Annotated in this window: 207 protein-coding genes, 1 tRNA gene, 1 rRNA gene and 2 pseudogenes (1 of these 211 running past the window's edge); 125 read left to right on the forward strand and 86 right to left on the reverse strand. The window is 65.9% G+C overall.

Features of this window, described 5'->3' with window-relative positions; genetic code table 11:
* Positions 1-100: ribosomal RNA gene (rrf, locus tag WKB88_RS00005) — 5S ribosomal RNA — on the forward strand; the annotation flags it as partial.
* A gap of 587 nt (positions 101-687) precedes the next feature.
* Here rrf and WKB88_RS00010 read toward each other — a convergent pair.
* On the reverse strand, positions 688-1,548 hold the full coding sequence (locus WKB88_RS00010; protein WP_341392497.1) for a hypothetical protein: 861 nt from the start codon (positions 1,546-1,548) through the stop codon (positions 688-690).
* Between the two features lie 156 nt (positions 1,549-1,704).
* On the opposite strand from WKB88_RS00010, the gene WKB88_RS00015 reads away from it, so the two are divergent.
* The 10 genes from WKB88_RS00015 to WKB88_RS00060 all read left to right on the forward strand — a co-directional run bounded on the left by WKB88_RS00015 (position 1,705) and on the right by WKB88_RS00060 (position 11,719).
* Positions 1,705-2,559 (forward strand): hypothetical protein, encoded by an 855-nt coding sequence (locus WKB88_RS00015; protein WP_341392498.1) that lies wholly within the window; start codon positions 1,705-1,707, stop codon positions 2,557-2,559.
* A 4-nt stretch (positions 2,560-2,563) separates the two neighbouring features.
* Positions 2,564-3,562 carry an HAD-IIA family hydrolase gene (locus tag WKB88_RS00020; RefSeq protein WP_341392499.1) on the forward strand — a complete coding sequence of 333 codons (999 nt, stop codon included), beginning with the start codon at positions 2,564-2,566 and terminating at the stop codon, positions 3,560-3,562.
* 4 nt (positions 3,563-3,566) lie between these two features.
* Complete coding sequence (locus WKB88_RS00025) at positions 3,567-3,806, forward strand: hypothetical protein (protein ID WP_341392500.1); 240 nt, start codon at positions 3,567-3,569, stop codon at positions 3,804-3,806.
* 3 nt (positions 3,807-3,809) lie between these two features.
* On the forward strand, positions 3,810-4,718 hold the full coding sequence (locus WKB88_RS00030; RefSeq protein ID WP_341392501.1) for a TlyA family RNA methyltransferase: 909 nt from the start codon (positions 3,810-3,812) through the stop codon (positions 4,716-4,718).
* Positions 4,719-4,768: 50 nt separating this feature from the next.
* Complete coding sequence (locus WKB88_RS00035; protein WP_341392502.1) at positions 4,769-5,743, forward strand: NAD kinase; 975 nt, start codon at positions 4,769-4,771, stop codon at positions 5,741-5,743.
* Complete coding sequence (recN, locus tag WKB88_RS00040; RefSeq protein WP_341392503.1) at positions 5,740-7,467, forward strand: DNA repair protein RecN; 1,728 nt, start codon at positions 5,740-5,742, stop codon at positions 7,465-7,467. The genes WKB88_RS00035 and recN overlap by 4 nt, the downstream gene beginning before the upstream one ends.
* A gap of 30 nt (positions 7,468-7,497) precedes the next feature.
* A complete protein-coding gene (locus WKB88_RS00045) occupies positions 7,498-9,192 on the forward strand; it encodes a CTP synthase (protein ID WP_341393184.1) in 1,695 nt (564 codons plus the stop codon).
* A 6-nt stretch (positions 9,193-9,198) separates the two neighbouring features.
* Positions 9,199-9,867: an NUDIX hydrolase gene (locus WKB88_RS00050; protein WP_341392504.1), complete on the forward strand. Its 669-nt coding sequence runs from the start codon at positions 9,199-9,201 to the stop codon at positions 9,865-9,867.
* A gap of 434 nt (positions 9,868-10,301) precedes the next feature.
* Positions 10,302-11,195 carry a site-specific tyrosine recombinase XerD gene (xerD, locus tag WKB88_RS00055; protein ID WP_445818855.1) on the forward strand — a complete coding sequence of 298 codons (894 nt, stop codon included), beginning with the start codon at positions 10,302-10,304 and terminating at the stop codon, positions 11,193-11,195.
* 59 nt (positions 11,196-11,254) lie between these two features.
* On the forward strand, positions 11,255-11,719 hold the full coding sequence (locus WKB88_RS00060; protein ID WP_341393186.1) for an 8-oxo-dGTP diphosphatase: 465 nt from the start codon (positions 11,255-11,257) through the stop codon (positions 11,717-11,719).
* Positions 11,720-11,810: 91 nt separating this feature from the next.
* Here the strand turns inward: WKB88_RS00060 and WKB88_RS00065 are convergent, their stop codons facing one another.
* Positions 11,811-12,287, reverse strand: a complete 477-nt coding sequence (locus WKB88_RS00065; RefSeq protein WP_341392505.1) for a DUF4188 domain-containing protein — start codon at positions 12,285-12,287, stop codon at positions 11,811-11,813.
* Positions 12,288-12,361: 74 nt separating this feature from the next.
* On the opposite strand from WKB88_RS00065, the gene WKB88_RS00070 reads away from it, so the two are divergent.
* On the forward strand, positions 12,362-13,084 hold the full coding sequence (locus WKB88_RS00070; RefSeq protein WP_341392506.1) for a MerR family transcriptional regulator: 723 nt from the start codon (positions 12,362-12,364) through the stop codon (positions 13,082-13,084).
* 129 nt (positions 13,085-13,213) lie between these two features.
* Here the strand turns inward: WKB88_RS00070 and WKB88_RS00075 are convergent, their stop codons facing one another.
* The 4 genes from WKB88_RS00075 to WKB88_RS00090 form a co-directional block, all read right to left on the reverse strand.
* The gene (locus tag WKB88_RS00075; RefSeq protein ID WP_341392507.1) at positions 13,214-14,347 is read right to left on the reverse strand and encodes a bifunctional 2-methylcitrate synthase/citrate synthase; all 1,134 of its coding nucleotides are present in this window, start codon (positions 14,345-14,347) and stop codon (positions 13,214-13,216) included.
* Positions 14,348-14,401: 54 nt separating this feature from the next.
* Complete coding sequence (gene prpB / locus WKB88_RS00080) at positions 14,402-15,307, reverse strand: methylisocitrate lyase (protein WP_341392508.1); 906 nt, start codon at positions 15,305-15,307, stop codon at positions 14,402-14,404.
* A 1-nt stretch (position 15,308) separates the two neighbouring features.
* Positions 15,309-16,826, reverse strand: coding sequence for an MmgE/PrpD family protein (locus tag WKB88_RS00085; RefSeq protein WP_341392509.1), 1,518 nt, complete (start codon positions 16,824-16,826; stop codon positions 15,309-15,311).
* Between the two features lie 107 nt (positions 16,827-16,933).
* Positions 16,934-17,590 carry a GntR family transcriptional regulator gene (locus tag WKB88_RS00090; RefSeq protein ID WP_341392510.1) on the reverse strand — a complete coding sequence of 219 codons (657 nt, stop codon included), beginning with the start codon at positions 17,588-17,590 and terminating at the stop codon, positions 16,934-16,936.
* Positions 17,591-17,794: 204 nt separating this feature from the next.
* On the opposite strand from WKB88_RS00090, the gene WKB88_RS00095 reads away from it, so the two are divergent.
* Positions 17,795-19,807 carry an AMP-binding protein gene (locus WKB88_RS00095; RefSeq protein ID WP_341392511.1) on the forward strand — a complete coding sequence of 671 codons (2,013 nt, stop codon included), beginning with the start codon at positions 17,795-17,797 and terminating at the stop codon, positions 19,805-19,807.
* A gap of 4 nt (positions 19,808-19,811) precedes the next feature.
* Here the strand turns inward: WKB88_RS00095 and WKB88_RS00100 are convergent, their stop codons facing one another.
* Positions 19,812-20,477, reverse strand: a complete 666-nt coding sequence (locus WKB88_RS00100; RefSeq protein WP_341392512.1) for an MBL fold metallo-hydrolase — start codon at positions 20,475-20,477, stop codon at positions 19,812-19,814.
* Positions 20,478-20,646: 169 nt separating this feature from the next.
* Here WKB88_RS00100 and WKB88_RS00105 point away from each other — a divergent pair.
* Positions 20,647-20,868 (forward strand): annotated as a pseudogene (locus tag WKB88_RS00105) (hypothetical protein); the annotation flags it as partial.
* On the opposite strand, the gene WKB88_RS00110 reads toward WKB88_RS00105, so the two are convergent.
* Together WKB88_RS00110 and WKB88_RS00115 are read right to left on the reverse strand one after the other, a co-directional pair.
* Positions 20,793-21,389, reverse strand: coding sequence for a GNAT family N-acetyltransferase (locus WKB88_RS00110; protein WP_341392513.1), 597 nt, complete (start codon positions 21,387-21,389; stop codon positions 20,793-20,795). The pseudogene WKB88_RS00105 and the gene WKB88_RS00110 sit on opposite strands and share 76 nt — an antisense overlap.
* A gap of 302 nt (positions 21,390-21,691) precedes the next feature.
* Positions 21,692-22,042 carry an ArsR/SmtB family transcription factor gene (locus tag WKB88_RS00115; RefSeq protein WP_341392514.1) on the reverse strand — a complete coding sequence of 117 codons (351 nt, stop codon included), beginning with the start codon at positions 22,040-22,042 and terminating at the stop codon, positions 21,692-21,694.
* A 115-nt stretch (positions 22,043-22,157) separates the two neighbouring features.
* Here WKB88_RS00115 and arsB point away from each other — a divergent pair, with 115 nt between their 5' ends.
* The 5 genes from arsB to WKB88_RS00140 are packed head-to-tail and all read left to right on the forward strand — an operon-like array spanning position 22,158 to position 27,459.
* A complete protein-coding gene (gene arsB, locus WKB88_RS00120) occupies positions 22,158-23,309 on the forward strand; it encodes an ACR3 family arsenite efflux transporter (protein WP_341392515.1) in 1,152 nt (383 codons plus the stop codon).
* Positions 23,306-23,728, forward strand: coding sequence for an arsenate reductase ArsC (locus WKB88_RS00125; protein ID WP_341392516.1), 423 nt, complete (start codon positions 23,306-23,308; stop codon positions 23,726-23,728). Before arsB ends, WKB88_RS00125 begins: the two co-directional genes overlap by 4 nt.
* A gap of 32 nt (positions 23,729-23,760) precedes the next feature.
* A complete protein-coding gene (locus WKB88_RS00130) occupies positions 23,761-25,281 on the forward strand; it encodes an NAD(P)-binding protein (RefSeq protein WP_341392517.1) in 1,521 nt (506 codons plus the stop codon).
* A 21-nt stretch (positions 25,282-25,302) separates the two neighbouring features.
* Positions 25,303-26,472, forward strand: coding sequence for an ArsO family NAD(P)H-dependent flavin-containing monooxygenase (locus WKB88_RS00135; RefSeq protein ID WP_341393187.1), 1,170 nt, complete (start codon positions 25,303-25,305; stop codon positions 26,470-26,472).
* A 9-nt stretch (positions 26,473-26,481) separates the two neighbouring features.
* Positions 26,482-27,459: an arsenic resistance protein gene (locus WKB88_RS00140; protein ID WP_341392518.1), complete on the forward strand. Its 978-nt coding sequence runs from the start codon at positions 26,482-26,484 to the stop codon at positions 27,457-27,459.
* A gap of 26 nt (positions 27,460-27,485) precedes the next feature.
* Here WKB88_RS00140 and WKB88_RS00145 read toward each other — a convergent pair whose 3' ends face one another.
* Positions 27,486-28,553, reverse strand: a complete 1,068-nt coding sequence (locus WKB88_RS00145) for an LLM class flavin-dependent oxidoreductase (RefSeq protein ID WP_341392519.1) — start codon at positions 28,551-28,553, stop codon at positions 27,486-27,488.
* A gap of 94 nt (positions 28,554-28,647) precedes the next feature.
* Here WKB88_RS00145 and WKB88_RS00150 point away from each other — a divergent pair, with 94 nt between their 5' ends.
* Positions 28,648-29,238, forward strand: a complete 591-nt coding sequence (locus tag WKB88_RS00150) for a CGNR zinc finger domain-containing protein (RefSeq protein WP_341392520.1) — start codon at positions 28,648-28,650, stop codon at positions 29,236-29,238.
* Positions 29,239-29,258: 20 nt separating this feature from the next.
* On the opposite strand, the gene WKB88_RS00155 is transcribed toward WKB88_RS00150, so the two are convergent.
* On the reverse strand, positions 29,259-30,206 hold the full coding sequence (locus WKB88_RS00155) for a GlxA family transcriptional regulator (RefSeq protein WP_341392521.1): 948 nt from the start codon (positions 30,204-30,206) through the stop codon (positions 29,259-29,261).
* Between the two features lie 111 nt (positions 30,207-30,317).
* Here WKB88_RS00155 and WKB88_RS00160 point away from each other — a divergent pair, with 111 nt between their 5' ends.
* Together WKB88_RS00160 and WKB88_RS00165 are read left to right on the forward strand one after the other, a co-directional pair.
* Positions 30,318-30,959 carry a cysteine hydrolase family protein gene (locus tag WKB88_RS00160; RefSeq protein WP_341392522.1) on the forward strand — a complete coding sequence of 214 codons (642 nt, stop codon included), beginning with the start codon at positions 30,318-30,320 and terminating at the stop codon, positions 30,957-30,959.
* Between the two features lie 186 nt (positions 30,960-31,145).
* Entirely contained in the window at positions 31,146-31,994 is an 849-nt protein-coding gene (locus WKB88_RS00165; protein ID WP_341392523.1) for a transporter substrate-binding domain-containing protein, read from the forward strand.
* Between the two features lie 28 nt (positions 31,995-32,022).
* Here WKB88_RS00165 and WKB88_RS00170 read toward each other — a convergent pair whose 3' ends face one another.
* A complete protein-coding gene (locus tag WKB88_RS00170) occupies positions 32,023-32,787 on the reverse strand; it encodes a response regulator (protein WP_341392524.1) in 765 nt (254 codons plus the stop codon).
* Complete coding sequence (locus tag WKB88_RS00175) at positions 32,784-34,508, reverse strand: sensor histidine kinase (RefSeq protein ID WP_341392525.1); 1,725 nt, start codon at positions 34,506-34,508, stop codon at positions 32,784-32,786. The genes WKB88_RS00170 and WKB88_RS00175 overlap by 4 nt, the downstream gene beginning before the upstream one ends.
* Before the next feature lie 188 nt (positions 34,509-34,696).
* Here WKB88_RS00175 and WKB88_RS00180 point away from each other — a divergent pair, with 188 nt between their 5' ends.
* The 9 genes from WKB88_RS00180 (at position 34,697) to WKB88_RS00220 (ending at position 44,561) form a co-directional block, all read left to right on the forward strand.
* Entirely contained in the window at positions 34,697-36,076 is a 1,380-nt protein-coding gene (locus WKB88_RS00180; protein WP_341392526.1) for a cation:dicarboxylate symporter family transporter, read from the forward strand.
* A 978-nt stretch (positions 36,077-37,054) separates the two neighbouring features.
* Positions 37,055-37,954, forward strand: a complete 900-nt coding sequence (locus tag WKB88_RS00185; protein WP_341392527.1) for a ParA family protein — start codon at positions 37,055-37,057, stop codon at positions 37,952-37,954.
* A 5-nt stretch (positions 37,955-37,959) separates the two neighbouring features.
* Positions 37,960-38,889, forward strand: coding sequence for a segregation and condensation protein A (locus WKB88_RS00190; RefSeq protein WP_341392528.1), 930 nt, complete (start codon positions 37,960-37,962; stop codon positions 38,887-38,889).
* Complete coding sequence (scpB, locus tag WKB88_RS00195) at positions 38,867-39,526, forward strand: SMC-Scp complex subunit ScpB (RefSeq protein WP_341392529.1); 660 nt, start codon at positions 38,867-38,869, stop codon at positions 39,524-39,526. Before WKB88_RS00190 ends, scpB begins: the two co-directional genes overlap by 23 nt.
* Before the next feature lie 23 nt (positions 39,527-39,549).
* Positions 39,550-40,815, forward strand: a complete 1,266-nt coding sequence (locus WKB88_RS00200; protein WP_341392530.1) for a pseudouridine synthase — start codon at positions 39,550-39,552, stop codon at positions 40,813-40,815.
* A 3-nt stretch (positions 40,816-40,818) separates the two neighbouring features.
* Positions 40,819-41,928, forward strand: coding sequence for a prephenate dehydrogenase (locus WKB88_RS00205; RefSeq protein WP_341392531.1), 1,110 nt, complete (start codon positions 40,819-40,821; stop codon positions 41,926-41,928).
* The gene (cmk, locus tag WKB88_RS00210) at positions 41,925-42,626 is read left to right on the forward strand and encodes a (d)CMP kinase (protein ID WP_341392532.1); all 702 of its coding nucleotides are present in this window, start codon (positions 41,925-41,927) and stop codon (positions 42,624-42,626) included. The genes WKB88_RS00205 and cmk overlap by 4 nt, the downstream gene beginning before the upstream one ends.
* A 192-nt stretch (positions 42,627-42,818) precedes the next feature.
* Entirely contained in the window at positions 42,819-44,372 is a 1,554-nt protein-coding gene (der, locus tag WKB88_RS00215) for a ribosome biogenesis GTPase Der (RefSeq protein WP_152218782.1), read from the forward strand.
* A 115-nt stretch (positions 44,373-44,487) separates the two neighbouring features.
* Positions 44,488-44,561: transfer RNA gene (locus WKB88_RS00220), tRNA-Pro, on the forward strand.
* An 85-nt stretch (positions 44,562-44,646) separates the two neighbouring features.
* Here the strand turns inward: WKB88_RS00220 and WKB88_RS00225 are convergent.
* The gene (locus WKB88_RS00225) at positions 44,647-45,300 is read right to left on the reverse strand and encodes a hypothetical protein (protein ID WP_341392533.1); all 654 of its coding nucleotides are present in this window, start codon (positions 45,298-45,300) and stop codon (positions 44,647-44,649) included.
* A 60-nt stretch (positions 45,301-45,360) separates the two neighbouring features.
* The gene (locus WKB88_RS00230) at positions 45,361-45,945 is read right to left on the reverse strand and encodes a small multidrug efflux protein (protein WP_341392534.1); all 585 of its coding nucleotides are present in this window, start codon (positions 45,943-45,945) and stop codon (positions 45,361-45,363) included.
* Between WKB88_RS00230 and WKB88_RS00235 the strand changes: the two genes are divergently transcribed.
* The gene (locus tag WKB88_RS00235) at positions 45,944-48,883 is read left to right on the forward strand and encodes an ATP-binding protein (protein WP_341392535.1); all 2,940 of its coding nucleotides are present in this window, start codon (positions 45,944-45,946) and stop codon (positions 48,881-48,883) included. The two genes, WKB88_RS00230 and WKB88_RS00235, sit on opposite strands and share 2 nt — an antisense overlap.
* A 172-nt stretch (positions 48,884-49,055) precedes the next feature.
* Here the strand turns inward: WKB88_RS00235 and WKB88_RS00240 are convergent, their stop codons facing one another.
* Genes WKB88_RS00240 through WKB88_RS00250 form a run of 3 tightly spaced genes read right to left on the reverse strand, consistent with a single transcriptional unit; the run spans position 49,056 to position 50,358 of the window.
* Positions 49,056-49,577, reverse strand: coding sequence for an alpha/beta fold hydrolase (locus WKB88_RS00240; RefSeq protein ID WP_341392536.1), 522 nt, complete (start codon positions 49,575-49,577; stop codon positions 49,056-49,058).
* A gap of 34 nt (positions 49,578-49,611) precedes the next feature.
* Positions 49,612-50,226, reverse strand: coding sequence for an HAD family hydrolase (locus WKB88_RS00245; protein WP_341392537.1), 615 nt, complete (start codon positions 50,224-50,226; stop codon positions 49,612-49,614).
* A complete protein-coding gene (locus WKB88_RS00250) occupies positions 50,227-50,358 on the reverse strand; it encodes a hypothetical protein (RefSeq protein ID WP_341392538.1) in 132 nt (43 codons plus the stop codon).
* A gap of 177 nt (positions 50,359-50,535) precedes the next feature.
* Between WKB88_RS00250 and WKB88_RS00255 the strand changes: the two genes are divergently transcribed.
* On the forward strand, positions 50,536-51,618 hold the full coding sequence (locus WKB88_RS00255) for a PQQ-dependent sugar dehydrogenase (RefSeq protein WP_341392539.1): 1,083 nt from the start codon (positions 50,536-50,538) through the stop codon (positions 51,616-51,618).
* Between the two features lie 206 nt (positions 51,619-51,824).
* On the opposite strand, the gene WKB88_RS00260 is transcribed toward WKB88_RS00255, so the two are convergent.
* Positions 51,825-52,994 carry an oxidoreductase gene (locus WKB88_RS00260; RefSeq protein ID WP_341392540.1) on the reverse strand — a complete coding sequence of 390 codons (1,170 nt, stop codon included), beginning with the start codon at positions 52,992-52,994 and terminating at the stop codon, positions 51,825-51,827.
* Positions 52,991-53,497: a nuclear transport factor 2 family protein gene (locus tag WKB88_RS00265; protein WP_341392541.1), complete on the reverse strand. Its 507-nt coding sequence runs from the start codon at positions 53,495-53,497 to the stop codon at positions 52,991-52,993. The genes WKB88_RS00260 and WKB88_RS00265 overlap by 4 nt, the downstream gene beginning before the upstream one ends.
* A gap of 92 nt (positions 53,498-53,589) precedes the next feature.
* Between WKB88_RS00265 and WKB88_RS00270 the strand changes: the two genes are divergently transcribed.
* The 6 genes from WKB88_RS00270 to WKB88_RS00295 all read left to right on the forward strand — a co-directional run bounded on the left by WKB88_RS00270 (position 53,590) and on the right by WKB88_RS00295 (position 58,506).
* On the forward strand, positions 53,590-54,378 hold the full coding sequence (locus tag WKB88_RS00270) for an SDR family NAD(P)-dependent oxidoreductase (RefSeq protein WP_341392542.1): 789 nt from the start codon (positions 53,590-53,592) through the stop codon (positions 54,376-54,378).
* 82 nt (positions 54,379-54,460) lie between these two features.
* Positions 54,461-55,483 (forward strand): VOC family protein, encoded by a 1,023-nt coding sequence (locus WKB88_RS00275; protein ID WP_341392543.1) that lies wholly within the window; start codon positions 54,461-54,463, stop codon positions 55,481-55,483.
* Positions 55,484-55,863: 380 nt separating this feature from the next.
* Positions 55,864-56,334 carry an FHA domain-containing protein gene (locus WKB88_RS00280; protein ID WP_341392544.1) on the forward strand — a complete coding sequence of 157 codons (471 nt, stop codon included), beginning with the start codon at positions 55,864-55,866 and terminating at the stop codon, positions 56,332-56,334.
* A gap of 79 nt (positions 56,335-56,413) precedes the next feature.
* A complete protein-coding gene (ftsR, locus tag WKB88_RS00285) occupies positions 56,414-57,184 on the forward strand; it encodes a transcriptional regulator FtsR (protein WP_341392545.1) in 771 nt (256 codons plus the stop codon).
* A gap of 5 nt (positions 57,185-57,189) precedes the next feature.
* Entirely contained in the window at positions 57,190-57,690 is a 501-nt protein-coding gene (locus WKB88_RS00290) for a bifunctional nuclease family protein (protein WP_341392546.1), read from the forward strand.
* Positions 57,691-57,918: 228 nt separating this feature from the next.
* Positions 57,919-58,506 (forward strand): MerR family transcriptional regulator, encoded by a 588-nt coding sequence (locus WKB88_RS00295; protein ID WP_341392547.1) that lies wholly within the window; start codon positions 57,919-57,921, stop codon positions 58,504-58,506.
* A gap of 201 nt (positions 58,507-58,707) precedes the next feature.
* Here WKB88_RS00295 and WKB88_RS00300 read toward each other — a convergent pair whose 3' ends face one another.
* Positions 58,708-59,547, reverse strand: coding sequence for a ParA family protein (locus WKB88_RS00300; RefSeq protein WP_341392548.1), 840 nt, complete (start codon positions 59,545-59,547; stop codon positions 58,708-58,710).
* Positions 59,548-59,797: 250 nt separating this feature from the next.
* On the opposite strand from WKB88_RS00300, the gene WKB88_RS00305 reads away from it, so the two are divergent.
* Complete coding sequence (locus tag WKB88_RS00305; protein ID WP_341392549.1) at positions 59,798-63,202, forward strand: pyruvate carboxylase; 3,405 nt, start codon at positions 59,798-59,800, stop codon at positions 63,200-63,202.
* Positions 63,203-63,297: 95 nt separating this feature from the next.
* Complete coding sequence (locus WKB88_RS00310) at positions 63,298-64,719, forward strand: mycothione reductase (RefSeq protein ID WP_341392550.1); 1,422 nt, start codon at positions 63,298-63,300, stop codon at positions 64,717-64,719.
* A gap of 69 nt (positions 64,720-64,788) precedes the next feature.
* Here the strand turns inward: WKB88_RS00310 and WKB88_RS00315 are convergent, their stop codons facing one another.
* On the reverse strand, positions 64,789-66,597 hold the full coding sequence (locus WKB88_RS00315) for an AMP-dependent synthetase/ligase (RefSeq protein ID WP_341392551.1): 1,809 nt from the start codon (positions 66,595-66,597) through the stop codon (positions 64,789-64,791).
* 216 nt (positions 66,598-66,813) lie between these two features.
* Here WKB88_RS00315 and WKB88_RS00320 point away from each other — a divergent pair, with 216 nt between their 5' ends.
* A complete protein-coding gene (locus WKB88_RS00320; protein WP_341392552.1) occupies positions 66,814-67,821 on the forward strand; it encodes an ROK family glucokinase in 1,008 nt (335 codons plus the stop codon).
* Between the two features lie 75 nt (positions 67,822-67,896).
* Here the strand turns inward: WKB88_RS00320 and WKB88_RS00325 are convergent, their stop codons facing one another.
* Together WKB88_RS00325 and WKB88_RS00330 are read right to left on the reverse strand one after the other, a co-directional pair.
* Positions 67,897-68,520, reverse strand: a complete 624-nt coding sequence (locus tag WKB88_RS00325; RefSeq protein ID WP_341392553.1) for a hypothetical protein — start codon at positions 68,518-68,520, stop codon at positions 67,897-67,899.
* A complete protein-coding gene (locus WKB88_RS00330) occupies positions 68,517-69,278 on the reverse strand; it encodes an alpha/beta hydrolase (RefSeq protein ID WP_341392554.1) in 762 nt (253 codons plus the stop codon). The genes WKB88_RS00325 and WKB88_RS00330 overlap by 4 nt, the downstream gene beginning before the upstream one ends.
* 167 nt (positions 69,279-69,445) lie before the next feature.
* Between WKB88_RS00330 and WKB88_RS00335 the strand changes: the two are divergent.
* Positions 69,446-70,120: pseudogene (locus WKB88_RS00335) on the forward strand (lysophospholipid acyltransferase family protein); the annotation flags it as partial.
* Positions 70,121-70,627: 507 nt separating this feature from the next.
* On the forward strand, positions 70,628-72,022 hold the full coding sequence (locus tag WKB88_RS00340) for a class II 3-deoxy-7-phosphoheptulonate synthase (RefSeq protein ID WP_341392555.1): 1,395 nt from the start codon (positions 70,628-70,630) through the stop codon (positions 72,020-72,022).
* Positions 72,023-72,121: 99 nt separating this feature from the next.
* Here WKB88_RS00340 and WKB88_RS00345 read toward each other — a convergent pair whose 3' ends face one another.
* Together WKB88_RS00345 and WKB88_RS00350 are read right to left on the reverse strand one after the other, a co-directional pair.
* Positions 72,122-74,311, reverse strand: a complete 2,190-nt coding sequence (locus WKB88_RS00345; protein WP_341392556.1) for a Stk1 family PASTA domain-containing Ser/Thr kinase — start codon at positions 74,309-74,311, stop codon at positions 72,122-72,124.
* 89 nt (positions 74,312-74,400) lie between these two features.
* A complete protein-coding gene (locus tag WKB88_RS00350) occupies positions 74,401-75,681 on the reverse strand; it encodes a LysM peptidoglycan-binding domain-containing protein (RefSeq protein WP_341392557.1) in 1,281 nt (426 codons plus the stop codon).
* 305 nt (positions 75,682-75,986) lie between these two features.
* Here WKB88_RS00350 and WKB88_RS00355 point away from each other — a divergent pair, with 305 nt between their 5' ends.
* Complete coding sequence (locus WKB88_RS00355) at positions 75,987-76,307, forward strand: Rv2175c family DNA-binding protein (RefSeq protein ID WP_445818856.1); 321 nt, start codon at positions 75,987-75,989, stop codon at positions 76,305-76,307.
* A 179-nt stretch (positions 76,308-76,486) separates the two neighbouring features.
* Here WKB88_RS00355 and WKB88_RS00360 read toward each other — a convergent pair whose 3' ends face one another.
* Both WKB88_RS00360 and WKB88_RS00365 read right to left on the reverse strand, forming a co-directional pair.
* Positions 76,487-77,596, reverse strand: a complete 1,110-nt coding sequence (locus WKB88_RS00360; RefSeq protein ID WP_341392559.1) for a polyprenyl synthetase family protein — start codon at positions 77,594-77,596, stop codon at positions 76,487-76,489.
* Between the two features lie 6 nt (positions 77,597-77,602).
* A complete protein-coding gene (locus tag WKB88_RS00365; RefSeq protein ID WP_341392560.1) occupies positions 77,603-78,181 on the reverse strand; it encodes a hypothetical protein in 579 nt (192 codons plus the stop codon).
* An 85-nt stretch (positions 78,182-78,266) separates the two neighbouring features.
* Between WKB88_RS00365 and dinB the strand changes: the two genes are divergently transcribed.
* From dinB to dnaE, 23 genes are all read left to right on the forward strand, one after another.
* Positions 78,267-79,520 (forward strand): DNA polymerase IV, encoded by a 1,254-nt coding sequence (gene dinB / locus WKB88_RS00370; protein ID WP_341392561.1) that lies wholly within the window; start codon positions 78,267-78,269, stop codon positions 79,518-79,520.
* Positions 79,521-79,744: 224 nt separating this feature from the next.
* Positions 79,745-80,128: a DUF3040 domain-containing protein gene (locus tag WKB88_RS00375; RefSeq protein ID WP_341392562.1), complete on the forward strand. Its 384-nt coding sequence runs from the start codon at positions 79,745-79,747 to the stop codon at positions 80,126-80,128.
* 289 nt (positions 80,129-80,417) lie between these two features.
* Positions 80,418-80,849, forward strand: a complete 432-nt coding sequence (gene mraZ, locus WKB88_RS00380; protein ID WP_341392563.1) for a division/cell wall cluster transcriptional repressor MraZ — start codon at positions 80,418-80,420, stop codon at positions 80,847-80,849.
* Between the two features lie 201 nt (positions 80,850-81,050).
* On the forward strand, positions 81,051-82,049 hold the full coding sequence (rsmH, locus tag WKB88_RS00385) for a 16S rRNA (cytosine(1402)-N(4))-methyltransferase RsmH (RefSeq protein ID WP_341392564.1): 999 nt from the start codon (positions 81,051-81,053) through the stop codon (positions 82,047-82,049).
* On the forward strand, positions 82,046-82,759 hold the full coding sequence (locus WKB88_RS00390; RefSeq protein WP_341392565.1) for a hypothetical protein: 714 nt from the start codon (positions 82,046-82,048) through the stop codon (positions 82,757-82,759). The genes rsmH and WKB88_RS00390 overlap by 4 nt, the downstream gene beginning before the upstream one ends.
* Before the next feature lie 29 nt (positions 82,760-82,788).
* Positions 82,789-84,579, forward strand: a complete 1,791-nt coding sequence (locus WKB88_RS00395) for a peptidoglycan D,D-transpeptidase FtsI family protein (RefSeq protein WP_341392566.1) — start codon at positions 82,789-82,791, stop codon at positions 84,577-84,579.
* Between the two features lie 143 nt (positions 84,580-84,722).
* Positions 84,723-86,363 (forward strand): UDP-N-acetylmuramoyl-L-alanyl-D-glutamate--2,6-diaminopimelate ligase, encoded by a 1,641-nt coding sequence (locus WKB88_RS00400; RefSeq protein ID WP_341392567.1) that lies wholly within the window; start codon positions 84,723-84,725, stop codon positions 86,361-86,363.
* 6 nt (positions 86,364-86,369) lie between these two features.
* Entirely contained in the window at positions 86,370-87,893 is a 1,524-nt protein-coding gene (locus tag WKB88_RS00405; protein WP_341392568.1) for a UDP-N-acetylmuramoyl-tripeptide--D-alanyl-D-alanine ligase, read from the forward strand.
* Positions 87,893-88,996 (forward strand): phospho-N-acetylmuramoyl-pentapeptide-transferase, encoded by a 1,104-nt coding sequence (mraY, locus tag WKB88_RS00410; RefSeq protein WP_341392569.1) that lies wholly within the window; start codon positions 87,893-87,895, stop codon positions 88,994-88,996. The genes WKB88_RS00405 and mraY overlap by 1 nt, the downstream gene beginning before the upstream one ends.
* Entirely contained in the window at positions 88,978-90,537 is a 1,560-nt protein-coding gene (murD, locus tag WKB88_RS00415) for a UDP-N-acetylmuramoyl-L-alanine--D-glutamate ligase (protein ID WP_341392570.1), read from the forward strand. Before mraY ends, murD begins: the two co-directional genes overlap by 19 nt.
* Positions 90,538-91,884: a putative lipid II flippase FtsW gene (gene ftsW, locus WKB88_RS00420; RefSeq protein ID WP_341392571.1), complete on the forward strand. Its 1,347-nt coding sequence runs from the start codon at positions 90,538-90,540 to the stop codon at positions 91,882-91,884.
* A gap of 21 nt (positions 91,885-91,905) precedes the next feature.
* A complete protein-coding gene (murG, locus tag WKB88_RS00425) occupies positions 91,906-93,015 on the forward strand; it encodes an undecaprenyldiphospho-muramoylpentapeptide beta-N-acetylglucosaminyltransferase (protein ID WP_341392572.1) in 1,110 nt (369 codons plus the stop codon).
* Positions 93,012-94,478 carry a UDP-N-acetylmuramate--L-alanine ligase gene (gene murC / locus WKB88_RS00430; protein WP_341392573.1) on the forward strand — a complete coding sequence of 489 codons (1,467 nt, stop codon included), beginning with the start codon at positions 93,012-93,014 and terminating at the stop codon, positions 94,476-94,478. The genes murG and murC overlap by 4 nt, the downstream gene beginning before the upstream one ends.
* Positions 94,471-95,415, forward strand: a complete 945-nt coding sequence (locus tag WKB88_RS00435; RefSeq protein ID WP_341392574.1) for a cell division protein FtsQ/DivIB — start codon at positions 94,471-94,473, stop codon at positions 95,413-95,415. Before murC ends, WKB88_RS00435 begins: the two co-directional genes overlap by 8 nt.
* A gap of 231 nt (positions 95,416-95,646) precedes the next feature.
* Positions 95,647-96,843, forward strand: coding sequence for a cell division protein FtsZ (ftsZ, locus tag WKB88_RS00440; RefSeq protein ID WP_341392575.1), 1,197 nt, complete (start codon positions 95,647-95,649; stop codon positions 96,841-96,843).
* A 73-nt stretch (positions 96,844-96,916) separates the two neighbouring features.
* Positions 96,917-97,621 carry a polyphenol oxidase family protein gene (locus WKB88_RS00445; protein ID WP_341392576.1) on the forward strand — a complete coding sequence of 235 codons (705 nt, stop codon included), beginning with the start codon at positions 96,917-96,919 and terminating at the stop codon, positions 97,619-97,621.
* A gap of 53 nt (positions 97,622-97,674) precedes the next feature.
* Positions 97,675-98,445, forward strand: coding sequence for a YggS family pyridoxal phosphate enzyme (locus tag WKB88_RS00450; RefSeq protein ID WP_341392577.1), 771 nt, complete (start codon positions 97,675-97,677; stop codon positions 98,443-98,445).
* 73 nt (positions 98,446-98,518) lie between these two features.
* Complete coding sequence (locus WKB88_RS00455; RefSeq protein ID WP_341392578.1) at positions 98,519-99,064, forward strand: cell division protein SepF; 546 nt, start codon at positions 98,519-98,521, stop codon at positions 99,062-99,064.
* 66 nt (positions 99,065-99,130) lie between these two features.
* Positions 99,131-99,421, forward strand: a complete 291-nt coding sequence (locus WKB88_RS00460) for a YggT family protein (RefSeq protein ID WP_341392579.1) — start codon at positions 99,131-99,133, stop codon at positions 99,419-99,421.
* A 156-nt stretch (positions 99,422-99,577) separates the two neighbouring features.
* Positions 99,578-100,285, forward strand: a complete 708-nt coding sequence (locus tag WKB88_RS00465) for a DivIVA domain-containing protein (protein WP_341392580.1) — start codon at positions 99,578-99,580, stop codon at positions 100,283-100,285.
* A gap of 155 nt (positions 100,286-100,440) precedes the next feature.
* Positions 100,441-101,145, forward strand: a complete 705-nt coding sequence (gene lspA, locus WKB88_RS00470; RefSeq protein ID WP_445818844.1) for a signal peptidase II — start codon at positions 100,441-100,443, stop codon at positions 101,143-101,145.
* The gene (locus WKB88_RS00475) at positions 101,145-102,080 is read left to right on the forward strand and encodes an RluA family pseudouridine synthase (protein WP_445818845.1); all 936 of its coding nucleotides are present in this window, start codon (positions 101,145-101,147) and stop codon (positions 102,078-102,080) included. Before lspA ends, WKB88_RS00475 begins: the two co-directional genes overlap by 1 nt.
* Positions 102,081-102,198: 118 nt before the next feature.
* A complete protein-coding gene (dnaE, locus tag WKB88_RS00480; protein WP_341392581.1) occupies positions 102,199-105,738 on the forward strand; it encodes a DNA polymerase III subunit alpha in 3,540 nt (1,179 codons plus the stop codon).
* Positions 105,739-105,852: 114 nt separating this feature from the next.
* Here the strand turns inward: dnaE and WKB88_RS00485 are convergent, their stop codons facing one another.
* Together WKB88_RS00485 and WKB88_RS00490 are read right to left on the reverse strand one after the other, a co-directional pair.
* The gene (locus tag WKB88_RS00485; protein ID WP_341392582.1) at positions 105,853-106,050 is read right to left on the reverse strand and encodes a helix-hairpin-helix domain-containing protein; all 198 of its coding nucleotides are present in this window, start codon (positions 106,048-106,050) and stop codon (positions 105,853-105,855) included.
* A 259-nt stretch (positions 106,051-106,309) separates the two neighbouring features.
* Positions 106,310-107,815, reverse strand: a complete 1,506-nt coding sequence (locus tag WKB88_RS00490; RefSeq protein ID WP_341392583.1) for a YhgE/Pip domain-containing protein — start codon at positions 107,813-107,815, stop codon at positions 106,310-106,312.
* A 65-nt stretch (positions 107,816-107,880) separates the two neighbouring features.
* On the opposite strand from WKB88_RS00490, the gene WKB88_RS00495 reads away from it, so the two are divergent.
* From WKB88_RS00495 to nrdR, 3 genes are all read left to right on the forward strand, one after another.
* A complete protein-coding gene (locus WKB88_RS00495) occupies positions 107,881-108,546 on the forward strand; it encodes a TetR/AcrR family transcriptional regulator (protein ID WP_341392584.1) in 666 nt (221 codons plus the stop codon).
* A gap of 52 nt (positions 108,547-108,598) precedes the next feature.
* A complete protein-coding gene (gene hisD, locus WKB88_RS00500) occupies positions 108,599-109,951 on the forward strand; it encodes a histidinol dehydrogenase (RefSeq protein WP_341392585.1) in 1,353 nt (450 codons plus the stop codon).
* A gap of 209 nt (positions 109,952-110,160) precedes the next feature.
* On the forward strand, positions 110,161-110,658 hold the full coding sequence (gene nrdR / locus WKB88_RS00505; protein WP_341392586.1) for a transcriptional regulator NrdR: 498 nt from the start codon (positions 110,161-110,163) through the stop codon (positions 110,656-110,658).
* Between the two features lie 191 nt (positions 110,659-110,849).
* On the opposite strand, the gene ppgK is transcribed toward nrdR, so the two are convergent.
* Positions 110,850-111,656 (reverse strand): polyphosphate--glucose phosphotransferase, encoded by an 807-nt coding sequence (gene ppgK / locus WKB88_RS00510; RefSeq protein ID WP_341392587.1) that lies wholly within the window; start codon positions 111,654-111,656, stop codon positions 110,850-110,852.
* A 41-nt stretch (positions 111,657-111,697) separates the two neighbouring features.
* Positions 111,698-112,576, reverse strand: coding sequence for a type I methionyl aminopeptidase (gene map / locus WKB88_RS00515; RefSeq protein ID WP_341392588.1), 879 nt, complete (start codon positions 112,574-112,576; stop codon positions 111,698-111,700).
* Positions 112,577-112,682: 106 nt separating this feature from the next.
* Between map and WKB88_RS00520 the strand changes: the two genes are divergently transcribed.
* Positions 112,683-112,859 (forward strand): SPOR domain-containing protein, encoded by a 177-nt coding sequence (locus WKB88_RS00520; RefSeq protein ID WP_341392589.1) that lies wholly within the window; start codon positions 112,683-112,685, stop codon positions 112,857-112,859.
* Between the two features lie 4 nt (positions 112,860-112,863).
* Here WKB88_RS00520 and WKB88_RS00525 read toward each other — a convergent pair whose 3' ends face one another.
* Positions 112,864-113,298 (reverse strand): NUDIX hydrolase, encoded by a 435-nt coding sequence (locus WKB88_RS00525; protein WP_341392590.1) that lies wholly within the window; start codon positions 113,296-113,298, stop codon positions 112,864-112,866.
* Between the two features lie 36 nt (positions 113,299-113,334).
* Positions 113,335-114,213, reverse strand: a complete 879-nt coding sequence (gene panB, locus WKB88_RS00530) for a 3-methyl-2-oxobutanoate hydroxymethyltransferase (RefSeq protein WP_341392591.1) — start codon at positions 114,211-114,213, stop codon at positions 113,335-113,337.
* A 256-nt stretch (positions 114,214-114,469) separates the two neighbouring features.
* Here panB and glnA (WKB88_RS00535) point away from each other — a divergent pair, with 256 nt between their 5' ends.
* From glnA (WKB88_RS00535) to WKB88_RS00565, 7 genes are all read left to right on the forward strand, one after another.
* The gene (gene glnA / locus WKB88_RS00535; protein ID WP_341392592.1) at positions 114,470-115,810 is read left to right on the forward strand and encodes a type I glutamate--ammonia ligase; all 1,341 of its coding nucleotides are present in this window, start codon (positions 114,470-114,472) and stop codon (positions 115,808-115,810) included.
* A gap of 70 nt (positions 115,811-115,880) precedes the next feature.
* A complete protein-coding gene (locus WKB88_RS00540; protein WP_341392593.1) occupies positions 115,881-118,898 on the forward strand; it encodes a bifunctional [glutamine synthetase] adenylyltransferase/[glutamine synthetase]-adenylyl-L-tyrosine phosphorylase in 3,018 nt (1,005 codons plus the stop codon).
* Between the two features lie 171 nt (positions 118,899-119,069).
* The gene (locus WKB88_RS00545) at positions 119,070-120,479 is read left to right on the forward strand and encodes an amino acid ABC transporter substrate-binding protein/permease (RefSeq protein ID WP_341392594.1); all 1,410 of its coding nucleotides are present in this window, start codon (positions 119,070-119,072) and stop codon (positions 120,477-120,479) included.
* On the forward strand, positions 120,476-121,204 hold the full coding sequence (locus WKB88_RS00550) for an amino acid ABC transporter ATP-binding protein (protein WP_341392595.1): 729 nt from the start codon (positions 120,476-120,478) through the stop codon (positions 121,202-121,204). The genes WKB88_RS00545 and WKB88_RS00550 overlap by 4 nt, the downstream gene beginning before the upstream one ends.
* Before the next feature lie 646 nt (positions 121,205-121,850).
* Positions 121,851-122,636 carry a DUF2510 domain-containing protein gene (locus tag WKB88_RS00555; protein WP_341392596.1) on the forward strand — a complete coding sequence of 262 codons (786 nt, stop codon included), beginning with the start codon at positions 121,851-121,853 and terminating at the stop codon, positions 122,634-122,636.
* Positions 122,637-122,743: 107 nt separating this feature from the next.
* On the forward strand, positions 122,744-123,409 hold the full coding sequence (locus WKB88_RS00560) for an SRPBCC domain-containing protein (RefSeq protein ID WP_341392597.1): 666 nt from the start codon (positions 122,744-122,746) through the stop codon (positions 123,407-123,409).
* Between the two features lie 557 nt (positions 123,410-123,966).
* Entirely contained in the window at positions 123,967-124,206 is a 240-nt protein-coding gene (locus WKB88_RS00565; RefSeq protein WP_341392598.1) for a helix-turn-helix domain-containing protein, read from the forward strand.
* 12 nt (positions 124,207-124,218) lie between these two features.
* On the opposite strand, the gene WKB88_RS00570 is transcribed toward WKB88_RS00565, so the two are convergent.
* From WKB88_RS00570 to WKB88_RS00650, 17 genes are all read right to left on the reverse strand, one after another.
* Complete coding sequence (locus WKB88_RS00570) at positions 124,219-124,656, reverse strand: hypothetical protein (RefSeq protein ID WP_341392599.1); 438 nt, start codon at positions 124,654-124,656, stop codon at positions 124,219-124,221.
* Positions 124,657-125,104: 448 nt separating this feature from the next.
* On the reverse strand, positions 125,105-125,305 hold the full coding sequence (locus tag WKB88_RS00575; protein ID WP_341392600.1) for a hypothetical protein: 201 nt from the start codon (positions 125,303-125,305) through the stop codon (positions 125,105-125,107).
* An 82-nt stretch (positions 125,306-125,387) separates the two neighbouring features.
* A complete protein-coding gene (locus tag WKB88_RS00580) occupies positions 125,388-125,759 on the reverse strand; it encodes a phage terminase small subunit (RefSeq protein ID WP_341392601.1) in 372 nt (123 codons plus the stop codon).
* Positions 125,760-125,959: 200 nt separating this feature from the next.
* Positions 125,960-126,784, reverse strand: coding sequence for a hypothetical protein (locus WKB88_RS00585; protein ID WP_341392602.1), 825 nt, complete (start codon positions 126,782-126,784; stop codon positions 125,960-125,962).
* Positions 126,785-126,787: 3 nt separating this feature from the next.
* On the reverse strand, positions 126,788-127,027 hold the full coding sequence (locus WKB88_RS00590; RefSeq protein ID WP_341392603.1) for a hypothetical protein: 240 nt from the start codon (positions 127,025-127,027) through the stop codon (positions 126,788-126,790).
* On the reverse strand, positions 127,024-127,272 hold the full coding sequence (locus tag WKB88_RS00595) for a hypothetical protein (RefSeq protein WP_341392604.1): 249 nt from the start codon (positions 127,270-127,272) through the stop codon (positions 127,024-127,026). Before WKB88_RS00595 ends, WKB88_RS00590 begins: the two co-directional genes overlap by 4 nt.
* Positions 127,269-127,487, reverse strand: coding sequence for a hypothetical protein (locus tag WKB88_RS00600; RefSeq protein ID WP_341392605.1), 219 nt, complete (start codon positions 127,485-127,487; stop codon positions 127,269-127,271). The genes WKB88_RS00595 and WKB88_RS00600 overlap by 4 nt, the downstream gene beginning before the upstream one ends.
* Positions 127,487-127,972: a DUF2617 family protein gene (locus WKB88_RS00605; RefSeq protein ID WP_341392606.1), complete on the reverse strand. Its 486-nt coding sequence runs from the start codon at positions 127,970-127,972 to the stop codon at positions 127,487-127,489. The genes WKB88_RS00600 and WKB88_RS00605 overlap by 1 nt, the downstream gene beginning before the upstream one ends.
* A complete protein-coding gene (locus tag WKB88_RS00610; protein ID WP_341392607.1) occupies positions 127,966-128,970 on the reverse strand; it encodes a hypothetical protein in 1,005 nt (334 codons plus the stop codon). Before WKB88_RS00610 ends, WKB88_RS00605 begins: the two co-directional genes overlap by 7 nt.
* Before the next feature lie 101 nt (positions 128,971-129,071).
* Positions 129,072-129,755, reverse strand: coding sequence for a hypothetical protein (locus WKB88_RS00615; protein ID WP_341392608.1), 684 nt, complete (start codon positions 129,753-129,755; stop codon positions 129,072-129,074).
* 80 nt (positions 129,756-129,835) lie between these two features.
* Entirely contained in the window at positions 129,836-130,636 is an 801-nt protein-coding gene (locus WKB88_RS00620) for a polymer-forming cytoskeletal protein (protein WP_341392609.1), read from the reverse strand.
* A 2-nt stretch (positions 130,637-130,638) separates the two neighbouring features.
* On the reverse strand, positions 130,639-130,821 hold the full coding sequence (locus WKB88_RS00625) for a hypothetical protein (protein WP_341392610.1): 183 nt from the start codon (positions 130,819-130,821) through the stop codon (positions 130,639-130,641).
* Positions 130,818-130,976 (reverse strand): hypothetical protein, encoded by a 159-nt coding sequence (locus tag WKB88_RS00630; protein ID WP_341392611.1) that lies wholly within the window; start codon positions 130,974-130,976, stop codon positions 130,818-130,820. Before WKB88_RS00630 ends, WKB88_RS00625 begins: the two co-directional genes overlap by 4 nt.
* 3 nt (positions 130,977-130,979) lie before the next feature.
* Positions 130,980-131,183 (reverse strand): hypothetical protein, encoded by a 204-nt coding sequence (locus WKB88_RS00635; protein WP_341392612.1) that lies wholly within the window; start codon positions 131,181-131,183, stop codon positions 130,980-130,982.
* On the reverse strand, positions 131,180-131,839 hold the full coding sequence (locus WKB88_RS00640) for a hypothetical protein (protein WP_341392613.1): 660 nt from the start codon (positions 131,837-131,839) through the stop codon (positions 131,180-131,182). Before WKB88_RS00640 ends, WKB88_RS00635 begins: the two co-directional genes overlap by 4 nt.
* A gap of 46 nt (positions 131,840-131,885) precedes the next feature.
* A complete protein-coding gene (locus WKB88_RS00645) occupies positions 131,886-132,275 on the reverse strand; it encodes a hypothetical protein (RefSeq protein WP_341392614.1) in 390 nt (129 codons plus the stop codon).
* Positions 132,276-132,447: 172 nt separating this feature from the next.
* A complete protein-coding gene (locus WKB88_RS00650; RefSeq protein WP_341392615.1) occupies positions 132,448-132,687 on the reverse strand; it encodes a helix-turn-helix transcriptional regulator in 240 nt (79 codons plus the stop codon).
* Positions 132,688-132,762: 75 nt separating this feature from the next.
* On the opposite strand from WKB88_RS00650, the gene WKB88_RS00655 reads away from it, so the two are divergent.
* Entirely contained in the window at positions 132,763-133,305 is a 543-nt protein-coding gene (locus tag WKB88_RS00655; RefSeq protein WP_341392616.1) for a helix-turn-helix transcriptional regulator, read from the forward strand.
* Positions 133,306-133,816: 511 nt separating this feature from the next.
* A complete protein-coding gene (locus tag WKB88_RS18165; protein ID WP_445818857.1) occupies positions 133,817-134,422 on the forward strand; it encodes a site-specific integrase in 606 nt (201 codons plus the stop codon).
* Here the strand turns inward: WKB88_RS18165 and glnA (WKB88_RS00665) are convergent.
* Complete coding sequence (gene glnA, locus WKB88_RS00665) at positions 134,364-135,788, reverse strand: type I glutamate--ammonia ligase (RefSeq protein WP_341392618.1); 1,425 nt, start codon at positions 135,786-135,788, stop codon at positions 134,364-134,366. The genes WKB88_RS18165 and glnA (WKB88_RS00665) overlap by 59 nt on opposite strands.
* Positions 135,789-136,058: 270 nt before the next feature.
* On the opposite strand from glnA (WKB88_RS00665), the gene WKB88_RS00670 reads away from it, so the two are divergent.
* A complete protein-coding gene (locus WKB88_RS00670; protein ID WP_341392619.1) occupies positions 136,059-136,505 on the forward strand; it encodes an RDD family protein in 447 nt (148 codons plus the stop codon).
* A 121-nt stretch (positions 136,506-136,626) separates the two neighbouring features.
* Here WKB88_RS00670 and WKB88_RS00675 read toward each other — a convergent pair whose 3' ends face one another.
* The 3 genes from WKB88_RS00675 to lipB all read right to left on the reverse strand — a co-directional run bounded on the left by WKB88_RS00675 (position 136,627) and on the right by lipB (position 139,242).
* Positions 136,627-137,379, reverse strand: coding sequence for a DUF4191 domain-containing protein (locus WKB88_RS00675; RefSeq protein ID WP_341392620.1), 753 nt, complete (start codon positions 137,377-137,379; stop codon positions 136,627-136,629).
* Between the two features lie 142 nt (positions 137,380-137,521).
* Positions 137,522-138,526, reverse strand: a complete 1,005-nt coding sequence (gene lipA / locus WKB88_RS00680; protein WP_341392621.1) for a lipoyl synthase — start codon at positions 138,524-138,526, stop codon at positions 137,522-137,524.
* Positions 138,523-139,242, reverse strand: a complete 720-nt coding sequence (gene lipB / locus WKB88_RS00685) for a lipoyl(octanoyl) transferase LipB (protein WP_341392622.1) — start codon at positions 139,240-139,242, stop codon at positions 138,523-138,525. Before lipB ends, lipA begins: the two co-directional genes overlap by 4 nt.
* Before the next feature lie 124 nt (positions 139,243-139,366).
* On the opposite strand from lipB, the gene WKB88_RS00690 reads away from it, so the two are divergent.
* Entirely contained in the window at positions 139,367-141,127 is a 1,761-nt protein-coding gene (locus WKB88_RS00690) for a protein kinase domain-containing protein (RefSeq protein WP_341392623.1), read from the forward strand.
* 92 nt (positions 141,128-141,219) lie between these two features.
* Positions 141,220-144,852, forward strand: coding sequence for a S41 family peptidase (locus WKB88_RS00695; RefSeq protein WP_341392624.1), 3,633 nt, complete (start codon positions 141,220-141,222; stop codon positions 144,850-144,852).
* Positions 144,853-144,942: 90 nt separating this feature from the next.
* Here WKB88_RS00695 and WKB88_RS00700 read toward each other — a convergent pair whose 3' ends face one another.
* From WKB88_RS00700 to WKB88_RS00720, 5 genes are all read right to left on the reverse strand, one after another.
* Positions 144,943-145,371: an OsmC family protein gene (locus tag WKB88_RS00700; RefSeq protein WP_341392625.1), complete on the reverse strand. Its 429-nt coding sequence runs from the start codon at positions 145,369-145,371 to the stop codon at positions 144,943-144,945.
* A gap of 152 nt (positions 145,372-145,523) precedes the next feature.
* Positions 145,524-145,871 (reverse strand): hypothetical protein, encoded by a 348-nt coding sequence (locus tag WKB88_RS00705; RefSeq protein ID WP_341392626.1) that lies wholly within the window; start codon positions 145,869-145,871, stop codon positions 145,524-145,526.
* A gap of 180 nt (positions 145,872-146,051) precedes the next feature.
* Complete coding sequence (gene sucB / locus WKB88_RS00710; protein ID WP_341392627.1) at positions 146,052-147,839, reverse strand: 2-oxoglutarate dehydrogenase, E2 component, dihydrolipoamide succinyltransferase; 1,788 nt, start codon at positions 147,837-147,839, stop codon at positions 146,052-146,054.
* Between the two features lie 119 nt (positions 147,840-147,958).
* Positions 147,959-149,341, reverse strand: a complete 1,383-nt coding sequence (lpdA, locus tag WKB88_RS00715) for a dihydrolipoyl dehydrogenase (protein ID WP_341392628.1) — start codon at positions 149,339-149,341, stop codon at positions 147,959-147,961.
* Between the two features lie 204 nt (positions 149,342-149,545).
* Entirely contained in the window at positions 149,546-151,078 is a 1,533-nt protein-coding gene (locus WKB88_RS00720; RefSeq protein ID WP_341392629.1) for a leucyl aminopeptidase, read from the reverse strand.
* A 306-nt stretch (positions 151,079-151,384) separates the two neighbouring features.
* On the opposite strand from WKB88_RS00720, the gene WKB88_RS00725 reads away from it, so the two are divergent.
* From WKB88_RS00725 to WKB88_RS00740, 4 genes are all read left to right on the forward strand, one after another.
* On the forward strand, positions 151,385-152,428 hold the full coding sequence (locus tag WKB88_RS00725; RefSeq protein WP_341392630.1) for a proteasome assembly chaperone family protein: 1,044 nt from the start codon (positions 151,385-151,387) through the stop codon (positions 152,426-152,428).
* 18 nt (positions 152,429-152,446) lie between these two features.
* Positions 152,447-153,829: an MFS transporter gene (locus WKB88_RS00730; protein WP_341392631.1), complete on the forward strand. Its 1,383-nt coding sequence runs from the start codon at positions 152,447-152,449 to the stop codon at positions 153,827-153,829.
* A gap of 332 nt (positions 153,830-154,161) precedes the next feature.
* Positions 154,162-155,628 carry a DUF4192 domain-containing protein gene (locus WKB88_RS00735; RefSeq protein ID WP_341392632.1) on the forward strand — a complete coding sequence of 489 codons (1,467 nt, stop codon included), beginning with the start codon at positions 154,162-154,164 and terminating at the stop codon, positions 155,626-155,628.
* A gap of 398 nt (positions 155,629-156,026) precedes the next feature.
* Positions 156,027-157,316, forward strand: a complete 1,290-nt coding sequence (locus WKB88_RS00740; RefSeq protein ID WP_341392633.1) for an RNA polymerase sigma factor — start codon at positions 156,027-156,029, stop codon at positions 157,314-157,316.
* A gap of 222 nt (positions 157,317-157,538) precedes the next feature.
* Here WKB88_RS00740 and WKB88_RS00745 read toward each other — a convergent pair whose 3' ends face one another.
* On the reverse strand, positions 157,539-157,763 hold the full coding sequence (locus WKB88_RS00745) for a DUF7455 domain-containing protein (RefSeq protein ID WP_341392634.1): 225 nt from the start codon (positions 157,761-157,763) through the stop codon (positions 157,539-157,541).
* Positions 157,764-158,025: 262 nt separating this feature from the next.
* Between WKB88_RS00745 and WKB88_RS00750 the strand changes: the two genes are divergently transcribed.
* Complete coding sequence (locus tag WKB88_RS00750; protein WP_341392635.1) at positions 158,026-160,137, forward strand: DNA gyrase/topoisomerase IV subunit B; 2,112 nt, start codon at positions 158,026-158,028, stop codon at positions 160,135-160,137.
* Between the two features lie 104 nt (positions 160,138-160,241).
* On the opposite strand, the gene WKB88_RS00755 is transcribed toward WKB88_RS00750, so the two are convergent.
* Both WKB88_RS00755 and WKB88_RS00760 read right to left on the reverse strand, forming a co-directional pair.
* Positions 160,242-161,222, reverse strand: a complete 981-nt coding sequence (locus WKB88_RS00755; RefSeq protein ID WP_341392636.1) for a M56 family metallopeptidase — start codon at positions 161,220-161,222, stop codon at positions 160,242-160,244.
* A 29-nt stretch (positions 161,223-161,251) separates the two neighbouring features.
* Positions 161,252-161,629, reverse strand: coding sequence for a BlaI/MecI/CopY family transcriptional regulator (locus tag WKB88_RS00760; RefSeq protein ID WP_341392637.1), 378 nt, complete (start codon positions 161,627-161,629; stop codon positions 161,252-161,254).
* A gap of 231 nt (positions 161,630-161,860) precedes the next feature.
* Between WKB88_RS00760 and WKB88_RS00765 the strand changes: the two genes are divergently transcribed.
* From WKB88_RS00765 to WKB88_RS00780, 4 genes are read left to right on the forward strand one after another with little or no spacing between them, the layout of a single operon-like run.
* Positions 161,861-163,513 carry a cytochrome ubiquinol oxidase subunit I gene (locus WKB88_RS00765; RefSeq protein ID WP_341392638.1) on the forward strand — a complete coding sequence of 551 codons (1,653 nt, stop codon included), beginning with the start codon at positions 161,861-161,863 and terminating at the stop codon, positions 163,511-163,513.
* Between the two features lie 37 nt (positions 163,514-163,550).
* Positions 163,551-164,570 carry a cytochrome d ubiquinol oxidase subunit II gene (gene cydB / locus WKB88_RS00770; RefSeq protein ID WP_341392639.1) on the forward strand — a complete coding sequence of 340 codons (1,020 nt, stop codon included), beginning with the start codon at positions 163,551-163,553 and terminating at the stop codon, positions 164,568-164,570.
* Positions 164,567-168,061, forward strand: coding sequence for a thiol reductant ABC exporter subunit CydD (gene cydD / locus WKB88_RS00775; RefSeq protein ID WP_341392640.1), 3,495 nt, complete (start codon positions 164,567-164,569; stop codon positions 168,059-168,061). Before cydB ends, cydD begins: the two co-directional genes overlap by 4 nt.
* A gap of 34 nt (positions 168,062-168,095) precedes the next feature.
* Positions 168,096-169,088 (forward strand): GNAT family N-acetyltransferase, encoded by a 993-nt coding sequence (locus WKB88_RS00780; RefSeq protein WP_341392641.1) that lies wholly within the window; start codon positions 168,096-168,098, stop codon positions 169,086-169,088.
* Between the two features lie 2 nt (positions 169,089-169,090).
* Here the strand turns inward: WKB88_RS00780 and WKB88_RS00785 are convergent, their stop codons facing one another.
* Complete coding sequence (locus WKB88_RS00785; protein ID WP_341392642.1) at positions 169,091-169,780, reverse strand: metal-dependent transcriptional regulator; 690 nt, start codon at positions 169,778-169,780, stop codon at positions 169,091-169,093.
* Positions 169,781-169,867: 87 nt separating this feature from the next.
* Positions 169,868-170,947, reverse strand: a complete 1,080-nt coding sequence (locus WKB88_RS00790; protein ID WP_341392643.1) for a hypothetical protein — start codon at positions 170,945-170,947, stop codon at positions 169,868-169,870.
* Positions 170,948-171,062: 115 nt separating this feature from the next.
* On the opposite strand from WKB88_RS00790, the gene WKB88_RS00795 reads away from it, so the two are divergent.
* The 3 genes from WKB88_RS00795 to WKB88_RS00805 all read left to right on the forward strand — a co-directional run bounded on the left by WKB88_RS00795 (position 171,063) and on the right by WKB88_RS00805 (position 174,220).
* The gene (locus tag WKB88_RS00795; protein ID WP_341392644.1) at positions 171,063-171,437 is read left to right on the forward strand and encodes a metal-sensitive transcriptional regulator; all 375 of its coding nucleotides are present in this window, start codon (positions 171,063-171,065) and stop codon (positions 171,435-171,437) included.
* 89 nt (positions 171,438-171,526) lie between these two features.
* A complete protein-coding gene (locus tag WKB88_RS00800; protein WP_341392645.1) occupies positions 171,527-171,748 on the forward strand; it encodes a heavy-metal-associated domain-containing protein in 222 nt (73 codons plus the stop codon).
* 51 nt (positions 171,749-171,799) lie between these two features.
* Entirely contained in the window at positions 171,800-174,220 is a 2,421-nt protein-coding gene (locus WKB88_RS00805; RefSeq protein ID WP_341392646.1) for a heavy metal translocating P-type ATPase, read from the forward strand.
* Between the two features lie 150 nt (positions 174,221-174,370).
* Here WKB88_RS00805 and WKB88_RS00810 read toward each other — a convergent pair whose 3' ends face one another.
* Entirely contained in the window at positions 174,371-176,896 is a 2,526-nt protein-coding gene (locus WKB88_RS00810) for a DNA gyrase/topoisomerase IV subunit A (RefSeq protein WP_341392647.1), read from the reverse strand.
* A 111-nt stretch (positions 176,897-177,007) separates the two neighbouring features.
* Between WKB88_RS00810 and WKB88_RS00815 the strand changes: the two genes are divergently transcribed.
* From WKB88_RS00815 to WKB88_RS00830, 4 genes are all read left to right on the forward strand, one after another.
* The gene (locus WKB88_RS00815; protein WP_341392648.1) at positions 177,008-179,710 is read left to right on the forward strand and encodes a bifunctional acetate--CoA ligase family protein/GNAT family N-acetyltransferase; all 2,703 of its coding nucleotides are present in this window, start codon (positions 177,008-177,010) and stop codon (positions 179,708-179,710) included.
* Positions 179,711-179,810: 100 nt separating this feature from the next.
* The gene (locus tag WKB88_RS00820; RefSeq protein ID WP_341392649.1) at positions 179,811-180,479 is read left to right on the forward strand and encodes a DUF5998 family protein; all 669 of its coding nucleotides are present in this window, start codon (positions 179,811-179,813) and stop codon (positions 180,477-180,479) included.
* Positions 180,480-180,485: 6 nt separating this feature from the next.
* Positions 180,486-181,748, forward strand: coding sequence for an alkaline phosphatase family protein (locus WKB88_RS00825; protein ID WP_341392650.1), 1,263 nt, complete (start codon positions 180,486-180,488; stop codon positions 181,746-181,748).
* 2 nt (positions 181,749-181,750) lie between these two features.
* Positions 181,751-182,500, forward strand: a complete 750-nt coding sequence (locus WKB88_RS00830) for a thymidine kinase (protein WP_341392651.1) — start codon at positions 181,751-181,753, stop codon at positions 182,498-182,500.
* 82 nt (positions 182,501-182,582) lie between these two features.
* On the opposite strand, the gene sepH is transcribed toward WKB88_RS00830, so the two are convergent.
* Positions 182,583-184,013 carry a septation protein SepH gene (gene sepH, locus WKB88_RS00835; RefSeq protein ID WP_341392652.1) on the reverse strand — a complete coding sequence of 477 codons (1,431 nt, stop codon included), beginning with the start codon at positions 184,011-184,013 and terminating at the stop codon, positions 182,583-182,585.
* A 339-nt stretch (positions 184,014-184,352) separates the two neighbouring features.
* Here sepH and WKB88_RS00840 point away from each other — a divergent pair, with 339 nt between their 5' ends.
* Entirely contained in the window at positions 184,353-184,655 is a 303-nt protein-coding gene (locus tag WKB88_RS00840) for a DUF4193 domain-containing protein (protein ID WP_341392653.1), read from the forward strand.
* Positions 184,656-184,661: 6 nt separating this feature from the next.
* Here WKB88_RS00840 and WKB88_RS00845 read toward each other — a convergent pair whose 3' ends face one another.
* Complete coding sequence (locus WKB88_RS00845) at positions 184,662-185,126, reverse strand: DUF3093 domain-containing protein (protein ID WP_341392654.1); 465 nt, start codon at positions 185,124-185,126, stop codon at positions 184,662-184,664.
* Between the two features lie 195 nt (positions 185,127-185,321).
* On the opposite strand from WKB88_RS00845, the gene dut reads away from it, so the two are divergent.
* The 4 genes from dut to WKB88_RS00865 are packed head-to-tail and all read left to right on the forward strand — an operon-like array spanning position 185,322 to position 187,715.
* Positions 185,322-185,792 (forward strand): dUTP diphosphatase, encoded by a 471-nt coding sequence (gene dut / locus WKB88_RS00850; RefSeq protein WP_341392655.1) that lies wholly within the window; start codon positions 185,322-185,324, stop codon positions 185,790-185,792.
* A gap of 60 nt (positions 185,793-185,852) precedes the next feature.
* On the forward strand, positions 185,853-186,590 hold the full coding sequence (locus WKB88_RS00855) for a DUF3710 domain-containing protein (RefSeq protein ID WP_341392656.1): 738 nt from the start codon (positions 185,853-185,855) through the stop codon (positions 186,588-186,590).
* Between the two features lie 4 nt (positions 186,591-186,594).
* On the forward strand, positions 186,595-186,954 hold the full coding sequence (locus WKB88_RS00860) for a hypothetical protein (RefSeq protein WP_341392657.1): 360 nt from the start codon (positions 186,595-186,597) through the stop codon (positions 186,952-186,954).
* Positions 186,951-187,715: a DUF3159 domain-containing protein gene (locus WKB88_RS00865; RefSeq protein WP_341392658.1), complete on the forward strand. Its 765-nt coding sequence runs from the start codon at positions 186,951-186,953 to the stop codon at positions 187,713-187,715. The genes WKB88_RS00860 and WKB88_RS00865 overlap by 4 nt, the downstream gene beginning before the upstream one ends.
* A 46-nt stretch (positions 187,716-187,761) precedes the next feature.
* Here the strand turns inward: WKB88_RS00865 and WKB88_RS00870 are convergent, their stop codons facing one another.
* Together WKB88_RS00870 and WKB88_RS00875 are read right to left on the reverse strand one after the other, a co-directional pair.
* The gene (locus WKB88_RS00870) at positions 187,762-188,427 is read right to left on the reverse strand and encodes a potassium channel family protein (RefSeq protein ID WP_341392659.1); all 666 of its coding nucleotides are present in this window, start codon (positions 188,425-188,427) and stop codon (positions 187,762-187,764) included.
* Positions 188,424-189,098 (reverse strand): potassium channel family protein, encoded by a 675-nt coding sequence (locus tag WKB88_RS00875; RefSeq protein ID WP_341392660.1) that lies wholly within the window; start codon positions 189,096-189,098, stop codon positions 188,424-188,426. The genes WKB88_RS00870 and WKB88_RS00875 overlap by 4 nt, the downstream gene beginning before the upstream one ends.
* 138 nt (positions 189,099-189,236) lie before the next feature.
* Here WKB88_RS00875 and WKB88_RS00880 point away from each other — a divergent pair, with 138 nt between their 5' ends.
* The 7 genes from WKB88_RS00880 (at position 189,237) to WKB88_RS00910 (ending at position 199,593) form a co-directional block, all read left to right on the forward strand.
* The gene (locus WKB88_RS00880; protein ID WP_341392661.1) at positions 189,237-190,562 is read left to right on the forward strand and encodes a class I SAM-dependent RNA methyltransferase; all 1,326 of its coding nucleotides are present in this window, start codon (positions 189,237-189,239) and stop codon (positions 190,560-190,562) included.
* 298 nt (positions 190,563-190,860) lie between these two features.
* The gene (locus WKB88_RS00885) at positions 190,861-193,686 is read left to right on the forward strand and encodes an aconitate hydratase (RefSeq protein WP_341392662.1); all 2,826 of its coding nucleotides are present in this window, start codon (positions 190,861-190,863) and stop codon (positions 193,684-193,686) included.
* Between the two features lie 183 nt (positions 193,687-193,869).
* Complete coding sequence (gene dxs / locus WKB88_RS00890) at positions 193,870-195,843, forward strand: 1-deoxy-D-xylulose-5-phosphate synthase (RefSeq protein WP_341392663.1); 1,974 nt, start codon at positions 193,870-193,872, stop codon at positions 195,841-195,843.
* A 53-nt stretch (positions 195,844-195,896) separates the two neighbouring features.
* Positions 195,897-196,745 (forward strand): SDR family oxidoreductase, encoded by an 849-nt coding sequence (locus WKB88_RS00895; RefSeq protein WP_341392664.1) that lies wholly within the window; start codon positions 195,897-195,899, stop codon positions 196,743-196,745.
* A gap of 80 nt (positions 196,746-196,825) precedes the next feature.
* Complete coding sequence (locus WKB88_RS00900; protein WP_341392665.1) at positions 196,826-197,143, forward strand: primase-like DNA-binding domain-containing protein; 318 nt, start codon at positions 196,826-196,828, stop codon at positions 197,141-197,143.
* A 70-nt stretch (positions 197,144-197,213) separates the two neighbouring features.
* Positions 197,214-198,191 (forward strand): aldo/keto reductase, encoded by a 978-nt coding sequence (locus WKB88_RS00905; protein ID WP_341392666.1) that lies wholly within the window; start codon positions 197,214-197,216, stop codon positions 198,189-198,191.
* A gap of 706 nt (positions 198,192-198,897) precedes the next feature.
* The gene (locus WKB88_RS00910) at positions 198,898-199,593 is read left to right on the forward strand and encodes a DNA alkylation repair protein (protein ID WP_341392667.1); all 696 of its coding nucleotides are present in this window, start codon (positions 198,898-198,900) and stop codon (positions 199,591-199,593) included.
* A gap of 105 nt (positions 199,594-199,698) precedes the next feature.
* Here WKB88_RS00910 and WKB88_RS00915 read toward each other — a convergent pair whose 3' ends face one another.
* The 3 genes from WKB88_RS00915 to WKB88_RS00925 form a co-directional block, all read right to left on the reverse strand.
* On the reverse strand, positions 199,699-200,889 hold the full coding sequence (locus WKB88_RS00915) for a M14 family zinc carboxypeptidase (RefSeq protein ID WP_341392668.1): 1,191 nt from the start codon (positions 200,887-200,889) through the stop codon (positions 199,699-199,701).
* Between the two features lie 294 nt (positions 200,890-201,183).
* Positions 201,184-203,325: a 3-hydroxyacyl-CoA dehydrogenase NAD-binding domain-containing protein gene (locus WKB88_RS00920; protein WP_341392669.1), complete on the reverse strand. Its 2,142-nt coding sequence runs from the start codon at positions 203,323-203,325 to the stop codon at positions 201,184-201,186.
* Positions 203,325-204,572, reverse strand: coding sequence for a thiolase family protein (locus tag WKB88_RS00925; RefSeq protein WP_341392671.1), 1,248 nt, complete (start codon positions 204,570-204,572; stop codon positions 203,325-203,327). The genes WKB88_RS00920 and WKB88_RS00925 overlap by 1 nt, the downstream gene beginning before the upstream one ends.
* Before the next feature lie 292 nt (positions 204,573-204,864).
* On the opposite strand from WKB88_RS00925, the gene WKB88_RS00930 reads away from it, so the two are divergent.
* The 4 genes from WKB88_RS00930 (at position 204,865) to WKB88_RS00945 (ending at position 208,388) form a co-directional block, all read left to right on the forward strand.
* Positions 204,865-206,214 carry a hemolysin family protein gene (locus WKB88_RS00930; RefSeq protein WP_341392672.1) on the forward strand — a complete coding sequence of 450 codons (1,350 nt, stop codon included), beginning with the start codon at positions 204,865-204,867 and terminating at the stop codon, positions 206,212-206,214.
* Entirely contained in the window at positions 206,211-207,251 is a 1,041-nt protein-coding gene (locus WKB88_RS00935) for a hemolysin family protein (protein ID WP_341392673.1), read from the forward strand. Before WKB88_RS00930 ends, WKB88_RS00935 begins: the two co-directional genes overlap by 4 nt.
* 201 nt (positions 207,252-207,452) lie before the next feature.
* On the forward strand, positions 207,453-207,848 hold the full coding sequence (locus tag WKB88_RS00940; RefSeq protein ID WP_341392674.1) for a hypothetical protein: 396 nt from the start codon (positions 207,453-207,455) through the stop codon (positions 207,846-207,848).
* 123 nt (positions 207,849-207,971) lie between these two features.
* Positions 207,972-208,388 (forward strand): VOC family protein, encoded by a 417-nt coding sequence (locus WKB88_RS00945; RefSeq protein WP_341392675.1) that lies wholly within the window; start codon positions 207,972-207,974, stop codon positions 208,386-208,388.
* A gap of 111 nt (positions 208,389-208,499) precedes the next feature.
* On the opposite strand, the gene WKB88_RS00950 is transcribed toward WKB88_RS00945, so the two are convergent.
* Entirely contained in the window at positions 208,500-209,036 is a 537-nt protein-coding gene (locus WKB88_RS00950; RefSeq protein ID WP_341392676.1) for a putative immunity protein, read from the reverse strand.
* Between the two features lie 95 nt (positions 209,037-209,131).
* Between WKB88_RS00950 and WKB88_RS00955 the strand changes: the two genes are divergently transcribed.
* A complete protein-coding gene (locus WKB88_RS00955) occupies positions 209,132-209,692 on the forward strand; it encodes a dihydrofolate reductase family protein (protein WP_341392677.1) in 561 nt (186 codons plus the stop codon).
* Here the strand turns inward: WKB88_RS00955 and WKB88_RS00960 are convergent.
* Complete coding sequence (locus tag WKB88_RS00960; protein ID WP_341392678.1) at positions 209,689-210,231, reverse strand: pentapeptide repeat-containing protein; 543 nt, start codon at positions 210,229-210,231, stop codon at positions 209,689-209,691. The two genes, WKB88_RS00955 and WKB88_RS00960, sit on opposite strands and share 4 nt — an antisense overlap.
* 616 nt (positions 210,232-210,847) lie before the next feature.
* On the opposite strand from WKB88_RS00960, the gene WKB88_RS00965 reads away from it, so the two are divergent.
* The 4 genes from WKB88_RS00965 (at position 210,848) to WKB88_RS00980 (ending at position 217,063) form a co-directional block, all read left to right on the forward strand.
* Positions 210,848-211,501, forward strand: coding sequence for a hypothetical protein (locus WKB88_RS00965; protein WP_341392679.1), 654 nt, complete (start codon positions 210,848-210,850; stop codon positions 211,499-211,501).
* A 220-nt stretch (positions 211,502-211,721) separates the two neighbouring features.
* Positions 211,722-214,265 carry an excinuclease ABC subunit UvrA gene (gene uvrA, locus WKB88_RS00970; RefSeq protein WP_341392680.1) on the forward strand — a complete coding sequence of 848 codons (2,544 nt, stop codon included), beginning with the start codon at positions 211,722-211,724 and terminating at the stop codon, positions 214,263-214,265.
* Between the two features lie 207 nt (positions 214,266-214,472).
* The gene (locus tag WKB88_RS00975) at positions 214,473-214,991 is read left to right on the forward strand and encodes a DinB family protein (protein WP_341392681.1); all 519 of its coding nucleotides are present in this window, start codon (positions 214,473-214,475) and stop codon (positions 214,989-214,991) included.
* A gap of 245 nt (positions 214,992-215,236) precedes the next feature.
* Positions 215,237-217,063, forward strand: coding sequence for an immune inhibitor A domain-containing protein (locus tag WKB88_RS00980; RefSeq protein WP_341392682.1), 1,827 nt, complete (start codon positions 215,237-215,239; stop codon positions 217,061-217,063).
* Between the two features lie 648 nt (positions 217,064-217,711).
* Here WKB88_RS00980 and WKB88_RS00985 read toward each other — a convergent pair.
* The 9 genes from WKB88_RS00985 to WKB88_RS01025 all read right to left on the reverse strand — a co-directional run bounded on the left by WKB88_RS00985 (position 217,712) and on the right by WKB88_RS01025 (position 225,646).
* Positions 217,712-219,307: an SLC13 family permease gene (locus tag WKB88_RS00985; RefSeq protein ID WP_341392683.1), complete on the reverse strand. Its 1,596-nt coding sequence runs from the start codon at positions 219,305-219,307 to the stop codon at positions 217,712-217,714.
* 159 nt (positions 219,308-219,466) lie between these two features.
* Complete coding sequence (locus WKB88_RS00990) at positions 219,467-220,024, reverse strand: hypothetical protein (protein ID WP_341392684.1); 558 nt, start codon at positions 220,022-220,024, stop codon at positions 219,467-219,469.
* Positions 219,960-221,219, reverse strand: coding sequence for an MFS transporter (locus WKB88_RS00995; protein WP_341392685.1), 1,260 nt, complete (start codon positions 221,217-221,219; stop codon positions 219,960-219,962). The genes WKB88_RS00990 and WKB88_RS00995 overlap by 65 nt, the downstream gene beginning before the upstream one ends.
* A 39-nt stretch (positions 221,220-221,258) precedes the next feature.
* Positions 221,259-222,092: an amino acid ABC transporter ATP-binding protein gene (locus tag WKB88_RS01000; protein ID WP_341392686.1), complete on the reverse strand. Its 834-nt coding sequence runs from the start codon at positions 222,090-222,092 to the stop codon at positions 221,259-221,261.
* Positions 222,092-222,928 carry an amino acid ABC transporter permease gene (locus WKB88_RS01005; RefSeq protein WP_341392687.1) on the reverse strand — a complete coding sequence of 279 codons (837 nt, stop codon included), beginning with the start codon at positions 222,926-222,928 and terminating at the stop codon, positions 222,092-222,094. Before WKB88_RS01005 ends, WKB88_RS01000 begins: the two co-directional genes overlap by 1 nt.
* Positions 222,929-223,000: 72 nt before the next feature.
* On the reverse strand, positions 223,001-223,828 hold the full coding sequence (locus WKB88_RS01010; RefSeq protein WP_341392688.1) for an ABC transporter substrate-binding protein: 828 nt from the start codon (positions 223,826-223,828) through the stop codon (positions 223,001-223,003).
* A gap of 330 nt (positions 223,829-224,158) precedes the next feature.
* Complete coding sequence (locus WKB88_RS01015; RefSeq protein ID WP_341392689.1) at positions 224,159-224,593, reverse strand: SRPBCC domain-containing protein; 435 nt, start codon at positions 224,591-224,593, stop codon at positions 224,159-224,161.
* A gap of 131 nt (positions 224,594-224,724) precedes the next feature.
* Complete coding sequence (locus tag WKB88_RS01020) at positions 224,725-225,210, reverse strand: hypothetical protein (protein WP_341392690.1); 486 nt, start codon at positions 225,208-225,210, stop codon at positions 224,725-224,727.
* The gene (locus WKB88_RS01025) at positions 225,203-225,646 is read right to left on the reverse strand and encodes a GNAT family N-acetyltransferase (protein WP_341392691.1); all 444 of its coding nucleotides are present in this window, start codon (positions 225,644-225,646) and stop codon (positions 225,203-225,205) included. The genes WKB88_RS01020 and WKB88_RS01025 overlap by 8 nt, the downstream gene beginning before the upstream one ends.
* A 116-nt stretch (positions 225,647-225,762) precedes the next feature.
* On the opposite strand from WKB88_RS01025, the gene WKB88_RS01030 reads away from it, so the two are divergent.
* The 3 genes from WKB88_RS01030 (at position 225,763) to WKB88_RS01040 (ending at position 227,226) form a co-directional block, all read left to right on the forward strand.
* Positions 225,763-226,233: a DUF2975 domain-containing protein gene (locus tag WKB88_RS01030; RefSeq protein WP_341392692.1), complete on the forward strand. Its 471-nt coding sequence runs from the start codon at positions 225,763-225,765 to the stop codon at positions 226,231-226,233.
* Complete coding sequence (locus WKB88_RS01035; RefSeq protein WP_341392693.1) at positions 226,230-226,604, forward strand: hypothetical protein; 375 nt, start codon at positions 226,230-226,232, stop codon at positions 226,602-226,604. Before WKB88_RS01030 ends, WKB88_RS01035 begins: the two co-directional genes overlap by 4 nt.
* A gap of 157 nt (positions 226,605-226,761) precedes the next feature.
* Entirely contained in the window at positions 226,762-227,226 is a 465-nt protein-coding gene (locus tag WKB88_RS01040) for a DUF3592 domain-containing protein (protein WP_341392694.1), read from the forward strand.
* 56 nt (positions 227,227-227,282) lie between these two features.
* Here the strand turns inward: WKB88_RS01040 and WKB88_RS01045 are convergent, their stop codons facing one another.
* Both WKB88_RS01045 and WKB88_RS01050 read right to left on the reverse strand, forming a co-directional pair.
* Positions 227,283-228,578 carry a ribonuclease D gene (locus WKB88_RS01045; RefSeq protein ID WP_341392695.1) on the reverse strand — a complete coding sequence of 432 codons (1,296 nt, stop codon included), beginning with the start codon at positions 228,576-228,578 and terminating at the stop codon, positions 227,283-227,285.
* Between the two features lie 129 nt (positions 228,579-228,707).
* Positions 228,708-229,337, reverse strand: coding sequence for a DUF3000 domain-containing protein (locus WKB88_RS01050; protein WP_341393190.1), 630 nt, complete (start codon positions 229,335-229,337; stop codon positions 228,708-228,710).
* Positions 229,338-229,596: 259 nt separating this feature from the next.
* Between WKB88_RS01050 and WKB88_RS01055 the strand changes: the two genes are divergently transcribed.
* A protein-coding gene (locus WKB88_RS01055; protein WP_341392696.1) for a hypothetical protein crosses the window boundary here: on the forward strand, positions 229,597-229,856 show its 5' portion. The gene runs 55 nt beyond the window's last position; the window shows 260 of its 315 coding nt (coding positions 1-260); it begins with the start codon at positions 229,597-229,599; its stop codon lies off the right edge, out of view.

The raw sequence follows: 229,856 nt of genomic DNA on the forward strand, positions 1-229,856 counted from the left end.
GGGGGAAACGCCCGGTCCCATTCCGAACCCGGAAGCTAAGACCCACAGCGCCGATGGTACTGCATCCGGGAGGATGTGGGAGAGTAGGTCACCGCCGGACAATATTTCGGTTGAGAGAGTAAGGCCCCGCCATTGTTGGCGGGGCCTTACTTGTTTAACCGGGCTCCGGGTTCCTCCCCGCCGAGACGGCCGCAGCACATCTGGGCGCTGGTACGTGCACTGACCGCCATCTCGCGGAGAGGTTGGTCACGTCTTCTGCCCTGCGGGTGACTCTCCGCGTCCAATCCCGGCGTCGTCTTCTGTCGCGGGGTTCGACTGCCGGGTGCTGCCGAGGTGGGGAGTCTCACCTAATCAAGATAAGCATCCAGGCATGGGGAGACGATGATTGGACCAGCCTGCACTAGAATTGGCTTGTGCCCGGTTTGGGCCCCACAAACTTTTGAATCAACTTTATATATCCATAGTGACGAGCGACTGCAGTAAATTCCGTTGGTCGGCTCACGACGAGAGGAACTCACCAGCATGTCAGAGCAAAATAACAGGGATCAGCGCGGTAGCGAAGGAAACAACGCAGCCGGCAGCAGCTCGTCAAACCGCCCGCCCACAAACGACAGGAACGCCCCCAAGCGTTTCGAGGACCGCAAGCCTTCGTTCGGAGGCCGTCCGGCTCGTGGCGGCGAGCGTAAGTCATTCGGTGACCGCGGAGCGTCGTCGCAGCGTAAGCCCTACTCGAAGGACGGGAAGCCGTCCTTCAATGACCGCCCGGCACGCAGCGACGACGATCGCCGTCCCGCCCGTGACGGAGAACGCAAGCCCTTCGGCGATCGTGGAGATCGCAAGCCGTCGTTCGGTGATCGTCCGGCTCGTGATGGTGAGCGTAAGTCCTTTGGTGATCGTGGAGATCGTAAGCCGTCGTTTGGTGATCGTCCGGCTCGTGATGGTGAGCGTAAGTCCTTTGGTGATCGTGGAGATCGTAAGCCGTCGTTTGGTGATCGTCCGGCTCGTGATGGTGAGCGTAAGTCCTTTGGTGACCGTGGGGATCGTAAGCCGTCGTTCGGTGACCGGCCTGCACGCGGCGGCGATGATCGTCGTCCGGCTCGTGATGGTGAGCGTAAGTCCTTCGGCGATCGTGGGGATCGTAAGCCGTCCTTTGGCGACCGCGGGGATCGTAAGCCGTCGTTCGGCGACCGGCCTGCACGCGGCGGCGATGATCGTCGTCCGGCTCGTGATGGTGAGCGTAAGTCCTTCGGCGATCGTGGAGATCGTAAGCCGTCGTTCGGTGGCGACGATCGTCGTCCTCCCCGCGATGGGGACCGCAAGCCGTCGTTCGGTGATCGTCCCGCCCGTGGCGGCGATGATCGTCGTCCGGCTCGTGATGGTGAGCGTAAGTCCTTCGGCGATCGTGGGGATCGTAAGCCGTCCTTCGGTGATCGTCCCGCCCGTGGCGGCGACGACCGTCGTCCTCCCCGCGACGGAGACCGTAAGCCGTCCTTCTCGAAGGACCGTCCGGCCCGCGGCGAGGATGCGCCGGTTGTCGAGCGCAAGCACAACGCCCGCGACCTGCGCAGTGCAAACCGCCCGGACCGCGAGCGTTCACCCGAGATCGACGAGGACGTCACAGGCCAGGAACTGGACAAGGTCACCCGCGCCCAGCTGCGCGTCCTTGAGGAAGTCAGCGGTGAGTGGGTCTCCAAGCACCTGGTCATGGCAGGGCGCCTGATCGACGATGAGCCCGAACTCGCCTTCCAGCACGCCCTTGCCGCCAGCCGCCGCGGCGGACGCATGGCAGCGGTCCGCGAAGCAGTAGCCCTCACGGCGTACGCTTCCGAGCACTTCGGCGAAGCGCTGCGCGAGTTCCGCACCTACCGCCGGATCAGCGGCTCCAACGCCTACCTGGCCATGATGGCTGACTGCGAACGCGGCCTCGGCCGTCCCGACCGTGCCCTGGACATCGCCCGCTCGGACGAAGCCAAGGAACTGGACATTGCAGGCCAGATCGATATGGCCATTGTTGCCTCCGGTGCCCGCATGGACATGGAACAGTACGACGCCGCCGTGACCGCGCTGGAAATTCCGCAGCTGGACAAGAACCGCGCGTTCTCCTTCAGCCCGCGCCTGTTCCGCGCCTACGCCGATGCCTTGGAGCTGGCGGAGCGCAACGAGGAAGCCGAGCAGTGGCGCAACCGTGCGCTGCTGGCCGAGAAGGCCCTCGGCGTCGGCGACTTCGCCGAGCCGGACATCTTCGACCTGGTCGGCGACGACGAGGAGAAGCCGGCCCGCACCCGCCACGGCCGTGAAGACCGGGACGAGCAGTCCGGCCCGGAGCGCTCCGAGACCCCGTTTGCTGCTCCTGCGGAGACTGTCACGGTTGTCAACGAGATGGATCTCAGCGACGACATCGACACGCTGCCCTCTGATGAGCAGGAAGGCGTGATTGGAGTCCTCGAAACAGAGGAAGAGGATGACGACAACGCCGCCGGCCAGCACGACGACGGCAACGACAACGACGAGTTCTCCGCCGACGCGCCGACCGGCGACGCTGACGAGGATCGCGCGTAGCACCATGGCGGACACATCGCTGATTGCCGGATACGACGCCGTCCTTTCCGATCTGGACGGCGTCGTGTACGCCGGTCCGCACGCCATTGCGGGAGCCGTTGAGGCCCTGCAGCGCCTCGAGGGCGCCGGTGTGCAGCTGGCATACGTCACCAACAACGCCTCGCGTTCCTCCGAGACCGTGGCGGCGCACCTGCGCGAGCTGGGTGCCCCGGCAACAGCGGAAACCGTGTTCGGGTCGGCCCAGGCCGGCGCTGAGCTGCTGGCAGCCCAGGTGCCGGCCGGCGCCACGGTCCTCGTGACCGGCAGCGCCTGGCTCACCGAACAGGTCCGCGAACAGGGTTTGGTGCCGGTGCACTCCGCCGATGACCGGCCCGATGCAGTCATCCAGGGATTCGATCCCGGGCTCGGCTGGAAAGACCTGGCCGAGGCAGCCTTTGCGGTGGAACGCGGCGCCGTCTGGGTTGCTACGAACACCGACATGTCCATTCCGCAGGCCCGGGGGATTGCCCCCGGAAACGGAACGCTCGTGGCCGCCGTTGCGGCAGCCACCGGCAGGACGCCGCTGGTGGCCGGCAAGCCCGAAGCCCCGCTGTTCCTGACGGCGGCCCGCCATCTGGGCTCCGAAACCCCGCTGGTTGTGGGCGACCGCCTGGACACCGATATCCTCGGCGGCAACAACGCCGGCTTTGCGACGGCGCTGGTGTTCACCGGCGTCGACACCCCGCACACGGCACTTGCTGCCCGCACCGCGGAACGGCCCACCTACCTGCTGGCAGACCTTGACGCACTGTATGTGCCTTACCCGGACGTAGAAGCCCGGGACGGCGGATACGTCTGCGGAACCTCCACGGCCCGGGTTTCCGGGGAAACCCTGGAGATTTCCGGGGACAGCAGCAATTTGGACAGCTGGCGGGCGGCCTGCGCCGCCTGGTGGAATGCGCGGCCGGACGAGGAAAGTCCCGCCGCACCCGTGCTCAGCTGGACTGTCACCCCCGGCGGATAAGCTGGTGACAAACGTCGGAGAGGGAGGGGACAGCCGCACCATGGAGAACGCTGGCGAGCAGCCCCCGGTTGGCCGCGCCTGGCCGGAGGCCGGCGCACCGACGGCGGACCCCGCGGTCAACGCGGCCCTGGAACCTTTGGGCACACTGGCTGATCTCCCCGTTGCCGGCCATCATTCCGTTTATGCGGCGCTGCACGACGGCCTGCTGGCCCAACTGAACACCGATCCCTCAGAGGAGCGCTAAGAAGTGGCAAGACTGGACCAGGAGCTGGTGGCCAGGGGGCTGGCCCGCTCCCGGACCCACGCGGCCAAGCTGATTGCTGCGGGCCGGGTGGCCCGTGCCGGCGTACTGATGGGCAAAGCGTCGGCCACCGTCAGCGGGGAAGATCCGCTTTCGGTGCTCGACGACGGCGTCCCCGACTACGTCAGCCGCGCCGGCCACAAGCTGGCCGGCGCCCTTGACGCCTTTCCCCTGGTCCGTCCCGCAGGACTCCGATGCCTGGACGCCGGAGCTTCCACCGGGGGCTTCACGGACGTCCTGCTGCGGCGGGGCGCCGAGCGCGTGGTCGCCGTCGACGTCGGACACGGCCAGCTGGTGGATGCCCTGCGCCGCGACCCCCTGGTCGATGTCCACGAGGGGCTGAATGTCCGCTATCTGGAGCACGGGCAGATCGGGGGACCGGTGGATCTGACCGTCGCCGATTTGTCCTTCATTTCCCTTACCATGGTGCTCGCTCCGCTGGCCGCGGCAACCCGCCCCGGCGGCAGTCTGCTGCTGATGGTCAAACCGCAGTTTGAAGTGGGCCGTGAGAAGCTGGAGAAGGCCGGCGTCGTCACCGACCCCCGCAAACACCGGATGGCGGTGACCCGCGTGGTAGCCGCAGCGTTGGCTGAAAACCTCCGGGTGGCAGGCCTTGCCCGCAGCCCGTTGCCCGGGCAGAACGGCAACGTTGAGTTTTTCCTCTGGCTGCAGGTTGACGGGACGGGGAAACCTGCCTCCCCGCAGTCCGGTGATGCACAGGCTGAGGCCCGCCGTTTGGTGGATGAGGCCTTTGACAGGTTTGATGGAGCCGGAACGAATGCGGCAACGGACCGCCCCGGCGGCGACGCAGGCTCCGAAGGAAGTGACCGCAGGAAACTGGCGACAGACAACTGACGACGGGGTTCCAAATAGCTCCCCAGGGGGCGGAACAGGATGTTACAGACATGAGCAGACGGATACTTGTGCTGGCCCACACCGGCCGGCAGGCTGCCATGACTGCCGCCCAGGAAGCCTGCACGCAGCTCCACGCCTCCGGCCTGATCCCGGTCATGCGCAGGCGGGACCTGGAAGACATCCAGGCCGTGTACGGCGTGCTGACCGCCCCCACCGAAATCCTTGAAGAAGACGTTGAACTCGACGGCGTGGACCTGGTCATGGTCCTGGGCGGAGACGGCACCATCCTCCGAGCCGCGGAACTGGTCCGCGGCACGGACGTCCCCCTGCTCGGAGTGAACCTCGGGCATGTTGGCTTCCTGGCGGAGAGCGAACGCGCCGACCTGGCCCAAACCGTGCACTGGGTGGTTGAACGCGCCTACACCGTCGAAGAACGCATGACCATCGATGTACGGGTCTGGTTGGGGGGCAGGCAGATTGCCCACACCTGGGCGCTGAACGAGGCCGCGATTGAAAAGTCGGACCGCCAGCGGATGCTCGAAGTGGTGGTGGAAGTTGACGCCAGGCCGATCAGTTCCTTCGGGTGCGACGGCGTGGTCCTGGCCACGCCCACCGGATCCACGGCGTACTCGTTCTCCGCCGGAGGCCCGGTGGTGTGGCCGGAAGTGGAAGCCCTGCTCATCGCGCCGATCAGCGCTCACGCCCTCTTTGCCCGGCCCCTCGTCGTCGCGCCCACCTCAATCCTGGCCGTGGAAATCCTGACCCGCACCGATGCCGCCGGCGTGCTCTGGTGCGACGGACGCCGGAGTGTGGAGCTGCCGCCGGGAGCCCGGGTGGAAGTGACCCGCTCGGAGATTCCCGTCCGCCTTGCCCGCACGCATGCAACACCTTTCTCGGAGCGCCTGGTCCGCAAGTTCCAGCTGCCCACCCAGGGATGGCGCGGACCGGTTGGCGGCTCGGGGGAGTTGTCGGAGAGCGTTGAGCTCACCCGCCGGACGGCAGACAGTGGAGGGCTAAGCGCATGATCGAAGAAATCCGCATCCGCGACCTCGGCGTCATCACGGACGCCACGCTGGAACTCGGCCCAGGTTTCACCGTGGTGACCGGTGAAACGGGCGCCGGAAAAACCATGGTCATCACCGCCCTGGGCATGCTCCTCGGGGCGCGGACCGATGCCGGAGCCGTGCGCACCGGAGCCAAAGCGGCACTTGCCGAAGCTTTGGTTCGCCTGCCCCCGGACAATGCAGCGGTGGCCCGCGCCGAAGATGCGGGCGCGGAGCTGGAAACGTACGACGGCGTGACTGAGCTGATGCTCGCCCGCACCGTCAGTGCCGCCGGCCGCAGCCGTGCCCACGTGGGCGGCCGCTCCGCCCCGGTGGGAGTGCTGGCCGAGGTGGGCCAGCACCTGGTGGCCGTGCACGGACAGTCGGACCAGCTCCGGCTCAAGAGCACAGCAGCCCAGCGGGAAGCCCTGGACAAGTACGCCGGCCCGGCCCTGGCCTCAGCGCTGTCCTCCTACCAGGCGGACTATGCCCGCTGGCGTGCCGCAGTGGCCGAGCTGTCCACCCTGCGCGACCAGGCCCGGGAACGGCTGCGGGAGGCGGAATACCTCGCAGCGTCGCTGGAGGAAATCGATGCCCTGGAGCTGCTGCCGGGGGAGGACGAAATCCTCAAGACCGAAGCCACGCGGCTGAACAACTTCGAGGAACTGCGCACTGCAGCGGTGGGTGCGCACTCGGCGCTGATAGCCGGCGACTTTTCCGACGGTTCCGACGCCACCTCCCTGGTAGACAGCGCCAAACGCCAGCTGGAACTCGCCGGAGAGCACGACCCCGCCCTGGCGGACTCCGCCAAGCGCCTGGCGGAGGTCGGCTACATCCTCGCCGACATCGCCACCGAACTGGCCAGCTACAGCGCCTCCCTGGACGGGGAGGGGCCCGAACGCCTGGCAGAGGTGGAATCCCGGCGGGCGGAAATCTCCGCCCTTCTGCGCAAGTTTGCCCCCTCGGTGGACGAGGTCCTTGAATGGGCCGACGCGGGCCGCATCCGCTTGGCGGAGCTGGGGGACGACAGCACGCGCATCGAGGCGCTGGAGGCGGAAATCACTGACCTGCAGGCGTCCCTGACGGCGGCTGCGGCGGAGCTGACGAAGCTGCGCACCGACGCGGCGGCAGAGCTGGCCCGGCGGGTCAGCGACGAGCTGTCCGCCCTGGCGATGGCCAATGCAAACCTGCTCATCGACGTCACCCCCGTCGAGGAGCTCACCGTCCACGGTGCCGACGCTATTACCTTCCTCCTGCAGCCGCACCCCGGAGCCCCGGCCCGGCCCCTGGGCAAGGGCGCCTCCGGCGGCGAGCTCTCCCGCGTGATGCTGGCCATCGAAGTGGTCCTCGCAGCGGTGGATCCGGTGCCGACCTTCATCTTCGACGAGGTTGACTCCGGAGTCGGGGGCAAGGCCGCCGTCGAAATCGGCCGCCGGCTGGCCATGCTCGCAAAGCATGTACAGGTGATAGTGGTTACCCACCTTCCGCAGGTGGCTGCGTTTGCCGATCAGCACATCCGGGTCATCAAGATGTCAGCGACGGGGGATGATGGAAGCGGCGTCACCGCCAGTGATGTCACCGTCCTGGATGATGCCGAGCGGATCAAGGAACTTGCCAGGATGCTCGCGGGCCAGGAGGACTCCGAGTCCGCCCGGGCCCACGCCGTCGAACTCCTGGCCGCGGCGGGACACCCGCCGCATGAATAAACAGATTAATTCCAAGTGGATCTACAAAAGGTGATAGGCTCGAACTCCGTGGTGCAGCGATCAAATTCCAGGTTTCCCAAGTCGTCTTCTACGACAAAACACATCTTCGTCACCGGTGGCGTGGCGTCCTCACTCGGCAAGGGACTGACAGCGTCAAGTCTCGGCCATCTGTTGAGGTCGCGCGGCATAGCGGTGACCATGCAAAAGCTCGATCCCTATCTCAATGTGGATCCGGGCACAATGAACCCCTTCCAGCACGGTGAGGTCTTCGTCACCGACGACGGCGCCGAGACTGACCTCGACATCGGCCACTACGAGCGGTTCCTTGACGAAAGCCTTGACGGCTCCGCCAACGTAACCACCGGCCAGGTCTACTCCACGGTTATTGCCAAGGAGCGCCGCGGCGAATACCTCGGCGACACCGTCCAGGTCATCCCGCACATCACCGACGAGATCAAGCGCCGGATGCGCCTGCCCTCCGAGGCGAAGAAGACCCCCGACGTCATCATCACCGAGATCGGCGGCACGGTTGGCGACATCGAGTCCCAGCCCTTCCTGGAAGCAGCACGCCAGGTGCGCCAGGACATCGGCCGCAACAACGTCTTCTTCCTGCACGTCTCGCTGGTTCCCTACATCGGCCCGTCCCAGGAACTGAAGACCAAGCCGACGCAGCACTCCGTGGCCGCCCTGCGGTCCATCGGCATCCAGCCCGACGCCATCGTCATCCGCTCGGACCGTCCGGTGCCGGACGCCATGCGCGCCAAGATCGGCCGCATGTGCGACGTTGACGTGGACGCCGTCGTCGGCTGCCCGGATGCCCCGAGCATCTACGACATCCCGAAGACCCTTCACTCCCAGGGCCTGGACGCGTACATCGTCCAGCACCTGGACCTGAAGTTCAAGGACGTCAACTGGACCAAGTGGGACAAGCTCCTCGAGTCCGTGCACAACCCCAAGCACCACGTCGACATTGCCCTCGTGGGCAAGTACGTGGATCTGCCCGACGCCTACCTCTCCGTTACGGAAGCACTGCGCGCCGGCGGTTTCGCCAATAAGACCAAGGTCAACATCCGCTGGGTGCCCTCGGACGAATGCGCGACGCCGGAAGGTGCCGCCGAGGCGCTGGCCGGTGCCGACGCCATCTGTGTCCCCGGCGGCTTCGGCATCCGCGGCCTTGAAGGCAAGCTCGGCGCCCTGACCTACGCCCGCGAAAACATGGTGCCCACCCTGGGCCTGTGCCTTGGGCTGCAGTGCATGGTCATCGAGTACGCCCGCAACGTAGTTGGACTGGAAGGCGCGTCCTCCTCCGAGTTCGAGCCGGACACCAAGTACCCGGTCATCGCCACCATGGCGGAGCAGAAGCAGATTGTCTCCGGCGACGGCGACATGGGCGGCACCATGCGCCTGGGCCTGTGGGACGCAAAGCTTGAAGAGGGTTCCGTAGTTGCCAAGACGTACGGCAAGACGGCAGTGGCCGAGCGCCACCGCCACCGCTACGAGGTCAACAACCAGTACCGCGACCAGATTGCCGAGGCAGGCCTGTCCTTCTCCGGCACCACGGTTGACGGCGGACTGGTGGAGTTCGTTGAACTTCCGGCCGATGTGCACCCGTACTACGTCTCCACGCAGGCACACCCGGAGCTCAGCTCCCGCCCGACGCGCCCGCACCCGCTCTTCGCCGGTTTGGTGAAGGCTGCCCTGGCGCGCCAGAACGGCAAGGGCTAGCAGCATATGAGTGAGACCAGAGGGTTCGCCGACGAACGCAGTCCCCGCCGCCTGCTGAGTTCCTCCGTGGAATACACCGGGCGCGTCTGGGACGTGGTCAGCGAGAAGTTCCAGCTGACCGACGACGGCGAACCCCTGGTCCGCGACTACATCCGCCACCCCGGGGCGGTGGCCATCCTGGCCCTGAACGACGCTGGCCAGGTGCTGCTGATCAACCAGTACCGGCATCCGGTGCGGATGACGCTCTGGGAAATCCCCGCCGGGCTGCTGGACATCGACGGCGAAGATTTTCAGGTTGGCGCCGCCCGGGAGCTGGCGGAAGAGGCTGACATTATTGCCGCCGAGTGGAATGTCCTGACCGACCTGTTCCTCTCGCCCGGTTCCTCCCGTGAGGCGCTGCGCATTTACCTCGCCCGCGGAATTTCGGAAGTCCCCGAAGCGGACCGCCACGAGCGCACCCACGAGGAAGCCGAAATCCGGACCATGTGGGTTGACCTTGACGACGCCGTGGAAGCGGCGCTGCAGGGACGCCTGCACAGCCCCTCCGCCGTGGCCGGAGTCCTGGCCGCAGCGGCGGCGCGGCCCTCGGGCTACGCCAATCTGCGGCCGGGCAACGCGCCCTGGCCCGAACACCACTCCCAGCACTCCACCTGGCCGCAGGGCCCCGTTCTTTAGGACTGAAGACCGCCATGGCCGCCTCCGATCAACCTGCCGGCGGACACTCTCCTGCGCCGGCGTCCCCGGCTGACCCCGGAGCCCAGGCACCGGAAGTGCCCTCCAACGCGCCGTACAACGACACCGTTGCCTTCGACTTCTCTTCACTGAACAAAACGCTCCGCCTGGATTCCCCGGCCGAACTGCTGCGGGCAGCCCTTGCTGAAGACAAAGCCGCCGGGCAGGCCGGCGACGGCGCTGGTCTTCCGGACGGCGCCGGCCCGGCCTCCGACGCCGCTGCCCCTGGCCCCGCGGCGCACGGGGGTCCTCCTGCCCCGGCAGGTTCAAAGGCCCCGGGCACCGCTAAGAAGCCACCGGTACCCAAGGGCCCGTCGGCCGCGGATGAGCTGCGGGCCACCGCCGTCGGCCGCGCGATCGGCGGCTATCTACAGCACATGGCCGTGGAACGCGGACTCGCTGTGAACACGCTCGATGCGTACCGCCGCGACCTGCTGCGCTATGCCCGCTTCCTCGCGGCGCGCGGCGTCGAGGACGTTGCCCGCATTTCCCGGCACGACGTCACCGCCTTTGCCCAGTCCATCGTGGAAGGCTCAGACGGCGCCTCCGCGCTGAGCGTGCGTTCGGCCGCACGCACCGTCGTCGCCGTCCGCGGGCTGCACAAGTTTTGGGCGCTGGAGGGCCTGACGACGGCCGATCCTGCCGCTGACGTCCATCCGCCGCTGCCCGGCAAGCGGCTGCCCAAGGCCATCAGCGTCAACGAAGTCACCCGGATCCTGGAAGCAGTCTCCACCGAGACTCCTGCGGGACTGCGGGACCGGGCACTGCTGGAGTTTCTGTACTCGACCGGCGCCCGTATCAGCGAGGCGGTGGGCCTGGACATCGACGACCTGTCCCTGGAGCGCATCCCGGCCAACGGTCCCGATGTCGTGCGGCTCTTCGGCAAGGGATCCAAGGAGCGCCTGGTGCCGCTGGGCTCCTATGCCGCCCGCGCATTGGACGAATACCTGGTGCGCGGCCGGCCCGCAGCATCCGTGAAGGGCAAGGGAACTCCCGCGCTCTTCCTGAACGCCCGCGGCGGGCGCCTCAGCCGCCAAAGTGCGTGGACCATCCTGAAGAACGCGGCCGAAAAGGCACAGATCGGCCGGGACGTGTCACCGCATACGCTGCGCCACTCCTTCGCCACCCATCTGCTCGAGGGCGGCGCGGATGTCCGGGTGGTCCAGGAGCTGCTGGGCCATGCCTCGGTAACCACCACGCAGGTCTACACCCTGGTGACTGCGGAGACCCTGCGCGAGGTCTACGCCGCAGCACATCCGCGGGCGCTGTGACGCCGCGAACCGGCGGGCCCGGTGCGGCACGCCAGCCTGCACCGCCCCGGGCGGTCCCCGTGGTCCTGTGCTTTCTGATGCGCGAGACCCCGGACCGCGGCGCCGAAGTTTTGATGGGACTGAAGCAGACCGGATTCGGCGTCGGCCGGATTGTGACCCTGGGCGGGCACGTTGAGCCGGGGGAGACCCCCGCACAGGCGGCCGTACGCGAGGTCTTTGAGGAATCCGGCGTCACGCTCACCGAGGACAACCTGGAGCATGCCGGAACCATTGAGTTTATTTTTCCGGGCCGCCCGGAATGGGATATGTCCACCGTGGTGTTCCGGGCCCGGACCTGGACCGGGGAGCCGGAACCGTCCGAGGAGATCGCTCCCGCCTGGTACCCCGTGGACGGCGTTCCCTACCCGCAGATGTGGCCGGACTCGGCCCTCTGGATGCCCGAGGTCCTCGCCGGACGCGACTTCAACGCCGTCGTCACCCTGGCCGCCGACAATGAGAGCGTCGCCGGCATCGTTTTCTCCTAAAAGGTCTGCACGGGTTCCCACTCTCTGGGGCTGGCGGTGCGTGTGTGACCACGGGAGCCCCGCAGCACAACAAAGGACGGGAACGGGTGCGCTAGCTCCGGGCCGGGCCCAGCCGGACCGCTGCACGGCTGTCCGCCGCCGCCTCCGCGGCTGCGGTCGCCTTGGCCAGGCCGACGGCGGGCATGCCCACGTACATCGATTCGGCGCGGTCCACTACATATGTCTCATGCCAGATTCCCACTCCGCCCGGAGATTTCCGGGCCGCCCGGTTGAAGGCCGCCCAGGCGGGCCGGTGCTCGGCGTCGGTCCGGCCGGCATACGCGTACAGTTGCTCGGCGCTCTTCCAGTGCTGGATTACCAGCGGGCCGCCGGCGCCGATCGTGATCCGGTAGCCCAGCAGTCCGGAATCCGGTTCGGCGGAGAGCTCGGCCAGCATCCGCGGCATGGCGGCGAAGGCGGGCAGCCACAGGTCGGGCCGCCACGGACGGTTGATCCGCATGCCGATGAGGAAGACCACGAGCGGGCCGTCGTGCACATGGGTCATCCGGTGCGGAACGATGCGAGCCATGACGGCTCCTTCCGGGGTGGATAGTGATGGTATCCAAGGTAGAGAGTTACACTATCCAGCACAAGGGGGTGCTGATGAGAATTTCAGAGCTGGCTGCGCAGACGGACATTTCCGTGGCCACGATTAAGTACTATCTGCGGTCGGGCCTGCTGCACGAGGGGCGGCTGACGGCTCCGCGGCAGGCCGAATACGACGCCGGACATGTCTCGCGCCTGCGGCTGATCCGAGCCCTGCTGGGTCCGGGCGACCTGTCGGTTGCCGCCGCCGGAAAAGTCCTGGAACAGTTGGACAACCCGCCGGACTCGGCCCACAACCTGCTGGGCGCGGCACACCACGCCGTGGGTTCCTTTCCCGAAGTCGAGGGCGGCCATCCGCGGGCCAACGCACTCCTGGAAGCCTGGGGCTGGCAGATTGATCCCGAGGACAACGATGCCAGGTCGCGGCTGGAACTGGCGCTGCGCGGGCTGGAAGACGCCGGGTTTGAGCCGGCCGAGGGTTTTCTGGACATGTATGCGGCCGCCATGCGGGACGTGGCGTCGCGGGAACTGGAGCGGGTGCCCTTCGACACTCCGGCGGACGCCCTGCGGTACGTCGTGCTGGGGACGGTCCTGATTGAGCCGCTGCTGCTGGCGCTGCGCAGGCTGGCCCACCAGGACGCGTCAAACCGAATTTTTTCTGCCGTTCCCGCTCCGGCGCAACCGCACTCAGATTCAGAGCCGGATGCAGAGCGGACCCCGCCGGGCCGGGCCGCCGAAAGTACCGCGCCGGACCTGAATGCAGAGCGGACCCCGGAGTAGGCGGCTTTAATATTTCCTGCGAGTTCTACGAGCGGGAAATTCGTTGCCGCCGTTCCGGGGCCCGCGGGGCGCACATCGCCCGCCGCAGAAATTCCTGCGGCGGGCGCGGTGCTGTTGAATGGCCGATGCTTAGCCCAGGTGCCGTTCCTCGGGGCCGTCGTAGGCGCTGAGGGGACGGATCAGGGAGTTGGCCTCCAGCTGTTCCATGATGTGCGCGGTCCAGCCGGTGATCCGGGCGGCCACGAACAGCGGCGTGAAGGTGGGCGTGTCAAAGCCCATCAGGTGGTACACCGGGCCGGCCGGGTAATCCAGGTTGGGCAGGATGTTCTTCCGCTCGCCCATGGCCGATTCCAGCGCCGTGTACAGCTCGCCCAGGTCCGGACGGTCGTAGTGCTTGACCATATTGTCCAGGGCGGCCTTCATGGTGGGTACCCGCGAGTCGCCGTTCTTGTACACGCGGTGGCCGAAGCCCATGATCTTCTTTTTGTCCGCCAGTGCGGCGTCCAGCCAGCCGGCTGCGTGCCCGGCGACGTCGCCCTCGCCCGCGCTGGCCGCAATCTCCTCGAACGTGTGCATCACTGCCTCGTTGGCGCCGCCGTGCAGCGGGCCCTTGAGTGCACCAATGGCCCCGGTGACCGCGGAGTGCAGGTCCGCGAGCGTGGAGGTAATGACGCGGCCGGTGAACGTGGAGGCGTTGAAGGAGTGCTCCGCATACAGGATCATCGAGACGTTGAACGCCTCCACCACCTCGGGGGCCGCTTCTTCGCCGAAGGTCATCCACAGGAAGTTCGCGGAGTAGCGCAGGTCGTCCCGGGGCTCCACCACATCTTCGCCGCGCCGGCGGCGCTGGTCATAGGCGACGACGGCGGGCATCGCCGCAAACAGGCTGACCGACTTTTCCATGTTGGCCTGCAGCGAGGAATCGTCCGCCTTCCCATGCTGAGCACCAAGCACGGAGGCCGCCGTGCGGCAGACATCCATCGGATGGCACGTGAGCGGCAGTGCATCAATGACTGCCTTCATCTCGGGGGAGAGGGCACGCTGGCTCCGCTCAGCGTCGCTGAACTCGGCCAGTTCCCCGGCGGTGGGCAGCTCGCCGTTCCAGAGCAGGTAGGCAACCTCTTCGAAGCTGCAGTGCGCTGCCAGCTCCTGCACCGGATAGCCGCGGTAAAGCAGCGAATTGGTTTCCGGATTTACCTTGGAGATCTTGGTCGTGTCAACGAGGACACCGGCCAGCCCCTTGTGGATCTGCTCATCTGTCATAACGAAAGACTCCTTTGTCGCGGTGGTGTAGCTGCGGTGATTTTTGCGGCTGCGCTAGTGCTGGCCCGGGACCTGAAAGTTGAAGACGGAAGTGTCGAAGCGGTTATAGGCTTCATAATCCACCAGATCGTACAAACGTGCACGCGTCAGCATGTTCGGGACATCCTCCTGCTGGGTGCCCTTGGCCTTGATCGTGTCCAGGGTGCGCTCGGCGGCTCCCATGGCGCTGCGCAGCAGGGTGACCGGATAGATCACCATATTCACGCCCACCGACGCCAGCTCCTCGTAGCTGAACAGGTCGCTCTTGCCGAATTCGGTCATGTTGGCCAGGATCGGCACGTCGACGGCGGCGCGCATCGCTGCGAACTCCTCCAGTGACTTCATGGCCTCGGGGAAGATGGCGTCGGCACCGGCGTCGACCAGGGCGCGGGCACGGTCCTGGGCGGCTTCGAGGCCGTCCACGGCGCGGATGTCGGTGCGGGCCATGATCAGGAAGTTCGGATCACGGCGGGCATCGGCTGCGGCGCGGATCCGCTTGGTGGCGGTGTCCAGGTCCACAACGTTCTTGCCGTCCAGATGGCCGCAGCGCTTGGGGTTGAACTGGTCTTCAATGTGGCAGCCGGCCAGGCCGGCGTTCTCCAGCTCCTGGATGGAGCGGGCCACGTTCATCGGCTCGCCGAATCCGGTGTCCGCGTCCACAATGGCCGGCAGGTCCGTCATCCGGGCGATCTGCCCGGCACGGGTGGCCACCTCGGTGAGGGTGGTCAGGCCGATGTCCGGCAGGCCCAGGTCATTGGCCAGGACCGCACCGGAGATGTAGACGCCGTCGAACCCTTTTTCCTCGATCAGGCGGGCCGAGAGCGGATTGAAGGCGCCCGGGAACTGCTGCAGCGTGCCGGAGGCCAGGCCTTCGCGGAAGGCGATGCGCTTGGCTTCGGGGGTTACGGAGGAGTACAGCATGTTAGAAGAGTCCCTTCGGGGCGTTGGCCGGGTCGATGACGCCGTCGGCTGCGGTGATGTTCAGGGCATCCAGTTCGCCGGCGGCCAGTTCGGGCAGGCGCTGGACCGTGGCCAGGAAGCGTTCGATCTCTTCCTCGGAGACCAGGCCGGCGGCCAGGGTGCGGAACTTGTTGATGTACTGCTCGCGGGCAAACGGCTTGGCGCCCAGCGGATGGGCGTCGGCGACGGCGATCTCATCCGTGATCTCGGTGCCGTCGGTCAGGATGATCGTCACGCGGCCGCCGAAGGCCTTCTCATTGATGTCCAGCGAGTGGTAGCGGCGGGTCCATTCCGGATCCTCCACGGTGGTGACCTTATGCCACAGCTCCACGGTGTCCGGACGGCCGGCGCGCTCGGGGGCGTAGGAATCCACGTGGTGCCAGGCGCCGTCCTGCAGGGCGACGGTGAAGATGTACGGGATGGAGTGGTCCAGCGTTTCGCGCGAAGCGGTGGGATCGTACTTCTGTGGGTCGTTGGCGCCGGAGCCAATCACGTAATGCGTGTGGTGCGAGGTGGCAATCAGCACGCTGGCGACCTTGGAGGCGTCGGCGGCTTCGGGGTGCTCGCGGTGGATCTTCCGGGCCAGGTCGATCCAGGCCTGGGCCTGGTACTCGGCGGAGTGTTCCTTGGTGTAGGTGTCCAGGATGGCGCGCTTGGCTTCCCCGGCCTCGGGCAGCGGGACTTCGTAGGCGGCGTCGGGACCGTCCAGCATCCAGGCGATGACCCCGTCTTCACCCTCGTAAATGGGGGTGGGGGAGGTCTGGCCGCGCATCGCGCGGTCCACGGCTTCCACGGCCATCTTGCCGGCGAACGCCGGGGCGTGCGCCTTCCAGGTGGAGATCTCGCCCTTGCGGGACTGCCGGGTGGCGGTGGTGGTGTGCAGGGCCTGGCCGACGGCCTGGAAGATGGTCTCGACGTCGAGGCCCAGCAGGGTGCCGATACCGGCGGCGGCGGACGGGCCGAGGTGGGCCACGTGGTCGATCTTGTGCTTGTGCAGGCAAATGGCCTTGACCAGGTCCACCTGGATTTCGTAGCCGGTGGCGATGCCGCGGATCAGGTCCGCGCCCGAGGCACCGGTGTGCTGTGCGACGGCGAGCAGCGGCGGAATGTTGTCGCCGGGGTGGGAGTACTCCGCGGCGAGGAAGGTGTCGTGGTAATCCAGCTCGCGCACGGCCACGCCGTTGGCCCAGGCGGCCCACTCCGGAGAGGTCTTCTCCTCGACGCCGAACACGGCGGAGCCCTTGCCGTTGGCGGAGGGGGAGAAGGACAGCGCCTGGGCGCGGGCGGCGACGATGGGCGCGCGGTTCAGGGACGCAATGGCCACCGACGCGTTGTCGATGATGCGGTTGATGACCATGTCCGTGACATCGTCGGTCACGGCGACGGGGTCGGCGGCGACCTCCGCAATCTTGTAGGCCAGCTGGTCTTCGCGGGCCAGGTTCTCATCGCTGCGGTGGACCCGCACCTTGTGGAGATTCATGTTGTGTCCTTTCGGGACGGTCAGGGGTTTCAGAAGAAAGTTCGAGGGCCCGGCGGCAGCGGTCAGGCGGCACGGGCTGCCAGGGGTGGGCACGGAAAAGTGCGGGCTCAGCCCGGAGGGCCGGTGGCCGCCAGGAAATGCTCCAGGCTCTTGTGCAGGTGCACGGAGGTGGCTGCAGCGGCCAGCGCGGGGTCCCGGGCTGCGATCGCTGCGGCAATGGTGGCGTGTTCACCGGCGGTCGCCAGCAGCCGTTCGGGGTTGTCCTTGGCCAGGCGGCGGACGCGGGCCAGGTGCAGCCGCACGTTTGCCAGCGCCTGGGTGAGGTAGGTGTTGGCGGCGGCCGCGTCAATGGCTTCGTCCAGCCGGGCCACCAAAGTGTAGTAGCCGGAGCGGGTGGGATCAGCGCCGGCGGTGTCCTGCACAATCAGGCCCGCGGCATTCTCAAACTCCCGCCGCAGTGCGGTGAACGCTTCCGGGTCTCCGCGCAGCGCCGCCAGGGACGCCGCCTTGCATTCCAGGGCCTGGCGGAGTTCAAACAGATCGCTGACGGTCTGCGGGGAGATGGAGGTGACGACGACGCCGCGGCCGTTGTGCGGTGCAGCGAGCCCGTCCGCGGTGAGCCTGCTGATCGCCTCGCGCAGCGGAGTGCGGGAAATGCCGAGGCGCTGGGACTGTTCCACTTCGGCAAGCACCGTCCCGGGCAGCAGGCGTCCGGTCACGATGTCTTCGCGGAGCGCCCGGTAGGCGCGGTCGCTTGCCCTCATGGTGCTCCTCTCCCGCTGCGGCCGCATCTGCAGGCCGAAAAGAATTGTGATGTGCCTCATCAGTGTATACACAGCACCGCTTTTTCCAAACCAATTCCGGAAACTCCGAGCCATCACGGGAGGTCATGTATACACACCAGTGTTGTGACCTGCCCGTCAGCTGCCCTAGGGTGATGGCTATCACATCCGAATCGAGGAGGATTCATGAGCTCTGGCCTGGATGCAGGAAATGGAACAGCAGAGGCCGCACCCGTCGGTCCGGCAGGTACGGCAGCAGGCACGGGCACGGATGCGGGAGCGGACGCCGGCGGTGCCGGCGGACGTTATGCGCAGGCCTACGCCCGCAGCGTCGAGGATCCCGAAGGGTTCTGGCTGGAGGCCGCCTCACTGGTGGACTGGGACTCCGCGCCGCAGCAGGCCCTGGACGGGTCCGCGGCTCCGCTGTACCGGTGGTTTCCCGACGGGATGCTGAACACGAGCTTCAATGCCCTGGACCGGCACGTGGCCGCCGGGCGGGGCGGTGCGGCTGCCCTTATTTATGATTCCGCGATGCTCGGCACCGCCAGGACCTATACCTACAGCGAGCTGCTGGCCGAGGTGGAGACCTTTGCCGGAGTGCTCCGCGGCCTCGGCGTGGAAGCCGGCGACCGGGTCATCATCTACCTGCCGATGATTCCGCAGGCCGTCATCGCGATGCTTGCCGCAGCCCGGATCGGTGCGGTCCACTCGGTGGTCTTCGGCGGCTTCGCTCCCAAGGAGCTGGCGGCCAGGATCGACGACGCGCGTCCCGCCGTCGTCGTCACCGCCAGCGGCGGGCTGGAACCGAAACGCGCGGTGGAGTACCTGCCCAATGTGGCCGACGCGCTCGCCGCCGCCACCCACACGGTGAACCATGTGGTGGTTGCCGCCCGGAACGGCTTTGAGCACAGCCTTGAGGAATATGACGGTGCGGACGGCACCGTCTGGCATGACTGGGACGTGCTCGCAGCTGCTGCATCACCTGCCGGTCCGGTCTCCGTTGCCGCCACCGATCCGCTGTACATCCTGTACACCTCCGGCACCACCGGAGCTCCCAAGGGTGTGGTCCGGGACAACGGCTCGCACGCCGTCGCACTGGCATGGTCGATGCGCAACATCTACGACGTCGGGCCCGGCCAGGTGATGTGGACCGCCTCCGACGTCGGCTGGGTGGTGGGCCATTCCTACATTGTGTACGCGCCGCTGCTCGCCGGAGCGACAACGGTGCTGTATGAGGGCAAGCCCGTGGGCACGCCCGACGCCGGGACGTTCTGGCGCGTGGCGGGCCAGCACTCCGTTGACGTCCTCTTCACGGCACCCACCGCGCTGCGGGCAATCCGCAAGGCAGATCCCGAGGCTGCGCTGGTGGCGGACTATGACCTCTCGCGGTTGCGGACACTGTTTGTCGCGGGGGAGCGGCTGGATCCGGAGACCTTCTCCTGGGCCGGCCGGGCGCTGGACATTCCGGTGGTGGATCACTGGTGGCAGACGGAGACGGGCTGGGCGATCTGCGCCAATCCGCTGGGCCTGGAGCAGCTCCCGATCAGGGCCGGCTCCGCCACCGTTCCGGTGCCGGGTTTTTCGCTGGCCATCGTGGACGGCGAGGGTGTGGAGGTTCCTCCGGGCGAGGAGGGAAACATTGTGCTGCGGCTCCCGCTGCCGCCGGGCACGCTGACCACGCTGTGGGGCAGCGATGACCGGTTCCGGTCCTCGTACCTGGAGATCTTCGAAGGCTGCTACACCACCGGTGACTCCGGCTACGTGGATGAGGACGGCTACGTATTCATCATGGGCCGGACCGACGACGTCATCAACGTCTCCGGGCACCGGCTCTCCACCGGCGCGATGGAACAGATTGTGGCAACCCATCCCGCAGTGGCCGAGTGCGCCGTGATCGGGGTGGCCGATTCCCTCAAGGGGCAGCGCCCGTGCGGTTACGTGGTGCTGAAATCCGGGTCGGAACTGGGCGCGGATGAGCTGCGGGCGGACCTGGTGAAGCTGGTGCGCGAATCCATCGGCCCGGTGGCCGACTTCAAGGACGTACAGGTGGTGGACGCCCTGCCCAAGACCCGCTCGGGCAAGATCCTGCGCAAGACGATGCGCCAGATCGCCGACGGCGACGCCTACACCGTGCCGTCGACCATCGAGGATCCTGCCGTGATCGAGGCGCTGGTGCCGCTGCTGCGTCCGAGAGGCTAGAGGGCTAGCGGCTTCCGCCGGCCTTCACCCGGTCGATGATCGCGTCGATGCGCTCGTGCATCTCCGCGGGCCCGGCGACCTGTGCGCAGGGCGGGCTTCCCTCGGTGGTGCCCCAGGGGACCAGGACATCGAAGTCGAGTCCGCGGACCAGTGCGAGGCTGTCGAGATAGTCACTCCGGAGCCCGGCATCCAGGACAACAGCCTTCCACTCGCCGTCCTCAATCCAGATGAAATCACCGGTGAAGAGGAAACGGTGTGTGCCGTTGTCCCAGAGGTACGACGCAGTTCCGGCCGTATGGCCGGGGGTGGGGATCATTTCAAGATCATCGCCAATCATTTCCCGCCGGTCGAACACTCCCGCAGGATCAAGCGAGGCCGCGTCTTCCGAGTGGTCTCTGCGGTGGATCCAGACCGGCACGTCCAAGCTGGGCCGGCCGTACATCGCCTCGTGGCTGTGATTGAGCAGCAGGCGGGCCGGTGCACCGAGCATCCGGATCGAATCCGCCGCCTCGTTCACGCCGGGGGAATTGTAGATGATGATGTTGCCCTCCGGGCGCTCAAGGATGTAGGAGCGCAGCAGCACGTTGTGCTGGTAGGGGAGCCGGGACGGCGGGGTGGCAAGAAGCCCTTCAAACGGCGTGTCGAGCTGAGCGCCTGCTTCAGATGTCATGGGCGTCAGCCAAGCACTCGGCGGGTGTTGGCGCAACGGTGTGGCAGCCACGCCGCGGTCCCGGGGGAGGGAGCTAGTCCGTCCCGACGGTGCTGCTGCGCCGCTCCGGGAACGCGGTGTTCCGCCATTCGCCGGCCTGCGGACGCTGTTGTCGTGGGGGAGCGGTTGGATCAAGGCCGGCTCCGCCACCGTTCCGGTGCCGGGCTTCTCGCTGGCGATCCTGGACGGCGAGGGCACGGAGGTTCCGGCCGGCGAAGAGGGGAACATCGTGCTGCGGCTGCCGCTGCCGCCGGGCCAGATCGCCGACGGCGACGCCTATACCGTGCCGTCGACCATCGAGGATCCTGCCGTGATCGAGGCGCTGGTGCCGCTGCTGCGTCCCGGGTCCTGATCACAGCCGGTCGGAATCCAGTAGCGGCGCTTGCCGTGGCCGGTGCCTTCAAAAACGCCGCCGTTTTTCTCGATGGTCGCCCGGGAAGCGGCATTGTCTTCGTCGCAGGTAAGCAGGACCGAGGGCACCACCAGCTCCCGGGCAATGGCCAGGGCTTTCTTCAGGGCTTCGGCGGCATGGCCCCTGCGGCGCGCGGAAGGCCTGACGCTGTAACCGATGTGCCCGCCCTCGCGGCGGAGGAAATCGTTGAGTTCATGGCGAATCGCCAAAGACCCTACGATGGTCCGCCCGTCGGCAATCCACAGGTAGGTGCAGGGAACGTACTCGGGTTTCCGCGGGGTTTCGGGCAGGGCGTCCGCCACGAGTCCGGCAACGAAGCGGCGGAACGTCTCCGGATCCCTGAGGGTGTCCAGGGGCCGGTCTTCGCTGCCGGAACCGTTGCGGCGGGAGTCCCGGAAGTCCGCGGCGCACTCAAGCCAGGAACGCTGGTAGGCCGCGTCCGGGCGCACAAGGGTAATCATCCGGAAATCGTAGCCGCCATGCTCCCCGGATCGCGGACCCGCGCCAGCGAGCCGGTGTCACTGCCTCAATCCGTCCCGATGGTGCTGCTGCGCCGCTCTAGGAACAGCGACTCTAGGAACAGCGACGAGCCGGAGCCCGCTCAAATGTCATGAATCGAAGGATTCCCAGCCGGGCATTGGCTTTCAGGTTGCCGCCCTGCGGCGACTCCGGCCGCATAAATGGCCCGCGCCTCCGGCCGGTCCGACGCCGGAAGGGGGCGCACGAGGGAGATCCCGCCGCTCTTTGAAGCGGGGGGGACTGCTCACCGGGGAGAAAGCACCGCAGCGGCGCGTTCCAGTGCACCCGGGACAATGGAGTAGTACGCCCAGACGCCGCGCTTCTCGCGGTGCAGGATGCCGGCGTCCACGAGGATCTTCAGGTGGTGGGAGACCGTGGGCTGGCCCAGCCCGATCGGCTCGGTGAGGTCGCAGACGCACGCTTCCTTGTTCTCCTGCGCGGCGATCAGCGACACCAGGCGCAGCCGGGTCGGCTCGGCCACGGCCTTGAGCAGCCGGGCGAACCGCTGGGCATCGTCAACGCTCAAGGCTTCGGAGGTCAGCGGCGTGCAGCAGGCATCGGTGTCTGGAGCGGGAACTGTCCGGGCAGTAGTCACCCGCCTATTATGCACAGATTGACAGCCGTCGATATATCCCCGGATACTGAGCATCGAAAGATATCGATGTTTCCGCTGTCGATTGTCCCTTCCAGGTCCTGCGCCGAGGAGCTTTGTGAGTACATCCACCGCACCACCCGATACCGGGCAGGTCACCGCCCGGCTCTCCACCCTTGACCGCTTCCTGCCGGTGTGGATTATCGCCGCGATGGCTGCCGGCCTGCTGCTGGGGCGGCTGGTTCCCGGCATTGGTCCGGCACTGGACTCGGTGAAGATCTCCAACGTGTCGCTGCCCATCGCCGTCGGCCTGCTGGTGATGATGTATCCGGTGCTGGCCAAGGTCCGCTATAACGAGACCCGTGCAGTGGTGGCCGACCGGAAGCTGATGATTACCTCCCTGGCGCTGAACTGGGTGGCCGCGCCGGCGTTCATGTTTGCGCTGGCCTGGGTCTTCCTGCCGGACCTGCCCGAGTACCGGACCGGGCTGATCATCGTGGGGCTGGCCCGCTGCATCGCCATGGTGATGATCTGGAATGACCTGGCCTGCGGGGACCGCGAGGCCGCCGCCGTGCTGGTGGCCATCAACTCCGTTTTCCAGGTCCTCGCCTTCGGCGCGCTGGGCTGGTTCTACCTGCAGGTCCTGCCCGGCTGGCTTGGGCTGCAAACAACCAGCGCGGAGTTCTCCTTCTGGTCCATCACCGCCAGTGTCCTGGTCTTCCTGGGCATCCCGCTGCTCGCGGGCTTCCTGACCCGCGTCCTGGGGGAAAAGGCGAAGGGCCGCGACTGGTACGAAAGCACGTTCCTGCCGAAGCTGGGCCCGTGGGCGCTTTACGGCCTGCTGTTCACCATCATGCTGCTCTTCGCCCTGCAGGGGGACGAGATCACCTCGAACCCGGGGGACGTGGCACGGATCGCCCTGCCGCTGCTGGTCTACTTCATCGTGGTGTTCGGCGCCGGCATGGTTCTGGGCAAAGTCCTGAACCTGGGGTATCCGCGCACCACCACGCTGGCGTTCACGGCTGCCGGCAACAACTTCGAACTGGCCATCGCCGTGGCCATCGGCACCTACGGCGTGACCTCCGGGCAGGCGCTCGCCGGCGTCGTCGGCCCCCTGATCGAGGTCCCCGTCCTGGTGGCCCTGGTATACGCCGCACTGTGGGCGCAAAAGAGATACTGGCCCGCAGCAACTGCCGTTCCTGCCACTCCCGCCGCAACTCGGCCTGCCGCAACTCGGCCTGCCGCAACACCGGAAGAGATGAACCGATGACCTCTACTGAAGCACCAGCGAAGCCCTCCGTCCTGTTTGTCTGCATCCACAACGCAGGGCGCTCGCAGATGGCGGCCGCCTATCTGCGCACGCTCGGCGAAGGCCGGATCGAGGTCCGCTCCGCCGGATCCGCACCCGCCGATTCCGTCAACCCCGCCGCCGTGGCAGCCATGGCCGAAGACGGCATCGACATGTCCGCCGAGCTGCCCAAGGTCCTCACCACCGAGGCCGTGCAGGAGTCCGACGTCGTCATCACCATGGGCTGCGGCGACGCCTGCCCGATCTTCCCCGGCAAGCGCTACGAGGACTGGAAACTGGACGACCCGGCCGGGCAGGGCGTGGACGCCGTCCGCCCCATCCGTGACGACATCAAGGGACGAATCACCGCCCTGATCGCCGACCTGCTGCCGGCCAGCTAAACCACCCGCCCCCTTCGTCGAGAGAGAACCCCATGCCTGAGAACACTGAAGCCGGACTGTCCGCACTTCCCGTCGCCGTGATCGGCTCCGGCCCGGTTGGACTGGCTGCAGCGGCACACCTGCTCGAACGCGGCCTGACGCCCCTCATCTTCGAGGCCGGGAACGCTCCGGCCGCCGCGGTCAGCGCCTGGGGACACGTCCGCCTGTTCTCGCCCTGGCAGTACGACGTCGACGCCGCCGCCCGCCGCCTGCTCACAGCCGCCGGCTGGCGGGAACCGGGCGCCGACGTCCTGCCCACCGGCGCCGAGCTCGTTGAGCACTACCTCCGGCCGCTGGCTTCGCTTCCCGCGGTCCGGGACGCCCTGCACACCTCCTGCGAAGTCCTCGCGGTGAGCCGCGAAGGCCTGGACAAGACGCGCACTGGCGGACGGGACAAGGTTCCGTTCCTGGTCCGTGTCCGCGATGCCGACGGGACGATCACGGATCACCGGGTCCGCGCGGTCATTGACGCGTCCGGAACGTGGAGCACTCCGAACCCGCTCGGACAGTCCGGACTTCCGGCACGGGGCGAAGCCGACGCCTATGCGGCCGGCCTCATCACGCCCCCGCTGCCCGATGTCACGGGCCGGGACCGTGCGCGCTTTGCCGGCAAACACGTCCTGGTGGTCGGGGCCGGACACTCTGCGGCCAACACCCTGCTGGCCCTCGGCGAGCTCGCTGAGCAGGAGCCCGGCACCCGGATCAGCTGGGCCATCCGGCGCGCCTCCGCTGCCGGCGTCTACGGCGGGGGTGACCTCGACGGGCTGCCCGCGCGCGGAGCCCTCGGCAGCCGGCTGCGCGGCCTGGTGGAGGGCGGGTGCATTGAACTGCACACCTCCTTCACCATCACCGGTTTCAAGAGCGCCGAGTCTCTTTCCGTTGCAGGGGCCACCCCCTCCGGCGAAACCCAGCTGGCAGTGGACCTGCTGGTCCCGGCCACCGGGTTCCGCCCGAACCTGGATATGCTCCGCGAGATCCGCCTCGACCTCGACCCTGCCGTGGAGGCACCGCGGGCCCTCGGTCCGCTCATCGACCCCGAATTCCACAGCTGCGGCACGGTGGAGCCGCACGGCGCCAGGCTCCTGTCCCACCCCGAAAAGGACTTCTACGTCACGGGGATGAAATCCTACGGACGGGCACCCACCTTCCTGATGGCTACCGGCTACGAGCAGGTCCGCTCCATCGCCGCGGCCCTCGCCGGTGATCAGAAGGCGGCCGACGACGTGCAGCTGGTCCTGCCCGAAACCGGCGTCTGCTCCACGGATCTGGGCGGCAGCTGCGACACCGACGCCGCGGCATCCGGGCAGGGCGGGACCGCCTGCTGTGCGCCGGAACCGGCGGCAGCTCCGGCCGGCGGCGCGGCTGAAGCGTCCTGCTGCGGAATTCCCGAACCGGCGGCTTCAGTTCCGGCCGCGGGACAGGGTGAGTCATCCTGCTGCTCGACACCCGAGCCGGCGTTCCTCGGCATTCCCACCGGGCTGGCCCACGGCCGTTCCGCGGAGCGGGAGAACTAGGACCGGGCCGGGGAAGTGACTATGCAGGAAACGGGCACGGGTCAGGAAGCATTTCCCGCCGCAGGGGGCGGTGACGTGGACGTCCTGGTCATCGGCGGCGGGCAGGCCGGACTCGCCGCAGGCTACTACCTCAACCGCCTGCGGCGCGACGAGGCCTCGGGCAGGTCCGGACCGGCTCCGAGCTTCGCGATCCTCCACGCGAACCGGGAACCGGGCGGCGCCTGGCAGGACTACTGGGCGAGCCTCGAGCTGTTTTCCCCGGCGGCGTACAGCTCCCTGCCCGGCTATCAGATGCCTGCCTGGACGGGCCAAGGCAACCCCGCGGCGGGCCATGTCACGGAATACCTGAGCCGTTACGAGGCCCGGTATGACCTTCGCGTCTACCGCTCGGTCCGGGCCACGGCTGTTCACGCTGCTGCGGACGGCGAATACATCACGGACACCACCCGGGGCCGGTGGACCAGCCGGGCCGTTATCAGCGCCACCGGGACCTGGAACACCCCGTACCTCCCGCAGCTGCCCGGCGCTGAGTTGTTTGAAGGCCGGCAGCTGCACACCGCGGATTACCGGGGAGCGGATCCCTTTGCCGGGCTGAACGTGGTTGTTGTGGGCGGCGGCAACTCGGGCGCACAGATCGCCGCGGACCTTGCCCCGGCCGCATCGGTCACCTGGGTGACGCGGAAGCCGCCGCGCTACCTTCCCGACGATGTGGACGGCAGGGAGCTGTTCCGGATCGCCACCCGCCATGTCCGTGCCCTCGCTGCCGGCGAGCCCAGCCCCGGCACCGCGGCGTCCCTGGGTGACATTGTGGCCGTTCCGCCGGTGCGGGAAGCGCGCGACGCCGGACTGCTGCAGGCCCGGCCGATGTTCTCCCGGTTCCTCCCTAACGGAGTGGAATGGGAGAACGGAGAGCAGTCAGCAGCGGACGTGATTCTGTGGTGCACCGGCTTCCGGCCCGGACTGGCGCACCTGCAGCCCCTGTCACTGCGGACCCGGAACGGAGCCCCGGCAACGGAACCGCCGCCGGCCACCCGTTCGGCGGACAGCCGCGGGCTGTTTTTCCTGGGCTACGGGGACTGGTGCGGGCCGGCGTCGGCCACCCTGATCGGTGTCGGCGCCGCGGCCCGGGAAACCGTGGCCGCCGCGGCTTCCGCGGCGGCTGCACATCCGGTCGGTTCACCCCGTCCGTAGGATGGGAAAGTGACACTACCCGCCGCCGTCGTCCGCCTGGAACGCCACCAGATTGCGCTGTACCTTGCGGCGCTGCTGGGTGGGGGGATCTTTGGATGGTTGCTTCCGTCCGCTGCACCGGTGCTGGAATCGGCGATCAATCCCGTCCTCGGTGCACTGCTGTTCGCGACGTTCCTCGGAATTCCCTTTGGCCGGCTGCACCGCGCTGTCCGGGACGGCAGGTTCATGGCCGCCGTCCTGGTCCTGAATTTCGTGCTGGTTCCCGCCGTGGTCTTTGTGCTCTCACGGTTTGTCGCAGGGGAGGAAGCGCTCCTGGTGGGTGTCGTGATGGTGCTGCTGACTCCCTGTATTGACTACGTGATCGTCTTTTCCGGGCTGGCCGGAGGAGCGAGCGAGCGGCTGCTCGCAGCTGCTCCGATCCTGATGCTGCTGCAAATGCTCCTGCTGCCCGTATATCTGCTGGCGTTCACCGGACCCGGCATCGTGGCAGCCGTTGAGCCGGGGCCCTTTGCGGAAGCCCTGGTGTTCCTGATTCTCCTGCCGCTGGGCCTGGCGGCGCTGACGCAGGCGGCGGCGCGCCGTTTTGCTTTCGCCGCCGGGCTGATGCGGTTGATGCAGGCGCTGATGGTGCCGCTGATGATGCTCACGCTTGCCGTGGTGATCGGGTCCCAGATCAGCGGCGTCGGGGACCAGCTGGCCCTGTTGGCGACCGTTGTTCCGCTGTACGCCGCCTTCCTGGCCGTCATGGTTCCGGTGGGACTGCTGACGGCACGGGTGGCCGGACTGGATGTGCCGGGAACCCGTGCCGTCATCTTCAGCGGCGCCACGCGGAACTCCCTGGTGGTGCTGCCCCTGGCGCTGGCCCTGCCGGCACCGCTGGCTCTGGTTTCCGTTGTCGTGGTCACGCAGACCCTCGTTGAACTGATCGGCATGGTGGTGTTTGTCCGGCTCATCCCGCGGATTGTCCACACCCCTGTTGATGCCTAGGGCGGGCTAAACCCGGTTCAGTACGCTTAGGCGGCCGGCATGCCGTAGTGGTCCGCCAGCAGGTCCAGCGTGTGCGACTGGGCACGGCGCGAATACCCCGACACCACCAGCATCACTTCATCAACACCGGTGTGGCGCTGGAGATCCTCCAGCCCGGCGGCCACTTCCTCGGCGGTCCCGTGCAGGGTGCGGTCCGTGTATTCCTCCAGCACCTGCCGCTCCTGGAAGTTGGCGGGGTAGGCGGCGACTTCCTCAGGCGGCAGCAGCGCGAAGGGCTTGCGCTGGAACATGCGCAGCATGGCCATGGCTGTGGAGGTGGACTGCCGGCGTGCCTCCGCCGGATCCTCGTCGGCAATGGCACCGATGCTCACCAGGCTGTAGGGCCTGTCCAGGAAGGGCGAGGGACGGAAGTTCTCGCGGTAAATGCGCATGGCATTGAGAATGTCCGCGCTGCCGAACTGCAGCGCGAAGGCATAGGGGCGGCCCAGCCGCGCCGCAACCTGTGCTGAATAGACCGATGACCCGAGAATCCAGACGTCTGCCGACGTGTCGGAGCGCGGCACCCGGTTCTCGTCCGCCTGCCAGGGGCCCGGAACGGCAGGCACACCCGCATAAGGGTGGCCCTGTGGAAAGTCGTTGCCCAGGAACCCGAGCAGTTCGGCGATCTGTTCCGGGAACTCCTCATTGGCGGAGGCATGGCGGCGCAGGGCGGCTGCCGTGGCGCCGTCCGTTCCCGGGGCCCGGCCCAGGCCGAGGTCGATGCGCCCGGGAGCCAGCGTTTCCAGCATTCCCACCTGTTCGGCGACCGCCAGCGGCACATGGTTGGGCAGCATGATTCCGCCGGCGCCGAGGCGAATGCGTTCGGTTTCTCCGGTGAGCCGGGCGGCCATGAGCAGCGGCGCCGGGATGGCGGCGCCGGGCATGGCGTGGTGCTCGGACATCCAGAACCGCTGGAACCCGCGGCGGTCCGCAAGCTTGGCCAAGGAGATGATTTCCTCGTATGTTTCGGTGACCCGGCGGCCGACGCCGGTGAAGGCGTTGTCGAGGACGGAAAGCACGAAGGGGGCGGTGCCGGAAGGATGGGGGTGGTTCATGAAACGCCTCGCATATCACGGTATAACTACATTTTTGACGTGAGACCACCCTAGGGGTTTATCACGGCAAAGTGCAACTGATACCGTGAGTCCTATGACAAGCGTCCCACTCCCTCCGGCTCCGGGAACGGCCGGGCACCTCAGCCTTGCGCTGGCGAACAGCATCGTTACTCTTCCCGGCGGGCTGCGGATTGACGAGTTGAACAGCCCGGAAGATGCCACGGCCTGGCTTGTCAGTCACGGTCTCGCCCCGGAAGGCACCGGCCTGCTCTCCTACTGCCAGCTGCAGCTTGCCGGCCTGAGAGGGGATCTGCGGGAGACCTTCCGGTCCCGTACCGAGGGCACGGCGCCCGCGCCTGCCGCGCTGGACGGCCTCAACCAGGCGTTGACCGCGGTACCCAGCGCGGCACCGCTGCACTACTCCCCGGAAGGCGGGCTGGTGCGGGGGCACATTCATCCGCTAAGCCGGGTTGTTGCCCACGCCATGGCACAAATTGCCGAGGATGCGGCGGAACTGCTGACAGGTCCCGACGCCGGGCGCCTGGCATCCTGTGCTGCGGCACCGTGTGACCGGTTCATGGTCCGCACGCACGCGCGCCGGCAGTGGTGCTCGGAGCGGTGCGGCGCCCGGCAGCGGGCCAACCGGTCCTACGCCCGCAGGCTGGACAGGGCCCGGGCGGAGTAAGCACCGAGGAGAAAGCGGATTCAGCGGTTGGTGAAGCGCGTGCGGTAAGACGTTGGCGTGGTGGAATATGCGCCGATGAAGTTCTGCCGGAAGGTCACCGGGCTGCCAAAACCGCAGGCGTCGGCAATCCGCGCGATGCTCCAGGCTGTGGTCTCCAACAGCAGCCGAGCCTCGTCAAGGCGTCTGCCGAGAACCCACCGTGCCGGCGGCAGGCCCGTGGTTTCCTGGAATCTGCGAGTGAAATTGCGCTTGCTCATGACGGCGTGTGCCGCCAGCACGTCCACGGTCAGATCCTGGTCGAGGTTGGCCAGCGCCCACTGGATTGTCCTGCCGAGGGGCCCTGCCAGTTCGGAATCAGAAACTGGGCGGGCGATGTACTGGGCCTGGTCGCCCTCGCGGTGCGGAGCGACGACGATGTGCCGTGCCACGTCCGCTGCTGCCGCGGAGCCGAGGTGTGTCCGCACAATATGCAGGCAGGCGTCCAGGGCAGAGGCAGTCCCCGCTGAGGTCAGCACGTCCCCGTGGTCAATGTAGAGCGCGGAATCGTCGAACTGGACGGCGGGCTGTGAGGCGGCCATGTCCCTGGCGGACTCCCAGTGCGTGACCGCCGTGCGTCCGTCAAGCACGCCGCTGCGGGCCACCGGGTATGCGCCCAGGCACAGTCCGGCAATGCCGGCTCCACGCGCGTGGGACGTGCGGACCAGTCCCAGCAGATCATTAGCCGGCTCGGGGAGCTCGGGCAGCCAGGACGGGAAGACCACGAGGTCGGCGTCCCGAACGAACTCAAGGTTGACCACACCGTCCACCAGATAGCCTTCGGCGCTGCGGACAGGCGCTCCCGTCTCGGTGAAAACGCCGGTCTCCCAGTCAGCGGCCAGGCCCAGGCGCGACACTTCGCCGAACACCAGAAGGGGCGTGGCCAAGTGGAACAGGGTGATTCCGTCGAAGGCATGGATGGCAATCTTCATCGTGGCCCATTCTCATCGAAAGTGTGCATATCTGCCACTCACTCTACGGGGCCGTGCACTGCCATGCTGGAAACATCCACCCACCGGGCCAATTTCACGGGAGTCTGCACCATGGCACAACCGAACCGCGCACTCGTCATTGTTGACGTACAGAATGAATACTTCGGCGGACCGCTGGAGATCCAGTACCCGGACCGCAGCGAGTCCCTGGCCAACATCACCAGCATCATTGACGCTGCCGAGGCGCAGGGGCTGCCCGTCGTCGTCGTACAGCACGAGACACCCGCCGGTTCACCGGTCTTCGCGGAAGGTTCCCGGGGCTGGGACTTGCACCCCGAGGTCGCCTCCCGCCGCAGGGATTCCTGGAAGCGGATCGGCAAGAGCTACGCGAGCGTTTTTGCCGGCACGGATTTCGAGTCCTGGCTGAGGGACAACGGCATCGACACCATCACCCTGGCCGGCTACATGACCAACAACTGCGACCTCGCCACCGCAGCCGCGGCCGAGCCGCTGGGTTTTGCGGTGGAAGTGCTCTCGGATGCGAGCGGTGCCATCCATCTGGCCAACGAGGCGGGACAGGTCAGCGCCCGGCAGGTGCATGAAGCTCTTATGGTTCTGCTGCAGTCCAATTTCGCCGCTGTTGCCACGGCGCAGGAGTGGGTGCGTGCCGTGGAAGCGGGCACTGCCCTGCCCCAGAGCGACCTGGGCACCTCGGCAATGCAGGGACGGGCGGCGTTCCAGCCGGTCGCCTGATCACCGGGGGGCAGGTCGACGCCGACGACTGGATACGGGGGCGCCGGATGCCCGGCCCCCTAGAGCGGGGGACCCGTGCGGGTTGTGAACTGCCCCGTAACGAAGATCCGCGGTATCCGGATTGTCCGTATGCTCAGCACTGCGAGCACAATGACTGACGCTGGTCCGGAAGAAGGATGTACGCCCATGAGATCGAGAATGCTGGCTGCCTGTATCACTCTGGGCCTCATCGCCTTGACCGGTTGTACGTCCAGTGCGGGGGAGGGTGAAGATGCCGGGCCCGGCGCTGACGGCGGCAGCAGCGCGGGTGCCGGTTCTTCCGGGGAGTCGCGGCTCGACGGCGTCCTGGCTGACGGGACTTTGAAGGTCTGCACTACAGGCGACTACCGGCCGTTCACCTATCTCGATCCCGAGACGGAGGAATGGAGCGGTATCGACATCGATATGGCCCGGGATCTGGCGAAGCGGATGGACGTTGACGTCGAATTCGTTCAAACAACGTGGGCCACCCTCATGCCCGACTTCCTTGCCGGCTGCGACGTCGGGGTGGGCGGCATTTCCATTTCCATGGAGCGTGCGGAACAGGCCTTTTTTACAACGGCCACGCTCGATGAGGGAAAAACGCCGATCACGCTGTGCGAAAACGTGGAGAAGTACGACACCGTCGAGGAAATCAACCAGCCCGGCGTCCGGTCCATTACTCCCATTGGCGGCACTAATGAGAAGTTTGCCGACGCACACTACCCGAAGGGGGAGATTATCCGCTTCGAGGACAACAACACGATCTTCGACGAGATCATTGCCGGGCGTGCCGATGTGATGACCACCGATGCTTCCGAGACCAGGTGGGTAGCCAATCAGCATCCGGAGCTGTGCACAGTACACCCGGACACGCCCTTCGATTTCTCCCAGAAGGCCTACCTCCTCCCGCGCGGCGACGAAGTGTTCCAGGAGTACGTGGACCAGTGGTTGAACATGGCCGTCAATGACGGAACGTATGCCGCCGCCAAAGCACCGTGGTTTGGCTCCAGCTGAGTAGGCAGGGGACGCTCCAGAAACGGCATCACCGCCGCCAGCTGTACTCCAGCTCCGGCCGGCCGCGGGTGCCGTAGCGGGGAGTGCGCAGCACTGCACGCTGGTCGCCCAGATGCTCCAGGTAGCGCCGGACGGTGATGCGGGACATCGTCAGTGCGGCGGAGACCTCGCTGGCGGACATCGGTGCACCAGCATTCTTCAGCAGCTCAGACACCGTCTCCAGAGTGTCGGGGGACAGCCCCTTGGGCAGGACAGTAGGCACATTGGGGCGCAGTGCGGCGAGGGCCCGGTCCACCTCGGACTGGGTGGCTGAAGTTCCCTGCCCGGCAAGGTTCACGTGGTACTCCCGGTAGGCGGCCAGCTTGGCGCTGAACGCCGAATAGGTGAACGGCTTGATAAGGTATTGGGCGATGCCCGCCGACATGGCTCCGCGCACGACGGCGAGATCCCGCACCGCGGTGATGGCGATGACGTCGGAAGGGACACCGGCACCGCGGATGCGGCGCAGCACGTCCAAGCCGTGAAGGTCCGGAAGGTTCATGTCCAGCAGGATCAGGTCCACTGCCGGCTCGGTGGCGCGGCCCGGTCCGTTGTGCACCGGGAGCCCGCCGTCGGACACCGAACCGCTGCGCCCCGTGGCGGAGGTGTTGAGGAACGTGATCGCGTCAGTGCCGGAATGCACGACGCCGGCCAGGGCAAACCCGGGGGAGCGCCGGACGTATTCCGCGTGCGCTTCGGCGACAATGGCATCGTCTTCGACCACCAGGACGGTGATGTTCCGCTCGGCGTTCATTTGCTCACCGCAGGCGCATCAGGGAGCGTGCCCGGGTCAGCGGCTGGCAGGGGAAGCGTGCCGAAAAGGGGGAGCCGAACCGTGAAGGCCGCTCCGCAGCCGGGCCGGCCGCCGGGATCCAGCTGCAGGGTTCCTCCCAGCCTCAGGACTGCCTGACGCACCAGGGGCAGCCCGATCCCGCGCCCGGTTGCGCCGGTCCCCGACGGCAGCAGCACCTTCGGGTCCTTGGTGCTGAAACCCTGATCAAAAATCCGCCCCGCGTCCAGCTCGGGGATGCCCGGCCCGTTGTCCTGCACCTCAATTTCAAACCAGGTCCGGCCGCCCCGCTGCACCAGTGCGAAGCGCGCCTTCACGGTTGCACCGGGCACGCCCTGCGCTGCGTCAAAGGCGTTGTCGATGAGGTTCCCGACAATGGTCACCAGCTCGCCCGGGTCCAGCCCCGGCTGTTCGCCGCTGTCCGGCGCTGTTGAATCCAGATCGATCACCAGTGCAATGCCGCGCTCGCGGGCCTGAGCTGACTTGCCGGTCAGCAGCGCGGCCAGGGCGGGCTCGCCCACGGAGGCGACGACGTCGTCCGCCAGCTGCTGGGAAAGCTCCAGATCGCGGGTGGCGAAGTCCAGGGCGTCCGCATGCCGGTTCAGTTCGATCAGTGATACCAGGGTGTGAAGCCGGTTGGCATGTTCGTGGGCTTGGGACTGGAGGGCGTCGGTCAGCGTGCGCATGGATTGCAGTTCTCCGGTCAGAGCTTCAATGTCGGTGTGGTCCCGCAGGGTGGTCACGGTGCCGAAGCGCTGTGCCTCGGGTGCATCCGGCCTGCCGCCGTGTCCCTGCGGAGCCAGCGCGGGGGCCTGGTTCACCACCAGGATCCGGTCGCAGGAGAAGTGGAATTCATCTTCGGCGCTCCGGCCCTCATGCAGCAGGTCCGCAAGCGGTGCGGGGAGCCCCAGCGCCCGCGGGTCCCGGGGGACGCCGCGGTTATCGGGACCAAGTCCCAGCAGGGCGGCAGCCCGGTCGTTGTAAAGCACTACCTTGCCGTCATTGTTGAGCAGCACCAGGCCCTCGCGCAGTGAATGGAGGGCGGAGCCGTAAAACGCGAACATGCTCCGAAGCTCGTCCGGCCGCCGGTCCTGGGTGGTGCGTCGCAGATAGCGGCTGAGGACGTAGGACGCGAGCGTTCCGCACGCCAGTGCACCCAGGGCCGTGAGAAAGACCGCCGGCAGCTGGGCGTTACGGGCAATGGCCACGCGGTCCACGGTGATTCCTGCGGCCACCAGCGCCGTCACCTCGCCGTCGGGGCCCAGTACGGGGACGACGGCGCGGACGGACGGTCCCAGCGTGCCCGAGTAAGTCTCGGTGAAGGACTGTCCGCCCAGGGCCTGATCCACGGAACCGAGGTACTTCCTGCCGATTTGTTCCCCGTTGCGGTGGGTGAAGCGGGTGCGGTCCGGAGCCATGATGGTGAGGAAATCGATGTTGGCTGCGCCCATCACCCGGAGGGCAAACGGTTGGAGGACGCTGCTCGGATCTGCTGCGGTTACCGATTCCTGCACGACGGGGTCAGCGGCGACCGTTCCGGCCACGGAGAGCATCCGTTCGGAAGATTCCTCGTGGCTGTCCCGCTCCGCCTGGAAATACAGCACCAGTGACAGTCCCAGTGAAAGGCACACAATAAAAACCAGCTGCCCGATAAGCAGCCGGCTGGCCAAACTCCACTTCCGCAATTTTTTCCTTTTGCTCAGGCACTTGAGAACAGTATGACCACAATCGTGACAGTCGTCACAGGACCGGATGACGATGTGTACGACGAACTTCCGTTCCCGGCGTTTCACGTACGGCTCCGCGTAAAGCGGAGAACCGCAGTCTCGGTGCCGCCCAGGAACACATTGGAACCAGCCTAGGAGCAGCACACATGGCATCTGCCACCATTCCCGGCGGCGCCGGCTCACCGAAGAGCCCGCGCAAGAAGGACAGAACACACTTTTTGTACATCGCCGTAATTCTCGCGGTGGTGCTCGGTGCCACCCTGGGTCTGGTGCAGCCTGAATTCGCCAAAGAGTTGAAGCCCATCGGCACCGCATTTATCGGATTGATCAAAATGATGATCGCTCCGGTCATCTTCTGCACAATTGTCCTCGGCATCGGCTCGATCGCCAAAGCAGCAACAGTGGGCAAGGTGGGCGGGCTGGCCCTTGGGTACTTCATCCTCATGTCCACCTTCGCGCTGGCCATCGGCCTCGTCGTCGGTAACCTGATCCACCCGGGCGAGGGCCTGAACATCGCCGCCGGCGCCGGCGACGCCCCGGAGGTGTCCGAGGACGCCGAAGGCATGGCCGGTTTCCTCCTCAGCATCATCCCCACCACGCTGCTGGCCTCGCTGACCGGCGAAAGCATCCTGCAGACCCTCTTTGTGGCGCTGCTGGTCGGATTCGCGCTGCAGAAGATGGGCTCCACGGGGGCACCCATCCTCACCCTGATCGGCCAGATCCAGAAGCTGGTCTTCCGCATCCTGGGCATGATCATGTGGCTGGCGCCTATCGGCGCCTTCGGTGCCATCGCCGCCGTCGTCGGGGAAACCGGCGTGGACGCCATCAAGAGCATGGCCGTGCTGATGATCGCCTTCTACATCACGTGTGCGCTGTTTATCGTCGTCGTCCTGGGCGGAGTGCTCAAGCTGTGCACCGGCGTGAACATCTTCAAGCTCATGCGCTACCTGGGCCGCGAATACCTGCTGATCTTCTCCACCTCATCCTCCGAGGTTGCCCTGCCGCGTCTGATCGCGAAGATGGAGCACCTGGGCGTGTCCAAGCCCGTGGTTGGCGTGACCGTACCCACGGGGTACTCGTTCAACCTGGACGGCACCGCCATCTACCTCACGATGTCCGCCCTGTTCGTGGCCTCCGCCATGAACATGCCGCTGGAACTCGGCGAGCAGATCTCGCTGCTGGTCTTCATGATCATTGCCTCCAAGGGTGCCGCCGGCGTCACCGGTGCCGGGCTGGCCACGCTGGCCGGCGGACTGCAGTCCCACCGCCCGGACCTGGTGGAGGGTGTCGGCCTGATCGTCGGCATCGACCGCTTCATGTCCGAAGCCCGCGCGCTGACCAACTTCACCGGCAACGCCGTCGCCACGGTCCTGATCGGTACCTGGACCAAGGAAATCGACAAGGGCCAGGTCAACGCGGTGCTGAACCGCGAACGCCCGTTTGACGAGTCCACCATGGACGACGGCCACGGTGAGCCTCAGGCTCCCGCCGCCGAACCCGAACTGGCAGCAGCGGCAGCCCGCTAGGGTTTCTGCCGGGCCCTGCTCCGGAACTTCGGTTCCAGTCCGGTCCCCTGGGGCCAGTCAGGCCCCTTATGCCGAAGGGCGTTCCCGCAGTTTCAGCGGGAGCGCCCTTCGGCGTTTCGCGGCCTGGGCGGGACGCACAGCCGGCTGTGCGGCCCAGCCCGGCAGTGAGCAAGGACGAATCCCCGCGGCTCGATCCCCGCGATGTGATCCGGCCGTTCCCTGCCCGCCAGCCCGGTCAATTCCGAAGGCATGCTTTCGAGAGAATCGGTCGCTGGGCGCAGTGCCCGCTCGATGTTTCGCTGCGGTCACCGCTCAGAGCCAAGGGAGAACCGCCGCAACCAAGAGGGCGATCAGTACAACGACCATCAAGCTCGTCATGACGATGCGCCTTCGCCCCGTAACTTCGTTTCCATCCCGGTCGAAGAAACGTATTCCTGAGCCGGGGGGATAGGACGTCGGAGCCCTGCGCTTCGCTGCCAGATACACAAACGTGCAGATTCCGACCAAGCAAAGTAGCGGAATGATTCTGCCTACCCATACAGCCACTTCATATGTCATCTGTGTCCGGTCCTTTGTCCAATTCCGTGGATTAGCGAGCAGGCCGGCGAAAGATATTGCCCTCCGGTTCTCACATGAAACGGGCTGAGAAAACCCGTGTCAACAGGTGAGTGCATCCCTGGCGCGCCTGGACCCTAGCTGAACGCTCAGTCGTACCAGTGGGCGCCCGGAGACCGACCCTCGGAAATCCCAAACCGAAGGGAATTCCCAAAACGGCAGCAAAACCGAGGCAGCCAGTGCGAAACACTCGGGGGAAGGCATTGCGGAACCGGACACGCCCGAACGAAAGGTTCGACCTCTAGTTGAGAGTCAAGGCTCGCGGCACTCCGCGGCACCGATTCGCGGTATAGGTGTTGCACGGCTGTAATCTTGACAGGGACAGCCCGCAGGACAGCTAGAGACGGAAGCGTGGATTATTACGTGAGCAGCGATCAGAGTTCAACAACTCTGCAGGACGCAACACAGGACGCAGCCGATTCCGTGATGGGGCCGACCGGACGCCCGCTGACGGAATTCCCCGAGCCTCCGGTGCTGAGCTCGCACGGCCCCGCGCGGATTATTGCCATGGTGAATCAAAAGGGGGGCGTGGGTAAAACCACCTCCACCATTAACCTTGGCGCCGCACTGGCTGAAGCCGGCCGCAAGGTCCTCCTGGTGGACTTTGACCCCCAGGGCGCACTCTCCGCCGGGCTTGGCACCAATCCCCACGAGCTGGACCTTACCGTTTACAACGTGCTGATGGACCGCAAAGTGGATATCCGTGAGGCCATCCACGAAACCGGCATCGAGAACATCGACCTGCTGCCCGCCAACATCGACCTCTCCGCCGCCGAAGTGCAGCTGGTCAACGAGGTTGCGCGCGAGCAGGTTCTGGAACGCGCCCTGCGCAAGGTGTCGGATGACTACGACGTCATTCTCATCGACTGCCAGCCCTCCCTGGGACTGCTGACGGTCAATGCACTGACCGCGGCGCACGGCGTGATCATCCCGCTGATCTGCGAGTTCTTCGCCCTCCGTGCCGTAGCGCTGCTGGTGGAGACCATCGAGAAGGTCCAGGACCGCCTGAACCCGGGACTGCAGATCGACGGCGTGCTCGCCACCATGTACGACGCACGGACCCTCCACAGCCGGGAAGTCATCTCCCGCCTCGTTGAAGCGTTCGGGGACAAGGTCTTCGAAACCGTCATCAAGCGCACCATCAAATTTGCCGACGCCACAGTGGCCGCCGAGCCGATCACCACCTACGCGGGCAACCACCCGGGCGCTGATTCCTACCGCCGCCTCGCCAAGGAACTGATCTCCCGCGGCGGCGCCCCCTAACGATCGTGGAACCCGGCACGCCAGAACCCGGCACGCCAGAATCCCGCCCGGCCGTCCGGGGCTTCCGGGTCCGGCTGCAGAACTTCACCGGCCCGTTTGATGTCCTGCTCGGGCTGATCTCCAAGCACGAGCTGGACATCACCGAAATTGCCCTGGCAGCAGTCACCGACGACTTCATCGGCTACATCCGGGACCTGGGCGCGGAGGGCCAGGCGTGGGCGCTGGATGAAGCCAGCGAGTTCCTGGTCATTGCCGCCACTCTGCTCGATCTGAAGGCCGCCCGGCTGCTCCCGGCCGGAGACGTCGAGGATGCTGAAGACGTGGCTCTGCTGGAGGCACGGGACCTGCTGTTCGCCCGCCTCCTGCAGTACCGGGCGTTCAAGCAGATTGCGGCTATCCTCGACGCCCGTCTGCGTGACGAAGCCGAGCGTTTCCCCCGGCAGGTCTCCCTCGAACCGCGCTTTGCGGCCATGCTTCCTGACCTGATCTGGCGCACCGGGCCCGAGGACTTTGCGGCCCTGGCGGCCAAAGCACTGACTCCCCGCGAGGCGGCGCCCACCACGGTGGGGCTGACCCACCTGCATGCGCCCAAGGTCAGCGTGCGGGAACAGACCGACATTGTGGCGAAGCGCCTGATGGCCGCGGGAAGGCTTACTTTCACGGCACTGGTGCACGACGCCGGCAGCTCGGTTGCGGTGGCCCGCTTCCTGGCGCTTCTGGAGCTGTTCCGTGACGGCGCCGTGGCCTTTGACCAGCCCGACCCGCTGGGGGAGCTGCTCATCAGCTGGGCGGCGCCCGGCACCTGGCCGCTGCGGGCGGACCACCGCGGAGAAGAAGGCAGCAGTCTCGGCGGCAGCGGAGCAGACAGCGCCGCCGACGATCCGGGCCACAGCCCCATCACACTGGAGGAACATGCAGCAGAACCCGCCCGCTGATCGGGAGACACCCGTCCCTGCCGCACCGGCCGGGACCGATCCGGAACGCCCGGATCTCCGGGCGGCCGTCGAAGCTGTGCTCATGGTGGTTGACGAGCCGGTCACCGCCGCGGAGCTGGCCGTTGTCCTGGAAGTCCCGGCAGGGCAGGTCGAGGACATCCTGGCGGAACTGCAGCGCGAGTATGACGGCTATACTGGGGGAGGACCCGGTGGCACAGTACGTGGTTTTACTTCAATGCGAGGTTTTGAACTGCGGGATGTGGCCGGCGGCTGGCGGATCTACTCCCGCGCCGAGTTTGCACCCGCGGTCTCGAAGTTCGTCCTGGGCGGCCAGAGTTCACGTTTGACTCAGGCGGCCCTGGAAACCCTGGCAGTGATTGCCTACCGGCAACCTGTTTCCAGGGCGCGGGTATCAGCCATCCGGGGCGTCAACGTCGACTCCGTGGTTAGGACCCTGGTCCAGCGCGGTCTCATCGACGAAGCCGGCATGGAAGCCGAAACGGGCTCCATGATGTACCGGACCACGCCGTACTTCCTGGAACGGCTCGGACTGGGCGGCCTCGACGAACTTCCGCGGCTCGCGCCGCACCTGCCCGGGCTGGAAAACCTGGCTGAATTTGAAGACACTACTTACTAACCGCTACACCCGAAGGATTTTTCATGACACAGGCACCCCGCTCCGGATCCGGATCAGGCCGCAACAACCCGCGCAGCGGGGGAGCAGCCGGCGGCAGGTCCTTCGGTAAGGGCTCCAAGCCTGCCGGCTCCCGCACCGGCGCCCCGCGCTCCGGCGGCCGCCCCGCCACGGCCCGCGACGCCGGCATGACCGCCGGCGAATTCCGCGCCAACGGCTACAAGCCCCGCGACGAGTCCGCCGAAAACCGTCCTGAGAAGTTCCGTTCGGCCGCTTCCCGGGCCTTCGACGGCAAGGGTGCCGGCAAACCGTCCGGTACCGGTGCTTCCAAGCCGGGAGCCGGCCAGTTCAAGCCCGAGGGCTACAAGGCCGGCGCCAAGTCAGCCAAGCCGTACGGCACCAAGGGCGGCGGAGCCTCGCGCACCGGCGGACCCCAGTCCGGGCAGCGCAAGACCGGCGACCGCGCCTTCCGCAACGAGCGGTTCGGCCAGAACCTGGGCGCCGTCAAGCGCACCAACACCCGCCGTCCGGCCAAGCCCGTCATCTCCGAGCACCACGACCCTGAGGGCATCCGCCTGCAGAAGGTCATGGCCCAGGCGGGCGTGGCATCGCGCCGCGTCTGCGAGGACATGATCCGCGAAGGCCGCGTGGAGGTCGACGGCGAGGTCGTCACCGAGGTTGGTGTCCGCGTCGACCCGCAGAACGTTGCCATCCACGTTGACGGCATGCGCCTGCAGCTGGACGAGAACCTGAAGTACTACGTCTTCAACAAGCCCAGCGGCGTCGTCTGCACCATGGACGACCCCGAGGGCCGTCCCTGCATCAGCGACTTCCTGAAGAGCACCAACAAGCACGAGCGCCTGTTCCACGTCGGCCGCCTGGACACCAACACCGAGGGCCTGCTGCTGCTGACCAACGACGGCGAGCTGGCCAACCGCCTCACGCACCCGTCCTACGAGGTCCCCAAGACCTACCTGGTGCAGGTCCGCGGACCGATGGCACACGGCGTCGGCGCTCAGATGCGCGAAGGCATGGAACTTGAGGACGGTTTCGCCAGCGTTGACTCCTTCAAGCTGGTGGACTCCACTCCGGGGCACCTCCTCGTCGAGGTTGTCCTGCACTCCGGCCGCAACCGCATTGTCCGCCGCCTGTTCGACGCCGTCGGCCACCCGGTCGAGCGCCTCGTCCGCACCCAGGTGGGGCCCATCCGCGTGAACGACCAGCGCCAGGGCAGCATCCGCGTGCTCGGACGCACCGAAGTCGGTCACCTCCTGGCCTCCGTAGGCCTCTAGGCAGTGGGCGCGGCACAGGGTTCCGCCACGCATTTGTCCGGCCCGGTCCTCGTGATCGGCACCGGCCTGCTGGGCACCAGCATCGGTCTGGGGCTGCGCCGGCAGGGCGTGGATGTTGCGTTGTCCGACATTTCGCCGTCGACGGCGGCCGTGGCCCGGGATATCGGTGCCGGCCGCCTGCTCGAAACGGTTCAGGAGGGCTTCGCGCCCGAACTCGTTGTTGTCGCCGCGCCGCCGGACGTCACCGCTTCGCTGGCGGCGCAGGCCCTGAAGGACTGGCCCGACGCCGTCGTGGTGGACATTGCCAGCGTCAAGAGTGCGGTCCTTTCGGACCTGCGTGCTTCCGGCGCCGACCTGAGCCGCTACGTGGGCACCCACCCCATGGCGGGGCGGGAGAAATCAGGGCCGGTGGCCGCGCTCGGCGAGCTGTTCACGTCCATGCCGTGGGTGATCTGTGCTGCTGCTGAGAGCTCTCCGCACGCCGTCAAGTGCGCCGAAGCGCTGGTCATTGACCTCGGGGCGGTGGTTTCGCGCATGAGCGCCGAGGACCACGACCAGTCGGTGGCGCTGGTGTCGCACCTGCCGCAGGTCATGTCCTCGCTCGTGGCCAGCAGGCTGCAGGATACGCCCGCGCAGGCTATGGCGCTGGCCGGCAACGGCCTGCGCGATGTCACGCGGATTGCTGCCAGCGATCCCAAACTCTGGGTGCAGATCCTCTCCGGCAACGCCCCGCGGCTCGTGGAAATCCTCTACGGCGTGCGGGAAGATCTGAACCGGCTCATCAGCACCCTGGAGGACCCGGTGGCCGACGGCGCCCGGCTGGACATGGCCCAGCTGATCTCCGAAGGCAACACCGGCCAGGCCCGGATTCCGGGCAAGCACGGCGCGCCGCCGCAGTCCTTTGTCAGCTTCACCGTCCTGGTGGATGACACCCCGGGCCAGATCGCCCGGCTGCTCACGGAGATCGGCGAGATCGGCGTGAACCTGGAAGATCTCCGGCTGGAGCATTCCTCCGGCCAGCAGGTGGGACGGGCGGAGATTTCCGTCCTGCCCAGCCGCGTGCAGGACCTCGTACATGAATTAAGCGCCCGCGGGTGGAAGGTAGTGGAGTGACTGAAGAACGTAATCCGGCCCTGTTCCGGCTGGGAAAGCCCCTCGTGGTGGCCATCGACGGCCCCTCGGGCTCCGGTAAATCCAGCATCAGCCGGGAAGCCGCGCGCCGTCTCCGCGCCGCCTACCTAGACACCGGCGCCATGTACCGGGCGGTTACGCTCTCCTGCATGGAAGCCGGGATCGACCTCACGGACGCCGTCGCCGTCGAAGCCGCAACCCGCAACGCCGACATTGAGCTCAGCACGTCTCCGGATGCCGAATGGGTCCGCGTCAGCGGCCGCGATGTCACGGACGCCATCCGCGAACCGTCGGTTTCCTCCTCGGTCAGCGCCGTGGCAACCACACTCGGAGCCCGTGCTGAGCTGGTCCGCCGCCAGCAGCAGCTGATTGCGGACTCCGGCCTGCGCATTGTGGCCGAGGGCCGGGACATCACCACCGTCGTCGCGCCCCATGCCGAGGTGCGCATCCTGCTCACCGCCTCCGAGGAAGCCCGGATGCGGCGCCGCGGCGTGCAGCTCGGCGGCACGCAGAGCGCTGCGGCACTCAAGGAGCAGGTCCTGACCCGCGACGCCAAGGATTCCACCGTGGTGAACTTCCAGCAGGCCGCCGACGGCGTGGTCACGATCGACTCCTCCGACCTGGACTTCGAAGAAACCGTCCAGGCCGTGCTGGACGTGGTGTATTCCAGCACACACTAGGGCCCTGCGGGGACAAACGATGCGGACGTGCACCGGTTGGGCCAAATGCCCTGCCGGTGCCGCACGTGTTTCAATGGACAGGTGGAACTGCGGTGTCATCACCCGCAGAACCCCTCACAATACTTACCGGGCTGAACTGTCCGGAGACGGCCTGCTTGCAGTGCTGCAGACCTCAACGGAAAGAAAGCAAAAATGACGAACTCCTCATATTCCGGCAGCGCCGGCGACGAGACGGGCCAGGAAGAATACATCCCGGCCGGAGAGGACCAGGTTAACGAACGCCTGGCCACGATGGACGACGCCGAGACCGAGCTGCGCGCCGAAACGCTGCGCGCCGGGCTGGACGACTACGAACTCGACGAAGAAGACGCAGCCCTGCTGGCCGGCGGCTTCGAAGAGTACGACGAAGACGCACCGCTGCTGCAGGACCCCGTCGTCGCCATCGTGGGACGGCCGAACGTCGGCAAGTCCACCCTGGTGAACCGTATCCTCGGCCGCCGCGAGGCAGTCGTCGAAGACACTCCCGGCGTCACCCGTGACCGCGTGTCCTACCCCGCCACCTGGAACGGCGTGAACTTCACGCTCGTTGACACCGGCGGCTGGGAGCACGACGCCCGCGGCATCCATGCCCGCGTGGCAGGCCAGGCCGAGGTGGCCGTGGACCACGCCGACGCCGTCATGCTCGTGGTTGACGCCACGGTTGGCATCACCGCCACGGATGAAGCCGTGGTGCGGATGCTGCGCGGCAAGAAGAAGCCGGTCATCGTCGTCGCCAACAAGGTGGATGACATCCAGAACGAAGCGGACGCCTCCCAGCTCTGGGGCCTCGGCTTCGGCGAGCCGTACCCGGTCTCGGCCCTGCACGGCCGCGGCACCGCCGACATGCTCGACGCCGTCATGGAGGTGCTGCCCGAGTACTCCGCATACGGCGGACTGGACAAGTCCGGCGGCCCGCGCCGCATCGCCCTCATCGGGCGCCCGAACGTGGGCAAGTCCTCGCTGCTGAACAAGCTGGCCGGCACCGAGCGCGTGGTTGTTGACGACACCGCAGGCACCACCCGCGACCCCGTTGACGAGCTCATCGAGCTCGGCGGCCGCACCTGGCGCTTCGTGGACACCGCCGGTATCCGCCGCCGCCAGCACATGGCGCAGGGCGCCGACTTCTACGCCTCGCTCCGGACGCAGTCCGCGCTGGAAAAGGCCGAGGTCGCCGTCGTGCTCCTGGCCGTGGATGAAGTCCTCAGCGAGCAGGACGTCCGCATCCTGCAGCTGGCCATCGAGTCCGGCCGCGCCTTGGTGCTGGCCTTCAACAAGTGGGACCTGCTCGACGACGAACGCCGCCGCTACCTGCAGATCGAGATCGAGCGCGACCTGGCCCACGTCGAGTGGGCACCGAGTGTGAACATCTCGGCCAAGACCGGCTGGCACAAGGACAAGCTCGTTCCGGCCCTGGACAAGGCACTGGAAAGCTGGGACAAGCGCATCCCCACCGGCAAGCTCAACGCCTTCCTGGGCGAGCTCGTCGCGGCTCACCCGCACCCGGTGCGCGGCGGCAAGCAGCCCCGCATCCTCTTCGGCACGCAGGCCTCCTCCCGCCCGCCGAAGTTCGTGCTCTTCACCACCGGATTCCTGGATCCGGGCTACCGCCGCTTCATCACCCGCCGCCTGCGTGAAACGTTCGGCTTCGAGGGCACGCCCATCGAAGTCAACATGCGCGTGCGCGAAAAGCGCGGCAAGAACCGCTAGCAGCGCAGTGCCCCGGGAGCCTCACCGGCCCCCGGGGCGCCCCGATTCGGGAAAAGCGCCGGCAATGATGTAGAGTATTCGAGTTGGTTCGGCCGGAAACAAACCGGCCGGGGAACGGGTTGTGGCGCAGCTTGGTAGCGCACCTGACTGGGGGTCAGGGGGTCGCAGGTTCAAATCCTGTCAACCCGACAACTAGGCCTGATGGAACGAAAGTTTTGTCGGGCCTTTTGTCGTTTAACAGGCCCTTTGCCGATTAGGCAGGGCTCGGCCAGTCCTAGTTTCCGTCGAGCGCGCCGCCGCCGAAAGCACTCCCGTCGAGGAGCCAGCTGTAGCGCAGCCGGAGCGCACGCTCGGTGCTCGCTGCCACCGTCGCCACAAAAAGTGCAGTGTTGGCCGCTGCCGGAAGATGGAACGGGCTGGAAAGCGTACCGATGCTGTCCGCGATGGGCAGGATCAGCATGATCTGCTCGACGATCTGCGGAACGCCGAGTACGACGGCGACCGCGAGGATGATCACCGAGATGACGCCAAGGGCGCGGCTCAGCGCCGGGTTGCTCACCTCCAGGCGGGCCCGCCGTCCCTCGGCCGAGACCGGGTCTGGCACAAGCTGCCGCTCGGACCCGTCAAGCCTCACATAGTGGCAGCGCTTCAGCCCGAAGCTGCTGACCTCAACCTCGATGGTGCCGCCCGGCACGGCGAAGGCTGCGGGGACCAGTGAAACGGCCTTGTTGACGCCGTTACGGTACAGCCTGGCGCGCACCTCGCCGTCGGCATCACCCCCGGGCCTGATGTCGATGGACCACGTCTCCGGCCCGCCTCCCGGGCCGATGATGTGCAGATGGAACAGAGATCGTGAAAGTCCCTGCCACCAGTGATAGCCGGGCAGAAGGTGGCCGTCTCCGGGTTTCACCGCTTGCTTGGATTCCATGTCTTCCTCCCGCTGTTGTTTCTTCCGATATTGCTTCTGCAGGGCAGTGCCGCAGATGGCCTAGACGCCGACAACGAAGGTGAGGGCGGCCCAGATGGACACGATGGAGACGGTCGTCCAGAGAATGATCGCCACGCCCTGCCACAGCAGCACCCAGCCACGGGGGGTTCCACTGGCGATGAGGATCGCCGAGGTGAACTGGGTCGGGATCGCGAGGGGGCCGAGGATGCTGGCGCCGGGGACACCGAACCGGACGAGCCACTTCGCAAAGCGCTGGCGGCCCTTTGACTGCGGTTTATCCGACGCCGATCCTTCGAAGGCAGTGGATCCCTGGTACCCCGGAGCAGCTGGGACCAGTGCGGCGTTCCGGGTTACCTCGGAGCGCCCCCTGTTGTGTTTCACCACTGCCGTGCGTGCACGCGATGTGACAAGCACCACGACGAGGACGCATAGGAAGTTTCCGGCGGCGGCGGCAAGGCCGGCAACGATGGGGTTGAGGCCGCCCACCATGCCGATGACGGAGGCGACCTCGCCCTCGATAAACGGAATGGCCCCGGCAAGCATCACGATGAAAGGCCGGATGCCCTCGGGTACCTGGGCTGCGAGTTCCTGGAAATTGACGATGAGTTCCTGAATAGGGTTCATGGTGCTGACCTCTTTCCGGTGCGGTTGTGATGAAGCCTTTTTCGACTGGTACTTCAGGCTCGCACCCGCGCCGGTGCCTTCGCGTCGGCAGGGACCGCTGCCTTACCCCGGCTCCTATCTGCCCCTCGGCCCGGCCGGTTTCGTTTGCGTAGGTAAAAATTGCCTATTAGGGTGCTGGCATGCTCTGAAGGGGGCCACCGTGGATTTCCTGGGTCGTCGTGCTGAACGCGCCACGATAGACAGCGTCCTTTTACAGGCACGTACCGGTTTGAGCGGGGCAACAGTGGTGCGCGGGGAAGCGGGCATCGGAAAGTCGGAACTGCTCGAGTACGCGCGCCGTGAGGCGGGCTCCCTGGGGTTTCAAGTGATGTCAGCTGTTGGCGTCGAGTCTGAAACACAGTTCGCCTATGCGGCGTTGCACCAGTTATGTTCGCCATTGCTTGACCACGCGGCCGCCCTGCCGGAGCCGCAGCAGACCGCCCTGGGTGTGGCGCTGGGGCAGCAGGCCGGTGCGGTGCCGGACCGGTTCCTGGTGGGGCTGGCGGCACTCAACCTGCTGGCGGAGGCGGCCGAGGAAGGGCCGCTTCTGTGCCTCGTCGATGATGCGCAGTGGCTGGATGAGGCTTCCGCCCAGGTCCTCACCTTTGTGGCCCGGCGGATAGCGGCCGAACGCATTGTGCTGGTGTTCGCGGTGCGCGACCCCACCGACCGCGACCTCCTCCCGTTCGACGGCTTGCCCGTCATGTGCCTAAGTGGACTGGACGAAACCGACGCACGGGTTCTGCTTGCGGGGTCAGCCCATGCCCCGCTGGACGAGGACATGCGGGACCGCGTTTTGACCGAAGCACGCGGAAATCCTCTTGCGCTGCTGGAACTGGCCGGAAACATGTCAGTGGCCTGGGTGGGCGGTTTCGAGCTGCCCGATGTGCGGGATACCACCCACCGGATCGAGGATACGTTCCGGCGCCGCTCGCACAGCCTGCCGGCCCCAACCCAACTGTTGCTGCTGACCGCGGCGGTCGATCCGACCGGAGATATGGCGTTGCTCTGGCGCGCGGCCGAGCACCTGGGGATCGATACCGGATCTGCGGCGCCTGCGGAAGCAGCCGGACTTCTGGAGATCGATGGCCGGGTGCAGTTTCGTCATCCGCTGGTGCGTTCGGCGGTGCTTCGGGCAGCCGCGCCGCTGGACCGCCGCCGCGTTCACGGCGCGCTGGCCGCCGCCACCAATCCGGATGCCGACCCCGACCGGCGCGCCTGGCACCTCGGACAGTCCGTGCTGGGAACGGATGAGGACGCCGCCGCGGAGTTGATGCGCTCGGCTGGGCGCGCACGCTCCCGCGGCGGTCTTGGCGCCGCTGGGGTGTTCATGGAGCAGGCGTCCAAGCTGACCCCCGATCCTGCGACTCGTGCGGCCCGGGCGCTTGAAGCCGCCCAAGTAAGGCATGAGGCCGGTGGTTCCGCCGTCGCTTCGGAGCTGCTGGCCGTGGCCGCGGCCGGGCCGCTGGATGAGCTGCAGCGCGCCCGCCTCCAACTGCTGCGCGCCCAGATCGCGTTCCACCTCGCACGCGGCGGTGAAGGACAGATTATGCTGCTGGATGCGGCCAGGGGCCTCGCTCGGTTGGATCCGGCGCTGTCACGGGAAACCTACCTCCGTGCCCTCGAAGCGGCCATGGTCACCGGCAGCTTCCGCAGCGGCAGCGGTGTGCCGGCAGCCACTGAAGCTGCCCGGGCCGCACCGGCCCCGGCCGGATCCCCGAGGCCGTTGGACCTGTTGCTCGACGGACTGATATCCCTGTTCACGCACGGATACGCCGCGGGGGTGCCCGGCCTGCGGCGTGCGTTGGCGGCGTTCGCTGACGATGGGGGAGCAGCTGACCCCATGGACACCACCGGCAGATGCCGCTGGGGCTGGCTGGCCAGCAGATCTGCGATGGCCATCTTCGATGACGAGCTGTTCCACACCCTGAGCATCCGCCATATAAAGCTGACCCGGGAGGCCGGCGCCCTGGCCACGCTCCCGCTCGCGCTTCTCGGCAGGTCCACCCTGCTGGTGCTCTCGGGCGAGCTCGCCCGCAGCACCGAGCTGACCGCCCTCGCGGCGCCTTCCCAGGCGGTCCCCGTGCTTCACGCACGGCTCGTCAACTACGCCTGGCGGGGCCGTCCGGAGGAGACCGCTGAAATCCACGCGGCCATCCTTCAACGAGCCGCCGGAGATGCGCACGGCACCGAGGATTCTCTGGCCCAGTACGCCATGGCGGTGCTGCACAACGGACTGGGCAACTACGACGCGGCTTTTACCGCGGCGGAGCTCGCCTATGAGTCCGAAGCGCTGAGATTCAACAACCTGGCCCAGGTCGAACTCATTGAAGCCGCGTACCGTTCCGGCCAACCGGAGGGGGCAGCCCATGCGACCGAGGAGTTCGTTGCGCGGGCCCTCGCCAGCGGCAGCCCGTGGGGGCTCGGTTTGGCGGCGCGTTCACAGGCGCTGAGCAGCACCGGGCCGGAAGCTGAGGAACACTACCGCGAGGCGATCGACCAGCTTGGCCGCTCCCGGATGGCTACCCACCTCGCCCGCACACACCTCGTCTACGGCGAGTGGCTGCGCCGCGAGGGGCGCCGCCATGACGCCCGCGAACAGCTCCGTACCGCGCACGGGCTGCTGCTGGACATGGGTGCGGACGCGTTCGCGAACCGTGCCGCCCGCGAGCTGCGGGCCACCGGTGAGCACCCGCGAAAGCGGAGTGTCCAGCCCACCGATTCCCTGACCGCCCACGAGCTGCACATCGCCCGGCAGGTGGCCACCGGTGCCACCTCCCGGGAGGTCGCCACACAGCTCTTCCTCAGCCCGCGCACAATTGACGCCCACCTGCGCAGCATTTTCCGCAAATTGGGCATCAATTCGCGCCGGCAACTCCGAGAGCTGCCGCTGCCCTGAAACCCGCTGACGGGATTGTCGGCCCGTGGATGCTGGAGCACCACCGAGGGACTGCGTTACTGCCCGGCTCTCCGGCTGCACTACATCGTCCGACACACCGGCGGCAACGCTCGTGAGAGTACAGCACGCAGCGGGCGGAGCCTTCCTGCTTCAGGGCTGAGCCCTGCCCGCCTCAGTGCTCCAGCGCCGCCACCTCCCCGGCTACAGCCGCCATCCGCCCCTGAAACTGGTGGCCGCCCGTCGCATACCGGCGGACGACGGCAGTGGGCAGCCGGGCCGCGTGGCGGTCCACATGGTTAACCGGCACGACGTCGTCGTCTGCACAGTGGTGGAGCATCAGCGGCAGATCCGCCGGCAGCTCGGCATCGAGGGGCAGGGAGTATTCCGCCTGCCAGCCCTCGGAACCCCAGAACGGCATCGCCAGCAGGACCAGGCCCCGGGGCCGGTGCTTCGAGGCCTGGTCGGCACAGTGGAGCAGGGCCATGGAGGCGCCGAAGGAATGGCCGACGATCACCGGTTCCGGGCCGAGGGTCCGGAGATGTCCGTCCAGCTCCCGGCGCCAGGCTGCGGCTGACATGTCCTCATCGGGGAAACGGGGCGCCAGCACCTCCGCACCCGGCACCTTCCGCAGTTCGGCGGCCATCTGCCGGTCATCCGTCCAGCCGCCGGCCCCGTGGATGAACAGGATTTCCATGAGGTTCTCCTTTTCTGCCGTGCCCGGTGAGTTGTTACCGGGCACGGCGGGCCAGTTCCGCCCGCAAATCAATCGTGCCGGTGTGCAGGACCGTTTGAAACCCCAGCTTTTCGGCAGCGGCAATGTTCAGGGCGTTGTCATCAATGAAGACAACGTCCTCGGGCCGCGCTTTCAGGCCAGCGGCCACATGGTCAAAGATCTGCGGATCGGGTTTCATCAGCCCCAGCTGTCCGCTGAAGTACAGCCGGGAAAAGTACCGGGGCCACTCGGACTCGGCGGTGTAGCGGCGCGACATCTCCGCCGGCATGTTCGAGAGCAGCGCCAGGGAGGCCCCCTCCTTTTGGAGGGTCTCCAGGACCGACAGGGTCTTCGGATTGAGGTGGGACCACGCGGCCGCGTCGAGGTCTTCCAGCTTCCGGAGCTGTTCGGGCCCGGGTGCCCAACCGAGGACCCCGGTCCAGTACTGCTCCGGGGAATCCGCCCCGGCGTCGAAATCTTCGCGGCGGGCCCAATAAGGACTTCCGGCCGGCTCGAGGTCCAAGCCCGTCGCCCGGTGCAGTGCCTTCCAATCGGCCGGTTCGGGCTCCGTGGAGATCACCATGCCGTAGTCGAAGAGGTACCACAGTCCGGGGCGGGAGAGCCGGCTCATCTAGGCTGCCAGGTCCCTGCGCATGAGCCACCGCGTCAGGCCGCCGGGTTCACCCTCGACATAGATCCCGGGGGAGAGGATGGAGGAGACATCCTGGAAGCGCTGAGCTGTGGCAGGGAGGACCTCGATCATTAAAGCTCCTGGTCTCGGCGGGCAGGATGGGTATGCCGCCGAGCATAACCCGTTCCATCCCCGCGGGCAGTGTTTTGGCTGCCGCCCCGCCTCCGCCCGGTGGGCGGCAGGGCTCGCCTCAGCCCCGGCGCCCGCTTACCCTAGGAAACGCCACCCTCCTCCTCCGAAAGCCGTCGCATGAAACGCGGACCCGCCATGAAACGACGACGCCGGGGCGCGCGCGGAGCTGCCGCCGCTGCCTTAGCGCTCACGATGGTGACGGCCTGCAGTTCTGCGCCCGCCGGGGAGAGCAGCACAACCGCCGGAGCCGCGTCCACAGAAACCATTACCACCGGTCTGGACGCCCCGTGGTCGGTCGCCTTCCATGGCGGTACCCCGCTGGTCAGTGAGCGTGACTCCGCCCGGATCCTTGAACTGGACACTGCAGGAAGCTCCCGTGAGGTCGGCAGCATCGGCGGTACCGCAGGCGGGGGAGAGGGCGGCCTGCTGGGCATCGCCGTGCAGGACGGGTTCCTCTACAGCTACGCCACCGCCGGGGAAGAGAACCGCATTGAGCGCCGGGAATTGACGGGGAGCACGGGGTCCCTGGGCTTGGGTCCCCCCGAGGTCATCCTGGATGGGATAGCGGCCGGGCCCATCCACAACGGCGGGCGCATCGCGTTCGGTCCGGACGGGTTGCTCTATGCCACCGCCGGAGACGCCGGAAACCGCGGCAGCGCCCAGGACACCACCTCGCTGTCCGGAAAGATCCTGCGGATGACCGCTGACGGCGCCGTACCGGAGGACAACCCCCTGCCCGGTTCCCTCGTTTACAGCTACGGACACCGCAACCCGCAGGGTATTGCCTGGGACGCGGAGGGAACCCTGTACTCCAGCGAATTCGGACAGAACACCTGGGATGAACTCAACGTGATCACAGCCGGCGGCAACTACGGCTGGCCCGAGGTGGAGGGCATAGCCGGCCGGGACGGATTCATTGATCCCGTACAGCAGTGGGAACCGGCCGATGCCAGCCCCAGCGGCATTGCGGTGTCGGGGGAATCCGTCTTCATCGCCAACCTGCGCGGGGAGGTGCTGCGCGAGGTGCCGCTGGCTGATCCCAGGACCTCCACCGAGTACCTGACGGGCGAACACGGGCGGCTGCGCGACGTTGTCAGTGCCCCCGACGGTTCCCTGTGGGCGCTGACCAACAATACGGACGGCCGGGGCGGCCCGGGGCCCGACGACGACCGGATCCTGCGTGTCGACCTGGGCCGCTGATCACGGACTAGGAGGAAGCATGGAATTCGGGCGACCCCCGGGATCGAGGACGGACACCGGCCCTCAAGGTTCAGCGAACAAGTTCCCCGCTGAACCGGGAGGGCACATGTGCGGCGGCATTAGCGTCGGCGGGGCCGACCGGATGGATTACGTCCTCGACGTGCTGCCGGAACCCGGTTCGGTGCCACAGCCCGGCCCAGCCCCCGCTACACCAGGTCCGACTCGTGCAGCACATAGTCGTAGTGCGGCAGCGGCCGTCCGGCGCGCAGGGTCTGCACCAGGTCAGGATCGGCCAGGTGCAGCCGCCCAATGGCGATCAGGTCGAACTCCTCGGTGTCCAGGCGGCGCAGAAGCTCCTCGCGGTTGTCCAGGACCGGGTTGCCGCTGCTGCGCCGGTCCTTGATGGCCGAACCGATGCCGACGCTGCCTACGGCCATGGCGGGCGCGCCGGTCAGCTGCTTGGCCCATCCTGCCAGGCTCAGGTCGCTGCCCTCGAACGCGGGAGCCTGGAAGCGGCGGGCACTGGCGTCAAGGACGTCGACGCCGGCTGCAACGAGCGGGCGGAGCAGGGCGCGGAGCTCTTCCGGGGTGTCGGCCAGCCGCGCGCCGAAGTCCTGCTGCTTGTGCTGGGAGAAACGGAAGAAGATGGGCAGATCCTCGCCGATCTCCTCCCGGATGGCCCGGACAACTGCAGCGGGGAAAGCGGCGCGGCGTTCGGCGTCTCCGCCCCACTCGTCGGTCCGCCGGTTCGTGTCGGCCCACAGGAAGGCGTCCAGGAGGTAGCCGTGTCCGCCGTGGAGGGCGATGCCGTCAAAGCCCGCGTTGACAGCGCTGCGGGCGGCGGCGCGAAAGGCGCTGATGACGCTTTTGATGTCGGCGGTGGTCATGGCGCGGGTCACCGGTTCGGACGCCTTCACATACTCATCGGAGTAGGTCGTGATCCCGGGCGTGCCCCACAGGCCGGAAGGCCGCATGGGGGTAATTGCCGGGCTTCCGCCCATCGCCCCCCACAGGGGTCCCACATGCCAGAGCTGCGGGATGATGCGTCCGCCGGCCTCATGTACGCCGTCGACGACGGAGCGCCAGCCGTCCAGCGCCGTCGACGCGAACATGTTGGGCACGCGGGCATGGTCAACCGAGGCCGGGTGGTCGATGGCAACGCCCTCGGTGATGATCAGTCCCGTGCCGCCTTCGGCCCGGCGCCGGTAGTACCGGGCCACCTTGTCACCCGGGACGCCGCCGGGGGAGTGGGTGCGGGTCATCGGTGACATGACGATCCGGTTGCGCAGGTGCAGTGACCTGACGCTGAACTCGCGGAACAGCGGGTCGGTCGAGGGACAGACGTCGGTCTCGGCGCAGTCGCGGTTTTCGGTCACAGTGCCGCACTCCCTGCGTTGGCGAGCATTAGCCGGGAAGCGGAGCGTCCGTCCAGCAGCGAGTTGGTGCGCGCGGTGACCTTCCAGCCCGATCCGGTGCGGGCCAGTTCCCAGCGGTTTGCGGAGAGCCGGTCCACGTAATAGCCCGGTTCAGTTCCGTCCCGGTGCCGCACCAGCATGGAGTATCCGGTGGCGACGGCGGTGTCGCCGGCAATGCGGATATCCGGAATCCCCAGGAAATGGCTGGAGCCCTCCGTGATGATCTTTTGGTGCGACGGCCCGTTCACCATGCCGCGGAAGTCCTCTGCTCCGGTCAGCGTTGCCGCGCTGTCACCGAGGCTGTAGGTGTAGCTGCCGTCCTCGGTCCACAGGCCGGCTACGGCGTCGGCGCTGCCGCTGTCGACGGCAGGTCCGTAAGCGGCGAGCACGCCGAGTATCTCGCGGTGGTCTTCCAGACGTTGGATGCGCTCCTGGAGCGCGGCGATCTCGGTCAGTGGACTCATCAGATATTCCCCTTCGAATTCCCTTTACCGTATCTAATACCACCGGTGGATCAAGATGCAAACAAGCGCTTGACCGGGACGAAAGGAACGTAATGAGCGGATTCGAGAAGTACGGACCCTGGGCACTGATTGCCGGCGGTTCCGAGGGCGTGGGCGCCGCACTGGCGCATGAGCTGGCCGGGCGCGGTCTCAACGTTGCCCTGGTGGCGCGCAAACCCGGGCCCCTCGCAGAGGTAGCTGCCTCAGTCCGCGCTGCGCACGACGTCGAAGTGCTCGCCATCGAGCAGGACCTGCTTGCCGCCGGCGCCGTTGATTCGATCGCCGAGCGCCTCGGGAACCGCGAGGTGGGCCTGCTGGTATCCAATGCCGGTGCCAACACCTACGGCGGCGAGATTGTGACGTCCGACGCCGACCGCGCCCAGATGGTTATTGACCTGAACATCACCGTCACTGCCGCCCTTGTCCGCCGGTTTGGCCTGCCGATGCAGGAACGGGGGCGCGGGGGCATCATGCTCACGGGTTCGCTGAGCGGCTTCGCCGGCAGCGCGGGAATCGGCTTCTACTCCGCCGCGAAGGCCTTTGTGCACAACTTTGCCGAGGCTCTGTGGGTGGAGATGCGCCCGTACAACGTTGACGTCCTGGAGCTGTGCCTGGGGCTGACCCGCACCCCGGCGATGGAACGCCTGGGCTTTCAGTTCGACGCCCCCGGTGTGCGCGCCTCCGACCCCGCTTCCGTCGCCCGCGAGGTGCTGGACCACCTTGGCGACGGCCCGAGCTGGTACCCGGACGGGTTCGGCAACGACGCCGAGAAACGGTCCGCCCACCCGCGCCGCCCCGTTGTGGAAGCGGCCAACGCACACTACCGCTCACCAGCCGCCTGATTCCTCGCCGGCCATGAACCACAAGAGCCGGCCCGGAACCACAAAACAAGCCCGGAACCACAAGACAAGAAGGAGAATACGCATGGCACCCCGCCCGATCTACGACCCCGGTCCCACCATTGCCCACGCAGGCGGCATCAACATCGGCACGCCTGATTTGCAGAAGTCGCTCTGGTTCTTCCGTGACATCTTTGGCATGGAGGTCACTGCGCAGGAAGACGGCGTTGCCTATCTGCGCGGGTACCAGGAGCGGATCCACCACTCCCTGGTCCTGACGCAGCAGGACGAGGCCCGGATCAACACCATGAGCCTGCGGGTCAGCCGTCCCCAGGACGTTGAACTGTTCCATGACCAGTTTGTCGAAGAGGGCATCGAGGTGCGTCACGTGGGCGCCGGCACGGAACTGGGCCGCGGTGAGGCTGTCCGGCTTCTTCTGCCGGGCGGCGGGCACCCGCTGGAGCTCTACTACGGCATTGACCGCCCCCTGGCTCCCGAGGGGATGCGCTCAAAGCTTTTCGGGAACAGCTCGATCCGGCGGGGCCTCGGCGTCCAGCGGATCGACCACCTTAATATCCAGACCAGCACTCAAAACATGGCGCAGGCGGAAGGATGGCTCCGCGAATCGCTGGGGATGAAGAGGCGTGAGGCAATGGTGCTGCCGGAAAATCCGGACGTCCCCTATGTCTCGTGGCTGTCAGTGAATTCCAAGCTGCATGACATCGCGATCGGCTCTTCCATGACCGGTCAGGATGCCCAGTTCCACCATGTCGCCTTCGCACTCGAGAATATGCACGACGCCCTGACGGCAGTAGACCAGCTGCGGGACCTGGGCATCCAGATTGACGCGGGACCGGGCAAGCACGGCGTCGGCCAGGCCATGTACCTCTACGTCCGCGACCCGGGCTCGGGCTACCGCATTGAGCTCTACTCGGGCGGCTACCCGTTCTTCGACCCGGACCACGAGCCGCTGGTGTGGGAGCCCAAGGACATGACGTACGGCATGACCTGGTACGGGGACAACCCCCTCGTCCATGCCGACACCTCCAGGTATCAGGAGACCATGCCGGTTGCAGGCCTGGATCTGAAGGCACTCGTTAACGACTAGCCCGGTAGTTTATCCGTGCCGGGACGCCCGGCGGCCTTTGGCCGCCGGGCGTCTGTTGTCGGAGCGTCTGTTGTCGGAGCGCCTGTTGTCGGAGCGCTGCGGGCGCCCCCTGCCCGCCCCGGCGCGTAACACTCACCCGGTGGCTCCCTGCCGCCCCGGCACTGTTCCGGGTGCTTCGCCGCAGCTGCCCGCGCTGTCACGGTTCGCTGTGCAGGTGTTTCCGGCGCCGAACCGTCAAAGCCCCGTAGTACGCTCAGTGCCGGGAAGGCCCGCCAACAGGTAGGCTAGGACAGCCGGTAGGCAAGATTTGTCAGCAGGAATTGTGCGGCCAGCCAGAATCACGAGTGGTTGGCCGCATCTTTTGGGGAGGATGTAACACCATGGCGCGCGAGGACTACAACGCCGCACAGGCCGGGCAACGGCGCGAGCTGGGCGTGGAGGACACCACATCGATCAGTCTGCCGCCTCAGAGCGAAGCAACGTCGGTGGAGCCCAAGCTCAGCGCGGATGAGCGGGCCGCCGTGGCGGCGCTGCCCGCCGGGTCGGCCCTGCTGATCGCCCATTCCGGGCCGAACAGCGGTGCCCGGTTCCTGCTGGACCAGGATGTGACCACAGCAGGCCGTCATCCGAACGCTGATGTGTTCCTGGATGACGTGACGGTCTCCCGCAAGCACGTGGAGTTCCGGCGCACCGCCGAGGGCTTCCGCGTTGTTGATTCCATGAGCCTGAACGGCACCTACGTGAACAATGACCGCGTGGACACTTTGCTGCTCCGGACTGGCAACGAGGTCCAGATCGGAAAGTTCCGGCTGACCTTCTACGCCGCCCGGCCGACAGCCGCCCGCGCGTAGGGAAGCCGACGCAGCAAGCAGCCGGTGCAGGATGATCCTGCCGGCGTCCACGGGACTACTGAGGGAATAGGTATTAGGTATGGCAGCATCACAGCCCGTCAGGCGGACCCTGGGAACGGGGAACGAGCGCCTGCGCGGCCGTGTGCTCAATATCGGGGAGGTGCTCGGCGAACTCAGCGCTGATTTTCCCGGTATCAGTGCCTCCAAGATCCGTTTCCTGGAGGAAAAGGGCCTGGTCACCCCGCAGCGGACGGCGGCAGGCTACCGAAAGTACTCATCGGCCGACGTCGAGCGCCTCCGCTTCGTGCTGGCGCTTCAGCGGGACCAGTATCTCCCGCTGAAGATCATTAAGGACTATCTGGACGCCATTGACCGCGGGGAGCGTCCCGAGTCCCTGCCGGGCGGAATGTCACTGACGCCCCGAGCCGTGTCCGAGCAGCTGGCGGGGGAACTCTCCGCCCGCACTTACGCCCGCACCCTGACCTTCAACGAATTGGTCCGGGAATCCGGTGCCTCCGCTGACCTGGTGCGGAACCTGGCAGGTTACGGCCTTATCGCTTCCGCTGACCACGGGGCGGAGCACGGTGTTTTTGATGAGCATGCGCTCAAGGTTGCCAAGGCCTGTGCCAAACTTCAGGCCCACGGGATCGAACCGCGGCACCTGCGGCCGTTCCGCGCCGCAGCCGACCGCGAACTGGGCCTGGTGGAGAGCGTCGTGGCACCCCTGGCCTCACGGCGGGACGTCGCATCCAAGGCGCGTGCGGCCGAGACAGCACGGGAGATCAGTGATCTCTGCCTGAACCTGCACAGTGCCCTCGTCAACGGGCATATCGCACGAATGGAAGGCTGAGGAGCATGCGCGAAGTTGAAGTGGTCGGTGTCCGCATCGAGCTGCCGTCCAACCAGCCGCTGGTCCTGCTCAAGGAGACCAACGGCGAACGTCATCTGCCCATCTGGATTGGTGCGCCCGAAGCCAGCGCCATTGCCTTTGTCCAACAGGGGATCGTTCCGCCCCGGCCCATGACCCACGACCTGCTCGCCTCTGTGGTAACGGCTCTCGGGCGCAGCGTCAGCGAGGTACGCCTGGTCTCGGTCGAGGACACGGTCTTCTATGCCGAGCTCGTTTTCGACAACGGAGTCACAGTGAGTTCCCGGGCTTCGGACGCCATAGCGGTGGCACTGAGGGCGCCCTGCCCTATCCTGTGCGCTGAAGCAGTCCTTGATGAAGCCGGTGTGCGGATAGCTGAAGCCGATGAGGGTGACGAGGACGAGGAGGACCAGGAGAATGCGGAGCGTGAGCTGCGCCAGTTCCGTGAGTTCCTGGCCGACGTGGAGCCCGAGGACTTTGAGCGCTGATTCGACACGCCTGGAGAAAAAGGGCCTGCGTCTTTGACCTTGGACCGGGTCAGATCTAACGTCGAAGCATAGAGTTCCCACTGCGCGGTTCTCCGCTATTCCTCTTAGGGTTTGCTCTTTCGAAGAGTCCTTCCCCTAAGAGGTTCCGCGGGGCACACTGAAGGGAGTCGATCCTGACCCCTTCATCCCGCGCCACCCCCCCCAGGGAACCGCTACTAGGAGGCACAAGTGAGTCCGAAAGGCGATGCCGGCGAGCATACCCACGCCGCTGCGCCGGGTAAGGTTCCCGGAGCCCAGGGCTTGCTGTTTACTGAGGATCTGCCCGTTCTCGACGAGGACGCCGGCTACCGCGGTCCAACAGCCTGCAAGGCGGCGGGAATCACCTACCGCCAGCTCGATTACTGGGCCCGCACCGGCCTGGTGGAGCCGGCAGTGCGAGGAGCCTCCGGTTCGGGAACCCAAAGACTTTACAGTTTCCGCGACATCCTGGTCCTCAAAGTCGTAAAGCGGCTGCTGGACACAGGCGTGTCGCTGCAGCAGATCCGCACCGCTGTTGAGCACCTGCGTGAGCGGGGCGTCGAAGATCTGGCCCAGATTACCCTGATGAGCGACGGCGCCAGCGTGTACGAGTGCACCTCGGCAGATGAAGTTATCGACCTGGTCCAGGGCGGACAGGGCGTTTTCGGCATCGCCGTCGGAAGGGTCTGGCGCGAGGTGGAAGGCAGCCTCGCCCAGCTCCCCAGCGAGCGGGTGGGGGAGCATACGTTTCCCGGAGATGAATTGAGCCAGCGGCGGATCGCCCGCAAAATCAGCTAGCTTTAACGCAAAATCAGCTAGCGCAAATCAGCCGGCACAAAAATCAGCCGGCGTGCATTGAGCCGGTCCCCATACTCAGACTGCAGGCAGCGGAATCCCGTTGCCTGCAGTTTTTTGTCTGTCTTTTGTAGTGAAGCGTTTTACAGCGCAGCAGTTTTTATGCCGCAGCAGTGCCTCAGTAGTCTGGTGGTGCCCGGCGGATTACCCGGCCCGGCGGATGACTCGGTTGCGGACGCTGCCCGTTTCCACCAGGTTCTTCAGCAGCGCGTCAAACGTTGATGCTGCCTGCTTGGCGGATTCACCTGGCCAGTGATGCACTGAGTGGGCCGCGCCCTGGATCTGCTGCCAGTTGGCCTGCTCCGCAATAGTGGGACTCAGGAGCAGGTCTCCAAACATCTGCTTCATCTCAGCGAGCCGGAAGGTGTGTTCATTGGAACCGGAACGGACCCGGTTGGCGATGATCCCCGCCGGAGCGAGGTTCGGCGCAAATTCCTTGCGGAACAGTTCCAGGGCACGCATGGTCCGCTCGGTGCCGGCCACCGAAAAGAGTCCGGGCTCGGCAACGAGCACAACCCGGTTGCTTGCGGTCCAGGCGATGCGGGTGAGGCCGTTGAGTGACGGCGGGCAGTCGATCAGGACCAGCCCGTAGCCGCTGACCCGGCTAAGCAGGGCGGAGAGCCGCTTGAGGTCCCGTTTGCCGAGATCGGGGCGGTCATAGATCCCCGAAAACGCGGAGCCCATGGCGACGTCGAGAACGGGCTGGCGCTTGGGGTCGGGAGTCCGGGTGCGGCGGTCATTGGCAACCCAGCCGCTGGAGACCACGTTTTCGGCCAATTGCGCGCGGCGGGAATTCTTGAGCATCTCGCCGATGCCCGGCTTATCGGCAGCGGTAACGCCCAGGCCCGTGGTGGCGTCCGCGTGCGGATCCAGATCCACTACGAGGGTGGGAATTCCTGCTGCCAGTGCAGCCGATGCCAGTCCAAGCGTCACGGAAGTCTTGCCCACGCCGCCCTTAAGACTGCTGATGCTCACTACTTGCACTTGTTGAACCAAAACCTAACGTGTCTAGGGATCACGAGCGGGGCCCTTGTGAGGCTGCAGCTTCATTCTATGTGACGCCCGGTGGTAACTCCTGCAGCGCCGGTTTTGCAGGGGTGGCGTGGAAGGGCGACTATAGGGAGCGTGACGTCCGACACCCGCGGATAGGTCGCGGTCAAATACTCTGGGTAAAATCCGATGAGGGGCAGCGTTATCCGGATTGTCCCTCAGCCCGCAACGATGCAGGAGAGCAATGTTCTCGAAGATATTGGTAGCCAACCGCGGAGAAATCGCGATCCGTGCCTTCAGGGCCGCCTACGAACTGGGTGTGAAGACCGTTGCCGTCTTCCCGTATGAGGACCGCAACTCCATCCACCGGCAGAAGGCTGACGAGGCCTACCTGATTGGCGAGGAAGGACATCCGGTCCGGGCATACCTGGACGTGGAGGAGATCATCCGCGTCGCCAAGGAATCCGGCTGCGACGCCATCTACCCGGGGTATGGGTTCCTCTCCGAAAACCCCCAGCTGGCCAGGGCCGCGAGGGAAGCCGGCATCACGTTCGTGGGCCCCGCCGCCGATATCCTGGAGCTCGCCGGGCACAAGGTCCATGCGCTGAATGCTGCGCGTGAAGCCGGGATTCCGGTCCTGCGTTCCACCCAGCCGAGTTCGGACCCCGAAAAGCTCCTCGCCGAAGCCGAGGACATCGGCTTCCCCATCTTCGTGAAGGCGGTGGCCGGCGGCGGTGGCCGCGGCATGCGCCGCGTTGACACGGCCAAGGACCTTCCGGATGCGCTGAACGCCGCCATGCGTGAAGCCGACACCGCCTTCGGTGATTCCACCGTGTTCCTCGAACAGGCCGTACTCCGGCCCCGCCACATCGAGGTCCAGATCCTCGCCGACGGCGAAGGCAACGTCATCCACCTCTTTGAGCGGGACTGCTCGCTGCAGCGCCGCCACCAGAAGGTCATCGAGATTGCCCCGGCCCCGAACCTGGATGAAGGCATCCGGCAGGCCCTTTACCGTGACGCGGTCAAGTTCGCTAAGGCGCTGAAGTATGAGAACGCCGGCACCGTGGAGTTCCTGGTGGACACGGTCGGCGAACGAGCCGGCCAGCACGTCTTCATTGAAATGAACCCGCGAATCCAGGTGGAGCACACGGTCACCGAGGAAATCACCGACGTGGACCTGGTGCAGTCCCAGCTGAGGATCGCCGCCGGTGAAAGCCTGGAGGATCTGGGTCTCCGGCAGGACGAACTGCAGGTGCGCGGCGCGGCGCTGCAGTGCCGCATCACCACCGAGGATCCCGCCAACGGCTTCCGCCCCGACGTCGGCAAGATCAGCGGCTATCGCTCCGCCGGCGGCGCCGGTGTCCGGCTCGACGGCGGCACGGTTTACGCCGGTGCCGACATCAGCCCGCACTTCGACTCCATGCTGGTGAAGCTGACCTGCCGCGGCCGCACGTATCCCGCCGCCGTCAACCGCGCACGCCGTGCCCTGGCAGAGTTCCGCATCCGCGGTGTCTCCTCCAACATCTCCTTCCTGCAGGCTGTCCTGGACGACCCGGACTTCATTGCCGGTGACGTCGCAACCTCCTTCATCGAGGAGCGCCCCGAGCTGCTCAGCGCCCGCGGTTCCGCGGACCGCGGTTCCCGGCTGCTGAACTGGCTGGCCGACACCACCGTCAACAAGCCGCACGGTGAGCTGCCGGTACACGTCAACCCCGCCGACAAGCTCCCGGGCGACCTGCCCGAAGTGCGGCCGGGATCGCGCCAGCGGCTGCAGGAACTGGGTCCGGAGCGGTTTGCCCGCGAGCTCCGGGAACAGCAGGCTCTGGCAGTCACGGACACCACCTTCCGCGACGCGCACCAGTCCCTGCTGGCCACCCGGGTGCGTACCCGGGACCTGCTGCTGGCTGCACCCGCGGTTGCGGCCCTGACGCCTGAACTGCTCTCGGTGGAAGCCTGGGGCGGTGCAACCTACGACGTCGCCCTGCGCTTCCTCGGAGAGGACCCCTGGGAGCGGCTGGTATCCCTGCGCAAGGCGCTGCCAAACGTCTGCATCCAGATGCTCCTGCGCGGCCGCAACACCGTGGGCTACACGCCGTACCCCACGGAGGTTGCCGAAGCCTTTGTCCAGGAAGCTGCCGATGCCGGCGTCGACATTTTCCGCATCTTTGATGCGCTGAACGACGTTGACCAGATGGAACCGGCCATCCGGGCGGTGCGCGCCACCGGAACCGCCGTCGCCGAAGTGGCCCTGTGCTACACGGCGGACATGATGAATCCGGACGAAACGCTCTACACGCTGGACTATTACCTGGACCTCGCCCAGAAAATGGTGGACGCCGGGGCGCACATCCTTGCGATCAAGGACATGGCCGGGCTGCTGCGGCCCGCTGCCGCAGCCAAGCTGGTGGCCGCCCTGCGGGAACGCTTCGACCTTCCCGTACACCTGCACACCCACGACACCGCCGGCGGCCAGCTCGCCACGCTGCTCGCTGCGGCTGAGGCGGGAGTGGACGCCGTCGACGTCGCCAGCGCTTCACTGGCCGGAACCACCAGCCAGCCTTCCGCTTCCTCCCTCGTGGCCTCGCTGGCGCACACCGACCGCGACACGGGACTCAACCTGGGTGCGGTCAGCGCCATGGAGCCCTACTGGGAAGCAGTGCGCCGGGTCTACGCTCCGTTCGAGTCCGGCCTGGCCGGGCCCACCGGCCGCGTGTACCAGCACGAGATTCCCGGCGGCCAGCTCTCGAATCTCCGCCAGCAGGCCATTGCGCTGGGCCTGGGGGAGCGCTTCGAGGCCATCGAAGACATGTACACCGCCGCGGACCGCATCCTGGGCCGCCTGGTGAAGGTCACGCCGTCGTCCAAGGTTGTCGGTGACCTCGCCCTGCAGCTGGTGGGCAGCAATGTCTCCCCGGACGACTTCGAGGAAAACCCGCAGAACTATGACATTCCGGATTCCGTCATCGGGTTCCTCAGCGGCGAACTGGGCAACCCGCCCGGCGGCTGGCCCGAGCCCTTCCGGACCAAGGCGCTGCAGGGCCGCACGGTCAAGGTGCGCGACGCCGAACTCACCGAGGTGGACCGCGCCGGCCTGGCCGGCGACTCGGCCACCCGGCGGGAAACACTGAACCGCCTTCTGTTCCCCGGCCCGGCAAAGGAGTTCGCCACCGTCCGTGAAACCTACGGCGACGTGTCCGTCCTGGACACCCGTGACTACCTCTACGGGCTGCAGCGCGGGCGCGAGCACGTGGTGGAACTCGAAAAGGGCGTCCGCCTGATCGCCACGCTCGAAGCAGTGGGCGAACCTGATGAAAAGGGCATGCGGCAGGTCATGACGACCCTCAACGGCCAGATGCGTCCGGTCATGGTCCGCGACCGCAGCGTGCAGTCCCAGGTCAAGGTAGCCGAGCAGGCCGACCCCGGAAACCCCGGGCACGTGGCGGCACCCTTCGCCGGCGCCGTGACCCTCACCGTCAAGGACGGCGAGGAAGTGGCTGCCGGAGAAACCGTCGCCACCATCGAAGCCATGAAGATGGAAGCCTCCATCACGGCCCCGGTGGCAGGCACCGTCTCGCGGGTGGCGATTTCCGCCGTCGAGCAGGTGCAGGGCGGGGACCTGCTGGTGGTTATCGACCCCAAGGACAGCTAGCCGGAGTACCGGCTGTCCCCGGACAGCGTGCCGGTAATTGAAGGTCCCGGGATCTGGAAGGATCCCGGGACCTTCGGCGGCTCTAGACTGGAACCGTGACTCATTTTGATTTGGCCATCATCGGCTCCGGCTCAGGCAATTCCCTGATCACCCCCGACTGGGACGGCAAAAAGATCGCCGTCATTGACGGGGGCACCTTCGGGGGGACGTGCCTGAACGTGGGCTGCATTCCCACAAAAATGTTTGTCTATCCGGCCCAGCTCGCGGCAGCGGGCACGGACGCGGCGCGGCTGGGCGTGGACCAGACCCTCGAGAAGGTGCACTGGCGGGAAATCCGCGACCGGATCTTCACCCGCATCGACTCCATCTCGGAGGGCGGGCGCCGCTACCGGGCCGAGGAGCTGGAGAACGTCACGCTCTATGAGCAGCACGTGCGGTTCGTCAGCGAACACGCCCTCGAAACGGAGGACGGGCAGCGGATTACGGCCGACCAGATCGTGGTGGCCGCCGGCTCCCGGCCGGTGCTGCCGGACATCCCGGGCATGGACCTGCCGCAGGTGCACACCTCGGACACCGTAATGCGGATTCCCGACCTCCCCGAACGAATCCTCATTATCGGCGGCGGGTACATCGCAGCTGAATTCGGTTTCGTCTTTTCTGCGTTCGGCGCCAAGGTCACCATGGCGGCGCGCTCGGGGCCGCTGCTGCGCGCGATGGACGCCACCGTCTCGGAACGCTTCACCGAAGCTGCCTCGCGGCAGTGGGACGTGCAGCTGGACACCCGGGTCTCGTCCCTGACCGAGAATCCCGACGGGTCAGTGCGGGCGCAGCTGCATGGGCCCGGGGGAGAAACCGGGATCGACGTGGACCTGGTGCTGGTGGCAACCGGCCGCGTCCCCAACACCGACCGGCTCGGCGTCGACGCGGCAGGGTTTGACCTGCGTCCGGACGGCCGGCTGGCCGTTGATGACTTCCAGCGTGTCTTGAAGGACGGCCGACCGGTCGACGGCGTCTGGGGGCTTGGAGACGTCAGCAGCGACTTCCAGCTGAAGCACGTGGCCAACCATGAGGCGCGGACCGTTTCGCATAACCTGGTGCATCCCGGCAGCCTTCGCGCGAGCGACCACAGGTTTGTGCCCTCGGCGGTCTTCAGCAGCCCGCAGATAGCATCCGTGGGCATGACCGAGGAAGAGGCCCGCCGGGACACCGAATCCCGGGGCGTGGAACTGGCCCTGGCAGTCCAGGAATACGGATCCACCGCCTACGGCTGGGCGATGGAAGACACCACGGGCTTCGTGAAGCTGCTCGCTGAGAAGGAAAGCGGCAGGCTGCTTGGGGCGCACATCATGGGCCATGAGGCGTCCATGCTGATTCAGCCCCTGATCCAGGCCATGTCCTTCGGGCTGGACGCCGCAACCATGGCGTCCGGCCAGTACTGGATTCATCCGGCCCTGACGGAAGTTGTGGAGAACGCGCTGCTGTCGCTGCGGACGGGCGCGGCAGGCACCGCAGCGTAGCCGCCAACACAGCAGAAGGGCGGGCCCGGAATTCCGGACCCGCCCTTCTGCTGTGGCCTGTGCCGGCTGTTAGACCTTCTGGCCGCTGTAGATGTCCTCCACCACGGCGGAAAAGTCCTTCAACACCTGCGCCCGCTTGATCTTCAGCGAAGGCGTCAGGTGACCGCTGGCCTCAGTGAAATCCGAGGGGACGACGCGGAAGACCTTAATGGCTTCGGCCTGGGACACGGTCTTGTTGGCCGAGTCCACCAGGGCCTGGAGTTCCTGCTGCAGCTGTTCCGTCTGCCCGGCTTCGGCCACCGTTGTGCCGGCCGGCAGCTTGTGGCGCTCCAGCCAGCCGGGCAGGGCCTCCTCGTCCAAAGTGATCAGGGCCGAGATGAACGGCCGCTGGTCGCCCACCACCACACACTGGGACACGATGGCATCGGCGCGGATGCTGTCCTCCAGGACCGCCGGGATTACGTTCTTCCCGCTGGCGGTGACAATGATTTCCTTCTTGCGGCCGGTGATTTTCAGGAAGCCGTCGTTATCCAGCCGGCCGATGTCTCCGGTGTGGAACCAGCCGTCTGTAAAGTTGTCGGCCGTGAGGTCCGGCCGGTTGTAGTACCCCTTCATGACGCTGACCCCCTTGGTGAGGATCTCGCCGTCGTCGGCGATCCGCACGGCGTTGCCCGGCAGCGGTGCGCCGACGGTGCCGATCTTGGTCAGCTTGGGGGTGTTGACGGTAACGGGAGCCGTGGTTTCGGTCAGGCCGTAGCCTTCCAGGACCGTCACGCCGATTCCGTGGAAGAAGTGGCCCAGACGGTCGCCCAGCGGCGCGCCGCCCGAGATCGCATACTTGACCCGCCCGCCCATGGCAGTCCGGATCTTCCCGTAGAGAAGCCTGTCGAAAACGGCGTGCTTGACCTTGAGACCCAGCGGGACCTTGCCGGCTTCCTGTGCCTTGGACCATTCGATGGCAGTCTTGGCGCCGGCGTGGAAGATCTTGCCCTTGCCGCCGTCTTCGGCCTTGAGCATGGAGGAGTTGTAGACCTTCTCGAAGACGCGGGGGACCACCAGCAGGAAATCGGGCCGGTAGCTCTGCAGATCCGGCAGCAGGTTTTTCACGTCGGCGGTGTGCGCCACGGTGGCGCCGGAGGCCACGCACAGTACCGAGATGAACCGCGCGAAGACATGGGCCAGGGGCAGGAACATGATGGTCTGCGCGCCCTCGCGGCACACCTCGGGCTGGGCCGCGGCGGCATTGCGGGAAAGGTTCACGAAGTTGCCGTGCGTCAATTCGCAGCCCTTGGGCCGGCCGGTGGTCCCCGAGGTGTAAATAATGGTGGCCGTGTCGTCCAGCGTGGCCTTGGACCGGCGGGCGGCAAGTTCCTCGTCGGAAACCGCCGCGCCGGCGGTGCGGAGCTCATCGAGTCCGGGGCCGTCGATCTGCCAGACGTTCTTCACCGTCCCGAGGTCTTCCTCGACGGCCGCCTGGCGCACCACGTTCTCGTGGCGGGCAGCTTCGACGACCACTCCGACGGCTCCGGAGTCGCTGAGGATCCAGGCGACCTGGGACGGCGAGGACGTTTCATAGATCGGGACGGAGACGGCGCCGGCAAACCAGAGCGCAAAGTCCACCAGAGTCCACTCGTACCGGGTGCGGGCCATGATGCCCACCCGGTCTCCCGGCTGGACACCGGAAGCGACGAACCCCTTGGCAAGGGCGCGGACATCCTTCAGGAACTCAGTGGCGGTAACCGGAGCCCAGGCACCGTCCGCTCCCCGAACCGAAAACAGGGGCGGGTTGGAGGGCTTGGCGGCCTGCTCCAGCAGTAGATCGGTGATGTTGGACTCCAACGGTGATTCCACCAGAGGGGGAACACTGTATTCACGCACGATAGCTCCTTTGATATCCGACTGGCCGGCAGACGTTTGCGCAGACATTAACACCCAGCCTATAGCGTAGATCACATTAAATACCGGTGAGTAACTTCTCGAACCAATAACGCTTTCGCGGCAGGAGCGGCCGAAGAATACACTTGGTTGTTGATGCGTCCCGTTACCCCAGCGCCTGTTCCCCGTTCCGCCCCTCTTCTCTGGCAGCGCCGCGCCATGGAGCCCTTTCCCGCCCGCCGTCCCATCCGGTTGCCTAACCGGATGCGCCGCCGCGGGCTGGCCATCGGCATTGACATCGGCGGCACCAAAGTGGCGGCAGGGCTGGTCGACGGGGACGGCCGGGTTATTGCCGAGGCCCGCCGCTCCACGCCCGGCCAGGATCCGCGCGAGGTGGAATCCGTCATCGTGGACCTGGTGCGTGAACTCTCTGCCAACCACCACGTCTGGTCCGTAGGCATCGGCGCCGCCGGCTGGATGGACCTGGCCGGCAGCACCGTGCTGTTTAGTCCCCACCTGGCCTGGCGCAACGAGCCGCTGCGCGAGAATCTCGAGCGGCTGCTGCGGCGCCGGGTGTATCTGGTTAATGATGCCGACGGCGCTGCCTGGGCTGAGTGGCGCTTCGGCTCCGGCCTGGGACAGAGCCGCATGGTCTGCGTGACCCTGGGCACCGGAATCGGCGGTGCCATGATCATGGACGGCCGGCTCGAGCGGGGAAGGTTCGGCGTAGCGGGCGAGTTTGGCCACCAGATCATCATGCCCTCCGGCCAGAGGTGCGAGTGCGGAAACCGCGGATGCTGGGAGCAGTATGCTTCCGGAAATGCCCTGGGCCGGGAAGCACGGGAACTGGCTGCCGCGAATTCTCCGGTGGCGCAGGAACTGCTGCGTGCCGTGGACGGAGACATCGGCAAAATCACCGGGGCAGTGGTAACCCGGATGGCGCTCGAAGGCGACCAGGCGTCGGTGGAGCTGCTGGAAGAGGTGGGGCAGTGGCTTGGGCTGGGGCTGGCCAACCTTGCTGCCGCGCTGGATCCGGGAATGTTTGTTGTCGGCGGCGGCCTGAGCGCCGCCGGCGACCTGCTGCTGGAACCCGCCCGCAGGTCCTTTGCCCGCAACCTGACCGGCCGCGGGTTTCGGCCCGCGGCGCGGCTCGAACTGGCCGCCCTCGGGCCGGCTGCCGGCATGATCGGTGCCGCTGACCTGTCCCGGATAGCTGCCCGGCGCTGACACCGGAACCAACCGGCAGCCGCCGTACGCTGTGCCGGCACCGCGGAAGCGGGTCCGGCAGGCCTGCGATGAGGCCTAGACGGCGGCGCCGTCGTCATCGCGGTGCTGCGGCAGCCGGAAGAGCAGATACGCGGCAGACGCCCCGAAGAGGGCAATCACGCCCAGAATGACCGCCACGGGAGCGCCGCGCCAGAACATGGCGAACAGCAGCAGCAGGAGCGGCCCGCCCAGGGCCCCGATCCAGGCCAGGACCACAAGTGGCTCGCCGGTGCTGAACGCCGGAGGCTCAGGCGGGACAAATTCGCCCTCCGACTCGAGTTCTTCCGGTTCGTCATAGTCGCGCGGCCCCCGCGGCGGTACGGGACGAAACGGCTGGTTGTCAAAAATGGCCCGGGTGCGCTCGGCGGGGGAGCGGGGGCCCGAACCGGCGGGGGAGCTGCCCGCTCCCGCATCCGGCTGGCCGGTTTCGCCGCTGCTTCCTGCCGTCCCCGCGGGCGGCTGCGGTGTTCCGGCGGCAGGCGCGCCGGTTACTGTGCCTGCCTCTCCCGGAAGGCCCCGGGGGCCTTCCGCTGTCCCGGGGCCCGGAGCGCCCCGGCCGCCGTGGGTTTCATCGGCCGGCATGTTCTCCAGCCGGGACACCAAATCCAGCCAGACGGCGTCATCGGTGGATTCGTTGCGTTCCGGTTCGCGTTCTTTCATGCTGCAGCACCTGCGCTGATCCTTTGGATGAACTGATGGGAACGGTCAAAAATTAAGGGTGCATCATGGTCCATGGTGGCCACGTGGTAGCTGTTTTCCAGCGAAACCACTTCCAGCCCGCTGCCCAAGTACCGCCGCAGGACATCCATGCTGGACTCCGGGACCACCGGGTCCACCGTGGACCGGAAGGCGAGGACAGGCGCGGTGATGCGCGGCAGCGCCGCCGTCGTATCCCGGAACAGCCGCATCAGCTGGTGCACTCCGCCCACCGGAGTCCGCGGATAGGCGCCTTCATCCTGGCCCTCACGCTTGATGTTGTTCGCAATTGCGGGGACGGACTTCATGACGTATTTCAACAGCCCGGAATACCGCGCCCGCGGGTCGTTTATGGTCAGCCCCGGGTTCACCACGGTTACTCCCGCGACGGGACGGTGGGCTGCCAGCCGCAGGGCAAGCGTTCCTCCCATGGACAGTCCGGCGGCGAAGACCCGGTCGGTGCGCTCCTCGAGCTGCTGATAGGCGCGGTCATAGGCGTCGTACCAAAGCTCCCAGGGGGTGCGGGCCAGTTCCTGCCAGGTGGTTCCGTGTCCCGGAAGCAAGGGAAGGCTCACGGCGTACCCCTGATCGGACAAATGCCGCGCCCAGGCCGCAAGGCTGACGGGCGAACCCGTAAAGCCATGGCTCAGGAGCACTCCGGTGCCGGCGTTGGCGCCTTGCCCGTCACTGGTGAAGGCGGCCGCGCCCGATGGGGAAGTCATAACACTATGGTTGCATCCACCAGCGTGTTTTCCACCCCTGCAGCGCCCAAAGTTGCGATGCCGATGAGCTCCAAAATTCAGCGCGGCCGGGTGGGCGCATAGAGTAGGAGTTGGGGAATCCAAACCGGGTCCCTGATTTGTTATGTCCGGACGGGAGAGCTGGCTACGTGTTCTATTGGGTGATGAAGACTATTTTCATCGGGCCGGTGGTCAATCTGCTCTTCAGGCCCTGGGTCAAAGGCATGAACAACGTGCCCGAAACGGGTCCGGCGGTGCTGGTGAGCAACCACTTGTCCTTCTCGGACTCGATCTTCCTGCCGCTCGCGGTGCCGCGTCCCGTGAGCTTTCTGGCAAAGTCGGAGTACTTCACCGGCAAAGGCCTCAAGGGCAAGCTCACGGCTGCCTTCTTCCGGCTCACCAACCAGCTGCCGATGGACCGTTCCGGCGGCGCGGCATCGGCAAGTTCCCTCAGCGCCGGAGTTGACGTCCTGGAAAACGGCGGCCTGCTGGGAATCTATCCCGAAGGTACGCGCAGCCCGGACGGTCGGCTGTACCGGGGAAAGACCGGTGTTGCCAAGCTGGTCCTGAAAACAGGAGTTCCGGTTATTCCGGTAGCGATGATTGGAACCGACAAGGTCCAGCCGATCGGCCGGAAGATCCCCAACATCCGCCGCATCGGGATCATTGTCGGCGAGCCGCTGGACTTTTCCCGCTACGCCGGAATGGAGAACGACCGGTTCATCCAGCGCTCCGTAACCGATGAAATCATGTATGAGCTGATGCGCCTGTCCGGCCAGGAATACGTGGACGTGTACGCGAGCACCATGAAGGAAAAGCAGGCTGCGGCCCGCAAGGTTTCCAAGGGAGCTGAGGCCCGCAGCGCGGCAGTGCGCCTTCCCGATCCGGGCACTCCCGGCGGAGCAGCGGGGGAATCCGGTCCGGTTGCCGCGCGTGCCGTGGAACCCGGTGGCCGGACCCGCCCGGCAGCGGGGCATTCCAGTGATGGAGGTGCGGGGAGCACCCCCAACTCTTCGGCCGCTTCCGAACCGGAGGCCGTGCCTGCCGAAGCACGGGAGGGGAAGACCGCAGCCCCGCCCACCCGGAAATCAGTACGAAAGCCCGGCACCGTCACGACCATTGGCCGCCGCCGGAAAACTCCGCCGGTTCCGCCGGCCGCCGCACCGCCGGCCGCCGCGGGCGTGGAACCCGAGGGCAACGAACCCCACAGCGCTTAACCGGCCGGGGGCCTGCGGGCACCTGCCGGGAGTGTTTCGGACCAGGGCGCTCAGGTTACGCCGGGCGGTGTGCGGCTTCTGCCCCGGAGGGGTGCAGACAGTACCCTTAAAGACGTGACTTACACTCCTGTAGACAACGCGTCAGATTTTTCCACCGTCCCACGCCCGGGCGCGGCGGAGTATCCCGGCCTCGATGACTGGCGGTCCCTGCCGGCACTCCAGCAGCCGTCGTGGCAGGACCATCCGGGTTATCCGGCCGCAGTGGCCGAACTGTCGAAGGTTCCCCCGCTGGTCTTTGCCGGAGAAGTCGATATTCTCCGGGACCGGCTGGCTGCCGCAGCCCAGGGCAAGGCCTTCCTGCTGCAGGGCGGAGACTGTGCGGAAACGTTCGATGCCGCAACGGCCGACAAGATCAGTGCCCGGGTGAAGACCATCCTGCAGATGGCCGTTGTCCTGACCTACGGCGCTTCGCTGCCCGTGATCAAGATGGGCCGGATGGCCGGGCAGTTCGCCAAGCCGCGCTCGTCAAACGACGAGACCCGCGCAGGTGTGACGCTGCCGGCCTACCGCGGCGACATGGTCAACGGCTATGAGTTCACGCCCGAGTCCCGCGAGCACAACCCGGCACGGATGGTCCGTGCCTACCACACGTCAGCTTCGACGCTGAACCTCATCCGCGCGTTCACGCAGGGCGGTTTTGCCGACCTCCGGCTGGTGCACCACTGGAACAAGGGATTCACCGCCAATCCCGCCCACTCGCGCTACGAATCACTGGCCCGTGAAATCGACCGTGCCGTGCGCTTCATGGATGCCTGCGGCGCGGATTTCGAAGCGCTCAAGCGCGTGGAATTCTTCGCCAGCCATGAGGCGCTGCTGCTGGACTACGAGCGTGCCCTGACCCGCATCGATTCGCGCACGGGGAAGCCGTATGACACTTCGGCGCACTTCCTCTGGATCGGGGAGCGGACCCGCGACCTCGACTCGGCGCACGTGGAGTTCCTGTCCAAGGTCCGCAACCCGATTGGCGTCAAGCTCGGACCGGGCACCAAGCCCGAGGACGCACTGGCCCTGATCGACAAGCTGGATCCGGACCGCGAACCGGGCCGGCTGACGTTCATTACCCGCATGGGTGCCCGGAACATCCGAGAGAAGCTGCCTCCGCTGGTGGAACGCGTTACCGCTTCCGGAGCCCAGGTCCTGTGGGTCACCGACCCTATGCACGGCAATACGGTTACCTCTCCCAACGGCTACAAGACACGCAACTTCGACGACGTGATGGACGAAGTCCGCGGCTTCTTTGAAGTGCATAACTCGCTGGGCACCTTCCCGGGCGGCCTGCACGTGGAAATGACCGGCGACGACGTCGCCGAGTGCCTGGGCGGCGCCGATCCCATCGACCAGGAGGCATTTGTTGAGGGCTACGAGTCCGTCTGCGACCCGCGCCTGAACCACATGCAGTCACTGGAAATGGCGTTCCTGGTGGCCGGGGCGCTCTCCCGCCAGGGTTAGCCGGCAGCAGGCCCCGCAGCACTGAGGGGACGGTCCGGGAAATATCCCGGGCCGTCCCCTCTTCCGTCCCGGGTCCCGGGACGAAGCCACTACACCGCGCTAAACGACCCGCAGGGTGACTACGGATCCCTCGGGGGCCATGGACCCGCCGGAGGGATCCTGCGACTGCACAATGCCGAGGAGCCCGCCCAGCAGCTCGTTGATCTGGACCTGGAAACCAAGGCCTTCGAGCTGTGACCGTGCCTCGTCCGGGGACTGGCGGACGACGCTGGGCACCTGCACCATGACCGGGCCCTTGGAAACGGTCAGTGTTACCGGTGAACCGCGTTCCACCAGGCCGGACGCCGGCGTCTGGACGGCCACTGCTCCGGCCGGAATATCACGGCTGTTAACCTGCTCGGGGAGGACCTCAGCCGTGAGGCCGGCGTCCTCGAGCAGCGCCACGGCTTCGTCCTCCGACTTGCCAACGACGGAGGGAACTTCCACCGGAGCAGGCCCGAGCGAAACGACTATGTTCACAGCTGTATCCCGCCGCAGCTGGGTGTCGGGGGCGGGGAACTGGCTGATCACCGTGCCGGCGTCCACGGTCTCACTGTATTCCTCGGTGACGGCGCCCACGCTGAGCCCGGCGTCCGTGATGTTCTCCGACGCCGCCTCTGCAGTCCGCTGCACCACGTTGGGGACATCAAAGAGTTCGGGCCCTTTGCTGATCAGCAGCGTCACCGGCTGAAACCGCCGGATTTCAGCCGGAGCATCGGGGTCCGTGCCCACGGCGAGTCCGGCGGCGACAATTTCGTCATGGATTTCGCTGGTCGAGTACTGCAGTCCTTCCCCGCGCAGCAGCGCTCCGGCTGCCTCCCGGGAAACATTGGCAACATCGGGGACAGTGACGACGGCGCCCGGTCCGCGGCCGAAAAACCAGCCGGTGAAAATGGCAGCGGCGATGAGCAGTACGGACAGCACGAGCAAAAGGGCTCCGCGCCGCCGCGGCCGCCCGCGGCGCAGGGACACCTCGGGGCGGTGCGCGTCGCGGCTGGACCGGCGCTCAACGGCTTTGGCCTCCCGGCGCGCCTGCCGCCGATCCGTGCGGGATCCGGCCTCCGGGCGCTCGGAGCCGCCGTGGGCGTCGTCGTCACCCGGGTGTTCCCCATCCGGGTCGCCGGCCGGATAGCCGCCGGGGTCTGCGGGCCCGAAGTGCCGGTCCCCGGATCCCCCGCCGCCGGACGGAAAGACAGTGGTCGCGTTGTCGGAACGTCGAATGACCTCCGTGGGGTATGCGCCGGTTCCGGCTGCAGCTGCAGCCCCCGCAGGGGAGATCACTTCGGTGGCGCCGGCGGGCGGCCGCGGCAGCGCCGTAGCGGCGTCCGCATCGAGGGCTTCGGTGGCACCTGAAGCGGACGGATGCTGCTGCCCGGCCGGTTCGGGGCAGTGGAAATCGAGCTGCTCGTCGGTTAGCGAGGTCCGGATATGGCGGAGCTCGCCTAAAAGCGCCTTGCCGTCCACGGGACGATTGTCCGGATCGGGATCGGTGCACCAGCGGACCAGCTCATCCAGATCGGAGGCCAGGCCGGGGCAGGCCGCCGACGGTGCGGGAACAGTGGAGTGGACATGCTGGAAAGCGATCTGGATAGGTGCCGTGCCGGTGAAGGGCTGGCGGCCGGTGAGCATTTCGTAAAGCATGATGCCGGCCGAGTAAACATCGCTTCGCTCATCGGCGCCGGTGCCGGTGACCAGCTCCGGTGCCAGATAGGCGACGGTTCCCACCAGGGTTCCGGTGTTGGTGCTGGTGGAGACAGCGCGGGCCAGGCCGAAGTCGGCAATCTTGATGCTGCCGTTGTCTGCGAGCAGCACATTCTCGGGCTTCACGTCGCGGTGGATCATTCCGGCATCGTGGGCTTCAGCCAGGCCGTCCACAACCGCATCCAGCAGGGCCAGGGCCAGCCGCGGTGTCAGGCGGGTGCGGGCTTCCAGGAGCTCGCGCAGCGTCTTGCCGGGAACATACTCCATCACCAAATAGGCGAGGTTGTCGGCGAAGCCCTGGTCCAGGACGCCGACGACGTGCGGGTGGGAGAGCCGGGCGGCGGACTTTGCCTCGCGTTCGAACCGGTCAAGGAAGCCGCGGTCCGCAGCCAGGTGCGGATACAGCACCTTCAGGGCCACATCACGGTCCAGCCGCAGGTCAGTGGCCAGATAGACGGTGGACATTCCTCCGCGGGCAATACGGGAGAGCACTCGGTAGCGGTCATCCACTACGGTGCCAACGAGGGGGTCATTCACGGATTCATGCACTCTACGATCCTACGTGCGCAAAAGGGCAGGGCCCGGATCGACACCCGATCCGGGCCCTGCCCTCCCCGCGCCCATGCGGTGCGGTCCTGCTAGGAGAAGGACTGCCGGTGCGCCAGGACGGAGGCCACGTAGCCGCGCGTGTCCTCAAACATGCCCTGGGTCGTTACCGAGTACTGGCCCTGGTAGTAGGAGGCGACTGCCGTTTCGAGGCTGTCGCTGGTGCGGATGAGCGAGCTGATGATCGCAACCCCGGCAGTGGCATTGTCGTAGGGGTCCAGCAGGTTCAGCTGGCGGCCCACCAGGTCTGAGGCCCAGTCGCCGGAGCTCGGGATGACCTGCATGGCACCGATGGCGTTGGCGGGGGAGACGGCACTCTGGTCGAAGCCGGACTCCTGGAAGGAGAAGGCCATGGCCAGTGCCGGATCAACACCCATCTGAGCCGCCGTCTGGGCCACGATCTGCTGCATGTCCGCGCGGCTCGGTACTGAGGCGGCGTTCAGCGCATGCTTGTTGGCATTTGCGTCTGCGACCACGTGGTCCGGATACGTGTAGTGGAGGAACGTATTGGGAACCAGGTCGGCCGGAGCGGCCTCCGCCGGCGCTGCGCCGAGCGTGGTCACGCCGGCGCCGGGAAGTGCCACGGTGTCTCCGGGGTACAGGACCGAGCTGTCGTCCATGCCGTTGGCGGACATGAGAGCCGAAAGGCTGACGTTGTGGCGCGCGGCGATCCCGGTCAGCGTGTCACCGGCCGCGACGGTGTGGCTTCCCGCTGCGGCTGCCGCGGGTGCGGCCTCTCCGGCGGCGGATCCGCCGGAGAGGGCAATTTCCTGGCCGGGACGGATCATCGAGGTGAGGGTGAGGTTATTGGCTGCCAGAACGCTGTCGAGGCTGACGCCGTGGGAGGCAGCGATCCCGCTGAGGGTGTCGCCGGCTTCCACGGTGTAGGTGCCCGACGGCGCCGAGGGGGCTGCATCCGGAGCTGAAGAGACGCCGGTCGGCAGGCGCAGTTCCTCGCCGGCGAAGATGAGCGAGCTGCTCTGCAAATTGTTCACGCGGAGCACTTCGTCCACGGCCAGGCCGTATCGGGCAGCGATGGAGCTGACGGTGTCGCCCGCTTCAATGCGGTGAACCGACGGCACGCTGGACTCGGCTGCAATCGTGAAGGGAATCTGAGCAGCCAGCTGCGACGGGGCAACAACACCGGCGGTTCCCGCAGTCAGATTCTTGATCGCCTGCAGGGGAAGCTGCGGGAAGAGGGCGGCGTTCGGACCGACGGGGGCTGCCTGTGCCGGTTCGGCAAGCGCGAGTGCTGACATCATCACGGCAGGGATCGCCGCGGTGGTTACCGCAACACTCAGTTTGCGGGGCATTCCCCTGGAGCTGGAACGCGGGGAATTGCTTCCCTGAATCGACTGAGCAGTCATAAAGGGTTGTTTCCTCATCTGTAGACGGCGCGGCCTTTACCGCAACTCGACCATGTACAAGTAGTGGTGCGAGCGTGACAGAAGTGTTTTCTGTGACGTAAGCGAATTTACACTACCGAGGCTTCAGGTCCATACCTGAGTAGATGCAGAACATGTATTCCGGTTGTACAACGGCCCGGAAGTGGCTCTAAACGGGGTTCTCGTGGGAACCTAGGACTGTGACTGAACTTGAGGAACTTGTTTCCGACTGGATGACCCTGCCCGATGTGGCTGAACAACTGAATGTTTCCATTACCAAGGTGCACAGCATGCTCGAAGAGCGTGCGCTTGTAGCCGTGCGGCTCGGGGAGCGGAAGATCCGCAGCATCCCGGCTGCCTTCGTGGCCGACGGCGCTGTCCTGGACAGCCTGAAGGGCACAATTTCCGTGCTTATTGATGCCGGCTACAACGACGAGGAAATGATCCGCTGGCTGTTTACTGCGGATGACTCGTTGCCGGGCCGCCCGGTGGATGCCCTGCGCGAGGGGCGGAAAACCGAAATCCGCCGCCGCGCCCAGGCCTTGGGCTGGTAGCACAGGACCCCATATATATATGCAGCGGCAGATAACGCAGGACAGATAACGCAGCATATACAGAGCAATAAAAAATGCAGTGATAAATAAAACAGCAGCGGCTCCCCTCCAACGGGAGCCGCTGCTGTTTTGCGTTCTGATCCTGATGATGTTCGGGCCGGGTGCGGCCCGCGGCGGGATCAGGCCGTCCGGGTTACCGCTGCATGGGCCAGTGCGGTCAGGGCCGCACGGGCCACCTCGTCAACCGGCATCTGCTCCAGGGCGTCAAAGGCTGCCCGGGTGTGGCCCTCGATGAGGGCTTCCGTGGCGGCCAGGGCGCCGGATTCCTCGATGATTCCGCGCAGCCTTGCCACGCCGTCGTCGTTCAGGTCGGCGCGGCCGAGGGCGGAAGCTATCGTGTCCCGGGCGGAGGGGCCGCCGAGTGACAGGGCGTAGGCAATCAGCACGGTGCGCTTGCCTTCACGCAGGTCATCACCGGCGGGCTTGCCGGTCTGCTCCGGGTCGCCGAAGACGCCCAGAACGTCGTCGCGCAGCTGGAACGCTTCCCCGAGGGGAAGGGCAAAACGCGAGTACCAGTCCAGCAGGTCCTGGGAGGCCCCGGCCAGCGCGCCGCCCAGAGTCAGGGGATGTTCGGTGGTGTATTTCGCCGACTTGAAGCGGAGAATGTTGCGGGCCCGCACGACGGCGCGCTCGGGCTGGTGCGTGGGTCCCACCACTTCTTCCAGGATGTCCAGGTACTGGCCGGCCATGACCTCGGTGCGCATCCGGTTGAAGATCCTCCGGGCCGGCGTGCCGTGTGCTGCCTGCGCGCCCACGGCCGAGAACATTTCCTCACTCAGCGACAGGCACAGATCTCCGGCGAGGATGGCTGCGGAAGAACCGAAGTGGGTCCCGTCCAGGTGCCAGGCCGCCTCGCTGTGGGCGGTGCTGAACCGCCGGTGGACGCTGGGTCCGCCGCGGCGCGTGTCGGACCGGTCAATGATGTCGTCGTGGATCAGGGCAGCACTCTGGAACAGTTCCAGGGCCACGCCCGCCCGCACTGCAGCTCCTCCCAGTTCAGGGCCGCCGGCGCCTCGCCAGCCCCAGTAGCTAAGGAGTGCGCGCAGTCGCTTCCCGCCCTGGGCCAGGGAGGAGACGGCGTCCAGAAGCGGAAGTGATTCCATCGAGACGTCTTGGAGCACCGTCTGCTGCTCAGCAAGGAAAGCGTCCAGTTCGCTGCCCAGGAGCTTCCGGTATTCTGCCTGTTCGCGAACTGCGGCCGCCTCCGCGGCGGGAAGAACATTCCCCATGCCGGCCTACTTGGCTGACTCGGGAAGTGTATTGATGCTGGCCGTGTAGGTGCTGCCGTTGTCAGCCGGCACAACCGTTACATTGGCCGTGTCGCTGCCGCCGGAGCGTACGAACTGCTGCAGGGTTGCCGTTCCCTGCTTCTCGACCTTGCCGGAGGTAAAGCCCTGGGCTTCAAACTTCTGCGCGTAGTAGGCCAGGATCTCTTCCACCGATGTGTCGGTGGAAGCGGTCAGCGACGCGGTGTACAGCTCCGGGGTCTCTTCAAAGCTGGTGGACAGCGGGGTGGAGCCCGGCAGCACCGAGACGATGTCGGTGGGGAATCCTTCCGCGATGGCAGTGCTGGTTGCGGTCCCCGAGGGGCTGGCCGAGCTGCCGGGGGAGGCCGATGCGCCGGGGGAGGCGGACCCGGAAGCCGAAGCGGACGGCGACGGGGAAGCAGACGGGGAGGCCGATGCTTCTCCCGACGGCGACGCTGCCGCCGAGGACTCCGCGGTACCGCCGTCAGTGGATTCGGTGTCCGGGGTGCAGGCGGACGCGGCCAGCAGGAGGGCGGCAGCGGTCAGTGCGATCAGGGGCTTCTTCATGGGTGTCCGCATCTTGTGGGGGTCAGGATCTGGTCCCCAGTCTAGGCGAAACGAAAACGTCGGGCCCGTTGTCTACCATGAAGGAGTGAGCAACGGCCCCAGCGAAAACCGCGACTGCACCATCATGCACGTGGACATGGACGCCTTCTACGTCTCGGTGGAACTGCTGAAGCGCCCCGAGCTGGCGGGCCGTCCGATCATCGTGGGTGGCCTCGGCGGCAGGAGCGTCGTTTTGTCGGCGTCCTATGAAGCACGGCGGTACGGTGTCCATTCCGCCATGCCAATGTCCGTGGCCTACAGACAGTGTCCGCAGGCGGTCATTCTGGAACCGCATCAGGAGGACTACCGCGAGGTGTCGGGGCGCCTTATGGGGATCTTCGAATCCATCACGCCGCTGGTGGAACCGCTCAGCGTGGATGAGGCCTTCCTGGACATTGCCGGTGCCATGCGGCTGCTCGGACCCCCGCGGGCCATCGGTGAACTCATTCGGCGGCGCGTGGCGGCGGAGCTCGGCATCACGGCCAGCGTGGGTATTGCCGCCACCAAGTTCGTGGCCAAAATCGCCTCCACCCGGTCTAAACCGGATGGACTCCTGCTGATCCCGCGCAACGAGACCGTGGCCTATCTGCATACCCTGGATGTCTCGGCCCTGTGGGGCGTCGGTGCCAAGACGCGGGAAACGCTGGCCCGCGTGGGAATCTCCTCGGTCGAGGACGTGGCGCGCACACCGGTCAGCGTCCTCAAGCGCCTGCTCGGAGCCACCGGCGAGCATGTTTACGAACTGGCGTGGGGGAGGGACCCGCGCAGCGTCACCCCGGTGCGGCAGGAAAAGAGCATCGGCGCGGAGGAAACGTTCGCCCGGGACGTGTCCGACGACGAAACCCTGCACACGGAGCTGCTCCGGCTGGCGCACAAAACGGCGGCCCGGCTGCGGGCTGCCGGCCTGCAGTGCCGCGCGGTCTCCCTGAAGCTGCGTTACGCCGACTTCTCCACCCTCACGCGCACCCGCACGCTGCGCGAACCGGTGGACAGCGCCCAGCTGATTTATGAAGAAACGCGTGCGCTGCTCACAGCCCTCGGAGCTCGGCGGATGAGCGTCCGCCTGATCGGACTTCGGACCGAGCGCCTGGAACCGGCGGAGGGTGCTGCGGTCCAGCTGACCCTTGACGGGCGCGACGACAACTGGCGGTCCGCCGAAGACGCGCTGGACAAGATCAATGCCCGGTTCGGCGAGCTCGGCGTCATGCCCGCCCGGCTCCTGGATCCCTCCCGCAGGACCCGCACGGAGCGCGGATCGGGTCAGGGCCCGGGGTCAGAAGAGCCCCGGGCTAAGCCCTAGGCGGAAAGGTGTACCCGCACTGCCTCCACCGCTTTCCCCGGATCGGAATGCCACCTATCCTAAGACGTAAGCACAACACGCGTTCTGCCCGGGTTATGGGTCCCGGCGGAGTCCCGGAACGTCCCGGGGAATCTCCGCAGTATCCGGGGTTCGGGGCGGGAACCGCCCCGGTACCGGGATCGTTGGTTGGGTTACAGAGAATTTCGGACCGCAAGGAGGCAGTAATGGCACTCTCGGAACACGAGCAGCGCTTGCTGGACCAGTTGGAGCAGCAGTTACACGCCGAGGACCCCAAGTTTGCGAATTCGATGGCGACGCCGGCCGGCGCCGGCATTTCGACCCGGCGGATTGTGATCGGAGCCCTGGTCGCAGTGGCAGGTATTGCACTGCTCCTCCGCGGGGTGTCCATGGAAATGCCGGTCAGCCTGATCCTGGGAGTGCTTGGGTTCCTGGTGATGGGTTCCGGTGTGTACTACGCGACCACCCGCGGAAAGCGGGGAGCGCAGGTCAGCTCGCCGGCGCGCCGGAAAGAGCGCGAGGCAAGTTCCTCCAAGAACTTCATGAGCAATCTGGAGAATAAGTGGGATGAGCGCAAGCGCGATCAGTAACCACCGGGTGCTCCACATTCCTCCACCGGTCCGCTAGATCCGAAAAAGACCCGCTGCGGCGGGTCTTTTGTCGTTAACGGCCGCTGACGGCGACACCCCGTGCGGCCTTTTTCCGCCATTCGTCCTCCACCCGCCTTCTTCCGCGCCGTTCCGCGGAAGAAAAGGCGCGGCGCGCCGCAAACGGACCCTCCCTAGCGTTGACTGTGGAGGGAAGTGGAGTAAAGTGGAGGCTATAAGAGCGTAGGGGCGGTGCAGGAGGAACTTCTTCCAATCAGACGGGTGGTGACTGATGTTCCTCGGAACACATTCACCTCGCCTTGACGAAAAGGGGCGGCTCATTCTGCCGGCCAAGTTCCGCGAGGAACTGGCCGAGGGACTGGTGCTGACAAGGGGCCAGGAACGCTGCATTTACGTGTTCAGCCAGAAGGAATTCGAACGGGTCCACGAGCAGATGCGGGAAGCTCCGCTTTCCTCGCGTCAGGCGCGGGACTACATTCGGGTCTTTCTGTCGGGAGCGTCCGATGAAGTCCCGGATAAGCAGGGCCGGATTACGATTCCGCCGGCACTGCGGACCTACGCCGGACTCGGTCGTGAACTGGCCGTGATCGGTGCAGGAACAAGGGCGGAAATCTGGGACGCAACAGCGTGGCAAACCTACCTTGAAGAGCAGGAAACGGCGTTCTCCGAAACCGACGAGGACACCATGCCCGGCCTCTTCTAAATCAGCACAACGGCAACAGCACTACCGAATACCCATCAGACAGAGACCGGACCGCAGCGGTTTCTTGCATGAGATCTCCAGCCGCCCCGCAAGGCCGGCACCTGACTCACTTCCCCGGAGCCAGGCGCAGGCAGCGTGAGGCGCGGATGGGGGTCTGATATAAGAACTACGCCGCCGTCCCTGGACGCGGAAGGACAGCAGATGAGCGAAGAACGCCCTACCGAAGAACGGCATGTTCCGGTGCTGCGTGACCGCTGCATTAATCTGCTGGCTCCGGCCATTGAGAAAGCAGTTGCCGAGCACGGTTCCGCCGTCGTCGTGGATGCCACTCTTGGCATGGGCGGCCACACCGAAGCCATGCTGGCGCGGTTCCCGCAGCTCCACGTGATCGGCATCGACCGCGACCGGCAGGCCCTGGCACTGGCGGGAGAACGGCTTGCCCCCTTCCAGGACCGTATTGACCTGGTGCACGCCGTGTATGACGAGATTGCCGACGTCGTCACTGATCTGGGCTTCGACGGCATTGACGGCGCACTCTTCGACCTGGGCGTATCGTCCCTGCAGCTCGACGAGCGCGACCGCGGCTTCGCCTATTCCTATGACGCACCGCTGGACATGCGGATGGACACCAGCCGCGGGCGCACCGCGGCCGACATCGTTAATACGTACAGCGAGTCGGACCTCGTGGCGATCATCCGCAAGTGGGGTGAAGAGAAGTTTGCGGGCCGGATAGCCTCTGCCATCGTGTCGACCCGCGCCGGAAAACCCTTCAGCACTACAGGCGAGTTGGTTGACGCCATCCGCACGGTGGTGCCCGCGGGCGCCGCGCGGACCGGGGGACACCCGGCCAAGCGGACCTTCCAGGCGCTGCGCATTGAAGTCAACGAGGAACTGGACGTGCTGGAGCGCGCCATCCCCGCAGCCCTTTCCGTGCTGAAACTCGGCGGCCGGGTAGTGGTCATGTCCTACCACTCGCTGGAGGACAAAATCGTCAAGGGCGTTTTTGCCGCCGGCGCACGCTCCTCCGCACCCAAGGGCTTCCCGGTGGAACTTGACGAGCACAAGGCCCAGCTGCAGCGGCTGACCAAGGGAACAGAGGTTCCCACCGACGCTGAAATTGCCGAAAACCCCCGTGCCGCCTCCGCCAAGCTGCGGGCCGTGGAACGTATCCGCACCGCAAGTGACAGGGCAGGATCATGACGCAGGTACAGACACGGCCGCACGCACCCGCTGGTGCCGTCCGCCGGGCAACCCACGGCAACACCGCCCGGGCGCTGGACTGGTCCCCGAGCCCCCGCTCGGCGCCGGCACCCTCCGCACCCCGCCGCCGGACGCCCCTGTCAGTGGTGCCTGCTTCGAAAAGCCGCCGCCGCGCGCCGCTCTTCATCTTTTGCTTTTTTGCCCTCATCCTGGGGCTGGGAGCGGTGCTGCTGCTGAATATCTCGGTCTCCAGCGGCCAGTACCAGCTGGTCCAGCTGCAGAATGAACGGACCGAGCTGGCACAGCGCAATGAAGCACTGACCCAGCAGCTGGAAAACCACCAGGCCCCCCAGGTGCTGGCGGCAGCAGCCGCAGACCTGGGCATGGTCACTTCCTCGACTTTCGGCAGCATCGATCTGCAGACCCTTGCCGTGACGGGCAATCCCGTGCCGGCGGAGGAAGATACTCCTCCGGGTGTCCTGATTGATGCGCCCAACGTGCTGACCCAGCCGATAGCACCGGCGGGCGCGGATCCTGCGCCGGCCGCGGAAGAGTCGGTCCGGGCAGCCGAAGCGCGGGAAGCCGCTGCCGCCGAAGCAGCGGCCGCGGCAGCCGGCGAACCGGCCGGAGCAGACACGGCTCCGGCCGAACAGGAAGCAAATCTGAACGGCGGAACCATTCCGGTTCCGGTCCAGAGAAGCGGATACTAATCTTTACCGAGCAGTGACGAGGATACGTTGTGGCAAAAGAGCGGGGTTCCGGAAGGGACAACCACAGGGTAGCCATCGTTACCGGCAGGCTCCGGACCGGGCTCATCCTGGCGTTGGTCATGCTGACCGTACTCGGGGTGCGGCTGTTCTATGTCCAGGCGGTTGATCCTGAAGGCATGGCGGAGGCAGCCGTCGAAAAGCGCCTGACGACCCAGACAGTTCCGCCCCTGCGCGGCAGCATCCTGGATTCGGACGGCAATTATTTGGCCCGCAGCGTCGAGCGTTTCGACATAGTAGTGGACCAGACTCTTTCGCACGACTACGCCGAAGAGCAGGAGTACCCCCGCCGCAACGCCGAGGGGGTCCTGGAAGACATCAGCTTTGATCAGGCTTTCGACGAGCTGTCCGGGATCCTCGGGCAGGACCCCGAGACCCTCCGCGGTTCCGTGCTGGGAGACAACTCCTTCAATTTCGTCGCCAAGACCGTGACCCCGGAAATCAAGGACAAGGTCCTGGCCGTCAAATTCCCCGGGATCTACGCGGACCGCACCACCCTGCGCACCTATCCCTCCGGCGCCGTTGCCGGATCAATCGTTGGTTTCCTGGGAACGGACGGCCCGCAGGAAGGCCTGGAACTCACGCAGGACGACATCCTGGCCGGAGAGCCCGGCAGCAAGACGTACGAAATCGGCGGGGACGGCATCCGCATTCCCTATGCCACCAACGAGGACTCCCCGGTGGTTGACGGCGACTCGGTCAAGCTCAGCATCGACCAGGACCTGCAGTGGTTCGCACAGCAGACCATTGCCAGCCAGGTGCAGGAATACAACGCGGAGTGGGGCAACGTGGTGGTGGTCGAGGTCGACACCGGCCGCATCATCACCATGGCTGAATCCACCACGGTGGACCCGAACAACCCGGGGCTCACCCCGGCCGAATCCCGGCAGCCGCTGTCCGTGACGGTGCCCTTCGAACCGGGCTCAACCACCAAGGTCATTACAATGGCGGCTGCCCTGGAAGAGGGCATCATCGAGCCGCTGTCGCAGTTCGAAATTCCGTCCACCCATACCGTGGACGGCCAGACCTTCAAGGACGCCTTCGACCACGGCACCGTGCACATGACGGCAGCCGGCATCCTGACCAAGTCGATGAACACCGGAACGGTCATGATCGGCCAGCAGCTGACGCGCGAGCAGCGCTACGACTGGCTGCGCAAGTTCGGCTTCGGAGAGCCGCTGAACACCGGGCTCAACGGCGAAACCGTGGGCATCCTGGCGAAGCCGGAAGAATGGGACACCCGCCAGCAGTACACGGTGCTCTTCGGCCAGGGTCTGGCCCAGACGGCGCTGCACACGGCCATGGTCTACCAGACCATCGGGAACGACGGCGTTCGGCTGGCTCCGAGCATCATCGACAGCTACGTCGCCGCCGACGGCACGGAAACTCCCTACGAAAAAGCCGAGCCCATCCGTGTGGTTTCCGAGGAAACGGCCAGTGAAGTCCAACACATGCTGGAGACGGTTACCGCTGAAGGATCCGGCGCCGGCGGCAAACTGGAGCAGTACCGCGTCGGTTCCAAGACCGGTACGGCGGAAGCACCTGCCAACGGGGGATACGACGGCTACACACTCTCTTATGCTGGTATTGCACCAATGGACGATCCCCAGTACGTCGTCGTCGTAACGCTGCAGCGCCCCGAGGGATCGCTGCAGGTCCTCGACCCGGGGAAGACCTTCAAGAAAGTCATGCAACAGGTATTGACCACCCGCAACGTACCTCCGTCCGACTCGCCGCCGGAGCTGTACCCCGTGGAGTACTGACTCCGCGTCCGGGCGGCCCTCCGGATCGCATCGGCCCGCTGAAGGTACCGGGACCATTCCTTTTTACGAGCACCACGTCAATTCTCTGGAGCAATGCAGTGCCTATAAGTGATCAGCGCAATCCGCCCCGTCCGGGAAGCGGGATGCGGCCCTCCGCACAGGAGCCCGTGTCCCTCAGGGAAGCCACCGACGCCCTGGCGTCCGGCGGACTGCCCGGCATCACGCCTGCCCGCGCTTCGGACCGGGAGCACGATGTCCTGCTGACCGGCCTCACCATCAACTCCCGCGAGGTCCTCCCCGGCGACCTGTACGTCGCGCTGCCCGGAGCCCGCCACCACGGGGCACGCTTTGCCCCGGCCGCCGCCGATGCCGGTGCCGCGGCAGTGCTGACGGACCCCGACGGTGCCGCCGAGCTGGGGCAGCTGCCGGTCCCGGTGTACGTGACGGCTGATCCCCGCCGCCTTGTGGGGCCGCTGGCCGCCGCAGTCTTCCGCAGCCGCCCGCAGGACGGCAGCGCGCCCGTGCTGTTCGGCGTCACCGGCACCAACGGCAAGACCACCACAACGTATTTCATCAATTCGCTCCTCGGCGCCCTCGGCAAGACCACCGGGCTCATCGGCACCATCGAAATCCTGGCCGGCGGGGAGCCCATCGCGAGTACCCTGACCACTCCCGAGTCACCCCAGGTCCACGGCCTGCTGGCCCTGATGCGGGAAAAGGGGCTGGACGCGGCAGCCATGGAGGTCTCCTCGCACGCCATTTCCTACCGGCGGGTGGACGGTGTTGTTTTTGACGTCGCCGGCTTCACCAACCTGACCCAGGACCACCTGGACCTGCACGGGTCCATGGAGGAGTACTTCGCCGCCAAGGCCGCCCTCTTCACCCCCGGGCGCACCAAGCGCGCGGTCATCACCGTCGACGACGAATGGGGTATCCGGATGGCCGCCGAAGCCCCCGTCCCGGTGTGGACCCTGGCCACGCAGGATACCGCCGGCGAGGCTGACTGGCGGGTCACCGACGTCGTCCGCGCCGGGCTGGGCCACCGCTTCACTCTGCGCGGACCCGGCGGCGCTGTCCTGAAGGCGGGAACCGGCCTGCCCGGCACCTTCAACGTCTCCAATGCGGCGCTGGCAGCACTCATGGTGCTGGCTTCCGGGGTCGATCAGGCACAGCTGCAGGAAGCCCTGGACCGCCGCGACCCGTTCACCGTGGAAGTTCCCGGCCGGATGCAGCTGGTGGGCGAGGCGCCCGCCGCGATTGTGGACTTCGCCCACAACCCGGACGCGCTGGCACGGACCCTGCAGTCCGTGCGCCGGGAATCTCCCGGCACCAGTGAAGAGGACGCAGCGGGCGGATCCGCCGCAGGGCCCGGGCCGCGCGTCATCATCGTGTTCGGGGCTACGGGAGAACGTGACCAGACCAAGCGCCCGCTGATGGGAGCAATCGCCGCCCGGCTTGCCGACGTGGTGATTGTCACCGACGACGATCCCCACGACGAGGACGAAGCCGCCATCCGCGCCGGTGTCCTGGCCGGAGCACGCGCCGCCCGCACAGCGGAATCACTGCCCTGTGAAATCCTTGAACTGGCGCCGCGTGCCGCGGCCATAGACCGCGCCGTCGCGCTGGCCCGCCCGCAGGATACGGTGCTGGTGGCAGGGCGGGGACACGAAGTATTCCAAGAGGTTAAAGGAGTGAATGTGGCCCTCGACGACCGCGTAGAACTGAGGCAGGCTTTGACAAGGTACGGATTCCCTGTGCTGTCCGGCGACGGGGTAGAGTCCTAATTCGTCATGATTGAACTTAGCGCAGCAGACATAGCGGTAATCACGGGCGGCGACCTGATCGGCGGAGCTGCACAGGCTCCGGACATGATCGTGAACTCGGCCACAACCGACTCCCGGGAGTCCTCTCCGGGCTCCCTCTTCATCGCCAAACCCGGCGAAGCATCCGACGGTCATCTCTTCGTCGAAGCAGCTTTTGCCCGCGGAGCCGTTCTGGCCCTGGTGGAGCGCCCGGTGACGGATCCCTCCGGGACGGTGTATCCGGCCGTCCTCGTTCCCGACGCCGTCCTGGCCATGGGTGCGATCGCCGGCGACATCGTGCGGCGGCTGCGTGCCGACGCACCCCTGACCGTCATCGGCATCACCGGTTCCGCCGGCAAGACCACCACCAAGGACCTGCTGGCCGGGATTCTCCGCACCGAAGGGGAAACCACGTCCCCGGTGGGGTCCTACAACGGGGAAGTCGGCGTACCGCTGACGATCTTCGGCGCCGGCTACGGCACCCGTTACCTCATTGTGGAGATGGGGGCCACGGGAGTGGGCCACATCGACTACCTGGCGTCCATGGTCAAGCCGGACATCGGCGTCGTCCTCTGCGTCGGATCCGCCCATGCGGGGGAGTTCGGCGGCGTGGAAAACATCGCCAGGGCCAAGGGCGAACTCGTCGAGGCACTGGCGCCCGGCGGCACCGCCGTCCTGAACGCCGACGACATCCGTGTCGCCGCCATGGCGGCACGCGCCGGAACTGACGTCGACGTCCTGTACTTCACCTCATCACCGGAGGAAGCGCACGGAGCGAAATCCGCCCTGCGCGCCGTGGATGCCCGCACCGATGCCCTCGGCCGGCCCGTCTTTACGCTTCGGTTCCCGGACGGGAGCGAGTACCCGGTGGAGTCCGGGCTGATCGGAGCCCACCACACGGCGAACCTCCTGGCCGCAGCCGCCGCAGCGTATGCCGCAGGTGTTCCGGCCGAACGGATTGCCTCCGGGCTCTCCGGCCAGAAAGCGGCCAGCCGCTGGCGCATGGAACGCACCGACCGCCCGGACGGCGTTACGGTCATCAACGACGCCTACAACGCCAACCCCGAATCCATGCGGGCAGCCCTGCGCACCCTGGCCGAACTGGGCCGGGGCCGGCGCACCTGGGCCGTGCTGGGCGAAATGCTCGAGCTGGGGGATACCTCGGTCACCGAGCACGACGCCGTCGGCCGCTACGTGGTCCGCCTGAACATCTCCAAGCTCATCGTGGTCGGCACCGGTGCACGCGCTATGCACACCGGCGCTGTCATGGAAGGGTCCTGGGGAGATGAATCCGTTTTTGTGGAAACGGCCGAGGACGCCGAGCGCATCCTCGCCGATTCGCTGGAACCCGGTGACCTGGTTCTCTTTAAATCCTCCAACGGCGCTGCCCTGCGCTACCTCGGTGATCGGATAGCTTTGAACGCCCCATCTTCAACCTCCGCCATGCCGCCGGAATCACGGCCGCAGCACACCAGCCCGGATCTTTCCGGGGAAGCCGGAGGCGTCCAGTAGTGGTTTCCCTGCTTATCGGCTCGTCACTGGCCCTGGTCTTTGCCTTCATCGGCACGCCGCTGTTCATCCGGTTCCTCGTCCGGAAAAGCTACGGCCAGTTTGTGCGCGACGACGGACCGACGTCGCACCACACGAAGCGCGGCACGCCCACCATGGGCGGCGCCGTCATTGTTGCGTCAGTGGTGGCGTCCTATTTCCTGACCCACCTGATCAGCCCCGTCATCAACCCGGGGACCTTCGGGCCCTCTGCGTCCGGACTGCTGGTCCTGTTCCTGATGGTGGGGATGGGGCTGGTCGGCTTCATTGACGACTACACCAAGATCTCCCGCCAGCGCAGCCTGGGGCTGAACGCCAAGGCCAAGATCATCCTGCAGACCCTGGTGGGGGTCACGTTCGCCATCCTGGCCCTGAACTTCCCCAACGGGCAGGGCCGGACCCCGGCCTCCACCAAGATTTCCTTCATCCGGGACACCGGCATTGACCTGGCCTTCGCCGGCACCCTGATCGGGGCCATCCTCTTCATCCTGTGGGCGAACCTGATCATCACCGGCACCACCAACGGCGTGAACCTGGCCGACGGGCTCGACGGCCTGGCCGCCGGCGCCTCGATCCTCGTTTTCGGCGCGTACTTCCTGATCGGTATCTGGCAGTCCAACCAGAGCTGCGGCGCGCCCGACTCCGGCGCCGTCTGTTATGAGGTCCGCGACCCGATGGACCTGGCACTGCTCGCCGGTGCCCTGGCCGGTTCGCTGGTGGGCTTCCTCTGGTGGAACACCTCACCGGCAAAGATCTTCATGGGTGACACCGGGTCGCTGGCGATCGGCGGTGCCATCGCGGCATTCGCCATCCTGTCCCGCACCGAACTGCTGCTGGTGATCCTCGCCGGACTGTTCGTGATCATCACGCTCTCCGTCATCATCCAGGTTGGATACTTCAAGCTCAGCGGCGGCAAACGGGTGTTCAAGATGGCACCCCTGCAGCATCACTTCGAGCTCAAGGGCTGGGCTGAGGTTACGGTGGTGGTCCGGTTCTGGATCGTGGCCGGACTGTGCGTAGCGGTTGCCCTGGGCCTCTTCTACGCAGAATGGGTGGTAGGGAATTGAGCAGCTCAAATCCGCGGCTGGATGAACTGACCACCTGGGACGCGCCGTGGCGCGGCCTGCGCGTGGTTGTTACCGGGATCGGCCTGTCCGGATTCTCGGCCGCCGACACCCTGATCGAACTGGGCGCCCGCGTAGTGGTTGTCGATGCGAAGGACACCGAAGAGAACCGGGCCAAGGCCGACACCCTGCGTATTGTGGGTGCCGCCGACGTGCTGCTGGGCGCCGCCCATGCGGAGTCGCTGCCGCTCGTCGAGGGCGAACCGGCCGAACTGGTGGTTACCTCTCCCGGCTTCAGCCCGTTCCATCCGCTGATGGTGTCCGCCTCCGACGCCGGCATTCCGGTGTGGGGCGACGTGGAACTGGCGTGGCGGGTCCGGATCCGCGAGGGCCGCAAGACGGCTGAATGGCTGACCATCACCGGTACCAACGGCAAAACCACCACCGTGTCGATGACCGAGAGCATGCTGCTGGCCGCCGGCCTGCGTGCCATCGCCGCGGGCAACGTGGGGACCCCGATTTTGGACGCCATCCGCGATCCGCAGGGCTACGACGTCATTGCCGTGGAACTGTCCAGTTTCCAGCTGCACTGGTCCTCCTCGCTTTCCCCCCTGGCGAGCGTGTGCCTGAACGTCGCTGAGGACCACGTGGACTGGCACGGGTCCTACGACGCGTACCTGGCCGACAAGGCCAAGATTTACGAGAACACCCGCGTCGCCTGCATCTACAACGCCGAACAGTCCGAGACCGAGCACATGGTCGAAGAAGCGGACGTTGTTGAAGGCTGCCGCGCCGTCGGCTTCACCACCGGAATGCCTGCCGTTTCCATGGTCGGCATGGTGGAGAACCTCCTGGTTGACCGTGCCTTCATTGAACAGCGCAAGGATTCCGCCGCGGAACTGGCGTCCCTGGCGGACCTGGGCGAACACGCGCCGCGGCACCTGGTGGCCAACGCGCTGGCGGCCGCCGCCCTGGTCCGTGCCTACGGCGTCGAACCCGTGGCTGTCCGTGACGGCCTGCGGGCCTACGCTCCCGGGGAGCACCGCATCCAGCCGGTGGCCCGGCTCAACGACATCCTGTGGGTCAACGACTCCAAGGCCACCAACCCGCACGCCGCCGCCGCTTCGCTGTCGGCATTCGATCCGGTGGTGTGGATTGCCGGCGGGCTGCCCAAGGGCGTCGAATACGATGACCTGGTCCGGTCCCACGCAGCCCGGCTGCGCGCCGTCGTCCTCATCGGTGCCGATTCCTCCGCGCTCCGCGAGGCGCTGTCACGACACGCGCCGCAGGTGCCGGTGATTGATGCCGTCCCGCCCCACACTGGTGGAAGGCACGCCTCCAGGCCGACAGTTCGCGGAGAGGAAGTGATGGCCCTGGCCGTCGCCGCCGCAGCCGCACAGGCCCGGCCGGGAGACACCGTCCTCATGGCGCCGGCAGCGGCGTCCATGGACCAGTTCGCGTCCTACGCGCACCGCGGAGACGCTTTCATCGAGGCCGTCCGCGGGTACGTGGAAGGACAGGCGCAGACTACTAAGGAGCCCTAGATGGTCACTACGTCCTCAGGGAAGCCCCGTAAGCCTGTCCTCCGCTCCAACCGCCCCGCTGCGGCGTCCGCCGGCACCGGTCCCTCAGCACCGGGCCGGGCGGCTGCGCCGTCGTCGGACGCACCCGAATCTGCGGGCTCCAAGCGCAAGCCCCGCGGCCCCGTCGACCCGGATAAAAAGCCCTCGCTCTTCGAGCGCGGCATTGTCCTTCTTGAAGGCAGCCGCCGGAAAGCCACCGGATCCGCCTACTACACGATCCTGGGCGCCTCGCTGGCTCTGACGGCCATCGGGCTGATGATGGTGCTGTCAGCGTCCTCGGTGGAATCCATCGCGGCCTCGGCCGGGGAATCCGTCACCAGCACCTTCAACTTCTTCCTCAAGCAGGCCATGTTTGCCGGGCTGGGCGTCGCGGCCATGCTGGGCTTGTCACGCCTGGGTCCGGCGGCCTACAAGAAGCTGTCTTGGTGGCTGCTGGGCCTGGCCGTAGTGCTGCTCCTGCTGGTTTTCATTCCCGGCATCGGCAAGGAGGTCAACGGCAACCGGAACTGGATTGAACTGGGTCCGATCGGCGGCCAGCCCTCCGAAGCGGCCAAGCTGGCCATGGCCGTCTGGTTCGCTTCGGTGCTCTCCCTGAAACAGAAGCTGATCACCCAGTGGAAGCATGCCCTGGTTCCCGTGGTCTGCCCCGGCGGACTGGTGCTGATTGGGCTGGTCATGCTCGGCAAGGACCTGGGCACCGTGATCATCATGGGCATGATCATGATCGCGGCGCTCTTCTTTGCCGGCTCCCCGCTGCGTTTCCTCACCGCACTGGTGGGTCTCGGAGCCGGCGCTGCGGTGCTGATGTCGATGGTGAGCAGCAACCGCTCCAGCCGAATCAGCGCGTGGCTGAAGCTGGACTGCGGGGGAGGAGTCTGCGACCAGGCCAATGCCGGCATGTACGCCCTGGCCTCCGGCGGATGGTTCGGCGTGGGAATCGGCCAGAGCCGGCAGAAGTGGAGCTGGATCCCCGAAGCGCACAACGACTTCATCTTCGCCATTATCGGCGAGGAATTCGGCCTGCTGGGCACTCTGCTGATTGTCCTGCTCTTCGGCGTCCTGGCCGTAGCCACCATCCGGATGACCATGCGGCACACCGATCCGTTCATCCGGATCGTCTGCGGCTCCATCCTGGTCTGGATCATCGGGCAGGCCTTCGTGAATATCGCCATGGTGACCGGGCTTCTTCCCGTGATCGGTGTACCGCTGCCCTTCATCTCCTATGGCGGGTCGTCGCTGACCTTCACGCTGGCCGCCATCGGCGTCCTGCTGTCCTTCGCCCGAAAAGTCCCTGAACACAATCTTTGACGAAAGTGAACCATCAGCTCCATGACGCAACGTCCCCTGTCCCTCGTCCTTGCCGGAGGCGGCACCGCCGGGCACATCAGCCCGCTCCTTGCGGTGGCCGGCGCCGTCCGGGACTCCGCGCCCGAGGCCCGCATCAAGGTTGTGGGCACCGCCGCGGGAATGGAAACGCGGCTGGTTCCCGCAGCCGGCTTCGAGCTGGCCGTTATTGACCGCGTGCCCATGCCCCGCAGGCCCGGCGCCGATCTGTTCCGGCTGCCCGGACGGCTGCTCCGCGCGGTGACCCAGGCCGGGAATATCCTCGACGAGGCAGACGCCGACGTCGTCGTGGGCGTGGGCGGTTACGTCTCCACCCCGGTCTACCTGGCTGCGCGCCGGCGCAGGCTGCCGATTATCGTGCATGAGGCCAATGCCCGCCCCGGCCTGGCCAACCGGGTCGGCGCCCGCTTCGCCGACGTCGTCGCCACCGCCTTCGCCGAGACGCGCCTTCCGGGCGCACGGCAGGTCGGCATGCCCATGCGGCGGGAGATCTCCGGCCTCAACCGCGACCAGGCACGCCCCGGTGCCCGTGCGGCGCTCGGCCTGGAGCCGGATCTGCCCACCCTGGTGGTAACGGGCGGCTCCTCCGGCGCGGCCTCCATCAACCGCGCCGTGGAAGAAGCCCTGCCTGCCCTGGCGGCAGCCGGGATCCAGACCCTGCACATCACCGGCCGCGGCAAGCAGCTGCGCACGGGCGAGGGGGCGCTGCTGACCGCTCCCCGCTACCACCAGGTTGAATACGTGGACGGCATGGAACAGGCCTACGCCGCCGCCGACCTGCTGCTGGCCCGCTCCGGTGCCGGCACGGTGTGTGAAATCAGTGCCGTGGGTCTTCCGGCGGTCCTGGTGCCGCTGCCCCACGGCAACGGGGAGCAGGCGCTGAACGGTGCCGGACTCGCCGCAGCGGGGGGAGCACTGCTCGTTTCGGACTCACTCTTCACAGCGGAGTGGATTTCGGACAAGCTGATACCTTTGCTGGCCGATCCGGCGGCCCTGGACAAAATGTCAGCGGCGTCAGCCGCCCGCGGCATCCGCGACGCCGACCGGCAGATGGCCCAATTCATTCTTGACGCGAACGGAAGGTCACGCGCATGAGCACCCCGAAACTGCCGGACCTCGGACGGGTGCACTTCATCGGCCTGGGGGGAGCGGGAATGTCCGCCGTTGCCAGGGTGATGATCGGGCAGGGCGTCAGCGTCTCCGGCTCGGACTCCCGCGACTCGCCCGGCCTCCGTGCCCTGGAAGCTCTCGGTGCCGATGTTTTCGTCGGCCAGGATGCCGCCAACGTGCACAACGCTGACACCGTGGTGATTTCCACCGCCATTCGCCCGGACAACCCGGAGCTGGCTGCGGCGCACTCCCTGGGCCTGCGGGTGATTCACCGTTCCGTGGCCCTCGCCGCGGCAATGGGCACCCAGGACGTGGTGGCGGTCGCCGGAACGCACGGAAAAACCACCACCACGGCGATGGTGACCGTCCTGCTGCGCGAAGCGGGACTGGATCCGTCCTTCGCCATCGGCGGCGACGTTGCCGCACTGGGCGTGAATGCAGCGCACGGCAGCGGCAACGTGTTTGTCGCGGAGGCGGATGAATCCGACGGGTCCTTCCTCAACTACCTGCCGCGGATCACGGTCATCACCAACGTGGAGGCAGACCACCTGGACCACTACGGCACAGAAGAAGCGGTTTTCGCCTCCTTCGACCGTTTTGTCCGGCTGCTGCCCGCGGACGGGCTGCTGGTGGCCTGCGCAGACGACCCCGGCGCCGCCGACGTCGTGCAGCGCTCCGGCGCGGCACGGGTCCGCACCTACGGCTACAGCGAGAACGCCGACATCCGGATCACGGACACCCGGCCGGTGGCCAGCGGTTCCGTCTCCCTGCTCCGCTTCAGCCTTGACGGACTGGAATGCGAGCAGGAGCTGAGGCTTCTGGTTCCCGGGGCCCACAACATCCGCAACGCAGCCGCAGCCTTTACCGTGGGGCTGGGACTGGGTGTGGATCCGGCACGGGCCGCGGCCGGCCTTTCCGTGTTCTCCGGCGCAGCCCGGCGCTTTGAAGCGAAGGGCGCCGTGCGCGGGGTCCGGGTCTTTGACGACTACGCCCATCACCCCACCGAGCTCGTGGCCGCGCTGGAGGCAGCGCGGACGGTTGCCGGGGAGCACCGCGTGCACGTCCTGTTCCAGCCGCATCTGTTCAGCCGGACGCTGGCCTTTGCCGGGGAGTTCGCTGCAGCGCTGGAACTGGCCGACAGCGCCACCGTACTGGACATCTACGCTGCACGGGAGGACCCCGTGGACGGCGTCACCAGCGAGCTGATCAGCTCGCGCGTGCACCGGCCCGGCGGATACGCCCCCGACGCCGCCCGCGCCGTGCAGGACATCTGCCGCCGGGCCGAGGAGGGCGACATCATCCTGACCGTGGGCGCCGGAGACGTGACCCGGTTTGGTCCCGTCCTGGTGCAGGAACTTGCCCGAACCGGCGGTTCCGCAGAGCCCGAGCCCGCAGCCTCTTCCGGATCCGCGTCCGGATCCCCGTCCGCGGGCGACAGCCGTGGGTAGCAGGAAACCGCGCCGGCCCGCCGTGGACCCGATCCGTCCGGGAAAGCCCTCCCGCGGCGCGGACAACGTCCGCCGCTCCGGGGGACACAGCGGCGATCCGGTGTACCGGACCGGCGGTCCGCACCGCGGGGCCGACCGCGCATCCTTCCACGGCACTCCGGCAGGGACTTCCCGTGCCGGCTCGGGATCCGGCGGAAACGGCGGCGACGTAGTGACCGCCACGGTGCTGCCGTTTCCGGAACCTCCCGTCCGCCGCCGCCGCCGGTGGCTGCTCGTTTCGGTCCTCACCGGCCTTGTCCTGCTCGGCGCCTTTCTGGCCTTCCTGTTCCTGTCGCCTGCCCTGGCGCTGAAGACCATCACCGTGCAGGGCAATTCCCTGCTGACCACCGACGAAGTCCACCGTGCCCTGCAGCCGCTTATGGGCAAGCCCCTGACGACGATTGACGACGACGACGTCGCGGCGCTCCTGGCGGACCGGCCGGAAGTTGCGGGCGTGGGCGTCGTGGCGCAGCCGCCGTCGGAAATCGTGGTGACGCTTGCGGAACGGGTTCCCGTGGCTGTCCTGCAGAGCGGCGAGACTTTCCTGCTCATTGACGACGAGGGACGGGAAATCGGCACTGCAGCCAACCGGGCCGATGCCCGCCTGCCGCTCATCGACGGCGGAACCGAAGCGGTCAACAGTGCAGTGTTCAGCACCGTCACCTCCGTTCTGTCCGTTTTGCCCGCCGGCGTGCTGACGCAGCTCGACCATGCTTCGGCGTCCTCGGTGGACTCGGTGCAGCTTCAGCTGCTGAACGGGCAGCAGGTATTCTGGGGGAGCGCCGAATCCAACGTGGCAAAGGCGCGGGCGCTGGAGGCACTGCTGCAGATGCCGCCCAAGGATCCGCCGGTCAAGGTCTTCGACGTCAGCACCCCGACCGCGCCGGTTACACGGTGATATTTCCCTCCTGCGGGAAAGAAAAATCCGACACGCGGCAGAGGTAATTGCAGAACGAGATTTAGCCCCATAGCGTCACAGGTAGAGGATTACTTGACATAACTATAACCTTCAACTAGAGGCTTAGGGTCTGGACTTGAAGGTTGGACGTAAGGTTCAAGGTTTTTCGGCCGGGGGATTCCCCGGCCACCCACTGATCAGTTGCACAGATTCGAACAAGGGACACAGGACGTGGCAGCACCGCAGAATTACTTGGCCGTCATCAAGGTCGTCGGCATCGGCGGCGGTGGCGTGAATGCCGTAAACCGGATGATTGACGTAGGACTCCGAGGCGTGGAGTTCATCGCGATCAATACCGATGCGCAGGCGCTGCTGATGAGCGACGCCGACGTGAAGCTCGACGTCGGCCGTGAGCTGACCCGCGGCCTCGGCGCCGGTGCGGATCCCGAGGTGGGCCGCAAGGCCGCCGAAGACCACGCCGAAGAGATCGAGGAAGTCCTGCGCGGGGCTGACATGGTCTTCGTGACCGCAGGCGAGGGCGGCGGCACCGGTACCGGCGGTGCGCCCGTCGTGGCCCGCATTGCCCGTTCACTGGGTGCCCTGACCATCGGCGTGGTCACGCGTCCGTTCACCTTCGAAGGCCGCCGCCGCTCCAACCAGGCGGAATCAGGCATCGATACGCTGCGCGACGAAGTCGACACGCTGATCGTTATCCCGAACGACCGCCTGCTGTCCATCAGCGACCGCAACGTGTCCATGCTGGATGCGTTCCGCTCCGCTGACCAGGTGCTGCTGTCCGGTGTCCAGGGCATCACCGACCTGATCACCACTCCCGGCCTGATCAACCTCGACTTCGCCGATGTGAAGTCCGTGATGCAGGGTGCCGGATCGGCGCTCATGGGCATCGGTTCCGCCCGAGGGGAGGACCGGGCCGTCAAGGCTGCCGAGCTGGCAATAGCTTCTCCTCTGCTCGAAGCCTCCATTGACGGTGCACACGGCGTCCTGCTCTCAATCCAGGGCGGATCCGACCTGGGTCTGTTCGAGATCAACGAAGCCGCACGCCTGGTACAGGAAGTGGCCCACCCCGAAGCCAACATCATCTTCGGTGCCGTCATTGACGATGCCCTGGGCGATGAAGCACGCGTCACGGTCATCGCCGCCGGCTTCGACCAGGTGGATGTCACGTCGCAGCCGGTCTCGCACAAGCCGGCCGAACCCGCAGCACCGCCGGCCACCGCACCGGCCGTCGGCGGCTACGCGGGCGCGGCACCGGCTTCCGCCGGACTGTCGGCCTGGTCGCAGCGCTCGAACCAGCACAGCGACGTTCCGGCAGACGCCGGCTTCGACGTTGACCTGCCGGCCGTCGTTGAATCGGACCTGTCCACGGGCCGCAACGATGACCTGGATGTTCCTGATTTCCTGAAGTAAGCAGCATTATTTGAAGTAACACCCGGTCCGGACAATAGTTCGGAACGCCCGGCAGCAGCGAGGTTGTTCGACAATGTTTTGGTGGCAGACCCAGGCCGGTGACGGCCTGACGGTCGCGTTCACCAATACGGAGGCGGGCAACCTCGCTTTGCATGTCGGGGATGATCCGGCCCGAGTCCTTCAGCGCAGGGCCGCCCTGGAAACGGCGATGGGGGTCCCCGGCGGATCCCTGCGGTTCATGAACCAGATTCATTCCGCCGACGTGGCGCTGGCCGCCGGGGAAACCTCTTCGGCGGCCGGCCCCACCGCTGATGCCCTCGTCAGCCCCGACGGACGGGCGCCGCTGGCGGTCATGGTGGCAGACTGCGTTCCCGTTGTGCTGGCCGGCCGAAAGCCGGACGGCGGCCTTGTTACCGCCGCGGCCCACGCCGGCCGCAAGGGATTGCTCGGCGGGATTCTCGCGAACACCGTGGACCGGATGCAGGCTGCCGGCGCCGACGGGATCAGGGCGTGGATCGGCCCGGCCGTCTGCGGACTCTGCTACGAGGTCCCCGAGTCCATGCTGGAGGAGGCCGCCGGTCAGATGCCGGAGCTGCGGTCGCGCACCCGCGCGGGCACCCCGGCACTTGACCTTCCGGCCGGAGCCGAGGCCCAGCTGACCGCCCTCGGGGTGTCCGCCCTCCGGGTAGGCGGGTGCACCCTCGAGTCCGCAGACCTTTACTCGCACCGGCGCTCGAGCAGTGCCGGCCGCTTCGCCGGGCTCGTCTGGCTGAGCTGACCGCCACGACCTTTCGGCGGGACATGCCCGTCTTTGATCCAAGGAACCACCTCATGACTTTGAACCTTTCCGGAAACGCCCGGGCCGCAGAGCTTGCCGAGCGCCTTGACCGCGTCCGCGGCCGCATCCGGGCGGCCGCTCCCTCGGACTCCGCGCCCACGCTGATAGTGGTCACGAAGTATTTCCCGGCCAGTGACGTTGAGCTGCTGGCCGGACTGGGCGTTACTGATGTCGGCGAAAACAAGGACCAGGAAGCGGCACCCAAAGCCGACCAAACGGCGTCACTGGGACTGTCCTGGCACTTTATCGGCCAGCTGCAGAGCAACAAGGCCAAATCCGTGGTCCGCTATGCCAAAGCCGTCCATTCCGTGGACCGGCCCTCGCTCGTCGGTGCCCTGGGCAAGGCGATGGCTGCCGAACAGCAGCGACTAGCCGCAGCCGGAATGCCGCCAAGGGAGGACCTGGATGTTTTCCTGCAGGTGGACCTGCGGGATCCTTCCGCGGGTGCGCCAGGGGCCGGAGCGACGTCCGGCCCGTCCCGCGGGGGAGTGCTCCCGGCGGAGCTGCCCGCGCTTGCCGATGCTGCAGCGGCGACTGAAGGGCTGCGCCTGGCCGGGCTGATGGCGGTGGCGCCCTTGGAGGGTGACCCGCTGGAAGCTTTTGGCCGGCTCCGGTCCCTGTCCCTCGAGCTCCGGGAAACGCATCCGGAAGCCGCCGGCATCTCGGCCGGAATGAGCGGAGACCTGGAAGCAGCATTGGCCTGCGGGGCGACACACCTGCGCATCGGTTCCGATATTCTCGGGCCACGGCCCGCGGTGCGGTAGCGTCTAATGGAGGAAAGTTCCTCATATGGCGAGGGACGGGTGCTACGGCGCTGAAGTTCTAGAAGGAGCAACCATGGCTGGCGCAATGCGCAGGACAATGATTTACCTTGGGCTCGCCGACGGTGACGAGCACTACGAGCCTGAGCCGAAGAGCCAGCGGGATGCCCCGGCACGCAGCGAGGAATTCACCCCCGAATTCGAGCGCACCGAACGTCCCGAGAGGGACGTCGAACCGGTCTCGGCACCGGCACCGGCAACCCGCACCGCCGTCGAGGAGTACCGGGCGCCGGTAACGCCGATCAAACGAGCTCCGTCATCCCGAGAGGAAGTGGCTGGCTTGCGCCAGATCACCACCGTCCATCCCCGTTCCTACAACGACGCCAAGATCATCGGCGAGAGTTTCCGCGACGGCATCCCCGTGATCATGAACGTCACCGACATGGGGGAAGCCGACGCCAAGCGCCTCGTGGATTTCTCCGCTGGCCTCGTCTTCGGACTCCGCGGTAGCATTGAACGCGTGACCAACAAAGTGTTCCTGCTGTCGCCTTCGTACGTGGAGGTGCTCGGGGATGACAAAAAGGTCAGCGAGTCCCAGTCGGCATTCTTCAACCAGAGCTGACCGCATCCCCGCCTCGGCGGGGACACTGCGGGCTGCTGCGGCTTCCCCGGAAACGAAACCACACGCGTGAGTATTATTTTTTCCCTGTTGTATCTGCTGCTGGTGCTCTTTTATTTTGCCCTGCTGCTCCGGATTGTTTATGACGCTGTCCAAATATTTGCCCGCCAATGGCGCCCGAAGGGGCCCGCCCTGGTGCTTGCCTCTGTGATCTACGGCGCAACGGACCCGCCCATCCGGCTCCTGCGAAGGTTCATTCCTCCGCTGCGGCTCGGCGGCATCTCCTTGGACCTGGCCTTCATCGTGCTGTTCATCGTGGTTGCCATTGCCAGGTCTATCGTCGCCAGCCTCATCCTGTAGGCACTGCGGCTGCTCCGGGTCCGGTTAGTCTTCCGCACCCGAAAGATATACTGTGAAAAAGAATAAGACTCCTTAGATTTGTATGTTCGTTATTCTGTACGTAGAACCGTCTGCTTGACTCGCAGGCGAATCTTATAACCAGTGTGAGGTGACCAGATGGCTCTGACGCCAGAAGATGTTGTTAATAAGCGGTTCCAGCCGACCAAGTTCCGTGAGGGCTACGATCAGGACGAGGTTGACGATTTTCTCGATGAGATCGTCGTTGAGCTTCGCCGCCTGACCGCAGAGAACGACGACCTGCGCCGGCAGCTCGCGGATTGCGTCGCCGGAAAGGGCGGCGAAAGCTCCGTTCCCGCTCCGGTCTCCGCAGCTGCCGCCAAGACCGACGAGGTCACGCAGCCGGTCAAGGAAGAAAAGAAGCCCGAGCCCGTCAAGGCCGAGGAGCCCAAGGCTCCGGCTGCCAAGGCTGAAGAGCCGAAGGTTGAAGCTCCGGCTCCGGCCCCGACTGCTGCTGCTCCCGCTGCTGCCGCTCCGGCTGCAGTGAGCAACACCGAGACGGCCGCCGGCATTCTGGCGATGGCCCAGAAGATGCACGACGACTACGTTGGTGCCGGTGTCGAGCAGCGCGACAAGATCATTGCAGAAGCACAGATTGAAGCCAGCGGCCTCGTTACCGAAGCCCAGGACAAGAGCCGCAAGATCCTCAGCAACCTGGAACAGCAGAAGGCTGTCCTGGAGCGCAAGGTTGAGCAGCTGCGCGGTTTCGAGCGCGACTACCGTGCACGCCTGAAGGCCTACATAGAAGGCCAGCTGCGGGACCTCGACGCCCGCGGTTCCGTTGCTTCGGAGACCGCCGACGCGTAACCCGAACAGCCCGTGGCAGCACGGGTGGACTAAACTGAGATAAAGCACGGGCCGGCTGGCCGGGACGCCCCGGCCAGCCGGCCCGTTGTTTTTGATGTCCGGGCGCGTCCTGCGGCGCGGCACACCTGCGAAAGCACCATGACGAAGAAAGCTACATGACGAAATCATCCGAGGAAGCTGCGGCTGCCGCCCCCGAAGGCCGTCCCGGCTCACACGTGCGTCCGGCCTGGTCCGGATACGCCCTGCTTATGCTGGCCTGCGCCGCAGCGGCGCTGGTGTTCGACCAGCTGACCAAACTGTGGGTGGAAAACACGATGACGCTGGGCCAGGTCACTGATGTCCTGCCCCCGGTCCTGCGCTGGCACTACATCCTGAATCCGGGTGCGGCCTTCTCCATCGGGACCGACTACACATGGGTCTTCACGATCATCATGGTGGCTGTGAGCGGTTTCCTGGTGTACCTCATGCTGAAGGTGCGTTCCCTTTCCTGGGCCATCGCGCTGGGACTTGTCCTGGGCGGCGCTCTGGGCAACCTCACGGACCGGCTGTTTCGGGCCCCGTCCTTCGGCCAGGGCCACGTGGTGGACTTCATCGCACTGCCAAACTTCGCCATCTTCAACATTGCGGATTCCTGCGTCGTCAGCGGCGTGATCCTGGTCTGCCTGCTGACCCTCCGCGGAACGGGCCTTGACGGCAAGCGCGATGCACCCCGGGACGAGACAGCAGCGACTACCGCAGCCAGCGACCGTGCAGCCGGGAACACCGCACCCGGCGACACCGCCTCACCGCAGGACGGCGGACAGGAAAACGAGGCCCGGGAAACGGGTGCACCAGATACCAAGAACGGCGAAGACAAATAATGAACGAGATCCATACCGTGCTGCAGATCCCGGACGAGGCCGACGGCGGACGTGCCGATGCCGTCCTGGCCAAGCTCCTTGACGTCTCGCGCTCAACCGCCGCCACGTGGTTCACTGACGGTTACTTCAGCATGTCCGGGCGTCCGCTGGGCAAATCCGACCGCCTGGCTGCCGGGGACAAGGTCCACGTGGACATCCCGGAACAGCGGGATCCCCTGGCCGTCGTCGTCGAACCGGTCGAGGGTCTGAAAATCCTGGCCGACGACGAGCACTTTGTCGTCATTGACAAGCCGGTGGGCGTTGCCGCGCATCCGTCTCCGGGTTGGGTGGGACCCACCGTCGTGGGTGGGCTGGCCGCCGCCGGTTACCGCATCTCCACCTCGGGTGCGCCGGAGCGGCAGGGCATAGTCCACCGCCTGGACGTCGGTACGTCCGGTGCCATGGTCGTGGCGAAGACCGAGCACGCCTATAACGTGCTGAAGCAGGCCTTCAAGGAACGCACCGTGGACAAGATGTACCACGCCGTGGTCCAGGGCCTGCCGGATCCGCTGCGCGGAACCATTGACGCACCGATTGGCCGCCACCCGTCCTACGACTGGCGCTTTGCCGTCCTGGAAGGCGGACGGCCGTCCGTCACCCACTATGAGGTGCTCGAGGCCTTCGGCAAGGCATCCCTAGTGGAGGTCCACCTGGAAACAGGCCGCACGCACCAGATCCGTGTCCATTTCTCCGCCCTCAAGCATCCCTGTGCCGGAGATCTCACCTACGGTGCCGAGGCCAAACTCGCGGCCGAACTGGGCCTGACCCGGCAGTGGCTGCACGCCCGGAAACTCGCCTTTGCGCACCCGGCGTCGGGGGAGCGCGTGGAAGTTCTCAGCGAATACCCGCAGGATCTGCAGTACGCACTGGACGCCCTGCAGCGCGGCGACGTCTAGGTGCCGGACCGCCGCAGCCGGACCCGACAGGGTTCGGCGCTCCGGCAGCGGGTGCCGGCGGCGGTCTGAGTGCGGCGCGCCGTCCGAAGCCGGCGGCGGCCGGGCCTAGAATGGTTCGGTGGCTTCAGCAACTAGTTCTTCGAAATCGTTTGTCCATCTTCACAACCACACCGAGTACTCCATGCTGGACGGTGCGGCCCGCCTGACGGACCTCTTCAGCCACGCCGATGAGCTCGGCATGAACGCCGTGGCGACCACCGACCACGGGTTCGTGTTCGGAGCCTTCGACTTTTGGAACAAGGCCCGCAATGCCGGCATCAAGCCGATCATCGGCGTCGAGGCGTACCTGACGCCCGGCACCGCCCGGGCGGACAAGACCCGCGTGAAGTGGGGCGACGGCGGGCGGAACGACGTTTCCGGTGCCGGTGCCTACACGCACATGACCATGTGGGCCGAAACCACAGAGGGCATGCACAATCTCTTCCGGATGTCCTCCCTGGCCTCGCTGGAGGGCTTCCTCTACAAGCCCCGCATGGACCGCGACCTGCTGCAGACCTACGGCAAGGGCCTCATTGCGACCACCGGCTGCCCGTCGGGCGAGGTGCAGACCAAGCTGCGTCTGGGCCAGTACCGCGAAGCCGTGCAGGCCGCTTCCGACTTTCGCGACATCTTCGGCGCCGAGAACTTCTTCTGCGAGGTCATGGACCACGGCCTGGACATCGAGCGCAACGTGCAGGCAGACCTGTTCAAGCTGGCTCGGGAACTGAACCTGCCGCTGGTGGCCACCAACGACCTGCACTACACCCACGCCGAAGATGCCTCCGCGCACGCCGCCCTGCTCTGCGTGCAGTCCGGGTCCTCGCTGGCAGACCCGAAGCGCTTCAAGTTCGACGCCGACGAGTTCTACCTGAAGTCCCCGGCCGAAATGCGCGCCATCTTCCGCGACTATCCCGAGGCCTGCGACAACACGCTGCTCATCGCCGAGCGCTGCGACGTCGAGTTCAACACCAACGCCAACTACATGCCGCGGTTCCCCACTCCCGAAGGGGAGAACGAGGAGTCCTGGTTCGTCAAGGAAGTCGAAGCGGGACTGCACCGGCGCTACCCGAACGGCATCACCGACGCCGTCCGCAAGCGCGCCGACTACGAAGTGGGCATCATCGCGCAGATGGGCTTCCCGGGATACTTCCTGGTGGTGGCGGACTTCATCAACTGGGCCAAGAAGAACGGCATCCGTGTCGGCCCCGGCCGGGGCTCCGGTGCCGGTTCCATGGCTGCTTACGCCATGGGCATCACCGACCTGGACCCGCTGCAGCACGGCCTGATCTTCGAGCGGTTCCTGAACCCTGACCGCGTCTCCATGCCTGACTTCGACGTCGACTTCGATGATCGGCGCCGTTCCGAGGTGATCCACTACGTCACCGAGAAGTACGGCGACGAGCGCGTGGCCATGATCGTCACCTACGGCACCATCAAGGCCAAGCAGGCCCTGAAGGACTCCTCCCGCGTGATGGGGTACCCGTTCTCGGTGGGGGAGCGCCTGACCAAGGCCATGCCGCCGGACGTCATGGGCAAGGGCCTGTCCCTGGCCGATGTCCACAACAAGGAAGCCAAGCGGTACGGCGAGGCCGAGGAACTGCGCGAACTGCTGCGCACGGACCCCGATTCCCAGCGCGTGTTCGACACCGCGCTCGGCCTCGAGGGCCTCAAGCGCCAGTGGGGCGTGCACGCCGCCGGCGTCATCATGTCCTCGGATCCGCTGATCGACATCATCCCGATCATGCGCCGCGACCAGGACGGGCAGGTCATCACGCAGTTCGACTACCCCACCTGCGAAGGCCTGGGGCTGATCAAGATGGACTTCCTCGGCCTGCGGAACCTGACGATCGTTTCCGATGCCGTAGAGAACATCAAGAACAACCGCGGGGAGGACCTGGTCCTCGAGGACCTGCCGCTGGACCTGAAGCCCGCCTACGACCTGCTGGCCAGCGGTGACACGCTGGGCGTGTTCCAGCTCGACGGCGGACCCATGCGGTCGCTGCTCAAGAGCATGCGCCCGGACAACTTCGAAGACATTTCCGCCGTCATCGCGCTGTACCGTCCCGGTCCGATGGGTGCGAACTCGCACACCAACTACGCGCTGCGTAAGACCGGGCAGCAGGAGATCACTCCGATCCACCCCGAGCTCGAGGAGCCGCTGGCGGAAATCCTCGGCACCACCTACGGCCTGATCGTTTATCAGGAGCAGGTGATGGCCATTGCCCAGAAGGTTGCCGGCTTCAGCCTCGGCCAGGCAGATATTCTCCGCCGCGCCATGGGTAAGAAGAAGAAGTCCGAGCTGGACAAGCAGTACGCCGGCTTCCACCAGGGCATGATCGACCGCGGCTACTCCGAGGCAGCCATCAAGGCCCTCTGGGACATCCTGCTCCCGTTCTCCGACTACGCCTTCAACAAGGCCCACTCGGCCGCGTACGGGGTGGTGTCCTACTGGACCGCCTACCTGAAGGCGCAGTACCCGGCGGAATACATGGCGGCGCTGCTCACCTCGGTGGGTGACGACAAGGACAAGCTGGCCATGTACCTGAACGAATGCCGCAAGATGGGCATCACGGTGCTGCCGCCGGACGTGAATGAATCCAGCGTGAACTTCACCCCGGTGGGCAACGACATCCGCTTCGGCATGGGTGCAATCCGCAACGTTGGCGCCAATGTGGTGCAGTCCATGGTGGCCGCCCGCGAGGAAAAGGGTGCGTTCACCAATTTCAAGGACTTCCTGATGAAGGTCCCTGCCGTGGTGTGCAACAAGCGCACCATTGAATCGCTGATCAAAGCCGGCGCGTTCGACTCGATGGGCCATGCCCGCCGGCCGCTGGCCATGATCCACGAAGAGGCGATCGATTCCGTCGTCGTGCTCAAGCGCAACGAGGCGGTGGGCCAGTTTGACCTCTTTGCCGCCATCACCGACCAGGAACCCGAGGACTCGATCAGCATCGAGATCCCGGACCTGCCGGAGTGGGAAAAGAAGGACAAACTGTCGTTTGAACGCGACATGCTGGGCCTCTACGTCTCGGATCATCCGCTGCAGGGGCTCGAGGGGATCCTGAGCCAGCACGCGGATTCCTCCATCACGAACATTGTGGGCGAGGAAGGCCCGGCCGACGGCGCCATTGTCACTATTGCCGGCATGATCACCTCGCTGCAGCGCCGGATCGCCAAGAACAGCGGCAACGCCTATGCGCGCTGTGAAATCGAGGACCTGGCCGGCTCCATGGAGGTCATGTTCTTCGGGCAGGTGTACGGGCCGATCGCAGCGGTGCTGGCGGAGGACCTGATTGTGGTGGTCCGCGGGCGGCTGCAGCGCCGCGACGACGGCGCGGTCACCCTGAACGCGCAGGAACTGACGGTGCCGGACCTCAGCGAGGGCCACTCCGGCCCCGTGGTGATTTCCATGGCCACCTACAAGGCGACGGAAACCGTGGTGACCCAGCTCGGGGATGTGCTCCGCACCCACCCGGGCACGTCCGAGGTCCAGATCCGGCTCAACGGATCGCGCAGCGTGGAGGTCATGAAGCTGGGCGTTGACCTGCGCGTGAACCCCACGCCGTCGTTGTTCGGGGACCTGAAGGTGCTGCTGGGCCCGGCCTGTCTCGACGCCTGAGCCTCGACGCCTGAGCCTTGACGGGGCTTGGTGACCGGGGCCTGGGGGAGCCGGGCCTGCCCTGTGACGGGCAGGCCGCGGCTTCCCCGGCTTTCGGGCCCACCGGAAATGCGCCTACCGCAGCGCCAGTCCGTGTTCCTTCAGGGCCTCTTCGATAAGGCGCAGCGCTTTGGGGCCGACGCCGTGCAGCCGGGACAGCTCTGCGCGGTCCGCGTCCGCCAACTCCCGCAGCGACGAATATCCGGCGTCGCGCAGGCTGCGCGCTGCCGGTGCTCCGACCGGAGGCAGAATGTCCAGTGATGAGGCCGCCATCCTCCGACCCTACGGGCGTTAATGTGCCGGGGAAAGACCCGCCCAAGACCAGGGCAAAGACCCCGCCGCAGAGACCCGTTCAAGACAGGGCATCGGCCCGTCCCTGTCTCTGTCCGCTTTAGGGCCGGGAGGTGAAAAGCCCGCAGCCAGGGCAGGACGCCCAATGAGGGAGCCTCTTCTAGCCGGAAGCCCGATGACGGCTCCCACCACGGCATCCCGGTGCCGGACTCCGGAAGCCTGCGGGCGGTGATTCGGAAGCCTAGACCGCAGCCTGACCGGCGGCCTTGGCCCCGCGCCGGCCAAACGCCCGGTCGTATCCGGCGCTGCACAGGAAGCCGAGAACCAGCGAGACCGCCAGGATCAGGACCAGCGACAGAACATCGGCGCCCAGCCCGGTTTCAGTACCGGATCCGAAGTAGAGAACGCTGCGGACGGCATTGGCAATGTGGTGCAGCGGCTCCCAGGGCGCGATGGCCCGGAAGAAGCCCGGCAGAGCCTCCACCGGCACCACGGCTCCGGACGAGGGCAGGCCCATGAGCACCAAGTAGATCATCGAAACCAGCAGCCCGGCATTGCCGAAGACGGTCAGCAGGGCGAAAACGGCGGCCGACACCGCAGACATCGCCAGCCAGCTGATCAGGAACAGGGTTCCGCCGTTGGGCAGGGGAACTCCCGCGGCCGCGGCCACCCACATGACTACCCCGGATGCCGGGGCCGCCGCGGTGACAAAAATTCCCCACTTCAGCAACAGGGTCTTCCAGCGGGAGAGAGTGGTCCGCCGCGTTTCCAGAAACGCCGGTCCCATTTCCAGGGGCGTGATGCCCAGCCTGCCGTCCACCAGCACGTTGACGCCGATGGAACCGGTGAGGCCCAGGACGAGGAGCAGGATTGCGTAGTAGAAGGAACCCATGCCCAGGGCCGTGCCGTCTTCCACCTCGTGGTACGTGGCGGAGGCGATGTTGATGGGGTCCTGCAGCAGGACGGCCGAGGAGGCGCTGACGGCGGGCGCCAGCTGCTCGGCGAGCTGTGCGGGGGTCCCGGCCTGCTGCTGGGCGAGTTGCCGGGCAAACGCCTCCGTTGCCGGGCCTGCCTGGGCCGCCGCTTCCTGCGTCCTGCGGGCCTGCTCGTTCTGGGACGCCGTCAGCTGCTGCTCCACGGCGTCGCGAGCCTGGGCCTCAGCATCCAGTGCCGCGCTGCTCAGCTGCTCGCCCAGGGAGGTACTGGCCTGCTTCAGCCCGGGTTCGACGACGCCGGTGGCCAGCCGTGCCGCCAGCGCGCCGGCCTTGGGGTCGGTGTATACAGTGACCGAGGGCCGGGAGGCCCCTTCGCGGGTCAGCGAACCGGCCACCAGCCCCGCGGCGTCGGACGAGAAGGATTCGGGAATGACAACGGCCGCGTATACCTCTCCGTTGTCCAGCTGCTTTTGGGCATCCGTCCAGGACAGAACCCGCAGATCTAGTTCCTCTCCCTCCGCGGCGCGGTCCGCAAAGCCCGTCACGATCTCCTGGCCCAGATTCTGGGCCGGTGCGCCCTCGGCGGTTTCCTCAGTGCCGGAATCCTCATTGACCACTGCCACCGGGAAGTCCTTCAAATGTCCCGTCGGATTGGCCAGCCCGCCCATGTACAGGGCTGTGCCCACCGCTGCCAGCACGATGACCACGATCATGGGAAGCAGCCAGAACTTCGGCGCTCGGAAAGGGGAGCGGGGCCGCCGCGGTGCCGGGCGGGCCGCGTGGCGTGAGCGAACTGGGGTGGACATGGACATGGGGGCAGATCCTTTTCAAGCAACTTGGATACACTGGTGTATTGATTTCCTTCGACGATACACCCATGTATCGTGTGAGCATGCACCGTGCCGGAAAGAGGATTGCCATGGACGCCGACGCCGAGCCTGCGAAGAGGTCCCGGATTGCCACCCGCCACCGCCTGCTGTCAACATCGGCGGACGTTTTTGCGGAGAAAGGGATCGAGGGAGCCAGCGTGGAAGAGCTGTGCGCAGCGGCCGGTTTCACGCGCGGCGCCTTCTACAGCAACTTCGCCACCAAGACCGATCTTGCGCTGGCCATGTACGAGGACCACATCGGGCAGCTCGCGGAGCGGCTGAACGGCCAGCTGGACCAGTGGCTGCGTCCCGGCGGACTGGAACCGACCGCCGTCGTCGAGCGCGTCCTCGAGGGGATGGCGGACTTTACCTCCGACACGGTATGGCACTCGGTCAGGCTCGAACTGCTGCTGGCTGCCCGGAGGTCCGAGCGCGTGCGCACCGTTGTCGCCGAGCAGCGCAAGGTGCTGGCCGAGGCTGTCACCGCTGCACTGGTTCGGGTTGCCGATGCACAAAATGCCGATTTCACGGTTGATGCATCGGAACTGGCGCGGTTGTTGCTCGCTGTTTACGACGGACGCCTCAACGAGCAGATCGCCGGCGGCGGCAGCCGTCCCCCGCAGCTGAACCTCGTCGCCATCACCTGGCAGAACCTCACCGCGCCCCGGGCGTAACGCAGCTGCCCGCCCGCCGTTCCGGGACCGGCTCGTGGGTAGACTGGAAAGCGTGACTTCTTCAAGCTCTGTTCCCGCCTTTGAATCCTTCCGCACCATTGACCTGCGCGGGCAGCATCTGAGCCCGGCCGGCTTGAAGCACGCCATGCCGCGCGCTGAAACCACCACCGATGTGGCCTCCGACGCCGTCGCCGCCATCATTGCCGATGTCCGCAGCCGCGGCTATGCCGCCCTGAGCGAGCTGGCTTCCCGCTTCGACGCCGTGGAACAGCACCACCCGCTGGTCCCCAGGTCAGCCCTGCGCGAGGCGCTGGCGCAGCTTGATCCGGCTGTCCGGGAGGCCCTTGAGGAGTCGATCCGCCGGGCCCGGCTCTTTGCCGAGGCCCAGCGTCCGCAGAACACCGATCTGCAGATTGGACCGGGAGCCAACGTCTCGCAAAACTGGCTTCCGGTGGGCCGGGTAGGTCTGTACGTCCCGGGCGGACTCGCCGTATATCCGTCATCCGTCGTGATGAACGTGGTGCCGGCCCAGGCAGCCGGTGTCCGGTCGCTCGCTCTGGCGTCGCCGCCGCAGCGCGAATTCGGCGGGCTGCCCCACCCGACCATCCTGGCTGCCGCAGAGCTGCTCGGTATCGAAGAGGTATACGCGATGGGCGGCGCCCAGGCCATTGCGGCCTTCGCCTACGGCATTGCAGCGGACGGAACCAACCCGGAACTGGCTCCGGTGGACGTGGTCACCGGGCCCGGGAACGTCTACGTGGCGACCGCCAAGCGGCTGGTCAAGGGGGTAGTGGGGATCGATGCGGAAGCCGGCCCCACCGAGATTGCCATCCTGGCCGACGGCGAAGCCGACCCCCGGCTTGTCGCCGCCGACCTGATCAGCCAGGCCGAGCATGACCCCAATGCCGCGTCCGTCCTCGTCACCGACTCTGAGGAACTGGCCGAACGCGTCCGGAGCGAACTCGGCCGGCAGGTTCCGGACACCCGGCACAGTACACGGGTTGAAACCGCACTCTCCGGACCCCAGTCCGGAACCATCCTGGTGGATGACCTGGAACAGGGAATCGCCGTCTGCAACGCCTACGGGGCCGAGCACCTGGAGATTCAGACCGCAGCCGCCCCCGACGTCGCGGCCCGCATCACCAGCGCCGGAGCCATCTTCGTCGGCAGCTACAGTCCGGTCAGCCTGGGCGACTACTGCTCCGGCTCCAACCACGTGCTGCCCACTGCGGGCACAGCGGCCTTCTCCTCCGGGCTGAACGTGACGACGTTCATGCATGCCATCCAGGTCATCAACTACGACCGTGCTGCCCTGCAGGAAGTCAGTACCCACGTTGTCGCCCTGTCCCGCGCCGAGGATCTCCCGGCGCACGGTGATGCGGTGTCAGTCCGGTTCGAGTCCTGAGCTGACTGCCGTCACGGCCGGGACCTCCCGCGGTTGGACCACCATATGTAGTAGGTGCCTCTACTACATATGGTGACGGGCAGTTGGTGATGTCGGTACTGCGGCCCTAGAATGAGTGCGCAGCGCAGCATCTGCTGTGCCCGGCCTGATGTACCTGCAGCAGGCTTTGGACGCCCCCGGGCAACCGACCTCCAGCGAAAGGACACCGGATGTACTGTCCGTTCTGCCGCAACGCTGATTCCCGCGTCGTCGACAGCCGCTTGGCCGACGACGGATCCGCCATCCGCCGCCGCCGCCAGTGCCCCGAATGCGGCCGCAGGTTCAGCACGGTGGAAACCACCAGCCTGAGCGTTATCAAGCGTTCCGGCGTGGGGGAGCCGTTTAGCCGCGGCAAGGTCATCAACGGCGTGCGCAAGGCCTGCCAGGGACGCCCCGTCAGTGAAGATGACCTGGCCATGCTGGCGCAGGAGGTCGAGGAGTCCATCCGAGCCAGCGGAGTGGCTGAAATTGACGCCCACGAGGTGGGCCTGGCGATCCTGAAACCGCTGCAGAAGCTGGACCAGGTCGCGTACCTGCGGTTCGCAAGCGTTTACCAGGCCTTCGAGTCACTTGAAGATTTCGAAGCAGCCATCGCAGAACTGCGCGGAGAACCCCGGCCTGCCGGTGCCGGTCCGGCGGATGCCCGGCGGCCGCTCACAACCCGCTGACCGGGGACACCCCGCCGGGGGCGCTGCTGTGGGGCCCGCCCCGGCAGCGGAGGCCTTGGGCGCAGCGCCTTTGACCGCAACGCCTTTGTAGCAACGCAGCCTCTTTGCAACACAGCCTCTTTACAACACAGCAAGGCGGCGGCAGGTTTCCCTGCCGCCGCCTTTGTTTTGTCCGCCCTCCGGCGGAAGGCCTAGCTGATGTACTTGAAGTGCATGGCCGCCTGGAGTGCCGCGCCCACAATGCCGGCATTGTTCTTGAGGTTGGCCGTGACCAGCGGCGTGCGCAGGTCCAGCAGCGGCAGGAAGTCCTCGCTGCGCTTGGAGATGCCGCCGCCAACGACAAAGAGGTCCGGCGAGAACAGGAACTCCACGTGGGAGAAGTACCGCTGCAGCCGCTTGGCGTATTCCTCCCAGCTGATGTCATCGCGTTCCCGGGCGGAGGCAGAGGCCCGGCTCTCGGCGTCGTACCCGTCGATTTCCAGATGCCCGAGCTCGGCGTTCGGCACGAGCATGCCCTTGTAGATCAGTGCCGAGCCGATTCCCGTGCCGAGGGTGATCACCAGGACGGTGCCGTCCACCTCGCGCCCGGCGCCGTAGCGTGCTTCCGCCAGACCCGCGGCGTCGGCGTCGTTCATGACCTGAACGTCCCGGCCGAGCGCCTTGGTGAGCAGCGTGTCGACGTCGGTGCCTATCCAGCTGTCGTCCACGTTGGCGGCCGAACGCGCGACGCCGTGCTGGATGATGGCCGGGAAGGTGACGCCCACGGGAACTTCGGGTCCGGGACCTCCGGGGCGGGAGGAAAGCTCGGCGACGATCTGGCCCACCACGCCGGCCACCGCCTCAGGCGTTGCGGGCTGCGGAGTGGGGATGCGGAACCGCTCGCCGATCAATTTGCCCTTGGTCAGGTCGACAATGCCGCCCTTGATGCCGGTGCCGCCGATATCAATGCCGATGACCGCGTTGGCGTCGCCGTGCTTACTCTTGTGTTTCTTGGCCATGGTTCTCCAGATGTAGGTCTGTCTAGGCGGCGCGAACGCTGCTAAGGGAGGGTCAAAACTTCGGCGCCGGTGTCCGTGACGAGCAGGGTGTGCTCAAACTGGGCGGTGCGTTTGCGGTCTTTGGTGAGGACGGTCCAATTGTCGTCCCACATGTCCCACTCGATGGTGCCGAGTGTGAGCATAGGCTCAATGGTAAACACCATTCCCGGTTCGATAAGGCGGCTGTAGGCCGGCGCGGCGTCGTAATGGGGGATGATCACCCCCGTGTGGAACGCTTCGCCCACGCCGTGGCCGGTGAAGTCACGGACAACACCGTAGCCGAAGCGCTTGGCATAGGACTCGATGCTGCGGCCAATAACGTTGATTTCCCGGCCCGGCATGACCGCTTTGATGGCGCGGCGCAGGGATTCCTGCGTACGTTCGACCAGCAGACGGGACTCCTCGTCCACGTTTCCCACCAGGAACGTCCAGTTCGTGTCACCGTGGACGCCGTTGATGTACGCGGTGATGTCGATGTTGATGATGTCGCCGTCTTCAAGCACCGTGGTGTCCGGAATGCCGTGGCAGATGACCTCGTTCACCGAGGAGCACAGCGATTTGGGGAAACCCCGGTAGCCCAGGGTCGACGGATAGGCATGGTGGTCCAGCAGGAATTCATGGCCCACCCGGTCCAGCTTGTCCGTGGTGACTCCCGGGGCAATGTGCTTGCCGACCTCCACGATGGCTTGGGCGGCGATTTTGCTGGCCACCCGGATCTTCTCGATGGTCTCGGCGGACTTGACCTCGGAGCCGGTGAACGGGGCGGGAGCTTCCTTGCCGACGTATTCCGGACGCGCGATCGACGCCGGAACCGGAAGGCGGGGGCTCACTGCTCCCGGAGCGAGATGGCCGAGGGGTGCGGTGGCAAGAGTGTGGGGCATACCATCGATCTTATCGCCGGACGGCTTATGCCGCGGCACCGGGGCTCCCCAACCGGGGTTCGTACGGGATTTTCGTGCGGGAGCACGTTGAAGAGGAGAACACACCATGGCTGAGTACTGGTTCAATGTCGTCACCCACGAGGTCGAGAAGGGCCCGCAGTCCGACTGGACCAAACTCCTGGGTCCGTATCCGACTCAGGAGGAAGCGGAAATGGCCCTGCAGAAGGTTCAGCAGCGCAACGAAGCCTGGGACAAGGAAGACGAGGAAAACCGCAACTGGTAGCGGATCAGTTGTACAGGGACCCCACCATGGCACCGAGACCTCCGGCCAGCACGTGGGCCTGGGTCAGCGGCATCCAGCGGCACTCCCAGCGCTGCGGCCCGCCGTGCTCGGGATCGTTTTCACCGGCTTCCCACCGCCGTGACATCGCCGGCGGCTGCAGTGCCGTGAGCAGGAAAAAGTGCCGGGTGGCAATCTCGAACCGGGCGGGGGAATAGTCGTAGGCCGTGGTTCCAAGCCGGCGCACGACCGCTGACTCGAGCCCGGTTTCCTCCCGCACCTCACGGACTGCTGCCGCGGCGGGATCTTCGCCCGGGCGGACGGTGCCGGCGGGAACCTGCACTCCGGTGACGTCCATCGGAACATCAAGGTGCGTGAACACCAGGAGGTGCTCCTGTTCCACCACGTAGCAGACAACCTTTTCACTGCTCGTCTTCTCCACCCGGTGAGCCTACCGGCCTGATGGTGCCGGCCTGGTTCAGAAGCTGTGCTCCGGGCCGGGGAAGGAGCCGCTGCGCACTTCGGCGGCGTACTCCCGGGCCGCCTGAGACAAGACCGAGCGGACATCGGCGAACTGCTTGACGAACCTCGGCAGCGTGCCTCCCCGCATCCCGGCCATGTCCTGCCAGACCAGCACCTGCCCGGTGGTGGCGTTCCCGGCGCCGATTCCAATGGTGGGGACGGCGACGGCGGCATCCACCTGCGCGGCGACGTCGGCGGGAACCATTTCCATCAGCACACAGAAGGCTCCTGCTCCAGCCAGGGCGGCGGCGTCGTCGAGCACTGCCTGCGCCGCGCCGCCCCGGCCCTGCACACGGTAGCCGCCCAGTGCGTGCTCGCTTTGAGGGGTAAAGCCCACATGGGCCATCACCGGGATGCCGGCGGCGGCCAGGGCCCGGACATGCGGTGCGTAATGCGCCCCGCCCTCCATCTTCACGGCATGGACCAGCCCTTCCTTGAGCAGCCGGATGGAAGATTCAACGGCTTGGGCGGGGGAGACCTCGTAGGAGCCGAAGGGCAGGTCGGCGACCACCAGGGCGCGGTTTGCGCCGGCCGTCACCGACCGGGCAAAAACAATCATCTCGTCAAGGGTGATCGGCAGGGTGGTGGCGTGGCCCATCACGTTGTTGGCCGCCGAATCCCCAACCAGCAGCACCTCAATGCCGGCTTCGTCAAAGATCGATGCCGTGTACTGGTCATAAGCGGTGAGCATGGCAAAATGCTGCCCGGAATCCTTGAGCTGCTGCAGGTGCGGAATCCGGATACGGCGCGGTCCTGCACCCGGGCCGGGGGCTGCACCGGCTGCCGGATCGGCGGGGCTGCCGGCGTACGGGGCGGGCTGTTCGGCATTACTCATGCGCTGAGCCTACTAAATCCGCCGGCGGCTGGGTGCCCGCCGCCGCAAGCCGCCTTAAACGGGTCCCGGCTGGGCGCCGGAGCCCGGGTGCCCGCCGTTGCCGGACCCGTTGCCAGACCGCGGGCGTAACGCGGAGCCGGACCGGCAGCGCGGCGGCGGGAAACGGGCGCCGGATAGGTAGAGTGAAGACAGGTAGAACCACAGGCACGACGCCGGACGATCCGGAGCCGTGCCAACGTCCAGGAAGAGGGTAGGGATGAACCGCCAGCAGGAATTCGTTTTGCGCACCATCGAAGAACGAGACGTCCGGTTTGTGCGGTTGTGGTTTACCGATGTTGTCGGCACCCTGAAGTCCGTGGCACTGGCTCCGGCAGAGGTTGAAGGCGCCTTCGAAGAGGGCCTGGGCTTTGACGGCTCCTCGATCGAGGGCCTGGCCCGCGTCTTTGAATCCGACATGCTGGCCCAGCCGGACCCCTCCACTTTCCAGATCCTTCCGTGGCGGGGAGATTCCGAGCAGACCTCGCGCATGTTCTGCGACGTCCTTACCCCGGACGGCCAGCCCTCCGCAGCGGATCCGCGCAACGTGCTCAAGCGCCAGCTGGCCAAGGCCGCTGACATGGGCTTCACCTGCTACACCCATCCCGAGATTGAGTTCTACCTGCTGAAGTCCGACGAGCTGGGCCCCGACGGCGAGCCCGTCCCGGTGGACCGGGCCGGCTACTTCGACCACGTTCCCGGCGGCGTGGCCCAGGACTTCCGCCGCACCGCGGTGTCCATGCTCGAAGCCGTGGGCATCTCGGTGGAGTTCAGCCACCACGAGGCCGGCCCGGGCCAGAACGAAATCGACCTGCGGTACGCGGATGCGCTGCAGACGGCGGACAACATCATGACGTTCCGCACCGTGGTCAAGGAAGTGGCACTGACCACCAACTGCTACGCAACCTTCATGCCCAAGCCGTTCTCCGAGCACCCGGGTTCCGGCATGCATACGCACCTTTCGCTGTTTGAAGGCGACACCAACGCCTTCTTCGAGGCCGGCGCCGAGTTCCAGCTGTCCAAGACGGCCCGCCAGTTCATCGCCGGCGTGCTGCGCCATGCGCCGGAGTTCACCGCGGTGACCAACCAGTTCGTCAACTCCTACAAGCGGCTCTGGGGTGGCGGCGAGGCCCCCAGCTACGTCTCCTGGGGCCACAACAACCGGTCCGCGCTGGTCCGCGTGCCGCTGTACAAGCCGGGCAAGGGTCAGTCGGCGCGCATCGAGTACCGCGGCATCGACTCCGCAGCCAACCCCTACCTCTCCTATGCCGTCCTGCTCGGCGCCGGGCTGAAGGGCATCGAGGAGGGTTACGACCTCCCCGCCGGGGCGGAGGACGACGTCGAGAGCCTCTCGGCAGCCGAACGCCGCGCCATGGGCCTGGACCCGCTGCCCGCCTCGCTGCATGATGCAGTCCGGGCCATGGAAGAGTCCGAGCTGGTGGCGGATATCCTCGGCGAGCAGGTCTTCGAGAACTTCCTGCGGAACAAGCGTGCCGAATGGAATGAATACCGCCAGCACGTCACGCAGTTCGAGCTGAAGAAAAACCTGGGCATTCTCTAGCCAACCCGCGGCAGCGGGCGCTATGGAGGACTAAACGACATGGAGGAATGAGCGACATGGAGAACCTCCGATGAGTCTTACCCGCAGGCTGATCGCCGCAGGGTTCACGGACCTGGAAAAAAGCAGCCGCTTCCTGCAGGCTCCCGAACTCGACGGACTGGACGAGACGGCCCTGTTCACCGGGTTCCTGCAGGCCGCGGATCCGGATCTTGCCCTGCAGTCGCTGGTCCGCCTGCTGGACCGGGTTCCCGAACTGCGGGAACTGGTGGAGGGCGGCGAGCAGGAGAGCGAAGCCCTGTTCCGGCTGCTCGGCGCCTCAGAGGCACTGGCGGAATTCCTGATGCGCCACCCCGAAGCCGCCGAGAGCCTGCGGTCGCCGCTGCGCGCCGAGCCGGCTGAGATTTCCGGTGACATCCTCCGTGCGTCGCTGCTGGAATCGGTCAAAGCCGGCACCGGGAACGCCCCCGTGGCCGGGCTCACGGGCACCGAAGCCTATGTGGCGCTGCGCACCCGCTATCGCCGGCATCTGCTGGACCTCGCCGTCCGCGATCTCGGGGCGGCCTCGCCCACCGATGTGCTGCCCGCCGTCGGCCGCGAACTCGCGGATCTCGCCGGTGCGGCCCTGGAAGCGGCGCTGGCCGTATCCCGCGCGGAACTCGCTGCCAGCTACCCGGCGGAAGACATTTCCCGCGTGCGCCTGGCCGTTATTGCCATGGGCAAATGCGGGGCACGGGAACTGAACTACATTTCCGACGTCGACGTCATTTACGTGATGGAATCCCCGGGTCTGGACGAGACCCCGGCAGGGAAGATCGGCACGGCCCTCGCCGCCGGCATCTCCCGGGCCATTAATGCATCCGCTCCGGAACCGGCGCTGTGGGAGGTGGACACAAACCTGCGCCCCGAGGGCAAGGACGGTCCGCTGGTGCGGACCCTGGACTCCCATTTGAACTACTACACGCGCTGGGCCCACACCTGGGAGTTCCAGGCCCTGCTCAAGGCCCGCGCCGCGGCGGGGGATCCGGACCTGGGCCGGCGCTACGAAGAAGCGGTGGCCCCGCTGATCTGGTCCAGCACCGAACGCGAAGGTTTCGTGGAGTCGGTCCAGGCCATGCGCCGCCGGGTCACCGACAACATTCCCGGCCATGAAGAAGGGCGTCAGCTGAAGCTGGGCAGCGGCGGCCTGCGCGACGTCGAATTCACCGTCCAGCTGCTGCAGCTCGTGCACGGCCGGACCGATGAAACGCTCCGCGTGCGCTCCACGACGTCGGCCATAGCCGCCCTCAGCGAGGGCGGCTACATTGGGCGCAGCGACGCCGTCGACCTCGACACCGCCTACCGCTACCTCCGGGTCCTGGAACACCGCATCCAGCTGGTGCATATGCGGCGCACCCACCTGATGCCGGACACCGAGCCGGCCCTGCGCGCCCTGGCCAAGGCGTCCAGCGGGTCCCTTGCCGTCGGCCGCCCCACCGCCGAGCGGCTCACCGACACCTGGCAGCGCACCAAGCGGCTGGTCCGCCGGCTGCATGAGAGCATCTTCTACCGTCCGCTGCTGAACACCGCCTCCAACCTCAGCGTGGACGAGGTGAAGCTCTCCCCGGCGGCCGCACAGGCTCGTCTCGCGGCGCTCGGGTATGCGGACCCCAAGGGCGCCATGCGGCACATCGAAGCACTGACGGCCGGCATCAGCCGCCGCGCCGCCCTGCAGCGGCAGCTGCTTCCGGTGCTGCTGGGCTGGCTTGCCGACGGCGTGGACCCCGATGCAGGACTGCTGGGCTTCCGGCGCCTGAGCGAGTCGCTGGGGGAGACGCACTGGTACCTGGGCATGCTGCGCGATTCCTCCGCGGCAGGGGAGCGGCTGTGCTCAATCCTGTCCTCCAGCCGGTTCATCACCGACCTGCTCGAAGTCTCACCCGAGGCCACGGCCTGGCTGGACACGGACAAGGACCTGGTGCCGATGTCCTTTGAAGCCCAGTGGCAGGAAATCCGGTCCAAAATGTCCCGCCATCCCGATCCGCGGGGGGCCATGCGCCTGATCCGCCTGATCCGGCGCCGGGAGATGCTGCGGATAGCCCTTGCGGACAGTGCGGGCCTGCTCTCCCAGGAAGAGGTGGGCCGGGCGCTTGCCGACGCGGACCGGGCCGCCGTGCTGGGGGCGCTGCACGTTGCGGAGGCCGATGTACTGGCGGGCGAGGAGAAACTCACCGACATGCTGGTGGTGGCCATGGGCCGGCAGGGCGGGCAGGAAATCGGCTACGGCTCCGACGCCGACGTCCTCTACGTCCACCGCGCGTTGCCCGGCGCCGATCCCGGGGCCGCGCAGTCCCAGGCCGAGCGGATCGTCAGCCAGCTGTCCGCACTGCTGCAGCAGCCGTGCACACCGGCAATCCTGGCGGAAAAAGTGCTGGTCCTGGATGCGGGGCTGCGCCCGGAAGGGCGGAACGGTCCGCTGGTGCGGAGCCTGGGATCCTACGGCGAGTACTACAGCCGCTGGTCCCTGATCTGGGAAGCTCAGGCACTGCTGCGCGCCCGTCCGATGGCCGGCAGCGACGAGCTGGCCGAAGACTTCATGGACCTGATTGATCCCATCCGGTACTCGGCCGGAGTCAGCGAACAGGACATCCGTGAAATCCGCCGCATCAAGGCACGGGTGGAAAATGAGCGCCTGCCCCGCGGTGCGGATCCTTCCCGGCAGCTGAAGCTGGGCCGCGGCGGCCTCAGCGACGTCGAGTGGCTGGTGCAGCTGCTGCAGCTCGAACATGCCGGCACCCATCCGGAACTTCGGACCACCGCCACGCTTCCGGCACTGGATGCCATAACCGCGGCCGGGCTGCTGCCGGCCGCCGATACGGCCATCCTGCGGGAAGCCTGGCTGCTGGCCAGCCGGATCCGCTCCGCCAACGTTATCCGCGGCGGACGGAATCCCGACGTGTTGCCTTCCTCACGCCAGGAGCTTGAGGCGGTGGCCCGCTGGTGCGGCTACGGACCGGGCCAGGCCGGCGTTTTGGAAGAGGATTACCTGCGAATTACCCGCCGGTCCCGGGCCGTCTTCGAGGGCTGGTTCTACGGCTACAACTCCTCCTGATTCCGGACCGGAGGCCTCCCGGTTAGTTCCTGCGCTCCGCGCTGGGTAGGCTCTATGAGGCATTATCGGCATTTTTGTGCCGTTCCGGAACATCTAGGAGACGTTTTCACCTTGCACACTGGCAAACGGGCCCTCCGGGGCCGGGCTCGGTTCGCCGCGCCCTTTATCGCGGTGACTGCGGCCATCGCACTGCTCCTTGGCGTCCCCGCAACCGGGGCCTTTGCGGCAGATTCCCCCAGCGGCGTCGAAGGCCAGAGCTTCGCCGTCGGCACCGACACCACCTTTGCACCCTTCGAATTCCGCCAGGACGGCGAGCTCGTGGGCATCGACATGGACCTGATTAACGCGATTGCCGAGGAAGAGGGATTCAGCGTTGACATCCGTTCCCTCGGCTTTGACGCGGCGCTGCAGTCGCTGCAGTCCAACCAGGTGGACGGCGTCATCGCCGGCATGTCCATCACCGAGGAACGCCAAAAGGTGTTCGATTTCTCGGACCCGTATTTTGAGTCCGGCATCCAGATGGCCGTCGCCGAGACCAACGATGACGTGTCCGGTTACGAGGACCTGGCCGGCAAGCGCGTGGCGGTCAAGACCGGCACCGAAGGCCAGACGTTCGCGGAATCCATCAAGGACGAGTACGGCTTCACCGTGGTCGCCTTTGCGCAGTCCGCCCAGATGTACGACGACGTCAAGTCCGGCGGTTCCGTGGCAGTCTTCGACGACTATCCGGTGCTGGCCTACGGTGTGGCCTCGGGCAACGGCCTGAAGACCGTCACGGAGAAGGAAGTTGGCTCCTCCTACGGCTTCGCCGTCAACAAGGGAACCAACCCCGAGCTGCTGGCCGCGTTCAACGCCGGCCTGGCCGAGCTCAAGGACAGCGGCGAGTACGACGAAATCCTCGACCGCTACCTGGACGCCGGCGCCGAAGACTCCAGCTTCTGGTCGCTGGTCACGGACAATGCGCCCGCGTTCGCCAAGGGCATGGGCCTGACCCTGCTGGCCACGGCCCTGTCGCTCGTCTTTGCCCTGGTTCTGGGTGTGATCTTCGGCTTCTTCAAGGTGGGCTCCAACGTCATCCTGCGCGGAATCGCCACCGCCTATGTGGCAATCTTCCGCGGCACGCCCGTCCTGGTGCAGGCCTTCTTCTTCTACTTCGGCCTTCCGCAGCTCATCGGCCAGCCCGTTGACGTGCTCACCGCCGGTGTGCTGACCCTGTCGCTGAACGCCGGCGCCTACATGACCGAAATTGTCCGCGGCGGCATCCAGTCCGTGGATCCCGGCCAGATGGAAGCATCCCGCAGCCTGGGCCTGGGATACGGCAAGACCATGCAGAAGGTCATCATTCCGCAGGCAGTAAAGATCATGACGCCGTCATTCATCAACCAGTTTGTGATCACCCTGAAGGACACCTCGCTGCTGGCCGTGATCGGCTTCGCCGAGCTCACCTACCAGGCCCAGCAGATCTACGCCGTGAACTTCCGCACCGCCGAGGTGCTGCTGATCGTTGCGGCCCTGTACTTCATCGTCATCACGCTGCTGACCAAGCTGGCGGACGTCCTGGATAAGAGGTTCAACAAGTGAGCAAGATCCAAACGCGCGGACTGCGCAAGTCCTACGGCACCAACGAGGTCCTCAAGGGCCTGGACGTCACCGTCGCCGAGGGTGAAGTCGTGTGCGTCATCGGCCCCTCCGGCTCCGGCAAGTCCACGTTCCTGCGCTGCCTGAACAAGCTCGAGGACATCACTGCCGGCGAGGTGGAGGTCAACGGCTTCAGCCTCACCGATCCGAAGGTGGACCTGAACAAGGTGCGCCAGAACATCGGCATGGTCTTCCAGCACTTCAACCTGTTCCCGCACATGTCCGTGCTGCAGAACGTCATGCTCGCGCCGCTGGAACTGAAGAAGGGCTCCAAGGCCGAAGTCCGAGCCAATGCCCTGCGGCTCCTGGACCAGGTGGGACTGGCAGACAAGGCCGACGCCCGTCCGGCACAGCTTTCCGGCGGGCAGAAGCAGCGCGTGGCCATTGCCCGTGCGCTGGCGATGGCTCCGGACATCATGCTCTTCGACGAAGCCACGTCGGCCCTCGACCCCGAAATGGTCGGCGAAGTGCTGCAGGTTATCCGCGACCTGGCCAAGGCCGGCATGACCATGGTGGTGGTGACCCACGAAATGGGCTTTGCCCGTGAAGTCGCCGACCGCGTGATCTTCATGGCCGACGGCCACATCGTCGAGGAGGGCGCTCCGGAGGAACTGTTCTCCCGGCCCGAGCAGCCGCGGCTGCAGGACTTCCTGGCCAAGGTGCTCTAGCTCCGCTTCCACTTCCGCACCGGCACCGGTGTCACGACGACGGCGGCCGTTCCCTGAGGGGGACGGCCGCCGTCGTCGTCTGTGCGCCGTCGTTGTCTGGTGGGCGCCGCAGGGGACCGCAAAGGCGCGGTGCTCCGGGTGATCAGACCCACGTTGAAGCCGGGCAACCGCGGCTCCTAGACTTAATGAAGGCCGGGATTTGTTGGCACAGCAGCGAAATCTCACTGTGCGGCACCCGCCCCGGAGCGGACACGCGGCAATCAGCCGCCCCGGACTCCCGCATTCCCCGGTACAAGACGGCGTTCCGCCGCACCGGGCATCCCACAGCAACCATTGGAGGCATCCATGCTGAAGCATGCTGCAAACATCCGACAACGCACCCAACGTTCCACCCGGGCCCAGATCACCGCAATTATCGCGGGCTGCGTCCTTATTGCCGGCGGAGTGTCGGCTGCCGAAATTAACATGCTGAACAATTCGCAGCCCGACACATCGATAAGCACCCAGGTGGTGCCCTGACCGCCCTGCGTTTCTAGCCTTCGGTCCAGGTGCTCGATCTGGCCGGAACCGGAGCCGAAATCGGCTACGGTATGGATGACGAGCCGTTTAAGTCCCGGCTCCGCCAGTCGTCCCAGGAGAAGAACACATGACATTGCCACTGCCGGGCTGGTACCAGGATCCCGCGAACCCGGACCAGCAGAAATGGTGGGACGGCCAGAATTGGAGCACCTACACCATGCCGCTGGCAGCGGCTTCATCCCCCGGTTATGGCGGGCCGACGGCGGGGGAGGCGATACGGGAAGCGGCAGCGGACGCTGCTGCATCTGGTTCCCCGGTCCCGCCCGGCCCGTTCAGCCCCGTTGACCCGGCCTCCTTCGGCCGCTCCGGAGCCGCAGAATCCGCATCATCCGAAGCTCCGGCAGCTCCCGCCGGCGGAACCGGCACCGAAGAGGTCCCGGGCTACCCCGACGGCCAGGGATACCCCGGCGGCCAGGGATATCCCGGCGGCCGTGAACAGGGGTACCCCACCTTCCAAAGCAGCCCGCCGCAGCAGTCCCCCGGATACACTGATCCAGCCGCGGGTTACCAGGGATATCAGCAGGGATACGCGGGTATGCATCCTGCCTATTCGGGATACCCCGGGTATCAGGGGTATCCGGGCTACCCGCAGAACCCTCTGCGTTCCAACCCGCTCGCCCTGACCGGGTTTATTCTGGGGCTCGTCTCCCTCCTCATGTTTTTTATCCCGTTCGTCGGCACTGTTATCGGCCTTGCTGCCGGCTCCTTCTCCGCCATCGGGCTTTCAAACCAGCGGGACCGGGCGCCCATGTACAAGGTGTTCGGCATCATCGGTTTGGTTCTGGGCGTCATTTTTACGCTGCTGTCGCTCCTGGTCCTCGTTGCCGTGTTTGCCGACCCGTACACCAGCTAGGCCCCGTTCCTAGTTCTCGGCCGGGGCCGGCCCGACCGCCCCGGCAGTAGAAGCAGCCGCTGCCTCCCGCGACACCCTGAGGGGGATTCACGATGAACAGGTGCACCGTGACCGCAGTCCCGGGAGAGCAGGGCATCTCCTTCAACAGGGAGTTTGATGCACCCGCCAACCGGGTCTTCCGCGCATATACCGATCCGACCCTGCTGAGGCAGTGGACGGGCCCGCAGGGGAGCGAACTGGTCGTTCGTGACTTCGTGGCGCGCACCGGCGGGCTGTACAACTACCGAATCGCCGGCCCCGGGCGGGAGCTGGAGTTTTTCGGATCGTTTCACGAAGTCACGGAAACACTTGGTCGTGAATACGCCGCGCGTATCGTCCGTACCGTCCAGGCCGGCGGCCGCTCCGGCCATCCGGCTCTTGAAGTGCTTCGGTTCACCGGACTGGCCAAAGGACGCTGCCGGCTCGACGGGGTGTGGGTTTTTACTTCCTCCGCAGCCCGCGCTGCCGTCGCAGCAACTGAGCCGTGCAGCTGCCTGGCGGAGAGTTTTAACCGGCTGGACGGGCTCCTCGCCTCTGCGGAGGGGGATTCCGGATCAGGGCTCTACGGGGAAACCTCAAACCACCGCCCCGGCGAGCCCCTGCGGGAATGGGATGCGGTAACTGCCCGCCGCGATCTGGCCCTAACGATTATGGGCTCAGCTTCCGAGGAGGCCATCGTCCGCCTGATCGACGGCGACTCGCTGTCCTCCGAGGACCTGATCGCCTTTGGTTAACAAGGAGAGCCCGCACCATCCGCCGGAGTTTCGGCAGACGGTGCGGGCTCATCAGCGGGCGGACCCGCTGTCGTGCGTACTAGGGCCTAGCAGCCGTAGTAGAGCTCGAACTTCTAACCCCTGATTGGCGCCAGTTGATAGGTGTTGGAATCCGCGCCGATACGGGAATGTTGTGTTGACTCTGATTGGACCCCGGCGCACGTTTGCGGGCTTCTTGCGGACTTTCTGCGGACAGGGCTCCACTCCTGCGTGCCTTTGGTTCCATCACTGTTCTGCAATGCTATGGCCACGTGTGGCCTCTCGGAGGGAGCTATTTCGTGCGGTGGCCGGGCGGACGCGCCGTAACAATCGAATTTCTTGCAGGGCTTCAACAACTTCCGATTCTGTGCACGGTGGAAGTAATAACTCCTCGATTGCTTCCGGGGCTTCCTACGCTGTTCCTGCTTTGTGCGCGTTCCAGCGCACAACCCAAGATTTACCTCGACGTAGCAATCTGGCACCCGTCGCCGTTCTGCCCCAAGCTGGCGAGTACTGCCGAAAACTACCCAGGAGCGACCATGAGTGAGTCCACCACCATTTACACCGCGGAAGAGCTCGCGGTCCTACTCAAACAGCACGTCAAGACGGTCCAACGCAAGGCCAAGACGGGCGTTTATCCGCACACGAGATTGGGCAAGGAGTACAGGTTCACCCATGCGGACTACGAGGCGATCCTGGAGGCTGGCAAGCCGAAGGTGGTGGATACTCGTGCAGCCCGCAAAGAACTCCGGCTGAGGCTGAAAACACTGAATTGGTGAAGCAGGTCGATTTCAGCCCAGCGGTACTGGAGCGGCAAACGAGATTGTCTTTATCCATTTTCCATACGCGGGATCATTCATCTGCCCTTCATGCGCCCATTCATGCGCCGACAACGCTCTCACCGCTGGGGCATTCATTTCATGAACCTCAGCAGTAAGGAACAGACGTCCGTGATCCGAATAACCGGTTGCCACTTCCATCGCCAAGGCCTCAAACTGCGCGAGGGCCTCTTCACCCACCCCTCGCGCAGCGCATGACCGGTGCCTCGCCAAGATAGCCAAATGCAAGCGCACATCCGTCAGTTCGGGTCCTGGGTCAATAAAATATGAGAATAGTCCCTCAATGGCTGATTCATCCTCGGAGAGCCGGATGCAAACCGGTGGCAAGTTCAACGCCTTGGTCGGGTTGCTCAAGGCTCCACGGTACTTACCGCCGATATCGTGGATCATGCCATCGATCTTGCGCGCCCAGGGCTTGTGGTGGCGCTTGTCAGCCCATCTCCCGCCGTATATCGTCCGCGGCGAGTAGTCTTCAACGCACCTAAACGCGATAAGTAAATCCGAATGCTCAGGACCTGCGTGGATCCATTCCCCCAATGGGTCTAATGCCGCATCAACGAGGGTGCAGTCGACTGTCTTGCGGCAGCGGACAACAAGTCAGTGGGAGAGAATTCATCTCTCATGCGGGCACAATAAGCCTCGTACGACTCTTCACCCGTACTGGCGGTGTCAACGACTACGTGAGAGAGTTTCGCAGTGCGATGCACGACAACGATCTGCGGCCGCGCCGACCATCTCCTCGCCTTCGCCCGGTTGCTCTTTCGTGCCATGTGAACTCCTCCGTCAATTTAGGACACTTTACCTCTACCATGGGTCCACTGCGCAAGCCCGCTCCGGTTCAGCCGGCCAAATCGGCCTTAGCAGCGAGTTGTTGGCGTAAGCCGAACGATACCTCGGCGTCGCTGATGAGCTTGTTGAACCGCTCCGGCTCCCAGTGCTTTGCTACCCATGCCACCCCCGCGACGGCGGGATCCGGCTGGTAGCTCACCCGGTGGGCCGTGTTGCCCCGGAAGCTGATGGACACCTCCCCGTATCGCATGGTGGAGAACCTGGCCCTCCAGTAGTGACGGCTAGGGATCCCAGACATGGGAATGGCGCGGCTGCTCCGGGCTTGGCGTCGGCTACTCGCCATCAGCTATCCGCCAGCCAAGAGTGGTGAGGGACTTAGGCGTGAGCCCCAGAGCCTCCGAAGCATAACGGCACTCTTGGGCTACCCAAGCTGACCCATTCCCGCTCAGCAGCATGTGCTCATAAGCCACCAGCAGTGCCACCGTGCCCTTGGCTGTCTCATCCCACTGAGTAGCCTGCGGAGACTCCCACAGCTCCTCCCAGCGGTCCCGTTCGAGTGTTGACCACTCGCGACTCTCAGGGATGGGCGGCACCTCCTCCTCGCACCCGCCAGCAGGCAGGGTGATGAGCGCCTGACGGATCGCTTGATTGGCCGCCCGGTAAGCACGGGAGTTGGGCTTGGTCGTATTTCTGGAGGTGCCCATGAGGGCTCCTTTCGTAGTTGGATTGAGGTTGAGCGGTTGTCACACTTCTTAGCGCCCTCACCGGCGGTCTGGCGGAGGTTTGCCCTTGGGCCCTCCCCCCTGGGGTTTCCGGGGGTCAGGCTGCGGCCCTCGATAACCACGGCGAGCCGTCACCTTGGTGGAGGTAACGGCTCGCATGGTGGTGTGGTGCTGGAGGTGAGCTAAGCGGCTTGTGCGGCGTGCTTCTGGTGTGCTGCGTGCTCTGCGTCTGCGGGGTCTTCGAGGTACTGCTTGGTGCCGATAGCTCCTCGCACGTACTTCCATTCAGGATCCGCGGGCCGCTTGTATGGCTTGTAGTCGTCCAGCTTGGGAGCTTCGATGGTGGCGCCTGCTTTGATGAGTGCGCCCCACCGTCCAGCCCTGCTGCCTTCGGTGTTGTCCCATGCTTCCCAGATGCGGCGGCGGTGGTTCTTGCCGGGGTTCACAGTGAGCGCAAGCAGTCCCTCGTTGCCCGGGATGGTGATGCCTGCCAGCCGTGCTGCAGCTTCGAGGGAGGGAATCATCTGGTCGAGCTGCGGTGCCTGGATAGCTGCTGTGGCCCATGCTTTGCGTTGCGCGTCGGTGCCGGTCATGAGGGTGGCGGGGTCAGCGTCCGGGTCTACGGTGCGGCATAGCTTGGTGAAGCTCTCCGCGGCCACGTTGAAGGCTTCCCGAATGGTGTTGTAATTGGCCTCGCTGACCTTCTTCACCTCTCCCCGTAGTGCAGTGAATACGGCGCCGGCTGCGTGGTTGCTGACGTAGGCGCGATCTGGGGTGCTGGCCTGCTCTGCCAGTGCGAGGGCGTTGAGGGTTGCCAAGTCGTCGGGGTGCGCGTCGCCGGTGAGTGCGTCGCTGAGCCGGCCCAGGGCTGTGCGGTCCTGGTTGGTGAAGTCTCGCCATCGGGTGAGTACCCGCTCGTATTCTGTGGTGGTGGTGCCACCTGCTGAGACTACGGTTTCCACCTGTCCGATGAGGGCGGCGAGGTTGGTGCTGTCTGCTGATGCCATGGTCTAGTTCTCCTGGGTGTTGAGTGTGTTCTGGAAGTCGGTGGCCCATGCGGGACGGGTGGCGCTGACGGGTTTGCCGCCTGCGATGCCGGCTAGTGCGGCGTCGTTGTTGAGGGCAATAGCCGGGCTACTGGTGGTGCCTGCGGGGTCTGGGGTGGCGTGTAGGTCTATGCCCTGGACCGCTGCTGCCGCTAGGTCTTTCAGGCTGTGGCAGTAGCAGCCTGCGGGGCTCTGAGGTCTCATGAGGCTTCCTTCTGCTTGTGGTAGGCGATGCTGTCTGCCATTTGGGTTGCGATGCGTAGGGCTTCATCTAGCGAATAGACACCCCGGATGAACTTGTCGTTGAACACTGCAACGGCGGGCTGCATGCCCTCTGGGGTGTCCATCGTGGCGGGCCGGGCGTAAGTGCCCTTTGCGTCTTCTGTGTTCCGCCAGTAGTGCCGCTGCGGGCTATGGAACATGCCTGTGGCGTGCTTGAACGTGCTCACGCGTGCACCTCGTGCTTTTCTGCTGCGTCTACGATCTGGTTACTGAGCCGCAGCGCGTCCGCAACCGGGAGCAGGCTAAGGACGAAGTTTCCACGGAAGATGCAGACTGCGGGTTCATTCCTGTCCGGGCCGGCGATGTAGGCAACGCCCGCTTTGGTGTGGCGGGCATTCCGGCGGTTCAGGCCGTACTGCTCGGGCTTGCTAATGAAGGTCATTACTTCTCCTGGTCTGTGGATAGGTCAAGCGTGCTTTGGGTTGCGACTATCTCGCCTGTGTTTGGGTAGACGTGCCAGGTCTTCCACCGGGCGATTTCGTTGGTGACTTCTGCTGTGATGGCGGTGACGGCCAGCGGATCCCCGGCGAATGCAACGGCTAGCCCTCCCGGGTGACGTTCCGTCGCTGCTATTAGGGCTTGTACTTGCTCTTTGAGAGCACGCCGGCTGTAGTCCTTGGTTCTGCTGGTGAAGGTGTATCCGGGCTCTGAGGTGGTGCGTGGAAGGTTGCCCGCGGGCCTATTGGGGTTACATGCCACTGTTTCCGTCCAGTCGCCTAGGGCGATCTGATGGGATGCTCCGAGCACCCGAATCTCTAGGTCGCCGATCCGCTTGGATGCCAGGGCGTGCAAGTGCTCCCTGCGCAGGTCATGGGACAGGTCGGCGGGGGTTGTGTCTGCGAATGGCTCAGGACTGGTGCTCAGCATCGGGACGTCCCTGTTGGGGGCAGCAGTGCACTCAGGCCTTCGGCGTAGACGGTCAGAACTGGAATATGTACCGGCTGGAAGACGATCTGGGTCATGAGCCCGTGCTTACTGACTTCGATGTCCGGGGTTTTCGCAGCTACAGCCTCGAATGCTCTCGCGGCTGTTCCTGTGTTGTTGAATCGAATGTGTGCGGCTTCTTGGAGGATCATGTTCCGGTAGTTCAATTTCCCTGCCGGCGCACGTAGCAACACTGGTTTCCGGCTGGGGTGGAGTTTATCCAGGGCGTCCGCGATGTTGATGCAGCTGTCTATGGTGCGGATCCCTGCCTGAGTCATGGCGGTGAGTAAGCCGTGTAGTTCCTCGTCCACGGGCACCGTGTCGCCGTCTGCCGTGGTTAGGTTCTTCGGCGTGTGCACCGTTGTGTGGTTGCTGCATACAGGGCATTCACACGTGGAGCCGTTCAGTGCTTCGAGGGTGATACTCAGGTCCGCTAGGCCTTCGCGGCTGAACTTCCAACTCAGCGACTTTTGATCCACCCGTTCCACAGGGTCGGCTACGTCTGATTCGTCTTCATCCGGGGAGAATCTGAGTTCAGGCAGGACGTCGCCGTCTATCCGCTGCTTGAGTCGCTGGAATGCCTTCAGGGAGAGTCCTACGGGCCGAGCCTCTAGGTATTTCTCGTGGTCGTCGTAGGTGGCTGCTATTCGCAACTCTCGCCGGATCACTGCCACCATTCCTGCGCACTCCCGCCGCGCTCCGATGTCGGCGGGTTTCTGGTACCCCATTGCCTGTGACACTTCCGGCACGGGGTGGACTTCAGCGTCAAAGAGGTGGCATCCGAAGAAGTCACCGTCTATGGCGATGCTGCGCCATAGACGGGTGAATTCCTCGGTCGAGTACTGGTTGTTGTAGTGCTCCCGGTCGGTGTTGCTCTTGCGCCAAGGGCATTCCGAGCAGGCCTTGGTAGCGGCTGGAAGCTTGGGCAGAGCGTCGATCATGCATGCGCTCGGGGCATTCGGTTGTGTGTTCGCCATTGGTGCCTCCTGGGCAAGAAAAAGCACTCCGCGTGGAGGTGCTGCGGCTGGTGGGGGTGCGGGATCTAGAACAGGCTGTAATGCGCCTTCATGATCGCTCGAATGGATGCACGCTCATATGCGTCCGCCGCGTAAGGGAGAACCGCGACGCGTGAGATGTCGGACTTGAAGAACTCGGATGATGTGGCCCCAAGCCGCAGCATTGACGCGGCGCTGGCTGGAAGGTTGGCTGTCCACTCTTGCCCGTCGATGTGGAGCACTGAGCCGTTGCCCTTGGTAACGATGATGAAGCAGTGCCAGTAATTATCGGCGGTCTTTGTGCTGGTGATGGAGCTTCCGTTGTTGAAGGCGTACGTCCCGGAGGCATTGATGTAGAGGTTGTGCGCACCTCCTCCGGCGCCGCTCGTGACCATGAATTGGTTGTTGGCAGGTTCGGGGAAGCGGCCTATGACAACCAGTGTTTTCTCACCTGTTAGATCAACCATTCCTTCAAGCATGTCGTTGATACCGTCGAAGGCCAGATACCTATTGGTTGCCTGCATGCTGGTGGGCCAGCGTCCGGATTCGTGGGTGCTGGTGAGGCGCCCGCCCTGCCGCTGCTCCCACCAGTCCTGGGTGGCTCCGAGCCGCGTGTTATCTGCCGCCCAGTCATATCTAGCGCCTGCGATGACCGGGACAGGCTTGACGCTGACTTTGGGGAGGCTGGAGTTGTTGAAGGATCCGCCGCCGATGACTGCAATTCCGCGCATGGTAAAGCCTTTCTGTTGGTGTTTTTGTGGGGTTGTTGAGCGAGGGGTGAGTGGTGTGTTTTTGCGACAGTCGGTAGTGACTAAGCCGCGGTGGAACGGTAGAGATAGCCTCTGCTGTCCACATAGAGGTTCGGTTTTTCTGTCGTCTGTGGAAGGTTTGAAATCCGCCGGCCGCCTGCATCCACGGTGAATGAACTGCCGCCCCACTGGATTGCCGCCCTATCACCAGCAACCTGAACAGCTCCGTCACCACGGAACATCTGGATACTGCTCCCGTCGGTGAATACCTGAGCCCCGTTTGAGAACGTCATGGCGCCGGATGACACGGTTGGATCCAGTGTCATCCCGCCGACCTTGACCTTGCCGTTGCTGCGCACCTCGAGGTCATTCTGCAGCGTGGACATGCCCTTGATGTCGAGAGTTCCCGTGACGTCGAGTGGGCCTCTTACATCCAGGTCGCCCGTCACTGTTGTGTTCCCGCCGATGTCCGTCTTGCCGTTGAGCTTCGTATCACCGGTAACGGTCATTGCCCCGGTGACATCCAGTGGGCCCTGCACGTCGAGGTCTCCCGTTACTGACGTGTTGCCGCCGATGTCGGTCTGGCCGTTCAGTTTGGTTGGGCCGGTGACGGTGAGTGGTCCGGAGATGCCGACCGTTCCTGTGAAGGTGCTGCCACCGGAGACTCTGAACGTGCCTGTGATGCTTGCCAGACCGTTGACCAGAAGTGTTCCGTTGGAGATGTTCAGGACGCCCTGGTCGTAGACCTCGATACCCCCGCGGCCCACTGCGGCATTGTTCATTGGTGCAGCTGTTTCGAGGGCTCGGAGTCGGCGGAAGATGTCCTTGAACTCACCGCTGTTGAGGTTTTCTACACGACTCATAACTATCGGTTTCCTTCGGGGAAGTTGGGGTCTGCCGGAGTTGGTGTTGCCGGCGAAACGTCGGCGGGGCGTGATGCCTGAGCTAGGAGGGTTGCGCGGTCGGCGGCTTGGCTGGCTTGGATGATCTGCGCGTTACCGGCCGCGTTCTTGGCCTGCCAGTAGCCAGTGCCGTAGTAACTGCTCATGCGGCAACCTCGGATCCCGTAGTGGTGCCGGCTAGTGCTCGGTTTTTCCAGTAGGCCGTTTCCTGGCACTGGTGCATCCACTTTTCGTAGTAGACCGCGGACTGTGCAGCGAAGTCCCAGCTGCTGATCTGGCGGGGTTTGTAGTCATAAGCCATTGGTTACTTCCTTCGGTCTGCTCGGATGGCGGCTGTGTCGCCGGTGCGGTCGATGTAGCTGATGCGCTTTTGCTTGTCGCTCTCGGGGCGGTTCTGGGTGAGTGCCTGTAGTTGCTGGTGGTAGCTCACTGCCAGATCTCGCCAGTAGCGGGCCTGTGTGCCGTTCTGCTGGGCTAGTTCTTTCCAATCGAGCGCTGGTCCGGTCACGATTTCCCCCAGTTGCTCATCTGCTGTTGAAGCGCTTCCATCTGTCGGTTCCGCTCTTGTTCTTCTGCTTGGGATGAAAAATCATTCATCAGCGTTTTGACCTTGGGCCGCATGTCGTTGCCGTTCGGTGGCTGGCTGGACATTCCTTTGAATGATCCTTTTTTCTCTTCATACTCATTTGGGGGTTGTTCACCGACCCCCTCTAGGGTCATTGAGCGACCCCCTAGCGGTTGCTGAGTGACCCCCTTTGGTGGTTGTTCAGCGACCCCTTCAGGAGGTTGTTCAGTGACCCCCTCTTGTCCCCAGGTAGTCCGTACGAGGTGGAGTGCGTACTTAGAATGGTTGCGGAACTTGCCAACCTCAATGCGACTGATTGCGCCCTTGCGCACCAAGACGTTGATGGCCTGTTTCACGGCTTGGAATGCCTTGTCACGGTCCTTCTGCGCCTGGACAGCGAGCGGGGACTCAGCACCGCCAGAGAGCTCCTTGGGTACGTCGTACCCAAGGGCAGCGGCCAGCATCTCCCGACCGCCGTAGAACAACGGTGGGTTGTCCTTATCCATTGCTGTGAGCGCCATGTAGGTAAGCAAACGATGGGGGCGATGGTCGAGGTGGCCCCAGTGCTCAAACACTTGCTTGACGTTGGTGGCGCCCATGAGTCACCCGCCCCGCTGCCCATGTAGTTGCCAGCATCACGGCGATTCAGGCAGTAGGAGGAGTTGCGGCCGATTCTGCGAAGGTTTGGGCCCTAACCCAATGACCACCGGGAACACTCACCCCTCCGGGCGTCAGGTTCGTTCCATCCGCTGCCCAAGCGAGGACTGCGACGGTAATAGTGGCCGCACCTTTGTCGGGATGACTGGCTACCGCGTGTCCGATGGCTGCCATAACGCGATCTTCGTCCCATTCGGGGTAAAGGCTGCAGACGAGCCAAGCCAGGTACTTCCCCTGAGCAGGCGTCATGGTTTCATTGGCCTTCGTCCGCTCTGCGAGGAGCTGTGAAACCTCGGCTTCGAACTCCTCGGGGGTGAGCAAGTCATCAGCTTCCGCGCTTGCTTTTGGGCAGACCTGTGGGATAGTTGAGTTAGACATAATCAGTTCCTTTGAATGGGTTTGGTTGTGTGAGCGACTTCGGTTCGGATCTTTGGCGAGAGAGAACCTGGGGTCGCTTTTTCTATGCCCGGATTAGGGGTGGGGGTAATTCTGGGAGCGGCTTGGATGGCCGTGATCCGCTCGAGCCGGCTTCGCTGTTCCGTTAGCTCCATTAGGCGGCCCCGGCGTCTTCGAATGCTGCGTTCACCCATTCGAAGACATCTGACTCCCTGTACATCACCCGGCCTCCGAGCTTCGCGGATTTTGGCCCGCTGCCGTTATGTCGCATCCATCGGAGTTGGGCGGGAGACTTCCGGAGTAGACCTGCCACCTCATCCATAGTCAGCAACTTGACACTTCGCAGTTCTTCCATGCTGGCTCCATCATCTTGTGTTGAGAATTGATAATCCATAGCCTATCAGTAGTTGGGTGACACTTGGCAACAAAATGTGTTGAGATTCCAGAAAATTGGTGGGAGACTGTTGTCATGACCCCTAGAACAGAAGTCGAGGCAGTGCCCGGTAGCGAAGACATCCGATTTGCTGCAAGCGTCAAACGTCGCCGTGAGGCGCTCGGCTGGTCTCAAGGCGAGTTAGCTCGCTTGTTGAAAGGCGCCGGCCTGTCGGGTTTCCATCAGACGACCATCTCTCGAATAGAGAAGTGCGAGCGGCTTGTGCGACTGGGCGAAGCGAAGGTGATTGCTGACACCCTGCAAACACGCCTCGACGTCATGTTTTTAGAAGCTGGGGAGATGGAGACTTTGGTTCGCTTCACCGAGGCAGTGAAGAGTCGCCGCAAAACGACGTCCGCAATATCTCATGCTGTCCAGGACTTCCTGGAGGCGCAGGCTGAGGTGGACGAGCATCTTGAATCTGTCGCGGTTATGAAAAAAGAGGAAGAAGCCCTGTCTCAAAAAATCCACTTGGATAGCCTGATTAGGGAGGGGAGAACTTTCCTCGCCCTGGACCCTGTCGAGATCGCAATGAAGGCGGCGGAAAAGTACCATGGCCAGCATTCAAAAGAGGGATAACGGCTCTTGGCGTGCCCGCTACCGGGACGATGCCGGCAAGGAGCATGCCCGGCATTTTCCGCGGAAAATAGACGCGCAGAAGTGGCTTGACGGCGTTACCGCGGCCGTTGTTGCTGGCAGTTATATTGACCCAAAAACAGCGAAGACCACGGTGGGGGAGTGGTGCCAGACTTGGATTCAAGGGTACGGAAATAACCGTGCCTCCACAGTCAGGCAGGCCCGGACTCACTTGCAACATATCGAGGCGGCTTTCGGCGGACGGCCGCTCAGCGCAGTCAGGCCTTCCGAGGTGAAAGCGTGGACGGCCCAACTTAAAGGACGGGGATACGCGGACTCCACGGTCTACGCGTTACACTCCCGGCTGTCTCAGATTTACGCGGATGCCGTGCATGACGGGCTAGTGGCAAAGTCTCCGGTCAGTCGTCGCACTTCCCCCGGTGCGGGTAAGCAGCGGCCCTACGTTGCAACCACGGACCAGGTGTGGGCCCTTCACGATGCGCTGCCGGCAGGAATGCGACCGGCCGTTCTGCTCGCAGCTTTTGCAGGGCTCAGGGTAGCGGAAGCGGTCGCGCTCAGGGTGTCGGATGTCGACTTCATGCGGGGAGTCATCTCTCCAGAAATTCAGTACCCTGCGGAGCCCTTGAAGACAGAGATGTCCAAAACTCCGATTCCCATCCCGCAGGAGCTCGCCCTTGAACTGAACCGGAACCCAACGTTGTTCGGCTCAACGAATATTGTCACCTCGGAGCAGGGGCGTGCCGTCGCCCCGTACACGCTTGAGACGTACTTCCGGCGAGCCAGGGCAGAGATTAAGGGCCTACCTGAGGGGTTCAGGTATCACGACCTGCGGCACTACTTTGCTTCCCTGCTAATCGCATCCGGTTTGGACGTGAAAGTGGTGCAGTCGAGGCTCCGACACTCATCGGCCAAGACCACATTGGATACCTATGGTCACATGTGGCCAGATAAGGATGAGTCCGCACGCGCTGCCGTCGCGGTCGTTCTGGCAGCTCGTGCGGACTCTCTGCGGACTATGCCGCTAGATCCCAGTGCTGGGGCTAGCAGCCGTAGTAGAGCTCGAACTCGTACGGGTTCGGGCGCAGCATCAGCGGCTTGATCTCGTATTCGCGCTTGTACTCGATCCAGGTGTCGATCAGGTCCTGGGTGAAGACGCCGCCGGCCTGGAGGAACTCGTTGTCGTTCTCCAAAGCGTCCAGGGCCTCTTCGAGGGAACCCGGGGCCAGCTGGATGCCGCGGGCCTCTTCCGGAGGAAGCTCGTAAAGGTCCTTGTCGATCGGGTCGGCGGGCTCGGTGCGGTTCTTGATCCCGTCAAGGCCTGCCATCAGCTGTGCGGCGAAGGCCAGGTACGGGTTAGAGGATGCGTCCGGAGCGCGGAACTCAATGCGCTTGGCCTTGGGGTTGGAGCCGGTGATCGGAATACGGATACCGGCGGAGCGGTTACCCTGCGAATAGACCATGTTGACCGGAGCTTCGAAGCCCTTGACCAGTCGGCGGTAGGAGTTGACCGTCGGGTTGGTGAAGGCCATGACGGCGGAAGCATGCTTGAGGAGGCCGCCAATGTACCAGCGGGCGACGTCGGAAAGGCCGGCATAACCCTTCTCGTCGTAGAACAGGGGAGTGGCGCCGTTCCACAGCGACTGGTGGCAGTGCATGCCCGAGCCGTTGTCACCGAAGACAGGCTTCGGCATGAACGTGGCCGACTTGCCCCAGGCATCGGAGACGTTCTTGACGATGTACTTGAACTTCAGCAGGTCATCGGCAGCGTGCGTCAGGGTGGTGAACTTGTAGTTGATCTCGGCCTGGCCGGCTCCGCCTACCTCGTGGTGGGCACGCTCAACCTCAAGGCCGGCATCGTCCAGTTCCACACAGATGGCATCGCGCAGGTCAGCCTGCTTGTCCACGGGTGCCACCGGGAAGTATCCACCCTTGAACGGGGTCTTGTTGCCGAGGTTTCCGCCCTCTTCCTCTCGGCCGCTGTTCCAGGGTGCCTCAATGGAGTCCACCTTGTAGAAGCTGCCCTGCGGGGAGGACTCGTACTGCACGTTGTCGAAGATGAAGAACTCGGCTTCGGACGCGAAGTAGGCAGTATCGGCAATGCCGGTGGAAGCCAGGTACGCTTCGGCGCGCTCGGCCACGCCGCGCGGGTCGCGGTGGTACGGCTCGCCGGTGCGGGGATTGACGATGGAGAAGTTCAGCGCCAGGGTCTTCTCGATGCGGAACGGATCCAGGAACGCGGTGGTCACGTCCGGAATCAGCTGCATGTCTGATTCAGCGATGCCCTGGAACCCGCGGATGGAAGAGCCGTCGAAGAGCTGGCCATTGATGAAGAAGTCGGCATCTACTGACTTCGCCGGTACATTGAAGTGCTGCTGCACTCCGGGGAGGTCGGTGAATCGGATGTCGACGAACCTAACATCTTCGTCAGCGATGAACTTGAGGACTTCGTCCGCAGTTTTGAACATCGGTACTTTGCTCCTTTTACACAATTTAGGTGGATGACTCCGGGCTGCCCGGCCTTACCTGCCCGTGGACGGAAACGGCTTCCCTGTCAACTGCTTAGAACTGTAGGGGGAGCAAATTTCTCGACCGTGTCGGCGGTGTTTCAAGCAAGTTACGCAGCCGAAGTCTCTCCTCTACCCTAACGTGAACGGCCCCGTGGAAGCATTTAAGGGACGGAGCGGAAGCATTCGGTGACGGAGCGCGGCTCCGCCGTCGCCGGGTAGTCTTAAGCGGTGGTTGATAGAAGAAGCTTAGGCTCGTGGCTGGAAGGCCCTCCCTCCGATGAAAACAGCTGGCCAGGCAAGCGCCTCGGCCGGCCCAAGATAGGCCCCGGCAGCATCGGCCGGGTGGGTCCGCGCCTCGGCGGCATTATCATCGACTGGGCTCTTGCCTCGGTGATTTCCTACGCCTTCTTCGGGTGGTCGTCCACGGCTACCCTGGCGATCTTCGCTGTCGAGCAGATAGTGCTCGTTGGCCTCCTCGGCTACAGCATCGGGCACCGCGTGTTCAGCCTTCAGGTGCAGCGCCTTGACGGCACGGCTGCCGGCTTCCTGCCCGCTCTGGTCCGGAGCCTGCTGCTCTGCCTGGTGATTCCCGCCGTCGTGTTCGACGCCGACCAGCGGGGACTGCACGACCGCGCCATGGGCACCATCCTCGTCAAGGTCCAGCACAAACGCTAAGAACGACGCCGGCCGCGCACCGCTGCCGCACCGTCCCGGAACACTGTCGCGTAACACGAAGGGCCCCTCCTGAGGAGGGGCCCTTCGTTGTGCTGCAGCCGGCAGTGCGCCGGCATAAGGATTAGCGTCCGCGGGAAGCCTTGCGGTCCGGGCGTGCCTTGTACGGGTCAATGCCCTTGGGGATCGGCAGGCGCGTGCCCAGGGCGGCCAGGCGCTTGTTGACGGCCTGGACTTCCTGCTTCGTCAGGGCCTTGGGCAGCTTCTTGGCCTTCTTGGCCACCTGGGACAGCGGTGTCAGGTTGTCTCCGCGGCCGGTCTGGATGATGTGGACCGGAACATTCGGGGCAATGCGGTTCATCCGGCGGCGTTCGCCGTCGGCCAGGGCCTTGGCGCGGCCCGGGGCGCCCTCGGTGACCAGGACGATGCCGGGGCGGCCGATGGCGCGGAAGACTGCTTCCTGGCTGCGGGGGTTGATGGCAACCGGCTGCTCTTCCAGGATCCAGCCGCGGCGGAGGATGCTCAGTGCGGCGCCGGAAGCGCCGGCCTGGCCCTCAATCTGGGTGAAGGCGGCCCGCTCGGCGCGGCGGGACAAAATGAAGACTGCGGCCAGCAGGGCCAGCGGAACCGCGATGATAAGCATCGTGATCCAGTTGTCGATCAGCAGACCGATGATCAGCCCGACGGCGATGATGCCCAGGAACGCGCCCAGCATCACCCACACCAGGTTGGGGTCATTGCGCCGCGTCATCTTGAAGACGTCGGCGATCTGCTTCATGCGGCCCGGGCCTTTTTTCTTCTTCTCCGCTTTGGGCTTGCGGGAGAAGAGGCCGCGGCGGGCGCTCTTGGGTGCGTCGGAATCTGTGCTGTTGGCCATAGTGGTTCAATTCTACGTGATTCGAGCGCCCGTTCCGCGCGGCCCGGCACGCGGAAACCCTGAGGTCAGGGCTTTCCGCGTGCCGGGTTCGCGGCGGGCGTACACCGGCCGCCGCAGGGGCGGACCGGGGAGGGAAGAGTTGTCAGCGGCGGGCGAGGATGGAGGATGCCTCCTGCAAGGTGGTGCCCGAATCCTCGATGTGTGCCAGCTGCGGGGGCAGTTCCAGGCCCTTCTTGCGCATGGCGCCGGCCCACAGCCGGCCGGCCCGGTAGGAGGAGCGCACCAGCGGGCCGCTCATCACGCCGAGGAAGCCCAGTTCGGTGGCCTCCTCGCTGAGCTCGACGAATTCCTGCGGCTTGACCCAGCGGTCCACCGGCAGGTGCCGCTCGCTGGGGCGCAGGTACTGGGTGATCGTGAGCAGGTCGCAGCCGGCATCGTGCAGGTCCCGCAGCGCGCCGGAAATCTCCTCGCGGGTTTCGCCCATGCCCAGGATCAGATTGGACTTGGTGACCATGCCGAGCTTCTGTCCCTGCGTGATGACGTCCAGGGACCGTTCATAGCGGAAGGCCGGGCGAATGCGCTTGAACAGCCGGGGCACGGTTTCGACGTTGTGCGCAAACACCTCCGGGCGCGCATCGCAGATTGCGGAAATGTGCTCGGGTTTGCCGGAGAAGTCCGGGATCAGGATTTCGACGCCGGTGCCCGGGTTCAGCTCGTGGATCTTGCGGATGGTCTCGGCGTACAGCCAGACCCCTTCGTCTTCCAGATCGTCCCGGGCCACGCCGGTGACGGTGGCGTAGCGCAGGTTCATTTTCTGCACCGACCGGGCCACCTTGGTCGGTTCAAAGATGTCGACGGCGGAGGGCTTGCCGGTATCGATCTGGCAGAAGTCGCAGCGGCGCGTGCATTCGGAGCCGCCGATCAGGAAGGTGGCCTCCTTGTCCTCCCAGCATTCGAAGATGTTGGGACAGCCGGCCTCCTCGCAGACGGTGTGGAGGCCTTCCTTCTGCACCTGCCCCTTGAGGTGGACGTACTCGGGACCGATGTTCACCTTCGCCTTGATCCAGTCCGGCTTGCGTTCCACGGGAACGGCCACGTTGCGCTGTTCAATGCGCAGCAGGCGGCGACCTTCGGGTGCAAGAGTCATAGGAGGGCTCCTTTCGACCGGCCGGCTGCTTCGCCGGGATCCGGGGTGGCGGCGTCCGTAAGCCGAACTGAGTGTTCGCGGACAAGGTGTCCCCGGCGGCGGAAGAGTTCTTCTTCCACGCGGGCCACCAGATCGTTCGGTGTGACTGTGCGGCCGATTTCGGCCGAGATGGTGGTGGTGCCGGCGTCGGCTATTCCGCAGGCGATGATCTGGCTGTACGGGGCCAGGTCATTGCTGCAGTTGAGGGCGAACCCGTGCATGGTGACGCCGTGGTGGACGCGGATGCCGATGGCGGCGATTTTGCGGTCGGTGCCTCTGCCGCGGACCCAGACGCCGGAGCGTCCGGCCACCCGTTCACCGTTGATGCCGTAATCCTCGAGGACGCTGATGAGCGCATCCTCGAGGGTCTCCACATACTCGGCGACCTTCGCGGGGTCCTGCAGCCGGAGGACAGGGTAGCCAACCAACTGGCCCGGACCGTGCCACGTGAGTTTTCCCCCGCGGTCCACGGGAATCACCGGGGTGCCGTCGAAGGGCCGCTCATGCTCTTCCGTGCGCTTTCCCGCCGTGTAGACAGGGAAATGCTCCAGAAGCAGCACCGTATCCGGCGCGGTGCCGTCCAGCACCTGCGCGTGGAGGGACCGCTGCCGGTCCCAGCCATCGAGATAATTGACGTAATGCGGGGCAAAACCGACGCGCAGAAACTCCAAAGCCATGAGGCTAGCCTAGACCGCCCGGGCCCAACTTCCGACTATGGGTTGCCTCACATTCCTCCGGATGCCGCAGGCCCGCTGTGGATAACTTCTGCACGCCAGGGAAATCCCGTCTACAACAGAGGGCATGGACTTCAACGGGACAGCCGGGCCGGCGCATTCCCCCGTGCGCCCGCCGGCGGTCGAGCAGGGGTACCGGACCGGGGAACTGCTGGGTGAAAACGGTTCGGCACGCGTGTGGCTGGCGGTGCGCGGGCACGACGGCGCCCGGTTTGCGCTAAAGACGGCGGCCGCGGCCGGAAGCGGGCCCGCCGGGACTTTCGAGACGCGGCGCGAGCTGAACATCCTTTCGCGCTTCGAGCATGAAAACCTGCTGCGGCTGCACACGGTGCTGGAGACCGACCAGGGGCCGGGCCTGCTCATGGAGTACGCGCCCGGAGGGTCCCTCGTCCGTCTGGCAGCCCTCCGGCAAACAGTGACGCCTGGGGAGGCCGTCACTGTCCTGGTCGGCGTGGGTTCCGCCCTCGCGTACCTGCACAGCCAGGGAATAGCCCACGGACGGGTCTCGCCCGGCAACATTCTCTTCACAGCGCAGGGCAAACCCCTGCTCGGCGATTGTGGAACCGACCGGCTGCTTGGCGCGCCGGGGGCAGCGGGCAGTACGCCGGCTGCGCCGGACACCGACCGCCCCGGCGCAGGAGCAGGATCCGGACCGCTCCAGGGTTCTCCGGCAGCCGACGTGCTGGCACTGGCTGCGGCAGGATGGCTCCTGCTGACCGGACATGCCCTGCCGCCCCGGGAGCACCGTCCGCGGCTGTCGGCCCTGGCCCCGGCCGTTCCGCCGCAGCTTGCCGAGGCGGTGGAGGCGGGATTGTCAGCGGAGCCTGCCGCCCGCCCCGATGCCGCCGAATTTGTGCGGCTCGTGTTTGCCTCCGCGGTTGCCGAACCGCTGGATTTGGTCCTGCCGATTCCCGACGGCGCCGAGCCGGGAACCCAGACCCGGCGCGCCCGGATTGAGCGGGGAAGGGCATCCCTCGGGCTGCAGTCCAGGGGCAGGGGACAGCACGGCGGGCGTCCGGGCCCTCAGACGCCGGAACACCGGCGGCCCAACCGGTTGCTGCTGAGCGCGGCGGCGGTCCTGGTGGCGGCCGTTGCGGGTGTTGGCGCTGTTGCGGTGGCCGCTCCCGAGCTGCTGCAGGGGCAAGGCGGGGCAGTGCCGGAACAGGGGGCTGCGCCGGGTGAAGGGATTGCACCGGGAGAAGGAACGGGGTCGGGAGAAGGAGCGGGGTCGGGAGAAGGAACGGGGCCGGGAGAAGGAACTGTGCCGGGAGAAGAAACTGCGCCGGAAGAGGGGGCAGAAGCTGGGGAGGCAGGCCAGGGCGGGCAATCCGGCGCGGATCCGGGCACACCGGGGCAGCCGGAGCAGGGCACGGGATCCGCCGGCGGACAGGGGCCGCTGACGGTTACGCCGGAACCGGAACTCCAGGCGCTGCTCCGCGGGGATGATCCCGCGGCCGCCGCCGGTGCGCTCGCCGAACTGCGGGCGAGGGCTTTCAGCACAGCCGATGCGGCTCTGCTGGACGGGGTCAACGTCCCTGACTCGTCCGCGATGCTGGCGGACCGGGCGGAGATCGCCAAGCTGGAGGCGGCCGGCACCGTGCTCGCCGGCCTTTCCGTGGAGGTTCTGTCGGCCGGCCCTGCCGTTCCCGGGGAGGCCGGCCGCGTGAGCGTGCCCGCAGCCGTCTCCACGTCGGCTTATGCCGAGCGCGACGCGCAGGGAGGCATGGTGCGGAACGCGGCGGCACTGTCCCGCCAGGACATTGTTCTTGTCATGGTGCGCACGCCTGCCGGCTGGCGGATCGAAGCCATTCTGGCGGCCCCTGCCTGACCGGCCGGAAATGTGCCGGCGCTGGCCGGGGACTTGCCGCCGGCGGCCCTGTCCTGAGCAGCCCCGGGCCGGCAGAAAGATAGGATCGAGGAATGAGTTCAACTCCCTATCTTCGGTTTCCCGATCTGCACGACGACCTCGTTACCTTTGTAGCGGAAGATGACGTCTGGGTGGCCTCGCTGGCGGGCGGCCGCGCCTGGCGGATCTCCTCCATGCAGCTTCCGGCACGCAATCCCCGGTTTTCACCCGACGGAGCAACCATCGCCTGGAGCGTGGTGCAGGGCAGCGCGCCCGAGGTGGTGGCGGCAGACACTGACGGCGGAAACTTCCGCAGACTGACGTACTGGGGGAACCAGGGCACCCGGGTCAAGGGCTTCAGCCCCTCCGGCAGCGTGATCGCCATCAGCCCCTTCGAGCACGAGGACTTCAGGCTGCGCTGGGCCTATGAAGTTCCGCTGGACGGATCCGCTCCGCGGGCCCTGCCTTACGGGCCGGTTGATGCGGTAGCCGAGGGTCCCGCAGTGGGCGACGAACGCCCCGTCGTCGTCGGCTCCGTGATGACCCGCGAACCGGCCTGGTGGAAGCGTTACCGCGGCGGCACCGCCGGCAAACTGTGGATCGACGCCGACGGCAACGGTGAATTTGAACGTCTCGTGCCGGAGCTGGACGGGAACCTGACGGATCCGATGTGGATCGACGGCCGGGTTGTCTTCCTCAGCGACCATGAGGGCTACGGCAACCTGTATTCAGTGACGCCGCAGGGGACCGACCTGCGCCGGCACACGGACTTTGGCGAGTATTACGTCCGCCATGCATCGACGGACGGCCAGCGGATCGTCTTCGAATCCGCCGGTACCCTGTGGCTGCTCCCCTCCCTGGACGGCGAGGCCCGGCCCCTGGACATCACGCTGGGATCGGCGGGCACCGGCCGCCGTCCGCGGCAGCTGAACGCCGGAGCCCATCTGGCTTCGGTCCTGCCGGACACCGAAGGAACAGCGTCAGTGGTGGAAACCCACGGCACGCTGCACTGGCTGACGCACCGCGACGGTCCGTCCCGCGTCATCGAGGCTGACTCCGCCGTCCGCGCCCGCCTGGGCCGGCCGCTGACCGGCGGACGCGCCGTGTATGTGGCGGACCAGGGCGGCGAGGAATCCCTTTATGTCCGCAGCGTCTTTGCCGACCTGGATCTGCCCGCAGCCCCCGTCCCCGCCTCCTCGGTGGCGGAGGCTCCCCGGCCGGCGGCCGCTGCGGCACCCAAAGCGGCAGAGCCCGAGCCGGACCTGCCCCGCCCGGTCTCCGCAGCTACCGGCACTCCGGTTCCGGCTTCTGCCGTTACCGCGCCGGTTCCGGCGGAAGCGGCGAAGGCTCCAGAGCCGGCCGGCGAGCAGGCGGAGCAGCGGAAACAGGAAGAAGCAGCGCCCGCAGCCGGGGACGAAAAGTCCGCCCGGACGCTGCGCATCCCCTTTGACAAGCCGACGCGCGTGGCCCAGATCGCCGCAGCCAGCGACGGAACAGCCGTGGCCGTGTCCACCGAATACGGAGAAGTTTTCCTCCTGGACCCGGAGACGGGCAGCCTTCGGCGTGTTGCCACCACCGGCCACGGAGCCGTTGACCAGCTTGCGTTCTCACCCGACTCGCAGTGGCTTACCTGGGCGGAGCCCGTCACCGGAGAAGGCGCCCGCGCCCGGATCCGGCTGGTTCGTGTCGACGACCCCGCAGCGGCCATCATCGATGTGACCGACGGCCGGTTCCGCGACCATGCCCCGGCCTTCACAGTGGATGGACGTTACCTGGCGTTCCTGTCCGAGCGCAGTTTCGACCCCGTTTACGACACCCACCGCTTCGACCTGAGCTTCCCGTCATCGACCAAGCCCTTCCTCGTGGCCCTGGCCGCGGACACCCCATCCCCCTTCGGTCCCTCCGTCCACGGGTTTCCCGTCCCGCGGGCTGAAAAGCAGCCGGTGGCCTCGGATGATGCGGCGGAACCGGCGGCAACCGGTCCCCGCTCCGTGGTTGACGAGGCGGGAATCTCCGACCGAATCATTGCGGTGCCCGTGCCCCAGGGCCGCTATGAAAAGCTCACCGCCGCGGACGGCGCCCTGCTGTGGCTCGCCTCGGACAGCTATGGCGTCACGGGGGACGGCCGGGCTTCGGCCGGAGACCGCCAGCCCGCAAGCCGGCTGGAACGCTTTGACCTGGAGAAAAAGGACGTTTCGGTCCTGGTGCCGGCGCTGGATGATTACGAGATCAGCGGCGACGGCCGGAAGGTTGTCTACGTCCACGAACAGCAGGTGCATGCCGTCCCGTCGTCGTCGCGCGCCGACAACGACTCACCCGAGCACGTCACCGTGGACCTCAGCCGGATCCGTGTCCTGCTGGAACCGGTGAAGGTCTGGGGCCAGGAATTTGATGAGGCCTGGCGGCTGCAGCGGGACTTCTTCTGGGCGCCCGACATGGGCGGACTGGACTGGGAGGGCATCCACGCCCGGTACCGTCCCCTGGTGGAGAACCTGGGTTCGCATGATGACCTGGTGGACCTGCTGTGGGAGATGCACGGCGAGCTGGGCACCTCCCACGCATACGTCATGCCCAAACCTGCGGCAGAACCCGGTGCCGGCGCCCAGGGATTCCTGGGCGCGGACCTGCGTCCCGGTGCCGGCGGATGGGAAGTCGTGCGGATCCTGTCCTCCGAGTCGTCCGATCCGCAGGCTGTTTCGCCGCTGGCAGCTCCCGGGGCGGACGTGCACCCCGGTGACGTCATTGCCGCCGTCGACGGCCGGCCCGTGTCCGTGGACCAGGGGCCAGCCCCGCTGCTTTCCAACGCGGCCGGGCGAACCGTGGAACTGACCATTGTCCGTTCACCGCGGGACGGCGCCGGCGCGCCGAGCCAGCGCCGCATCGCCGTCGTGCCCCTGCGCAGTGAGGAACGCCTGCGCTACCAGAACTGGGTCGCGGCGAACCGCAGGATAGTCCGGGAAGCGTCCAACGGCGGTTTCGGGTATCTGCACATTCCGGACATGGTGGCCAGCGGCTGGTCACAGCTGCACCGTGACCTGGACCAGGAATCGTCCCGCAACGCACTGATCGTGGATGTGCGGCGCAACCGCGGCGGCCACACCTCCCAGCTGGTGGCGGAACTGATTGGCCGTAAGGTCACCGCCTGGACGCTGGCGCGCGGCGAGCAGCCCGGAACCTACCCGGCACATGCTCCGCGGGGACCGGTGGTGATCCTCACCGACGAGTTTGCCGGGTCCGACGGCGACATCATCACCCAGGTGGCCAAGCTGCGCGGAATCGGGCCCGTGGTGGGCATGCGGACCTGGGGCGGAGTTGTCGGCATTGACGGCCGCTTCAAGCTGGTGGACGGGACCGGCGTCAACCAGCCGCGGTACGGCTTCTGGATCACGGGCGGCATCGACTGGACGGTGGAAAACTACGGGGTCGATCCGGACATCGAAGTACCGTTCCCGCCGCATGCCTACGCAGCAGGAGAGGATCCCCAGCTGGAGCACGGCGTGGGCATCCTGAAGGAGATGCTCTCCGAGCTGCCCACCGACGAGCCGCCGGCACTGGCCGGCTACCCGTCGCTGCAGCCGGCACCGCTGCCGCCGCGCCGGCAGCCGAAGCCCGACGCCGACGCCGGCGGGCAGCAGGGCCGGACGGGCACGCCGGGACCGGTGTCGGCCGCCGGGACGGCCGTTGACCGGGAGGCAGGCAGGCACTAGCCCGGCCCAGCCCTCACCGAACCCCCGCACGGCAGAAGGTGCCGTTCCCGAAGACATCGGGAACGGCACCTTCTGCCGTGTCGCGCGGGGTTAGGACTCCAGTGTTGCCTCCAGCGAGATCTTGATCCCGGCGAGGGCCTGGGAGACGGGGCAGCCGCTCTTGGCGGCCTCGGCGATGTCCTCGAACTCTTCGGCGGTGAGGCCCGGGACAACGGCCGTGACCTTGAGCAGGCTTTCGGTGATGCCGGTGCCGGGAACGAAGGTAACGTTGGCGGACGTTTCAATGCGCTCAGCGGTCTTGCCGGCTTCGGCCAGGCCGTTGCTGAAGGCCATGGAGAAGCAGGCGGAGTGCGCCGCGGCAATGAGTTCCTCAGGGCTGGTCTTGCCGTTGGCTTCCTCGGCGCGGGCCTTCCACGTAACGTCGTAGGTTCCCAGGCCCGAGCTGTCGAGGGTGACCTCGCCCTGGCCGTTGAAGAGATCGCCGTTCCAGACGGTGTGGGCTGAGCGGACTGTAGCCATGGGGGCTCCTTAAAAGCGGATGGGATGAAGGCCGGCAGGCGCCGGCGCTTCATCCCATCCTATTCAGACTCGTGCGGCAGGATCTACTGCCGCGCAGTCGCCGGAGCCGCTGCGCAGCCGAGACAATCCGCAGGCATACCTGTCAGGCGTGGTTACCACATGGTGGCCAGGGCGATGTTGACGACCGTCAGGATGCCGACGCCGTTGGCCAGGAGTCCGCTCACCGGCTGGTCCTTCTTGTAGCGGCGCTGGCCGATGAAGGCGAGTACGGCAATCACCAGGGCAAGCACCAGCTTGACGGCGATCTTGATGTGGTTGACGTCGCCGTCACCCATCTCGGCCAGGCCGACGAGAAGGAGGCCGGTGACCAGCTGCAGCAGTGCGCCGTGGAACTGGCCCGGCATGACCGTGGGGTTCTTGATCCTGGCGAACCAGAGGCCGACGATGATGGCGGCGCCGAGGATGTGCAGGAAAACGAGGAAGCTCTGTAGGAAGTCCATGATTCCAGCTTACCGACACTCTGTCAGCATTATCGAACCGGAAGGGGCCCGCCCGAATAACACTTCGACAACATGTAGAAATAGGGCCGGGGGCCGTGCGGGCGGGGGAGCGCCGGACGGCGAAGGGCGCCTCCCCGAGGGGGAAGCGCCCTTCGCATGGTGCGCCGGAGGGGTCCGGAACTACAGGCCCAGGTCGGCCGAGAAGTTGCCTTCTTCGAGCCGTGCCTTCAGCGTCTGCAGGAAGCGTCCTGCATCGGCGCCGTCCACCAGGCGGTGGTCGTAGGACAGGGACAGGTACATCATGGAGCGGATGGCAATGGTGTCATTGCCCTCGGCGTCGGTCAGGACGACGGGACGCTTCACGATCGCACCGGTGCCCAGGATGCCCACCTGCGGCTGGTTGATGATCGGGGTGTCGAAGAGCGCGCCCACGGAACCGATGTTGGTGATCGTGAACGTTCCGCCGGAAAGCTCGTCGGGTCCGATCTTGCCGTTCTTGGTCCGCGAACCGACGTCGCCGATGCGCTTGGCCAGACCGGCGATGTTCAGGTCGCCGGCATCATTGATGACCGGAACCAGCAGGCCCTTTTCGGTATCCACGGCGATCGCCAGGTGCTCGGCGTCGTGGTACGTGATCTGCTGGGCTTCCGAATCGTAGGAAGCGTTCAGCTTCGGGTGCTGCTTCAGGGCTTCGGTCACTGCCTTGGCAATGAACGGCAGGAAGGTGAGCTTCGCGCCGTTCTGGGCCGCGAACGATTCCTTGGCGGAGGCGCGCAGCTTGGCGATGCGCGTCATGTCCACTTCCTGGACCTGGGTCAGCTGCGCGGAAACCTGCAGCGACTCGACCATGCGGCGGGCGATCGTCTGGCGGATCCGCGGTGCCTTCACCGTGGTGCCGCGCAGCTTGGCGCTTGCTTCGCTGATCTGTGCCGGTGCTGCCTTGTCCGAGGACGAGGACGAGGAAGCCGGGGACGCAGCCGGTGCGGCGGCGGGCTTGGACTCCGCTGCCTTCTTGGCTTCGGCAGCCTCCAGGACATCCTGCTTGCGGATGCGGCCGGCCACGCCGGAACCCTTGACCGTGGACAGGTCCACGCCGTGCTGGTTGGCAAGCTTGCGCACCAGCGGGGTGACGTAGGTGCCTTCGGACTCGGAGGCGGCGGGAGCATCCTGCTTCGGAGCTTCCTGCTTGGGAGCCTCAGCCTTGGGCTCAGGCTTCTTCTCCTGCTTCGGGGCAGGTGCTTCTTCCTTCTTCGGCTCTGCAGCCGGGGCTTCACGCTCGTCGTTGGAGGCTGCCGCTACGGGCTCGGCTTCCTTCGGCTCGGCCTTGGCCGGAGCGGCGGCACCGGAACCGATGACGGCCAGAACGGCGCCAACCTCGGCGGTGTCGTCCTCGTTGACGCGGATTTCCAGCAGCTTGCCGGCAACGGGGGAGGGGATCTCGGTGTCGACCTTGTCGGTGGAGACCTCGAGCAGCGGCTCGTCAACCTCGACGTCGTCGCCCACGGCCTTCAGCCAGCGGGTGACGGTGCCTTCGGTGACGGACTCGCCCAGTGCAGGCAGGGTGACGTCGGTGCCTTCGCCGGAGCCGCTCTCAGCGCCGGAGTCGGAGGACTCGGCGGGAGCTTCCGGTGCCGGAGCTTCCTCGGCGGGGGCCTCTTCGGCTGCCTGCGCGGAGGGGGCTTCCTGGTTGGCGGCGCTGCCGCCGTCGTCCATCTGCTCGCCGGAACCGGAGCCGTCGCCGATGCGGACGAGTGCCTCGCCCACTTCGGCGGTCTCGTCTTCGGCAACGAGGATTTCTTCAATGACGCCGGCAATCGGCGACGGGATTTCGGTGTCCACCTTGTCGGTGGAAACTTCCAGCAGCGGCTCGTCTACCTCGACGCTGTCGCCCACGGCCTTGAGCCAGCGGGTGACGGTGCCTTCGGTGACGCTTTCACCAAGGGCGGGTAAGTTCACGGTTTCAGACATATTGTCCCCGTTTCTCCTTATTAGATCTGTTGACCAGCCGTACCGCTGGTGCTGGTGGTGGAAAGCCTAGTGCACCCGGAGGGTTGGCTGCCGGGTGCACTAAGCAGGTGATTCTTGTCCTAGCCGTGCAGCGGCTTGCCGGCGAGGGCCATGGCGGCCTCACCGAGGGCTTCGTTCTGCGTCGGGTGGGCGTGCAGCAGGCTCGCCAGGTCCTCCGGGTAGGCTTCCCAGTTCACGATCAGCTGCGCTTCGCCGATCTGCTCGCCGATGCGACCGCCGATCATGTGGACGCCCACGATGGGGCCGTCCTTTTCGCGGACCATCTTGATCAGGCCGGAGGAGCCCAGGATGGAGGTCTTGCCGTTGCCGGCCAGGTTGTATTCCTGGACCTGGACGTTCTCGTCGCCCAGCTTGGCCTTGGCTGCCTTTTCGGTCAGGCCCACCGAAGCAATTTCCGGCTCGCAGTAGGTAACCTTCGGGATGTTGACGTCTTCGACGATGACCGGCTTGAGGCCGGCGATCTCCTCGGCCACGAAGATGCCCTGCTGGAAGCCGCGGTGGGCCAGCTGCAGGCCGGGAACGATGTCGCCGACGGCGTACACGTTGCCCACGCCGGTGTGCAAGCGGTCGTTGGTGATGACGAAGCCGCGGTCCATGGTCAGGCCGGCTTCTTCGTAGCCCAGGTTGGCGGTAACCGGTCCGCGGCCCACGGCCACGAGCATCAGGTCAGCTTCATAGGTCTTGCCGTCGGCAAGCGTGACGACAACGCCGTCGTCGTTCTGCTTTACGTTGTCGAAGAAGATCCCGGTGCTGAACTTGATGCCGCGCTTCTTGTACGCACGCTCCAGCTGCTTGATGATTGCAGCGTCTTCGTTCGGGACCAGAGAGGGCAGGCCCTCAATGATGGTGACGTCCACGCCGAAGGAGTTCCAGACCGAGGCGAACTCGACGCCGATGACGCCGCCGCCCAGAATGATGGCGCTCTTGGGGATGGTGTCCATCTTCAGGGCCTGGTCCGAAGTGATGACCTTGCCGCCGATTTCCAGTCCCGGCAGTGAGCGGGAGTAGGAGCCGGTGGCCAGGATGATGTTGGCGCCGGTGTAGGTCTCACCGTTGACCTCAATGGTCTTTTCGCTGGTGAGCTTGCCTTCACCCTCAATAACGGTGATGCCCTTGGACTTGATCAGGCCCTGCAGGCCGCGGAACTTGCCCGCAATGATGTTGTCCTTGTAGGAGTTGACCGCCGTCATGTCCACGGAATCGAAGGTGGCGTTGATGCCGTACTTCGATGCGGACTTGGCGTTCTCGGCGATTTCCGCCGAGTGCAGCAGCGCCTTGGTGGGGATGCAGCCGTTGTGCAGGCAGGTGCCGCCCAGCTTTCCCTTTTCAATGAGTCCTACGGAGAAACCCAGCTCCACGGAGCGAAGGGCTGCGGCGTAACCGCCGCTTCCTCCTCCAAGGATCAGGATGTCGAATTCTTGCGCAGTTGCCTTTTCGGCCACTTGGACGCTCCCTCGCGTAATCGGTGACGCACATGGGCGCGTCGTTTTAGTGATTTGGGCGGTTGTGATTGTCTCTCACACTATCCCGCCGGCAGGCCTCCATCCACTCGGTGAAGGCCCGCTGGCGGGAAGTGTAACGAGAAACACCAGTCACAACAGTCGTTCCGGGTGGTCCCTGTACGGGGCCGGTGCTATAGGCCGCGCCTAGGCGGAGCGGGACACCACGTCTTCGGCGTACGCAACAAGCGTGCGGACGGCGACGCCGGTGCCTTCCTTGGGCGTGTAGCCGTAGGGCGATCCTTCGTTGAAGGCCGGGCCGGCGATGTCGAGGTGGGCCCAGGGAATCTTGACGCCGTCGACCTCGCCGACAAATTCGCGCAGGAAGCTGGCGGCCGTCATCATGCCGCCGAACCGCTCGCCGTGGTTGGCGATGTCCGCGACGGAGGAATCCAGGCTGGCGCGCAGTTCTTCGGGAATGGGCATCGGCCAGAAGAGTTCTCCGGAGCGGTCCGCGGCGGCCTTCACGGCGTCGCGCACGCCTTCCTCGCCCATGACGGCCGAGACCCGGTTGCCCAGGGCGATCATCTGCGCGCCGGTGAGGGTGGCAACGTCGATCAGTACGTCCGGAGCCTCCTCGGAGGCAGCGACCAGGCCGTCGGCCATGACCAGGCGGCCTTCGGCGTCGGTGTTCAGGACTTCCACGGTGCGGCCGCCGTAGGTCGTCATGACGTCGCCGGGGCGCTGGGCAGTACCCGAGGGCATGTTCTCGGCCAGGCACAGCCAGGCAGTGACTTTGAGGGGCAGCCCGAGTTCAGCGATCGCCAGCAGGGCGTTCAGGACGACGGCGGCGCCGCCCATGTCGCACTTCATGGTCTGCATGCCGGCGGCCGGCTTCAGGGACAGTCCGCCGGAATCAAAGGTGATGCCCTTGCCGACCAGCGCGAGCTTGGCCTTGGCACGCTGCGGCGCGTATTCCACCTTGACCATGCGCGGCGGACGGGAAGAACCCTTGCCTACACCGATCAGTCCGCCGAAGCCGTCGCGCTCAAGCTTCTTTTCGTCCATGACCGTGACCTTGACCTTCGCCGACAGCGGCTTGGCCAGGTCCTTGGCGGCGGAGGCGAAGGTTTCCGGATAGAGGTGGCTCGGAGGCTGGTTCACCAGGGTGCGGGTGGCGTTCACGGCCCGGCCCAGGATCCGGGCACGTTCCAGCGCCGGCTTCAGTGCCTTCTCCTCGGCGGCGGGAGTAACAACGATGATGCTGCGGACCGGTTCCTTGGGTGCGGTGGCCTTGTCCGTGCGGTGCTCGGTGTAGCTGTAGGCGCCGAACAGGGCGCCCTCGGCAACTGCGGCTGCGTCGGCCACGGTGGCGGCGGGCAGGGCCAGGGCCACCGATTCGGTGCCGGCCAGCTGGCGGACTGCGGATCCCGCAGCGCGGCGCAGGGCCTCTTCGCTCAGGGGAACCCCTGCGGTGACCTTGCCGACGCCGGCCAGGACAAGCATCTCTGCTTCGAGTTCGGGCAGTCCGGGCAGGCGGTGGACCTCGTCTGCGGCACCGGTGACTCCGAGGAGGGGCAGGGACGCGGCGAGGGCCGAAGCGGCCTTCGGGCTCAGCGGGCTTTCAACCAGAACGGGGCCGCCGGAGGTCTGGCCAATTCCCACTACCAGTGCCTGGGCCGGCACTTTCTGCACGTCCCGGGAGACCACCGACAGATTTGGCTCGTTCGTTTTGACCACGAAGTTTCATCCTTACGTTTGCACGAATTTGGTTGCTGGTGCCGCGTACTCCCGCGTCCCGCGTAATGCCGGAGCGGCTCCTCAGTACAGATCGTAGTCTCTTGCCGGCGCCGCAGCGGCCCGTGAAGCGGGAGTGCGCCCTCGGCGGACGGGAATGAAACGCAGGGACGGCGGCGTTTACCCTTGAGTAAACAGCGCACCCTGCGCCGCCCCAGCCGCGAGCGGAGATTTCCTCCGCAGCCTGAGCGGGGACACCACCGCAAACCTCGGGAGACCGAAGCACATGGAAGCACTGAAGGGGAAGACATGCTTGATCCGCTGACCCTGTTCAATCTGAATCCGGAGGTGGCTGACGACGCCGACCTGCACGGGTTGCAGCTTCTGATGGGCTTTACCGGCTTTGCCGAGGCCGGCCACGTCGTCTCCCAAATCCGCGACGAGCTGCTGGAAACGCTCGATCATGACCTGGTGGCGTCCTTCGACGTCGACCAGCTCATCGACTACCGCGCCCGCCGCCCCCAGATCGCCTTTGCAGAAGACCACCTGGCGGACTACGAGCCGCCGCTGCTTAACCTCTACCGGCTTTACGACGGCCTGGGCGAGCCCTTCCTCTTCCTGACCGGGTTCGAACCCGACGTGCAGTGGGAACGGTTCGCCGCCGCCGTCGTGCATCTGGCCAAGACCTTTGACGTGCAGCAGGTGAGCTGGATCCACTCGATCCCCATGCCCGTGCCGCACACCCGCCCGGTGGGCGTGACCGTCCACGGCAACCGGCCCGACCTCATGGCGGGCATCAGCTCCTGGCGGCCTAGCGCGCAGATCCAGGCAGCAGTGGGCCACATCCTGGAGCTGCGCCTGACGCAGGCAGGAGTCGACGTCGTCGGCCACGCCATGCACGTGCCGCACTATTTGGCGGAAGCGGAGTTCCCGCCTGCGGCGGTGGCGGGCCTGGAGTACCTGGGCGCGGCCGCGTCACTGGTGCTGCCCACCGACCGGCTGCGCGAAGCCGGACGCGACGTCGAACGCCAGATCGCCGAACAGGTGGAGGCCTCGGCGGAAGTCAAGGGCGTTGTGGCTACGCTGGAGAAGCGCTACGACGAATATACGGACAGCACCGTGCGCCGTTCCCTGCTCGTGAAGGACAACGACGAGCTTGCGGATGCGGAGGAACTCGGGGCTGCGGTCGAGGCATATTTGGCCAGCCCGCAGGCCGAGGAGGAATCCGAGGCGCTGTGGCCGGAGAATCATGAAAGCTTAACGGAGGACTCAGAAACTGGTGGGAACACTGACACGTCGGGACAGCCGGGCCGGGAGTCCGGAACGGCACCGCGGGACTACCCCAGGGACTAACGGCACGGAGGTGCTGCCGTGAACAGCACCCGCGCCTGGCTCGTCTGGGGCATCAGTGTCCTGGCCTATCTTGCCGCCGTAACCCAGCGGACGACTTTCGGTGTTGCCGGGCTGGAGGCCACCGAGCGGTTTGACGCCACTGCCTCCATCCTTTCGGTTTTTACCGTGGTGCAGCTGCTGGTGTACGCCGGACTGCAGATTCCCGTCGGCGTTCTCGTGGACAGGTTCGGCCCCCGCCTGCTGATTGCCGGCGGTGCCGCGCTGATGCTGGCCGGACAGCTGCAGCTGGCCACCGCCGACTCGGTGGGCGGCGGCATCCTTGGCCGTTCGCTGGTGGGTGCCGGTGACGCCCTGACCTTCATCAGCGTCCTTCGGCTGCTGCCGGCCTGGTTCGACGGCCGGCACATCCCCGTCCTGACCCAGTGGACCGGCATCATCGGCCAGCTGGGCCAGATTGCCAGCGCGGTTCCGTTCGCGTTTGTCCTGCATAAATTCGGCTGGAACACTGCCTTTGTATCCGCGGCGTCCCTCTCCGTCCTGACCCTCGTCCTCACCCTGCTTGTGGTGCGCAACCGTCCCCGCGGGGCTGAGGCGCCGCCGCTGCTGCCCCTTCGCCAAACCGCCACGTCGCTCGCCGAGGCCTTCCGGCAGCCCGGCACGAGGCTGGGCATGTGGACCCACTTCACCATCCAGTTCCCGGGGACCGTCTTTGTCATGATGTGGGGCTTCCCGTACCTGGTCAGTGCCGAAGGAGTGGAATCCTCCCGGGCATCGGCCCTGATGACCCTGTTTGTTGTGGTAGCGGTGGTATGCGGTCCGTGGCTGGGCTCCTGGGTGGGGCGCCACCCGCTGCGGCGGTCCACCATGGTGCTCCTGATCGCTGCCGCCATGGCCGGCGCCTGGCTCTCCGTACTGCTGTATCCGGGTCCGGCACCGCTGTGGCTGCTCGCGGTGCTGGTGGCCGTGCTGGCTGTCGGCGGACCCGGGTCCATGATCGGCTTTGATTTCGCCCGGACTTACAACCCGGGCCACCGGCTGGGCACTGCCACGGGCATTGTGAACATCGGCGGGTTCATCGCCTCGCTGGTTTCCATGTACCTGATCGGGGTGGTGCTGGATGTGCTGAACGCCTCCGGCTTTTCCGGGGGAGACCTGTATGCCCTGGATTCATTCCGGATTGCGCTTGCCGTCCAGTTCGCGGTGATGGCCCTGGGGGTCGCCGGTATCCTCCGGACCAGGTCCCGGGTCCGCGCTCGCATGGCCGAGAACGGACTCCGGCTGCCGCCGCTGAGGCAGGCCATTGCCCGGGAACGGCAGGCGAAGCAGGCTGCCCGCAGGTCCCGGCAGGGCGGGGGCGGTCCCGCCGGCGATGCCGGTGCCGCCGAGTCCGGCTCCGAGTAGCGTCCGCGGGCGGCAGCACCGGCTCGGTGCCGAGCTGCCGTGTCGATGATCTGCAGGATGGATTCTCCGGAAAAGCCCCTGATCTGCACGATGGATCGCCTCCGTACCCGGCGTCCACATTGTGCAGATGACGCCATCGAGTTGGTGAACTGATCCTTCGTGCAGTTATGCAGATACTCGTGCGGGTATGGGGCACGCCGTGGAGCAAATCCTTCGGATAGATGACCGGACTCTTCCTCCACGGCGGACAGCAGCACACCCATGCCGGGTTTGTGTCCACAGTTGCCCTGCGCCGGATGGCCGGGTTGCGGTGAGCGCGCGACTCTCGAGGCATGACGAACTCTCCCAGCGGCCGATACGCGCAGGATCCGTTTCCGGTCAGCGGACCGGTGGACATCCTCGCCTTCATACCCCACAGCCTCGGTTTTGTTCCGCACGAGTCCCTGGTGCTCATGACCATGGATTCCTCGAGGCTCGGCGCCACGCTGCGGCTTGATTTGCCGGCCCCAGCGGTTGATTACTCGGATTTCGCAGTCCGGGTCACGGAGCTGCTGCGTTCCGACGGATCCGCCAACGGCGTCCTGATGGCGATGTACACCCACCGCAAGTGGAAGAAACCGGGCTTTCCGCCCCATCGCAGACTCATCGATCAGCTCGGCCGGCACCTCTCCGAGGCAGGGCTTCCCATCCGCGACGGGTGGCTCGTGTCAGACAGTACCTGGCGGGAGTACTTTTGCACCGACAGCGCCTGTTGCCCCTGGCCGGGCCACTCGCTGGGCCAGATCACCGACAGTACCCTCAGTGCCGAAATGGTCTTCCAGGGCAGCGCCTACGCGCGTTCCCTGGAAGAAGCCGTCGGCTGTGACCTGCCGCGGGAGTGGGCAAGCGCCGAAGATGCTGCACGGCACCGGACGCTGTACACCCGGCGGCTCACGGGGCGCTGGTGCCGGCGTTCCCAGTTTGCCTGCACCCTCGCATTCTGGGAGGCGTTGTGGAACGGGGCTGCGCCGGAGGAGCCGGGCGGGTCTGAGCGGCCCCCGGCGGGGAAGGGCTGCCCGCAGCTGCGCACGGACCCCGAGGCGGCCGGTTTCCTACTGGCCAGCCTGCATGCCCGGCCGGTGCGCGACACCCTCTTGGTAATGGCCGCTCTGGGCAGCGGCGCCGCTCTGGACGGGGCCGAGGCCTGCGGGCTGCTGTCAGACCAGGAGGGAGCACCGTTGCTGCCGCCAAACAGCGGACAGGCGCACGCCTGGCCGGCACCGGATGGGGGGTCGCCGGACTACGGTCCCGGAACGGCCGCGGACCCCGGCCGACGAGCAGTCCCCGCTGCGGTACCCGGAACGGCATCGGAGCCCGGCCCGCGGACGGTCCCGACACCGGGACCCGGGAGGGGCGGCGGGCTGCGAAGGAATGCTCCATCCGATCCGGGGCAGGATTTCCGTGACGTGCTGGTCGGTGCATATGCAGGAGTTCCGGACTGGGCCGGAATGGATGCGGCGTTTGCGGTCTTCAGTGAACTGCTTGCGGCCGCTTCAGGGGGCGGTACGGATGGAGCGCACGTCGACCGTGAAGCCGCCGCCGCCCTGCTCAGCCTCTTGGCGTGGGTCGAATGGGCTCGGGGGAGGGGGTCCCGGGCCCGGGTCTACCTGTCCCGGTGTCTGGAGGGTTATCCGGGGTACCGGTTGGCGGAACTGCTCGACGAGCTCCTGGCCACCGGCATGTTTCCGGTCTGGGCCCGAAACGCTGAAACCGCCTGGCGCTCAGCACCGGAACAGAACCCGGGCACCGCCCGGGCCTAGGTTCCACTGCGCCGGGCTTTCGCCGTTTATCGCCATACGCAGGTCGTTGCGGCGTCAGACGGCCCCTGATCGGGACCCCGGAGGGCAGGGCCGGCCGTGCCGACGGCGGGAGAACGCGGAGGAAACCGGCAGGTTCGGCCGCGGTATCGGCCCGGGCAGTGATGGCGGCTGCAGGAAATCATGAGACAATGGGAACCGAGACCCGGTCGGGTTCGTGTATCAAGTGTCGCTTTTGGGCCTTTTGCCGTTTGTGCAGAGGGAACAGAAACCGCCGCACGTGTGTTCCATTAAGAGCACCGCGTGGATGGGATCGCTTGAAATCAAGCACGGACTTGACAGGGTCATAGTGGTGTTGCCCCCAATGGCGATTCCACAGCCCGCCGTATGAAAGGTTTTCTGTGTCGCCGAGAAAGACAACTGCAGTCGAAGAGACTGACACTGCAAGCAAGCGCACTGCCGCAGACGAAGCTTCGGCTCCGATGGAACCCGCTGCCGGCGAAAAGACCGCGGTGAAGACAGTCCGCAAGCCTGCAGTGCGGAAGCCTGCCGCAGCTAAGTCAGGTACCACTGCAGCCGGCCGCAAAACCGCCGCCAAGACAGCCAAGTCGGCAAAGGCCGCCGCAGCCGCCGAAGAGGATGAGCAGCAGACAGACTCCGAGCCCGCTGAGCCGGACCTCGATGCCGCGGACGCACCCGAGGCCGCGCCGACCGGTTCAGGATTTGTGTACTCCGATGCCGACGACGACGACGCCCCTGCTCAGCAGGTCGTCTCCGCCGGTGCCACCGCAGATCCGGTCAAGGACTACCTGAAGCAGATCGGTAAGGTTGCCCTGCTGAACGCAGAGCAGGAAGTCGATCTGGCTCTGCGCATCGAAGCCGGGCTCTTTGCCGAAGAGAAGCTCGCAGCCGATCCGGATATGGACCCCAAGCTCAAGCGCGAGCTGGAGTTCATCGTCCATGACGGCAAGCGTGCCAAGAACCACCTGCTGGAGGCCAACCTCCGGCTCGTGGTCTCACTGGCCAAGCGTTACACCGGTCGCGGCATGCTTTTCCTGGACCTCATCCAGGAAGGAAACCTGGGCCTGATCCGTGCCGTCGAGAAGTTCGACTACACCAAGGGCTTCAAGTTCTCCACCTATGCCACCTGGTGGATCCGCCAGGCCATCACCCGCGCCATGGCTGACCAGGCCCGCACCATCCGCATTCCGGTGCACATGGTCGAGGTCATCAACAAGCTGGCCCGCGTCCAGCGCCAGATGCTGCAGGACCTGGGCCGCGAGCCCGCCCCTGAAGAGCTGGCCCTGGAACTGGATATGACCCCTGAAAAGGTCGTGGAAGTGCAGAAGTACGGCCGCGAGCCGATCTCCCTGCATACTCCGCTGGGTGAAGACGGAGATTCCGAGTTCGGTGACCTCATTGAGGACTCCGAGGCTGTTGTTCCGGCTGACGCCGTGAGCTTCACACTGCTGCAGGAGCAGCTGCACTCGGTGCTGGACACCCTCTCCGAGCGTGAAGCCGGTGTTGTGGCCATGCGCTTCGGCCTGACCGACGGCCAGCCCAAGACGCTGGATGAGATCGGAAAGGTTTACGGGGTTACCCGTGAGCGGATCCGTCAGATCGAATCCAAGACCATGTCCAAGCTGCGCCACCCGTCCCGCTCCCAGGTCCTGCGCGACTACCTGGACTAAGCGATTCGGGTCCGCCCGCGCAGTGGTTTTGCACCGCCGCAGCAGGCAGCCTCAACGCCTCCGATCCGCAGAAGCGGGTCGGAGGCGTTTTGCGTTTCCGCGCCATTCCACTACAAGGCCGCAAAAACACGGCGGCACCCATGAAAAAGGCTCCTCCCGCCGGGGAGGAGCCTTTTGCAAGGTGTGTGGAGCCCGGATAACCGGGCCGCCGCTGGCGCGGCGCTAGTCTGCCGGGACTGCTGCGGCCTTGGCCGTCAGGCGGGAAGTCTCGTCCTGCCATTCCGAAGTCAGGGGGCGGAGGTTTGCCTCCACCGCCCGTGCGTGGTGGCCGCAGAAGAGCAGCTCCCCACCCGAGGATTCCAGTACCGCACGTACGTACGCCTGCGCGCCGCAGCGGTCGCAGCGGTCAAGTGTGTTCAGTTCACGAGTAGCTACTGCTGCTGTCATGAAAGCCTCCTAAGGGTGTTGATACTTCATATAACCATCTTTGTGCCCCCAGTCTTCGCAGCCGGGGGCCCCTTTCGCTCTGCGCGTACCAACCGGGCGTTCTGTTGTGAGGTAGTTCACCGGTGCTGAGTCGCTGGCGGGCAGTGTCACCGGTGGGCCTTAACCTTGGAAGTAGCCCGGTTCCGTCCGGGCTGCAGCCGGTCCGCGATCTGCCGACCGAATCTGCCGACAAACGGTCCCAGGCCTGAGGAGTTTCAAACACGTGGCGCCCCGAAACACTGAGTACAACGCCCGCCACCTTTCCGTACTGGAAGGGCTCGAAGCCGTGCGCAAGCGCCCGGGCATGTATATCGGCTCCACAGACTCCCGCGGGCTCATGCACTGCCTGTGGGAGATCATCGACAACTCCGTCGACGAGGCATTGGCCGGATACGGCCAGAGCATCAAAATCATCCTGCATCCGGACGGCTCGGTGGAAATCCACGACGACGGCCGCGGCATCCCGGTGGACATCGAACCGAAAACCGGGCTCTCCGGGGTCGAAGTGGTCTTCACCAAACTTCACGCCGGCGGCAAGTTCGGCGGCGGCTCCTACGCCGCCTCAGGCGGACTGCACGGCGTGGGCGCCTCCGTGGTCAACGCCCTGTCCTCGCGCCTGGACGTGCAGGTGGACCGCGCGGGCAAGACCTACCAGATGAATTTCCGGCGCGGCGAGCCGGGACACTTCGCGGACACGGGCAGGTCGCCGAACCCCGAAGCGAAGTTTTCGCCCTTCCTGGACAGCTCCCGGCTGGAGGTGGTCGGCAAGGCCAAGCGCGGAGTGACCGGAACCCGGATCCGCTACTGGGCGGACCGGCAGATCTTCACCCCGGACGCGAAGTTCTCCTACACCGAGTTGCAGGCCCGCGCCCGCCAGACCTCCTTCCTGGTTCCCGGCCTGCGGATCACCCTGCGCGATGAGCGTCGGCTCCCGGGCACTCCCGGCGAGGCCGGACCCATCGAAGAGGTATTCCAGCACGACGGCGGCATTACCGAGTTCGTTGACTTCCTGGCCGCAGACGCTCCCGTCACTGATATCTGGCGGCTGCAGGGCAGCGGAAAGTTCAAGGAATCCGTGCCCGTGCTCGATGATTCCGGACACAGCAAGATCGCCGAAGTGGAGCGCGAATGCGAGGTGGACATTGCCCTGCGCTGGGGCATCGGATACGAAACGAACATCCGGAGCTTCGTCAACATCATTTCCACCCCCAAGGGCGGCACCCACCAGGCCGGGTTTGAACAGGCCCTGCTGAAGACGTTCCGCAAGGTCATCGAGGCCAACGCCCGCAAGCTCAAGGCCGGCAACGACAAGATCGAAAAGGACGACGTTTTCGCCGGCCTCACGGCCGTCCTGACCGTCCGCCTTGCCGAACCCCAGTTTGAGGGCCAGACAAAGGAGATCCTGGGCACCTCGGCCGTCCGGGCAATCGTGGCCAAGGTGGTGGACAAGGAGATCACCGCACGGCTGAACTCCACCGCCCGCGGCGACAAGGCCCAGTCCGCGCTGCTGCTGGAGAAAGTCGTCTCGGAGATGAAATCGCGCATCTCCGCCCGCCAGCACAAGGAGACCCAGCGCCGCAAGAACGCGCTGGAGACGTCCTCCATGCCGGCCAAGCTGGCGGACTGCCGGATCGATGACAGCGAACGCTCCGAACTGTTCATCGTTGAGGGTGACAGTGCGCTCGGCACCGCCAAACTGGCACGCTCCTCGGACTACCAGGCGCTGCTGCCGATCCGCGGCAAGATCCTGAACGTGCAGAAGGCCTCGGTGGCGGACATGCTGTCCAACGCCGAATGTGCCGCACTGATCCAAGTGGTCGGCGCCGGCTCCGGACGCAGTTTCCAGCTCGACGCCGCTCGCTACGGCAAGGTGATTTTCATGACCGACGCCGACGTCGACGGCGCCCACATCCGCACCCTGCTGCTCACGCTGTTCTTCCGGTACATGCGGCCGCTGGTCGAGGCCGGAAGGGTCTATGCGGCAGTTCCGCCGCTGCACCGGGTGGAGGTCATCCACCACGGGTCCAAGGCCAACGAGATGATTTACACCTACAGCGAGAAGGAGCTGCACGCCCTGCTGGCGAAGCTGCGCAAGGACGGGAAAAACTACAAGGAGCCCATCCAGCGGTACAAGGGCCTCGGTGAGATGGACGCCGACCAGCTGGCCGAGACCACTATGGATCCGCGGCACCGGACCCTGCGCCGGGTGCGCATCGACCAGGCGGCCGACGCCGAGCGTGCCTTTGAGCTCCTGATGGGCAGTGATGTTGCTCCGCGCAAGGACTTCATTGTCGCGGGAGCGGCCATGCTGGACCGGGACCGCATCGACGCCTAGACAGCCGGTCCTGCGCCCCGGGGCCGGTCGTCGAACGCCGAACACCCCGCGCCCCGGGCCGAGCGCCCCGGGGCCGGTCATAACGCCGAACACCGCGGCGGCGGCTAAAGGATGCCCGGTGCTATCAGCAGGGTCGTGGGAACAGCCAGCAGCAGTGCCGAGATGATGAGCACGGCGGTCCGCTGCCAGGCCGGCAGGGGCGGCAGCGGAGTGAGCAGGCGGCTCAGCCGCCGTACCGTGCCCAGCTGCTCCTGCTCGTCAGGGCCGGCCAGCAGGGAAGCGGAAGCGTCCTGCGCTTTTGCCGCGGTGCCCTGAAGGCCCCCTTCCGCGGGCTGTGCGCCGGTTCCCACGATGGCGACGGCGCGGATCAGGGTTTCGGGCTTCACCGTGCGCAGGGCCTCGTCGTCGGCAAGCATCTCAATGAGTTCGTTGACGGACTGCTGGGCCAGCTGCGAGGTCGGCAGCCAGGGAAGGGCGGCCCGCCAGGCAGCGAACGCCCACAGGAGCAGATGGTGGCGCTGGGACAGGTGCGCCTTCTCATGGATGAGGACGGCGGAGAGCTCTTCGTCCGAGAGCATCTCCAGCAGTCCGTCCGAGAGGACCGTGACGGAACGCGCCCCGCCGGGCAGGCAGTATGCCACCGGCGCGGGATGGTTGATGACCAGTGTGGCCGGCCGCGTGGCCGAGGGGGAACTCAGCAGAGTGAGCATGCCGCGGTGCCGTCGGCGGCCGCGGCGGATCCGGTAATAGGTCAGCAGCAGCGTGAAGACCAGGTGGATGCTCAGCAGCAGGGCGGCGCTCAGGGCGAAGACATGCACCAGTCCCAGGGTTGTGGCCGGGGACCGGTCCAGCAGGATATTCCAGAGTCCGTGCAGGGCCGAGACGAGGTTGTCGCCGATGGGCTCGAGACCCCACGTGAGCATCGACCCGATCATGGACAGGCCGCCGGCCAGTGCTATGGCCTGCCACAGCACCATGGCCGTGAAGGGGGACCGTGCGGGCCATTTGGCCCGGGACAGGGCAATGGGAACCGGCCACGCCAGCACGAGGGCCAGCGCAGCCAGGCAATATGAGGCCCAAAACACCGCGGCGGAGAGTAGCTGGGGCTACCGGGTCAGGCGCCGCCGAGCAGTCGCCGCAGGGTCTCGGCCTCGGTGACCGAAACGGAACCGATGAACCGGGCCAGCACGGCCTCCCGGTCGCTCACCGATCCGAGGACTTCATGCATCAGTTCGGCTGTGTGCTCTGCCTTGGTGGTGACGGCGCGGTAGCGGTGCGGGCGGATGTTCCGCTCCCGTTCCACCAGGCCCTTCTTCTCGAGGCGTGAGAGCACAGTGAGGATGGTGGTGACTGCCAGTCCCTTGCCGGTCCCCGTGCCTGCCTCCGGATTGGCCTGCGCCAGTTTTTCGCGCAGTTCGTTTGCGCTGGCCGCCTCCGGGGACTCCCACAGGAGATCCATTGTTGCCCGTTCCAGCTCGCCGAGGGTGGCCATCCGTGTCCCGTCCTTCACATCATGCAAATCAGTAGCCTCCGCTGTCCGCCGCGGTGCGCCGTGTGGCATTGCGACCGGGGTACGAAAGAGAGGTGTGGTGTGTCTAAATGTACAGGTTTTTCGCCGTTAGTTCTACATCACGTAGAAAACTTTTCGGAAGTGCTCTACGATCAGTTTTAGAAACGACTTCTACGCTCTGTAGAACTCTGGTCCGACTAAAGGAATCCTCCCTTGGAAGCACTCGACATTGCCCGCTGGCAGTTCGGCATCACCACGGTCTACCACTTCCTCATGGTGCCGCTGACTATCGGCCTGGGGCTGGTGGTCGCGACCCTCCAGACCATGTGGGTCCGGACGGGAAAAGACGAATACCTGCGGATGACAAAGTTCTGGGGCAAGCTGTTCCTGATCAACTTCATCATGGGCGTGGCCACCGGCCTCGTGCAGGAATTCCAGTTCGGCATGGCCTGGAGCGAATACAGCCGTTTTGTCGGTGACGTCTTTGGTGCACCGCTGGCGCTGGAAGCACTCCTGGCCTTCTTCACTGAATCCGTCTTCCTGGGCCTGTGGATCTTCGGCTGGGACCGCCTGCCGAAGAAAATCCACCTGGCCTCAATCTGGATCGCGACGCTGGCTTCGGTGCTGTCGGCCTACTTCATCCTGGCCGCCAACTCCTGGATGCAGCACCCCGTCGGCGTGGAAATGGTCGACGGCCGGCCGGTCCTGAATGACATTTGGGCCGTGCTGACCAACAACACGCTGCTGGTGGCCTTCCCGCACCAGATCACCGCGGCCCTCTCCGTCGCCGGCGGATTCCTGCTGGGCATCGCCTGGTTCCACCTCTGGAAGCGGCGCCGGGACGGCATCGACACCGTCAATGACGACGGCACCGTCACCGTTGGCTCCCGTCCGGAAACCGGCCGCGACAAGACCGACTACAGCGTGTGGATCAAGTCGCTGCGGATCGGCGCCGTCGTCGCCATGGTTTCCTTCGCCGGCACGGCCCTGACCGGTGACCTGCAGGGCAAGCTCATGTTCGAGCAGCAGCCCATGAAGATGGCGGCTGCCGAGGCAGCCTGCCACGACGGCACCTCCTTCTCCGTCCTTTCCATCGGCGACGTCGGAGCCAAGAACTGCGACGACGTCACCGCGGTCATCGAGGTTCCCGGGATGCTGTCCTTCCTGGCGAACGGTAATTTCGACACCGAGGTCAAGGGCGTCAACACACTGATCCCGGAGTACCAGGAAGCGTACGGCACGCACATTCCGGACGATCCCAAGTACGGCGAGCAGGCCGGCACCGAAATCGACTACCTGCCCGTCATGTCAGTGACCTACTGGGGCTTCCGCCTCATGATCGGCTTCGGCGGCATTGCCGCGGCCGCGGCGGCGGCAGCACTGTGGGTGACCCGCAAGGGGACCGTTCCGCAGTCCAAGTGGCTCATGCGCCTGGCCGTGTTCGGCATCCTTGCTCCCTTCGGCGCCAACAGTGCCGGATGGATCTTCACCGAGATGGGTCGCCAGCCGTTTGTCGTGGCACCCAACCCGAGCTTCACCGGCATCGACCAGGTGTTTATGTTCACCGCTGCGGCAGTGTCTCCGGGGGTTTCACGGGCGGAGCTGCTGTTCTCGCTTGCGGCCTTTGTCCTGGTCTACCTGTCACTGCTGATCGTGGAAGTGAAGCTGCTGTTCAAGTTCACCCGCGGCGGAGTTCCGGCCGCGATGCCCGAACTCCTGCACGGCGACGGGCACGACGGCGGTTCCTCCGGCGGCCTCGATTCCGCCGGCGGTGACGACGGAACCGGCAGCGACGGCTCCAACGGCGACGGCTCCGGCGGCGGCAAGACCAAGCAGCCCGACGACGTCCTTGGCTTTGCCTACTAACCTCAGCTTTGCCCACTCAGCAGTCTGGAGCACAGAAGTGATTTCGCTACCCACCCTTTGGTTCATCGTCCTGGCCTTCCTCTGGACCGGATACCTCTTTCTGGAAGGATTCGACCTCGGCGTCGGCATGCTCATGAAGCTCATGGGCCGCAGCGAGAAGGACCGCCGGGTCATGCTCAACACCATCGGCCCGGTGTGGGACGGCAATGAAGTGTGGCTCATCACTGCCGGCGCCATGACCTTTGCCACCTTCCCGCTGTGGTACGCGGCGCTGTTCTCGGCCCTGTACATTCCGCTGGTGTTTGTCCTGCTCGGCCTGATCTTCCGGGCCGTGTCGATCGAATACCGCGGCAAGCACAACGACGACCGCTGGCGCAGCCGCTGGGACTGGGGCATGGCGCTGGGATCCTTCATCTCGGCCTTCGGGGTCGGTGCCGCCCTGGCACTGACCACCACCGGCCTGCCGCTGAACGAAAACGGCGACCGGGTGGGCGGGGCCTTTGCCTGGTTCAACGGATACGCAGTCCTGGGCGGGCTCGCCGTCGTTGCCTTCTGCCTGGTCCACGCCTGCGTGTTCCTGGCGCTGAAGACCCGCGGCGACATTGAGGTGCGGGCCCGCCGCGCCGTCGTCCGCTGGCTGCCGCTGGGTGTGCTGCCCATGGCCGCCTGGGCCATTGTGGTGCAGCAGCAGTACGGCAAGGCTCTGACCCTGATTCCGCTGGTGATTGCCGTGGTTGCCGCCGTGCTCTCCTGGACCATGGCGCGCCGGGGCAGGGACGGCTGGAGCTTCACCTACATGGGCCTGTTCCTGGTCGCCGGAGTCTTCACGATTTTCGCTGCGCTGTACCCGAATGTCCTGCCCTCCACGCTGAACCCGGCCTGGAGCCTCACCGTGGAGAACGCGTCATCCTCCGACTACACCCTGACCGTCATTTCCTGGGTCTCCCTCTTCGGCCTGCCCCTGGTGGTGCTCTACCAGGGCTGGACCTACTGGGTGTTCCGCAAGCGCATTACCGCTGAATCCATCCCCGCCGCCCACACGGTGAATGCCCAATGAAACCGGTGCTTCCCGTCAGCGCCGCCAGCCGGCGCGCGCTGTATCTGCTGGGCCTGCTGGCCGCCGTCAAGGCCGCCGGTTTGGTGCTGCTGGCCACCGGGGTTGCTGCCGGCGTTGCCGGGCTGGCCACCGGCGGGCCGGACTGGCGCTGGGTGCTGGCCAACGGCATTGCCGGTGCCGTCCTGCGCTCCGTGGCGGTCTGGGGAACCGAAACCGTCTCCCAGCGCGCCGCCGCGGGCGTCAAGGAGGAGCTGCGCGCTTCGCTGACCTCCCGGGTGCTCGACGACGGCGGGAGCGCCCCGGGCATGGGCAGCGGCGCCCTGAGCGTACTGATCACCCGCGGGCTGGACGGCCTGGACAACTACTACGCGAAGTACCTGCCCGCCCTGGTGACGTGCGCCGTCGTACCCCTGCTGGTGGGACTGCGCATCCTGTCCGCCGACTGGCTGAGCGCGCTGATCGTGGTCCTGACCGTGCCGCTGATTCCGGTGTTCATGATCCTGATCGGGCTGCACACCGGAGACAAGACCGCGGCCGCCGTCGACGCCCTGAACCGGCTCTCGGACAACATGCTCGAGCTCGCCAAGGGCCTGCCGGTTCTTGTCGGCCTTGGCCGCGCCCGTGCCCAGACCCGTGCGCTGCGTGATGTCGCGGACAACTACCGCACCCGCACCCTGGAAACCCTGCGCGTGGCCTTCCTGTCCTCCCTGGCGCTGGAACTGATTGCCACCATTTCCGTGGCGCTGGTTGCCGTGGTGATCGGCGTGCGCCTGGTGAACGGGTCCATGTCCCTGGAACTGGGCCTGCTGGCCCTGATCCTGGCGCCCGAGTGCTACCAGCCGCTGCGGGACCTGGGCACAGCCCACCACGCCAGCGAAGACGGGCTCGAAGCGCTCAAACGCACCAACTCGGTCCTGGACGCCCCCGCTGCCGTACCCCTGGTTCCCGCCAACGCCCCGCACTGGGAAGGCAGCGCAGAGTTTCCGGCCGGAACCGGACTGACCGTCTCGGGGCTGACCATACGCTATGCCGGACGCCCCGCACCGGCCGTCAGCAACCTCAGCTTTTCCGTGCCCGCCGGCAGTATCGCCGCGCTGACCGGCGCCAGCGGCACGGGCAAAACCTCAGTGCTGGAGGCGCTCGCCGGGCTCCGCCGCAGCGGCGGGGACACCACCCTCGAAGGTTCCGTCAGCGGCGTCGAGCGGGCCGGCATTGCCTGGATTCCCCAGCACCCCGTGCTCGTGGAAGAGACCGCCGCAGCAGAGATCGCGCTGTACTCCGGGCTGGGAAACGGAGCGGAAGGCCGCCGGGCAGCGGTTGATGCGCTGGCCGCGATCGATTCCCTGCATTTGCTGGAGGCCCGCACCGCTGACCTGAGTCCCGGTGAACAGCGCCGCGTCGCCGTTGCCCGCGCCCTGGCCCGCGTTGCGTCCCAGCCGCAGGTGCGCATCCTGCTCGCCGATGAACCCACGGCCCACTTGGATAGCCGCAGCGCCGCCGCCGTTATCCGTGCGCTGGAGAGCCTGCGGGGTTCGGTGACCGTCCTGCTGGTGGCTCATGACCGGGCGGCGGCGTCCATCGCCGACCGCTTGATTCCGGTGGGCACCGACGCCTTCGACGGGCCGGACCTTTCCGGGACACTTCCGGCTGAAACCGGCGCTGGAACCGGCGCCCCGCTGGATGCCGCCCCGGGCTCCCCGGCTGCCGCACCGGACGCTTCCGCGGTGCTCGCCCCCGCGCCCGCAGCTGCCCGCTGGCAGGAGGAGCTTGACGAAACCGGCACGCACCCGGTGCACCAGCCGCTCTGGAAGAACCTGATGGTTCTGCGCCCGTGGAGCCGGCAGTTCCTTCTGGCCCTGCTCCTGGGCACCGGAGCCACGCTCTTTGCCGTGGCCCTGACCTCGCTGTCCGGCTGGCTGATTGTGCGCGCATTCGAGCAGCCGCCGATCCTGCTGCTGCTCACCGCAATTGTGGGGGTCCGGTTCTTCGGCATTGGCCGGTCTATCCTGCGCTACCTGGAGCGGCTGCAGCTGCATGACGCTGTCTTCCGCGCCACCAACTCCATCCGGATCCGGCTCTGGAACGGACTGCTGCAGCGCCCCGAGGGGTGGCGCCGGCTGGCCCGCGGGGGCGGCGCCCTGGAGCGCCTGGTCGGGGACGTTGATGAACTGCGCGACATTGCTCCGCGCGTCGTGTTTGCCCCGCTGACCGGGTTCTTCACGGCTGTTGCCGCGTGCATCGCGACCGGCCTGCTGCTGCCGGAGGCGCTTCCTGCGCAGATTGCCATCTGCGTGGTCGGTCTGGTCATTGCTCCCCTTTTGGCCCACGGTGCTGATGCCGCGGCACGCGCGGCAACCGTGCGGCTGCAGTCCCGGTCCATGTCGGCCATGGCGCGGCTGCTCTCCGCAGCCCCGGACCTGGCGGCCAACAGCAGCGCACCCGAGGTCTTTGCCCGGCAGCAGGAACTGGACGCCCGCGCCTCCGCCGCCGTCCGGCGCAGCGCCTGGGCGCAGGGGTTCGCCAATGCCCTGACCGCACTGGCCTGCTCGCTCGGCGCGCTGTACATGCTGACCCTGGCGGAGTCCGTGCCGGCCACCGTGTCCGCCGTCGTTGTCCTGATGCAGCTGGCGCTCATTGAAGCGTTCATTGCCGTCAACGGATCCGTCCAGCAGTTCACTGCCTGGCGGACGCTGGGCGACAAGGTGCTGCCCGATCTGGGGACCGACGACGTCGAGCCGCTCGAAGCGCCTGACGCGGAAGGCCGCGCCGAAACGGGCAACCTCGGCGAAGCGAAGCCCGCGGCCTCCGGCGTCCGGGCCGTGGAATCCGTCCAACTGCGCGGCGTCAGCTACAGCTATCCCGGCCAGGGCCGCCCGGTCTTCAAGGACCTGAACCTTGACCTGTACCCGGACAGCTGGCTGGCCGTAACCGGGCGTTCGGGCAGCGGAAAATCCACGCTGCTGGGCGTCCTGCTCGGCTTCCTGGTTCCGCAGGAGGGAACTTTCTTGATCAACGGGACTCCTGCCGCCGACCTCCCGCCGGCGGCCCGGCGGATGGCCTGGTGCCCGCAGGAAGCGCATCTGTTCGACTCCACGCTGCGCGGCAACCTGCTGCTGGCCCGCGACCGCGGGCAGGCGCCGAGTGACGCTGAAATGGCAGCAGCCCTTGACGCCGTCGGGCTGGGCCCGTTCCTTGCCGGACTTCCGGACGGTCTGGATACCCGCGTGGGCGGCGGCGGGCACTTCCTCTCCGGCGGACAGCGCCAGCGCCTCGCCGTTGCGCGCGCCCTCCTGACCGAGGCCGACGTCGTGCTGCTGGACGAGCCCACCGCGCACCTTGATGCGGAGGCGGGGGAGCAGCTGATGGCTGACCTCGCCGCCGGGCTGCGGGGCAAATCCGTTGTTGTCGTGACCCATAATCCGGCCGATGCTGCGTGGTGTGAACGGACCCTGGCCCTGGACGGGGCGGTATGTGCCGCGTCACAGGGTTAGGAAGCTCCCGGGGAGAGTGTCTTAAGCTGGGAAAATGACTACCGCGCCTCCTGAAATCCCAGCCCCCACCACCGGCCTTCGCTGGCGGGCCATTACGGCCGAGGATGTCGACAGCTGGCTCGAGCTGATCCGGCGCATTGCCGCCGCGGACAAGCCGGGCTATGTCGAGCAGCGCGCCGACCTGGAACACGTTCTCTCCGCGAGCGGCGACAATCCGGCCCGTGACACCCTGCTGGGCCTGGACCGCGACGGCGTTCCGCGTGCCTACGGATATCTGGTCCGGACCGAAGGGTCGGACAAGATCCACGGGGCCGGGGGAGTGGACCCGCAGTGGCGCAGGCGCGGCATCGGCACCGCCCTGCTGCGCTGGCAGCAGCAGCGTGCCCGCGAGCGGCTGCTGGAATCAGGGCACGAAAAGGGCCTGCTGCGGTTCATGGCGGAGGAAGACAACGCCTCGCACGTCGCACTGTTCCACGCGGCAGGGGCCAAGGTGGTGCGCTACTTCACCGAGATGACCCGGCCGCTGGATGCAGGCATTCCCGATGCTCCCCTCCCGGAGGGGCTGGAATACGTCACCTTCAACGAGGAGATTTCCGAGGCCCTGCGGCAGGCGCACAACGAGGCGTTCCAGGACCACTGGGGCAGTGAAGAGCGCGACACCGAACGGTGGCAGCACAACGTCGAACATCCGCACTTCCGTGCGGACTGGACCTTCGCGGTAATGGATACCGCCGCCGGGGAGATCGCCGGTTACAACATCGCCTCCTTTGACCCGGAGGGAAAGAACCGCCACGGCTACACCGAGGGGTATACCGAACTGCTCGGCGTGCGGCGGAACTGGCGCGGGATGGGCCTGGCACCGGCCATGCTCGGTGAAGCCATGCGCCGGTACAAGGCATCCGGAATGGAACGCGCCGGGCTCGGCGTGGACACGGAAAACCCGTCGGGCGCACTGGGCCTGTACGAGCGCCTCGGCTACGTGCCGACCTACCGCGAGGTCGTTTTCGACCTGCAGGTGCTGCCGTAGCCTTAGTGCGTTTGCTCCCCGCCGGCCGCAGGCAGGACCCAGATCGACTGCGCGGCGGGGAGCCCCAGTTCCAGGCGTTCGCCTGAGGCTGCCAGCGTGAGCGTGCCAGCATAGGCCTGGCGCTGCAGCACCTGCACCTGCACATCCAGGTGCAGTCCCAAATTGGCCAGGTAGCGCAGCAGCTCCGGATCAGTGTCCGAGACCCGGGCAATGGTTGCGGCCGTTCCGGCGTCGCAGGCGCTCAGCCGCACGGCGGCCAGGGGCGGAAAGCTGCCGTCGCGGGAGGGAATGGGATCCCCGTGCGGGTCCCGCACCGGGTAGCCCAGACGCCGGTCGAGCGCGTTGACCATCTTGTCGGAAACCGCGTGCTCCAGATGTTCGGCCTCGTCGTGGACTTCGTCCCAGCCGTAATCCAGGTACTCCACAAGGAACGTCTCAATGAGCCGGTGCCGGCGCACCATGGCCACTGCCTCGCGGGTCCCGGCTTCGGTCAGGGTGATCGAGCCGTAGCGTGCATGCGTCAGCAGCCCCTGCGCCGTCAGCTTTTTGACCGCCTCGGAGACCGACGACGGCGAATTGCCCACGTGCGCGGACAGGGCAGAAACCGTGACCGGTGCATCGGTCCATTCCTGGGCGGTCCAAATGACCTTGAGATAGTCCTCGGATGCGGCTGAAAGCTGATTGGTACCCACCCCTCAAGACTACGTGAAGCCGGTTGCGCGGGTTGCCCTGACGCCGGTCCAGCGGTGCGCGCCCTTGTGCAGGGGGGGTGCCCGTGTCTAGGTGCGCAGGGTCCAGCTGCCGTCCTGTGCCGAGCGGTGCCATTCCTGCCGCGGCCCGCCGGTCTCCCGGACGGCGTCGGTGAGCCAGATGGTCTCGTCCGGATCCCAGCCGGCAATCACCGATGCCGTCGCGTCGTCGATCATCAGCGCCCGGCCGGCATTGCCCAGATAACCCCGGACAGTCAGATGGACTGCGTCCCACTCCCCGGCCACCTGTTCCCAGTCCGGGATCACCCACCGGCCGTCGCGGCCGGTGGTCTGGAACCAGTCATGGCGCCGCGAGGCAGTTACATCGAGCGGGAACCTGCAGCAGAGTGCTTTCCAGTCGGTCTCCGTGTTGATCTCCAGGGTCCTGCCTGCTCCCAGAAGGGGAATGGCGGTTGCCTTCTGCCAGCCCAGGGCGTCCTCAACGAGGTTGAGGCCTGCCGGAATCCGTCCCACACTGCGGAGAAGCCCGGTCGGGATGGACCACCAGGAACCGGACACGTTCGCGTCCAGGCCGTACGCCGCCTCCGCCGCCCGCCGCTCCTCCGCGCGTATGCCGCGTCCCCAGTCCGCCAGTCTTTGCCGGGGGTCCTGTCCCAGCGGAGGCGGGGCGTCCGGGTTCTGCCAGTCCACCGCCCACTGCCGGGGCAGGCGGGGTTGCGCACCCGGACTCATGGCCCGCGTTTCCATGACCAGCGCTGCCAGAGGAACGAGTGCCTCGCGGATGACCGGCAGTGCCGCCAGCACGTCCTCGCCCTCCGGCGGCTGCCAGTACCTGGCGCTGTTCACTGCGGTTTCGAACGCGCGCCATACCAGTCCGTCGTCCACACCCGGGGGATTCAGGGCCGCCAGAACAGCCGCCAGTTCTTCGGGGGAAACAGGGCCTGAGCAGCTGCCGTCATCACCGCCGCTGCCGCTGTCGCCGGGCACCATCAGGCCGAAGAGGACACGGCTCGTTCCTTTTCCGGGGTCAAGCTCATAGCCCAGATCGAACACGGCGCTTCTCACCGCAGGGTCCAGTTCTTCCGCCAATTCCAGACACAGGCGGCGTCCCCGGGGCCCTGCAAGCAGAAAATCCGCGTCGTCGCTCATCGGATCATCGTTGCACACGCCGGTTTGGAAGCCCCGACCATACCCCCAGGGGGTACTTGACGATATACCCCGAGGGGGTATATGTTGGTTCCAAGTTGACCATGAGGAGCGAGATATGACCCAGATTCAGGAACACGGCACCGCACCCGCGGAGGACTCCTCCCTGCAGGGGAATGCCGCGAAGGAGCACACCGGCGCGCATGGCTATGCCACGGACAAGGATGCCTACCTCAAGCGGCTGCGGCGGATCGAGGGCCAGGTCCGCGGAATCGCACGCATGGTCGAGGACGACAAATACTGCATCGACATCCTGACCCAGGTGGCGGCCATCAACAAGGCACTGCATGCCGTCAGCCTCGGCCTCGTGCAGGACCACATGTCCCACTGCATAGTGGATGCGGCACGGGAAGCGGATGCCACCGGCAATCCGGACCTGGTGCAGGCCAAAGTCCAGGAAGCCACTGACGCCATCGGACGCCTCCTGCGCTAGCAGGCACGCCCGCAGTCACTGCGGCGGCAACGTCAACACATCAACCAGGCCGAAACGCCGACCACTAAACACCCAACAAGGAGAAACCCGTGGAAACCACACTCAACATTTCCGGCATGACCTGCGGCCACTGCGTCGCATCCGTCACCGAGGAACTTGAGGCCCTTGACGGCGTCGAGTCAGTCAGCGTCGACCTGAACGCAGGCGGGGTCTCGACCGCCGTCGTCACCTCCAGCCGCACCCTTACCTCCGCCGAACTGGGCGAAGCCGTGGCCGAGGCGGGCTACCTCGTGGTGGAAGCCTCAGCCTAACCGCCGGTGCCGCACCGGCACCGCACCGCAATTTCCGGAAGGACAGCAGTTATGAGTACCGAAGATCTGCTTCAGCAGCCGCAGCAGCGCGTCGTCAACCTGAAAATTGAGGGGATGACGTGTGCCTCCTGCGTCGGCCGGGTGGAACGCAAACTCGGCAAGCTGGACGGTGTGGAGGCTACCGTCAACCTCCCGCTGGAATCTGCACAGGTGACGGTGCCCGAGGGGATGTCCGACGAGCAGATCCTGCAGACGGTCGATTCCGCCGGCTACAAGGCGCACGTGGTGCGCCCGGCGGGAGCGACCCGCCTCCGCCCCGCGCACGACGAGCATGCCGGCGGCCGGGAGCACGACGGCGGCCAGGCAGACGGCATGCACGGCGAGGACCATCTGGCCCATGGCGGAACGGGCTCAGACCACGGTGACGGCGAAGACCACATGTCGCACGGCGGAACCGCCGCAAGCCTGCGTCCCCGGCTGATCCTGGCCGCTGTCCTGACTGTTCCGGTGTTCTTCGTCTCCATGATTCCTGCCCTGCAGTTCAGCAACTGGGGCTGGTTTGCCGCTTTGCTGTCGCTGCCGGTCGTCACCTGGTCCGCGTGGCCGTTCCACCGGGCCGCGGCCATCAACGCCCGCCATCTGGCGTCAACGATGGACACCCTGGTGTCCATCGGTGTGATCGCTTCCTATCTGTTCTCGCTGGTGACGCTGGCCGCGGATCCGTCGCTGACGGCCCATGCGGGAATGGCGGACATGGGCGGGACGGCTGAAGCCGGCCATGCCAACCTCTACTTCGAGGTGGCCGCGGTTGTGGTCACCTTCCTGCTCCTGGGCCGCTATCTGGAGGCCAATGCCAAAGCCCGCGCGGGGGACGCGCTGAAGGCGCTGCTCAGCCTGGGCGCCAAGGACGCCACAGTGCTGCGGAACGGCTCCGAAGTCCGGGTGCCGGCCGATCAGCTGCAGGTCGGGGACATGATCGTGGTCCGGCCCGGCGAGAAGATCGCGGCCGACGGCGTCGTCACCGACGGGCGTTCCGCCGTCGACGCTTCCCTGATCACCGGTGAATCCGTACCGGTGGAAGTTGGGCCCGGCGACGCCGTTACCGGCGCCACCGTCAACACCTCGGGCCGGCTGCTGGTCCGGGCCACGCGGGTCGGCAGCGAAACCACCCTGGCCCAGATGGGCCGGATGGTCAGCGCCGCGCAGACCGGCAAGGCGCCGATTGCCCGGCTGGCGGACCGCATCAGCGCAGTCTTCGTCCCCATCGTCCTGGGCATTGCGGTGCTGACCTTCGTCCTGTGGATGGTCTTCACCGGCGACGTGCAGGGCGCCTTCACCGCCGCCGTCGCGGTGCTGGTCATCGCCTGCCCGTGCGCGCTGGGGCTGGCTACCCCGGTGGGCCTGCTCACCGGTACCGGACGCGGCGCCCAGCTGGGCATCCTGATCAAGGGCCCGCAGGTGCTGGAGGACACGCGGACCGTGGACACCATCGTGCTGGACAAGACCGGAACGGTCACCGACGGACGTCTTTCAGTGGTCCGGACCCTGGCCTTCGATCCGGACCAGGATGAGACCGCACTGCTCCGGCTCGCCGGCGCCGTTGAAGCGGCGGGGGAGCACCCCATCGCCGTCGCCATCGCAGCAGCAGCCCTGGAAACCGCCGGACGGGACGCCGAAGGCAACGGCGTCCTCCCCGCGGTGACCGACTTCGATTCAGCGCCCGGCGGAGGCGTCCGGGGCACCGTTGACGGCCGTGCCGTCGTCGCCGGCCGCCCGGGCTGGCTGGAAGAGAACGGCATTTCACTGGCGGAGGACGCGCGGAACCTGCTCCGGACCGAGCAGGAAGCCGGATCCACCGCGGTCCTCGTCGCGGTGGACGGCCGCGCCGCCGGAATCATCAGCCTGCAGGACAACCTGAAGCCCGGATCGGTGGCGGCCATCGCCCGGCTGCGGGCCCTGGGGCTGCGGCCGGTGCTGCTGACCGGGGACAATGCCGTGGTGGCAGCCCGGGTGGCGGAGGCCGTCGGCATCGCCCCCGAGGACGTACTGGCGGACGTCCGACCGGAGGGCAAGGTGGAAGCCGTGAAGCGGTTCCAGGCGCAGGGCGCCACCGTGGCCATGGCCGGCGACGGCGTGAATGACGCACCGGCACTGGCGCAGGCAGATCTGGGCATTGCCATGGGCTCGGGTACCGACGTCGCCATCGAGGCTGCGGATCTGACCGTGATGGGCAACGATCTGGGACAGGTGGCCACCGCCATCGAACTGTCACGGCGGACGCTGAGCACCATCAAGACGAACCTGTTCTGGGCCTTCTTCTACAACGCGGTGGGCATTCCGGTGGCAGCCCTCGGGCTGCTGAATCCGATGATTGCCGGCGCCGCCATGGCCGCCAGCTCCGTGCTGGTGGTAGGCAACTCGCTGCGGCTGCGCAGCTTCGGAAAGTCGGACCCCGCCCTCACCGCGAAATAGCAGCAAGGGCTCTTCCGAGCTCCCACAGCGGCATCTTCTGCCACCTCGGCGGAAGGTTCGGGCAAGCGAAAGGCCGGGCGGCCCACACAGGGCCCGCCCGGCCTTTCGCTTGTTCCCGGCTCCAGCCGGCTCCGACGGGAGTTCCGGCAGTTAGCCGGCCGCCGGATCAACGCCCGGCTCGACCGGGGTGTTGCTCGGACCGACCTGGTCCACCGGGTTGGTCAGCGGGATGCCGGAGCCGTCCCGCCGTCCGTGCTCGGTGGGCAGCGCCCGTGCCACGCCGTTGGCGGCCGCTGCCTTCGCCGGGCCGTGCCCGGCCCACGCCACCACCAGGGCGTCCTCGCCCTTCAGGAACCGGTGTGCGCGGACCCCGCCCGTGGCGCGGCCCTTGACCGGATACTCGGCAAATTCGGTCACCTTCACGGAACCGCCGGGTGTGCCCGGGATGGTCTCGCTGCCGGTGGAAACGGTGACGACGACGGCGGCGGGATCATTCTGCGCCACCACGCCGAAGAACAGCACCCGGTCATCGGCGCCCAGCTTGATGCCGGCCACACCGCCGGCCGTGCGGCCCTGCGGCCGGACCAGGGAGGCGCTGAACCGCAGCAGCTGGGCCTGTTCGGTGATGAACACCAGTTCGTCGGTGTCCTGCTGCGCCACTCCCACACCCACCACTTCATCCTTGGGCTTGAGCGTGATCGCTTCCCAGTCGTCGCGGTTCAGCGGATAGTCGGGATTCACCCGCTTCACAATGCCGTTGCGCGTCCCGAGGGCCACAATCTCGTTCAGCGGCACCAGCCCCACCAGCTTTTCGCCCTTGGCCAGTGTCATGAAGTCCTTGACCGGCACGCCGCCGGCCATGTTGGGCAGGCCCGACGTCGGCGGGAGGGCAGGCATGTCCAGGACCTGGACACGGACCATCCGGCCCGACGACGTCACAGCCCCGATCTCGCCGCGCGCCGTCGTCTTCACCACGGAACGGAACACGTCGTGCCGCACCCGCTGGCCGGCCTCGGTGAGCGGCTCCTGGTTGGCGGTGCGTGCCAGCTGCCCGGATGTTGTCAGGATGACCCAGCACGGATCATCGGCGATCTCCAGCGGCAGCGCAGCTTTGGCGCCCTTACCGGTGACGGCGGGAGCCGCGGCTACACCCTTCAGGGGAGAGGACGCCTCGGATTCCAGGAGTACGGTCCGCCGCGGCGTGGCGTACTTCGCGGCAACTTCGCCGAGTTCATCGGAAACCAGGGCGCGCAGCCGCGGCTCGGAATCCAGGATGGCCTGGAGCTCCTTGATGGCCAGCAGCAGTTCGTCCTTTTCCTTTTCCAGCTCGATGCGCGAGTACTTGGTGAGCTGGCGCAGCCGCAGCTCCAGGATGTGGTTCGCTTGGATTTCGGTGAGGTCGTAGATGGCCATCAGGCGTTCGCGGGCTTGGGCCGTTTCATCGGACGAGCGGATGATCTGGATGACCTCGTCGATGTCCACGATGGCGATCAGCAGGCCCTCGACCAGGTGCAGCCGCTCCTGCTTCCTGCGCAGGCGGTAGGCGGTGCGGCGGCGGACGACGCCGAGGCGGTGCGCCACATAGACCTGCAGCAGTTCCACCAGTCCGAGGGTCCGGGGCTGGCCGTCCACCAGGGTGACGTTGTTGATGCCGAAGGAGTCTTCCATGGGCGTGTACTTGTACAGCTGCGCCAGTACCGCGTTGGGGTTGAAGCCGTTCTTGAGCTCAATGACCAGGCGCAGGCCGTGGCTGCGGTCGGTCAGGTCCACGATGTCGGAGATGCCCTGCAGCTTCTTGGACGTGACCGCGTCCTTGATTTTCTCGATGACCTTTTCCGGGCCCACCATGTACGGCAGCTCGGTGACCACCAGGCCGGTGCGGCGGGCGGTCAGCTGCTCCACCTCCACCTTGGCGCGGGTCTTGAAGGAGCCGCGGCCGGAGGCGTAGGCGTCGCGGATTCCGTTCAGGCCGACAATCCGTCCGCCGCTGGGCAGGTCGGGGCCGGGAATGAACCGCATCAGCTCGTCTAGCGGGGCGTCGGGGTTCGCGATGAGGTGCTGGGTGGCCGCTATGACCTCGCCGAGGTTGTGCGGGGCCATGTTGGTGGCCATGCCCACGGCGATGCCGGTGGCGCCGTTGACCAGCAGGTTGGGAAAGGCTGCGGGCAGCACTTCGGGCTGCATCAGCTGGTTGTCGTAGTTGGGGACGAAGTCCACCACGTCTTCGTCCAGGTGGTCCGTCAGCGTCAGCGCGGGGGCGGCCAGCCGGGCTTCGGTGTACCGCGCGGCGGCGGGACCGTCGTCGAGCGAGCCGAAGTTGCCGTGCCCGTCGATCAGCGGCAGGCGCAGCGACCAGCTCTGGGCCATGCGCACCATGGCGTCGTAGATGGCGGAGTCGCCGTGGGGATGGAGCTTGCCCATCACCTCGCCCACGACGCGGGCTGACTTCACATGGCCGCGGTCCGGCCGCAGCCCCATGTCCGCCATCATGTACAGGATGCGCCGCTGGACGGGCTTGAGCCCGTCGCGGGCGTCGGGGAGGGCGCGCGAATAGATCACCGAGTACGCGTACTCGAGGAAGGAACCTTCCATCTCGGTGGTGACATCAATGTCGATGATGTTCTCGGCGATGATTTCGCCGGGTGCGGTTTTGGAGACGGTTTGGCGCCGGGCCATGCTGTTGTCGGGTCCTTGCAGTTAGGGGGTAAACGGGTGTGCAGGGGGCGGCGGCGCGGCGGCCGGAGCGCCCTGCAGACAGCGGAGAAAAATTCCCACTACTCTGAGTCTATGGCGGAGCAGGGACATTACCCCGAATATTGGGAAGCTGACGTGGTGTTGCGGGACGGCGGCACCGGGCATCTGAGACCGGTAACACCGGAGGATGCGCAGGCCCTGCAGGAGTTCCACATGAAGCAGTCGCAGAGTTCCATCTACCTGCGGTTCTTCACCTACAAGGCCAAGCTGAGCAACAAGGAGCTGGCCCGCTTCACCAACGTGGACTACCGGGACCGGGTGGCGTTTGTCATCACCATCGGTTCGGAAATCATCGGCATCGGGCGCTATGACCGCCTGGACGATCCCACCGAGGCCGAGGTCGCGTTCAACATTGCCGACGGGCACCAGGGCAGGGGACTGGGGTCCATCCTGCTGGAGCATCTGGCCGCCGCGGCGCGGGAAAACGGCATCCGCCGCTTCTCCGCGGAGGTGCTGCCCGAGAACCGGAAAATGATCGGCGTCTTTGCCGACGCCGGCTATGAAGTCCGCCGGCACTTCGACGACGGCGTCATTGCCCTTGATTTCAACATTGACCCCACGGAGAAGTCCCGGGCGGTGATGGAGGCGCGCGAGCACCGGGCCGAGGCCCGCAGCGTTGCCGATCTGCTGGCGCCGTCGTCGGTGGCGGTGATCGGTGCCAGCCGCGAGTGGGGATCCGTGGGCTACCAGCTCCTCGAACACATCATCGAGGGCGGTTTCACCGGGTCCGTCTACGCCGTCAACCCCGAAGCCTTCGAACTGGCGGGCATGGTCTGCTACGCACGGATCGCGGACGTGCCGGAGCCGGTGCAGCTGGCCGTCATCGCCGTGCCGTACGACCAGGTGCTGACGGTCGCCGAGGAATGCGCCCGCGCCGGGGTCAAGGAACTGCTGGTGGCCACCGCAGGATTCGCGAACGACGGCGAACGCGGCCTGGCCCGGCAGCGCCGCCTGGTCCGGCACGCCCGCGCGAACGGCATGCGGGTGGTCGGCCCGGCGTCCCTGGGCCTGATCAACACCCGCCCCGACGTCTCCCTCAACGCCTCCATGGCGCCCTCCCTGCCCCGGCGCGGCGGACTGGGCCTGTTCAGCCAGTCCGCCGGAATCGGCGTCCTGCTCTACGCTGCGGCGCAGCGCCGCAGCCTCGGGCTGTCCTCCACCATCTCCGCCGGCAACCGGGCCGATGTCTCCGGCAACGACGCCATGCAGTACTGGGAAGATGACACGGACACCCGGGTGGTGGGCATGTACCTGGAGTCCGTGGGCAACCCCCGCAAGTTCTCCCGCATCGCCCGCCGGCTCGCCACCTCCAAGCCCGTCATTGTCGCCAAGTCCGACGTCACCGGCCTGAAGCTGCCCCCGGGCCATGCCGTGCGGACCACGCAGGCGCCGGCCGGCGCCCTGGACGCGATGCTGCGCCAATCCGGCGTCATCCGGGTCAACACCAATGAGCAGCTGATGGACGTGGCGCAGATTGCCGTCAGCCAGCCGCTGCCGGCGGGCCGTTCACTTGCCGTGTTCAGCAACAACGCCGCCCTGGGCCGGGTGGTGGCGGACGCCGCTCTGGCCCTGGACCTGGAGCTCGGCAGCCTGCAGACCGACCTCGTTCTGGACACCGGCATGAGCGTCGCCCTGCCGCTGCTGCGTGCCGCCGTTACCAAGACCCTCGCCGACGACGCGGTGCATGCCGCCGTCGTGACCCTGCTGCCTTCACCGGGGCTGACGATGGAGAAAATCGCGCAGTGCCTCCAGGACTGCGCGGCGGAGACCGGCAAACCCGTGGTGGCTGCCTTCACCGGCATCATGGACCCCGGCGCGCACGTGGAGGGGCTCCTGAACACCGGAAGCGGTGAGAGTGAAAGCGCGGGGCGCCAGGCCGGTCTGCCCTGCTTCGCCAGCCCGGGGGCCGCCGTCGCGGCGCTCGCCTCCCTGGTCCGTTACACGGAATGGTCCGCCCGCGACCACGGGCACTTTGTTGAACCCGCCGGCGCCGATCCCGACGCCGCCCACGCCTTCGTCGACCAGCTCCTGCCGCGCGTTACGGGCGACGGGCTCATGCGCCTGAGCTCCGCCGAAACCACCGCGCTGCTGCGCTTCTACGGAGTGGAACTGCTGCCTTCGGTGCCCTTCAGCACCTCCGAGGAGGCAGTGGCGGCGGCGGACTCGCTGGGCTGGCCGGTGGTGATCAAGACCATGGATGAGCATCTGCGGCACCGGCTGGATCTGGGCGGCGTCCGGCTGAACATTTCCACCCCCGAGGAGCTGCTCACCAACATCGCACAGATGAAGCAGGCGCTGGAGCCGTACGGCAGTTTCGAGCTGGAAGTGCAGTCCATGGCGCCGTCGGGACAGGGCTGCACGGTGCGGGCGATCGAGGATCCGCTGCTGGGTCCGGTGCTGTCCTTTGGCCTGGCCGGTGACGCCGTGAACCTTCTGGATGACTGGGCGCACGGGATTCCGCCGCTGACGGACACCGACGTCGCCGACCTGGTGCGCGCGCCGCGTGCCTCCGGAAAGCTCTTCGGCTACCAGGGGCTGCCCAAGGCCAACGTGGCTGCCCTCGAGGACCTGATCTCGCGCCTGGCCCTGCTCAAGGACGAGCACCCGGAGATTGCGCTGCTGGAGATCAACCCCGTGCTGGTCTCCACCACCGGGGTCACCGTGCTCAGCGCAGATATCCGGCTCGGGAATCCGCAGCAGCGAACGGACAGCGCCCGGCGGGCGATGCGGGATTAATACTCGGAACCAGCCTCCGGCTACCCGTCCGCCGCACTAACTTGCATCACCCCCGCGCGCCATTTAGGTGCTGGGGTGCTCTCTGGGGGAAACTGGAAACATGTCGCCGTTACTTTCCGCTGAACGCCGCAGCCTTGATGCTTCCATGGAGCGGGCCGGCTTTTACCCCACCCTTCTGGCAGACGTGGTCCACGATGCCCTGGACGGCCGTGAGCCGCTGTCCCACATCATCCATCTGGAGACCCACTTCGAGCGCACCGAGGTGCACCGCCACATCACCGTGCTGGTGCTGACCGAGGACATGCTGGTCATCACCCATGTCGATGACCAGCAGCTGGACGACGCCGGTGAGCAGATGATGGCGCAGGTTTCCACCGAGTCGGTTCCGGTCACCCAGATCCGGTCCGTGGTTCTTGGCTACATGTATGCCCAGCCGCAGGACTACAAGCCCTCCGACCAGGCCCGCGAGCTGACGCTGGCCATCGCCTGGTCCGGCGGCCAGCGCCTGGACATGGGTCCGGCCGGCTGCGCCGATCCGCAGTGCGACGCCGACCACGGCTACACCGGCACCATCGCCCAGGAGGACATCGTCCTGCGCGTCAGCGCCGAAGCCGACGGCGCCCAGGCGGTGCAGAACGCCAAGGACTTTGCGCGGGCGCTGCGCAAGGTCAATACCGACACCCTGAACCTGCGGCAGCCGGAGGCGGGGGATACCCGCCGGGTTCCCGGCATCGGCAGCCGGTTCAACCGCAGTCACCACCAGCGGTAAGGGGCCATGAGTTCGCCTTCCGGTACAGGTTCCGCCGCCACGCCGCCCTCCGGTGCAGTCCCGCCCTCCGGTCCCGTCTCCGGTGAACGGCTGCCTCCGGCTCCCGGGTACGGCCGCAGCAGCGTCGCCGAGGTCCTGACCAGCTCGGCCGCTGTGCTCGGCGTGCCCGGCTTCACCAATTCCCTGAATCTGCCGGCCGCAAAGCGCGTCTGCGTGGTCATGGTAGACGGCCTGGGCTGGTCCCTGCTGAAGCAGCGCGGCGGGCATGCTCCGTTCCTGCGCAGCTTCCTGCCCTCTGCCCGCGTCCTGACGGCTGCCTTTCCCACCACGACGGCGGCGTCGCTGGCCTCGCTGGGCACCGGACTGCCGCCCGGAGAGCACGGCATGGTCGGTTATGACGTGCTGGACCCGGAGCAGGACAAAGTCGTCAACATGCTCGGCAACTGGGACGCCGGCGTCGATCCGCAGCGCTGGCAGCCGCACCCCACCGTCCTGGAACGGGTGGCCGAGCATCTTCCGGTGGCCTCGGTGAGCCTGCCCCGGTTCGCCGATTCGGCCATGACCCGCGCGGCGCTGCGCGGAGGCACCTTCATCGGCGCCACCGGCGTCCACGCCCGGGTCTCGGCGGCCGTTGAAGCCCTGTCCGCCTCGCCGCAGATGCTGATGTACCTGTACTGGAATGAACTGGACAAGGCCGGCCACAAGCACGGCGCCCAGTCGGCGCAGTGGGGCTATCAGCTGGAAGAGCTGGACAGTGCCCTGAAACTGCTCGCGGCACGCCTGCCGGCCGATACACTGCTGCTGCTGACCGCTGACCACGGCATGGTCGATATCGCTCCGGAACACCGGTACGACTTCTCGGAAGACCCCTCACTCATTGCCGGTGTGCGCCACACGGCGGGGGAGCCGCGCATGGTGCACCTGTATCTGGAGCCCGGCGCAGGTATCCGGGACAGAGACGCGCTGGTGGCCGCCTGGCAGGGGGCGTACGGTGCCAAGGTCTGGGTTGCCACCCGTGAGCAGGCGGTTGCCGCGGGCTGGTTCGGTCCGGTGGTGGCGCCGGCGGTACTGCCGCGCATTGGCGACGTCCTGGTCCTGGCCCGTGAGCCGATCGCCCTGTACGACCTGCGCCGCATGAAGTCCTCCTCCCTTGAAGTGGTGGGCCAGCACGGGTCCCTGACGCGCGCGGAGCGTGAAGTTCCGCTGCTGCAACTGGCAGCTCCCGGTCCCAGGCGCAGCCCCGGAGCGCAGGGCAAAGGTAAGAAATAGCGGTGGCTGAGCTCGTCTTCTTTTCCGGAACCATGGACTGCGGCAAATCAACGCTCGCGCTGCAGATGGACTACAACCACAGTGCCCGCGGCCGCGGCGGCATCCTTTTCAGCCGCAACGACCGGGCCGGAGAGTCCGTCATCTCCTCCCGGCTCGGCCTTCGCACTCCTGCTGTGGAAGTTACCGACGGCACCGATTTCTGGGCTGAGGTGACGGACCGGCGCGGTGCCGGCTTTGCCGTGGACTATCTCATCTGCGATGAGGCGCAGTTCTACTCCGCCGAGCAGGTGGAACAGCTGGCCCGCGTCGTGGACGAGCTGTGCGTTGATGTGTTTGCCTTCGGCATCACATCCGATTTCCGTACGCGTCTCTTCCCGGGGTCCCAGCGGCTGATTGAGCTGGCGGACCGGATGGAGGTGCTCCAGGTGCGGGCCCTCTGCTGGTGCGGCCGCAGGGCCACCCACAACGCCCGGACAGTCGACGGGATCATGGTGGTGGAAGGGGATCAGGTGGTGGTCGGTGACGTGGGAAAGCACGCGCCGGCTGCCGGGCCCGCCGGCGCAGGCATAGTGACGGAGCCTCTGTTTGCCGCCGAAGCCGTGGAGAGTACGCCCGTGGTGGGGTACGAAACCCTGTGCCGACGGCACTACATGCGCCGGGTCACCGCCTACAAAGCCGAATCGATTGCCGAACTGACACCGGGACCGGTCACCGAGCTTGATGTGTGCGCCGTGCACCCGCACAAGCCCTGAGCCGGCTGCCCCTGAGTCGGCTGAGGAAAGGCCCCTGAACAGGCGCGCTGCGCGTCTTAAGGGGCCTTTCCGCAGCCTGCGGCTAGTCGCCCTTGGTGCCGAAGACGATCTCGTCCCAGCTGGGAACCGACGAGCGCTTGGGTTTGATGGCCCGCTTGTCGGCGGGATCCTCGCCCTTGGCGGTGCCGTCCGAGCCGGTGACATCGTTCCGCGGAGCGCCGGAGCTCATCCGGTCCCAGGGGAAATCGGTGCGTCCGCTCTTCCGGCCGGCGGCTTTGCCCTTGGTCCGGCCGGCGGCAGGTGATTCGCTGTCCGGAACTGCCGCGGGCCCGGCCTCAACCGGTGCCGCGGAAGCCTGCTCGGGTGTTTCCGTGCGGGTGTCGTCTGCGGTGGTGCTCCCGGACGTTGCGGCGTCGTCGGAGCTGCCCGCAGGGGAGCCCTTGCCGGCAGCGGCTGCGGTCTCGCCGCGCCGGCGGAACGGCTTGGCGAGGACGCTGATCTCGCGCGTTCCGGGGCTGACTCCGTCGGTCAGGCGCAGTGAATCGGGAGCGTCGGGGGCATCGCTGCCGTCCGTCGCGGCGGGAGCCAGGGAGAGGCGGCCCGTGCGGGGCCGCGTGGAAGCGGCGTCGTCGATCTCCGTGTGTCCGTCACGCGGATGGGCAGCCGGGATGCTGCCCTTGGCCAGCAGTGCAGCCAGGGCGTCGTCGCCGTCTTCGTCAGCACCGAGGCGCTGTCCGCGGCGCGAGCGCAGGACCTCAAGCAGGTTGTCGGTGTCCTCATCGCCGGACTCGGAGTCGCCGTCGGCCTCGGGCGGGGCCACAGCCTCAAAATCGAACACCCGGTCGGCGACGGCGGTGAGCCGGCGGGACGGCACGGGCGAATCCAGCGGTTCCAGTTCGCTGAGCAGCTGGGCCCAGCGGTTGGCATTGGACACGCTTTTGCGCAGCGGGCTGAAGGTCCAGCGGGCCGGGGGTTCTTCGCCGACCGAGACCTGGGAGTCGCTGGCCAGATCGAACCGCGCGACCACGTCCCACGTGGAGTCCGGGCGCCGCCAGGCATCCCACTCGACGCTGTCGGGGTCCACGCCGAAGGCCTTCAGGCGGTGGCTGACCATGTCGCCCAGGTTGACCGGGCTGTCACCGAACGTGCTGCGGTACCCGTCGTGGGTGGCTGAGAGCGGGGCCGCGACTTCCACGGCCTGGGCCTGGCGTGCGACGTAGTCGCGTTCAGCACGGACAGGTCCCTCGTAGCGGCGGATGTGTGCAAGGTCCAGGCCGGAGATCTCCGCAACGTCTTCTGCGCTGGCGCCGGAACGGATCCGGGCCTGAATGTCACGGGGAGTCATGGCCGGGCCCTCGGGCCGTTCCGGTGCGGAGGTGGAGCGGTGTACGGAGCGGGAGACCGCTACCCTGAGCGCTTCATCCATGCGTAACCGGAAAGTTTCTCCGCCCTTGCCGCTGAGCAGCAGATGCTCGCCACCCTCATGGACACCCACGAGACGTAGATCCTGCATGAACCAATCCTCCACCCGATAGCAATTCCTTCTGGAAACAATGCCACCCGAAGGGCCGAAAGCCTACTGTTTGCAAGGGTGTGGCGCGGATCAGCCGGCTCCGGGGGCCTGATTTTTTCTTCCGGCCGGGCCGCCCGCGGAAGATCCTTGGGCGGTTCGGGGGCGCCTGCGGAGCCCTGCTGTAGCTATTTCGTCCACTCTCAGCAAAAATCTCTGGATTACGGGCACAAAAGGGAACGCCGTCGCGTTGATACCTCCGAGCCGAAGAAGCAAGCCGGTCTAGCTACCGGCCGGCTCATATAACCAGCACAACTCGACCGGATGGTGAGAGTAAGAATTATGGCGACTGACTATGATGCTCCGCGTAAGACCGACGAGGACATCAGCGAGGAATCTCTGGAAGAACTGAAGGCCCGGCGCACCGCCGGAACCCAGTCTGCGGTCGTGGATGAAGACGAGACCGAAACCGCCGACAGCTTTGAGCTTCCGGGAGCCGACCTTTCCGGCGAGGAACTGCTGGTACGGGTCCTGCCGGCGCAGGCGGATGAATTCACCTGCGCATCATGCTTCCTGGTGCGGCACCGCTCCCAGATTGCGCTGGAGAAGGACGGACTGGCTTACTGCATCGACTGTGAAGGCTAAGCGGCCTTAGCTGCTCAGCACGCGGACCAGGTCCTCCGGGCGCCGCGTGGAGGTGAGCCAGTACGGGGTCCGGTCTGCCGGGTCCGTGATTTCGATCCGGACCACGGGGGAGATCCAGCCGCGGAAACACATGAAGGCGGTTGCGTTCAGGCCGCGGCCGCGCTGGAACGTGGCGTCATCCCCGCGGTATCCCTCCACGGAGCCGACGAAGCGCCGTTCGATCTGCGCCCGGCCCACCTGCAGCGTGTCACCGGTGACCCGGATTACCGGGGTGTTGAGCAGCAGCAGGGCGGTGATGATGGCGGCTGCGACGACGGCCGCAATGATCCCGGCCTCAAGGCTGATCGGCAGGAAAACAAAAATGCACGAGCAGGATGCGAAGAGGACAAGCACCCAGATCCCGAACGAAGGCAGAAGGCGCTCGGAGTACAGCACGGTATCGGGGGAAGTCTGGGCAGAGGGGGATGACATGTAACCAGCTTGGCACCTTTGGGCCGGTATTTCATCTTGGGGAGCAGCCGTCCCAGTGCGGCTGCCGGCCGTACGGAGAAGCGTCAGGAAAACGCGCTAAAGTGAGGTGCGGTATTCCCGGGACGCTTCCGGGACGCCCACGCGGCCCCGAGCGGGAGGCGAAAAGGATCACTCGAGGGAAGTCGGAGACATTCGGTGCTTGAACCAGGCCCCACCATGACCGTGCAGCTGAAAATGCTCGACGACGGGCTGGAACCGCCGTCGTACGCGCATCCCGGCGACGCAGGGGCTGACCTGAGGACCCGCATAGACGTGGTGCTGGAGCCGGGCGAGCGGATGCTCGTTCCCACCGGTGTGGCACTGGCCCTTCCCTTCGGTTATGCCGCCTTCATTCATCCGCGCTCGGGCCTGGCCACCAAGCACGGCCTGACCGTGGTTAACGCTCCGGGAACAGTCGACGCAGGCTACCGGGGCGAAATCAGCGTTACCCTGCTCAATACCGACAAGTCCCGGCCGATCAGCCTCGCCAGGGGTGACAGGATTGCCCAGATGGTGATCCAGCGGGTGGAGACGGCATCATTTGAGCTGGTGGACGAGCTGTCCGACTCCGTCCGGGGAACCGGCGGATTCGGCTCCACCGGCGGCTTTACTGCACTGCCTGCCTAGAGCGGCTGTCCGGGGGGTCAGCAGCGTGCGGCCCTCCCTATGAGAGAGAGGAACCCGGTCATGGCATTTGGGCGACTGAGGAAGAACAAGCAAGACAAGCAGGAGCAGGACGAGCAGGCGCAGGACAGTGCGCAGCGGCCTGCCGCAGGCGGCGCGGATGCGGCGGCCGACGGCGGCAGCACGGCAACGGCGTCGGGCCCCTGGGATGCGGCCGACAAGCCGTCCGAAGAAGGGTATGTCGACCTGGGTGCGCTGCGCATCGCCTCGGCCGAGGGTCTCCAGCTGCGCCTGGAGGTGGAAGAAAAAACCCAGCGCGTGGTGGCGGTGACGCTGGACCTGAACGGGTCCAGCCTGCAGCTGCAGGCCTTCGCAGCGCCGCGCTCCGAAACGCTGTGGGATGACATCCGGGACCAGATCGGCAAGTCCGTCGGATCGCAGGGCGGCACCGTGGACGAGCTTGAAGGCGTGTTCGGGACCGAACTGCTGGCCAAGGTTCCCGCCCAGGCGCAGGATGGCTCCAAGGGCTACCGGGTGGCCCGCTTTGTCGGCGTGGACGGTCCGCGCTGGTTCCTTCGCGGCGTGTTCGGCGGCTCCGCAGCCCTGGACCCCCAGGCGGCCGGTCCGCTGGAAGAAGTCTTCCGGAACGTCGTCGTGGTCCGGGGTGAGCAGCCGCTGCCGCCGCGTGACCTCCTGCAGCTGCGTCTTCCGCGTGATGCCTCGCCGCTGCCCCGGCCTGCCGCGGATGCGGCAAAGCCTGCTCCGCCGGAGCGCGGCCCCGAGATTACGACCATCGGCTAGCCACGTGCCCACACACCGACCGGCGATCCCGGGCAACCGGGAGAATCCCGTTCCCGTCAGTTCCCTTCCGCAGCGCGGCCGCGTGTACAGCGGCGGCTACGTCCAGTCCATCACCGTGGTTCCGGCAACGGACCCGCCGCGGTTCACTGCCATGGTGGAGGACGTGGACGCGGCGTACCGTGACACGCCGTCCCGGGAACCGCAGGCGCGCGTCCGGCTGGTGTGGGTTGGCCAGCGCCGCGTTCCCGGAGTTCTTGCCGGCACCCGGCTCGCCTTTGAGGGCATGGTCAGTACAGTGGACAGCTATCCCACGATCTACAATCCACGCTACGAAATTATCGGACGTCCGGAGAACGAGACATGACTGAGCGACCCGGCAGCGAGCTGCCCGAATCCCGGCGGAGGAGGGCACCCTCCGCGGCAGGGGACCTCCCGGACGGAGAGCAGCAGCCAACACTGGGCGACGTCGCCGGTGCCTACGCGGCCAAGGCAGGAGTCGAGCGCGGCGACGACGGACAGATTGATGTCCTGAAATCCGTCGGCGGGGTCCGCGGGCTTGCGGAAGCCATTGTGCCGGGGCTGCTGTTCACCCTGATCTTCACGCTGACCTCCGGGCTGTACGTCTCGCTGGGGGCCGCCGTGGCCTCGGCTGCCGTGTTCTCCGCAGCCAACCTGATCCAGAAGCGTCCCCTGATGCAGTCCCTGACGGGGGTGCTCGGCGTCGTGATCTGCGCCGTTGTGGCGCTGCGCAGCGGAAGCGGCACCGAATTCTTCCTTCCCGGCTTTTTCCTCAATGCCGGCTACATCCTGGCGTTCATCGTTTCCATCATTGTCCGCTGGCCCGTAGCCGGGCTCCTGTTCGGGTTCATCAGGGGCGAAAACCTGGACTGGCACGCGGACCGGAAACGGATCCGGGCCTATTCGGCGGCGACGTGGATCATCATCGCCGTCTTTGCGCTGCGCCTGGGAGTGCAGCTGCCGCTGTATCTGGCGGACAACGTCGCTGCGCTTGGCACCATGCGCCTGGCCATGGGAGTGCCGCTGTATGCGCTCGGGCTGTGGCTGGCATGGATGGTGTCCCGGCCGCTGCCGGCCGGCGGCAGCCCGAAGCAGCCGCGCGGCTAACGGCAGGGCCGCTGCGGGCAGTTTCGGGCTGCTCCGGGCAGGAAGGCTAGGAACCCCCGGGCAGCAGCACGGCGCGCAGGTCATCCTCGGCGGCGATCGTGCAGATAAAGAACAGCTCGTCGCCGGGTTCAATCACGTCGTCGCTGCTTGGGGTAATGGGAGCATCGTCGCGCAGGATGGCGGTCACCGTGGTGTCCATCGGCCAGTCGATGGAACCCAGTGTCCTTCCGGTAAGCGGCGAATCAAGCGGAACGGTGAACTCCACCATCGAGGCGGCCCCGCCCTGGAGGGTGAGCAGCCGGACAAGGTCACCGACTTCCACCGCCTCTTCGACCAGCGCCGTCATCAGGCGCGGCGTGCTGACGGCTACGTCCACACCCCAGGAGTCGTCGAACATCCAGTCGTTCTTGGGGTTATTGACCCGGCCAACGGTGCGGGCCACGCCGAACTCGCTCTTGGCCAGCAGCGAGACCACCAGATTGACCTTGTCATCACCCGTTGCGGAGACGACGACGTCGGCCTCGTCCAGGTTGGCGTCCTTCAGCGTGGTCAGTTCGCAGGCATCCCCGATGAGCCACTGCGCATTCACCAGTTCGCTCCGGCCCTCGACCTCGGGCTTCTCATCTATAAGGAGCACCTCATGGCGGTGCGAGAGGAGTTCCTTGGCAATCGAGGACCCCACGCTGCCGGCCCCGGCAATGACGACTTTCACTGGTTCTCCTTGAGTGGCGGGGTGGAGAGAATGCGGCTGATTTCGCTGGTGCGGTCCACGTTCATCATCGCGTGCAGGACATCTCCCTGCTGGTAGCTGGTGTCCGGGCGGGGAAGCACTCCTTCGCCGAAGCGGGTCACGTAGGCAATGCGGACCCGTGCGGCGTGTTCGATCCCGCTCAGGGTTGTTCCGAGCCAGTCCTCGTGGAGTGAGAGTTCGCCCAGGATGAGCCTGCCGGAAGATTCGCGGAAGTCTCCGTTGATGCTCTGTTCGGGAAGAATGCGCCGCAGCACCTGGTCTGCGCTCCAGCGGACGGCGGCCACCGTGGGGATGCCGAGCCGCTGGTAGATCTCGGCGCGGCCCGGATCATAGATCCTCGCGACAACGTGGGGGACGTGGAAGGTCTCGCGGGCGACGCGGGTGGCAAGGATGTTGGAATTATCACCCGAGGAAACCGCGGCGAAGGCATAGGCCTCCTTGATTCCGGCTTCCGTCAGGGTGCCGCGGTCAAAGCCGACGCCGGTGACCTTCCGGCCGCTGAAGGTGGAGCGCAGGCGCCGGAAGGCCCTTTCATCCTGGTCAATGACGGCCACTGTGTGCCCGGCATTGTCCAGCGTGTGGGCCAGGGACACGCCGACGCGTCCGCACCCCATGATGACGTAGTGGGCCACCTGCTACCTCGGTTTCTGAAGGTCGATAACGAAAAAAGCCAAAGCGCCAGCATAGACCCCGCGGGCGCCGCGAATATGCACCGGCGCCGGGGCATGGTGTGATGGTCTTTTAGGCTCCATCAGGAAGTATCCGGCATTATGACGACCGACACCACCACATCCGAGATTGAACTCACCATCGGCGCCCCCGCCCACGGCGGCCATTTCGTGGCCCGCCATGAAGGGCGAGTGGTCTTCGTCCGGCACGCACTGCCGGGCGAACGCGTCCGTGCCCGCCTGACAGACGCCGCCGACGGCGCCAGCTTCTGGCGCGCCGACGTCACCGAGGTGCTGGAAGCAGCTCCGGGACGGGTCGAGCACTTCTGGCCCGAGGCCGATGCGCTCCGCGCTGCCTCCCGCGGCCGGCTGCCGGTGGGCGGCGCTGAGTTCGGGCACATTGACCTGGCGACCCAGCGCGGGCTCAAGGCGGATATCTTCGCCGAGCAGCTGCTTCGCCTCGCCAAAGTTGACCGCACGATCACCGTCGAGCCCGCACTCGAAGAGCGCGCCGACGGACTGCACTGGCGGACCCGCGCAAGCTTCTCCGTGGCGCCGGGCGGCCGGCTTGCCATGCATGCGCACCGTTCCGAGGAACTCATTCCGGTCCAGCGCATGCCGCTGGCCGTCGAAGCTGTCAACGACCTTCAGCTGTGGGATGTCGACTTCAGCGGGGTCTCGCGGGTCGAGGTGGCCGTGCCGACAACGGGTGCGCCCCTGGTGCTGCTGATTCCGGCCGAAGGCGCCCACCCCAAGGCACTGGGCCGGATTGCTTCAGCCCTGCCCTCCGGTATCTCCATCGCCTCCTGGGACCCGGAATCCTCAACACTGAACCGGCTTCGCGGACGGACCTGGGTGTCCGAAAGCGCGGCAGGCCACGACTACCGGGTCACGGGGGCCGGCTTCTGGCAGATTCACCGGAGCGCGCCGCGCACCCTGGTGGAAGCAGTGCTGGACGGCCTGCAGATTCAGCCCGGCGAGCAGGTTGCGGACCTGTACGCAGGCGCCGGCCTGTTCACGGCGCCGCTGGCCGATGCCGCCGGGGAAACGGGCCGCGTGCTGTCGGTCGAGGCCTCTCCGGCCGCCAGCCGGGACGCCCGGAAAAACCTGTTCGCCGCTCCGCAGGTGGAAATCCTGCAGGGCCGCGTGGACAAGGCCCTGGCAGCGTACGAGGGCCGCCTCGACGTCGTCCTGCTGGATCCGCCGCGTGTCGGCGCCGGCAAGGACGTGGTTGGGCAGATCAATGCCGCCGCACCCCGGGCCGTCGGCTATGTCTCCTGCGACCCGGCCTCCTTTGCGCGCGACCTGTCCTACTTCCAGGACCTGGGCTGGAAGCTGGACTCGCTGCGGGTCTTCGACCTGTACCCCCACACCCACCACATGGAGTCCTTCGCGGTCCTGACCCGCGCAGAGCAGCCTGCCGGCTAAGCAGCGGCGCCGGACCGAAGGTGGCCGGCGCCTGTGTCCGGCGCCTCGGGGGTACCTTCTAAGGTCACACGGGCATGTAACGGATAGTATAAGAGCAGTTGTGCAGATCCGCGCCGTGTTGGGGAGACTTCGCCTGCTTTGCGGCGGGGAAAGTTTTTCGTTCGGCAGGGGGTTTCCCGGCAGCGAAAATAGTCCACCATTTTCCCCGCCGTCCCCCGTGGCAGCCGGTTAGGGAGTCCTAACTGGCACGCCGCGGACCGCTGGACAAAGATAAAACGGTGGCGAGAGGAGTCCTATTATGACTAATGTGGACAGCTTCGGTTCCAAAGGCGTACTAAACGTCGGTGGAAACGAATATGAAATTTTCCGGTTGAATTCCGTCGAAGGCGCCAAGAGCCTTCCGTTCAGCCTCAAGGTCCTGCTGGAGAACCTGCTGCGCACCGAAGACGGTGCCAACATCACGGCAGACCACGTTCGCGCCCTGGCGCAGTGGGATGCCAACGCAGAGCCCAGCACTGAAATCCAGTTCACCCCCGCTCGGGTCATCATGCAGGACTTCACCGGTGTTCCCTGCATCGTCGACCTGGCAACCATGCGTGAAGCAGTGGCCGAATTGGGCGGAGACCCCAAGCGGGTCAACCCCCTTGCTCCGGCTGAAATGGTCATTGACCACTCTGTGCAGATCGATGCCTTCGGCAATGCCGGTGCCCTCGAGCGCAATATGGAAATCGAATACCAGCGCAACGGCGAGCGGTACCAGTTCCTTCGCTGGGGCCAGACGGCGTTTGACGACTTCAAGGTTGTTCCCCCGGGCATGGGTATTGTCCACCAGGTCAACATTGAGTACTTGGCGCGCACCGTCATGACCCGTGAAGTTGACGGCGTCCTGCGTGCCTACCCCGACACCTGCGTCGGCACCGACTCGCACACCACCATGGTCAACGGCCTGGGCGTGCTCGGCTGGGGCGTTGGCGGCATCGAAGCCGAAGCTGCCATGCTTGGCCAGCCCGTCTCCATGCTGATCCCGCGCGTTGTCGGCTTCAAGCTCACCGGCGAGATCCCGGCCGGCGCCACCGCCACCGACGTGGTGCTCACCATCACCGAAATGCTGCGCAAGCACGGCGTTGTCGGCAAGTTCGTGGAGTTCTACGGCGAAGGCGTCGGAGCCGTACCGCTGGCCAACCGCGCCACCATCGGCAACATGAGCCCGGAATTCGGTTCCACCGCTGCCATGTTCCCGATCGACAGCGTAACGCTGGACTACCTGCGCCTCACCGGCCGGTCCGAAGAGAACGTGGCCCTCGTTGAGGCCTACGCCAAGGAACAGGGCCTCTGGCACGATCCCTCCATCGAGATCAAGTACTCCGAGTACCTCGAACTGGATCTGTCCACCGTGGTTTCCTCCATCGCCGGACCGAAGCGTCCGCAGGACCGGGTGGAGCTGACCAACGCCAAGGAGCAGTTCCGCAAGGACCTCAAGAACTACGTGCACGCATCGGTTGAAGCCGAAAAGGGCACCGTGGACGAGGCCCTGGAAGAAACCTTCCCGGCGTCGGATGCTCCCTCCTTCACCGAGGGCAGCACCAAGATCGAGGACAAGGAGCACGACCTCGTCAAGGAAGCCGACGCTCCCGCCGACCGCGCCACAAACGCGGTTCCGGTCACCATGGCAGACGGCCGCAGCTTCGAGCTGGACCACGGCGCCGTGTCGATCGCCTCGATCACCTCCTGCACCAACACCTCCAACCCGTCGGTGATGATGGCAGCAGCAGTGCTGGCACGCAACGCCGTCGAAAAGGGCCTCGCGTCCAAGCCGTGGGTCAAGACCTCGGTGGCTCCGGGCTCGAAGGTTGTTACGGATTACTACGAGAAGTCCGGTCTCATTCCGTACCTGGAAAAGCTTGGCTTCTTCGTCGTCGGTTACGGCTGCGCCACCTGCATCGGCAACTCCGGCCCCCTGGAAGAGGAAATTTCCACGGCCATCCAGGAAGCCGACCTCGCCGTCACCGCAGTGCTCTCCGGAAACCGCAACTTCGAAGGCCGGATCAACCCGGACGTGAAGATGAACTACCTGGCTTCCCCGCCGCTGGTAGTGGCCTACGCACTGGCCGGCACCATGGACTTCGACTTCGAGAATGACCCGCTGGGCCAGGACGAAGCCGGCAACGACATTTTCCTGAAGGACATCTGGCCGAACCCGGTCGAGGTCCAGGAAATCATCGACGCCTCCATCAACAAGGAGATGTTCAGCAACAGCTACGACACCATCTTCGAAGGCGATGACCGCTGGAAGTCCCTGCCCACCCCCGAGGGTGCAACCTTCGAATGGGATATGGAGTCCACGTACGTCCGGAAGCCCCCGTACTTCGAGGGCATGAAGGCACAGCCGGAGCCCGTCTCCGACATTGAGGGCGCCCGCGTCCTGCTGAAGCTGGGCGACTCGGTCACCACCGACCACATCTCCCCGGCCGGCTCCTTCAAGTCCGACACCCCCGCAGGCCGCTACCTGCTGGAGCACGGCGTCGAGCGCAAGGACTTCAACTCCTACGGCTCGCGCCGAGGCAACCACGAAGTGATGATCCGCGGCACGTTCGCGAACATCCGCATCAAGAACCAGCTGCTAGACGGCGTCGAAGGCGGCTTCACCCGCGACTTCAGCCAGGCTGATGCACCGCAGGCCGCTGTTTACGATGCTTCGGTCAACTACCAGGCCGCCGGCATTCCGCTGGTTGTCCTGGCCGGCAAGGAGTACGGTTCCGGTTCCTCGCGTGACTGGGCTGCCAAAGGCACCGCACTGCTGGGCGTCAAGGCCGTCATCGCCGAGAGCTACGAGCGTATCCACCGCTCCAACCTCATCGGCATGGGCGTTCTTCCCCTGCAGTACCCGGCCGGCGTCAACGCCGAATCCCTGGGCCTGACCGGCACGGAGACCTTCGCGGTTTCCGGTGTGACCGAACTGAACAACGGCACCACGCCCAAGACCGTCACGGTCACGGCAACGCCGGAGAACGGCGAGGCCATCACATTCGAGGCTGTCCTGCGCATCGACACCCCGGGTGAAGCTGACTACTACCGCAACGGCGGCATCCTGCAGTACGTGCTGCGCCAGATCACGGCCAAGTAAGCAGCAGCACCACCTTCCAAGGGCCGCCGAGCGGCCTGCGGAACATTGGGCCCCGCCCGCCGAATTTTCTCCTCGGCGGGCGGGGCTCTTCGCATGTTTGGAACCGGGCGCACTCCGTCAAGCGTTAGAGTTAAACCGTTGTGACGGTGTGCAGTGCCGTTGCCTGAAGCAGGGAGGCGCCCGTTGGGACTTCTGGAAACCATCCGTGATCCGCGGGACCTGAGCAGACTCTCCACGGAGCAGTTGGAGCGCTTGGCCGCAGAGATCCGGTCATTCCTCATCAGCAATGTCGCCCAGACCGGCGGCCATCTCGGCCCCAATCTCGGCGTCGTGGAGCTGACCGTGGGAATCCATCGGGTCTTCGACTCGCCCCGGGACAGCATTGTCTTTGATACCGGACACCAGTCCTACGTACACAAAATCCTGACCGGCCGCCAGGACTTCTCCACCCTCCGGCAGCAGGGCGGAATGTCCGGATACCCGTCGCGGGCCGAATCGGTGCATGACATCGTGGAGTCCTCGCACGCTTCGTCCTCTCTGTCCTGGGCCGACGGGATTTCCCGCGCCCGGCAGCTTACCGGCGAAGGGGACCGCTACACGGTGGTCATGGTGGGGGACGGCGCCCTGACCGGAGGCATGGCCTGGGAGGCCCTGAACAACATTGCCGCCGACCAGCGCCGCCGCGTCGTCATTGTGGTCAACGACAACGGCCGCTCCTATGCACCAACCATCGGCGGGGTTGCCGACTACCTTGCGTCCATGCGTCCCACCCTCGACACCGTGCGGACCCACCGGGTGTATGAAAACACGCTCGGATGGTGGAAGCAGCGCCTGCAGAACGGCGGGCCCGTAGGCCGGTTCACCTACCACAGCCTCCACGCCGCCAAGCGCGGCATTAAGGACTGGTGGGCGCCGCAGGGGCTGTTCGAAGACCTCGGCATGAAGTACATCGGCCCCATTGACGGCCACGACATGGCCGCCGTGGAGCGTGCACTGACCAAGGCCCGCAACTACAACGGACCGGTGCTGGTCCACGCCATGACAGAGAAGGGCCGCGGCTACGCACCGGCCCGCGCCAACGTGGCCGACCAGTTCCACGCCGTCGGCATCATTGATCCGGAGACCGGCAAGGCTGTGGAGCCGGGCAGCAAGCAGTCCTGGACCTCGGTCTTCGCCACGGAGATTGCCGACATCGCCGACGAGCGCGAAGACATTGTCGGAATCACCGGAGCTATGCTGATCCCCGTGGGCCTGCACCGGTTCGCGGAAAAGCACCCGGAACGGGTGTTCGACGTCGGCATCGCCGAGCAGCATGCCCTGACCTCTGCGGCGGGCATGGCGTTCGGCGGGCTGCATCCCGTCGTCGCGCTCTACGCGACCTTCCTGAACCGTGCCTTCGACCAGCTGCTGATGGACGTGGCGCTGCACAAGGCGGGCGTGACAATTGTGCTGGACCGCGCAGGAGTGACCGGTCCCGACGGTGCGAGCCACCACGGCATGTGGGACATGTCCATGCTGCAGATCGTTCCGGGACTTCATCTCTCCGCACCGCGCGATGCCACCCGGCTCAAGGAAGAACTGCGCGAGGCGGTGGCCATCAGCGATGCACCCAGCGTGGTCCGCTTCTCCAAGGGAACCGTGGGCCCCGATGTGGAAGCCATTGAACGGACGTCGGACGGCGTGGACATCCTGGCCCGCCGGCCCTCGGACGAAAAGTCGAATGACGTGCTGATCGTCAGCGTAGGTGCCATGGCTGAAATGGCGCTGCAGGTGGCCAACCGGCTTGGCGCCCAAGGCATCAGTTCCACCGTCGTGGATCCGCGCTGGGTCCTGCCCGTTCCGAAGTCGATCATCCGCATGGCCGCTGAGCACCGCATCGTGATCGTCATTGAGGACGGTGTGCGTGCCGGCGGTGTAGGTTCCCGGATCCGGCAGGAAATGCGCGCAGCGGGCGTGGATACGGCACTGAACGAAGTGGGTCTGCCGGTGGAATTCCTGGACCACGGCACCCGAGCCGAAGTCCTGGAACGGGTGGGCCTGACGGCACGCCAAGTGGCGAACGACGTCGTCGCGCAGGTCCTGGGCACCAAGGTTCCGTTTGCCCGGCCGCTGCCCGGACAGGACATGCCCACCGGCCAGATCCCGAAGATCCAGTAGCCTCCGGCGCCGGGGCGGGGGACCGGCGGCGGGAACGCAGGGGAGGAAGCACCATGGCAGAAGAGCAAGCGCCGGTGGCCGTCACCGGTGCCACCGGCGCCCTGGGCGGAGCGGTAGCGCGCCTGCTGGCCGATGCCGGCATCGCGCAGCGGCTGCTGGCCAGACATACGGCAAGGCTTCCGGAACTGCCCGGAACCCCCGTGTATGCGGCCACCTATTCGGACCGCGAGCACGCAGCCCGGGCGCTGGCGGGCGTCAGGACACTGTTCATGGTCTCCGCCCATGAGAGCCCCTACCGGCAACAGGATCACCGGACGTTCGTGGATGCCGCCGTGAAGGCAGGGGTGCGGCACATTGTCTACACCTCCTTCATGGGGGCGGCACCGGATGCCGTGTTCACGCTGGCCCGGGACCACTGGGATACCGAGGAATACATCAAGTCCACCGGGCTGGACTACACGTTCCTGCGGAACTGCCTGTACCAGGACGTGCTGCCCTCCTTCGCCGGGCGCGACGGCGTCATCCGGGGTCCGGCCGGATCCGGCCGGCTGGCAGCCGTGGCCAGGGCCGATGTCGCACTTGCCGCGGCGCGCATCCTGGGCGCTCCGCAGGAGCATCAGGGCCGGATCTACACGCTCACCGGGCCGCAGGCACTGACCCTCGGGGAGATTGCCGACATCCTCGCCCGAGTGGCCGGATCCCCGGTGAGCTATTACAACGAGACGTACGAGGAAGCTGTCGAGTCGCGGAGGCTGAGCGGGGCGCCGCACTGGCAAGTTGAGGCCTGGGTGAGCACCTACACCGCCATTGCGCAGGGCCTGATGGCCGAGGTGAGCGACGACGTGGAACGGCTCACCGATGTTCCCGCGACCGGGCTCGAAGATTACCTGAAGCACCGTTAAGCCCCAAGCCCGCGTTACAAATCGAGGCAGTTTCCGGTCCTCGTGTTCCCGGCACGGTGAATATTGCCTAGGCTCAAGACATGTCTGAGCGCCATCTTGATCACGTCAGCCTGTTCCTCGACGAATGCACCCTGGGCGGTCTCGAAGAGACCGAAGCCGTCCCGGCCTCCGACCTGTACGGCATGTACATCGTCTGGTGCGAAAACGGCGGCCTTGTTCCCGCCTCGGTGCAGCACTTTTACGGCGCTGTCCGGGAGGCTGGTGTGCCGGAAGCGCGGCGGAACTCGGAACGCGTGTACGAGGGAGTGCAGCCGACGGGGCCGATTCCCATCCAGTACATCCTCGAGACGGACAAGGCCCCGGGGCCCAATACCAACCCGTTCCCCTTTACGGTCTAAGCGGTGCTGATGACCGCCGCAGGAGTGGCAGCGGCCACATCGCCGGCGCTGATTCGGTAGCGTAGGGACCATGACTTCACACAACAGACTCGGCACATCCGGCCTGACCGTTTCCACCGTGGGTTTGGGCTGCAACAACCTCGGCCGTCCCGGCACCCGCACCGAAGAGCAGGCGGGTACCGACGCCGTCGTCAATGCCGCCATTGACGCCGGCATTACGCTCTTTGACGTGGCCGACGCCTACGGTGCGGTTCCGGGCCTGAGCGAGGAACGGCTGGGCAAGGCCCTCGGCAGCCGGCGCGACGACGTCGTGCTGGCCACCAAGTTCGGCATGGACATGAAGGGAGTCAACGGGCGGGATTTTGATGCCCGCGGTTCCCGGCGGTACATCGTCAAAGCCGCCGAGGCCTCCCTGCGCCGGCTGGGCACCGACTGGATTGACCTCTACCAGTTCCACACACCGGATCCGCTGACACCGATCGAGGAGACGCTGGCGGCCCTGGACGATCTGGTGACCAGCGGCAAGGTGCGCTACATCGGACACTCCAACCGGTCCGGCTGGCAGATCGCCGAAGCTGAATTCACTGCACGTATGGGCGGCTACACGCCGTTCATTTCAGCGCAGAACCACTACAACCTGCTGGACCGCCGGGCCGAGCTCGAGGTTGTTCCGGCGGCTGAGGCGTACGGTCTGGGCATCCTGCCGTACTTCCCGCTGGCCAACGGTCTGCTCACCGGCAAGTACAGCTCCGGTTCCGCCCCCGCAGGCAGCCGCCTGACGCATTCCCGGCAGAACCTGCTGGATAAAGCCGACTTCGGTCAGCTTGCCGAGTTTGGAACCTTCGCCAAGGACCGCGGACTGACCGAAGTGCAGGTGGCGTTCTCCTGGCTCGCCGCCCAGCCTGCGGTCTCATCCGTCATTGCCGGTGCCACCACCGTGGAACAGGTGCAGCAAAACTCGGAGGCTGCGTCCTGGGTGCCGTCGGAGAAGGATCTCGAAGAGCTGGACCGGATTTTCCCGCGGACGCCGAAGGTTGCTCTGTTCTAGGTTCTCGTTCCACCGGCACCTAAGCCGGGGGAGGGTCCGGAACGGCGGCAACGAAAATCCGCGGCTCGCAGTGCTCGCTAAGGATTATTAAAGCCGCCTAACCCGGACCCTCCGTCGGTTGGGGCGTCCCGGGGTTGTGAGAACGCCGAACCCTGCCCCTCCGTCGGTGTGAGCCCGCCACGTGTTCTGCCGGCCAATCCGTATCGGAACTCAATTCGTGCACCCAGTCCCGGCCCAACCCGCCGGCGGCCCAGCCAGGCTATCGCTCGGAGAAGTACCGGCACTCTCCAGCGCGTCCACGCCAAACAGCCGGCACCTCCAGGCCACACCGGCGGACGCCAACAGGAGTATTGCTGCCGGCTCGATCCGTTCCCAGCTGCGGGGGGCGAGCAAGCATGGCTATCAGTGCGGGCACCGCGGCGAGCACAGGCATGACCAGTGAGGCTGCCATGACCCACCGGCGCCGGATGCCAACACGCATTCCCACTCTTCGTGACGAACCAGCCCTTCCGGGGTCCCAGCTGTCCCATTGGCAACAGCCACTGGGAACCCGTGCTGCGGAGCGGCTGTTGGAGGTGGCCAGGCCACTGGCCCGGCCCGGTCTCATGCGAGGGAGCTAGTGTGAACAAACCCGGCAGCCCTCGGCGCCGGAGCAGTCTGCGAGTAGGCTGATCGTGCTGATTGATCCCGCGGACAGGAGCGTGACATGGCCCAGACAGCGACGACAACCGCCACGCTGACCGAGGTAATGGCCGAGTTAGCCGCCTTGGCGGATCCCAAGGCGCGTGCCGTGAACGAGAAGCACGGCGACGATCACGGCGTGAATCTCGGGAAACTGCGCGCTGTTGCCAAGCGGCTGAAGACACAACCGGAACTTGCGCGCGAGCTCTGGGCGACCGGGGACACCGCGGCACGGTTGCTGTCGCTTCTGATCTGCCGTCCACGGGCCTTTGACCGGGAAGAGCTGGACGGCATGCTGCGTGAGGCGCGCGTCCCCAAGGTGCATGACTGGCTGGTGAACTACGTCGTCAAAAAGAGCCCGCACGCGGAGGAGCTGCGGCAGGCCTGGTTCACGGATCCTGACCCCGTGCTCGCCAGCGCCGGTTGGGCACTGACCAGCGAGCGGGTGGTGAAGGAACCGGAAGGGCTGGACCTTCCGGGATTGCTCGACACCATCGAGGCGAAGATGAAGGACGCCCCGGAGCGGCTGCAGTGGGCTATGAACACCTGCTTGGCTCAAATCGGGATAGGACATCCGCAGCTTCGGTCCCGGGCCGTCAGCATTGGCGAACGGCTCGAAGTCCTCAAGGACTATCCAACACCGCCGGGCTGCACCTCGCCGTATGCCCCCGTCTGGATTACGGAGATTGTCCGGCGGCAGCAGGAAGCTGCCAGTCCATAATGCCGAGGGGACTCCTCTGGATCTTTCCGGTGCGGCCAGCAGGGGCTGGGTGATCAGTGAGCAGTGCCCCCGCACGAATCTGGCGGGGGCACTGTGCCAATTGGACTATTGGACCGGGATGGTCCCGGCATAGTCCGTGCTGTAGCCGGTGACCGGCTGGTGCGGGATCTCTTCCCAGCGCTCCGGGTCTTCCTGCTGCACCTCGCCCGTGGCCAGGCCCAGCAGCAACTCCTTCATGGCGAGGACGTTCTGCTTGATGTTTTTGCCCCGGGCCTTCTGACCGAGGCTGCCTTCCGAGGTGTTGCCGGAGGTTTCAAAGAAGATCACGGGGTTCGAATGCCCTTCAGGGTTCATGCCCTGATAGTCCAGCCCCATCATCATGGCGGAAACCACGCCGCCCTTGATGTCGATTTCCAGACCGTTACCCACCTGGTACCGGTCCATATTGATGTAGCCGTATCCGGACAGTTCGTCATATACGTGTACGAGCATCTGCCGGGTCAGCACGTCATAGGCTCCGCCCTTGATGCCCGGAAGCGTCGGGCCTCCCGGTGCCAGGGAAATCCCCAGCGAGAGACTGACGTCCTCGCCGGTGTCCCACTGCTTTTTGAGGCCCTGGTGGTGGATATCAATACCGTATTCAGGATCCACATCCGTCCAGTATTCGTAGAAGGCGAGGGATTCATTGGCGACGAAGCCGTTGGGGGTCCAATCCCGGTTGAGGTCGACCCGCTGCTCGTTTCCGCTGGCGCCCGGCTCAGGCACGTTGTTGGCCTGGTCCCACAGCACGGTCTGGCGGATATTGGCCTCGGAGCCGTCGGGGTTGTACATGGGGATGAAATGAAAGGTGAATTTGTCCCGCAACAGTTTGTAATCCGGTGAGCCGTTGGTGCCCAGGTCTTTCAGCAAGGCAAGAATGGCGTCGGTGCCGTAGGGTTCGTTGCCGTGGATGCGGCCTTGGATCCAGACGTGTTCGGCTCCGGTACCTACTGTTGCGACCCACAAATCGCGACCCTGTTCGGATTTGTTAACCTGGGTTCCGGCTTCTGCGAGGGTGAAGGCATCCACGCCGTACCGGCTGTTCGATTCCAGCTTCTGCAGCTCTTTGACCACGTCGTTGTAGGTAAGAATGCTGGATATATTGGTGTTGCCCTCGACCGAGGGGAAGTTAGCATCAGCCATTCCCGGAGCGGCGGCGCCGAAGGGAATGACGACGGCGAGGACCGCCGCTGCTGCCAGAGGGCGGCTCTTGGCGGCTGTGGAGCCTCTGGATACGTTTCGGGGGCGGAATTTCATTGTTCGTGCTCCAATGTTCGAGCGGTTCCGTCACAGCGGGGGTGGCTGTGCGGAACGGCAATTCGGATGATGCTGAACTGCCGTTAGGGGTGAACTTAGCCGCCGGATCATTAGGGGCACCAGAATCCCGCCGCCGGCGCAGACATATGCAGCGGATAGGACGCCTTATTAAATTATTCGTCTCACAAACAGCCGGAACGCAGGGCGAAGTATCTGCAGCAATTCATTTGTTACGCAGTGCAGACAAAAGGAGGGCTCCCACCGAAACCGGCGGAAGCCCTCCTTCCAAGCAGCCTAGGAAGCAGCCGAAGCCGTTTCCTTCTCAGCGTGGAACTTCTTCCCGTTGACCCGCTCGGAGGCACCGACGCGGTCCAGGTACGGGGTGATGCCGCCCAGGTGCATCGGCCAGCCGGCGCCGAGGATCATGCACAGGTCGATGTCCTCGGGTCCGGCAACGACGCCTTCGTTCAGCATCAGGCCGATTTCCTCGGCCAGGGCGTCCTGTGTGCGGCGCAGGACTTCCTCGGACGTCGACGGCGTGTTCCCGAAGTCGAGCAGCGCCAGAGTTTCCTCCGGGATGTACTGCTTCCCGTTTTCGTCCTGCTGCCACAGCGACTTGATGCCGGCGTCGATGATCTTCTGCGAGTTCCCCGAGAGCCAGAACCGGTCGCCGAAGGCAGCGTGCAGGGATTCCTGCACGTGCTGGCCCACCGGCAGTCCCACGAGGGCCAGCAGGGTGAACGGCGACATCGGCAGGCCCATCGGGCGCAGCGCATTGTCGGCGGTCCCGGCGTCGGTTCCCTCATCAAACACGGCGGTGATTTCACCGAACATGCGGCCCAGGATGCGGTTGACCACAAACGCGGCGTCGTCCTTGACCAGCACAGCCGTCTTCTTCAGCGCCTTGGCGAGGACGAATGCGGTGGCCAGCACGGCGTCGTCGGTCTTGGGTGCACGCACGATCTCCAGCAGCGGCATCACGGCCACGGGGTTGAAGAAGTGGAAGCCCACCACGCGTTCGGGGTGCTGCAGGTCCGCCGCCATCTCGGTCACCGACAGCGACGAGGTGTTGGTGGCGAGAATGCACTCGGGGGAGACCACGGCCTCCACCTCGGCAAAGACCTGCTTCTTGACCGAGAGTTCCTCGAAGACGGCTTCAATGACGAAGTCGGCATCGGAGAACGCCTCCTTGGACACCGAACCGGTGACCAGTGCCTTGGTGCGGTTCGCGGCGTCGGGGGAGATGCGCTGCTTGGCCATGAGCTTGTCGACCTCGGCGTGCACGTAGCCCACGCCCTTGTCCACCCGCGCCTGGTCGATATCGGTCATCACCACGGGGACCTTGAGCTGGCGGGCGAACAGCAGGGCGAGCTGGCTGGCCATCAGACCGGCCCCGACCACGCCCACCTTGGACACCGGGCGGGCCAGCTTCTTGTCCGGCGCACCGGCGGGACGCTTGCCGCGCTTCTGGACCAGGTCCAGGAACGCGTACACGGTGGAGTGGAACTGCGGGGTCTGCATCAGGTCGGCCAGCGCCTCGCACTCGGCGTCGCGGGACTGCTCGGCAGTCCAGTTCTTGCCGGCCTCCAGCAGGTCCAGCACCTTGGCAGGTGCCGGAGCGGCGTTGGAGGTGCGGGCCTCCACAATGGACCGGCCCTTTGCGACGGCGGCGTCCCAGGCTTCCGGGGTGACGGCCGGATCAGCGGCGTTGGGCCGGGAGACGGTTTCCTCGCCGGTGATGACGCGGGCAGCCCAGGCCAGGGACTGCTCCACGAAATCGGCCGGTTCAAACAGGGCGTCGGCAATGCCCAGCTTGAAGGCAGCCGGCCCGGAGAGCGTGCGGTTGTTGCTCAGCGGGTTCTCGATCATGACCTTGACCGCGTTCTCGGGGCCGATCAGGCGCGGCAGGATGTACACGCCGCCCCAGCCCGGAACCAGGCCGATAAAGGCTTCCGGCAGGGCCAGGGCCCCGGCGCCGGTGGAGACCGTGCGGTAGTCGGACTGCAGGGCCACTTCGAGCCCGCCGCCCAAAGCTACGCCGTTGATGAAGGCGAAGCTGGGTACGCCCAGGGTGTGCAGCTTGCCGTAGACCTCATGGCCCAGCCGCGCCATGGCGAGGCCGTCCTCGTAGGAGGCCAGCTTCTGCGTGGCGGACAGGTCGGCACCGGCAACAAGGTAGTGCGGCTTGCCGGTGACGCCGACGCCGACGATCTCCCCGGCGTCGGCGCGTGCCTTCAGGGAATCCAGTACCGAGCCCAGTTCCAGCAGGGTGTTCGGGCCCAGCGTGGTGGGACGGGAGTGGTCGACGTCGTTGTCCAGGGTGATCAGCGCAAAGGTTCCGGCACCGCCGGGCAGCGCGATGTCCGAGACGTAGGAGTGCGTGATGACCTCGGTGGGGAAGTGGCCGGCCAGCTGCTGGTAATCGCTTGCGGTCATTACTTTGTGGCCTCCGTGGACTCGGTGTCGGTGTTGTAGTCGGGGTGGTTCGGGTTTTCCCAGATGATGGTTGCGCCCATGCCCAGTCCGATGCACATGGTGGTCATGCCGTAGCGCACGGTCGGGTCTTCTTCGAACTGGCGGGCCAGCTGGTTCATCAGGCGCACGCCCGAGGAAGCCAGGGGGTGCCCGACGGCGATCGCCCCGCCGTAGCGGTTGACCCGGGGATCGTCGTCGGCGATCCCGTAGAAGTCGAGGAAGGAGAGGACCTGCACAGCGAAGGCTTCGTTGATTTCAAACAGCCCAATGTCCTCAATGGACAGTCCGGTCTGCTTCAGGACCTTTTCCGTGGCCGGTACCGGTCCGTACCCCATGACCTCGGGCTCGACGCCGGCGAAGGCATAGCCGACCAGGCGCATCTTCACCGGCAGGCCGAGTTCCTCGGCGGCGTCGGCGGAGGCGAGCAGGGCGGTGGTGGCGCCGTCGTTCAGGCCTGACGCGTTTCCGGCAGTGACCCGGCCGTGCGCGCGGAACGGCGTGCGAAGGCCGGCAAGGTCTTCGACGGTGGTGCCGGGGCGGGGGCCTTCATCCACGGAGTTCAGGGTCCAACCGGAGCCGGGCTTCTTGGAGGCCACCGGGACGAGGTCCGGCTGGATCTGGTTGTTGGCATAGGCCTTGGCGAGCCGTTCCTGGCTGGCCGCGGCGTAGGCGTCGGTGCGCTCCTTGGTGATGTCCGGGAAGCGGTCGTGCAGGTTCTCGGCAGTGTTGCCCATGTTCAGGGCGGCCGGGTCCACAATGCGTTCGCTGACAAAGCGGGGATTCGGGTCGGCGTCCTGGCCCATCGGGTGGTTGCCCATGTGCTCCACGCCGCCGGCGATCACGACGTCGTACGCGCCGAAACCGATGCCCGATGCCGTGGTGGTCACGGCAGTCATGGCACCGGCACACATGCGGTCAATGGCGAAACCGGGCACGGTGCGCGGGAGGCCGGCCAGCAGTGCGGCGGTGCGGCCGATGGTCAGGCCCTGGTCGCCGGTCTGGGTGGTGGCGGCGATGGCCACTTCGTCAATGCGGGCCGGGGGAAGGGAGGGATTGCGGCGCATAAGTTCGCGGATGCACTTCACCACCAGGTCATCGGCGCGCATCCCGGCGTACATGCCCTTCTCGCCGGCCTTTCCGAAGGGAGTACGCACTCCATCAACGAAAACAACGTCCCTGATCTGCCGTGCTCGGCTTTGTGGGCTCACGTGCAACTCCTCTTTGAGATATGAAACGGAACACTGTCCGGACACCGATGTTACTCGTGGGTAACATAGGCTGCAAGCAGCGGGCCTTTCGTTGACACTAACCGAACCGGCGACAGGAGAAACGCTCCGGAGGGCAGGATCCTCTTCTCCCTGAGCGAACGGAAGAGTTCCCAGCGTTTTCCTAGTTTTTCCCCGTACTATCGTCTAACTATGGATGACCCCCCTTCACATAAACCCTTGCCCCTCCACGCTCTGACCGGATCTCCGGCCACAACCAGAGAGGGGCGCCCGAATGTATGAATTGATTATGCTCGCGGTTGGCCTCGTTCTTACGGTCGGCACCGGGTTGTTCGTTGCCTCGGAATTCGCGCTGGTCAATCTTGACCGCAATGACCTTGAGGCCCGTCAGGCCCAAGGCGAGAAGCGCCTGGGCCCGACCATCAAAGCCCTGAAAATCACGTCAACGCACCTCTCGAGTGCACAGCTGGGCATCACGCTCACCACGCTGCTGACGGGTTACACGTTTGAACCGGCCATCAGTTCCCTGCTGCGCGAACCGATGCTCGCCCTGGGGCTGCCCGAAGCTTTTGTCGGGGGAGCAGGCGCCGTTATCGGTATCTTCCTGGCCACGGTGTTCTCGATGATCATCGGCGAACTCGTTCCGAAGAACTTCGCCCTGGCCCTTCCCCTGGCCACTGCCAAGGTAGTGGTCCCTTTCCAGACACTGTTCACCGCGGTGTTCAAGCCCGTCATTCTGCTGTTCAACAACACCGCCAATAAGATCATCCGCTCCTTCGGCATCGAGCCGAAGGAAGAGCTCTCCGGAGCGCGCAGCGCTGAGGAACTTAGTTCCCTGGTCCGCCGGTCCGCCCTGGAAGGGGTTCTGGACCTCGACCACGCTCAGCTGCTCAGCCGCACCCTGCGGTTCTCTGACCACACGGCGGCTGACGTCATGACTCCCCGCGTGCGGATGCGTACGGTGGCTTCCGGCGACACCGCCGAGCAGGTTGTTGAACTGGCCATCACCACCGGCTATTCCCGCTTCCCGGTTATTGGCCGCGACTCCGACGACATCCTCGGCGTACTGCACGTCAAGCAGGCGTTCGCTGTTTCCCTTCCCGAGCGCGCCAGCATTACCGCGGCAGAGCTCATGGTCGAGGCCCTCCGGGTCCCCGAATCCATGGGCGTCGACTCCCTCCTGGGCCTCCTGCGCCAGCAGGGCCTGCAGGTCGCCGTCGTCTCCGATGAACACGGCGGAACCGCCGGCATCGTGACGCTGGAAGACCTCGTCGAGGAAATCGTCGGTGAACTCGAAGACGAACACGACCGCGCCCGGGTGGGCGTCGTCCGCAGCGGCCGCTCTCTGACCTTCGACGCGTCGCTGCGCCCAGACGAGCTGCGCGAGCGGACCGGCGTGGTGGTGCCCGACGGCGAGGAGTATGACACGCTTGCCGGTTTCGTCACGGACCGGCTGGACCGCATTCCGGAACTGGGCGATGAAGTGCCCGTCAATAACGGCGTCCTGCGCGTAGAGCGCGTCGTCGGAACACATGTGGAACGTTTGCGGTACACCCCAACTGAGGGTTCGCTGCCGAGTACCCACGACCAGATTATTGACGAGCTCACTAAGGACCTGGCATGAGTGAATATCTTCCCGGAATAATCTGGCTTTTCGTCCTGCTGGCAGTGAATGCGTTCTTTGTGGGCGCGGAATTCGCCGTTATTTCTGCCCGCCGCTCTCAGATAGAGCCCAAGGCTGACGCCGGTTCCAAGGCAGCCAAGACCACTCTGTGGGCGATGGAACACGCCACGCTCATGCTGGCAACGGCACAGCTCGGCATCACCGTCTGCTCACTGCTGATCCTGAACGTCTCCGAGCCGGCGATCCACCACCTGCTGGAGATTCCGCTGGGGCTTACCTCCCTCTCTGCGGAGATGATCAGCATTATCGCGTTTGTCGTGGCGCTGCTGCTGGTGACGTTCCTGCACGTGGTTATCGGCGAAATGGTGCCCAAGAACATCTCCTTCTCCGTCCCCACCCGTGCCGCGCTGATCCTGGCACCTCCGCTGGTCATGGTCGCCCGGATCTTCAAACCGGTGATCTGGTCCCTGAACGGCATCGCCAACGGAATCCTGCGCCTGTGCAAGGTGGAGCCCAAGGACGAGGCAACCAGTGCCTACACCATGGACGAGGTGGCCAACATCGTGGAGCAATCCACGCGTGAAGGCATGCTGGCCGACGCCAGCGGCACCCTCAGTGCGGCCTTCGAGTTCACAAACAAGACCGTTGCTGATGTCGAAGTTCCAATCTCGGGCATGGTGCTGCTGCCGGAGACGGCCACACCTGCCGACATTCAGGAAGCGGTGGGACGCCACGGTTACTCCCGCTACATCCTGACTGATGCCGACGGAGTGCCCAGCGGATATCTGCACCTAAAGGACGTCATGGACCTGACGGCGCCGGAGAAGTTCACCGCCGTCGTTCCGGCCAAGCGCATCCGCCGTCTGGCCTCCGCCTTCCGCGGCAGTGAGCTCGAGGACGCCTTGGCCACGATGCGTCGCACAGGCGCCCACGTGGCGCGGGTGTTCGACGCCGAAGGCAACACCACCGGAGTGCTGTTCCTCGAGGACATCATCGAAGAACTCGTGGGTGAGGTCCAGGACGCCACCTCCGTGTAGGCGTTCTTCTCCGCTCCCGCTCAGCAGCTAACCGACCCGATGCCGCCGGCCGCCCTTTGGGGCAGCCGGCGGCATCGGCTTTTTAAGGTGTTGACGCTGAACGGCATTGACGGGCCGCCACCGCACGCTGCGAAAGCAGCTGCAGGGGTGAAAGTGCCCGTCAAGTACGGCGCGGACCTCCAAGGGGCATAAAATCTGAGCATGCCGGAAGCCGCAGACGTTATAGGGTCCATCCTGGAAGTGTTGAGCTGGGTGGGACTTGCCGCCGGCCTTCCGCTGGTCCTTATCGGGCGGACGATCAGCAGGCGCAGATGCGTATGGATCAGCACCACGGCTGAGGTTTTCGAAGCCGGAGGATTCAAGGGCCTTCGCTGGGCAGACGGCGAGGGCAGCCCCCGCCAGTCCCTCCACACCGCCGAACAAACCCGCGGACTCGAGCCGGGAACGGAAATTGCCCTGCACTATGACGCCTGCCATCCGGGCAGATGGGGCCTCGGCGAACCCCGGAATGAAAACCCTGTCCTTATTGTGGGGTGGACGCTGACGGCGGTTGGCGTCGTGAGCACGCTGGCCGGCTTCGTCCTGATGCTGCTCTGAGCGGCTTTACATGGGTCGGCCGCTCCTGCACCTTGGCCCGTGTAGCTTGAAGGCACACAACGCAAACGTGATGGGTCAGTTCGAAAATGGGAGCCGCACACGCCGCGGCAGGGGGAGTTCGCCATGAGTAGCCAAACGCAGCCAGCCGCAGAATACACCGCTGAGGCACCTACGCCCTTTGGTCTGGGGCTTCACCACGTCCAGCTCTCCATGCCGGCGGGCACCGAAGACGATTGCCGGCGTTTCTGGGTGGACATCCTGGGCTTCACCGAGGTGCGGAAGCCGCCGGTCCTGGCCGCACGCGGCGGCATCTGGGTGCGGGCCGACAACCTGGAAATTCATCTGGGAGTCGAAGCCGAGTTCCGGGCGGCGAAAAAGTCCCATCCGGGAATCCTGGTCACCGATCTGGATGCCTTTGCCCGGCACGTTCAAGAGCAGGGCCTCAAACCGGAGTGGGACGAGGCCTTCCCCGGAATGCGCCGCTTCTATCTGACGGACAACAACGGGAACCGTCTCGAGTTCCTTTCCCCCGCCGCCTGACCGCCCCCGCCGCGTGTTGTCGGAGCCGTCCCACGGAGCCGCCGGGTTTAGCGGTTCCATAGTGGCCTCCGGAACGGTCCACTTGCCCCAGGCCGTCCAGCCCGCCCGGTCTCACCGGCCGAACAGGTCCGCCTGGATCTCGCTGATGATTGTCCCCAGAACGCCGGAGGCGAGCAGCCCGGGGCCCAGCGGACCGTTGCGATCCGTACCGACCGGCGGCAGCTGCTTCAATGCGGCGCGGACATGTGCTGACATCGCAGTGAGCTGCCAGCGGATCTCGTCGCGGAAGGCTTCGGGATCATCTGGCGATGCGAGGCCGGCAGCCTTGGCAGAGTAGGCGGCCGCCCCGAGGGCGTGGGCTCCCATGTGGGCCACAGCTGCTGCCTGAGCCGCAGCCCTGGCTGCCGCTGTTCCGCCGGGTGAAGCGGCAGCGCCTGCTGCACGGAAGGCAAGGAAGCGTTGTCGGATCTGGTCGGTGGCACTGAGTTCTCCCCGGCCAAAGGCGCGGGCTCGGCTAATGGCGTCCCGGGCACGCGCATCTTCCGGGGCTTCGGCCTCGAACAGGGGCAGGACACGCTCTGCGCAGTCGGCGGCCCACTCCGCGGCGCAGCGTCTGTCGGACTCGGGAAGCGTCTGCGGGGAAACCATGGCACCACCCTTGCACAGGCATCTCCGGTGCGCACAGACAATTCCTGCGCCCGCCTCCTCTTGTGTCTGTCACCGCGGATCGGTTGAGTGGGCACATGGCAAGAATCATCTATTCGGTGGCCTCGTCCCTGGACGGGTACAACTCCGATGCGCAGGGGGATTTCTCCTGGGCGTTCCCGGACGAGGCAGTCGTCGCGGCACTGACGGCCGATGCGGAATCTGTGAGCACATATCTGCTGGGCCGGCGGATGTACGAAACGATGGCCGTTTGGGAAACGGACCCCTCCGCCGCGGAGGGGTCTCCCGCATCGGAAGAGTTTGCTCAGCTCTGGCAGCGCACCGAAAAGATCGTATTCTCGTCCTCGCTCGAGCACGTCTGGACAACCCGCACGCGGCTGGAACCGGCATTCACTCTGGAAGCGGTGGAGCGCGCCAGGGCGGAGGCATCCGGTGACATTACGGTGGAAGGCCCCACGCTGGCGTCAGCCGCGCTGCGGCTGGGAGTGGTCGACGTCGTCGAACTCCTTCTGTGCCCCGCTGTTGTCGGAGGCGGCACCCGGGTTTTTCCGGACGGGCTGTCGCTGGATCTCCGCCTCGCCCGTGAACGGCGCTTCGACAACGGAATGGTCCAAATGACGTACGACGTCGGCCGTTAGTTCCAGTGCGCCGGCGTCGACACCTCGGGCGGCAGACGCGTTGTAACGCTGCCGCTTGCCGCATTGATCTGCGGCTGCGTCAGGTACAGAGCTCTGGACAGGTCAGCGCCGTCGAGCCGCGCGTCCCGCAGGTCTGCTCCGAGGAGGTCGGTGCCGGACAGGTCGCTGCCGCGCAGATCGGCCGCTATCAGGTAGGCGCCGCGGAGGTCCGCCCCGCATAGTTGCCGGAACTTCAGACTTTGCCCCATCAGATCCGCTCCCGGCCGGAGCTCGGGTTCCAAGTGGTCCCTGCCGGCGGCGAAGTACGGTGCCCGGACGTCTTCGCTGATGTCCATCAGAGTCAGTCTCACCTGGGAGTGGAGGTCCTGCATATCCAGCGACAGCAGGTCAGGCAGTTCCCCCTGCACCGCCTGTGCAATCAGACGCCGGAGCTGCGCAGCCCTCGCCGCAAGATCGGGATCGAAGGCACGGACCTGTGCTTCCGCCAGATACCAGAGCATCTCGTGGAGCTGGCGGACTATTCCAAAGGCGGAGAACATCCGGGTCTGAGTCTCCGGATGTTCGCGCCAGCTCTGTCCACCGAACAATTCCTGTGAAACGGTTTGGCCGGCGCCGAAACAGTCAAAAACGGTGCAGCCGCGGAAGCCCCGCGGCCGGAGGCTCTCATGGATCGAGCAGGAGAAATCAGCGGAAAGGTTGCTGCAGGCAGTGCCGGCGGGTTTATCGAGAGCAAAATCCGCTGACCGCGAGAAGCCAAAGGCCGTGCAGCAGAGGGCAAAGCAGCTGGCACAGTTTGGACGCAGTGACGCCCGTTCCGGGGCAGGCGGGAGGGATTCGGGTACGGGGGCAGGTGTCGCGGGCATGTGTGATCTTCCAGAGGAGGGGTTTCGATGACGGGCCGGGGGAAGGGAACCCGTACGGGTTCCCGGCTCGGGGCACACGCAATCAGCGCTCCTGCGCGGAGCGGACCGGGTGCTGTCCTGGCCCTGGGTCTCAGAGAAACCGGGTCACAGAGAAAAAGGAAGTATCACTGGCCACAGAGTACCTGACAAGCACGGCTGGAAGAGGCTCCGTGCACTGTTTTTTCGGTCCCGCATTGCCGTCCCTAGAATGGACAGGTTCCCCTGCCGCCAAAAAGAATTCCGTGGAGTCCGCATGTCCCGAGGAAAACACCATCCGCCGCGGCCCAAGCCGGCCAACAGCGAGGGTCTGCTGATCGCCAATGACCTGAAGAAGGACCGCGGCTGGACGGACACGCAGATCAAGACCTTCCTGCCGGAACCGGACCAGACGGCGCGCAATCCGTTTTCCCGCAAGGCAGCTCCCATGAAGCTCTACGCGCTGGAACGGGTGGAAGCGATAGAAGCCACGCCTGAGTATCAGAAGGCCCGTGAGGCATCCCGGACCCGGCAGCTCGCTGCCAGGACCAGGGCCTTGGCGAAAAAGAAGGAAGCGGTTGCCGCCGCGGAGGCACTCGAGCTCCGGATCGAGCCGGAACCGTGGCAGCAGATGCAGGACAAAGCTATCGCGCACTTCAACAGCAGGCTCCGCCGCAGCCAGTCTCCGGCCAGCCGGAACACTTCCGCCTCCCGGCTGGACCGGCTGACGGTGAATTACCTGCGGCACAAGCAAACCTCCTATGAGGAGGAGCTGAAGGAGTTCAAGGGCGTGGTGGGGGTGGGCGAGGCGTACCTCGTGGTCCGGAACCGGATCCTGGACCTCATCGCCGAGACCTATCCCCAGCTGCGCACCGAATGCGAGCGGCAGAAGTTTGATGCCCCGGAGCTGCCCGACGGCGTCACGCTCTAGGAGGAGCCGCGGAGGTTCGGAAGGGACTCGGCATTCCCTCCGCTTTGACACTATTGCTCCGCTGCGCACCGGAGGGACTGCCACACACCGGAGGGAATCAGCGGTGGCGGGATTGGGGCAGCCCACCCCCGGGCCCGCAGCAAAAAATGCCGTCACGCCCTAGGCGGAAAGCATGCTTATCATTTAGGCGCTCCCGGATGATCTCGATAGGCTAAAAGGGATGAGTATCGCTGAGCTGTCCCCGGAAACCGCCCGCCACGAAAGCACCGATCCCGGAACCAACGGGATGGTCCGCGTCCGCGGAGCGCAGGAGAACAACCTGCACAACGTCGACGTCGACATTCCCCGCGACGCGATCGTCGCCTTTACCGGTGTCTCCGGCTCGGGTAAGTCCTCGCTGGCCTTCGGCACCATCTACGCCGAGGCCCAGCGCCGCTACTTCGAGTCAGTGGCGCCCTACGCGCGCCGCCTTCTATCCCAGGGACACACGCCCAAGGTGGAGCAGATTACCGGGCTGCCTCCCGCCGTCGCGCTCCAGCAGCGCCGCGGCACGCCCAGTTCCCGTTCCACGGTGGGCACGCTGACCACGCTCTCGAACTCCATGCGCATGCTGTTTTCCCGCGGCGGCACGTACCCGGCGGACGCGGCACCGGGCAGCCTGGACTCGGATGCCTTCTCGCCCAACACCGCCGCCGGTGCCTGCCGCGAATGCTCCGGCCTGGGCATTGCCCACACCGTCACCGAGGAGTCCCTGGTCCCCGATCCCGGTTTGAGCATCCGGGACGGCGCCATCGCCGCCTGGCCCGGTGCCTGGCAGGGCAAGAACCTCCGCGACATCCTCATCCAGCTCGGCTACGACGTCGACGTGCCCTGGAAGAAGCTGCCCAAGAAGGACCGCGACTGGATCCTGTTCACGGACGAGCAGCCCGTGGTGATGATCACCCCGCAGCGTGACCGCGTGGCCAAGCCGTACAAGGGCCGCTTCTGGAGTGCAAAGTCCTACGTCCTGCACACGCTGGCGGATTCCGGCAGCGAACAGATGCGCAAGCGCGTGCTGGAGTACATGGTCTCCGGCCCCTGCCCGGTCTGCGGCGGCGCCGGCCTGCGTCCCGAAGCGCTCGCCGTCACCTTCGCCGGACGGAACATCGCCGAACTGAACGGCGCCACCCTGGGTGAGCTGGCGGAAATCATCCGGCCGACGGCGGAGCTCAAGGCGGCGGGCACCGCGTCCCGTGCCGCGGCCTCCAACGAGGACACCGAGGTTGCCGTCACGATCACCCGCGACCTGCTTTCCCGGCTGCAGGTGCTTATCGATCTGGGGCTGGGCTACCTGAGCCTGTCCCGGGCCACACCAACCCTCTCGCCGGGGGAGATGCAGCGGCTGCGGATCGCCACCCAGCTGCGTTCGGGTCTGTTCGGCGTCATCTATGTGCTGGACGAGCCGTCGGCCGGCCTGCATCCGGCCGACGCCGAACCCCTGCTGGCGGTGCTGCAGGAACTGAAGGACGCCGGAAACTCGGTGTTCGTCGTCGAGCACAACATGGATGTGGTGCGCAGCGCCGAATGGATCGTGGACGTGGGACCGCAGGCCGGCGACGGCGGCGGCACCGTGCTCTACAGCGGACCCGTCGCGGGCCTGGCCGAGGTTGCCGAAAGTGCCACCCGGCCCTTCCTGTTCGGCGAGGCGGAGGGCATCACCCCCGCACGGCGCACGCCGAAGCAGTGGTTGAGCCTGATTGGCGTCACCCGGCACAACCTGCAGGAGCTCGACGCCGAGATTCCGCTGGGCGTGCTGACCGCCGTAACCGGCGTCTCCGGCTCCGGTAAATCCACGCTCGTCAGCCAGGTGCTGGCCGAAACGGTGGGGGAGCACGTCAACGGTTCCGCAGCAGCTGCCGAGGATGCCGACGCTGAGACGGACGACGACGTCGATCCCGGCGCTTCGGTGCGCGACATCGCCGGGCTGGAGCACCTGGACCGCCTGGTCAAGGTGGACCAGCGCCCCATCGGCCGCACGCCGCGCTCAAACCTGGCCACCTACACCGGACTGTTTGACGCCGTCCGGAAGCTCTACGCCGCCACCGACGAATCGCGGGCACGCGGCTACAACGCCGGCCGCTTCTCCTTCAACATGGCCGGTGGACGCTGCGAAACCTGCCAGGGCGAAGGATTCCTCGCCGTCGAACTGCTCTTCCTGCCCGGCACCTACGGGCCCTGCCCGCAGTGCCACGGCGCCCGCTACAACGAGGAAACCCTTGAGGTCACCTACCGCGGCAAGAGCATTGCCGACGTCCTGGCCATGCGGGTTGAAACGGCCGCGGAATTCCTGGCCGATGTGCCCGCGGCCGCGCGCAGCCTGCGGACCCTGCTCGACGTCGGCCTTGGCTACCTGCGCCTGGGCCAGCCGGCCACCGAACTTTCCGGCGGCGAAGCCCAGCGCATCAAGCTGGCCACCGAGCTGCAGCGCGCCCGCCGCGGCCATACCCTCTACCTGCTGGATGAACCCACCACGGGACTGCATCCGCAGGACGTCCGCCTGCTGCTCGCCCAGCTGAACCGGCTGGTTGACGCCGGCAACACCGTGGTGGTGGTGGAACACTCCATGAACGTGGTGGCTTCCGCGGACTGGGTCATCGACATGGGACCTGCCGGAGGCGACGACGGCGGCCGGGTCATCTGCGCCGGTACAGCCGCCGACGTAGCGGCCTGCTCAGCCAGCCGGACCTCGACGTACCTGGCGGCGGCACTGAAGACACTGTCCTGAGCCCGGCCTGCCCCTCCGGCGGCTGCTAACTGAACATCAAGAACGGTATCGCTGGCCCCGGCAGCATTTTGCGGGGCTGGCGTTACTTCTTTGCATCCTGGAACCTCAGGCCCGTAGTCTGCAGCTGAGGATTGGGCGCCGCAGTAAGCAGCACTGCCGGATCCGGCCCGGCGCTATGCCAAAGCACCCTCGATGGAGAGCAGTCACATGACCCAGGAAAACCAGCCGGTAACCGACACCAGGCCTGAACCACCCGATGCCGGAACTGAACAGGAGATCCTCACGGGATTCCTCGACTTCCTGCGGGCCACTGCCGTGTACAAGGCGGAAGGACTGAGCGACGCCGATGCGGCCCGCCGGGTATTGCCGTCCCTGACGACAGTGTCCGGGCTGCTGCGGCACCTGGCCGACGTCGAGCGTTCCTGGTTCCGGGAACGGATTGACGGCCAGGCGGATGTGCCGACCCGGTGGAGTGACGAAGAGCCCGACGGCGAGTTCCTGGTGGGCCCGGACGACAGCCTGGCGGAGATCATCAAAGACTATGAAGACGCGTGTGCCGAATCCCGTGAAGTGCTCTCCCGCTACGGTCTTGATGACGTGATTCCCCACAGCCCCTCCGGACACAATGTGCGCTGGGTGGTTACGCACATGATCGAGGAAACCGGACGGCACTGCGGACATCTCGATATTGTCCGGGAACTCCTGGACGGAACAACTGGCGAGTAACCGGGGCATTTTTCGCCGTGACGTTTATGCCCGGGCCCCGCCCGGCCGCGAAATAATACTGCATTCCCTCAAAGCATCGTCCTTTTACAGGGAAAACCCAAAATTTAATAGAGCGCAAGTAATAACTTCCGGTACTTTGCCCGAAATGACAAAGATGACGCATGTCATTTCGTTGAAAATCCGGAATGCCCGTACCTTGATCCCATCTCAGTTCCGCTCGCTTTATTTCCAATTAAGGGGATCACGTGACCAGTTCCAACACGCGCAGAAAGGTGCGGCGGGCCACCGTACTCGCGGTAGGCAGCGCGCTTCTGCTCTCTCCAGTGGCTGCCACGGCCGCTCCCGCGCCAGAGCTGGCCGACCAGGTCAGCAGCACTGCAACGGGCTCCCCCGATGCCGCAGGCACCATGGCCCGGATTGATGACCGGCCGGATCCGGTGGCCGATGAACGCCGGACATTGAACCAGCAGGCCGTGGAACAGGTCATCCGCGGCGAGAAACAGCCTGCGGCCCGCGGAGGCTCGCAGTCAGTTGAGGTGGCTCCCGGCCAGTGGGCCGAATACGGGCTCCAGGACAGTGACCAAATCCTGTCCTTCCTCATTGGTTTCGGTGACCAGAGCGATCCACGGTTCCCCGATGCCGCTCCGGGGCCGCTGCAAAACCAGATCCCGGCACCGGACCGCAGCACGGACAACTCGACCTACTGGGAGCCGGAATTTGACCGCGAGCACTACCTGGACATGTTTTTCGACCCGCAGGGCGAGTCGCTGACAACGCTGTATGAAGAGCTCTCCAGCGGCCGTTATACAGTCGACGGCGACGTCAGCGACTGGGTCACCGTCCTGTACAACTCGGCCAGCTACGGTGAGACCGAGAGCCAGACGGACATGACCCGGTTCATCCAGGACGCCGCCAACGCGTGGTACGACGCCCAGCTGGGTGAGGGCAAGAGCCCGGCGGACATTGACGCTTATCTTTCCACCTTCGATCAGTGGGACCGCTACGACTACAACAACAACGGAAATTTTGATGAGCCCGACGGCTACATCGACCACTTCCAGGCCATCCACGCCGGGGAAGGTGAAGAAGCCGGTGCGCCGTCGTCGGCTATCTGGTCGCACCGCTGGTCCGCGGGCCAGGCCGGCCGGGGCACGCAGGGTCCTGCGGCCAATCTTTACGGCGGAGTCAAGATCGGGGATTCCGACGTGTGGATCCGCGACTACACCACGGAACCCGAAAACGGCGGCCTCGGCGTCTTCGCCCACGAATACGCCCACGACCTGGGACTGCCGGACCTCTACGACACCAGCGGGGGAGAAAACGGCACCGGCTTCTGGACGCTGATGAGTTCCGGATCCTGGCTGGGCCACGGCGACGGCAGCATCGGCACCACACCGAACCACATGGGAGCCTGGGAGAAGCTCCAGCTGGGCTGGCTGGATTATGAGGTTGCTTCCGCGGGAGAGAAGTCCACACACATGCTCGGCCCGGCCTACCATGCCACGAAGAAGCAGCAGGCCCTGGTGGTGACGCTGCCCCGTGACGCCCGGGGGAACGGCCGCTACTACCTTGCGGAGAACCGCCAGTACGCAGGATATGACACCACGCTGCAGACCGGGCCGTACAACTTCGGCTGGGCGCTCAGCGCTCCGGACACCGTTGAACACTATCCGTACCAGAACGGGCTGCTGATTACGTACTGGAATGCCGGACAAAGCAACAACAACACCCGCCAGCATCCCGGTGCCGGCCTGGCGCTTCCCGTGGATGCCCGTCCGCAGAGTCTGCTGTGGTCCGACGGAACCCCGGCACGCAACCGCATCCAGAGTTTTGATGCCACCTTCGGCAAGGAGGCCACCGACTCGATCAGCCTGCACCGCGAAACAGCGGCCGGCCTGACCACTCTGAAGGTGCCGTCCCGTCCGGGCATTGCCGTCTTCGACGACACCAACCCCAATGCCTACTATGATCCCGCCAATCCGCAGGCCAGTGTGGTGGTGGCCGGCACCGGAACCAGGATCCAGGTTGTTCAGAGCAATCCCAAGGGCATGATGACCGTAAAGGTCAACTAGTCCCGCTGGCGGGTCCGGTAGTCAACGGCAGGGACCGAGGAGCTGATCTTCGGGCCCTGCCGTTTCGCCGGGCTGCAGGAGTCCGGCCTGCGACCCATGGAACAACGCCGGAACCGGACACTCCGGGTTTTGCGAACTGAACTAGATGACTGACTGTCGGCGGGCGCAAAGCCGGAAGCATCCGTCGCCTGCAACTACGACTCCTGCGGCAGGCTGGACCTCATCGGGAACGCGCCGCTGAAATCGCCGGCATGAGCGCCGAAACGAAGCCCGGGGCCTGACCGTCGTCACCGAAAACGTCCTGTACTACGACTACAAGTGACCCATGGCCCCGATAGGGACCCCCTCTGCACCGCTGACTGGGAACCGCTGACCGGGAACCGCTGACGGGGAACCGCGGGACCTCGCAGACGCCGACGGTGCCTATATCGGTCACAACTACAAAGACGAGCTGAACGTGGTTTTCCTGCAGAGAGAAAGCCGAACGGCGGACCGTGATCGAGAACAACCGGGCATGGGACGCCGCGAAAGCGTGCCGGTCGTGTTCTTTAGCGTCGAATCCATCAATACTCGAATCCATCAATACTCGGAGCCCGCCACCGATTGCCGGAGCACTACTGTCATCCACTCACTCGGCCCTGCGCTGGCTCAGAACCGCCAGATGAGCGGCACGTACAGCACCGAGGCGGCGAGGAAGACAAGGGAGAGCGGCAGCCCGAGGCGCCAGTAGTCGCCGAAGCGGTATCCGCCCGGCTGCATCACCATGAGGTTGGCAGGGGTTGCGATGGGGGTGAGGAAGGCAGCGGCCCCGGCGACGCTGAGTCCCATCATGAAGGGCAGCACACTGACCTCAAGCGTTTGGGCGAAGGTCACCGCTACCGGCCCCATCACGAGCACGGTGGCCACGTTGGAGATGAACTGGCCCAGGATGAGGGCGAGAACGCAGATCACCAGCAGGGCCAGGTGCGGGGAAACGTTGCCGGCCGCATCCAGGACCACTCCGGCGATCGCGTCGGCCGCACCCGAGGACACGAACGCGGAGGACAGCGGGATGAGCGCCCCGATCAGGACCACAGTGTTCCACGAAATCGCACGGAACCCCTGGGGCACGGTCACCACTCCAAGGAGGACTAGGGCGGCCGCGGCGAGGAGCCCCACTACCACCGGCGGGAGGAACCCGGTTGCCAGCAGTGCGATCGTGGCGGCAAGCACAACGAGGCAGCGCCGCCATCCGCGCCCCAGCGGCACCCCCCGCTGGAGCATATGCGGCGGTTCGACGGCGATGACATCGGAGGACTGCACATAGCGGTTCAACGCGTCCCAGGGGCCGTGGACCAGCACCGAATCTCCGGCCCGCAGCATCAATGTCCCGGGCGGGACGGGGTCCTCGGGAGCGGTATCGGGCGCGGGTGCAGCGGCTCCGCCGCGGTGCAGCGCGACGATCACCAGGTCTTCCTGCCGTGTGGTCATGCCGGGGCTGACGATGCGTCCGATCAGTGTGGAGCGGGGCGCGACGAGGACCTCGACGGCGCCCATCTCTCCCGTGAACAACCGCTCCGTGTCGAGGTCGGCCGTATAGCTCTCGCGCCAGGACCTCACCCTGGCCCGCGGGTCGGCGCCCGCCTCCGCCAGCCGCTCGGGCGCACGCTTGGGCAGGAGCCTTCGGCCAAGCAGCACAACGAGGAGCGTTGTCACAACAACGAGGGGAAGCCCCACCAGCGCGAACTCGAAGTACCCGAACGCGCGTCCGCCGGAGCTGGCGGAGAGGTCGGAAACGATGATGTTTACCGGAGTCCCTGTGAGGGTTAGCAGCGATCCCGCGCTGGCGGCGAAGGCAAGAGGGATGAGCATGTGCGAGGGGATGATCCCCGCCCGTGCCGTTGCGACGACGACGACCGGCAGGAGCGCTGCGACGGCGCCGTTAATGCTGATCACTGCGGAGAGGGCCGCAGCGATGGCCATGATCGTAATGAGCAGGCCGGTGCGGCTCAGGGACGAGCGAAGTTCCAGCTGCTGTCCGATCCAGGCCGTGATTCCGGTGGCGTCGAGGGCCTCGCTGAGAACGAACAGAGAAGCGATGAACAGGGTGATCGGATCGCTGAATCCCTGCAGGGCTTCGTTGAGGGTAAGCACCCCGGTGGCCCACAGCGCCACCGGAACGAAGAGCGCGACGACGACGAGGGGCACCCGGTTGGTCATGAATCCCGCGACAGCTAGGGCAAGGACCGCAAAGGTGGCAAGCATTGGCGGGATCATGCGCCCGGGCTTTCGGATTTATCCACTTGTCTTCCCTGTTTCGGATCCCCGATGGTTGGTGCACGTGACATTCCCCCGCTTCAATAGCCTGCCCTCGGAATCTGCGGAAAGCCATAGCGGCGCCGACGGGGCGGCACGTTTGTCCTGTCATCGGCGTATCAAGGCGAGGTCCTGGGAGGGGGAGGCGCGGCTCCCCGGGTGACCTGCTTCGGCCAGCCGCGGCCCGCCGCGCCCCCTCCGGAGCCCGCTTGCCGCGCCCCCTCCGGAGCCCGCTTGTCGGGCGGCACCGGTCAGTCGACTGCCTCCGTGCAGAGCCTGCAGAGCGTAGAGGACAGCCGCCAGGTCCACCACTTCCTGCACAAGGCGCCGGCATGGTTGCATCGCCGTGTTGTTCAAGACCTCGTCGGCTTCGGCGGTCGCGCTGGGTTCGCTGGGCCGGACGATGTCATGGATGCTGGCATCGCTCAGCCCGGCGATCTCCACGTGCTTGCCCTGCCGGCGGTATTTCTCCGTGACGGCGTCCGGTTCCGGGACGGTGGAAGCATCCCAAGGTGTGAGGCGCGCATGTCTACGACGATCGTTTCTGGATCGTGGGCGTACTCGAACTGTGGACAGGTCGTTGGAGGATGCGAAGAACAGTTCACCGGTCACCGTATAGGTGGCTTCTTTCCCGTCCTGCTTTCCGGTCGTGCGATCGACGCTCACAAAGTGGGCTACCTAGGGCCAGCACCCCGGCAGCGGCAAAGAACGCTGCGGCAATTCCGAAGGGAAGGCGCAGGCCGAACTGTGTTGCCAGCACACCTCCGAGTGCGGCCCCAAGCGTCAGGCCGCACAGTCCTACCAGCCGCCCAACGGAGTTAACCCGGCCCATCATGCGGGCCGGAATCAGCCGTTGCCGGACAGTCGTGGCCAAAATGTTCCACACAACGGCGTGTCCCATGTAAACGGCGAGGGCGGCACCCACCAGCCAAACGTTGGTGGTGCCTGCTATCACCGCGAAGGAGGCGGCTCCGGTCAGCAGCGCCGCTGCTATCGTCCAGCCGTAACCGACCGCACGGCGCAGGCGGCCGGCCACCAGGCTGCCGGCCAGCCCGCCCAGCGCCGAGACTGAAAGCAGCAGCCCGTAGCCGGCGGCGTTGAGCTGCAGCACTTCCGTCGCGTAGAGAACCAGGTACGAAAACGGAATCATGTAGCCGGCACTGGCCAGGCCGCCGATGATGATGAGCGTCCGCACGACCGTGTGCCGCAGTGCCCAGACCGCGCCCTCCCGGATCTGTGCGCCCACTCCGGCGGGTGGAGCCGGGTGAACGCTGGTACCCGCGGTTTCGACGGGCCGGTAGCCCTGCCGCAGCCGCCAATATGCGGTTCCTGCCAGAAGGAATGCTCCGACGGTTAACAGGGACGGAGCGAACGCGGCGAGGGCGAACAGAAAGCCGCCCAACGGAGGGCCGATGAATTCATCCACCAGCGTCTGCGTTCCCGCGATCTGTGAGTTCGCCCGGTCCAAGCCTGCCGGTGCGACGGCCTGGGGCAGGACGGCAACGGCTGCGCTGTCCGAAATCGTCTCGACGATGCCCATAAACGCATAGACGGCATACAACGCAGCCATGGGTGTTGCATCGGCGATGATCAATGCGGTGAGGGCTGCAAAGATGACAGCACGGGAAAAGTTGGCGAGATAAAGCAGCCGGCGTCTATCAAAGCGGTCCACCAGGACCCCGATCCCCAGCACCGTCAGCAGCCGCGGTGCGGTATAGAAGACCGACAGCGCCGCGACAGCCAGCGGATCGCTGGTCATGGTGGCTGCCAGCAGGGGGAGCGCTACGAAGGTGACTCCGTCAGCGAGGTTGGAGGAGGCGCTGCCGAGCCAGATCCGCCGGTACTCCGATCCGAGCTTCATCCGCGCTCCGCACACCGGCCGCAGGCACCCGGCACTGGACTAGGACGCTTGGGTGAGTCTGTCGTCTTCAATGATCTCGTGCGCCTCTACAACCATCGGGTTGAGGACCCGGTGCAGGAAGGACTTGGTGCGCTCTTCCCGGGGACTGCCGATCACGTCCTTTGCGGAGCCCTGTTCAACAACGTAGCCTCCGTCCAGGAACACCACGCGGTCCGCCACTTCGCGAGCAAAGGCCATTTCGTGGGTGACGATGACCATGGTCATGCCCTCGGCCGCCAGCGACTTCATCACGGCCAGGACCTCTCCCACGAGTTCCGGATCCAAAGCCGACGTTGGCTCGTCAAAGAGCATCAGCTGGGGATCCATGGAGAGCGAGCGTGCGATGGCAACCCGCTGCTGCTGGCCTCCGGAGAGCTGCGCAGGGTACGCATCCTCCTTGTGGCTCATGCCAACCCGGTGCAGGTTGGCCCGGGCGACCCGGTTTGCCTCCTCTTTTGGCCGCCTCAATACCTTGGTCTGCGCCACGGTGAGGTTCTCAAGCACGGTCAGATGCGGGAACAGGTTGAAGGCCTGGAACACCATGCCGATGCGCCGGCGGATGCGGTCCAGATCGGCGTCGGGGTGCGTAATTTCATCCGGACCCACGAGGATTGTGCCCGAGGTGGGAAGTTCGAGCAGATTCACGCAGCGCAGCAGCGTCGACTTTCCTGATCCGGACGGCCCGATGATGCAGACAACCTCTCCCGGCTGAACCTCCAGGGAGATGTCCTTCAGCACTTCGACGGGACCGAAGCTCTTCTGCAGGTTTCGGATGGAGATGGCATGTGACGGTGACAGACCCGCGGAAGCCGTCGGGGGCGTGGTGGGCATCATCAGCGTGCTTTCGCGTAGCGGGATTCGAGCTTACGCACGAGGCTGGACAGAGGCAGTGTGATCGCAAGGTAGCAAAGGGCGGCCACAATCAGGGGGGTGGCGTTCACCGATCGGTTGAGGAAGTCCTGGGCGAACTTGGTGAGCTCATACTGTGCTGCGGTGACTCCGAGGACATAAACCAGGGACGAGTCCTTAACCAGCAGGATCATCTCATTGGTCAGCGGCGGAATGACTACCCTGAAGGCCTGCGGTATGACAATCGTGATCATGGTTCGGGAATGGCTCATCCCCAGGGTCCGCGCCGCTTCCAATTGGCCCTTCGGCACGGCCTGGATTCCGGCACGGAAAGTTTCCGCCATATAGGCAGCGGCGGTAATGCCGAGGCCAACCATGACCATGCCGTACTTATCCCCGGGAAAGACGAACCCGGGAAATGCGTTGGGAATTCCATAGGCCACCATGAACAGGACCACGAGCGCAGGAACGCCGCGGAAGAACTCAACGTAGGCTGATGCGAACCAGCGGTAAGCCCGGACGGAACTCAGCTTCATGATGGCCAGCAGCATCCCCACGACAAACGCAAAGACGAACGCCAACGCAGCGTAGAGAACCGTGTTCACGAGACCGACGACGATCACGCGCGGGAGCATTCTCTGCAGGATGTCGACCCGCAGAAATGCGTCGCTGAAGGAGCCCCAGTCCATAGTGACGGCAAGAACTGCCAGGACGGCGATGCCAACGCCGTATTGAACGCCGAGGGAGATGCGGGCTTTTTGGCGCCGTGTGAAGCGTGCCGGTGCCACCGCGTCTGCGGTGTGCTCGGTCTGCGTGGTCATGGTGTCCTTTTGTGGTTGCTGTTCCTGTCGCCGGCGGGTTCACGGCGGCTGCTGCCGCCGTGAACCGGGCAGTCAGCTTTGCGGAGTCTCTCCAATCCATTCCGTGTAGATCTCGTCATAGGTGCCGTCGGCCTTTGCCCCGGCGAGGACTTCATCGACAACTGTCTTCAGTGCCGTGTTATCCAGCTTCATTCCCAGCCCGTACTGCTCGCCGGTATCAAACTGTGCTGCGATTTTCGCTTTTCCGTCATTGGTTTTCAGTGCTTCGGTCCAAACGGGCAGGTCATTGATGGCTGCGTCCACCTGACCGGTCATCAGTGCCTGTGTCTGCGAGGCGAGGTCCTGGAATTCGACGATTTCGCATCCGCAGTCCTCGGCGTTTGCATTGGCGTAGTCCAGGCCAGTGGTGGCCGACTGGGCGCCGAGCTTCTTGCCCTGCAACCCGGCGAGGTCCTTTACCGCTGAATCATTGGGGACGAGGAGGGCCTGTGTGGCGTCGAAGTATGGTTCGGAGAAGAGAATTGCCTCTTTCCGGTCTTCCGTGATCGTCATTCCTGCAGCGGCAATGTCACACTTTCCCGTGGCCATGTCTTCACCCGATTTGATCCCTTCGAACGGGGTGTCGATGATGGTCTGCTCGGCACCGAGCCGCTCTGCAACGAGGTCAACCAGGTCAATATCGAATCCCACCGTTTCGCCGGAATCATCGTTGAACTGGAAGGGCGCATACGGAAGATGCGTGCAGACCGTGAGCTTACCGGCCGAAACCAGTGTCACGCCGTCCTCCGAGCCGGCAGACGGATCCCCCGCCCCGGCGGAGGAGTCGCTTCCGCAGGCAGCCAGCGCCAACGCACAGACAGCGACAACAGCGGCAATTTTTGGCCTATTTTTCAGTTGCATGGATCTCCTATAGATGGCGGGGCCGAAAACGCCTGTCCTCGGCCTGATTGGCTGAGCGACGGTGGTAAGCCTGGATACTCAACAATGGAATAGCGTTTTCGGCCTGAAATCCCGGGCGGCGGTGTTTCCGGGCCGCCGGTATTTCACCCTGAATGTGGGGGCAGTCACACCTTGAGTGAATTCAGTATGAACACATTTGGTGGTGACCGCAACTGAGCCTCAAGGGGTGGAATACGGCGCCGAGTGTCGCCGTGGTAATGCTTCCGTTCGCAGAAAACGAGGAGGCGTCACAATGCTGGATCATTTCCGGCCCGTTTTCCGGATGCCGGATCACCCGCAGTCGTTGTCCTCCAGCCAGGTTTTCAACCGGGCGTAAATCTCCGGAGTGTCCTGTTCCGCGGCATCAGCGGTCACTCCGGCCAGACCGGAGAGCCGCACGCTGAACACCGACTCATGGTCACCGGTGGGGGTGATGAGATATTCCATCTCTCCCGCCGGCTCACCGGCCACCCGCTCGTCCCAGCGTGCATCGAACGTCATGACGAGCCGGTAGGGGGCGTCGGCGTCCAGAACCGTTCCCACGATCAGGTCCTCTCCGTCCCCGCCCATGGAGTAGTCGGTGCCGGGTTCCATGGGTCCGCGCAGGACCGAGTTCCACATCCAGCTGCGCGGCACGTTGGTGGCGGACAGCGCGCGCCACACTGCCTCGGGCGGGCAGGTCAGGGCGGTTGAATAGATGATTTCCGTGGAGGCAGCGTTGGGCATGGCGGTTACCTTTCCGTACAGCGCGTTTTTGATGTGCGCGGGCCGGAGGGGATGAAACAGTTGCGAGACCCGGACCGGTGGCCGAGAGTAGTCCAGCGTTCCGCAGGGCACCAGCGCATGTTGCCGGATCGTTACCGCTGCCCGGTCCCGCTCAGGGCAGCAAGGTGCGACGGCGGGGCCGCCACCAGGATCTCCTCCGGACCGCGGCGGCAAACGGCGACACTCCACCGCGGGTTGTACCGCAGCAATGCCTCCGAAAACCGTGCCGGACGCATCCCGGCATACTCCGTCCGCTGCAGTGTCAGCGGGTCGCTGTCCCGCAATGTTCCCTCCAGGAGCTGCAGCGTCAGCCGGTCCGGGTAGGGAGTGGCCAGTGCGCGCGTCCACTTGCTGCGCCGGTTGGAGGAATCAGTTTTCCGGATTTGTACCCGGCACTCGAACTGGCTCCGTGCTTCGTAGCGGCGCAGCATCTGAGATTGCCGCCTTAACTGGAACAACGCAATAGCAGCGGGCGACAGAAGGAAAATCCAGAACTCGAGATCTCCGCCGAGGAGCAGGTAGACGCCAACTGCTGCGGCCGCCGCGAACGGGAAAAGGAACCACAGCGGGTCACGCATCGAACCGGACAAAGGCGCGCAATGGCAGGCCGGTGTCGTCGTCCGCCGGCATGTCTCCGCCTGCCCGCCGGTAGCCGAGGGATTCGTAAAAGGCTTTCTGTCCCGGTTCGGTATCCGTCAGCAGTACTTTCTGGCGCACGTGGGCAAACGGTGCCAGCACCAGCTCAACCAGGCGCCGGCCCAGCCCGGTACGCTGGTGGCGCGGATCAACCAGGACGTCCTGCAGGTAACAGACGGTGTGTCCGTCGGAGACGACCCGAGCCAGTCCCACCAGATCCTGTCCCTCCCAGGCAACTGCCACTTGTGCGGATCCTGCCAGCCCGGAAGCGAGGGTTTGCGGTGCGTCCGTGTAGGCGCTCCAGCCCACCGCGTTGTAGAGCCGGACGACGGCGGCAAGGGGAAGATCTGATCCGGCTGCGTATTCGAGGGTGGGCACGGCGACAGCCTACCGGCGGTGCAGCGAATCGGGAGACCTCTTGTGCCGCCGGAGTCGACGTGGCAATTTCGACTTTCGATAGATAATTGTCGATGATCAATCAACCGGGGATACGCATGACCAAAGCAGCCGCAGCTGAGCTCAAGCTGATCCTTGCCATCCTGTTCGCCGGGGCTGTGGTTGCCCAGACTCTCATCCTGCCGTGGACGGGCGCGGACGTCGTCGCGCACTTTCCGAAAGTCCGGAACCTGTATCGGCCCATCCTGGTGCTGTCCGTCCTCGCGGTGGCCTGTGTCGAGGCGGCGCTGGTGCGTCTTTGGAGAATACTGACGCTGGCCGGCCAGGACCGCCTTCGGCAGCGGGCCTCGCATCGCTGGTTCACAACCCTCGTGCTGTCGCTGCTGGCCGCTGCCGGCCTGATGGCCGCCATTCTGGCCGTGATTACGGAGGCGGACCAGGGAACCGGCGGCCCGATCCCGCCGCTGGCGCTGCTGCTGGGCATCGGCGGATGTACCGGTGCTGCGCTGATTGCCATGGTGAAGTACCGCCAGCTGGGCCGGGCGGCCGAGCATCGCCGGTTCCCGTGACGAGGCCACGTGAGGGCAGGCGATGGGGCGACGAGCTATGGCTGGGATTCGCGGTCGGGTTTTTGTGCCTGACCCCGGTCTCGACGTTCTTCGCGTTCGCTTCCGGTTTTGATTTTGATCCGAATGACTATCGCGGTTCGTACTATCTGGAACAGATTCCCCGGCGCCAGGCGATGATGGCCATCACGCTGCTTGTTCCTGCCGTAGCAGCCGTGACGGCAGTGGCCGCCGCTTTGGTGCAGCCCCGGTCATGGCCCAGGACCGTGACGGCGGCAGCGATTCTGGTGCTGGCCGCCGTGGATATTTGGTTCTGCTGGGTGCTGGGAAGCGAGGCCGTGGACAGCGCGCGACGGTATTCAGAGATGTTCTAGCCTGGAACTTCATTCGCGGTATTCTCCAGAAGTGCGGCAGGCCATGCTGTGTTCGGCCGGTGATAGGATTTCGAAAAGTAAAAAAGCAGGCAATGAAGGGATCAGAATGGCTAGGCGTTCTCAAAGGGACCGTCTAGCAAGGGGTAAATACACCCGAATGGCCAAGGCGACAGCGTTTCTGATTGCCGGGCTGGTGATTTTTTTCGGGGGAAACACCTTGGGTGTGGGGATGATCCTACAGGCTCACGATGACCGCAGAATCCTGGAGGAAGGTGTCCGAACCACCGGTGTCATCATCAGCGTCAAGTTTTCCACCGGTGGCAGGCAAAAAGAATACAAGGAACTGACAGTTTCCTTTCTCGCCGAGGATAGACGTGCTTACGCCAAAGGCGCCCGTGAGCGCTATTACGAGCATATCGATGGATCAAAATCGAAAGTTGCAGACGAAATGCACGGGGAAAAAAGGGTAGTTTTCTATGATCGCTCGGATCCGAGCAATTCAGTCATAGAGGGAGCACCTCAATCATTCACCGCGGGTTATCTGGTGATCACGCTCTCGGTCGGCTTCGGCGCTTCATTCATCTGGACAGGCGGGTGCGGACTGCGGAGAAAACAAGCGTGACAGGGCGGGACTGCCCAGCCACTGCTCCGAAAACGGACCGGGCAGCGAAGCTGCCGCTAGCGTGAAGCGGCGGCGTCCTTTTCCTTTTCCACCAGGGGATCGGGATCCAGGAACGCTACGGTAATGACCGCGGCTGTCTGCTCGATCTGCCATTCCCGGGCGCCAAGGTCCCGCAGGGAGGTGCTGATGCTGTCCAGATCGATGGTGGCCGGCGGCCGCCACGCGACCCGGCGCAGGGTGTCCGGTGTCAGCAGGTTCTCGATCGGCAGGTTCAGCTTCTCGGCCACGGCTGCCAGCCGCGGCTTGGCCGTCTGCAGCCGGGCTGCAGCTGCCGGATCATTCTTGGGCCATACCCGCGGGGGCGGCGGGGCATGCGTGGGGATGTGCAGGGGCGGCAGGTCCTTGGTGGAGCGGGCCGCGGAAATGCAGCGCATCCAGCGCGGAGCTTCTTTTTGAGCGGCGCGGCCGTGGAAACCGGGGGTGGAAAGCAGCTGGGGAACCGTGGCGGGCATGGCCCGGGCGGCGGCAACGATTGCCGAGTCCGGAATCAGACGCCCCGGAGCCGTGTCGCGGTTTTCCGCGAGGTGCTCCCGTTCGGTCCAGAGTTCACGGACGACGGCGAGCTGCCGGCGGTCACGCAGCTGGTGCATTCCGTTGGTGCGCCGCCAGGGGTCGACCCGGGGCGGCGACGGCGGTGCCGTGCGGATTGCTTCGAACTCCTGCTCCGCAAAGGAAAGCTTCCCGGCGTCGTCGAGCAGCTTGATCAGTTCGATCCGGAGTTCCGCCAGGACCTCAACGTCCAGTGCCGCGTACCGGAGCCAGGGTTCGGGCAGCGGGCGCGTGGACCAGTCCGCGGCGGAATGTTCCTTGGCCAGGGTGAAGCCGAGCAGGTTTTCGATGACGGCGGCCAGGCCCACGCGGGGGAGCCCGGCGAGGCGTGCGGCCAGTTCCGTGTCGAAGAGCCTGTCCGGCCACATTCCCAGTTCGGACAGGCAGGGAAGGTCCTGTGTTGCCGCGTGCAGGATCCATTCCACGCCCGAGAGGGCTTCGTTGATGATGTCCAGATTGTCGAACGGCTCCGGGTCGATCAGCCAGGTGCCGGAGCCCTCGCGCCGGATCTGTACCAGGAAGGCGCGCTGCCCGTAGCGGAAGCCCGAGGCGCGTTCAGCATCTACTCCCGCAGGACCGGTTCCTGCCGCGAGGGCCTTGGCCGCGCGCTCCAGCCCTCTGGGGGTGTCAATGATCAGGGGCACGCCGTCTTTTGGTGCCTCCAGCAACGGGAGCTGCGGGGGTTCCCTGTTCGGGTCAGCGGATGTGGTCTGCGTGGAGGAGCCGGGTATTTGCGCGGTCATAAGAACTTCAGTCTATCGAGTCTGCCGGCGGCATAGTGACACGGCGGACGTCTCCGGCCCGGGTGCGGGATGTGATGAGGGTTCTTTCGGCGGATGGGCTTGCATGTCGGGATTACTTGCATGTCGGGATTAGCTGCGGCGCACCCTGGGCAGGGGAGTGACGCCTTCCGGCAGCGGCGGCAGCCCGGCAAATGTGCAGACCATATCCGACCAGGCCTCAAGATGCGCCTGGACGTCAGCGGAATCCGGCGTCCAGGAGGCCCGCAGTTCAATGTCGATGGCATCGCCGCGGCCCGCCAGGGTGCCGTAGCTTTCCGAGAGGATCCGGGTGGCTGTTCCGCCAGCCGATGTGTAACCGGCCTGGTGCTCCTGCAGCGCTTCCACCAGCCACGTCCAGGCCACGGACCCCACCAGCTCATCGTTGCCCATGTCCGGTTCCAGCTCCGCGCGGATATAGGTGACGATCCGGAAGGTACCGTTCCATACGGCTGATCCTTCCGGGTCATGCAGCAGGATAAAGCGGCCTGTCGCGAGCTCGGTCTGTTCCGGAATCACGATTCCGGAAGGCCCGTGCCCAAGCCCTTCGTCCCGGGCCAGCGGACCTGACGCAAGGACTTCTGCGCCCAGTGACACCGCGAAGGGTGCCAGCCGGGCTGGAGCCGGAATTTCGTTCAGGTGCAGCTCTGGCCGGCACTGCGCCTTGCGCAGGGAACCAAGGGCCTTCAGGAAATCCGGGGGTACTTGTGATAAGTCACCAATTGCACTCACCTTCGCAGACTACGGGGGCCGGCTCCGGACGGAGGATGAGGCTCGCCGACGTATCCCATTCGTTACCTGTCAGCCTATGGGGGGTCGCTTCCGCCGGGAAGGTAGCCGGAGAGGAAGGAGAGCTGCCTCATCGTGTTCGCAGCCCTTCTTCGCAGGCGACCAACCAAGCACCTATTGACATTCGATAGGTGGGCGATCGACAATCGATCACTTTTACAGTTCATTCCCAGACAGGTTGGAGGAGAGCGCGGTGAGATCTCTGAGTCGCCTTCCCCGAACAGCGCTCCTGGCGGTGGCTCTGGCTGCGGTTCTGACTGGCTGCAGCCCGGGTGACCTCACCTTCAGCAACGAAAGCCCCTCCGAGGTCACAGTCTCGATCGGGGACGAGGAATATGCGATCGAAGGCTGGGGCGGGGTCAGTATCCTCGGAGCCGGCTGCAGCCAGGGGGATATCACCGTGGGGTTTGAATCAGGGAAAACCCTTGTGGTTGACGGGCCGGTGTGCCCGGA

Source organism: Arthrobacter sp. G119Y2 (assembly GCF_038069765.1).
In the GTDB taxonomy this organism is placed as follows: domain Bacteria; phylum Actinomycetota; class Actinomycetes; order Actinomycetales; family Micrococcaceae; genus Arthrobacter_B.

Coding starts and splice junctions, on each gene's coding strand:
- WKB88_RS00985 (WP_341392683.1), bottom strand. CDS start 219,307: ATGCTTGCCACCTTTGCGGTCCTTGCCCTAGCTGTCGCGGGATTCATG.
- WKB88_RS00935 (WP_341392673.1), top strand. CDS start 206,211: ATGAGTGAATATCTTCCCGGAATAATCTGGCTTTTCGTCCTGCTGGCA.
- WKB88_RS00445 (WP_341392576.1), top strand. CDS start 96,917: ATGTTTTGGTGGCAGACCCAGGCCGGTGACGGCCTGACGGTCGCGTTC.
- WKB88_RS00600 (WP_341392605.1), bottom strand. CDS start 127,487: ATGACCTTCATTAGCAAGCCCGAGCAGTACGGCCTGAACCGCCGGAAT.
- lipB (WP_341392622.1), bottom strand. CDS start 139,242: ATGGCTTTGGAGTTTCTGCGCGTCGGTTTTGCCCCGCATTACGTCAAT.
- WKB88_RS00865 (WP_341392658.1), top strand. CDS start 186,951: ATGACTGAGCGACCCGGCAGCGAGCTGCCCGAATCCCGGCGGAGGAGG.
- WKB88_RS00820 (WP_341392649.1), top strand. CDS start 179,811: ATGTCGCCGTTACTTTCCGCTGAACGCCGCAGCCTTGATGCTTCCATG.
- WKB88_RS00625 (WP_341392610.1), bottom strand. CDS start 130,821: ATGAGCAGTTACTACGGCACTGGCTACTGGCAGGCCAAGAACGCGGCC.
- WKB88_RS00745 (WP_341392634.1), bottom strand. CDS start 157,763: ATGACAGCAGCAGTAGCTACTCGTGAACTGAACACACTTGACCGCTGC.
- WKB88_RS00590 (WP_341392603.1), bottom strand. CDS start 127,027: ATGAGACCTCAGAGCCCCGCAGGCTGCTACTGCCACAGCCTGAAAGAC.
- WKB88_RS00630 (WP_341392611.1), bottom strand. CDS start 130,976: ATGGCTTATGACTACAAACCCCGCCAGATCAGCAGCTGGGACTTCGCT.
- WKB88_RS01040 (WP_341392694.1), top strand. CDS start 226,762: ATGGCCAAGGCGACAGCGTTTCTGATTGCCGGGCTGGTGATTTTTTTC.
- murD (WP_341392570.1), top strand. CDS start 88,978: ATGGGTGGTAGGGAATTGAGCAGCTCAAATCCGCGGCTGGATGAACTG.
- WKB88_RS00450 (WP_341392577.1), top strand. CDS start 97,675: ATGACTTTGAACCTTTCCGGAAACGCCCGGGCCGCAGAGCTTGCCGAG.
- scpB (WP_341392529.1), top strand. CDS start 38,867: ATGCAGCAGAACCCGCCCGCTGATCGGGAGACACCCGTCCCTGCCGCA.
- WKB88_RS00840 (WP_341392653.1), top strand. CDS start 184,353: ATGGCGACTGACTATGATGCTCCGCGTAAGACCGACGAGGACATCAGC.
- WKB88_RS00180 (WP_341392526.1), top strand. CDS start 34,697: ATGGCATCTGCCACCATTCCCGGCGGCGCCGGCTCACCGAAGAGCCCG.
- WKB88_RS00405 (WP_341392568.1), top strand. CDS start 86,370: ATGATTGAACTTAGCGCAGCAGACATAGCGGTAATCACGGGCGGCGAC.
- nrdR (WP_341392586.1), top strand. CDS start 110,161: ATGTACTGTCCGTTCTGCCGCAACGCTGATTCCCGCGTCGTCGACAGC.
- recN (WP_341392503.1), top strand. CDS start 5,740: ATGATCGAAGAAATCCGCATCCGCGACCTCGGCGTCATCACGGACGCC.
- WKB88_RS00160 (WP_341392522.1), top strand. CDS start 30,318: ATGGCACAACCGAACCGCGCACTCGTCATTGTTGACGTACAGAATGAA.
- uvrA (WP_341392680.1), top strand. CDS start 211,722: ATGAGTATCGCTGAGCTGTCCCCGGAAACCGCCCGCCACGAAAGCACC.
- WKB88_RS00565 (WP_341392598.1), top strand. CDS start 123,967: ATGAGTGAGTCCACCACCATTTACACCGCGGAAGAGCTCGCGGTCCTA.
- WKB88_RS00795 (WP_341392644.1), top strand. CDS start 171,063: ATGACCCAGATTCAGGAACACGGCACCGCACCCGCGGAGGACTCCTCC.
- WKB88_RS00880 (WP_341392661.1), top strand. CDS start 189,237: ATGACGACCGACACCACCACATCCGAGATTGAACTCACCATCGGCGCC.
- WKB88_RS00845 (WP_341392654.1), bottom strand. CDS start 185,126: ATGTCATCCCCCTCTGCCCAGACTTCCCCCGATACCGTGCTGTACTCC.
- WKB88_RS00065 (WP_341392505.1), bottom strand. CDS start 12,287: ATGGCTCGCATCGTTCCGCACCGGATGACCCATGTGCACGACGGCCCG.
- WKB88_RS00125 (WP_341392516.1), top strand. CDS start 23,306: ATGACCTCTACTGAAGCACCAGCGAAGCCCTCCGTCCTGTTTGTCTGC.
- WKB88_RS00035 (WP_341392502.1), top strand. CDS start 4,769: ATGAGCAGACGGATACTTGTGCTGGCCCACACCGGCCGGCAGGCTGCC.
- WKB88_RS00465 (WP_341392580.1), top strand. CDS start 99,578: ATGGCTCTGACGCCAGAAGATGTTGTTAATAAGCGGTTCCAGCCGACC.
- WKB88_RS00760 (WP_341392637.1), bottom strand. CDS start 161,629: ATGGCCACCCTCGGCGAGCTGGAACGGGCAACAATGGATCTCCTGTGG.
- WKB88_RS00320 (WP_341392552.1), top strand. CDS start 66,814: ATGGAGCCCTTTCCCGCCCGCCGTCCCATCCGGTTGCCTAACCGGATG.
- glnA (WP_341392618.1), bottom strand. CDS start 135,788: ATGTTCAAAACTGCGGACGAAGTCCTCAAGTTCATCGCTGACGAAGAT.
- sepH (WP_341392652.1), bottom strand. CDS start 184,013: ATGCAGGATCTACGTCTCGTGGGTGTCCATGAGGGTGGCGAGCATCTG.
- WKB88_RS00620 (WP_341392609.1), bottom strand. CDS start 130,636: ATGAGTCGTGTAGAAAACCTCAACAGCGGTGAGTTCAAGGACATCTTC.
- WKB88_RS00610 (WP_341392607.1), bottom strand. CDS start 128,970: ATGATCGACGCTCTGCCCAAGCTTCCAGCCGCTACCAAGGCCTGCTCG.
- WKB88_RS00275 (WP_341392543.1), top strand. CDS start 54,461: ATGGCACCCCGCCCGATCTACGACCCCGGTCCCACCATTGCCCACGCA.
- WKB88_RS01030 (WP_341392692.1), top strand. CDS start 225,763: ATGACCAAAGCAGCCGCAGCTGAGCTCAAGCTGATCCTTGCCATCCTG.
- WKB88_RS00085 (WP_341392509.1), bottom strand. CDS start 16,826: ATGAATCTCCACAAGGTGCGGGTCCACCGCAGCGATGAGAACCTGGCC.
- murG (WP_341392572.1), top strand. CDS start 91,906: ATGACGCAACGTCCCCTGTCCCTCGTCCTTGCCGGAGGCGGCACCGCC.
- WKB88_RS00240 (WP_341392536.1), bottom strand. CDS start 49,577: ATGGAAATCCTGTTCATCCACGGGGCCGGCGGCTGGACGGATGACCGG.
- sucB (WP_341392627.1), bottom strand. CDS start 147,839: ATGTCTGAAACCGTGAACTTACCCGCCCTTGGTGAAAGCGTCACCGAA.
- WKB88_RS00495 (WP_341392584.1), top strand. CDS start 107,881: ATGTATCGTGTGAGCATGCACCGTGCCGGAAAGAGGATTGCCATGGAC.
- WKB88_RS00815 (WP_341392648.1), top strand. CDS start 177,008: ATGGCGGAGCAGGGACATTACCCCGAATATTGGGAAGCTGACGTGGTG.
- WKB88_RS00700 (WP_341392625.1), bottom strand. CDS start 145,371: ATGGCTACAGTCCGCTCAGCCCACACCGTCTGGAACGGCGATCTCTTC.
- rsmH (WP_341392564.1), top strand. CDS start 81,051: ATGAGCGAAGAACGCCCTACCGAAGAACGGCATGTTCCGGTGCTGCGT.
- WKB88_RS00145 (WP_341392519.1), bottom strand. CDS start 28,553: ATGAACCACCCCCATCCTTCCGGCACCGCCCCCTTCGTGCTTTCCGTC.
- WKB88_RS00225 (WP_341392533.1), bottom strand. CDS start 45,300: ATGGAATCCAAGCAAGCGGTGAAACCCGGAGACGGCCACCTTCTGCCC.
- WKB88_RS00885 (WP_341392662.1), top strand. CDS start 190,861: ATGACTAATGTGGACAGCTTCGGTTCCAAAGGCGTACTAAACGTCGGT.
- WKB88_RS00605 (WP_341392606.1), bottom strand. CDS start 127,972: ATGCTGAGCACCAGTCCTGAGCCATTCGCAGACACAACCCCCGCCGAC.
- WKB88_RS00020 (WP_341392499.1), top strand. CDS start 2,564: ATGGCGGACACATCGCTGATTGCCGGATACGACGCCGTCCTTTCCGAT.
- WKB88_RS01000 (WP_341392686.1), bottom strand. CDS start 222,092: ATGATGCCCACCACGCCCCCGACGGCTTCCGCGGGTCTGTCACCGTCA.
- WKB88_RS00360 (WP_341392559.1), bottom strand. CDS start 77,596: ATGGGGAATGTTCTTCCCGCCGCGGAGGCGGCCGCAGTTCGCGAACAG.
- WKB88_RS00165 (WP_341392523.1), top strand. CDS start 31,146: ATGAGATCGAGAATGCTGGCTGCCTGTATCACTCTGGGCCTCATCGCC.
- ppgK (WP_341392587.1), bottom strand. CDS start 111,656: ATGGCCAAGAAACACAAGAGTAAGCACGGCGACGCCAACGCGGTCATC.
- WKB88_RS00245 (WP_341392537.1), bottom strand. CDS start 50,226: ATGAGCCGGCTCTCCCGCCCCGGACTGTGGTACCTCTTCGACTACGGC.
- WKB88_RS00305 (WP_341392549.1), top strand. CDS start 59,798: ATGTTCTCGAAGATATTGGTAGCCAACCGCGGAGAAATCGCGATCCGT.
- panB (WP_341392591.1), bottom strand. CDS start 114,213: ATGAGTAATGCCGAACAGCCCGCCCCGTACGCCGGCAGCCCCGCCGAT.
- WKB88_RS00955 (WP_341392677.1), top strand. CDS start 209,132: ATGGCAAGAATCATCTATTCGGTGGCCTCGTCCCTGGACGGGTACAAC.
- WKB88_RS00920 (WP_341392669.1), bottom strand. CDS start 203,325: ATGACCGCAAGCGATTACCAGCAGCTGGCCGGCCACTTCCCCACCGAG.
- WKB88_RS00150 (WP_341392520.1), top strand. CDS start 28,648: ATGACAAGCGTCCCACTCCCTCCGGCTCCGGGAACGGCCGGGCACCTC.
- WKB88_RS00965 (WP_341392679.1), top strand. CDS start 210,848: ATGTCCCGAGGAAAACACCATCCGCCGCGGCCCAAGCCGGCCAACAGC.
- WKB88_RS00355 (WP_445818856.1), top strand. CDS start 75,987: ATGACCCTGCCCGATGTGGCTGAACAACTGAATGTTTCCATTACCAAG.
- WKB88_RS00015 (WP_341392498.1), top strand. CDS start 1,705: ATGGCAGGGCGCCTGATCGACGATGAGCCCGAACTCGCCTTCCAGCAC.
- WKB88_RS00645 (WP_341392614.1), bottom strand. CDS start 132,275: ATGTCTAACTCAACTATCCCACAGGTCTGCCCAAAAGCAAGCGCGGAA.
- WKB88_RS00325 (WP_341392553.1), bottom strand. CDS start 68,520: ATGAAAGAACGCGAACCGGAACGCAACGAATCCACCGATGACGCCGTC.
- WKB88_RS00930 (WP_341392672.1), top strand. CDS start 204,865: ATGTATGAATTGATTATGCTCGCGGTTGGCCTCGTTCTTACGGTCGGC.
- WKB88_RS01045 (WP_341392695.1), bottom strand. CDS start 228,578: ATGACCGCGCAAATACCCGGCTCCTCCACGCAGACCACATCCGCTGAC.
- WKB88_RS00790 (WP_341392643.1), bottom strand. CDS start 170,947: ATGAGCGACGACGCGGATTTTCTGCTTGCAGGGCCCCGGGGACGCCGC.
- WKB88_RS00900 (WP_341392665.1), top strand. CDS start 196,826: ATGTCTGAGCGCCATCTTGATCACGTCAGCCTGTTCCTCGACGAATGC.
- WKB88_RS00905 (WP_341392666.1), top strand. CDS start 197,214: ATGACTTCACACAACAGACTCGGCACATCCGGCCTGACCGTTTCCACC.
- WKB88_RS00960 (WP_341392678.1), bottom strand. CDS start 210,231: ATGTTCTCCGCCTTTGGAATAGTCCGCCAGCTCCACGAGATGCTCTGG.
- lipA (WP_341392621.1), bottom strand. CDS start 138,526: ATGACTCTTGCACCCGAAGGTCGCCGCCTGCTGCGCATTGAACAGCGC.
- WKB88_RS00540 (WP_341392593.1), top strand. CDS start 115,881: ATGAGTCTTACCCGCAGGCTGATCGCCGCAGGGTTCACGGACCTGGAA.
- WKB88_RS00655 (WP_341392616.1), top strand. CDS start 132,763: ATGACCCCTAGAACAGAAGTCGAGGCAGTGCCCGGTAGCGAAGACATC.
- WKB88_RS00230 (WP_341392534.1), bottom strand. CDS start 45,945: ATGAACCCTATTCAGGAACTCATCGTCAATTTCCAGGAACTCGCAGCC.
- WKB88_RS00855 (WP_341392656.1), top strand. CDS start 185,853: ATGGCATTTGGGCGACTGAGGAAGAACAAGCAAGACAAGCAGGAGCAG.
- WKB88_RS00155 (WP_341392521.1), bottom strand. CDS start 30,206: ATGAAGATTGCCATCCATGCCTTCGACGGAATCACCCTGTTCCACTTG.
- map (WP_341392588.1), bottom strand. CDS start 112,576: ATGCCCCACACTCTTGCCACCGCACCCCTCGGCCATCTCGCTCCGGGA.
- WKB88_RS18165 (WP_445818857.1), top strand. CDS start 133,817: ATGCGACCGGCCGTTCTGCTCGCAGCTTTTGCAGGGCTCAGGGTAGCG.
- ftsR (WP_341392545.1), top strand. CDS start 56,414: ATGGCAGCATCACAGCCCGTCAGGCGGACCCTGGGAACGGGGAACGAG.
- WKB88_RS00475 (WP_445818845.1), top strand. CDS start 101,145: ATGAACGAGATCCATACCGTGCTGCAGATCCCGGACGAGGCCGACGGC.
- murC (WP_341392573.1), top strand. CDS start 93,012: ATGAGCACCCCGAAACTGCCGGACCTCGGACGGGTGCACTTCATCGGC.
- WKB88_RS00825 (WP_341392650.1), top strand. CDS start 180,486: ATGAGTTCGCCTTCCGGTACAGGTTCCGCCGCCACGCCGCCCTCCGGT.
- WKB88_RS00780 (WP_341392641.1), top strand. CDS start 168,096: ATGACTACCGCGCCTCCTGAAATCCCAGCCCCCACCACCGGCCTTCGC.
- WKB88_RS00950 (WP_341392676.1), bottom strand. CDS start 209,036: ATGGTTTCCCCGCAGACGCTTCCCGAGTCCGACAGACGCTGCGCCGCG.
- der (WP_152218782.1), top strand. CDS start 42,819: ATGACGAACTCCTCATATTCCGGCAGCGCCGGCGACGAGACGGGCCAG.
- mraZ (WP_341392563.1), top strand. CDS start 80,418: ATGTTCCTCGGAACACATTCACCTCGCCTTGACGAAAAGGGGCGGCTC.
- WKB88_RS00945 (WP_341392675.1), top strand. CDS start 207,972: ATGAGTAGCCAAACGCAGCCAGCCGCAGAATACACCGCTGAGGCACCT.
- WKB88_RS00735 (WP_341392632.1), top strand. CDS start 154,162: ATGACGAACTCTCCCAGCGGCCGATACGCGCAGGATCCGTTTCCGGTC.
- WKB88_RS00570 (WP_341392599.1), bottom strand. CDS start 124,656: ATGATCCACGATATCGGCGGTAAGTACCGTGGAGCCTTGAGCAACCCG.
- WKB88_RS00130 (WP_341392517.1), top strand. CDS start 23,761: ATGCCTGAGAACACTGAAGCCGGACTGTCCGCACTTCCCGTCGCCGTG.
- WKB88_RS00365 (WP_341392560.1), bottom strand. CDS start 78,181: ATGAAGAAGCCCCTGATCGCACTGACCGCTGCCGCCCTCCTGCTGGCC.
- WKB88_RS00100 (WP_341392512.1), bottom strand. CDS start 20,477: ATGACATCTGAAGCAGGCGCTCAGCTCGACACGCCGTTTGAAGGGCTT.
- WKB88_RS00075 (WP_341392507.1), bottom strand. CDS start 14,347: ATGACAGATGAGCAGATCCACAAGGGGCTGGCCGGTGTCCTCGTTGAC.
- WKB88_RS00270 (WP_341392542.1), top strand. CDS start 53,590: ATGAGCGGATTCGAGAAGTACGGACCCTGGGCACTGATTGCCGGCGGT.
- WKB88_RS00915 (WP_341392668.1), bottom strand. CDS start 200,889: ATGAAATTCCGCCCCCGAAACGTATCCAGAGGCTCCACAGCCGCCAAG.
- WKB88_RS00995 (WP_341392685.1), bottom strand. CDS start 221,219: ATGAAGCTCGGATCGGAGTACCGGCGGATCTGGCTCGGCAGCGCCTCC.
- WKB88_RS00050 (WP_341392504.1), top strand. CDS start 9,199: ATGAGTGAGACCAGAGGGTTCGCCGACGAACGCAGTCCCCGCCGCCTG.
- lspA (WP_445818844.1), top strand. CDS start 100,441: ATGACGAAATCATCCGAGGAAGCTGCGGCTGCCGCCCCCGAAGGCCGT.
- WKB88_RS00895 (WP_341392664.1), top strand. CDS start 195,897: ATGGCAGAAGAGCAAGCGCCGGTGGCCGTCACCGGTGCCACCGGCGCC.
- xerD (WP_445818855.1), top strand. CDS start 10,302: ATGGCCGTGGAACGCGGACTCGCTGTGAACACGCTCGATGCGTACCGC.
- WKB88_RS00255 (WP_341392539.1), top strand. CDS start 50,536: ATGAAACGCGGACCCGCCATGAAACGACGACGCCGGGGCGCGCGCGGA.
- WKB88_RS00170 (WP_341392524.1), bottom strand. CDS start 32,787: ATGAACGCCGAGCGGAACATCACCGTCCTGGTGGTCGAAGACGATGCC.
- WKB88_RS00095 (WP_341392511.1), top strand. CDS start 17,795: ATGAGCTCTGGCCTGGATGCAGGAAATGGAACAGCAGAGGCCGCACCC.
- WKB88_RS00200 (WP_341392530.1), top strand. CDS start 39,550: ATGACACAGGCACCCCGCTCCGGATCCGGATCAGGCCGCAACAACCCG.
- WKB88_RS00400 (WP_341392567.1), top strand. CDS start 84,723: ATGCGGCCCTCCGCACAGGAGCCCGTGTCCCTCAGGGAAGCCACCGAC.
- WKB88_RS00575 (WP_341392600.1), bottom strand. CDS start 125,305: ATGCGATACGGGGAGGTGTCCATCAGCTTCCGGGGCAACACGGCCCAC.
- WKB88_RS00070 (WP_341392506.1), top strand. CDS start 12,362: ATGAGAATTTCAGAGCTGGCTGCGCAGACGGACATTTCCGTGGCCACG.
- WKB88_RS00695 (WP_341392624.1), top strand. CDS start 141,220: ATGAGTTCAACTCCCTATCTTCGGTTTCCCGATCTGCACGACGACCTC.
- WKB88_RS00455 (WP_341392578.1), top strand. CDS start 98,519: ATGGCTGGCGCAATGCGCAGGACAATGATTTACCTTGGGCTCGCCGAC.
- WKB88_RS00585 (WP_341392602.1), bottom strand. CDS start 126,784: ATGGCATCAGCAGACAGCACCAACCTCGCCGCCCTCATCGGACAGGTG.
- WKB88_RS00975 (WP_341392681.1), top strand. CDS start 214,473: ATGACCCAGGAAAACCAGCCGGTAACCGACACCAGGCCTGAACCACCC.
- WKB88_RS00910 (WP_341392667.1), top strand. CDS start 198,898: ATGGCCCAGACAGCGACGACAACCGCCACGCTGACCGAGGTAATGGCC.
- WKB88_RS01015 (WP_341392689.1), bottom strand. CDS start 224,593: ATGCCCAACGCTGCCTCCACGGAAATCATCTATTCAACCGCCCTGACC.
- WKB88_RS00485 (WP_341392582.1), bottom strand. CDS start 106,050: ATGGCGGCCTCATCACTGGACATTCTGCCTCCGGTCGGAGCACCGGCA.
- WKB88_RS00705 (WP_341392626.1), bottom strand. CDS start 145,871: ATGGACTTCCTACAGAGCTTCCTCGTTTTCCTGCACATCCTCGGCGCC.
- WKB88_RS00725 (WP_341392630.1), top strand. CDS start 151,385: ATGCTTGATCCGCTGACCCTGTTCAATCTGAATCCGGAGGTGGCTGAC.
- WKB88_RS01005 (WP_341392687.1), bottom strand. CDS start 222,928: ATGACCACGCAGACCGAGCACACCGCAGACGCGGTGGCACCGGCACGC.
- WKB88_RS00350 (WP_341392557.1), bottom strand. CDS start 75,681: ATGCCCCGCAAACTGAGTGTTGCGGTAACCACCGCGGCGATCCCTGCC.
- WKB88_RS00265 (WP_341392541.1), bottom strand. CDS start 53,497: ATGAGTCCACTGACCGAGATCGCCGCGCTCCAGGAGCGCATCCAACGT.
- WKB88_RS01010 (WP_341392688.1), bottom strand. CDS start 223,828: ATGCAACTGAAAAATAGGCCAAAAATTGCCGCTGTTGTCGCTGTCTGT.
- WKB88_RS00090 (WP_341392510.1), bottom strand. CDS start 17,590: ATGAGGGCAAGCGACCGCGCCTACCGGGCGCTCCGCGAAGACATCGTG.
- WKB88_RS00615 (WP_341392608.1), bottom strand. CDS start 129,755: ATGCGCGGAATTGCAGTCATCGGCGGCGGATCCTTCAACAACTCCAGC.
- WKB88_RS00675 (WP_341392620.1), bottom strand. CDS start 137,379: ATGGCCAACAGCACAGATTCCGACGCACCCAAGAGCGCCCGCCGCGGC.
- WKB88_RS00650 (WP_341392615.1), bottom strand. CDS start 132,687: ATGGATTATCAATTCTCAACACAAGATGATGGAGCCAGCATGGAAGAA.
- WKB88_RS00555 (WP_341392596.1), top strand. CDS start 121,851: ATGACATTGCCACTGCCGGGCTGGTACCAGGATCCCGCGAACCCGGAC.
- WKB88_RS00520 (WP_341392589.1), top strand. CDS start 112,683: ATGGCTGAGTACTGGTTCAATGTCGTCACCCACGAGGTCGAGAAGGGC.
- WKB88_RS00805 (WP_341392646.1), top strand. CDS start 171,800: ATGAGTACCGAAGATCTGCTTCAGCAGCCGCAGCAGCGCGTCGTCAAC.
- WKB88_RS00940 (WP_341392674.1), top strand. CDS start 207,453: ATGCCGGAAGCCGCAGACGTTATAGGGTCCATCCTGGAAGTGTTGAGC.
- prpB (WP_341392508.1), bottom strand. CDS start 15,307: ATGCTGTACTCCTCCGTAACCCCCGAAGCCAAGCGCATCGCCTTCCGC.
- cydD (WP_341392640.1), top strand. CDS start 164,567: ATGAAACCGGTGCTTCCCGTCAGCGCCGCCAGCCGGCGCGCGCTGTAT.
- WKB88_RS01020 (WP_341392690.1), bottom strand. CDS start 225,210: ATGCGTGACCCGCTGTGGTTCCTTTTCCCGTTCGCGGCGGCCGCAGCA.
- WKB88_RS00235 (WP_341392535.1), top strand. CDS start 45,944: ATGGTGCTGACCTCTTTCCGGTGCGGTTGTGATGAAGCCTTTTTCGAC.
- glnA (WP_341392592.1), top strand. CDS start 114,470: ATGAACCGCCAGCAGGAATTCGTTTTGCGCACCATCGAAGAACGAGAC.
- WKB88_RS00135 (WP_341393187.1), top strand. CDS start 25,303: ATGCAGGAAACGGGCACGGGTCAGGAAGCATTTCCCGCCGCAGGGGGC.
- WKB88_RS00690 (WP_341392623.1), top strand. CDS start 139,367: ATGGACTTCAACGGGACAGCCGGGCCGGCGCATTCCCCCGTGCGCCCG.
- WKB88_RS00110 (WP_341392513.1), bottom strand. CDS start 21,389: ATGATTACCCTTGTGCGCCCGGACGCGGCCTACCAGCGTTCCTGGCTT.
- WKB88_RS00250 (WP_341392538.1), bottom strand. CDS start 50,358: ATGATCGAGGTCCTCCCTGCCACAGCTCAGCGCTTCCAGGATGTCTCC.
- WKB88_RS00330 (WP_341392554.1), bottom strand. CDS start 69,278: ATGACTTCCCCATCGGGCGCGGCCGCCTTCACCAGTGACGGGCAAGGC.
- WKB88_RS00490 (WP_341392583.1), bottom strand. CDS start 107,815: ATGTCCATGTCCACCCCAGTTCGCTCACGCCACGCGGCCCGCCCGGCA.
- WKB88_RS00375 (WP_341392562.1), top strand. CDS start 79,745: ATGGCACTCTCGGAACACGAGCAGCGCTTGCTGGACCAGTTGGAGCAG.
- WKB88_RS00580 (WP_341392601.1), bottom strand. CDS start 125,759: ATGGGCACCTCCAGAAATACGACCAAGCCCAACTCCCGTGCTTACCGG.
- WKB88_RS00280 (WP_341392544.1), top strand. CDS start 55,864: ATGGCGCGCGAGGACTACAACGCCGCACAGGCCGGGCAACGGCGCGAG.
- WKB88_RS00810 (WP_341392647.1), bottom strand. CDS start 176,896: ATGGCCCGGCGCCAAACCGTCTCCAAAACCGCACCCGGCGAAATCATC.
- WKB88_RS00290 (WP_341392546.1), top strand. CDS start 57,190: ATGCGCGAAGTTGAAGTGGTCGGTGTCCGCATCGAGCTGCCGTCCAAC.
- ftsW (WP_341392571.1), top strand. CDS start 90,538: ATGGTCACTACGTCCTCAGGGAAGCCCCGTAAGCCTGTCCTCCGCTCC.
- WKB88_RS00390 (WP_341392565.1), top strand. CDS start 82,046: ATGACGCAGGTACAGACACGGCCGCACGCACCCGCTGGTGCCGTCCGC.
- WKB88_RS00640 (WP_341392613.1), bottom strand. CDS start 131,839: ATGGGCGCCACCAACGTCAAGCAAGTGTTTGAGCACTGGGGCCACCTC.